The organism is Vibrio sp. EJY3 (assembly GCF_000241385.1).
GTDB classification, from domain to species: domain Bacteria; phylum Pseudomonadota; class Gammaproteobacteria; order Enterobacterales; family Vibrionaceae; genus Vibrio; species Vibrio natriegens.
This window is the reverse complement of the sequence record NC_016613.1, coordinates 230,686-461,371: the sequence shown is the minus strand read 5'-3', so window position 1 is coordinate 461,371 and position 230,686 is coordinate 230,686. Positions and strand designations below refer to the sequence as shown.

Below are 230,686 nucleotides of genomic sequence, written 5' to 3'. Positions count from 1 at the left end.
AAGTTCTGAGACTGTAGATATTCAATATCACGCATAAAACCAAACGTGCGTGCACGAGAAATCTCGCGAACAAACCCTTTAGATGAGAAGTCAAACAACAGGCGCTGCTCGTCAGACTCAATTGCAGGGTGGTTAAATTCAATCTCGAAGTCCATACGGAAGCCGTTAAATGGAACAAACTCTGCCCATTTATCGCCATCTTCGAAACGAACTGGTTTTTTAATGCGGATAAAACGCTTTGGAGCATTTTGCATCTCGATACCTGCTTGTTGAAGCAAGTATACAAATGGGCTTGCGCTACCATCCATAATTGGAATTTCAGGAGCGTCTACTTCAACAACAATGTTGTCGATACCCATACCAGCGAGCGCAGCATTCAAGTGCTCAACTGTTGAAATACGCACGCCTTCGTCGTTAACTAATGCAGTACATAGCATAGTGTCACGCACAGACGCAGGATCAGCTGGAAAATCTACAGGTGGATTTACATCTGTACGACGGTAAATGATACCTGTATTTGCAGCAGCCGGGCGCAGAGTAAGCGTGACTTTACGACCAGAGTGGAGACCCACACCAGTTGTTTTCACTATTTCTTTCAGAGTACGTTGTCTGATCATCTGCTTGCCTCTCTAAAGTGTGCTACAAAACACGGTCGTCTGTAACGTCGACCGTGAATGCTACCATAATTTTGAACCATGTCAAATTTATGGGTTAAAGATTAATCAGCCTGGCGACGCAAGAATGCCGGAATATCTAAATAACCGCTCTCTTTCTCTTGCTTTGGTGCCGCAGAGCTTTGGCTCGACGAAGCAGGAGCAGAAGACGCTGTATTTGTCGGCTGAGGAGTTACCTGTGGCTTTTCTTGCACTTGAGGTTGCAGAGTTTGTGCCGGCTTCTCTTCAGCTTGAGTTGCCATTGCTTGTTGTTGTGGCTGAGCTTGTGCTGTTGGTGCTACTTTCGCTTTACCACCAGCAACAAGGGTGATATCTGGTTTTCTCTCGTTACCAATACCTGTCGCTACAACAGTTACGCGGATTTCATCCGTCATATCTGGGTCTAGAGAAGTACCGATAACCACAGTTGCATTATCAGAAGCAAATGCCTTAACTGTATTACCCACTGTCTCAAACTCGTCAAGACGCATATCCAAGCCAGCAGTAATGTTAACAAGAACACCACGTGCACCAGCTAGATCGATGTCTTCAAGAAGTGGACTAGAAATTGCCATTTCAGCCGCTTCTTCAGCGCGGTCTTCGCCTTTCGCGATACCGCTACCCATCATTGCGTGACCCATTTCAGACATAACAGTACGTACGTCAGCAAAGTCGACGTTGATCATACCCGGACGAGTAATTAGTTCCGCAATACCTTGTACTGCATTTTTAAGAACATCATTCGCACTTGCAAACGCTTCTAGCAACGTCACGCCACGACCAAGAACTTTAAGTAGCTTTTCGTTTGGAATCGTAATCAATGAGTCAACGTGTTTAGAAAGCTCATCGATACCTTGTTCAGCAAACGCCAAACGCTTCTTACCTTCAAAGCTGAATGGTTTAGTTACCACTGCAACAGTAAGAATGCCTAGCTCTTTGGCTACTTCAGCGATAACAGGAGCTGCACCAGTACCTGTACCACCACCCATACCTGCTGCGATAAAAACCATATCGGCACCAGTTATGGAATCTTTAATTCTGTCTCTATCTTCGAGAGCTGCCTCACGGCCGACCTGTGGATTCGCACCTGCACCCAGACCTTTGGTGATATCACCACCAATCTGAATAACATTGCCAACGCTTGTCTTACGAAGTGCTTGCGCATCAGTGTTAACGCTGATGAATTCCACACCTTCGATGGATTCACGCACCATGTGTTCAACAGCGTTACCACCGCCGCCACCAACTCCAACGACCTTGATTACTGCATCGTCAGACATTTCCATCATCGGTTCAAACATGTGTTGTCTCCGTTTATCCTGCAACTCAGGTTAAAACTCTTTTTGTATCCAGTTACGCAATTTACCGAAAAAGCCAGTAACAGATGAGCGTTTAGGTTCATTGTAATCGCTATCGTCGCTGGACTGCATGTCTCTTGCGTAATGAAGTAATCCAACTGCCGTAGAATGGTACGGCTCTTTTACATAGTCAGTTAAGCCGCTGACTTCGAGCGGTTTGCCGACCCTTACTTGGTTGCGGAATACGCGTTCCGCACATTCGACGACCCCGTCCATTTGCGCAGCGCCGCCAGTCAGTACTACACCGGCTGCCAGATGGTGCTTAATGCCCTCTGCGCGTAATTTTGCCTGAACGGTATCGATCGTTTGGTTAACCAGTCCCATAAGCTCAGAGTAGCGTGGCTCAATCACTTCTGACAATGTTTGACGTTGCAGACTACGTGAAGGTCGCCCACCTACGCTTGGAACGTTAACCGTGTCATCCTTACTGACCAGTTCACTTAAAGCACAGCCATATTTTACTTTTATTTCTTCAGCATCGCTTACTGGCGTACCAAAAGCAAAAGCAATATCGCTTGTTACCGCATTTCCCGCGTACGAAAATACTTCTGTGTGACGTAGCGCACCACCCGTCCAGATTGCAACATCCATCGTGCCTGCGCCAATATCGACCACACAAACTCCAAGCTCTCTTTCATCCTCGGTAATTACTGCATTACTTGCAGCAAGCCCAGAAAATACAAGTTGCTCTACCTTAAGGCCGCAACGTTCTACCGCCTTAATGATATTGCGCGCCATGTCATTATGGCAGGTGATAAGATGGACACTCACTTCCATTCTTACCCCAGAGAGACCAAGCGGGTTTTTAATCCCTTCCTGGTAGTCGATGGTAAACTCTTGTGGAATCACATGGAGGATTCGCTGTTCATCACCGATTTTAATTGATTTTGCAGTATGGATAGCTCTGTCCATATCCTCTTGAGAAACTTCCTCATCAGATATCGTACCCATACCTTTTTCGATTCGGCTTGCGATATGCTTACCAGACAACGAAATGAATACTCGGCTGATTTGGCACTCGGCCATTAACTCAGCTTGATCAATTGCGCGTTGTACTGATTTTACAACCGACTCCAAGTCATTCACGCCACCTTTGTCCATGCCGCGCGAAGGGCTACTACCCGCACCAATTATATTAATTTGGCCATCTGGTAAAATTTCGCCCACTAGAGCTGATACGGTTGCAGTGCCTATATCAAGACCAACAATAATGTTGTCGTCTGCGGCCTTAGTCATCTGTACTCTCTTCTAACTCTTCTTCAGGAAACCAACCGACTGCAGCTCCTGTATCGTACCTGAGATCGATATAACTGATTCTTTGCGTGTCACTACCGAGCTTGTTATAGAGTGAGAAAAAACGCTCTATACGCTCAAGAAGAGACTCTTTACCGAGCTCTAATCGAATACCATTTTCAAGGATGATTTGCCAAGCTCGTCGCTCATTTAATACCAGAGACGATATCGCTAAACCTAGCTGCTGAAACTTAGGACTCAAATCACGGTAGGTTTGTAAAACCTCAGGTCCGCTATCTTTAGGTCCATACAGCTTAACTTTATCTTCCTTTACCAGACCAACATCCCCGTCGAATACCAAGCCGTTTTTATCCAACAACTCGTTGCCATTCCAAATGGCTTCAGGATGATGCTCTGTCAAAAAAACTTTTACTGTATCTGGCCATTGCTTTCGAATTGCTGCATGAGCAACCCATGGCAAGGCTTCAACACTTTGCTGTAATACATCGATGTCTTGTGACATAAACGTACCAATGTGGTCAATTCTGCTGAATGCAGTTTGAACATCATCAGCTTTGATATACTCCAACTCTCCTTGGAGCACTATTTTGGATAGAGGAAGTCTTTGGTCATCCCACATCCAACTGATCGCCGAGTACAAAACAGAACTAATTAAAGTCAAAACTACGACAAAAAATAGCGCACCTAAGATTTTATTTTTGCGACCACGATTATTATCCGTGTTCAGTCGCTCTTCATTTAGTGCAATATTCAACAACGTCTTCGTTTCCTGACCTTTGTCGTCTACCTTGCTCATGTTAATAACACACTAACAAAAGCAATGACTTTAACCTTGAGATTATACTGAGCTCTAATAAACTATCAAACACTGATAACAATAAATCACAACGTTGTTGGCGCAAAATCGAGATCTAGGTCTTTATCTTAAAGCTCACACCGAATTTCAGCTTATCCCATCATTTTATTAATATTTAGCTCAAGAGCTGCCAGCTGTTTAGCTACTTTACCAACATCACCAGCACCCTGAGTTAAAATTAGGTCTCCGTCTTGTATAACGTTAGCCAAAACTGACGGTAATTGCTCGATTTCTGGAACAAAAATTGGATCTAGCTTACCTCTACTGCGAATTGTGCGGCATAATGCGCGTCCATCTGCGCCTGCAATAGGCTTTTCACCTGCAGAATAAACATCCAACATAATCAGCACGTCGACCTGCTCAAGTACGTTAGCAAAATCATCATACAAATCACGGGTTCGGCTGTAGCGGTGCGGTTGGAAAATCATTACCAAGCGCTTGTCTTGCCAACCGCTGCGCGCTGCATTGATCGTTACGCCGACTTCCGTTGGGTGGTGACCGTAATCGTCCACCAGCATCGCATGGCCGTTGCCCGTATCAAATTCACCAAGGTGATCAAAGCGACGTCCCGTACCTTGCGTTCCCGCCATTGCTTTCAGGATCGCGTCATCTTCAATGTCATCTTCCGTTGCAACTGCGATTGCAGCTGATGCGTTGAGTGCATTATGACGACCCGGGATATTCAGAGTGATATCAAGATCGGCTCTGCCTTTACGAACCACTGTAAATTTACCTTGCTGGCCTTCTTGACGGTAATTCTCGATACGTACGTCCGCATCTTCAGAGAAACCATAGGTAATCACCTGACGGCTAATACGCGGAATTAACTCGCGAACGACAGGATCATCAATACAAACAATCGCTTGACCATAAAATGGAAGATTATGCAGAAAGTCGATGAAGGTTTGCTTCAAGGTTTCAAAGTCACCACCGTAAGTATCCATATGATCGGCTTCGATGTTGGTAACAATGCTCACCATTGGCTGAAGGTGCAGGAATGACGCATCGCTTTCATCCGCTTCTGCAATAAGAATACGGCTAGAGCCAAGACGTGCGTTGGTACCCGCACTTTTCACCAAGCCACCGTTAACAAACGTTGGATCAAGACCCGCTTCTGAATAAATTTGTGTCACAAGTGCCGTGGTTGTGGTTTTGCCATGTGTACCAGCCACAGCAATGCCATGACGAAAACGCATCAACTCGGCCAGCATCTCTGCGCGACGAACAATGGGAATACGTAACTCACGAGCCGCCAACACTTCTGGGTTTTCTTCGTTGATAGCTGTAGAAACAACAACCACACTTGCTTGCTCAACATTGCTTGCCTGATGCCCGATATAGATGGTCGCGCCTTTAGCCGCTAATCGTTCAGTTACCGCATTCTTTGCAAGATCAGAACCGGTAATTTGATAACCTTCGTTTAGGAGCACCTCAGCAATGCCGCTCATCCCCGCACCACCAATACCGATGAAGTGGATTGATTTCACGCGACGCATTTCTGGAACCATGGCGCGAATCTGAGCTAAGTCTTGTGTATGTTCAATAGTCATCTGTTTCTATTCTCGATAATTCATTAACGCTTTTCAGTCAAAGCAACGATGGCTTGTGCGACAGTTTTGTCGGCGTCCAGTTTAGCGGCGCCACGTGCATGCTGAGCCATCTCTAGTAAAGTTTTGCGATCTAACTGCTGGATTTGCTCAGTGAGTGATTCAACCGTAAACACTGGTTGTTCAATCATTTTCGCCGCTCCGCATTCGACTAAGTGATCCGCATTGAGTGCCTGTTGGCGGTCTTTGTGCATAAACGGTACGAAAATAGCACCGACACCAGCAGCAGAAACTTCAGATACCGTCAAAGCGCCTGAGCGACACACTAACAGGTCAGCCCATGCATACGCTTCCGCCACATCATCAATAAATTCGGTCACTTCGGCATTAACCACATTGTGTTTCTGATATGCCGTTTGCACCTCTTGCGCTGATCCTTTACCCGCTTGATGACGAATACAGTAGTCTTCACCTAAGTTAGCCATAACCTCAGGTAACGTTTGGTTAAGAATACGAGCGCCTTGGCTACCACCCATGACCAAAATCCGAATCGGCCCCTGGCGACCTTGCATACGAAGCGCTGGTTCAGCCAGTTGAGTCACATCTTCACGTACAGGATTACCGACAACCTCAGCTTTTGGGAAAGCACCAGGAAAAGCCTGAAAGACTTTTTTAGCGATCTTAGACAGCCATTGGTTCGTCAAACCTGCAACGGCATTTTGTTCATGTAGAACAACCGGAATACCACTTAACCAAGCCGCAACGCCACCAGGTCCACTCACGTAACCACCCATGCCCAAAACCGCATCCGGTTGCCACTGTTTCATGTGAGTACGCGCTTGCATAATGGCATTGATAATTTGGAATGGCGCCGCCAGAAGACGCTTAACGCCCTGACCTCGCAAACCTTTCACTTTGATGAAGTCGATTTCAATACCATGTTTTGGTACCAAATCCGCTTCCATTCGATCCGCCGTACCTAACCAGCGAATCTCCCAACCTTGTTCCTGCAATTGCTTAGCAACGGCAAGCCCCGGAAATACGTGACCGCCAGTACCACCAGCCATCACCATCAAACGTTTAGTTTTCTTCATTAGTTTGTTGTTCTGATTGTTGTTGCTCGCGTTTCAAGCGGCATTCGTGATCGATACGCAGCAATATGGATACTGCAACGGACATAATAATCAGACTGGATCCACCATAACTGATTAGCGGAAGGGTCAAACCTTTGGTTGGTACGATACCTGCGGCAGCGCCGACGTTAACCAGTGTCTGGAACGCGAACCAAATGCCAATACCGAACGCGAGGTAGCCACCAAAGATTTCGCCGTCTTCAAAAGCACGCTTACCAATGTAAACGGCTTTCAGTACCAGACTAAATATCAACATCAGCACCAGCACGACGCCGACAAAACCAAGTTCCTCGGCCAAAACGGCAAACACGAAATCAGTGTGCGCTTCTGGTAAGTATTCAAGTTTCTGAATGGAGTTACCCAGCCCTTGGCCAAACCATTCACCACGACCAAACGCCATCAAAGATTGAGTCAGCTGATAGCCACTGCCGAACGGGTCTTCCCAAGGATCGAGAAATGACGTTACGCGTCGCATACGGTAAGGCTCGACCAGAATCAAACCGACGACGGCGCCGATACCAGCGACCATCAGTGCAAGAAACTGGGTTAACTTTGCGCCCGCAATAAACAGCATGCCGAATAAGGTCACAAGCATTACCACAACCGTTCCCAAGTCTGGCTGTCCCAACAATAGTACGGCAAAAAATGCAAACACCATGATTGGCTTCATAAAGCCGCCAAAGAAGGTTTGACGCACTTCGTCTTGCTTTCGGACTAAATAGCCAGACATAAAGATAAACAGGGCCAGCTTCGCGACCTCGGCAGGCTGCAGGTTAAACAGCCCCAGAGGGATCCATCGAGAGGCACCATTTACAGACTTACCCGCTAGCAACACGATGATAAGCAACGTAAAAGAGAGCCAAAGCAAATAGTGACTGCGCTTGAACCACTCTTCCAAAGGAACTTGGAGAATCACCGCTGATGTGATCAACGCAAGCACAAGAAAAGTGGCGTGACGGAACATAAAATGAAAAGGCTGATCAGTCAGGCGTGAGCTTATAGGAAAAGAGGCCGACGTTACCATGATCAATCCCGTCAACATCAACCCCAACGCAATCCACACCAATTGGCGATCAAACAGAGCCTCTGGTGCAGGCTGCCTGAGCCAATTACTGATGTTGTGTTTAACGTTACCTAAACTCACGAAACGAGTGACCTTCAATTGTTATGCGTATTTTTTAGCAAGCGCGGCGAATGCATCACCTCTTGCCATAAAGTTGTCGAATTGATCAAAGCTAGCACATGCAGGAGACAGCATCACCATATCTCCCGCTTTTAACTGTGAAGATATTTGCTGAATCACATCTTCCATCGTGTCGAAACGAGTCGCAGATGGATGCAATGGTAAAAACTCATCACCATCTTTACCAAAGCAGCACAACTGTAAATTCAGCGTCGCGAAAATCGGTTCTAATGGAGTGAAATCTGCGCCTTTACCAACGCCACCAACCAGTAGATACAACTTGCCAGTCAGCTCCAACCCCGATAGTGCCGCCATCGTGCTCGCAATATTGGTTGCCTTGGAATCATTGACCCATTTAACACCTTGATTATCTTCAACAACCTGGCAACGGTGTGTCAGTCCGGTGTAATTTTTTAGTGTATTCAATGTGTTGTGACAATCAACACCCGCAGCCTTAAGCAGTGCTAATACAACCAGCACGTTCGCTAAATTGTGCTTACCGACAAGCTTGAGTTCATCACTGGCAATCACGCGCTGGCCGTGATCAAGTAACCAGGTTTTCTCACCATCGGTTTCTAAACCAAATGCTTGCTCATCGCAACCAAAGGTAACCACAGGCATGTCATGATCTGGGAAGGTCTCCTGATCATCTCGATTCACTACCGCAAGCTCAGCATGATTAAAAATACGCAATTTTGCTGATCGGTAGTCGGCCATGCTTTCATAGCGATCCATATGATCTTCAGAAAGATTCAGAAACGCTGCCGCTTTTAACTTGAGGCTAGACGTGGTTTCCAGCTGGAAGCTAGAAAGTTCAAGCACATACAAGTCTGCTTCTTGATCAAGCAGATCGAGTGCAGGAACGCCAATATTGCCGCCAACACCAACACTTAACCCAGCGGCTTTTGCCATTACGCCAGTTAAATCTGTTACCGTGCTTTTGCCGTTTGAACCGGTAATCGCTACAACGGGCTTAGTGACTGCCCAGGCAAACAGTTCAATATCACCGACAACGGGGATCCCTTGGCTTAGTACAGACTGAATTTCAGGCGTCGCAAGTGCGATACCAGGGTTCGTCACCACCAAATCGGCCTCTGCAAGCCACGCGGTATTCCAACCACCGCTGTACAGTTCAACCCCTTCAGGAAGGCGGTCAGCCCCCGGAGGATTAGCTCGAGTATCAATGACTTTAACCACCAGCTGTGGCTGATATTTTCTTAGGTGTTTAACGACAGAGAGCCCGGTAATACCGAGCCCTACGACGACAACACTATGTATGTTTTGCCAACGTTCCATATTTGTTCACACTGTAACTCTTGTCTGAGAAGGCGCGATTAACGCACCTTCAGTGTAGCTAGACCAATCAGAACAAGAACAATAGAAATAATCCAGAAACGCACGATAACACGAGGCTCTGGCCAACCTTTAAGTTCATAGTGGTGATGGATAGGTGCCATGCGGAAAATACGCTGACCACGTAGTTTGTAAGAACCCACCTGAAGAATAACCGACAGGGTTTCCATCACAAATACACCACCCATGATAACCAGTACAAATTCCTGACGAACCAATACTGCGATGGTACCTAGCGCACCGCCCAAAGCAAGTGAGCCTACATCGCCCATGAATACTTGCGCTGGGTAAGTGTTGAACCACAAAAAGCCAAGACCAGCACCAACAATCGCCGTACAGACGACTACAAGTTCAGAAGCGTGAGGAAGGTAAGGGATATGCAGGTACTCAGAGAAATTAACGTTACCTGTCGCCCAAGAAATAACTGCAAAGCCAGCTGCTACCAGAACCGTTGGCATAATCGCCAAGCCATCCAGACCATCAGTCAGGTTTACCGCGTTACTCGTACCGACAATCACAAAATAAGTGAAGATAATGTATAACATGCCCATTTGCGGCATGACATCTTTAAAGAATGGCACCACAAGTTGAGTTGCAGCAGTATCTTTGCCGTAAGCGTAAAGCGCGAACGCCACCACAAATGCAATTAACGACTGCCAAAAGTATTTCCAGCGCGCGATCAAGCCATCGGTATTCTTACGCACTACCTTGCGATAATCGTCGACAAATCCGACAGCACCATAGCCGAGTAGAACTGCGAGTACCGCCCAGACATAAGGGTTTGATAAATCAGCCCAAAGCAGAATGGTGATAGAAATTGCAGCCAAAATCATGATACCGCCCATGGTCGGCGTACCACGTTTACTAAAGTGAGATTCAGGGCCTTCATTACGTACTACCTGACCGATTTGCAGCATTTGCAAACGCTTGATCATTATAGGTCCCATCCAAAGTGACAGGCCTAAGGCAGTTAATACACTTAATATTGCTCGAAAAGACAGGTATTCAAACAAGCGAAAAAAAGAAAAATATGGCTGTAGCAGCTCGGCAAGCCAGATAATCATTAAAAATACTCCTTCAAAGCAGCAGCGACTTCAAACATACGAGCACCGTTCGCTCCTTTAACCAATATGGTGTGGTTGTCAGAAACGGTTTGGTCTAGATGCTGCTTGATGTAGTCAATCATATCTTGATGTGTCTCAAAGTGGGTGCCGTTGCACAGGTCACTGATTACCTTTGCGTCCGCCCCATACGTGAGAACGTGTTCAAATTTTTGTGGGGCAGCATGTTCCCCGACTTGACGATGAAGTGCAAGACTTTCCTCGCCCAATTCAGCCATATTGCCTAAAATCAACCAACGTTGCCCCTTGAAAGCAGCCAATAAGTCCACTGCGGCTTTCATCGCGGGAACACTGGCATTATAGCTGTCATCAATCAGCTTGACAGATTGACTCAGTTGCTCAACGTCTACTCTGCCTTTTACCTTATTAAGATTCAGCAAACCAGATTGAATTTCTTCAATCGAGGCTCCCATTTTTTGGGTAATAATTGCAGCCGCAATCGCATTCGCAACATTGTGTTGACCAATAATACCCAGCGATAGTTCAATTTCTTGTCTATCTTCTGCGAGGTGCAGAGTGAAGCTTGCCTTACCTTCTTCATTCATTGCTATATCGGAAGCATAGAAATCAGCTTGAGTGTTATTTTGCGAAAAAGTGATCACCTTCTTATCAGCAAGAACCGATTGCCATAATGTATCACCCTGACTATCCAGGTTAACAATTGCGACTCCGCCAGCTGATAAGCCCTGATAGATTTCACCTTTCGCTTGCTTAACGCCTTCAATGGAACCAAATCCTTCAAGGTGTGCCGCTGCAACATTGTTGACCAGCGCGATATCCGGTTTCACTAATTGAGTGGTATAGGCAATTTCACCGATATGGTTAGCGCCCAGCTCAATGACGGCATAGTCATCGTCGGCTTGCGAACGTAAGAGCGTTAATGGCACACCGATATCGTTGTTGAAGTTACCAGCCGTAAACAACACCTGACCTTTCAACTGAAGAATGCTCGCCACCATTTCTTTTACTGTGGTTTTACCGCAGCTACCCGTAATAGCTACCGTTGGAGTTTGGCAAGATTGGTGAACCCAGGCTGCGATTTCACCCAAAGCAATTTTGCTGTCAGTGACCACCACTTGTGGGACTTCCACATCGAGACGTTTTTGTACCAGCAGAGCACCTGCTCCAGCGTCAACTGCCTGCTGGCAGAAGTCATGCGCGTCAAATCGTTCACCCACTAATGCAACAAACAGGGAACCACTCTCGATTGTTCTCGTATCGGTTGAAACCGCCGCAATAGTGATGTTTTCACCGACTAATTCACCATGTGTTATTTCAGCAAGTTGAGATAAAGTTACTTTAATCATGATGACAGTCCTAATAGCTGCATTGCAGATTCTCTATCCGAATAATGGATCGTCTCGCCATTACGAATTTGATAGTCTTCGTGGCCTTTACCTGCCAGCAAGATAATGTCTTGGGCTGACGCATTGTCGAGCGCATATGACAGAGCCTTGAAGCGGTCATGCTGAACAATCGCCTCGTCAGGTTTCGATAATCCAGCCAGCATATCTTTAATGATGAGTTCAGGGCTTTCGCTGCGCGGGTTGTCGTCCGTTAACACAACCTTGTCACCCAAACGCTCTGCAATTTCAGCCATCATTGGACGTTTACCTGGATCACGATCTCCGCCACATCCGACGATCGCCCAGAGCTGACCGTCACAATGCACACGCAGCGCCTGCAACGCTTTTTCTAATGCATCCGGGGTATGCGCGTAATCAACCACAACTTTGGCTCGGTTATCTGTCTGGAACAGTTCCATTCGGCCTAATACCGGCTGTAATTGATTCGCCGTCGCCAAAAGCTCTTGTTTGTCAAAACCTAAGCTTAGCAAAGTCGCAAACGCTAACATCAAGTTAGCCGCGTTGAACTCCCCAATCAAAGGGGCGTATAAGGTGCCGCTGCCAAACATACCGTCAAAATCGATAGTAATACCAGATTCTGCATACGTAACGTTGCTGGCCCATAATGCGCTTGTAAACTCAGTTGCCGGCACTAAAGAAACTGCAATCGGATTTGGAAGATCTTTAGCCCACGCAGCACCGACTTCATCATCAACGTTAATGATGGCTTTTTCACACTGGTGCTGGGTAAAGAGGCTAAATTTAGCGCTCGCGTAATCTTCCATCGTGCCATGATAGTCGAGGTGATCTCGGCTCAGATTGGTAAACACCCCAGCCGAAAATGACAGAGCTTTCACTCGTCCTTGCACTAAGCCATGAGAAGAAACTTCCAGCGCCGTGTACTTCGCGCCCTGCTCAGCTAATGACGCAAGCGTATGTTGAATTTCCACCGCGTTGCCGGTCGTGTTCGCGGCTGCTTGCAAATTATCTAAGAAACCATTTCCTGTCGTCCCCATCACGGCCGCTTTCGAACCGATGAGCTCAATCCACTGCGCAATCAGTTGGGTGATGGTGGTCTTGCCATTGGTTCCTGTAACACCAATAAGATCCATTGTTGGATAGCGATAAAGTTGACCTGCCATTTCAGACAGACACTTATCCAAAGCACTCAAATAAATAACCGGAATGTCATCGACCCACTCTATGGTGCCATGCGTTTTGTTCTCACAGGCTTGTGCAATAACTGCATTCGCACCTTGCTGAATTGCCGCCGGAATAAACTTCCTTCCATCCACGACGTGCCCGACAATCGCAACAAAAGTGGTACCGGGTTGAACTCTTCGGCTGTCGAGTTCCAGTTCAGAGACAAGAACGGACGCTAAACTTGGGCAATCAACCCAAGAGGACAGCAATGCGTCCATACTGATGGCTTTAGTCATATTTGTTCTCCGAGCTTTGGCTCAGGTTTACTCAAGTTATTTGGCAGTAAGCTAACTTTGCTTACTGCTGGAATTTATTTTCATCTGGTGCCACGTTCAGGATCTGTAGCGCCCCTTTCATAATTTCAGAAAAGACCGGAGATGCCACTGAACCACCGTAGTAATCATCACCTTGCGGCTCATTGACGATCACAACGAGTGCGATTTTAGGGTCACTAACGGGGGCGAGACCTGCGGTGTAAGTAATGTACTCATCACTATATCCACCCGCAGAAGCTTTACGAGAAGTACCCGTTTTTGCCCCGATTCGATAGCCCGGCACGGCCGCACGGCGAGCGGAGCCACCTTGCTGAGTTACCGTTTCCAGCATATTAAGTACCTGACGCGCATGCTCAGGGCTAACGACCTGGCGAGACATATTGTTGTCGTTACTTTTTATAATATGTATCGGCTCATATTTACCAAGGTTACCCAGCGTCGCGTACGCGTGAGCAAGCTGAATTGGTGTTATGGAAAGACCATAGCCGAAAGAAATGGTCGCTCTTTCAATTGGTGACCAACGCGAACGACTAGGGAAAATACCTGTCACTTCACCCACAAGATTCAAGCCAGAAAGCTCACCAAAACCGACCGAACTGTATAAGCCCAGTAGCGCTTCAACAGGCATTTGCATCGCCAGTTTAGTTACACCGACGTTACTGGATTTTTTCAGGATCATTTCCAGGCTGGCTTTACCTACGGGAGAGACATCTTTTACCCGGCTTCCGCCTAATCGAAGCACACCGTTCCCTGTATCAACGATGGTGTCAGTATCTGCGATGCCATTTTCTAACGCAGCCAGAATTACAAACGGCTTAATGGTCGAGCCCGGCTCCATCGAGTCGGTAATCACGCGGTTACGCATTTTGTAACTTTGCCAATCACTACGATTATTCGGGTTGTACGATGGCGCGTTGACCATCGCCAGTACCGCCCCCGTTTTTACGTCCAACATCACAACAGAGCCAGAGGTTGCGCGGTGGTCGGCCACGGACTGTTTAATGGCACGATAAGCAATGGCTTGTAAACGCTGGTCAATCGTCAATTGCAACGACTTGCCTTCTTGCTTGTCCTGCCAGGCTATATTCTCTACCACTCGACCATAACGGTCTTTACGGATGGTTTTTTTACCTTCTTGGCCAGTCAGCCATTCATCATAGCTGCGCTCTACGCCTTCCAAGCCATGGCCATCGATGCCCGTTACTCCCACTAAGTGAGCACTAACCTCACCTGCAGGATAATAACGACGAGACTCGGATTTAAGCCCTACGCCCGGTAGTTTCAACTCACGGATGTAATTCGCCATGGCGGGACTTACCTGACGCTGCAGGTAAATAAAGCGCCGCTTTTCATTCTGCTTGATCTTATTGATCAGACCTTGACGATCAATGTTAAGAACGTCCGCCAGCGCATACCAGCTTTGAGTCTGACTTAGGGCGTTTTCTTTAAAAATAGTCGCAGGATCCGCCCAAACGGCTTCAACAGGAACACTGACAGCGAGTGGCTCGCCATTACGGTCGGAAATGATGCCTCGCGCAGAGGGAATCGACTTAACTCGAACAGAACGAAGATCACCTTGTTTGATCAGGTTATCGGGCTCGATGATTTGAATGTACGCCACACGCCCAATAAGCAGCGCAAACGCACAGAAGACAAAAAACAGTAATAGATGGAAACGCCAACGAATCAAAAAAGACTCTTCTACCTCAACTTTTACTGCTGTTTTTTCGGTTTTCTTATCATCGACTGCAGCTTTTGCTTTTGCGGAAACCTTGCGCTTATTTCCTTGTTTGGTATTGGTTTTCTTTCTAATCATTTTAGTGTGATAACCACTTCTTTATCGCCATCAGGTCGTTTCATTTCAAGCTCCTTTTTTGCAAGGTCTTGAACTCGACTATGTTCTGCCAGGGCGTTTTCTTCCAACATCAGGTTGCGCCATTCACTGTCTAGCCGCTCTCGCTCAACCAGAGTATGGTCTTTTTCGGTGATCGCTTGACGCGCATGGTGGGTAGCAAATACCACTCCCATTGCTGATGCCAGAATAAGAAGCAACAACAATAATGGCCAACGACCAACTGTTAATAAGTCCGTGGCAATCAACTTAGCAAGGTTAGGAGTGGATTTCGTCATAATAATTAAAGCTTTTCAGCAATTCTTAACACTGAACTGCGTGAACGAGGGTTTATGTCAATTTCTTGTTTACTTGGCTTAATCGCTTTGCCAATGGGTTTCATGTTCGCACTGCCCAGCTCTTTGATTTGAGCTTCGGTTAGTGGAATACCATGCGGAACTTCCGGCCCTTTGCTCTCTTTGCGAATAAAGCGCTTAACCATGCGGTCTTCCAATGAATGGAAGCTGATTACAGACAGACGCCCTTGTGGAGCAAGAATACTTGCCGCCCCTTTTAGCGCGGTATCGATCTCTTCTAGCTCACTGTTGATGTAAATACGGAATGCCTGAAATGCACGTGTCGCAGGGTGTTTTTTCTCTTTAAAGCTTTTTGGCGCAGCTTCTGAAATTAGCTTCGCCAACTGGCCTGTACGAACCATTGGCTCGTTTTCTTCATTTTCTCGGTATTCCACAATCGCGCGCGCAATACGACGGGCGTGTTTGTCTTCACCAAATTCGCGAATAACCCAGGTGATGTCATCCAAATCCGCTTCCATTAGCCACTGAGATACCGGAATGCCCGTGGTTGGATCCATACGCATGTCCAGTGGGCCATCTTTCATAAAGCTAAAACCACGCTCAGCGTCGTCTAGCTGAGGGGAAGATACGCCAAGATCCAGCAATACTCCGTCTACTTTGCCAACCAGATCGTAGTCTTGTGCGTATTCAGCCATGCCTGAGAATGGACCATGAATAATGGTAAAACGTGGATCGTCAATCTTACCCGCTTCTGCGATTGCCTGTGGGTCGCGGTCAATACTGTAAAGTCGGCCGTTTTCACCTAGCTTAGATAAAATCGTACGGCTGTGACCGCCTCGGCCAAATGTTCCATCGATATAGATACCGTCAGGTTTGATAGCCAGGCCATCAATGGATTCATTTAATAACACGGAAATATGTTGAAAGGTTTCGGTCATAGCTTTCTCGTTGAATAATCTTGAAGCGATTTTTAGGACGTGTTGTTCTCTCATGCTGATTTAATCAGCGAGTGAATAATAGTTCCTAGTGTACTGATTTCCCACATCATCGCCACCACAAGTCTAGAGTTAGACGTGATTTAACGCCAAGTTTATTGGTAATGACGCAGTCTGAGTCAATAAAATGCAAAAAACCCATCATTACTATAAAGTAATGATGGGTCTCGAATAGTTGGAGCCGACACATAAGCCGGGTTCTGTTCCGCTTGCGCGGCGGTAGCCATTCGTCTAGGCCAGCAATCACTCACTGGCTCGAGCAACCTACCCGCCTCCTTACGCGAGCAACGCAATGTGGAGGCCTATTTGGTCTTGCTTCAGGTGGAGTTTACCCTGCTACGAACTATTACTAGTCGCCCGGTGCGCTCTTACCGCACCCTTTCACCCTTACCTGATCCCTTACGGGCCATCGGCGGTCTTCTCTCTGCTGCACTTGTCGTAGGCTTGCGCCCCCCAGGCGTTACCTGGCACCTTGCTCTGTGAAGCCCGGACTTTCCTCCCCTTTGTCAGTCTCCCGAAGGACGTCAACGTCAGTTTCCCGAAGGACCTCAACGTCAGTCTCCCGAAGGACATCAACAAAGCAGCGACTACCCAGTCAGCTCCGGAGCGGATTGTATAGAGTTCTCACTTCAGAGTCTAGTTAGATCACAGATATGATGTAAGGAATGCATCAAGTGGTGCTTTTTTGCTCTAACAACGCCCAGCATTACGTCTGGTCAGCAGAAAAAAGGGCTAATGAAAATCATCAGCCCTAATCCATTTTGCCAGGTAAACCTGTTTAGACAGAGGTCGCCTGATTAATCCAGGTTTTCTAAACCCCACTTATACAGAGCATTCTTTTTAAGGTTATGGATTTCTGCCACCAACGCCGCCGCCTTTTTGAGTGGCAACTCTTTGGTCAAAATACCCAGTGTGCGCAACGCGTCATCAGGCAAAGAGTCATCCGCAGTTTCACGATGGCCATGAATCAGTAACACCATTTCTCCGCGCTGTTGGTTGTCGTCGCTTTTCACCCACTCGATTAATTCTCCAAGCGGCATACCTTGAATAGTTTCAAACGTTTTGGTCAACTCTCGCGCCAAAACAACTTCTCGTTCCGGGCCAAGAACGTCTAACATATCTTGTAGAGAGTCTAAAATGCGATGTGGCGACTCATAAAAGATACAGGTGCGTTCTACCGATGAGATTTCTAAGAACTTGTCTTTACGTCCTTTGCTTTTAGGCGGTAGAAACCCTTCAAAACTGAAGCGATCAGACGGCAAACCAGAAGCACTTAACGCCGTAATAACCGCACACGCACCAGGAAGAGGCACAACTCTTACGCCCGCTTGACGACATTTTGTCACCAGATGGTATCCTGGATCGCTGATTAAAGGTGTACCCGCGTCAGAAACCAGAGCGATGGACTGACCTGAAAGTAGCTTTTCTACCAAAACCTGTGCTTTTTGCTGTTCGTTGTGATCATGCAACGCAAAAGTTTTGGTTTGAATATTGAAGTGAGACAGTAATTTACCCGTATGTCGGGTATCCTCAGCAGCAATGATGTCCACATTCGACAGAACTTCGATAGCACGTTGGGTGATATCTGCTAAATTTCCGATTGGAGTCGGTACGATATAGAGAGTTGGCCCCTCATTCGGCAAATTATTTTTATCTGTCATTTGTTTACCATCACTTCAACGATTAATATAAAGACAATTTTGTACAAAATTATAGAGAACTCACGGCAATGATTAACCATAAGAGACTCAGTGTACCACGCATACTCACTCCTGTTGCACTAGCAATTACACTCGCCGCCTGTTCTTCAGGTCCGAGACAACCTGATGGTGTAGATGTCACACTGGAGCCTACCCAGTCAGTGCAGAGCTACATGATTCAAGCTGACAGTTCGGAAGGCAGCGTGCAAAACGACTGGTTGATCATGGCAGCCAAAGCCGCAATTCAAGCCAACCAATTTGATCAGGCTGACCTGCTGATCACGCGACTTTCTCGCCAGCAGTTGTCAGAAGTGCAACAGGCAGAGTGGCAACTGGCGCGAGCGACCATACAGCAAAAGCAAGGCAATTACTCTCAGTTACTTCAGCTACTGAACTTTAAGCCTTGGTGGAAACTACCAAACGACCAATGGAAGGATTACTACGCGTTACGTGCAGACGCTTACCAAAGCCTGAACCAGTCATTTGAAGCAAACCGTGAACTGGTCATGCTGGGTCATTACTCTTCGTCTCCTGAGCAACGTGAGATTTCCAGCCGTATTTGGATGAACTTCGGTAGCTACTCTGAAGCAGAATTGACGTCGCTAAGCACCGCTCCAAACGAAGAAGTTTTGAGTGGCTGGTTGCAACTGGCGATTTACTCTAAAGCCATGTCGGGTAACCTTTCTCAGCTAAGAAATACGCTGGATCGTTGGTTAACGGAAAACCCTTCACACCCGGCTGCGGTTTACACGCCTGAAGAAATTCAAAATATTCTGTCTCTCAACATTGTTAAGCCAAATAATACGGCGTTGCTACTGCCGCTGACGGGGAAATTTGCGCCTCAAGCACAGCTGATCCGTGAAGGCTTCATGTTTGCGATGATGAATGATGAGAATCGTGACGAGAGCACAAGCTTAACCGTGATCGATACGCACGCGTACAGTCCCGAGCAAATCAAGCAGCGCCTAATCAACGAGAATATTGATTTTGTTGTCGGCCCTCTGCAGAAAGAAAATGTGGAACTACTGCAAACTTCAATGGATGGCTCTGCAGCTGGACCGACGATTCCAGCCCTAGCTTTGAACATTCCTGAAGAAATCCAACCGGGCAGTAATATCTGCTATCTGGCACTTTCACCAGAGCAAGAAGTGGCTCAGGCAGCTAAGTACCTGTTCAATCAAGGCTACAATTTCCCGCTAATTCTTGCGCCTAAAGGCAGTTACGGCGAGCGAGTAGTTGAAGCGTTTAATGAAGAGTGGAATAAATACAGCTCAAACAAAGTCGCAACCAGCTACTTTGGTGATAAACGCCAGCTGCAAAAAGACATCAATGACGTATTCGGCCTGCAGGAAAGTAAACAGCGTATCGCTCAGATGCAATCGCTGATGAAAATTAAACTTGAAACTCAGCCACGTAGCCGCCGCGACGTAGATGCGGTTTACATTGTTGCAAGAAGTTCAGAGCTGACTTTGATTAAACCATTTATCGAAGTCGCGATTAACCCGGACGCCAAGCCACCACAAATCTTCTCTAACTCTCGTAGTAATAGCGGTGGCGCAACGTACGATGATTTGACTGGCATTATTTACAGCGACATCCCGCTATTGATTGACCCAGATCCGACGGTTGCAGCTGAAATGAAAGAGCTGTGGGCAGAACAATCCAATATGGAAGTCCGCCTAAAAGCACTCGGAATGGATGCCTACAAGTTGATTGGCGAACTGCCTCAGATGAAGCTTGTTCCGGGGCTATCGATACGAGGTCAGACAGGTGTGTTGAGCCTCGACAACAACTGTGTTGTACAACGTGAGCTAAGTTGGACCGAGCGTGGGGCTCTTCAGTAAACGTCAGATAGGTAATCAATATGAAACCCTGGCCAAGCAATATCTGCTTCGCCAGGGTTTACGCTTTGTCGAGCAAAATTTTCTAACAAAAGTTGGCGAAATTGATTTAATCTTCCAACAAGGTGAAACTATCGTCTTCGTCGAAGTCAAATATCGCAACAACGATCGTTTTGGCTCGGCAGCGGAAATGGTCACTCACGCCAAAATGCGTAAGCTGATAAAAACCGCCAACATTTGGCTAAGCCGCCAAAAACAGTCCATACATACAATCGATTACCGGTTCGATGTTATCGCCATTCACGACAATGGCCGAGATATTAACTGGATACAAAACGCAATATCTGAAGGATAAGCGATGCTAGATAGCATTAAAGACAGCTTTACAGAAAGTATACAAATTCAAATTGCAGCTGCTGAAGCACTGCCAGACGCTATTACTCATGCGGCTCAAGCCATGGTTTCGAGTTTGCTTAATGGTAATAAAATCCTATGTTGTGGGAACGGTGGAAGTGCCGCCAACTCACAACAGTTTGTCTCTTGCCTTTTAAATCGCTTTGAGACAGAACGTCCAAGCCTGCCGGCGATGGCGCTGACCGCTGATAATACTACCCTTACAGCCGTTGCTAACGACTACCATTATCAGGAAATCTTCTCTAAGCAAGTCCGTGCGTTTGGCCAACCGGGTGACATTCTTTTGGCACTGTCGACCAGCGGTAATAGCAAGAACATTATCAAAGCAATGGAAGCGGCGGTAACACGCGACATGACCATTATTGCTCTGACAGGCAAAGACGGCGGTGAAATGGCGGGGTTACTGGGTGAAAATGACGTCGAGATTCGAATTCCGTCTCATCGTACGGCACGCATTCATGAGGTTCACATGGTGACCTTACATTGCTTATGTGACCTTATAGACCAAGTACTTTTCCCTGCTCACGAAGAATAACTCAGATTGAGAGTCAGAATCATGCTACGTAGCCTCATCCTTTTACTTACCGTGTTTAATCTCAGTGGTTGTGCGGGTTTGTTCATTGCTGGCGCCGCAACGACAGCCAATATCGTCACGGACACCCGTACTACCAAACAGATCTGGCAAGATAACAACATTGAGTTTGAAGTCGCCGCCATTGGTAATAAACAGCCATTCAAAGGCCAGGCTCGTGTTTTTGCCAGCTCATACAATGGTACCGTGGTGCTGATGGGTCAGGCTCCAACTCAGGACTTAATCAGTGATCTTGAGAAAAGAACTCGTGCAATCACCGGCGTGAAAGTGATTCACAACCAAATGAAGCAAAAAGAGCCGCTGACAGTGACGCAAATCAGCAATGACAGTTGGATCACCACGAAAGTAAAATCCTCACTGCTTACTGATGAGCAGCTTAATGCTGTTAAAGTGAAAGTGATTACTGAAGATAGTGAAGTTTTTCTGTTTGGCTATGTAACAGAAGCACAGAGTCAGAGAGCAATAGAAATCGCACGTAACGTCTCTGGTGTAAAGCAAGTCATTAATGGGTTCCAGTACGGAAAGACAGAGCCCGTTGAAGTTGACTTACCGAACGATGGTACACAGCCAATTCAAAGTGACACAGACGAAGATAACGAAGAAAATGTTGAAGTATTCACGATAACTCAGTGATTGCTAAAGCATCAACTCAAGTATCAAGCAATAAAAAAGCAGCGGAATCGCTGCTTTTTTTATTTAATAACTCTTAAGCTTGGTTTGCCTTTCGGACGAGGTGCTTCACTTTCGCTGTCACCTGATTCCGAGTCCGCAACTTGAGCGTCATCACTAACCGTAGTAAACGACGGAGATTGCTCTTCTACCATCGTTTCTTCTTCGATATTGGTATAAGCCTCTTCAGGTTCAAACATCGTGCCTGCACCATTTTCACGTGCATAGATAGCTTGAACCGCATAAACAGGCACAATTACCGAGTGCGGACGACCGCTAAAACGAGCATGGAAAGTAATCGCATCATTGCCCAACTCAAGATTACCAACGGCACGAGGGGCAATATTCAGGATAATCTGACCATCTTGAATAAACTCAACAGGTACACGTACACCTGGCATGGTTGCATCAACAACCAAATGAGGAGTTAAGTCATTGTCTACCAGCCAGTCATAAAATGCTCGAAGCATATATGGGCGGCGGGCAGTCATTTTTGCAATATCCATAATGTATCTAAATCGCTTAACGAACTAGACGCATTTCACGTTCAGCTTCAGTCAAAGAAGCAAGGAATGAATCACGTTCAAATACGCGGTTCATGTAAACCTTGATCTCTTTAGAGCCAGGACCAACAAGCTCAATACCAAGTTGAGGTAAACGCCACAACAATGGTGCCAAGTAACAATCGATCAAGCTGAATTCTTCACTCATGAAGTACTCATATTCAGCAAAGATTGGCGCTAGAGTCAGAAGATCGTTACGAAGTTTCGTACGCGCTTTTTCTGATTCTTCAGCGTTACCTTTCATTACTTTTTCAGCTAGTGAGTACCAATTACGTTCGATACGGTACATCATCAAACGGCTGTTACCACGGGCAACAGGGTAAACCGGCATTAGAGGTGGATGAGGAAAACGCTCGTCCAAGTACTCCATGATAATTTTTGAATCGTAAAGCGCAAGCTCACGATCCACAAGAGTTGGCACTGATTTATATGGGTTTAGCTCGATAAGTTCAGCAGGAAGGTTAGCTTCATCAACAAGCTCAACTTCAACACTTACACCTTTTTCAGCCAGTACAATGCGAACCTGATGGCTATACAAATCTGATGCACTTGAGAAAAGAGTCATCACAGAACGTTTATTGGCAGCTACAGCCATGGAGCCCTCCAGTACACTTACAAATAAAAACAATGGAGGCTAAGCCTCCATTGTACAGTCAATTAAAATTGGGAATTAGCACGATATTTTAGCACAATTAATGCACATCACGCCAATACTCTTTCTTAAGCAACACAACGATGATAGTCAGGATGACTAAGAAGCCCATCACCCACCAACCAATTGCGTGACGCTCTAGTTGTACCGGGTCACCAGAGTAAACCAGGAAGTTAACCAGATCACCCACAGCTTTGTCGTATTCGCCTGTGCTTAGTTCGCCAGTACCATCCGTTTCAGTACCAATAACAACTTTAACTTCTTCACCATCAACGTGGTGAGTCTCGTAGACTGGCGTTGGGATACCTTGTAGTTCTTCAAGTACATGTGGCATACCAACACTTGGGAATACAATGTTGTTTACGCCAAACGGACGTGATGGATCCACATAGAACGAACGTAAGTAAGTGTATAACCAATCCGCACCACGAACTCGAGCAACCAGCGTCAAATCTGGCGGTGGAGCACCAAACCAGTTTGCCGCTTGCTTAGGTGGCATAGAGTTAACCATCAGATCACCGATTTTCGCTTCTGGATTGAAAATCAGGTTCTCTTTCATTAAGTCTGTTGGAATTTCCAAATCTGTTGCGACACGCTCATAACGCTGGTACTGCGTAGAGTGACAGCCGAAACAGTAGTTCATGAATAACTTCGCGCCGTTTTGCAGCGAAGCTTTATCCGACAGGTCCACGTGTGCTTTATCAAGCGGCACACTGGCCCCCGCTGCCATCGCTAGAGATGGCAACATAGCAAATAGAATTACAATCCACTTCTTCATTTGAATGTCACCCTCTCTGGTAATGGTTTAGTTGCTTCATTTTTGCTGTAGAAGAACAGCAGTACAAAGAACATGAAGTAACCCAAACTAAAGATTTGTGCTAGTAGTGTGTATGTTGGCGTTGCAGGTAACGCACCCAAAATACCTAGCGCAATGAAGCTGATAGTGAATTGGATAATATTCAACAGATGAAGTTTGCTACGGTAACGGTAAGAACGCACTTTACAACGATCTAACCACGGTAGTACAAACAGAACTGCAATCGAAGCACCCATCAGGATTACGCCCAACAGCTTGTCTGGAACCGCACGCAAGATTGCATAGAACGGTGTGAAGTACCATACAGGCGCGATGTGCGCAGGTGTCTTAAGCGGGTTCGCTGCTTCAAAGTTAGGCGGCTCAAGGAAGTAACCCCCCATTTCTGGGTTGAAGAACAACACGTAACAGAAGAAGAACAAGAAGCCAGCTACACCCACCAAATCTTTTACCGTACCGTAAGGGTGGAACGGAATAGAGTCGATGATGTCGTATTTCTTCGAGTAGTAATCGTGGAACTTGAATTGCGTTTGGTAATCATCGCCCATTGTGCCTTTCGGTAGTTTAGTCTCGATACCGTCAGGGTTGTTTGAGCCAACTTCGTGCAGTGCCAATACGTGAAGTACGATAAGCAGAAGCAGTACGATTGGTAGCGCAATAACGTGAAGCGCGAAGAAACGGTTCAACGTTGCACCAGAGATGATGTAGTCACCACGGATCCAAAGTGTTAGATCGTCGCCAATAACAGGAATCGCACCAAATAGAGAAATGATTACCTGTGCACCCCAGTATGACATCTGACCCCATGGTAATAGGTAACCCATGAAAGCTTCAGCCATAAGAACCAAGAAGATCAACATACCGAAGATCCACAGTAGTTCACGAGGCTTTTGGTACGAACCGTAGATCAGACCACGGAACATGTGTAGGTATACAACCACGAAGAATGCTGAAGCACCGGTAGAGTGCATGTATCGCAACAACCAACCGTACTCAACATCACGCATGATGTATTCGATAGAAGCAAATGCACCTTCGCCAGAAGGAACGTAGTTCATCGTTAACCAAATACCCGTTAGGATTTGGTTGACAAGAACCAACATAGCCAGAGAACCAAAAAGGTACCAAAAGTTGAAGTTCTTCGGCATTGGGTATTCAGATAAATGCTTTTTATAAGCATTCATGGCTGGAATACGTTTTTCTACCCAGTCTAACATTGCTTGCATTATGCATCCCCCTCATCAACACCAACTATGAGCTTCGTGTCACTCAGATACATGTGCTTAGGAATCACAAGGTTCAACGGCGCAGGAACACCCTGGAACACTCGGCCAGCCATATCAAACTTAGAGCCATGACATGGACAGAAGAAGCCAGATTTCACACCCTGAACTTGCTCTGAGAAAGAATCAGGCAGGTAGCTAGGTGAACAGCCTAAGTGAGTACAGAAACCAACTGCAACAAAGAACTCCGGCTTAATTGAGCGGTACTCATTCTGAGCGTAAGCAGGTTGCTGCTCCATTTCAGACTTAGGATCACGAAGTTTATCGTCGATAGTTTTGAGGTTATCTATCACTTGCTGAGTACGGCGTACAATCCATACAGGTTTACCCTGCCACTCAACACGAACCAATTGGCCCGGTTCGATTTTACTGATATCCACTTCCACCGGTGCACCAGCAGCTTTTGCTTTAGCACTCGGATTCCATGATTTTATAAAAGGAACGGCGACGGCAGCTGCCCCTAACCCACCCACAACTGCCGTTGTAGCGGTTAGAAAACGCCTGCGACCGTTATTTAAAGGCGCGTTGCTCATCCAAACATTCTCCCATTTGCTCCCTTGGATCGTTATTATTCCGCTTATAAGAGCATGGCTAACACATAATGAATTTCGTTATATTTATTGGGAGGAAATGATAAAGAAAACCCTACTTTTTGACAAGATAAAGCTACCTTTTTGTAACATTTGTGAGGCAAATCGCCCGTGTCGTCACAAAAGCAGTAAAATAATAAATGTTTGATGTGATTTGTAACAAGAAAGCGAAAGGAAGAGACACGAAATAACGAGGTTTATCCCTTTTATATTGGTTGTTTTCAGTAAATTAAGTCTGCTGAAGAAGAAATAAAATAGCCGGACTAATGACGAGAGTTATTAAAATTTTGTAGCACATGAAATTAAGAAAAAACTTAATAATGGCTCAGCTAAATATTGCGTGGGTATTAAGTTAGGTCCGGGATAAAAATATCAAATTAATAGCGTATTTTTCAGCCGTATAAAAAACAAAAAGCTCGGCATATAGCCGAGCTTTTGGTGCACAGTATCCAGAATAACTCTGGAAAGCATAATTCCCGTAAGGAAATTAACGCTTAGAGAACTGTGGACGACGACGTGCTTTACGTAGACCAACTTTCTTACGTTCAACGCAACGAGCGTCACGAGTAACGTAACCAGCTGCACGTAGAGCAGGACGTAGAGACTCATCGTATTCCATAAGCGCGCGAGTGATACCGTGACGGATAGCACCAGCTTGACCAGAAATACCGCCGCCTTTAACTGTTACGTAAAGGTCTAGCTTGTCAGTTAGTTCAACTAGCTCTAGAGGTTGTTGTACAACCATGCGTGCTGTTGGACGACCGAAGTATTCGTCAAGGTTACGCTTGTTTACTACAATGTTGCCGCTGCCTGGTTTGATGAAAACACGCGCAGCTGAGCTTTTGCGACGGCCAGTGCCGTAGTATTGATTCTCTGCCATTTTCGAAATCCCCAATTAGATGTCTAGTACTTGTGGTTGTTGAGCAACATGGTTGTGCTCAGCGCCTGCGTAAACTTTAAGCTTACGGTACATAGCACGGCCTAGAGGACCACGTGGAAGCATGCCTTTAACTGCAAGCTCAAGAACCATCTCAGGTTTACGATCGATCAACTTTTCAAAAGTGATAGATTTTAGACCACCTGGGAACTCAGAGTGACGGTAGTACACTTTGTCTTTAGCTTTGTTACCAGTTACAGCAACTTTCTCAGCGTTGATAACGATGATGTAGTCACCAGCGTCAACGTGAGGAGTGTATTCAGCTTTATGTTTGCCACGTAGGCGAGATGCAATTTCACTTGCTAGACGGCCAAGAGTTTTACCTTCAGCGTCTACAACGTACCAGTCGCGTTTTACAGTTTCTGGTTTAGCAACGAAAGTTTTCATGCTAATAATAACCCGTTAATTAAAATTTAAACTTTAAAGGAACACCCTTTTGGTGCTCCCACACTGTCTAAGAGCCCAGTCATCACCCCTTCGAGTCGGTGGTACTCTCGACCTTCATTGTCGAAATAACTTCGATAATCAGGTCTGCAGTAACGGTGGGTCGCAGGATTATAGAGAAGACCGAAGAAAAAATCACCTTTTTTTGCGCCAAATCACTAATTTTTTCTTCAGTTTTTTTGAAACAAGTAGATTTAAGCCAAATGCTCTCTTGCGAGATACTCATGACTCTGCATCTCAGTTAAACGAGATAGACAGCGCTTAAATTCAAATTCAAGCTGGCCTTGAGTATATAAGCTATCCATCGGCACTTCCGCAGAAATAATGAGCTTAACATGTCGCTCATAAAACTCATCGACCAGAGCAATAAAACGTCTCGCTGCGTCGTCTATTTTGCCGCTCATCTGCACAACATCAGCCAGCAATACGGTGTGATAAATGCGTGAGAGTTCTATGTAATCATTCTGGCTTCGAGTCGTTTGACATAACTGAGCAAAAGAAGCATGCAATACACCGTCGCTGGCTTCGATAACCTCGATATTACGGTGGTTAATTTCTATCTGATGCGCCACGTGCTGCCGCTCACCTGTCAGTTGCTGGTAGTACTTATTCAGGTTAATGGTCGCTTGTTCGTCTAAAGGATGATGATAGATTTCTGCCTGCTCGAGCGTTCTTAAACGGTAATCCACTCCACTGTCGACATTCAAAACATCGCATCGAGCCAAAATCATATCGATTGCAGGCAAGAATCGCGCTCGCTGTAAACCGTTACGGTACAAATTTTGCGGTTCAATATTCGACGTCGCAACTAAGATCATCTGACGCTTAAACATTTCTTGTAGCAATGTAGCCAGAATCATTGCATCGGTAATATCAGAGACAAAGAATTCATCAAAGCACACCACGTCCGCTTCTTTTTTAAACTTGTCAGCCACTTTCGATAATGGGTTTTCAACATCACCCAGTTGCTTCAGTTCATCGTGTACTCGGTACATAAAGCGATGAAAATGCACTCGCATCTTTCTTTCTGTTGGCAACGCATCAAAAAAAGCATCCATCAAATAGGTTTTACCTCGACCGACCCCTCCCCAAAAATACAAACCTTTCGGAGGTTCAGGCAATTCAACCTTTTTACCCATGAGTTTTTGCCATTTGGAAAGTTGAGGTACAGGTGCAGACTGAAAATTGACAATAGCGTGGTAGAGCTTATCCAAAGCAGTTACTGCCTGATGTTGGGCTTCATCACGCTGGAATCCATGTTCTGCTATATCTTTTTGATATCGTTGTAGTGGTGTCATCGCATTAAGTCGTTTTAGAGGTACAAAGGAAAGTGTCACCTCGGGGGCAATGTCTGATTACAGAGAATTAGTTATCAGTCCCCGAAGACATACTGCTATTTTTCTTTATCGGCTGTTCAAGCCATAGTAACATGGACGAGCACCGCGTGTAACTAAGTAGTAAAAGACTTGTTAAAACAAATATAAGGAGCAGTTATGCCTTGGATTCATGCCATTGTGGGTTTGCTGGTCGGTACAATCGTAGGCGTAGTCATTAGTAGACTAACCACACCTGAATACAAAAAACAGAAGTCTGTACAGAAAGAATTAGAGTCGGCGAAGTTTGAACTAGAGCAACAACGCCAAGAGCTCGTTGACCACTTTGCCCAAACCGCAGAAATGTTGGATACCCTAGGTAAAGATTACACCAAGCTGTATCAGCATCTAGCGAAGACGTCTTCAGAACTTTTGCCTAATCTACCTGAGCAAGATAACCCGTTTGATAAGAAGACAGCGATGGCTTCAGAGCAGATCAAAGAAGATCAGCCAAATGTCAACGAACAACCTAAAGACTACGCCAATGGCGCAACAGGTCTTTTAAAAGATCAAGAGAAAGAAGTAATTACAGCACCTGAAGCGGTTACCGCCAAAGCATCATAACACCTCTTATCTCCCCTATCAGGCCGATACAAATCTCATTTTGTATCGGCCCTTTTTGAACTTTTCTGAAACAGCCATCTCTAACTTACTTGTGAACTGCTACCCCTTTTGATTATCCCAACTAATCCCTATATTACTAACAGTTAGGATATTTCTTTTTGGCAGACATGTTTCAAGAGGAGTTATTGGATGAAAAAACCACTGCTTGCACTGACCGTTCTATCTCTAAGTTTGAGTTCTATCTTCACGCCAATCCAGGCGACGGCAGCCTTGCCGCTCAGCATGGATGGTCAGCAACTACCTAGCCTCGCACCAATGCTGGATAAAGTGACCCCAGCGGTAGTCAGCATTGCGGTAGAAGGCAAACAGGTGCAAACCAGCCGTATTCCCGAGCAATTTCAATTTTTCTTTGGCCCAGATTTTCCAATGGAACAAACGCGGGAACGTCCGTTCCGAGGTTTAGGGTCAGGTGTCATCATTGACGCGAACAAAGGTCATATCGTAACGAACTATCACGTAATAAAAGGGGCGGATGAGATTCGAGTACGCTTATATGACGGACGAGAGTATGACGCCGAATTAGTCGGTGGTGACGAAATGGCCGATGTGGCACTGCTCAAATTGGAAAAAGCAAAGAACCTGACACAAATTAAAATTGCCGACTCCGACAAGTTGCGCGTCGGTGACTTTACCGTTGCGATTGGTAACCCGTTTGGTCTGGGTCAAACCGTCACTTCAGGTATTGTGTCAGCACTTGGCCGTAGCGGCTTGAATGTTGAAAACTTCGAGAACTTCATTCAAACCGATGCAGCGATTAACAGCGGCAACTCAGGTGGTGCCTTGGTCAACTTAAATGGTGAGCTGATCGGCATCAACACCGCTATTTTGGGTCCAAATGGTGGTAACGTCGGCATTGGCTTTGCTATTCCTTCCAACATGATGAAAAACCTTACCGAGCAAATTTTAGAGTTTGGTGAAGTGAAACGCGGTATGTTGGGTGTTCAAGGCGGCGAAGTCACGTCGGAGCTAGCAGAGGCACTCGGCTACGAGTCCAGCAAAGGCGCATTTATTGGTCAAGTAGTGCCTGACAGCGCTGCTGATAAAGCGGGTTTGAAAGCAGGTGATATCATCGTTTCCGTGAATGGTAAGTCGATTGACACCTTCTCTGAGCTACGTGCCAAAGTCGCAACATTAGGTGCAGGTAAAAAGATCACGCTCGGTGTGGTGCGTGATGGTAAAAACGAAACCTTTAATGTGACGCTTGGTGAGTCGACCAATATCAAAGCGAAAGCAGAAACCCTGCATGATGGTCTAAAAGGGGCTGAGTTAAGTAACACAAACCCGAGTGACTCCGTTCAAGGTGTGAAGGTGACAAGCGTTGCTGAAAACTCACCTGCAGCTCAATACCAGTTGCAAGAAGGTGACATCATCATCGGAGTGAACCGTCAGCGCGTGAAAAACCTTGCTGAACTTCGAGCGATTGTTGATAAGCAAAAAGGCGTACTCGCACTCAACATTCAGCGCGGAGACCGTACCATTTATCTGGTAATTCGATAACGGTATTGGCCCAAAGGTGGTTAGGTAAAAGTGCTTTGGATACACAACATTCGGTGACAGAGCTCTAATACTTTGACGAACTTTTAGTCGGACAATTAAAAGGACAGCACAATCACGTGCTGTCCTTTTGTTATTTTTCAATGTAATGCTATTCTTCACCTTCTTATGCCACTTTGGCGTTCACACATGGAGAGGATATGCTTAGCTTTTTATTACGTTCTGTCTTTCTAGGCTTGGCAACCGCCGCCGTTGTCCTACTTGCGGTTCCATCTTTACGTAATAACGTAATTCCAGCTGCGCTTGATCCACAACCAAGCAACATCGCCTCTCTTGAACTCTCTTTCAATCAGGCTGTTAGAAAAGCCGCTCCAGCCGTGGTGAATATTTACAGCCGCAAGTATGTAGAAAATGATCGTAGCAAGCTTTCTACACAAGGGCTGGGATCTGGTGTGATTGTCAGTGAGAAAGGCTACATCATTACCAATTACCATGTTGTAGCGCAGGCTGACCAAATCGTCGTAGCACTGCAAGATGGCAGAGCTGCCGCGGCACAACTTGTCGGTACCGACAAACGCACCGATATTGCCGTGCTGCGTGTTGAGGGCACCAATCTACCCGTGATACCTCTTAACTCAGAATACAAACCTCAAGTTGGTGATGTGGTACTGGCCATTGGCAATCCATACAACTTAGGACAAACCACGACCTTTGGTATTATCTCCGCGACGGGACGTTCTTCTATCAGCGACGGACGACAAGCCTTCATTCAAACCGATGCGGCAATCAACGAAGGTAACTCTGGTGGTGCATTGGTTAATACCCAGGGTGAGTTAGTCGGAATTAATACCGCCTCCTTCCAGCAAGCAACCGATTTGGAAACTTACGGCATTTCATTCGCGATTCCGGCACCACTCGCAAGCAAGATCATGCAAAAGATCATTGCGGATGGCCGTGTGATCCGTGGCTATATCGGCATTGATGGTCAAGATATTAATGCGGTCACCGCTCGATTATTGGGTAATCAACATGTCGGTGGCATTGTCGTTCTCGGTATCGACCCTAATGGTCCCGCTAGCGCAGCAGGCTTCGAGAAACAAGACATCATAATTAGTATTGATGGCAATAAAGTTCAGGGACGACAAAGTGTGATGGATATTGTCACCGATTTACGTCCCGGTACGACTGTTGAAGTGGGCATTATTCGTAAAGGCAAAGAGATAACGTTAAAAGTCACTATTGCTGAAGACAAACAAGAAGCATAAAAAAGTCCCAGCCACTGGCTGGGATTTTTGTTTTATTCGCTTTCGCTCGATTCTTCAGTGTTGCTCGACTCACCGAGCTCAACGTCGATTCGAGTCACTCGCTGTAAGCCTCTTGGCAGCAGACTACCTCGACGGCCACGCTCTCCACGGAAATTATCCAAGTCAGTTGGTTTCAAGCCCAGCTTACGCTTGCCAGCATAAAGTGTCAGAGAAGCTCCCTGTGGCAGAGCCATCAGATGAGATAATACTTCTTCACGATCTTTCGCTTTCGCCGCAGGAATGTTGATGATCTTATTCCCTTTACCTTTTGCTAATTGCGGCAGGTCTTTAATCGGGAACAACAACATACGTCCCTGGTTAGTGATCGCCAGAATTTCATCAGAGTCTAAATCTTCAACTTCTTTAGGCGTCATCACTTCCGAGTTCGCAGGTAAGGTGACCAGAGCTTTGCCGCTGCGGTTCTTCGACAACAGATCGGAACCTTTACATACAAAGCCGTAACCCGCGTCAGAACCCACCAGCCATAACTGATCTTCTTCACCCATAATCACCTGGCGAATGCTGCTGCCTGCGGTGATGTTCAGGCGGCCGGTAATTGGCTCACCCTGACTACGAGCAGACGGTAAAGAGTGCGATTCAAGCGAGTAGCTGCGACCATCACTACCAAGGAAAACGGCAGGTTGGTTACTCTTGCCTCGGGCATGCGCCAAGTATTTATCACCAGACTTGTAGTTCAGACCTTCAGCTTCAACTTCGTGGCCTTTCGCGTGACGAATCCAGCCTTTTTCAGACAGAACAACCGTAATCGGTTCACTCGGCACTAGGTCACGCTCAGTTAGCGCTTTCGCTTCTGCACGTTCTACTAGTGGCGAGCGACGATCATCGCCGTATTTCTCTGCATCTGCTTTGATTTCTTTCTTCAGCAATGTATTCAGACGGCGCTCAGAACCTAATAGCAGCTCTAGCTTCTCACGTTCTTTTTCCAGCTCTTCTTGCTCACCACGGATCTTCATCTCTTCCAGTTTGGCAAGATGACGAAGCTTGGTATCCAGAATCGCGTCGGCTTGGATATCGGTGATACCAAAACGCTCCATCAGCACCGCTTTTGGATCGTCTTCAGTACGGATGATCTCAATCACTTCATCAAGGTTCAGGTACGCAACCAACAAACCTTCTAAGATGTGCAGGCGAGCCATCACTTTGTCTAAGCGATATTGCAAACGTCGGCGAACCGTCGTGCGACGGAACTCAATCCACTCCGATAGAATCTGAACCAGACCTTTAACCTGAGGACGGTTATCCAGGCCAATCATGTTCAGGTTAACGCGGTAGCTACGTTCTAGATCAGTAGAAGCGAACAAGTGATTCATCAACATATCGCAATCGACTCGGTTAGAACGAGGAACGATAACGATACGGGTTGGGTTCTCATGATCCGATTCATCACGAAGATCTTCGACCATTGGTAGCTTCTTCGCACGCATTTGGTTTGCGATTTGCTCAAGTAGCTTAGAGCCTGACACTTGGTGCGGAATCGACGTGATGACGATGTCCGAACCTTCTTTATGCCAGACAGCACGCATCTTGATACTGCCGCGTCCGTTACGATAGATCTTTTCAATTTCCGCTTGCGGGGAAATGATCTCAGCTTCCGTTGGGTAATCCGGGCCTTTCACGTACTGCATTACGTCCGGCAGTTCCGCTTTAGGGTTATCAATCAGATGGATTGTTGCGTCAGCTACCTCACGTACGTTATGCGGAGGAATATCCGTCGCCATACCAACCGCGATACCCGTTACGCCGTTAAGCAGGATATGAGGCAGACGTGCTGGCAGCATTTGCGGCTCTTTCATCGTGCCGTCAAAGTTAGGCTGCCATTCAACCGTGCCCTGACCTAGTTCACCCAGTAATACTTCAGCAAACTTAGACAGTTTCGCTTCGGTATAACGCATCGCTGCGAAGGATTTCGGGTCATCCGGCGCACCCCAGTTACCCTGACCGTCAACCAATGGGTAACGGTAAGAAAACGGCTGCGCCATCAATACCATCGCTTCGTAACACGCAGAGTCACCGTGCGGATGGTATTTACCCAGCACGTCACCGACGGTACGTGCTGATTTTTTGTATTTTGCGGATGCCGAGAGACCTAGCTCCGACATCGCGTAGATGATACGTCGTTGAACCGGCTTCAAACCATCGCCAATGTATGGCAATGCACGATCCATAATTACGTACATCGAGTAATTTAGATAAGCGTCTTCGGTGAACTTGCGCATCGGCAACTGTTCAACGCCATCGTAAGTAATTTCTGTAGACATTCGTTAAACCTCTGCCAAATCGCCGTTGTTTTGTAACCAAGAACGACGGTCATCTGCACGCTTCTTACCAAGCAACATGTCCATCATTTCCATGGTCGCTGCAGAGTCGTCAATGGTTAACTGAACCAGACGACGTGTGTTTGGATCCATGGTGGTTTCACGCAGCTGTAATGGGTTCATCTCACCCAGACCTTTGAATCGCTGCACGTTGATTTTGGCTTTCTTCTTCGACAAGCGCTCTAGTACGCCATCTTTTTCATCGTCATCGAGCGCGTAGAACACTTCTTTACCGCAGTCGATTCGGTACAGCGGTGGCATGGCGACATAGATATGGCCCGCTTCCACTAGTGCGCGGAAGTGACGAGTGAATAAGGCGCACAGCAGTGTCGCGATATGAAGACCATCCGAGTCCGCATCGGCAAGAATACAGATCTTGCCGTAACGAAGACCGTCGAGGTTATCGTTGTCAGGATCGATCCCTAAAGCGACGGAAATATCGTGCACTTCTTGTGACGCCAGAACTTGGTCAGCAGATACTTCCCAGGTATTCAGGATTTTACCGCGCAGTGGCATCACTGCCTGGAACTCACGATCACGTGCTTGTTTTGCCGAGCCCCCCGCCGAGTCACCCTCCACGAAGAAGATTTCGGTACGATTTAGGTCTTGCACAGAACAGTCGGTTAACTTACCTGGCAAGGCAGGGCCTGACGCAACTTTCTTACGCACTACTTTTTTGCTCGCACGCATACGACGGTGCGCGTTAGCGATACAAACTTCAGCAAGTTGCTCTGCCAGTTGCGGCTTTTCGTTCAGCCATAAACTGAAGGCATCTTTCACCACGCCTGAAACAAATGCCGCCGTTTGACGAGATGAAAGGCGTTCTTTGGTTTGGCCGGCAAATTGCGGATCTTGGATTTTCACCGATAGCACGTATGAACAACGGTCGAAAACATCATCGCCGGTCAGTTTGACGCCACGTGGAAGCAAGTTACGGAAATCACAGAACTCACGCATTGCATCCAGCAAACCTTGGCGCAGGCCATTTACGTGTGTACCGCCCTGAGCCGTAGGGATCAGGTTGACGTAACTTTCGGTGATCATCTCGCCGCCTTCTGGCTGCCAGATCACGGCCCAGTTTGCGGCTTCAGTTTCTGCAGAGAATTCACCAGTAAACGGTTCTTCTGGCAGAACGGTGTATCCTTTAACGCCTTCAGCCAGATAGTCTTTTAAACCATCCTCGTAGTGCCACTTGTAGTCTTTGTTGTTCACTTTGTCTGTGAACGTGATTTCTAATCCCGGACAAAGAACCGCTTTCGCACGTAGGTTATTGACCAGGCGCGTCACAGAAAAGTTTGCAGAGTCAAAGTACTTCGCTTCTGGCCAGAAGTGCACACTAGTACCACGATTACGGCGGCCACATGTGCCGGTTACGGTTAGATCCGAAACTTTATCACCGTGCTCAAAGGCAATCTCATAGACCTGACCATCACGGCGAACGGTCACTTCAACACGCTTAGACAACGCGTTTACTACCGAAATACCTACCCCGTGGAGACCACCGGAGAATTGGTAGTTTTTGTTCGAGAATTTACCACCCGCGTGAAGCTTACATAAGATCAGCTCAACACCAGAGACTTTCTCTTCTGGGTGGATATCAACAGGCATGCCTCGACCATCATCGATCACTTCAAGTGATTGGTCAGCATGTAGGATGACTTGTACTTTTGAGGCATGTCCGGCTAGCGCTTCATCGACACTGTTATCGATAACTTCTTGGCCCAGGTGGTTCGGGCGCGCTGTATCCGTATACATCCCTGGTCGGCGACGTACTGGCTCTAAGCCATTCAGTACTTCAATGGCCCCAGCATTATATTGTTCAGTCATAATACGGAATTGTTCTCAAAGTTTATTTGTTACCTGCAAAACACAGTTCAGAATGTGTTTTCTCAGGAAACGAAAAAGCCACCCTGTTAGTATCTTTAAATGTTTGTAAATCTGATACATAACAAAGTAGCCAGAGTCTATGACCCTTAAGATCTTTCAGCAAAATATAGTCGGAAAGCAAACCGCCTATGTCAAGCAACGGTTGGATATATCAGCAAAAACTATGAGCGTATTCCAATCGTTCCTATCCATTACAGTTCTAGAAATTCGATAATCTTTGCAGGATAACGCTCAAAGCCTACAAAACTGTGATCACCGCCTTGTTCTACCGTTTGCTTGGATTGCGCAAACTTATTTACCGCCTGGCGATAGTCCAGAACCTCGTCTTCGGTTTGCTGCAGAAGCCAAAACGCGTCTGGCGATGCGATGCTTTGTACATCAAGAGCTTTCAACTCGTCAATATGGCAAGTCTCAAGTGTATAAGTTTCATTCGTGTAGGGGTTAGTTTGTTCACCTAAATAGTCGACTAGCAACTCATAAGGTTTGACGGCCGGATTGACCACTACAGCTTTGAATCCAAACTGGCTGTTCAACCAAGTAGACATAAAGCCTCCTAACGAACTGCCTACTAATCCAATCCGGTAATCATTTTGATATTGCTCGACGATGTCCAGTAACAGTTGAGCGGCTAGTTGCGGAAAACACGGCAACTGCGGAATGATCACTTTGATGTCCGGGCGATGCTGCTGACAATACTCTCTCATCAGATTCGCTTTCATTGAGAGTGGTGAGCTATTAAAACCGTGGATGTACAGCAATAATGAAGGTTTCATCATAAAAGTCTCACATAAAAAGAAAGCCCGAACATAATGTTCGGGCAGGATTAGTATCCGTTCGAGGAGAAATCTGGTTGGAACTGACCTTCCGGCAATCGATTAACCTGGGTCGTAATCTCGCCAGTCGCATGCAGCTCTAATTCTCGCCAGCCTGGCGAAGTGGTATCTAATGCAAAGTCATCTGAGTTAGGCTTGAATTGCACACACGTAGAAGGTGTCGCCATGACTCGAATGCCTTGATGTAGCACATTCATATCTTGATGAACATGCCCGCACAGAATCCCTTTAACACCATCAAAACGTTCGACAATCTGCCAGAATGCTTCTGCATCTTTCAGAGTGTGCTGGTCTAGCCACGCGCTACCAACAAGAATTGGGTGGTGATGCAATAATACCAGCGTATAACGCTCAGGGTACTCGGCTAATTTTTCTTCAAGCAATGCCAGCTGCTTATCGCTTAAACGACCGTGCGGAACGCCGACTACTTGAGAATCAAGCAGGATCACTTGCCACTTATCACCAAGCAACACATGCTCCGTCGCTTTGATCTGTTGTGATGGAAGTACACTGCCCATATTGGGTTTGTAGTCATGATTGCCCGGCAGCCAGAAACAATCTTTCTCGAGTGGCGCAATACCTGCGGCGAATCGTTGATACGATCCCGCGCTGTGATCTTGCGAAATATCCCCGGTTGCTAAAATGTAATCAAACCCCACTTCGCGGCGCAAAACCTCATCAACCACAGCAGAAAAGCTGTCGGCCGTTTTTACGCTCAGCAAACTTCCCTCATCTGCCTCAAACAGATGAGTATCCGTGATTTGTAAAAGTTTGATGCTGTCACTAGATGATTGCAAAATGAAAACCTGATTCGTCCACTATATTGTTATTTGTTATTTTCCTTTAGCGACGTGACGAGCAATTGAAGGCAAGTGGTGTTCTACTGATTCCACTTCTTAAACAAAACGTCAGCCATTCACCAAGGAACGTGTTTAGTTGATGCTTTTCATCTCGTTGCATCAATTTGTCGTTGGGATAATCATATTTAGCTTTGATACGAGAGAAGTCTCCGCTTGAGCATACTTCCGCTACTCTCGCATCGTGGTAAAGCCTGACAGACATTGTCGGTAAAGGAAACACTGGTGTTTCATCACTCTGACATATCTCAACAACTGTGGTGTATTTTGTGACTTCATTCACGGTCAATTGATAAACCATATGCGCGGCTTGATAACAGCGCACGTCACCAACCTCAGCAGAGACAGGCAGCAGGGCATTTAATTTAGCGTAATTGGTCTCATAGGTTCTCATTAGACCCGCTAAATCAACATGATATCGCTGTTTTTCAGCTATCTGCGCCATTACTTACTCTCCACCGTTATGGGGGCTTACCCACTGTGATTTCAACTCAAGATGGTTTAATTGCAACCATTGCACTGCAATAATTGAAGCAGCATTTTCAAGTTTTCCATCTTTCACCCATTGATATGCTTCTTCACGGCTGATGACGTGAACTCGAATATCTTCATCTTCATAGTCTAAACCATGAATGCCTTCCGCTTTAGAAGCATCGACTTCTCCGACAAAAATATCCAACTTTTCTGAGCATCCGCCTGAAGAGGGATAGTAAGACGTCATCGGAATCACTCGCCCCACCTCAAGCCCCGCCTCTTCGTGAGCTTCGCGGCGGATCACATCTTCAACGGACTCATCTCGATCAATCATGCCGGCAACAATTTCAAGCTGCCAAGGATGATCGTGTTCTAATGCACCAACTCGTATCTGTTCAATGATAACAACCTGATCCTTTATTGGATCATAAGGCAACATCGCCGCAGCGTGTCCACGTTCGAACATTTCTCGCTCAACAACATCACTCCAACCACCAGCAAAGAGCCGATGTTTGAAACGGTACTTCACCATTTTAAAGAAGCCCTTGAAGAGGGTCTCTTTCGAGATGATTTCCACATCTTGTGAAGTAAACTCGTCTTGTCGCTTGTCACACTGTTGCATTAAACACCTCTCTGAGTGAATCTTGTAGTGTACTCATTGTTAATCACTTGCTCAAAGGACTTGGCTCAACTTTTTGTATAATAGTTATAATTTATTTTAAGTATTGTACAAATTTTTATTGCACAACTGGATAATTACGTGTAAAAAAATGCAAAGTTTAGAGTAAATATCGTCCAAATTGAGTTAAACTACTGAGAATTAACCAATCTATTGACCGCGGGAATAGAAAATGAAAAAATTGCTTCCACTTTTTATCAGTGCAGCGCTAGGTAGCATAAGCGTATCGGCTTATGCGGACTCATTAGCTGACATCTACGACTTAGCAAAACAAAACGATCCACAATTGCTTAGCGTAGCAGCACAGCGTGACCAAGCTTTCGAAGCAATCACCTCAAGCCGTAGTGCCCTTCTACCACAAATCAACTTAACAGCGGGATACGATGTAATCCGCGGTGATATCGATTACGATTCGGCGGGTAAAACGACTTATGATAAGAATGACCTGACCGCTGGTATCAACTTCACTCAAGAACTTTACAACCGCGCATCTTGGATTACGTTAGACACGGCAGAGAAAACAGCTCGTCAAGCAGACGCCACTTATGCGGCAACACAACAAAGTTTGATCCTTCGAGTGTCGCAAGCTTACTTTGAAGTACTACGTGCTCAGGATAACCTAGTGTTTGTCCGTGCCGAAAAAGCCGCTGTTGGCCGCCAACTTGAGCAAACTAAACAACGTTTTGAAGTGGGCCTTTCTGCTATCACCGACGTACATGATGCACAAGCTCAATACGATGCAGTACTTGCTGATGAAGTATTGGCAGAAAACGATCTGATCAACAGCTACGAATCATTGCGTGAAATCACCGGTCAGGAACACAAAAATCTGAACGTGCTTGATACAGCTCGCTTCTCTGCAAGCCGCTCGGATAGTCCTGCTGAAGACCTAATTGAAATTGCAAAAGAGCAAAACCTAAGTTTGCTGTCTTCTCGCATTTCACAGGATATCGCTCGTGACAACATTTCCCTGGCTAGTTCTGGTCACTTACCAACGTTGAGCTTGGACGGTGGTTACAACTATTCTGACCGTGGACAGAGTTCAGCTGACTATGATCTTGACGCATTGAGCGTGGGTATTAACCTATCGGTTCCTCTATACACAGGCGGTAACGTAACTTCGCAAACTAAACAAGCTGAGTACGCTTATGTTGCTGCAAGTGAAGATCTCGAAGCTCAGTACCGTAGCGTAGTGAAAGATGTTCGCGCACAAAACAACAACATCAACGCATCAATCGGTGCATTGAAAGCTTACGAGCAATCTGTAGTTTCTGCTCGCTCTGCACTAGAGGCGACAGAAGCAGGTTTTGATGTTGGTACTCGTACGATTGTTGACGTACTGGACGCGACTCGCCGCTTATACGATGCAAACCGCAACCTATCTAATGCTCGTTACGACTACATCATCAGTGGTCTTCAACTGCGTCAGGCGGTAGGTACACTGAATGAGCAAGACATTCTAAATATCGATGCGGGTCTGAAAGCTGTAAACTAATCAGTAAACAAGACAAGCAAAACGCCAGTTGCTAAACAACTGGCGTTTTTTATTGCCTGTAAAAAACAACGGAAGATTAGGTATCGCAGGCAGATGCAAAAAAGGCCACCTTAGGCAGCCTTCTCATTACGATTTAATTTAGATGTAAAAGGGTTTACCCTTTGCCACCTTTAATCGCATTAATAATTTCACTAGTTGAACAACCATCTTCAAAGTTCAGTACGCGAACTTCACCGCCAGCAGCAATCACCTCTTTGCCACCTGCAATCTCTTCTGGTTTGTAGTCTCCGCCTTTCACCAATAAGCTTGGCAGAACTTCTGAGATCAAGCGTTGCGGCGTATCTTCACTAAATGGCACCACCCAATCAACTGCACCCAAACCAGCCAATACCGCCATACGACGATCGGTTGGGTTTACCGGACGGCCAGGACCTTTAAGACGCTTAACCGACTCGTCAGTGTTCACGGCTACGATTAGGCGATCGCCCAATTCAGCCGCATGGTTTAAGTAAGACACATGGCCTGCGTGAAGAATGTCAAAACAGCCATTGGTCATCACAACCTTCTCGCCTTTAGCACGTGCTTTCTTCACCGCTTCGATCAAAGCTTTTTCTGAAATCACACCAAAGTCGGTATCTTTACTACCATGTACCGCTTCAGCCAGTTCAATTTCAGACAAGGTTGATGTTCCTAGTTTACCAACCACAACACCAGCAGCCGCATTCGCTAGAGCACACGCTTCTTCAAATGATTTACCCGCAGCAACTGAAGCCGCCAGTACAGAAATAACGGTGTCACCTGCACCCGTTACGTCATACACTTCTTTTGCTTGTGTTGGCAGGTGGAACGGTTCCGCACCTCGGCGAATTAACGTCATACCATGTTCACTTCGGGTAACCAGCAGCGCATCAAAGTCAAACTCTTCCACAAGCGCCAGCGCTTTTTCCACCAGCTCCTGATCAGACTTCACTTTGCCAACCACATCTTCGAACTCTTTCATATTTGGCGTCAGAAGTGTCGCACCACGATAGCGTTCAAAGTCGGCACCTTTTGGATCGATGAATACAGGAACGTTGGCAGCGCGCGCTTTCTGAATGTACGCCTGTACATGTTCAAGAGAGCCTTTTGCGTAATCTGACATGATCACTGCTTTGACAGTTGGCAGAGCAGAATCCATGCGCGTAAGCACAGGTTCTGGGTCTGTATTTTCGAACTTGTCTTCGAAGTCCAGACGAATCAACTGCTGACCGCGGCTCATTACACGTAACTTAGTGATCGTTGGGTACTCTGGTAGCGGCACAAAGTCACATTTTACTTTGAGCGAGCTGAGTTTTTCTGTCAGAACTTTTGCAGGTTCATCCATTCCTGTCAGACCAACAATGTGAGCGTGACCACCCAATGACGCGATGTTCATCGCAACGTTTGCAGCACCACCCGGACGCTCTTCATTGTTTTCTACTTTTACAACAGGAACTGGCGCTTCCGGTGAGATACGTCCAGTTGGGCCATACCAGTAACGATCTAGCATGACATCACCGATGATAAGCACACCAGCGTTGTTGTAATCAGGTAGAATTGGTTTCATTATTGGTCTCCAAAAATTAAATCGTGCAGAGTTTACCACAGCGCTTGGCGTGGCTAAATAACTCGCCTTAACTGAACCACTGATTCCATGCCTGTTTCACCCACTCTCTTTCCGCAACAAATTTATTCTCGGCAACATCAGCGTCCAGATTGAGTAAGTTTCTATGGTGTATCTCATTACGCATGGAGGTATAGGCGTTTATCAGCTGCATCGCTTGGTCTTCGTCCATCACCTGTTGTGCAATTAGCGTTTCAAAAATTCGTACGTTATCGCACCAACGCGTAAGTTTAGGTTTATCATGGCTGTAGTTGAGCACCAGATACTGAGCAAGGAACTCAATGTCGGTGATGCCGCCAACATCTTGTTTAAGCATAAAACGTCCGGTTTTCTTTCCACCGAGATGATCGCGCATTTTCTCACGCATCTCGACGACTTCTTTTTTGAGTGTCGCTTGGTCGCGCGATTTACACAGCACATCATGTCGAGTGTTATGGAAAGCGATAGCCAAAGGTTCGTCTCCATAGATCATTCGGGCACGAACCAAAGCTTGGTGTTCCCATGTCCAGGCTTCCTGATGCTGATATTCGTCAAATGCGTCAGTAGGACTCACCAGTAAACCCGAGGCTCCAGACGGACGTAAGCGAGTGTCCACTTCGTACAGAATCCCTGATGCGGTGCGGGTTGAGAAAATATGGATAATGCGCTGTGCTAAACGAAGATAGAACTGGCGACCATCGATTTCTTTCTTACCATCAGTGTATACGCTGACCGGACAGTCATGCATAAATACGATGTCCAAATCAGAGTTGTAACCCAACTCCCAGCCGCCAACTTTTCCATAGCCAATAACCGCAAACCCTCGGCCTTCACGATCTTTAACATGGGTAGGCTCACCGTACTTTTCTGACACCTGCAACCAGGCCTGACTGACAACCGCTTCCACGATGGCTTCTGCCAGATAAGTTAAGTGGTCACTCACTTTCATGACAGGCAAAGCACCAGCAATGTCTGCCGCTGCAATACGCAGAATACAAATTTGCTTGAATTGACGCAGTGCTTCCATCTGCTGTTCCATGTCATCTTCTGGAATTCGCGCCAGAAAATCACGCAGCTCAGTTCGGTAACTGTCTAAAGGAATCGGATTATACAGTTGCTGCGGATCAATCAGTTCATCAAGCAGGATTGGATAACGCGATAACTGCTCCGAAATCATCGGACTTGCCGTACACAACCTCACTAGTTGCACCAGAGCAGCCGGGTGTTCATCCAATAACTCTAAGTACGTGGTTCGGGTACAGATTTTGTGCAGCAAGTGCAACACTCTAGGTAAACCAAATTGGGCGTCTGGATGCGCGAAAACCGCATCGAAGACTTTAGGCATCAGTCTGTTGAGCACTTCTCGACCGCGTGGACCCAGTGTTTTCTTGGCAATGTCTTGCTTGAAATCGATAATGGTTTTTGCGCAGGAGGAAAAATCTTCCACCTGAATATCTTGTTGTAGGATATGCTCTAGTACATCTTGCTTTTTAGCCATATCCCATAGCTCATGGAAATGGCGCGCAACATTACTGCCTTCATCTTCTTCGTCATCGCCAATCAAAGAATCGAATACCTGATGAACCTTGCCCATGTGCAGCTGAGTCTGAGTGATCAACTCATCCCAGGAGTCAAATCGCATTGCAGTCGCCAGTTTCATGCGCTCAATCTCGCAGTCTGGCAGTGTCTGCGTCTGCTTGTCCGCCATGGCTTGCAGTAAGTTCTCTAGTTGACGCAAATACTTATACGCAGCTTCCAGACTTTGTACGTCTTGTGGTGTTAGCAAGGCAAGCTCTTCAATCCCTCGCAGGGTTTCCAACAAGCCTCGATTACGCAGAGAAGGCTCGCGTCCGCCTCGGATAAGCTGAAATACCTGAGCGATAAATTCAATTTCACGAATACCGCCCGCCCCCAGCTTGATGTTGTTATTCAGCCCACGACGACGCACTTCGCTGCTTATCATCGACTTCATACGGCGTAAGGACTGAATCGCACTGAAGTCGATATAACGTCGGAACACAAATGGACGCAACATCTTACGCAGCTCCTGATACTGTGGGTACATTTCGCATCCCATCACACGAGCTTTAACCATTGCATAGCGTTCCCAGTCGCGGCCTTGTTCCTGATAATAGTCTTCCAGCGCCGCATAGCTCATCACCAAGGGACCACTTTCACCAAATGGACGTAAACGCATGTCAACGCGGTAGCAGAAGCCATCAAAGGTTTGCTGGTCTAATGCTTTAATAATGCGCTGGCCAAGGCGGGTAAAGAATTGCGCATTGGAAATGATGCGGCGCGCACCCTGAGTTTCACCGTTATCTGGATAGGTAAAAATAAGATCAATATCGGAAGAGAAGTTCAGCTCGCCACCACCAAGCTTACCCATACCAATGACTAGCATCGGTTGAGCTTCACCTTCAGCATTGGTTGGTGTCCCCCACTCTTTACAACAAGCCTGATATTGCCATTGGTAAGTTTCGAAGATCAGCGCCTCTGCCAGTTGAGAAAGGTGACTCAGTGACTCTTCTAGTGTCCAGGCATGAAGGAAATCTTTCCACGCAATATAAACCATCTCACGATTACGGAACTGACGTAATACACGATGGCCTGACACTTCATCCTGACAATCTGCCAATAACTCCGCGAGTCTTGTTCGGTAAGACGCTTGTCGGCTCGCTTCCGCCACCATCTCAGGCAAGTCCTGAGCGAGCTTTTCATCTCGATGAATAGTTTCGGTTATGAACTGGCTCAGGCCAGATACATAGTAAAATTGCTCTGCGATTTCACTTGGCCACAATTGAAAGTAGCCAGCTTGCTGAGCATTTTGAACGGCAGATTCAGCGACAGAAATCAAAGACGAAGGCAGCTGCATTTTTCTTCCTTGTGAAAAGCACGATGAATGAGCTTTAAGTTATACCAGAGTTGCAGCAAATAAAAACGCCCACAAAAGGTTTGTGGGCGTATTATCAAAAGCTATATGCATTAAACACTGAAAGACTTGATTTTCTTGTCTAATTCTCCAGCGTTATTTTGCATGGTTTCAGACGTTTCCAGTAACTCGGTCACCACAATCACAGATGCTTCAACCAGCTCTCTTACGTTAGTCAGGTTTTGGCTCATTTCCTCTGCGACACTGCTTTGCTGACCAGAAGCCGTGGCGATTTGGAAGTTCATATCGTTAATTTGAGTAACTTGAGTGACGATGCCATCCAACTCTGTGCCAGCATTTGAGACCAGTTCATTCCCCTCCGCGGCCTCAACCACGCTTTTCTCCATCAGTTCAACGGCTGATTCTGCGCTGGTTTGCAGGTGAGTAATCATTTCCTGAATCTCTATCGTCGCCTGCTGCGTGCGCTGTGCTAAGTTGCGAACTTCATCTGCGACTACCGCAAAACCGCGTCCCGCTTCACCCGCTCGTGCGGCTTCAATCGCAGCGTTAAGTGCCAATAGGTTGGTCTGTTCAGAAATGCCCTGAATGGTTCCTACAACACTGCCAATCGCTTCCACGCGTTCTTCCACCTGATTAACAGCCTGAGCAGAAGAGGCAATGTCCTTAGAAAGTTCACTCATCTTAGCGACAGTGCTCTGTAAGAATTGTTGACCAGAAACCGCTTGAGACGACGCCTGTTCGGTGAGAATCGATGCCTGCTGGGCATGTTCTGCCACCGTTTGAACCGTAGAAGACATTTCACTCATGGCGGTCGCAAGCTGGTCTATTTCATTGAACTCTTCCTGAGCCGACTCTTTGGTTTCTGACATGCTTATTGTCATCACTTCAGTCAGCGCAGAGAGCTCATCTGAGGCGTTGATTTGCATTTGGATTACGTCATGCAATTGGCGACGTGTTTTTTCCAGCTCGCGTGCCACGTCTCCGTATTCATCCTTACAATCCATACCAAATGGTACCGATAAGTTTTTGCTCGCCATCAGTTTTATCGCATCATTCAGGTATTGAGTTTGACGTAACATGACACGTGCTGCGGCTAACAACAAAACAACAAAGACAATGATGAGCAGCGCTGTCTGCCAAACAACCTGAGTCAGGTAGGCCTCATAATGCTGCTGAGCAATATCCGTATTCTGCGTCGCAGCCAACAATGAATCGTAAAACGTGTTGGCATCCCAAAGTTGCTTTGCCACAATCAAAATAGTACTGAAGACCATCAACATGACCATCTTTGGTACCAGTCGAATGTCGGATATGACTCTTTCCCACGGCTTAAATGCCAGTTTTTCCATTGTCAGTTCTCCACCGAGTCTTATATAGTTTTTGTCATTCTGTTACGCGAATTAATTCGAGATTTGTATGAAAAACAACGATATCAAAGACAGCACCCGCCCAATGGGACTTTTGTCATTAGTCCTGTCCTTTCTGGCATTATTTGTGACCTCAGGTCTGTTATTTTTTTCGATCGATCGCGAAACCCGTCAAGTACTTATCGGTCTCGACTTCATAATCTGTAGTATTTTTCTCTTACAACTAACCATTGATTTGATCCGCGCCACAAATCGGTGGAACTTCCTCAAACTACACTGGATAGATTTTGTGGCCAGTATCCCAATGATCGAGCCACTACGCTTTGCCAGAGTTTTCCATATTTTGCGCATGGTACTGGTACTGCGCTCTTCTAGATTCATTCTCCATCAACTCAAAGAGAACCGCCGAGAAACAACCGTTGCGTCCATTCTGTTACTAATGGTGATTTTAATAACTCTGGGCTCCAGCACGATGCTGTTCATTGAAGCCAAAGATCCTGCAGCCAATATTCGGACAGGGGCCGACGCTTTGTGGTGGGTGTTTGTCACTATCTCTACCGTAGGATATGGGGACCATTATCCGGTAACCAGTGGTGGCAAATTTCTCGCCGTAGTGATCATTGTTTGTGGTGTGGGGATCTTTGGCATGATCTCAGGTTTGGTCACGTCAATCGTGACGGCTCCAACGAAGAAAGAAGATCATCGAACCAAGCATACAGAGCATATGTTGAACAAACTCGTTGAACAGCAGGAAACGATCCTTAATCGGATAAATGAGCTTGAACTGCGACAACAAGAGCAACAGAGCCAAAAAGAAAAATAGGGCCTGGAGGCCCTAATTGTATTCAATACGCAGTTGATGAGGTGCTATCACTCTCGCCAGTAAGGCTGTGTCTCAACGCTGATGGCTCGGGTTTGATCCATAGCGTGTAGGATAGAGCGCTCTTGACGGTGCAGCCATCGTTCTAGCTGCTCTTTTTCATCGGCTTGCAGCATGTCCACCAGCGGCAACAAATGATTCAGCATCAACAAATCATCGATACCATGAACCAGATCCGCCCATGGAAGACGGAAGCTATTACGCTCGTCGCTGTTATACAGGCTCGCGAATCCGATTCCGGTGTAGAGATTGCGAAGTAAGCGATAACGCTGGTCAACATAATCCTGCGCAGACAAATCACGCTCTGCGGGGAACGCTTCCATCAGCTCAGCCCAAGTGCGATCCAGTTGCGTGACAGAAAATGGCAAGATGTTGCTCGCCATTTTTTCTCGTGCTTTTTCATCCAAAAATGGCTGCCAGCCACGAGCAAGGATCCAACGGCTCAGATCAAGCAATAAACCGGTGTAACGAGCTGAACTTAATAGCTCTAGCACTTCTTCACGGCTTGGGAGTTCTTGCAGTTGCTGGGTTAGCTCCGAAACCAAGAACTTGCGGGCATCAAGCTTACGCAACACGTTACCTTTGTCATCCAGTAACTCTTCAAGGTGAGCATGTTCGTCTAACCATGTAAGCTCTTCTTCCAACCATTTTAGTTCCTGACGCAGAATAGCACTGGCTCGACGTGGGACAACGCCACCAAATATGGTTAAGGTCTGACGAATAAATCGAAGCGCATTGCTGATTTCGCGAAGTGCTTCGACACAATCACGTTCAGAATAGATTTGCTCATGGTAGTGCCAGTGGGACAACGCGTGCTCTAACGAGTTGATCAGACAATATTCCACGGTGTCTGTGCTGCGGCTGTCGACTAACGCCAGCGGTTTTACCTCATCACCCGTGTATCCGGTTGCCAAGCGATAGCCTTTGGCCGCTTTGCTTAAATTCCCGAGACGCATGCCACCTTGCTCGCAAAAGCTACGCGCCAATGTAAACAGAGCATCGGTTTGTCCCGATTTGAGTTCTAGTTCGACTTCGCAAATCGGCTCTTGTCTGTCTTCTCCATCATCACCTTTCGCGATAACCATACCTTGGTCAAAGGCGACTTCAACCTGGCTGCCATCAGGCATACCAATTAGCCACTGCTCGCGAGTGAAATTAGTCGAAAATAACGGAGTGAGTTCGGATTGTAAGGTCTCGACATCTTTGCCAGCAGGCCAGATATCAGAAGGATGAAGTGTGAGATCGGGCTCATCGCTCGTGTGCTCAGCATTGTATTCTGGTCTTTGGTGTAAACCAGCGACGACGCGTCCTGCGGTTTTCACTGTTTGAACAAATACATCATCAAAACGGCGAATTCTTAAACCAATGTCATGCTTTCTTAACCATTTATCGGCAGTATCAAAGTAGGTGTTACCCAAGTCACGACAACTATGCTGAAGTACTTTTGTCTCAGAAATTTTTTCCTTTAAAGTTTCTGAAAATTCAGGAGAAACAAAAAACTTCAGTTCTATTTCGGTTTCCATAGCTATACCTTTCAAAGCAGATAGAAACAGGATATTGCGTATTTTCTTACACGGCAAGAAAGAAATATCACTCGAATGATGATCTAAAACAGTTTTAAAGAGCGATTTAATGCGTTAACATGCGCGCCTTTATAGCCATCGCTCAACATTTCGCCAAGACCAAAGAAATGGTGTATGTTTTTTTTAGGTTATAGTTATTAGGTTGAATGACCATGCCAGTAAATACAATTATGGGGTTATTTGCAAAGTCCCCTATTAAGCCTTTGCAACGCCACGTTGTGTGTGTCAACGAATGTTGTTCACACCTGGTGAAGTTCTTTGAAGTTTCTTCAAAGGGAGACTGGGAAAAAGCAGCAGAGATCCGTGCTCAAATTTCTCACCTTGAGAAAGAAGCGGATGTTCTGAAACGTGAAATCCGTCTAAAACTGCCTCGCGGTTTGTTTATGCCAGTAGACCGTACTGACATGCTTGAGCTTCTGACTCAACAAGACAAACTTGCCAACTTGGCGAAAGACATTGCTGGCCGTGTATATGGTCGTCAACTCGTCATTCCTGAGGCTCTCCAGCCAAATTTCCTCGCTTACGTTCAACGTTGTCTTGACGCGGCTAATCAGGCGCAAAAGGTAATTAATGAACTTGATGAACTATTAGAAACAGGCTTTAAAGGCCGTGAAGTAACACTCGTTGCTGAAATGATTCATCAGTTAGACGTCATCGAAGATGATACCGATGCTATGCAGATTGAACTTCGTCAACAATTGATGGCGATTGAATCTGACATGAACCCTATCGATGTCATGTTCTTGTATAAGATTCTTGAATGGGTAGGTGGTATTGCCGACCAAGCGCAGCGCGTAGGTGCTCGTTTGGAAGTCATGCTATCTCGATCTTAAAACATAAGTTAACGACATAACGAAGAGCATAATACACACGTGTCATAAGGACGATGACTGTTTTCATCGTCTTTCGATTTGGCGCGCGTAAAATTTTGTTCCGCTTGTTATAAAACAACTAGGTATTACGATGGATATCCTTGCGAACTACGGCACTGTCCTGATTATTGTTGCAGCGATTTTTGGTTTCATGATGGCGATTGGTATTGGCGCGAACGACGTTGCCAATGCGATGGGTACATCGGTAGGTTCAAAAGCGCTAACCGTAAAACAAGCTATCATCATTGCGATGATCTTTGAATTTGCGGGTGCATATCTTGCAGGCGGTGAAGTAACCGACACTATCCGTAAAGGTGTTATCGAAACATCTCTATTTGCTCACCAACCTGACGTTCTTGTCTTCGGTATGATGTCTGCGCTACTTGCTGCCGGCACATGGCTACTGCTAGCGTCTTACATGGGCTGGCCAGTATCAACCACTCACTCTATCATCGGTGCGATCATCGGTTTTGCGTGCGTATCTGTAGGTACAGAAGCCGTGGACTGGGGCAGCGTTCAGGGCATTGTGGGTAGTTGGATCATTACTCCAGTTATCTCCGGCTTCTTTGCATACGTGATTTTTGTCAGCGCACAACGCCTGATTTTTGATACAGAAAATCCGCTATTTAATGCAAAACGCTTTGTGCCTGTTTACATGTTTATCACCACAATGGTGATTGCACTGGTTACTATCAAAAAAGGTCTTAAGCACGTTGGTCTTCACCTGAGCAACGGTGAAGCCTGGATGTGGGCGGCTGCGGTATCGGCAATTGTAATGGCTGGGGGCTACTTCTACATTCAGAAGAAATTTGCTAACCGCGAAGATGACCACAGCTTCTCAGGTGTTGAAGGCATCTTCAGTGTGCTAATGGTTATCACAGCTTGTGCGATGGCATTTGCACACGGTTCTAACGACGTAGCAAACGCGATTGGCCCTCTTTCAGCGGTAGTATCAACTGTTGAGCACATGGGTGAAATCACATCTAAGAGCACAATCGCATGGTGGATTCTTCCACTAGGTGGTATAGGTATCGTTGTGGGCCTTGCGACTCTGGGCCACAAAGTAATGGCAACCGTTGGTACAGGTATTACTGAACTAACACCAAGCCGTGGCTTTGCAGCGCAGCTAGCGACGGCATGTACCGTTGTTCTGGCATCTGGTACAGGTCTGCCAATTTCAACCACTCAAACACTGGTTGGTGCGGTTCTGGGTGTAGGTTTTGCTCGCGGTATTGCAGCACTAAACCTAGGTGTGGTTCGTAACATCGTTGCTTCATGGATTGTTACTCTACCAGCTGGTGCACTATTGGCAGTGGTCTTCTTCTACGGCATTCAAGCAATGTTTTCGTAATTAAGACATCCGTCAATAGAATGTAAGCGCTTTGTCATTATTGACCCAAACGCACAGAAAGGGAGGCTTTGCCTCCCTTCTTTGTTGCACCAAAGTTTGAAACTGCATACTATTCGTCTAATTCCGGCTCCAATAATTCGGTGCCAACGCTGTATCCAAGAAAAATCGTTAAGGGATTTACTGTGAAAAAACTAATCATCACGGTTTTGTTTACTTTGCTAGCAGCGCCAACGGCCCTAGCTGCAAACCGTTATATTTCTGATGACCTATTCACTTTTATGCACTCAGGTCCAAACAACACTTACCGAATTATTGGTAGTGTCGACGCAGGTTCGCAAGTACAACTACTAAGCGCGAATAAAGAGACCGGCTATACACAAGTTCGTGACTCCCGCGGCCGTACTGGCTGGGGGCAAAGCAAATTTGTCACTAACAAAGAAAGCATGGCAATTCGCCTACCTCGTATTGAAAAAGAGCTTGCTGAAGTGAAAGAACAACTGGCCAATGCTCGCCAGACTTCAGACACAGAAAAAGCGGGCCTTGTGACCTCACTAGAAACACGTAATCAACAAATCTCTGATCTTGAGAACAAGTATTCAGAGATCAGCGACCAACTGACTTCGATTGAAACAGAAAATCGTGAGCTGCGCGCTAAACTTGATACGCAAAAAGATGACATGCTGCTGAAGTACTTCACCTACGGTGGTGGTGTTGCAGGTCTTGGCCTGCTGTTTGGTTTGGTCTTGCCTCATCTAATGCCACGCAAAAAGCGTTCTCCAGCAGGTTGGGCATAATCGCTCCCTCGCATTGAATACTAAAAAGGCCACATGATTGTGGCCTTTTGCTTATTTGGACTAAGTTACCCTTCCCACTCATAAAGTGCGGGGATCCGGATCTGTTCTCCCTGAAACTCAACAATCACCGATTGTGGCTGAATCTCTTTCAGTGTGACCTGACCATCCACCACATCACCTTGGTGATATTCCACATTATTGATTTTCACCCAACGCCGTTGGGAATCACTGGCGTACATGTGTGTTTGTAAGTTGAGTGCTGGAAGACGACCCTGCCACTGCTGGGCATTCCCCTCCAAATCGTTAACTGGCGTTGAGCGCTGCGACGTTGAACTTCCGCTCTTGGACAGTGCGTTCTCCACCTTCATTGCCAAATCCGGCGACAGTGACGATAAATCGATATCATCCAAAGTGAAGTCTAAATCGTCATCGCTGGCTTGATTTTGTGCCACCGGGGATGAAGTGCTCTGATTGCTGCTGACATACTCTTCTGATGGCATGTAGCTTCCCATATCACCTGATAATTCCGCGCTCGGCCACTCTCTTGGCAGTTGCGCCAGCTGGCTAACATCTGGATAGTCCAATACTTCAAACGGCTGTACAACCTCCGCTACGGCAACAGCCACAGGTGTCGCAGCTTGAGTTTTAGGAGTCAGCTTTTCCAGATACCAGGCAGTGCCAAGGGCAGAAATACCTATAGGCAAAAGCAGCAAGCTTGCATGCTTGGCTAAAGACATTACGCATTCTCCTTATCTATGCTTGCCAGAGTTGGCGCGTTAGGCTGCACATTTTGCTGTAATCGCTCTAGCGTGCGCTGACCCGCGATACCGTCAACACCAATGCCTTGCCAGCGTTGGAACAGTTCGACGCGTTCTTTCATTTCTGAATCAAAAATGGAGGTGCCTAATGGTAATTCGCTGACCGCCTCAGCAAGTAGCTGGTCTAACACTTCTATAGCAGGCCCTTCCATATCTAACCGCAAGGTTTCTTTAAGCGGCGATTGCCACAGCTCGATAATATTTCCCTGCCACATCGGTTTTAACCAGGAGAGAGGGAGGCGTAAACGCTGCTTACCGTTAAGTACTTCGACTTTATCGTTCCCTACCGCGTAGAGAATCACATAACCAATATCGCCTTGATAATTCAGCTCCAAGATCACGGGTCTATTTTGCTTCATCAACAGCGGCCAAGTCGCCATTTTCCTCTCACAAACCATGGTCGATTGTGCCTCAGATAAGCAGAGGTTATCGCGTACCGAAGCTCGGTAGCCCCACAATTTATACAGGTCGTTCACGGCAAGGTTCGATTGTTTTTGTGAAAGCAGTAACTCGCGTTGCTCATTGCTTAGCTGATCGCGCACGACGACAGGTTCAACTGACTCAACCGGCTCAGGAGCACTGATGGCAACGGTCTCTTCGACAAACTGGGAAATGGGCTTCATCGGCATATGATTCATGACCGCCCAACCGACTCCAAGCGCGGCAGCTACCCCAATGGCAGCGGTTCCCCAAGCTGGCCAGCTAAATGAACGACGAGATACCATTTGTCCAGATTTGTTGTCTTGCTGATAAATATCGGCCTGAAATTGCATAACCTCTTCACAAGCGCGCAGAACGGTCTGCTTGTCTACAACTGTGCTGCCCTGGTGATAGCTCATGTTAAGAGCTTTATCGCAAATGAGGTTAATTAGCCTGGGAATACCATGACTGTACTTGGCGATCAGTTTGGTCGAACTACGATTAAATAACTGTTGATTGCCCCCCGCCGTATGAAGCCGGAACGCGATGTAATCCTCGGTTTCTTTTTCATCCAAAGGCAAGAGGTGGTAACGACCGGTAATTCTCTGAGCTAGCTGGCGTAGCTGGGTGGTTTGTAATAAGCGTTGTAACTCTGGCTGACCCACCAAAAGGACTTTAAGCAGCTTTCGGGTCTCTGTTTCTAAATTAGTCAGCAAGCGAAGTTGCTCTAACACATCCGCGACCAGATGCTGCGCTTCATCAATAACCAACAAGGTTTGCCAGCCAGCATTATGGTTGTGCAGCAGGTATTGATGAATCACTTGGTTTAACTGTTTTAACGTCGCATCTTGTGGATAGACAATTTTAAATTCATCACAAATCGCCTCCAGAAGATCTCGAGTCGAAAACGTTGGATTAAGAATCAAACCCGCCTTGGTGGTCTCGTCCAAGTTGGCCAACATGGCTTTCGCCACGGTGGTTTTCCCCGTCCCTACTTCTCCTGTCAACATGGCAAATCCGCCCCCATCACCCAATCCGGCTTTGAGGTGCGTAATCGCTTCTTTATGACGTTGACTCAGATACAAATAACGAGAGTTTGGAACAATCGAAAAAGGTTGCTCTACAAACCCAAAAAAGTCCTTATACATAGGATCTCCAGCTAAAAACCCGCCCACTTTGAAACTGCTCCTAATAAACATAGATGCATCTTCTATTGGGAGTAAAGAAAAGTACCATTGCTTGCTACAATGTCCAACGACATATCAGTAAATTAAGAGGTTGTTCGTGCAAGTTTACTTAGTAGGTGGTGCAGTCCGGGATCAATTACTTGGAATTGATCACTATGACAATGATTGGGTGGTGGTTGGTGCAACCCCAGAAATGATGCTTGAACAGGGGTATACCGCCGTCGGTAAAGATTTCCCTGTGTTTCTTCACCCTAAAACCAAAGAAGAACATGCACTAGCACGAACAGAGAGAAAATCAGGCTCGGGTTACACCGGTTTTGAGTGCTTCTTCGATCAAAATGTCACCTTGGAAGAAGATTTGATTCGTCGAGACTTAACCATCAACGCCATGGCAATGGATGACCAGGGAAAGCTGTACGATCCCTACGGCGGCCAAGACGATCTCAACCAACGCCTCCTGCGCCACGTCTCTGATGCGTTTATCGAAGATCCGCTTCGAGTCCTGCGTGTGGCCCGCTTTGCAGCCAAGCTCGCGCCATTGGGTTTTAAGGTGGCAGACGAAACCATGCAACTGATGCGTAATATGTCTGCATCCGGGGAGCTCGACACACTGACACCAGAACGGGTGTGGCAGGAATGGCATAAATCTTTGTCTTCTCCTCGACCGGATGTCTTTCTTTCCGTACTGCGTGATTGTGGAGCTCTGGCGGTTGTCCTACCAGAAATTGACGCCCTGTTTGGGGTGCCTCAACCTGAGAAATGGCATCCTGAAATCGACACCGGTGTTCACACCTTAATGGTCGCCGAACAAGCCGCGAAACTCAGCGCTTCTCTACCAGTACGCTTTGCGGCACAAGTGCATGATCTCGGTAAAGGCGTGACGCCAAAGCGTGAATGGCCAAGTCACAAAATGCACTGCCATACAGGCCTCAAGCTGATTAAAAAACTGTGTGAACGCGTTCGCGTACCCAATGAGTTTCGTGATTTAGCCTTAATGGTCTGCGAACAGCATTCCAATATTCACCGAGCAGCAGAGTTAAAACCGCAAACCATCATCAAAGTTCTCAACAAGTTCGACGTATGGCGTAAAGCCGATCGACTGCAAGACATTTTAATCTGCTGTCAGGCTGACCATGCAGGTAGAAAAGGCTTAGAAGATCTGCCTTATCCTCAAGCGGAGATTTTTACCCGAGCCTATCAAGCCGCAGTAGCCGTGGATGTTCAGGCTATCATTCAGGACGGATTTAAAGGGCCAGCGATTCGAGATGAACAAGAAAAGAGACGGATTGAAGCGGTAAGAGTCGCGCTTAATAAATAGCGACCAAACAAAAACGCCCGCTCAACATGGAGCGGGCGTTTTATTAAATAAGGATTAGGCACTAAGTAAGAAAGCAAATAGGCCCACACCCAGAATCAGACGGTAAATAACGAATGGTGTCATCCCCATACGTGAAATCATCTTGAGGAAGAAGTGGATACAAATGTACGCACTCACAAAAGACGTCACGATGCCCGTCAGTAAAAACCCAATGTGCACGGGTTCGCCACTGGTAACCAGCTTCATACCAAGGTAGCTACCTGCAAGCGCGATGATTGGAATCGACATCAGGAACGAGAAACGAGCAGCGGCCTCACGAGTAAAGCCAAGGTACAGCGCGGCTGTTATTGTCGCGCCAGAACGAGAGGTTCCCGGAATCATCGCGAGTGCTTGAGCGATACCAATAAATAGCGCTTTCTTCCAGCCAGTCTGATATTCGTTTGCCACTTGTTTGGCGTGTTTATCCGCCCACCACAGCAATAAACCGAACACTATTGTCGTCGTCGCGATCACATAGGCACTGCGCAGGTACACTTCGATGATGTCTTTCATCAGTAAACCAAACACACAAGCCGGAATCGTTGCCAGTACGATCATCCACGCCAGTTTCGCTTCTTTGCCACGATCACCTTTAAAGATAGAGGCAAACAACGCCCGAAATAACGTGATCACTTCATAACGGAAATAGATCACCACGGCCATCAAGGTTCCGACGTGAACGGCAACATCAAATGCAAGACCTTGGTCTTCCCAACCAAGAATAGCGGAAGGCAGGATCAAGTGTGCGGAGCTGGAAATCGGCAAAAACTCCGTCAGACCCTGAATCAGAGCCAAAATAAAGGCTTCCAAATAACTCATGTAAACAACTCAAATTTAAAGTGAAAAAGAAACTGGTTTGAGAGAATCAACTGGTTGCATCGCGTACCATATATCCGCGACCGTGCGTCCATCACCAGGAATAACCAAATGTGGGTTGAGATCATACAAAGGCTTTGTGACAAAAGGATATTTGTAGATATCACTGCGAGGCAGTTCGGGCTTTTGTGTAGAGATAATCTCACCGAACAACACTATATCGAGATCGAGTGTTCGATCCTGATACTTTTGCGCATTTTCTTCTCGCCCCCACTTAAATTCAATCTCACGAAGGCGATGACTAAACTCTTCTAATGACAATGCAGTGCGAAGAGTAATCACAAAGTTGTAGAAATTCTGGCTGCTGAAACCAATTGGCTCACATTCATATATCGGGGATACAAGAAGATCTTCTCCAAGCTGTTGCAGCTCGTTGTAAGCAACCTTTGCGTGTTGCTCTCTGTCTATGTTCGTACCTACACCGATATAAGCGGTGATCATGCCTGACCTCGCTCAATAACGACGCCAACAGCGCGAGCTTGTGGAACCGCGCCTGGTTTTGCCAAGCGAATTTTAATCCAAGGCACTGAGAAACGTTGCATGATCAACTCTGCAATTTCTTCCGCCACACGTTCTACCAGCAAGAAACGGCCGTTCTCTATGTGATTTAATACCGCTTCACTCACTTGTGAGTAATCTAATGCATCTTGAACATCATCACTTTTGCCAGCTGGCTTATTGTCGTGTGCCATTTCGATATCAAGTACCAGCTTTTGTTTAATTTGCTGTTCCCAATCGTACACGCCAATTGTGGTGATCACTTCTAATTGTTCAATAAACACTTTATCCAGAGCCATCTTATGTCCTTCTATTTCAGAGGTCGGATACCCATTGAGGGTAATTTGATCGTAATATTCTATACCTAAGCAACTTATGATCGGGTCAGCATAAAGTTGCTTAGGTATAAAAACTGCAAAACACCTTTATATACAGGAACTCACATAATGCAAGCTCCTTCGTAGAGAGTGTTTCTGCTAGCAGCAGATTCACGCTATGATAGCAATTACGCTGGAACTGAGCATTAAATTCCAATCCATCAAGGACTTCTATGGACGCACTGGCACTGATAATGACGATGGCCGCCTATTTACTGGGTTCTATTTCCAGTGCGGTGTTGATTTGTCGTCTCTTAAAATTGCCAGATCCGCGCAAAGTTGGCTCTAATAACCCAGGCGCAACCAATGTATTACGCATTGGTGGTAAAGGTGCCGCCATCTCTGTCCTGCTATGTGACATGCTCAAAGGCACCATTCCTGTGTGGGGAGGCTACTTCCTTGGGATTAACCCGATCATCCTTGGTGTCATAGCAATCGCCGCCTGCCTTGGCCATATGTACCCTATTTTCTTCCATTTCAAAGGCGGAAAAGGCGTTGCCACAGCATTCGGGGCAATTGCGCCAATCGGGCTCGACCTTACAGTTTTAGTGATGCTGACCTGGCTCTGCGTTGCGGTTATATTCCGCTATTCGTCCCTTGCAGCGCTGGTCACTGTATTGCTCACGCCATTTTATACCTGGATGTTCAAGCCACAGTACACTTTACCTGTAGCGATGTTGTGTTGCCTGATCGTATTCAAACATCACCAGAACATTCGGCGTTTACTGTCCGGCGAAGAGCCTAAAATTGGCCAAAAGAATCTGACAGAAAAAAACTCGGCATAGTGCCGAGTTTTTGTTTAATGCAACTTTAAGAGTGAACTTTGTTTAAAAAGTTCAACAACATCTGATTGACGAACTCAGGCTGCTCAAGAGAACTGATGTGACCCGCTTCTGGAATCTCAACCAGCTGACTGCCTGTAATGCAATCATTCATCAAATAAGATTCGAACACGGGACGAGGCTTATCTTCACGTCCTACGGCAATTAACGTAGGCAAAGCAAACTTCTCCGAATCTTCAATCACATCACGTCGACCGAAGACCATTCGACCAATTCGCGCTACTTCAACCGCACGCTCACCCTGCAGTGCTTGTAAGCTTTGCTTAAATGATGCGATGAGCTCTGGGTTTGCTTGCTCAACATTGTTGGCAAAGAATAGCGGCGCAACCGCTTCAACAATCGGCTCTGGTACCGATTGAACTTGAGTGATGGTATCGAGCATTGCGAAGTACTTTTTGTGTGTGACTTCTGGCTCCCAGCCAATAAAAGTATCCATCAATACCAGCGACTTCACGCGCTGTGGTGCTTGAGCAGTTAACTCCGCGCCCCACATGCCACCAACAGACAAACCAACAATAGAAAACTCTTCCACTTCAAGGTGATCCATCAACGCTAACATATGCTGGGCATAGTCCACTAAAGAGCGAGTTGATGCAGGTGCCGCCTCAGACTCACCATGTGCCCATAAATCCGGCACGATACAGCGATAAAACTGACTGAGAACTTCAACCTGTGGAGCCCACATTTGGTTATCCCACAAATAGCTGTGACCAAATAGCAAAACTGGCCCTTCACCTTTATCCAGGTACGCAAGTTGCTGACCTTCAATTTCAAATTTATTCATTGCTATATCCATTACTTATTTTTCTATCCGATGTTGTCAATGAACTAAGCAGCCCGAGGTTATTGCAAAATACAATCACCTGTTATTGATGTGCTCTGTTATCAAAAACAAAGGCCTCTATGAATAGAGGCCTGTATATACCCAAATGACTTCAAGATGCAGGATTCAGAGCGTTGTCACTGATACTAGTTCAAGGAAAATAATGCAGCGGAATAGCAAGCTCTTTCCAAGTTATTTGACGCAGAAATTGTGTCAGTGACACGCTCCCGAAGGGCGAGTTGTCTTGACTCACAGCCTTTGTTAACGATTTTTGATTTAGAACCACTAGATCTTCAAATCGTTGCCGCGTCTGAGAGCCAAGTCATTCTCGCTGAACCAAGCATCTCGAGGTTATTTGGGTATAAGATAAATACGCTTACGCAATCGGCGTTAGTTGATCGATTGGCCAGCGAGGACGGGCTTCGACTGCCATATCCGATACTTCACCGTTTTTCAGACGCTGCATGCCCGCATAAGCGATCATTGCGCCATTGTCGGTACAAAACTCTGTACGTGGGTAATAAACTTCACCACCGACTTTCTTCGCCAGTTTTTCCAACTCTGCACGTAGACGACGGTTCGCACTCACACCACCTGCGATAACAATACGCTTCATACCAGTCTGATCCAGTGCTCGCCTACACTTGATCGCCAACGTTGCACAAACCGCTTCTTCAAATGCCAGCGCGATATCTGCGCGAGTCTGTTCGTCATCGCCGTTCGCCGCAATAGTATTCGCCGTGAATGTCTTCAGACCAGAGAAGCTCATATCCAGACCCGGACGATCTGTCATTGGACGTGGGAATTTAAAGCGCCCCGGTGTGCCTTTTTCAGCTAGCTTTGAAAGCAGCGGACCACCAGGGTAATCCAGACCCATTAACTTCGCTGTCTTATCAAAAGCTTCACCAGCCGCATCATCAATCGACTCACCCAGTATTTGGTATTCACCAATGCCTTTTACTTCAACCATCATAGAGTGACCACCAGATACCAATACCGCTACAAACGGGAACGGTGGTGGGTTGTCTTCCAGCATTGGCGCCAGTAAGTGGCCTTCCATATGATGAACAGGTACCGCAGGCACACCCCAAGCGTAAGCAATACTGCGACCAATGGTTGCGCCAACCAATAACGCCCCAACCAAACCTGGGCCAGCGGTGTACGCCACACCATCAATGTCTTTTGAAGTGAGGTTCGCTTCTTTTAACGCCTCTTTAATAAGAGGAATGGTTTTCTTTACATGGTCACGTGAAGCCAACTCAGGCACCACACCACCATAATCCGCGTGAAGTTTTACTTGGCTGTAAAGCTTGTGTGACAACAGACCCTTTTCATCGTCATAAATCGCGATGCCAGTCTCGTCACAAGAGGTTTCAATACCAATAATACGCATGGTTATCTCAGTATGCTTTCTATATAGAGGAAATTTGGGCGTCATATTACCTTGCCTTGGTGCTGCAAACAAATTTTGTACAGACAATAATCGATAAAAGGCTTTACAAAGCAGTTGTGATCGGATTAAAATTCCGCACCATTTTTGATCAGCTGGTAAGTGACCAAATAATTGTGATTTGGTCTGTTGAATGCCAGCATTAACGAATAACCCCTGAGGTGAAAGGCATATGCCAGTAGTTAAAGTACGTGAAAACGAACCGTTCGACGTTGCTCTACGTCGTTTTAAGCGCTCTTGCGAAAAAGCAGGTATCCTTTCTGAAGTGCGTCGTCGTGAGCACTACGAAAAACCAACTACAGTTCGCAAACGCGCTAAAGCAGCAGCTCAAAAGCGTCACGCTAAGAAGCTAGCTCGCGAAAACGCTCGTCGCGTTCGCCTGTACTAATAACTGAGCTCCGTAGAGGAATTTAGTTATGGCTCTGATTGAACAACTCAAAGAAGAGCAAAAATTAGCGATGAAAGCCAAGGACAAATTGCGCCTTGGTACTATTCGTTTAGCCTTAGCAGCAATTAAGCAACGTGAAGTTGACGAACAGATTACTCTGAACGACGACGACATTATTGCGATATTGACTAAGATGGTTAAACAACGTCGCGACTCTGTAACGCAGTATGAAGCAGCGGGTCGTCAAGATCTTGCTGATGCGGAGAAAGCAGAAATTACGGTTCTTGAGGACTTTATGCCTCAACCACTGACAGACGATGAAGTTGCGACTCTTATCGAGAATGCAATTGCAGAATCTGGTGCAGCTGGCATGCAAGACATGGGTAAAGTAATGGGCGTTTTGAAACCGCAAATTCAAGGGCGTGCAGATATGGGTAAAGTAAGCGGTTTAGTTCGCGCTAAATTGGCTTAATACCCCACCCAATTGCAGCAAGCCGTGCTATCCTTTGGAACGCACGGCTTGTTTGTATCTGAATGAAGCAACTCAAAGTCGCACGCAAACTTTCTCAGTAACTCATTCACACCAATCATGATTTTTCTTTTTTGTTAGGTTTTATGGCTGGACACATCCCTCGCAGTTTTATCGATGACCTTCTAGCTCGGCTTGATATTGTCGATATCGTCGACACACGTGTGAAACTTAAGAAAAAAGGTAAAAACTACGGCGCTTGTTGCCCATTCCACAATGAGAAAACGCCCTCTTTCAGCGTTAGCCAAGAGAAGCAGTTTTATCACTGTTTTGGTTGTGGTGCGCATGGCAACGCCATCGACTTCATCATGGAGTTCGAACGCCTGGACTTTGTGGAAGCCATCGAAGAGCTTGCCTCGTATTTAGGTCTGGACGTTCCACGTGAGCAACGCAGTGGCGGAGGCCAGTTTAAATCGAGCCCACAAGCCAGCAGTAGCGAGAAACGAAATCTTTACGATTTAATGGGCAGCATCGCTCAGTTTTATCGTAATCAACTTAAGCAACCAGCAAACAAAGTTGCTATTGAGTATCTTAAAGACCGTGGCTTATCTGGCGAAATCGTGCAGAAATTTGGCATCGGTTACGTGGCTGACGAGTGGGATTTAGTCCGTAAAAACTTCGGCCAGCAGAAAGACGCTCAAGACATGCTCGTGTCTGGCGGCATGTTGATTGAAAACGACAAAGGCAACCGCTACGACCGATTCCGTGGCCGTGTGATGTTCCCGATTCACGACCGCCGCGGCCGAGTGATTGGTTTTGGTGGCCGAGTGCTGGGCGACGGCACACCGAAATACCTTAACTCTCCGGAAACGCCTATCTTCCACAAGGGTAAAGAGCTTTATGGCCTTTACGAAGTACTGCAGGCATACCGAGAGCCACCACAAGTTTTAGTGGTTGAAGGTTATATGGACGTTGTCGCTTTAGCGCAATACGGCGTCGATTACTCTGTCGCTTCACTAGGTACCTCGACCACAGGCGATCACATTCAAATGCTGTTTCGCCAAACAAATACGGTGGTGTGTTGCTACGATGGAGACCGAGCTGGTAAAGAAGCCGCTTGGCGAGCTCTAGAAAACGCGCTTCGATACTTAAAAACTGGTAACACATTGAAATTCCTGTTCTTACCAGATGGAGAAGACCCAGATAGCTTTGTTCGAAAATACGGCAAAGCGGCCTTCGAACAGCAAATTGAACAAGCGACGCCACTATCGAGCTATCTATTTGATAACCTGATCGAATTGCACCAAATAAACTTGGGCAATAATGAGGGTAAGTCAGCACTCAGAGCTTATGCTAGTGCCTTGATAGACAGGATTCCTGATCCATACTTTCAGGAGCTACTCGAAAAGCTACTTGATGAACGTACAGGTTTTGATAACCGCCTGCGTCAATCACGTAAAAAAGTAAACGAAACTCGACCTCAACCGCACAAAGAGATCAAACGAACTCCAATGCGTGAGGTTATTGCTCTACTTATTCAAAATCCGAGCTATGCTCAAATGGTACCGGACCTTTCCACAGTGAGAGATTTATCCATACCAGGCCTCAGTTTATTTGTAGATGTACTTGATAAATGCCAGGCGCATCCCCATATAAACACAGGCCAATTATTAGAGCACTGGCGAAATAGCCAGAATGAGGCACTTCTGTCTCGTCTTGCGAGCTGGGACATTCCACTCGATGAAGACAATCAAGAAGAAATATTTTTAGACTCACTGGACAAAATTATCGCCCAGTGCGTAGAAAAGCAAATTGAAAACCTGCAGGCCAAAGCAAGAAGTGTCGGTTTATCAGCCGAAGAGAAAAGGGAGCTGCTAGCACTTATGCTAGATTTAAAAGCGTAACCCTGTTTAATTAGTCAGCATCAATTTAATTTGTTATAGTTAGTGGTTTGCATTTCGCATACTGATTCCTTCACCAGATTACGAAGTTGGATACCGTCTATGGATCAAAATCCGCAGTCACAGCTAAAGTCACTTGTTATTAAAGGCAAGGAACAAGGCTATCTGACCTACGCCGAAGTAAATGACCACCTACCTGCTGAAATCGTAGATTCAGAACAGGTAGAAGACATCATTCAGATGATCAATGACATGGGCATTAAGGTAGTAGAAACTGCTCCTGATGCTGATGATTTAGCACTAAATGATGACACAAATATTACCGATGAAGATGCAGCCGAAGCTGCAGCCGCTGCACTTTCTAGCGTAGAAAGTGAAATTGGTCGTACTACAGACCCAGTGCGTATGTACATGCGTGAAATGGGTACAGTAGAACTACTGACTCGCGAAGGCGAAATCGACATCGCAAAACGTATTGAAGAAGGTATTAACCAAGTTCAATCATCTGTTGCTGAATACCCAGGAACGATCCCGTACATTCTTGAACAGTTTGATAAAGTTCAAGCAGAAGAGCTTCGCCTTACGGATCTAATTTCTGGATTTGTAGACCCTGACGCAGAAGATACTGCTGCACCTACAGCAACACACATCGGTTCTGAGCTATCTGAATCTCAATTAGAAGATGAAGATGACACAGACGTTGATGATGACGACGAAGACGAAGATGGCGACGACGATTCAGAAGACACTGAAGAAGATGTTGGTATCGATCCAGAACTTGCTCTGGAGAAGTTTAATCAGCTACGTAGTACATACCAAAATCTGCAGTTAGCGATCAACGAATACGGCTACGAAAGCCCGAAAGCAACCGTTGCTAATGAAATGATGCTAGACGTGTTCAAAGAATTCCGTCTAACACCAAAACAGTTCGATCACTTGGTGAATGAGCTGCGTACGTCTATGGATCGCGTTCGTACTCAAGAACGCTTGATCATGAAGTCAGTCGTTGAATACGGCAAAATGCCGAAGAAATCATTCATCGCTCTGTTCACTGGTAACGAATCAAGTGATGCTTGGTTAGATGAGATTCTAGCGTCTGACAAACCATACGCAGAGAAAATCAAACGTAACGAAGAAGAGATCCGTCGTTCAATCACTAAGCTAAAAATGATTGAAGAAGAGACGTCTCTGAGCGTACAAAACGTTAAAGACATCAGCCGTCGTATGTCTATCGGTGAAGCAAAAGCTCGCCGTGCTAAGAAAGAGATGGTTGAAGCGAACTTACGTCTGGTAATTTCTATCGCGAAGAAATACACCAACCGTGGTCTACAGTTCTTGGATCTAATCCAAGAAGGTAACATCGGCTTGATGAAAGCGGTAGACAAGTTCGAATATCGTCGTGGTTACAAGTTCTCGACATACGCAACGTGGTGGATCCGTCAGGCTATCACTCGTTCAATCGCAGACCAAGCTCGTACGATTCGTATTCCGGTACACATGATCGAAACGATCAACAAACTAAACCGTATCTCTCGTCAAATGCTACAAGAGATGGGTCGTGAGCCACTACCGGAAGAACTTGCTGAACGCATGCAGATGCCAGAAGACAAGATTCGTAAAGTTCTGAAAATCGCTAAAGAGCCAATTTCAATGGAGACACCAATCGGTGACGACGAAGATTCGCATCTAGGTGATTTCATCGAAGATACGACGCTTGAACTACCATTGGATTCTGCAACAGCGACAAGCTTGAAAGGCGCGACAAAAGACGTGCTTGCAGGTCTAACGCCACGTGAAGCAAAAGTACTTCGTATGCGTTTTGGTATCGACATGAACACCGACCACACTCTAGAAGAGGTTGGTAAACAGTTCGACGTTACTCGTGAACGTATTCGTCAGATCGAAGCAAAAGCACTACGTAAACTTCGTCACCCAAGCCGCTCAGAAACACTGCGCAGCTTCCTGGACGAGTAATCAGGCGCTAATACGCTTTAAAAATCGAAAAAGGTGACTCTAGGTCACCTTTTTTATTATCCACTGTGCTAAGTGGATAAAAACTAAGCGCAATTAGCCATGTTGGTATCTAGACACCTCGCAGCGCTTCCCCTATAATCGTTGACCTATCAGGCCCCTTAGCTCAGTGGTTAGAGCAGTCGACTCATAATCGATTGGTCCGCAGTTCAAGTCTGCGAGGGGCCACCATATTCCAGAAGGCCCGTAGAGAAATCTACGGGCCTTTGTCTTTTCTGGTTGTGAACTTTGCCAGGTAAGTACCACGCCCGTCGTATACCAATACCAGCCGTTTAGTAAGCATAAAATCGCACAAGAACAACTAATTCGTTGCTTAGTATTGGTATTCTAAGTTTTCTCATCAATAGATACCCATGTGTATTACAAACACATGAGCAGCCATTGAGATACAGATATCAAGTCACACACTATTAATTCAGCAGGTTCAAAGCTGCATTAGGAATTACTCTGGCTTGAGCTAACATAGATGATGAAGATTGTTGAAGAATTTTAGCTCGAGTCATTTCAGTTGTTTCTTTTGCGAAATCTGTATCAGTACGATTTCCTTTCGAAGCACTAATATTTTCATGCATATTAGTTAAATTAGAGAGCATGCGATCAAATCGATTATGAAGTGCTCCCATATCTGCTTGATGTCCATCCACATAATTCAATGCAGAATCAATGACAGCGACCGCTTCGTGGGCTCCTCCTGTACTGGTTACATCGATGTTCTCAACAATCGACTTACGGCCATTGTCGAAGTTCAACTCTTTAGCCAGACATCCAGAAAAACAAACCTCATCTTCTGCAATATCAGAACCAACAAACATTTGCAGTTCACCACTACCCGATACCGATGCTGTAATAAACTCTTGCTGTCCGTTGATATAAGTTGCAAGCTCTTCAATATCATCTCCAATTTTAGCTTCGATGTTAAGGCTCACATCGTTCCCAGATTTGTCGATGAAATCAATGCTGAGCTTGTGGCCATCTTCCCCGACAACCCAGTCTGCACCTTTGGCTTCTTGTGCAACAAATATCTTTCCACCCATCGATGAAGCGCTAGAGCGCATATCCTTTAGCTCAAGGAGAATCGTTTCATTATTGGAACCCACTTGAAGGGCTTTCTTACCATATGTGCCATCGAGCAAGTTAATGCCAGCAAAGTTGGCTGAACTCGCGATACTATGAAGCTCATCCTTTAAAGCTTGGACATTTTTTTGAATAGCTTGCCGATCTGCTATGGAGTATGCTCCGTTGGCTGCTTGTAAGGATTGGTCTCTCATATCTTGTAGAATATAAGATATTTCTCTCATAGATCCTTCTGCAGTCTGAACTATGGCTACTCCGTCATTAACATTCTTAGCTGCTACATCTAACCCTCGAGTTTGTACATGTAATCGATTCGAAATTTGTAAACCAGCCGCATCATCTTTAGCACTGTTTATCTTTTTTCCCGAAGAAAGTTTAAGTATTGAAGAGTTAAAATCTTCAGATGCATCAGCAACGTGACGTCGTGTTGCTAACGCAGCGGTGTTGTTGTGTAGGCTCAATGTCACGCATGGCCCTCCTTTCCATTATTACTGCTTGAAATTATGGAACTAAAGTCTCATTTTAAATATCGACCAAAACCATCTGCACTTTAGTGACTTTATGCATAATTAGTTGAATAATTTAACTTTATTACATTCGTCGCATAAATGATTAACCAACCTTTAAAGACAGAGAGGCAACTGGTAAGGGATACGTTAGCAGAAGCAAAATTCTCACTGATGGGAGACATTAGTAGGTGACCGAGCGATCAAACATTGACGGGTTTTATAATTATGATAGATTAGCCGTATAGACGTCCAAAAAATATAAATGGAGTTATTATGGAAAGTTTTAGCCAAATTAAGCAGTTACCTTTTATTCTCATAGCAGCATTGAGCTTAGTGGCGTGCGGGCAAAAAGAAGACTCTGTCATTAAGGTTGGAGCAACCGTTGGCCCTCATGCACAAGTTGTAGAAGCGGTCGCCAAAGAAGCAGAAAAACAAGGACTTAAAGTAGAGGTGGTTGAGTTTTCCGATTACGTAACACCAAACGCAGCATTGAGTGATGGCAGTATCGACATCAACAGCTATCAGCATCAACCGTTTCTAGATAACTTCAACAACAGCCACAACGCTCACTTAGTCTCTATCGGCCAATCTATTCTGATGCGTATGGGAGTTTACTCAAACAAGTTCCGTTCTCTTGAAGATCTTCCTAAGAATGCGCGCATTGCGATCCCGAATGATCCAACCAACGGTGGTCGCGGCCTACTCCTACTTGCTGATGCGGGCTTAATTACATTGAGACCGGGTGTCGGCCATAAAGCGGCGTTGACAGACATTACGGAGAATCCAAAAGCATTTCAGTTCGTTGAAGTTGATGCAGCCCAGTTGCCAAGAACATTAGACGATGTCGATGCGGCAACCATTACGATGAACTATGTGATGTCATCAGGGCTTGATCCTAAAAAACAAGGGATCTATCTAGAATCGAAAGAAGCACCTCTGGCTGTTATGGTTATCGCAACACGCGAAGCAGATAAAAATAAAGAAGAGTACAAGAAGTTTGTGTCGATCTACCAGTCTCAGGAGATTCGTGACTTTTTAGATAAAACCTTTAAGGGCACGATTGAGCCTGCATTTTAAGGATTAGAAACAGCATAGCGCTTGATAGTACTCTGCCATCACCTTTCGCATAGGTAATGGCAATATTGAAAAAGGCTCGTGGAAACATCCATGAGCCTTTGTGCTTTTTAGATACTGGCCTGAGGTCAATAGCCAACTGCTCTTAAAGATGATCAGCGTATTGACGGCGTTCTGCTTCAAGCTTCATCGCCAAGTAACTTTGCCTAGCGACGACTAGATCTGGGCGATTGATAAGTTTCCAGAGAAAATACGGCGGGATGAAGAAAATAACAAAGTATAAAGACTCATGGAAAAAGACATCAGCAATAGAGTTTTGATGCTCAAAATATGCTGTTAGAGCAAAAACATCCAGCAGTACACCCAATACTCCGAAAACAACACAGACCACAATGGCTAAACCCAATATCTCTCGAAGAAAATATTTGTATATCATGGCACTACTTCCTTTTAGCAGTATGTCTGACCAACATACTCCTCTATCCGAGCCCTTAACTTGATTATAGTCAATTTAGCCTTAATTTAGAGCCGCAAGTAATCAACTCATAGCTCACCTTAAATATTAGAAGTGTCAGTAATAATGATGTCGGTGTACGTCAGTATATTGCTTTCCAAACTGATTCTCTGATAGGAACTTGATCTTTTTTAATTATTGAAAAAAACTTACATTCAAAGTGCCATGATCTTATTGACTGGTTTTACAATAATCACAAAGTGGTATTTTTGGCGGGCTATGAGGAGACATTTAGCCTAGAGCTCTAATCTAAATAAATCTCCATAAGATTATTAAATAAATGTGCTTTACATTGTTTAGCCAGGAAAAATTAATCGCCTACTATTGTTATTTATTCATTGCTAGTATCTTTCGGAATTGCCTGGGACTAAACCCATGGGCTTCTTTAAACTTTTTACAAAAATAAGAAGTGCTATTAAATCCAGATTGCATAGAAATCTCATCGACGCTCAAACTCGTATTCGTTATAAGTACCGTTGCATACTCTAAGCGAGCGTTTGAAATTATCTGCCCCATGCTTGTTTGGCTGTTTTTGAGTTTTCTAGTGAGAGTGGATTTAGAGGTGTATGTGAGATTGCAGATATCTTCTAGTGACCATTTCCTTTTTAGATCTTTGTTTATAATTTCATTAATCTTTTTTTCTAAAGGCTCATAGTTACATAGAACTTTATTATTCTTTATTTTATCTAACTTTAGATTTATTAATTCTATTAGTGTGTTTTTATTCTTTAAATCTAGTATGTTGACCTCAATATAAGCATTGATCAGATTCATAGTCTTTTCTTGCCTACAAGACAAATTCATTCCATCAACATGATAAGTGGTTAAAATTAGATCACTTTTAGATATAGACTTTAATGAAAACCTCACTAATACATTAGGTGGAATAAAAATAGCCACATTAGGCTGTACTTTTTTTATCCCTCCATTATAGAAGATTATCCCTTCACCACTGATGCTTATAATATGGCTATTGCGAGTAAATAGAGAACCTTCAATTTTATGACTAAGATTTATTACTCTTTTCCTAATCATTTTTATTCCTGTATATCTTTAATTTATTCTTATTAAAATGATCTGTTGCTAAAGAATAGACTATAAAATGAGACAAAAAGGGTTTTAATTCATTAGCATACAGTAAATTAGAGTCTACAATTATTCGTGCGGTTAAACAATACTAACACACGAACACTCTTAGTTTGGAATCGGTTACACGAGGGGGTTACCTAGATGACAAGTGCCAAATCTATCAGATTACACATTCTAAAATGTCAATGATAAGTGTTTGCTTTTGATTTTTTCTTCATTAACTCTGATTCTTGATGATCATCTCGTTCGTTAGTCACCTTTCTTGGTCTAGAGTAAAAATAACCTTGTGCTAGAATATTATATTTTTTAAGGTATTCATTCTGGAAGTAAGTCTCAACTCCTTCAATTATCAAACCGTGTTTACAATAAGGTCGTAAAACAAAAATAAGAGACTTTAAACAATCATCATCACCAGAATTGTATAATAAGAATGACCTATCTATTTTAATATAGTCCCATTCAATCAGTCCTAAAGATAAGTGAGCCGCTATATTTTCTTCATAATAATCGTCAAGAACGATAAACATACCTAACTTTTGAAGTCGTTTTATATTTTTTAGTATTTTACTATATTTAATAGAAGTGCTTATTTCATTTATTTCTATATGAAATTTATTGTAGATGTTTTTATTGATAACCTTCTCTACAAATTCATCATCTTCTAATGCAGATAGATTTAAATTCAAGAAAATACCTTTAGACGTTTTTATACTACTAAAATATTCCATCTGTAGTAAAAAAACAGTTTTAATGAATTCATCGTCAATATTATCGAAGAAGGATTCACTATTTAATGTCTCTCCTGATTCATTAATTACTCTTGAGAGGCACTCGCAATAGATCGTTTCTCCAGATTTAGGGAGGTATATTGGCTGCAATAAAAACTCTAGGGTTACATAGCTATTTTTGTTGCTTATTGTAACGCCACCACACGTTGAATATTCAACAGTAAACATACGCACTCCTACTTTTGCACAGTTTGCAAATATAGTTGAGTTTGTGTTGCAATCCTATAGTTGCGTAATAAATTTAAAAAATATGAGTTTTTTCTTTTATTTAAATTTAATCCGTCAAAAAAATAACATTGTGACGAGAGTAGTAAAGCTATGGATGATTACCTTCAGACTAGTTAATAATGTTCAAAAAAAAAGAAAATTATAACTAAATATTGTCGGGCGAGAGAAGATTCAAGACCCAATATAAACCCACCAAATCGCCTTGGTAATGACATTGATTACACTGATAATTTACCCGCTCATCACTCTTTGATGACATTCATTCTCGTTTTTAAGACTACGCTTTGCATTTATCAGCAATGTGAATGAAAGAGGAAATATGAAAAAATACACCTACCCTATCCTCGCGATTTCAGGTGGTCTTTTACTGACTGGCTGTAATGGCGGGGACTCTTCATCCGACACAGAAGCAGCAACTTTTTCTCTTGCGGTTTCAGATGCTCCTGTCGATGATGCAAATAAAGTCGTTTTAGCTTTTGAAGATGTGGTTTTAATCCCGTTTGACCCTGAAACAGGTGATAAGACTGGCGACGCTATCATTATGAACGTCAGCGAAGACGGTGCATTACGTCAAGTAGACCTGATGCAGTATCAAGGTAGCAATGCAGAAACCATCATTAGCGAGCAAACTATCGCACCTGGCGATTATGCGATGTGCTTGTACGCAAAAGATGGCAGACAGCTAAACGACACAACACTTTCTTACGTCGAAAAAACTGACGGCACAGTGAAAGGCCTTGTAGTGAACAGCAAAGGCAGCTGTTATGGAACGAAGCCTGATACCAGCGATCAAGGCCGCCTGAAGTTCTCGCAAAAAGGTCAGTACGTAAAAGTACATACAGGTCATAACAGCTACGTCGTTGAGTTTGATCTACGTAAAGGCCTGGCAGATCCAACGGGTCAGGATCATATGAACATGAACTCGAATGCGGTGAGCTTGGTTAACGCATCAGAGGCTGGCCATATTGGCGGTGTAGTTAGCTCCGTACAGTACAACGCGTGTGAAGCAGACAGTGCAAGTTGGAACGCAATTAACGACGTGCCAGCTGTACACTCAGTTTACCTATATGCTGGTGAGATGGATCGCAGCACGATGGGTGACTTAGGTGCTCCGGCAGAATTTAACACACCAGTTGCGATTGCTGATGTAAATGAGACCGAAGATGAACTCGGCAATTTAACGTACGATTACGAGTTTGGTTTTATTGGTCCAGGAACTTACACCATTGGCTACACATGTACTTCATACATCGACAGCCCGGATACCCATGAAACTTCTGAAGACGGTTTCTTAATGTACCAACACTATACGCCTGTAGAAGTGGTTGAGGGTGAACACACAGAACAAGACATCTACCCGATTCTGTAGTTCTCACACATAGAATAGAGAAAGCCGCTTACTGGTTTGTAAGCGGCTTTTTATTTTTGGTCTGTCAGACATTAACTGGCGGACAGCTCTGCCAGTCGCTTCGCGGCGCGGCTATGACGAACCATCAAGTCCTGTAAATCCACACCGATCACTTCACCATCATGGACCCGCCATTGGCCGGCGACCATCACTCGGTCAGCCTGTTGTGCGCCACATAGCAGTAAAGCTGCCAGCGGATCATGACTGCCAGAGAAGCGAATATCATCCAGCTTAAACATGGCAATGTCAGCCTGATAACCGATGTTTAGTTCTCCAATATCTTGTCGCCCCATCGCAAGAGCAGAGCCTTTTGTCGCCCAGCGCAGAGCATCAAAATGCGTTACTTTTGCTGATCCATACTGAAGGCGTTGCAGGTACATCGCCATGCGGACTTCAGCAATCATATTGGAGCCATCGTTTGAGGCAGAACCATCCACGCCAAGGCCAACTTTCACACCGGCCTGTTCAAGCTCCAAGTTTTTACACATACCAGAGGCCAGCATCATATTGGATGTCGGACAATGACTGACCCCAACGCCCGCTTTACCTAATCGTAGAATCTCTTCAGCGTTAAAATGAATACCATGAGCCAGCCAGGTCCGCTCGTTTAACCAGCCAACATCTTCAAGGTAATCGACCGGGCGTAATCCAAACTGCTTGATACAGAAATTCTCTTCATCAATGGTTTCACACAAGTGGGTATGCACCATGACATTCTCATCTTGAGCGATTCGCGCAGTCTCTTTCATCAGATCCGTGGTCACCGAGAATGGGGAACATGGCGCAAGCGCAATTTGTATCATCGCGCCATCATGGTCTTGGTGATATTCATTGATCAGTCTTTTGCTGTCATCGACTATCGTTTGCTCTGTTTGGATAGTATGCCTTGGCGGTAAACCGCCCTGATCTTCTCCCAAACTCATTGAACCCCGAGTAAAAATAGCGCGTACGCCAAGGCTGTGTGCAGCTTCAACTTGCAGATCGATGGCATGTTCCAGACCATTGGGTAATAAGTAGTGATGATCCGAAGCGGTCGTGCACCCTGAACGCATAAGCTCAACTAAAGCCAATTCAGTAGCGACACTCATCATTTCCTGATCAAGGTTCGCCCACACCGGATAAAGGCTTTTCAACCAGTGAAACAGCTCTTTATTGAGAGCATCGGGATAAGCGCGAGTCAAAGTTTGATAAAAGTGATGGTGGGCATTGATTAGCCCTGGAGTGATAACGTGCTGGCTGGCGTTGACCACCGAGTCGACTTGTACATCAGGCGTGGCATTAAGGGCCACCAGCTCAACAATTTTGTTTCCGCGAATCACCAGACCTCCGCGAGCGTCCTGCTCATTGCCAGTGTAAATCGCGAGTGGATTCTTAATCCAGATTGTTTCCATTCATAAATATCCTTAGCCGTTTCAACCATTTCAGGGGAATCGGACTTGTACCTACACCTTCACGTGAGAAGATGTTGAGTGATTTTATTTGATTAAAAATACCGATATGACGGCATGTAATAAGCCCATAGAATGAGCTTTAGCTACCATAGCATAAGCTCAACTAAAGCGGACAAAAATTCCTCACCGACCTCTGAATCTAACCTCAGCGTTCAATAAATCGTCACCCTTTTGTCACCAAAGACTCACTGTTTTGCCGCTGAACTGTCATCTGTAATTCCTACTATCCAGTTAGAAACTTGCACGCTGAGGTAAATATGGATAGCACTACCCCTTTTCGTCTCCCTCGTAAAACGCCATTTGGCATTGGTGAAAATGTCGCTGAGTGGGCTACTGGATTAAGCCAGCTCGATAAGTTCTATGCGCAAAGACCTGTTAATGCAGATATTCAAACTTTCTTACGCTTTACGCTGTCGATTTTAGGTATCGATTACCGAATTGCTCATGGCTCACTCGACGCCGTACCAAAACAAGGCCCTACCGTCATTGTTGCCAACCACCCTCTCGGCTGCGTAGAAGGCGTCATACTGGCTGAATTACTGCTCATGGTTCGAGATGACATCCAAATCCTTGCTAATCAATACCTTAAAACCGTCCCGGAACTCGACCAGTTATTTATTGGTGTAGATGTGTTTGAAGGTAAGGATGCGGTCAAGTCCAACATGAAAGCACTGCGAGCGGCGAACAGACACCTAGCAAACGGCGGATTGTTGTTAGTTTTCCCTGCGGGTGAAGTGTCCCAACTGGTTGATCCAAAGCAACAGCGTCTAGAAGACAAAGAATGGAGCCGTAGTGTCAGTACGTTAATTCGTAAAAACAAAGCGACGACGGTCCCCGTATTTATTAACGGGCAAAACTCGAAACGCTTTTATATGGCCGGAAAAATCCATCCTTTGCTAAGAACGTTAATGCTGGGTAGAGAGCTCCTTAATAAGAATGCTCAAACAATTGAACTATCTTTTGGCCAAGCGATTAAATTTAAAGAGCTGAATAACCTCAGTGATGATCAGGTGGTCAATTATTTGAGGCTCAATACCTACCTGCTTAACCGTGAACCCAGCACTCCTGGGCAAACCACATCGATGAATGCTTTGCTGCCTATTGCGGCAGGGTTACCGATAAGCCAATTACTCGATGAGCTGCACAGCTTACCTGCAGAAGCCAAACTTCTTGAAAGTGGTGAGTTTGAGGTCTACTGCACATCCGCTTATCAGATCCCATCTCTACTGCATGAAATCGGTCGTCTACGTGAATACAACTTTCGTCAGGTGGGCGAAGGCACAGGGCAAGCGATCGATATCGATCATTTCGATCATGATTACCTGCACCTATTTGTCTGGGATCGTGAAAATCAATGCATGGTGGGCGCTTATCGTCTGGGATTAGTCGATAAATTAATGAGAAAACATGGAGTTGAAGGGTTGTACTCCCGCACCCTGTTTAACTATGACCAGCGCTTTATCGACAAGATGGGTAAATCGATTGAGATGGGACGCTCGGTGATTGCGGAGCAATACCAAAAGAGCATGAGTGCCCTGCTACTGCTTTGGAAAGGCATTGCAACATTCGTACATAGAAACCCAGAGTATACGCACCTGTTTGGTCCGGTCAGCATAAGTAACGATTACAGCCAAACCGCTCGTCAATTACTGGCTCAGTCCATGACACTACATCACTACGACAATGCCTGTGCAGAGCACGTTACCCCATCCAACCCGCTTCCCGAGACTAACCTGAACTGGAACACCAGCATGCTCACCGCGTTAGGCGATTTGCAGCTGCTGTCTCGTGTGATCGCTCGAATTGATGAAGGCAAAGGAGTTCCTGTTTTACTGCGTCAGTATTTGAGCTTAAACGGCAAACTGGTCTGCTTTAACGTTGATCCTGCCTTTAACAACGCGCTAGACGGATTAATTATGGTGGACTTACGCGACGTGCCAGAAAAGACACTGGCACGATACATGGGGCTGGAAAATACGCGAACATATTTAGCACAACACCTCGATAAATAACTTACCAGAGAAATAGTGCATTGCTGATACAAGCAGTGCACTATCCTTTTAATTTGTAAGAAATATAACCAAAATTTTCCGATATTTCTGACATTGCACTCATTTGCCCAGCCAATCAGTCGCTATGTGCTGATATTGCGCAGCATATCTCGTTACAAAATTTCAAAAAAACCACAAACAGATACAGATCACACTTTTACCAACAACCAAACAACGACAAAGTGTGATGTTGATCGATCGAAATATTTAATTCGATCCCAGAAATAAATCACAAGTGATTTTGATCACATTATATTTTCAATTCAAATTTGTAATAAGATCGATTTGATCACTAAGATTTTTATTGACAGATTTAAAACCTGCATTTTGTTATTAAGTTACATATCAATAAATTGATCGCCATCACTTAAAAAATGCTTTTTATCTGAAGAAGTGCGGGGGTAGATCACGAAAAGCCCGTTGTCAGTTCTAATTGGAAATTGTGTGATAAATTGATTGGGTACTAAGCAATCAAACAAGCGGTTTTGGCGAACCGTTTACGACAACAATATTCATCAGAACATCGAACGGGGAATTGTTATGATATCACCAGATGCTAAGATCAAGATACAAAATTTTGGTCGCTTTCTGTCTAACATGGTAATGCCTAACATTGGCGCATTTATCGCGTGGGGCTTTATCACTGCACTATTCATCCCAACCGGATGGTTGCCAAATGAGACTTTGGCTTCAATGGTTGGTCCTATGATCACTTACTTGCTGCCACTACTTATCGGTTACACCGGTGGTAAATTAGTCGGCGGCGATCGCGGTGCTGTAGTCGGCGCAATCACCACAATGGGCGTGATTGTCGGTACAGACATCCCTATGTTCATGGGAGCGATGATCGTCGGTCCAATGGGCGGCTTGGCGATTAAAAAATTCGACAACTACATCGATGGCAAAGTGAAAAGTGGCTTTGAGATGTTGGTAAACAACTTCTCTGCAGGCATCATCGGTATGCTGTGTGCCATTCTTGCTTTCTTCCTGATCGGTCCTTTTGTAAAAGTACTTTCTGGTGCTTTAGCAGCAGGCGTAAACTTCCTTGTATCAGCGCACCTTCTACCTCTGACTTCTATTTTTGTTGAGCCAGCGAAGATTCTGTTCCTGAACAACGCAATTAACCACGGCATCTTCTCACCACTGGGCATTCAACAGGCGTCAGAAACAGGTCAATCTATTTTCTTCCTGATTGAAGCAAACCCAGGTCCGGGTCTAGGTATTCTTCTGGCGTACATGGTGTTTGGCAAAGGTACTGCTCGTCAGACTGCTGGTGGTGCTTCTATCATCCACTTCTTTGGTGGTATCCATGAGATTTACTTCCCATACATTCTGATGAACCCACGCCTCATCCTAGCGGCTATCGCAGGTGGTATGACAGGTGTGTTCGTTCTCACTATGTTCAACGCAGGTATCGTTTCTCCAGCGTCTCCAGGTTCTATCTTCGCGGTACTATTGATGACGCAAAAAGGCTCGATCGTTGGTGTTCTAGCCTCTATCGCGGCGGCAGCGGGCGTGTCGTTCACCGTAGCTTCTCTGTTAATGAAGACTCAAACATCGACAGAAGAAGACGGCGATAAAGCAGCGCTAGAAAAAGCAACGTCACAAATGAAAGACATGAAATCTGCATCAAAAAACAATGCAGCGGTAAACAGTGAAAGCAAAGGCGACGTAGACCTTGCGACAGTGCAAAGCATTATTGTCGCTTGTGATGCCGGCATGGGCTCAAGCGCTATGGGTGCGAGCATGCTACGCAAGAAAGTTCAGGACGCAGGTCTGAACATCCACGTCACTAACCTTGCTATTAACAATTTATCAGAGAGTGCAGATATCGTGATTACTCATAAAGATTTGACGGATCGTGCACGTAAGCATGCTCCTAACGCACACCACATTTCACTGACTAACTTCCTGGACAGCGAAATGTACAACCAACTCGTCACCAAACTGCTGGCGGCACAAACTTCATCTGCCAATGACGATCAGATGGTAAAAGTATCGGTTCTTGCAGCAAACGACGACAATTTTGAACAACAGCAACCATCTGTATTCCAGATTCAACGTGAAAACATCCACTTAGGTTTAAGCGCGGCTAACAAAGAAGAAGCGATTCGCTTTGCGGGCAACAAGTTAGTTGAACTTGGCTATGCTGAACCAGAATACGTAGATGCGATGTTTGATCGTGAAGCACTGGTTCCTACTTACCTTGGCGAATCTATCGCGGTGCCACACGGCACGATTGAAGCGAAAGATCGCGTTAAAAAGACTGGCATTGTTATCTGCCAATACCCATCGGGTATCCAATTTACTGAAGACGAAGACGATGTAGCGAAACTGGTTATCGGCATTGCCGCTAAAAATGATGAGCACATCCAAGTTATTACCACCATTACGAACGCGCTCGATGAGCCAGAAGCAATTGAGAAGCTAACCAGCACCACGGATGTAGAAGAGATCCTCAACATCCTTGGCCGCGAACAAGCCGCTTAATTACTTCACTTAATTTGCTCCTGAGCAAACCGAGGTCAGCTGTCACCCCCTATGCGGTTGGCCTCACCCTAGATTCGTTAGTCAATATTTCAGACATTGGTAGGTAACAGTTATGAAAAATGCAGTTCATTTTGGCGCAGGTAACATTGGCCGTGGTTTCATCGGTAAACTTTTAGCAGACGCAGACGTCGAGGTCACGTTCGCTGACGTTGATGCCCCGTTGGTAGACCAACTCAGTCATAAACAAGAATACAAAGTTAAAGTGGTGGGCACGGAGTGCCAAATCGACACAGTCACGCATGTCACCGCAGTTAACTCAGCAAGTGAAGACGTGATTGACCGCATCGTAAAAACCGATTTAGTGACAACCGCTGTTGGTCCAAACGTGCTGGACATCATTGCGAAAACCATTGCAACCGGCATCACCAAACGTTTCGAAGCGGGGAATGAATCACCACTGAACATCATCGCTTGTGAGAACATGGTTCGCGGCACGACCCATTTAAAAGGCGAAGTGTACAAGCATCTTGATGCGTCACTGCACGCAAAAGCCGATGAGCTCGTTGGCTTTGTCGATTCTGCAGTAGACCGTATCGTGCCACCAGCAGAAGCTGCCAACGATGATCCACTGGAAGTAACGGTAGAAAGCTTCAGCGAGTGGATTGTTGACGAGCAACAATTCAAAGGGGAAATCCCGGACATCGCAGGGATGGAAAAGACCAACAACCTGATGGCGTTTGTGGAACGTAAACTGTTCACCCTAAATACCGGCCACTGTATTACGGCTTACTTGGGCTGCTTGAAAGGACACCGCACCATTCGAGAAGCGATTGAAGATCCTGAGATTCAGGCTGAAGTAAAGCAGGCCATGATCGAGAGTGGTGAAGTGCTGATTCGTCGTTATGGCTTCGACCGCGACATGCACAATGCCTACATCGAGAAGATTCTGGGTCGCTTTGCCAATCCATACTTAGTTGATGAAGTTGACCGCGTTGGACGTCAGCCAATTCGCAAATTAGGTGCAAATGATAGATTAGTGAAGCCATTACTCGGTACAATTGAATATGGCACTGAAAATCAAACACTTTTAAAAGGGATAGCGGCGGCGTTGAAGTACACTAACGACACCGATCCTCAAGCGGTTGAATTACAAACTTCATTAAAAGAAGTCGGCGTGAAGCCAACGCTCGCGAAATACACAGGTCTTGCAGAAGACAGCGCTGAGGTGGCTCATATTGAGGCACTCTACAACCAGCTGTAATTAACTCAGAGGGGGGCAATGCTCCCCTTATAATAACGACTTAACAACTACTCAGTATATGGCAGATAACATCAACGAAACCGAGATCATTGAACGACTCAACGGCGCACCCTCAGTGCGGGGCTTCTTTATTGCCACGGTCGACGTCTTTAACGAGTCGATCGACGGTCTGATACAAAGAATTTTCCGTAAAGATAACTTCGCTGTTCAATCGGTTGTTGGCCCGCTACTACAAGACTCAGGCCCACTGGGCGATCTGTCTGTTCGTCTAAAATTACTGTTTGGTTTGGGCGTACTACCTGACGATATTTACCACGATATTGAAGATATCATTAAGCTCAAAAACCAACTCAACAGCGACGCATCCGACTACGAGTTCACTGACCCAAACATTCTCGATCCGATCAAAAAACTGCATTTAGTGAAGAAAATGGGCATGGTGCAACTGGAAGTCAATGAACCGGATGACGACATCGATCTGGAGTTCTATCAGCTTCAACTTCAGCGCCAACAACAAATCATCAAATCAGGGCTTTCCCTCGCCATTGTCGAAATCTGCAATGAACTTGGCAAGGAAAGTCCTTTTTAATAGTTAAACATTACTAACGCTATCTTTGTGCAGTACTGACTACTGCTTTGAATTATTACTACCTCTGCCCACCGACTCCTCGACCTGATGTTTTGTTTAGAGAATGTCACCTCTCGACATTCTCACTCGTTAATACAACCATTCACTCCCCGTCAAGTCTCCTACCAATAAGTAGTCGAACCACAACAAAAATAAATGAAACATCGTTTTATATATGTGACTCCAATCTATAATCCGTACTATTTAAATTGTCGGAACTCGACATTTTATTATTATCTACCCGTCGATTATCAACGGAGAGAGTTATGAGTGAGTTGTCGTCAACCATTAATAAGGAGCAAAACCCCGAGACAGAACAGCTGTCCGAGTTGCCATTAATGGAAGTGCTGGAATTACTCAATGCGCACGATGCCAGTGTTGCGGTGTCGATTAATAAAGTGCTGCCAGATGTCGCCAAAGCGGTTGAACTGATTGCCTCGCAGATGAGACAAGGCGGCCGTTTATTCTATGTTGGTGCAGGAACCAGCGGCCGACTTGGTGTTTTAGACTCAGCAGAATGCCCCCCTACTTTTGGTACCGATCCTGCTCTGGTCCAGTCCATTATCGCAGGCGGTCTTGACGCTATGCTCGCGGCTGTGGAAGACATTGAAGACTGCAAAGAGTCCGCTCCTGCCGAACTTCGCCAGCGCCAACTGACTTCGCAAGATGTAGTGGTTGGGATTGCCGCAAGTGGAAGAACGCCCTTCGTCATTTCAGCACTGGATTACGCCAGACAGATCGGCGCGAAAACCATTGCGCTCAGTACCCGAGGACCTGGGCTTATTTCGCAACACGCGGATGTGTCTATTGCACCGGATGTCGGCGCAGAGGTACTGGCAGGCTCGACACGGATGAAAAGCGGCTCAGCACAAAAGATGTTACTGGGCATGCTGAGTACCTCGGTCATGCTTCAACTGGGTAAAGTGCACGGAAACCTGATGGTAGACGTCAAAGCGAATAACCAGAAGCTGCGCATTCGTGCCCAGCACATGGTGCAGCAAATTTGTGAAGTGGATGATCTCACCGCCGCCAAGCTATTGGATGCGGTGGAATACAATGTTCGTGCTGCGGTATTGCTGCACACGTTGGACACTTCACCTTCTAAAGCGTTGGCTCTTGCGGCACAACCCTTCCAACCTCTGAAACAGCAGTTACTGCAAGGAAAATAGCATGGCAAATAAGATAGAACATCTGGAACTCATTGCCGATCACATTGAACGGCATATTGGCGGCTTTGATAACGTCGCGACCCTGACCAACTGCATGACACGCGTACGTATCGTGCTTAAAGACCGCTCCCAATTTAATATGGATGCACTACGAGAGGTTGAGGGTATTAAAGGTGTCGTTGATGCCGGAGAACAATATCAAATTATCGTCGGCATGGGCACTGCGGCAAAAGTCGCTGGCGTTCTTAATAAACGAATGAAAGGTGCAGGTATTGAGGAAGGTTCGGCGGAGGCCCCTGTTGCGCAACCATTTTCGATTCGTCGCGCTCTCAACACCTTAGCCGCAATTTTTGTACCTACCATTCCAGCTTTGATCGGATGTGGTTTAGTTCTGGGGATGGTGAACATCTTCAAACTCGTCGCTCCGGAATTTGTCGCAGCCAACCCAGATATCTTCTCGCTATTCACTGTCGTTGGTAAAGCCGTATTCGCCGTGCTTTCTGTCATGATCGGTATGAATACCGCCAAAGAACTTCAGGCGTCTCCTGCGATTGGTGCGGTGATGGCTGCAGTTTTGGCTGCGCCGGGCCTCGCTAATATCGAGTTATTTGGTAACGCGTTAGTTCCGGGCGGCGGCGGCATGTTTGCTGTATTGTTGGTCTGTGTCTTTTCTTCTAAGTTTGAGCTTTGGTTCCGTAGCCACTGTAAAGAAAGTCTCGACCTTATCTTTACTCCAACCGTGACGATTTTGGTGTCGTCGGCAGTGGCTTTGTTCATCTTGCAGCCTATCGCCCACTCGGTAAACGTGTGGCTAGGCAACTTGGTTTCGGTTGCACTGCTTAATGAATCCGCAGGTTCCGTAGCGGTTGGCGGTGTCCTGGGTGGTGGCTTCCTGTTCCTACTATTAACAGGCTTACACCAAGGTCTTATCCCTATTCATGCACAAATTCTTGAAACTTTTGGTCTTAACTACCTGTTCCCGATTTTAGCGATGGGTGGCATGGGGCAAGTCGGCGCAGCGGCGTACGTATACCTTAAGTCGAAGAATGAACGCCTGAAGAAGACCATCACTGGTGCTCTGCCTGTTGGTATTCTGGGTGTTGGCGAACCACTGTTGTTTGGTGTGTCACTACCGCTAGGTAAAACCTTTATTGCAGGCTGTATTGGCGGTTTTGCTGGTGGTGCCATGATGGCCGCGTTCAAGATTGGCATCATCATTCCATTTGGTACTGCTGGGCTTTCTCTGATTCCACTGGTTGGCGAGGGGCAGATTCCATCATTCCTTCTTGCGGTAGTGTGTGCATGGATTGTCGGTTTTATCGCGTCGATGCTCTTAGGGTTTACCGATCCAGTCGAAAAGACAGCGAAAAGTCGCTAATATCATCCCGTCGTACAATTCGTTGCGGCGGGACGAATTCACTGTAGAGGCATTAATGGAAAGCATCATCAATAAAGTCAAAGTACTCGCTCATTCCACTAACCTGAACGAGCAAAGAATTTCGCACTTTATTATTGAGCAACAGTTTGACCTCTCTAAGTTTAGCGCCACCAAAGTCGGCGCTAAACTGGGTATCAGCGACTCCTCGGTGATTCGCTATGCCAAGAGCATCGGCTGTAGCGGCTTTCCCGATTTAAAACTGAAGCTCGCGGCACTTGCTCCACAAACACAAAAGCTGCCCACTCAATCTCTGTATGCAGAAATCGAAAGCAGTGACTCAACCCAAACCATCATTGAGAAATCAAAAAACTTATTTACCAGTAAGATAGAACAATCTCTAAGCCTGATTGATACCGATACCATTGAGCGCAGTGCTGAGTTACTGCTCAAGGCAAACAAGATTCTGCTCTCGGGTATTGGGGCTTCTGCGGTGGTCGCCGCCGACATCAACCACAAGCTGATTCGCTCTGGTTTTAACGTTCAGTTCAACCTGGATTACCACATTCAAATCGTCCAGGCTTCACTGCTGAAAAAAGACGATGTATTGCTGGTGGTATCGGCGCGAGGCAATACACAAGAAGTGTTGGCCACGATTGAAAAAGCACGTGCCAACGGTGCCAAAGTGATCGCACTGACTCGCTACGGAAAAGGCAAAGTGGCTCAGCTATCGGATTTCGTCATTCCTTATAGCTACACCGAAGAGCACAACCAATTAGGTATGGTCACGCCACAACTGCTGCAGATGATTGCTTTCGACATCCTGTTTTTCAAACTCAATACACTGACCGACTCTGTCAGCATGAACACGGCGTTGGACTCACTTCGTCAAATTCAGCCTTAACGCTGTACATCGAACAATGTGAGCAAGCAGACTGGGTTTATTCGCGGCACTGTGAAGATCCTTCCCCTATTTTGTCTATGAGCATAAAAGAAAAAGCCACCTATCACGCGCGGCGTAATAGGTGGCTTTGAAATTCACTTGGTAATGGGTAGTGTTATTCCACGGTAACTGCTTTTGCCAGGTTACGTGGTTGGTCAACGTCAGTACCTTTGATCAGAGCAATGTAGTAAGACAGCAACTGCATTGGAATGGTGTAGTAAATCGCTGCAGTGATTTCGCTTACGTGTGGCATTGTGATGATCTTCATTGTGTCATCGCCTTCAAAGCCTGCATCAGCGTCAGCAAATACGTACAGTAGACCGCCACGTGCACGAACTTCTTCAACGTTTGATTTCAGCTTCTCAAGCAGATCATTACTTGGCGCAACCACAACCACTGGCATGTCGGCATCGATCAGAGCCAAAGGACCGTGTTTTAGTTCACCTGCTGCGTAAGCTTCAGCATGAATGTAAGAGATCTCTTTTAGTTTCAGAGATGCTTCCATCGCAATTGGGTAGAACTCACCACGGCCAAGGAACAGAGTATGGTGCTTATCAGCAAAATCCGTTGCCAGTGCTTCGATCTCTTTTTCAAAAGACAACGCCTGATTGATTTGCTCTGGTAGGGCGTGCAGCGCTTCTACGATCTCTTTTTCTTTCTCTTTGCTGATACGGTTTTGTTGCTTACCAAGCGCAGTAACCAGCATCAACAGTGCAGATAGCTGAGTAGTAAATGCTTTGGTAGAAGCCACACCGATTTCAACACCAGCGCGAGTCATAAAGGCAAAATCAGATTCACGAACAAGAGAAGAACCAGCCACGTTACAGATGGTCATTGCCGCCATGTAGCCTTTCTCTTTCGCAAGACGAAGTGCTGCTAGCGTATCGGCTGGTTCACCTGACTGAGATAGCGTGATCAGAAGGCTGTTCGGACGAGTAACAAACTTGCGGTAGCGGAACTCAGATGCGATTTCTACGTCACAGCTTACGCCAGCAATATCTTCAAACCAGTAACGAGCCGTCATACCAGCGTTGTAAGAGGTACCACAAGCTACGATTTGTACGTGCTCGACTTTGCTTAGAATGTCTGCCGCATGTACACCAATCGCATCCGTCACAACAGAATCGGCAGTAATGCGACCTTCCATTGTGTTGATTAGCGCTTTTGGCTGCTCGTAGATTTCTTTCTGCATGAAGTGGCGGTACTGACCTTTATCACCCGCATCGTGCTCAGCATTGGACTCAGTAATTTCACGCTCTACACGCTCACCTTTTTCATCGTAAACGGTCACTTCACGGCGCGTAATTTCAGCTACGTCACCTTCTTCCAGGTACATGAAGCGGCGAGTAACGTTAAGCAATGCCAATTGGTCTGAAGCCAGGAAGTTTTCACCCACACCAAAACCAATAACAATCGGGCTACCAGAGCGAGCCACAACAATGCGAGAAGGATCTTTACGATCCAACGCTACCGTGCCGTAAGCGCCTTCCAGTTGCTTCGCTGTTTTCTGTACCGCTTCAAGCAGCGTTTCTGAAGTGCGAAGTTCCCACTCAACAAGGTGTGCAATCACTTCAGTATCAGTTTGAGATTCGAATACGTAGCCACGCTCACGAAGTATTTCACGCAGCTCTTCGTAGTTTTCGATGATGCCGTTATGCACAACAGTGATATCACCTGACATGTGTGGGTGCGCATTGATTTCTGAAGGCTCACCGTGTGTCGCCCAGCGCGTGTGCGCAATACCAGTGCCGCCAATCACTTTCTCTTGATCAACCGCATCAGCCAGCTCTTGCACTTTGCCTAGACGACGAACGCGAGTCAGATTATTTTCAGCATCGACGATCGCTACGCCCGCCGAGTCATAGCCACGGTACTCCAGACGACGTAGACCTTCGACCAAAATTTCTGCAACATCTCGTTGTGCCACTGCACCGACGATTCCACACATGTTTTTTCTCCGATTTTAGTTTTGTTCTTCCCTAGCCATGATTTCATATAGAGGCAGCAAGCAAAGGCCCGTACATGAGGGAAGTAAATTTAAAAATGTTAGTTTGAATATAAGTTTGTTAGGCGCAAATGACTTTCACGCCATGCTGTTCAATCTGTGATTTATGCTCAGCTTGTATATCCGCATCGGTTACCAGCACATCGATCTGTTGCCATGCGAGCTCAAGATTCGGAATACGGCGACCAATTTTTTCAGACTCAATCATTACAATGACTTCGCGGGACACTTCTGCCATCACATTACTTAAGCCAACCAGCTCATTAAATGTGGTCGTTCCGCGCTCTAGGTCGATACCATCAGCACCAATAAAAAGCTGGTCAAAGTCATAAGCTCTTAAAACAGACTCAGCTACTTTGCCTTGAAAGGATTCAGAGTGTGTATCCCAGGTCCCGCCTGTCATCAACAAAGTCGGTTCACTTTCCAGCTCATTGAGGGCATTTGCCACATGCAATGAGTTGGTCATTACCACTAAACCACGCTTGTCGTTTAGCTGCTGTATTAATGCTGCGGTCGTACTGCCACTGTCGATAACAATGCGATTGTGGTCTCGGATCAGCGATGCGGCCGCTTTGGCTAAATTTAACTTTCGAGTCGAAACATTTGGGCTCAATTCTTCATGGATAACTTCCGTTGGGATCGCGATCGCTCCGCCATAACGACGCAAAAGCTGTCCATTTTTCTCTAAAGAAGCTAAGTCCTTTCTAATCGTGACTTCAGAGGTCTCAAACTGATGAGCCAATTCATCTACACTGACTTCGCCCAGTTCAGAAACCAGGTTAGAAATAGCGTGTCTTCTTAGTTGAGTGTTTCGTTTCGACATTTACATTTTGATTTTAAGTTTCGTTTCGAAAGTTATTATAGTCAAATCGAAACTTTTAAGTCCATTTATTTCGATCCAAAAAATTAATATTTCTCGATAAAACCTTGTCCTAAGACAATTCTTAAACAGTGATATTGGATTCATTCGGTGGTAGAATTCGCCACCGAAAAGAAAAAAAATTACAGAAATGACGGCTATTTTTTTGCAACTTTCTGCATATAAAGTGGGATTAGTCACAAAAAGGTAACCAAAATCACCGATCTTTAAGTCATAAAATGACTAAACTTGGTGAAAGACTTTCAGAATCTGAAGTTCAATAATGTGGCGGAAAATCGGTGGATGACAGGCACAAAATGTCATCAAAAACGCCCTGACTTCAGAGTAAATAACCGACTTTCAAATTGTAACTATACTTACCGGAGAGTATCTTCCATGAAAAAGACCAAAATCGTTTGTACGATTGGCCCTAAAACTGAATCTGTAGAGAAGCTAACTGAACTAGTAAACGCAGGCATGAACGTTATGCGTCTTAACTTCTCTCACGGTGACTATGAAGAGCACGGCACTCGTATTGCGAACTTCCGCCAAGTAATGGAAGCAACTGGCAAACAACTGGCAATCCTTCTTGATACTAAAGGTCCAGAAATCCGTACTATCAAACTAGAAGGCGGTAACGACGTTGATCTAGTTGCTGGTCAAGAATTCACTTTCACAACTGACACTTCAGTTGTTGGTAACAAAGACACTGTAGCAGTGACTTACGCTGGTTTCGCAGCAGACCTAAACGTTGGTAACACTATCCTTGTAGACGACGGTCTAATCGAGATGGAAGTTATCGCGACTACTGAAACTGAAGTTAAATGTAAAGTACTTAACAACGGTGCACTAGGCGAAAACAAAGGTGTTAACCTACCTGGCGTTTCTGTAAACCTACCAGCTCTATCTGAAAAAGATAAGAACGACCTTAAGTTTGGTTGTGAGCAAGGCGTTGACTTCGTTGCGGCTTCTTTCATCCGTAAAGCTTCTGACGTTCAAGAAATCCGTGACGTACTTGCTGCAAACGGCGGCGAGAACATCCACATCATCTCTAAGATCGAAAACCAAGAAGGTGTTGATAACTTCGATGAGATCCTAGAGCTTTCTGACGGCATCATGGTTGCACGTGGTGACCTAGGTGTTGAAATCCCAGCAGAAGAAGTAATCTTCGCTCAGAAAATGATGATCGAGAAGTGTAACCGTGCACGTAAGATGGTTATCACTGCAACTCAAATGCTTGATTCTATGATCAACAACCCACGTCCTACTCGTGCGGAAGCAGGCGATGTTGCTAACGCTGTAATGGATGGCACTGACGCAGTAATGCTTTCTGGTGAAACTGCAAAAGGTAAATACCCTGTTGAAGCAGTAACTATCATGGCGCAAATCGCTAAACGTACTGATTCAGTTCTTAAAGCGGAACTAGGTTCTCGTCTAGACAGCCCACGTCTACGTATCACTGAAGCGGTATGTAAAGGCGCTGTAGACACTGCTGAGAAACTGGCTGCTCCACTTATCGTTGTTGCAACTGAAGGCGGTAAGTCTGCACGTTCAGTACGTAAGTACTTCCCAACTGCAAACATCCTAGCACTAACAACTAACACTAAGACAGCTGCACAGCTTGTTCTTACTAAAGGTGTTACGCCAATCGTTGTTGACTCTATCGAAAACACAGACGCGTTCTACGTGACTGGTAAAGAGCTTGCTCTAGAGTCTGGCCTAGGTAACAAAGGCGACATCGTTGTGATGGTTTCTGGTGCTCTAGTAGCTTCAGGTACTACAAACACTGCATCTGTACACGTTCTTTAATTCGAAACGTTTACAAGATAAATAAAAAGAGGGCTTCGGCCCTCTTTTTTTGTTTTTGCTTCTAACGAAACTGATTCACCGGTTGTCTGGTACCAAATTTAAAAAGCCACCGATTTTCACGGTGGCTTTTCTTGGTAGCAATCTATCGGTTAGCGTTAAGGCTTCAGCGCACGTTCTCCACGCGCAATGCCAACTACCCCACTACGAGCAACTTCCACTACTTCCGTAACTTCCGAAATTGCTTTAATAAACGCATCCAGTTTCTCACTAGTGCCCGCCAACTGAACGGTATATTGAGAAGCTGTTACATCGACGATCTGTCCGCGGAAGATGTCTGCTGTGCGTTTTACTTCAGCACGAGCAAAACCACTCGCTTTCACCTTCACCATCATCAGTTCACGTTCAAGGTGCTCAAGCTCTGTTACTTCCTGAACTTTTAGCACATCAATTAACTTATGTAGCTGTTTCTGAATCTGCTCAAGTTGCATCTCGTTTGATGTCGTTGTGATATTCATACGAGAAAGAGTTTCGTCGTCTGTAGGAGAAACCGTCAAAGACTCAATGTTGTAACCACGTTGAGAGAACAAGCCTACAACGCGAGACAACGCACCAGGTTGGTTTTCCAATAGCAATGAAATAATGTGTCTCATATTAAGTTCTCTCCGTTTTGCTTAGCCACATTTTGTCCATACCCTCACCTTTAATCTGCATAGGGTAAACGTGCTCAGTTTCATCGACGTTAATGTCAACGAAAACTAAGCGGTCTTTCATATCGAGTGCTTTTTGCAAACCAGCTTCGAGCTGATCTGGCGTCTCGATACGAATACCAACGTGACCATAAGCTTCTGCAATTGCTGCAAAATCAGGAACAGAACTCATGTATGAATTAGAGTGACGACCTTGGTAAATAATGTCTTGCCACTGTTTTACCATGCCTAGGAAACGGTTATTCAGGTTGATGATCTTCACTGGGATGTCGTACTGCATTGCGGTCGACAACTCTTGAATGTTCATTTGAATACTGCCGTCACCGGTAACCACAACCACTTCTTCTTCTGGCATAGCAAATTTAACACCCAAACCAGCAGGAAGACCAAAGCCCATCGTGCCCAAACCACCAGAGTTGATCCAACGGCGTGGTTTATTAAATGGGTAGTAAAGCGCAGCAAACATTTGGTGCTGACCTACATCTGAAGCAACATAAGCATCGCCATTGGTCAGTTTGTGCAGAGTTTCAATAACTTGCTGAGGCTTAATAATCTCTGAAGAGGTTTCATAGGATAAGCACTGACGATCGCGCCATACTTGAATGTCTTCCCACCACGCTTTGATAGCCTCTTCGTCGTTTGCACCTTCTTGCTCAGCCAGCAAACCTAGCATGGTCGTAAGCACTTTTTCTGCCGAACCAACGATTGGTAAATCTACTTTCACGTTTTTTGAAATCGACGATGGGTCGATATCAATATGCATAACTTTCGCATTCGGACAGTATTTTTCCAAATTGTTCGTCGTACGGTCATCAAAACGAACCCCGATACCAAAAATCAGGTCAGCTTCGTGCATTGCCATGTTGGCTTCGTACGTACCGTGCATACCCAACATACCCAGCGAGTTTTTGTGCATGCCAGGGAATGCGCCCAAGCCCATCAAGGTGCTCACTACAGGAAGGTTCAGCTTGTCTGCCAGTTCAAAGATATGCTCGTGTGCGCCGGAAATCACCGCACCACCACCGACATAAAGCACAGGTTTTTTCGCTTCAAGTAGAGACTTGAGTGCTTTCTTGATTTGGCCTTTGTGCCCCGAAGTGGTTGGCTTGTATGAACGCATCGAAATGCTTTCTGGATACTGGTAAGGCAGTTTGATTTGCGGATTCATAACATCTTTTGGCAAATCAATCACAACTGGACCAGGGCGTCCTGTCGTCGAAATGTAAAACGCTTTTTTGATGGTTTCAGGAATATCTTCCGCTTTCTTTACTAAAAAGCTGTGTTTTACCACTGGGCGAGAGACACCAACAATGTCACATTCCTGGAATGCATCGTTACCAATCAGGTTGTTCGGTACGTTACCTGAGATAACTATCATTGGGATAGAGTCCATATAAGCGGTCGCAATACCTGTAATTGTATTGGTCGCGCCAGGACCTGAACATACCAGTACGACACCCGGCTTGCCGGTAGCACGAGCATAGCCATCGGCCATATGCGTTGCGGCTTTTTCATGTCTTACTAGTACGTGTTTAATTTGGTCGGTTTTGGCGTGCAGTGCGTCATAGATATCTAGAACGGAACCGCCAGGGTAACCAAAGATCTGCGATACATTCTCTTCGATCAGAGATTGCACAACCATCTCTGCACCTGACAACATTGCTGTCATAATTGCTCTCCTTACCCAGTTTCCACACCGTAAGGTCAACGGATAGGTCTGGTTTTACATAGTTTAGGGCTTATTCGTAGCCTAATCGAAATACTTCCACGTTTTCGGCTATGTCTTGCGTTCGTCATAACATCCCGCAAGGTTACCCAACAAATGTAACGTTTTATTATCAACGGGTCTAATGAGATCTAGATCTCATTCCTTAACAAGATACCAAGAATTGGATTGATAGAAGGAAGAGCAGCCAGAGAAGCGAAAATAGACAGTATGATCAATGAGCGTATTGGTTAAAAAAAGAATATTATTTCATATGCAACTCCATATTTGTCGAAAAATTACCCTTAACCAGGCGAAAATACAGTAGGAACACTGGTAAATAAAAAAGTCCCCAGACATGAACGAGGCATCTCTGGGGACTTTTTAATCAATTTGAAATCTAAGCGAGTTCAAGTTAAGCGAACTAGTGCTTTTCCTTGTACATTTCTTCGATTTCATCTTGGTATTTGTCATTGATAACTTTACGACGCAATTTTTGTGTCGGTGTCAGCTCACCATCATCCATCGAGAAAGCCTTTGGCAACAGTTTAAACTTTTTAACTTGTTCAAACTTAGCCAGCTCTTTTTGCAGTTCATTAACTCGCTTTTCGAGCATTTCTACGACTTGGTGATGTTTGATCAACTCAACGCGATCGTGATACGCAATGTTCAACTCTTTGGCATACTCTTCCAACGAATCAAAACACGGCACAATCAATGCTGAAACGAACTTACGTGTATCAGCGATAACCGCAATCTGCTCGATAAAGTGATCTTTACCGATGGCACCCTCGATCATCTGTGGCGCAATGTACTTACCACCCGAGGTTTTCATCAACTCTTTAATACGATCAGTGATAAAAAGATTGCCGTTTTCATCAATATGACCCGCATCGCCAGTTTTCAGGAAACCGTGCTCATCGAACGTTTTTTCAGTCTCTTCTGGCATTTTGTAGTAGCCACGCATGACCATAGGGCCACGAACCAAAATTTCATTGTTTGCACCGATTTTTACTTGTGCGCCCGGCATCGATGTACCGATAGAGTCAGGATCAAAGCAGTAATCATCCCAACAGGATACGGTCGCGGTTGTTTCCGTCATGCCGTAGCCTAACTTAACGTTAATGCCCATCGCATGGAAGAAACGGCCGATGGTTTCATCCAGCTTCGCTCCGCCACAAGGCATAAAGTTAATACGCCCACCTAATAGCGCACGTAGCTTACTCAGTACCAGCTTATCAGCCAGAGCATGAGCTTTACGCAGCATGATTGAAGGCTGACGCTTTTCCTGATGGCATAACGCCATTTTAGCGCCCATGTTCACCGCCCAGGTAAACATGATCTTACGGTGGATCGGTGCTCGAGACACCTTTTCATGAATCGCAGAAAAAATCTTTTCGTAGAAACGAGGCACTGCACACATCACAGTTGGACGAACCTGACTGAGCGCGTCTCGCACTTGCGCTGTGTCTTTGAGGTAACAGTTGGTTGCGCCTTTATACAGGACATAAAATGTCCACGCTCGCTCGAACACATGAGACAATGGCAGGAAACACAGCGAGACGTCATCCTGAGTTAGGCTCAAGCGTTTATCATGACCTTCTAGCTGCGCGGCAATATTGGCGTAATCCAGCATTACCCCTTTCGGCTGTCCTGTTGTACCAGAGGTATAAATCAGGGTAAGCAAATCATCTTCACAAGCCTGTGCAACACGAGCGTCCAACTCTTCTTGGTAACTGCTGTTGCCCTTGGCAATAAAATCCTTCCAAGAAGCAACAAATGGATGATCTCCAAGCTCGATATCGTCAGACATCGCCACGATCAGTTCTAGCTGACTGCATTGCTCGAAAATACTGACGGCTGCATCAAACTGAGGCTGCTCACCCACAAACAGAACTTTCACGTCTGCATTGTCGAGGATATACGCCGACTGCGCAGCCGTATTAGTCGGATAGATAGGAACCGTCACACTGCGTACTTGCAGTGCGGCGAAATCAGCAATCGTCCATTGCGGCATGTTATTTGAGAAAATGCCGACCTTATCCTGAACTCTCAATCCCTGAGCCAAAAGTGCAAGCGATAGTTCATCCACTTGCTGACCAAATTGCTGCCAAGTAATACCTTGCCATTCATTGCCCACTTTGTGTTTTAGAGCAACGCGAGTATCACCTTTCGCAATTTGTTCACGAATACGTTTAACGATATGAAAATCTAACTTGGCCATTTTTACTTACCTTTGGCTTACAGGTGTAAGCTAATTGAGCGAGCAAGTGTACTCACAGGGCGGCAAAACGCAACTGACGAATATCAAACTTCTCTTTATTAAGAGATCGGCTTCACTAATGAGTGCGAACCACCCCATCAATAGTCGGATAGAAAAGCACTTAACTTTCTGTTTGTATTAACCATTGTAAAAAATAAAAAGCCCCGAAAGAGCAAACCTTCCGGGGCTTTGTAATTGTAAAATTTGGTGAGTATTTGAGGAATCTTCCGCATCAAACACTCAGTACTTACTTAGTTACCGGACTCAACCGGTAGCTCATACTTCACTTATTTTTGTGCGACAACTTCGCCACAGATAATCATCAACTGATCACGAAGCCAGATGTGACCTTTGTCTTTCTCACTAGACTCGTGCCAGCTCAGATATCCACTGATTTCTTTACTTGCAAATGGCAGTTCCAGAATTTGCAGCTGATCGCTGTTTACCGCATTTTCTGCCATCCAGCGTGGTGCAATCGTCACAAGCTCAGATTGGCTTACCACATAAAGCAGGTTGCTCAGGCTTGAACCTTCATACGCAGCCAGACAATCAAGCTCGCGATATGCTTGCTCAGAGAAGCTACGCTGACCATGCACTCGTGAAAGTTTCGCGTGTTTTTCGTTAATCAGCTGTTCTTCAGTGACCACGCCCTGAATACGTGAATGCGTTTTAGAAGCAATCACAACCAGTTCATCTTTAAAAATTTCTGTACTCGAGAAACCTTGCTCATCAAAGCGAGCGTAGTCGATCACAAAATCAATCTCCTGGTAACGCATGCGTTCAGACAGAAGACGGTCGAATTCAGCGTCTAAATGAAGCTGAACGCTCGGTGCCTGTTGCGCCACTTTAGACATAATCTTTGGTGCAAAACGTAAGTCACATGGGCTACAGATTGCCAGTTTAAATAAGCGCGTTGAAGACTCCGGTTGGAATACAGAGCTTGGCAGCTCATTGCGGATCAATTGTAGCGCCTGACGGATGGGACCAAATAGCTGACGAGCGCGTTGGGTTGGCTGAATGCCTCGACCCTGACGCATGAATAGTTCGTCATTAAACATCACTTTTAAACGTGCGACTGCGTTACTTACTGCTGGTTGAGACATACCTAAGTTGTGTGCTGCGCGAGTGATATTTTGCTCCTGCATTACGGCATCAAATACCGTTAACAGGTTTAAATCTACACCACGCAAAGTACTTTCCATACGGTAGCTAGCAATTGCGCTCATCGCGTCTTTTTTATCTAACATTGAGTGCGCCTCTTTTGTAATCGTCAATTTGGTTCAATGAATTCATAGCGAATAGAATCCCATCTCGCACAAAAGACGGCGGCTGGATTCAATTATCTCACGAATAGAAAACCTGATTTTTATTATATTTATCGGCCGCATAATTCCGGCTCGAACCGTACTATCAACGAATTGATTAGGGTTTCGCAACTAGATTGACAATTAATCAGTAAATTTTAGCCCTTAAATTATTTATCCTTTAAAAATCAATATATTGATAAAAACATAAAAAAATATAAAATCGCTAAAATCAGGCAAATCAAGCCCATGGGTCGTGTTTTCAACAGTGAGAAAAATGAGCCCAAAACCCATTCACTGAGAATATGAATAAATTTTTTAAGAGAAACACAGTCAATAACCCTGAGCAATTTTACTTAGAAAAGCACAGTAGCAACGACAGTACGATTGAATCAAAACTAACATGAAGTGAATAAAAATGCAGCAGTAATTATTACACTGCTGCATTAAAAATTTCTTGGTTCTGGCTTTTTAGATATGAGAGACGTAACTCGGAAAGTCCACTTGCTCCCACAACTGCCTGGACAACTCTTCTTGAGAATCCCATGAGCCTTGCAGCACCCAATGAACGATCGCCTGAGCCACATCCGGATACTTAACGCTCTCCGCTTGTTGCTCTTTCAGCCAATGGCGAACCGCTGAAATGTCTAAGCTGTCCATCGAAGAAGCAAGCCCTAAATCTTCAAGCGTTGCGACATTACTTTGCTGTTCAAATTGACCCGCTAATGGTTTCAACAATAACTTCTTGCCGAGAGAAAGCGCCTCTGACGGCAGCTCAAAACCACCATTGGCGATGACGCCACTACAACGATGTAGGTGATGCTGAAAATTGGTATGGCACAGTGGACGCAGCTCGATATTCTCGATCACTTCACTTTCTATCACATCTGGGTGATAACAAATGAATGACTGCTGATTAAAGTGGAACAATAGATCAGCAATGTCCTCAATAGATTCAAAAGGCAAGTAGACCAACACGAAGTTATCGCAGTGTTCCTGACTGTCCAATGTGTGAATGATAGGAGGCAGTATGGGCTGATCGAAATGATACCAGTGCAAACCCAGATGATGTTGTGAGGGAGCAAAGTGTTCAATCACTGACTTATCCAGCCAACTTGCGCCTTTAAGCGGAACGGGATAACGGAAGGCATTCTGATGACTGATCCCAATACATGGCTTGTTCTGCTTACGGGCAGCCCATGCCGTCACAGGTTCAAAATCATTAATCACCAGATCATAAGTAGAGAGGTCTAACTGATTCACTTCTTTAAAAAACTGAATCAAATTGTTGTTAAGTGCCGTTTTTGCGTAGTTTACCGATCCCTTTTCGGTCACAAAAGTGAGCCCTCGACGCGTTTGATAATCTCCAAACGCTTCCATTGAAAAGTACTTGTTTGGGTCACGACCAGAAAACAGAAAATCGACTTGCACATCTCGCATTCCAAATGCTTTGCTCATGGCTCTGGCGCGAGCAATATGACCATTTCCGGTGCCTTGCACACCGTATAGGATTTTCATCAATTAAACTCCGATCATTGAAATAGCAAACCCACCACACAAACTTCCCAACAGCGCACCGATGATGATGTCCGTAAAAAAGTGCACCCCGAGGAAGATACGCGCAGAGCCGATTAAGCTCGCCCAGAAATAAGCAGCAAATCCCAGTTGTGGGTAAAAGTGATCAATAAGCGTTGCCATGACAAAAGCGGCAGCAGTATGTCCGGACGGCAAACTGTAGCGATCAGAAGGGGTAATAAAAGCAGGTAACAAAGCGCTCAGTTCTTCAGGACGGCGACGCTTAAAACTGTTTTTCAGCGTCCAATAAATTGGCAGTTCGACGGCAAATGCCAGCAGCCCGGCAAGCAGAAACCATAACCCCTGCTCCTTATCCAGGTACCACGCCAGTACTCCGAGAACTAAGTAAAGATGGCCATCACCACTGTGTGAAATCCCTTTGCTAATATTTGCTACTTGCTGATTAAAGCGGTGTTGTAAACAAACGCTAGAAAGTGCTAAGTCGAACTTAGCGATGGCCGTTATTGGCTGAGTAATTGTCTCTATCGTTCTCATATGACCTTCCCTCACTTTGACAACGCCTTTTACGCAAATTAGGTGTTTTTAGTGACAGCCACATGACGGGAAGTTGGACAATTAATGACAGGCGTAACGTAGAAGTGATTTACCCGAACTCAAGACAGCCGAACAAATCAATATTTCTACGTGCCATATATGGACGTATTGGGACATGATGGGGGTTTAGGCTTGCGGTGCGTCGATATACCAGACCTTTCTCTTTTTACGACAGGCCCGTAAGGCACCAGTGGTAAACTCACCATTTTTACTCAACTCATAGCTGAGTACCCGGCAAGTGTAGCTTCCCTGAAGTTCATACCGATATTCAAAGTTATCATCGGCAACCTTAGCGGACGCGAGTAAAGGATTGGGTGGTGTAGAAAGAAGATCACGCTCGCCGACATTACTCCGCGCATAATCTTGATGGACATAGCCTTTGATCACCCCTCGCTTCTCAACCAAATACCAAGGCAGATCGGAGACTTTCGCGACAACATTAAATACTTCTCCTTTACTGACTGAGCTCAGTTCTTCCCCATCTGAACTGGGCTTGGAGCGCAAATGCAATGTCGACTTTGAGCGATAAGGTACATCCATAAACTCTAATTTCTGGTATACCTCAATGCCCTCTTCCATCGGTCTGACGACTTCAGCCTGATGCAACTCGTTAGGCTGAACATGAATCTTCCACCACGCATAAGTTTCAGGGTCTTTACCCTTAAACCTATCACGATTGTCAGATTCCAGCGCAACCAACATCTGATTTAAGAAATACTCTCGGCCTTCGTAGCTCAGGTACATATCCATTTGATCACGAATTACCGCGACGACCTGAGCCTGATCATTCGCAACGGTAGGTGGAACGATCAGAGTTGGTTGTGATTGAAACAGCTGACAACCTGATAAGCTGATCAATGCTAGTGCTAGTGCTGAACATCCAAATTGTTTTGCTTTAGCCATTAACCCTCTGCCTTTGTAACTTTCACTTAGTTCAAGAACTACCTCAAAAACGAACACAAAGACGCCTCATTGTCTTGTCGAACCAATCTAAGCAATAGGCTGTGTTATCATCACTTCGAGATAGACTATAAACTCTATCTATCGATTCTCAACCAACAATTCAATGCTTGTCTGGATAGCTTGTAAGCCTGATCCCTCTATTTAATGATCAACCTAATGAACCCGTGATCTTTATCGAGAGTTTGACTGAATCATGGAACCCCCTATCAGCTCACTTTTTACGGGATGAAATACTCCTCTTTGCAATCGACTCATCCGATATGAATAAAAAATCGACTTTAGGGTTGACGTAGTTCATGGAGTGCGGTACTAATTTGTTAACTTAATTTTGTGGAAAGCTTAACAATTATGTCAGCTCATTTTTCTATCCTGCTTAGCCTCCTCCTGATCGTGACCAGTTCGCGCGGGTAGGCTGTGGAAGAAAAATAACCACACCAAGTTCTAAGAACCCGCATGCAAATGCGGGTTTTTTTATACCTAAATACCGGAAGTAAACGATTAACTCACACGAAAGTGCAGAAATCATTAAGGAAGCAAACATGAACGATCAAGTCATTATATTCGACACCACTTTGCGTGATGGCGAGCAAGCGTTATCAGCAAGCTTGACGGTTAAAGAAAAACTGCAAATTGCCTATGCGCTGGAAAGGCTGGGCGTTGATGTCATCGAAGCAGGTTTCCCTATCTCTTCTCCGGGTGATTTCGAGTCAGTACAAACCATTGCTAAAAACATTAAAAACAGCCGAATTTGTGCTCTTTCGCGTGCCGTTGCGAAAGACATCGATGCTGCTGCAGAAGCATTGAAAGTCGCTGACCAGTTCCGTATTCATACATTTTTGGCTACATCGACCATTCACGTCGAAGACAAGCTACGCCGCAGCTATGACGATGTGTTAGAAATGGCGGTGAATGCAGTCAAACATGCACGTAACTACACCGATGATGTTGAGTTTTCTTGTGAAGATGCCGGTCGTACACCAATCGACAACCTATGCCGTATGGTTGAAGCTGCAATCAATGCAGGTGCGACAACCGTTAACATTCCTGATACTGTGGGCTACACAGTACCAAGTGAGTTTGGCGGCATTATTGAAACGCTATTTAACCGCGTACCAAACATCGATAAAGCCATCATTTCGGTTCACTGCCATGATGATTTAGGTATGTCCGTTGCTAACTCTATTGCCGCTGTTCAGGCAGGTGCGCGTCAGGTAGAAGGTACAATTAATGGTATCGGTGAGCGTGCGGGTAACTGCTCGCTTGAAGAAATCGCGATGATCATCAAAACGCGCGAAGAACTAATGGGCGTTCGCACTGGCATCAAACACGATGAAATCCACCGTACCAGTAAGTTAGTCAGCCAACTATGTAATATGCCTATCCAGAGTAACAAAGCTATCGTCGGTGCCAACGCGTTTAGCCACTCTTCAGGCATTCACCAAGATGGCATGCTTAAGAACAAGAATACCTACGAGATCATGACTCCTGAATCTATTGGTCTTAAGAACCAAGCGCTTAACTTAACCAGCCGCAGCGGTCGTGCAGCAGTGAAGAGCCACATGGAGACCATGGGTTATAAAGAAGATGAGTACAACCTAGATGCGTTGTACGCTGACTTCTTGAAGCTAGCAGACCGTAAAGGACAAGTTTTCGATTACGACTTGGAAGCGCTAATGCACTTCTCTAACCTTCGTGAAGAAGACGACTTCTACAAGTTGAACTACTTGAGCGTGCAATCAGGCAGCGTGATGGCAACCACCAGCATTAAAATGCAATGTGGCGATGAAGAAATGTGTGAAGCGGCAGTCGGTAATGGTCCTGTAGATGCGCTATACCAGTGTATTTACCGCGTAACAGGCTACGAAATCGTGCTAGACAAGTTCGACTTAACAGCCAAAGGTGAAGGTGAAGATGGTTTAGGCCAAGCTGATATCATCGCTAACTACAAAGGTCGTAAGTACCATGGTACTGGTGTTTCAACGGATATCGTAGAAGCGTCAGGTCAGGCTCTACTGCACGTAATCAACAGCATTCACCGTGCCGACAAGATTGCCGAAATCAAGCAAAAGAAAATTGCGACTGTTTAATAGCTAACGTTACTTCCAAGCACACAACAGAATAACTTCGATATAAAATTTAGCTAAAAATTAGAATATTAAAGGATTAACATGACAGACAAATCATACAAAATCGCCGTTCTACCTGGTGACGGTATTGGCCCTGAAGTGATGGCACAAGCGCACAAAGTTCTTGATGCAATCGAGAAAAAGCATGGCCTTTCTTTTGAGCGTGATGAGCACGATGTCGGCGGTATTGCTATTGATAATCATGGCTGCCCACTTCCTGAAACAACGGTAAAAGCGTGTGAAGAGTCTGATGCGGTTCTATTTGGTTCAGTAGGTGGCCCTAAGTGGGAACACCTACCACCAAACGACCAACCAGAGCGCGGCGCTCTACTTCCACTGCGCAAACACTTCCAACTGTTCTGTAACCTACGTCCAGCTCAGATTCACACCGGCTTAGAGGCATTTTCTCCTCTTCGTGCTGATATCTCTGAGCGTGGTTTTGACATTGTGGTGGTTCGCGAACTGACTGGCGGTATTTACTTTGGCCAACCAAAAGGTCGTGAAGGCGAAGGCGCAACAGAGAAAGCGTTTGATACCGAGGTTTACCACCGCTTTGAGATCGAGCGTATCGCTAAAATTGCCTTTGAATCTGCACGTCTACGTCGTAAGAAAGTTTGCTCAATCGACAAAGCGAACGTACTACAGAGCTCTATCTTATGGCGTGAAGTAGTAGAAGAGATCGCGAAAGACTACCCAGATGTCGAGCTGTCTCACATGTACATCGACAACGCCACCATGCAGCTAATCAAAGATCCAGCGCAGTTCGATGTAATGCTATGTTCAAACATCTTCGGTGACATCATCTCGGATGAATGTGCAATGATTACTGGCTCGATGGGCATGCTACCTTCTGCAAGCCTTAACGAAAGCAAGTTTGGTCTTTACGAACCAGCGGGCGGTAGTGCACCAGATATCGCAGGTAAAAACATCGCGAACCCAGTAGCACAAATTCTTTCAGCTGCGCTAATGCTACGTTACAGCCTGGGTGAAGAAGCAGCGGCTCAAGACATTGAATCCGCAGTATCGAAAGCACTTTCTGCTGGCGAGCTTACCGCTGATTTAGCAAGCGACAAGCCTGCACTGACCACGTCAGAAATGGGTGACAAGATCGCCGAGTACATCTTGAACTCATAAGTTAAACTAGATTGATAATAATTATTCGCCTCTGATAAGCCGTTATCAGGGGCAGCACACAGGATTAGTGATAATGGGCAAAACACTTTACGAGAAGGTCTACGACGCACACGTCGCTGTCGCAGCTGAAGGGGAAAACCCGATTCTTTATATTGATCGTCACTTGGTACACGAAGTTACCTCTCCACAGGCTTTTGATGGCTTGCGTGAAAAGGGCCGTCAAGTGCGTCAGGTAAGCAAAACGTTCGCAACGATGGACCACAACGTTTCGACCACAACCAAAGACATCAACGCTTCTGGCGAGATGGCTCGTATCCAGATGGAAACGCTATCGAAAAACTGTGAAGAATTCGGTGTAACCCTTTACGACCTAAACCACAAATACCAAGGCATTGTCCACGTTATGGGCCCTGAGCTAGGTATTACTCTGCCGGGCATGACCATTGTTTGTGGTGACTCTCACACAGCAACACACGGTGCGTTCGGTTCACTGGCTTTCGGTATCGGTACATCTGAAGTTGAACACGTACTAGCGACTCAAACGCTAAAACAAGCACGTGCGAAAACAATGAAAATCGAAGTGAAAGGTAAAGTCGCTCCGGGCATTACAGCAAAAGATATCGTGCTGGCGATCATCGGTAAAACTACAGCGGCGGGCGGTACTGGCTACGTAGTTGAGTTCTGCGGTGAAGCGATTACGGACCTTTCAATGGAAGGCCGTATGACAGTTTGTAACATGGCTATCGAATTAGGCGCGAAAGCAGGTCTGATTGCACCGGATGAAACCACGTTCGAATACATCAAAGGCCGTAAATTCTCACCACAAGGTGCAGATTTTGACGCGGCGGTTGAATACTGGAAAACACTAAAAACGGACGATGATGCTGAATTTGATGCCGTAGTAACGCTAAACGCAGCGGACATCAAACCGCAAGTAACTTGGGGTACAAACCCAGGTCAGGTTATCGCGGTTGACCAACCGATTCCTTCACCAGAAAGTTTTTCAGACCCAGTGGAAAAAGCATCAGCAGCAAAAGCGCTGGCTTACATGGGACTAGAAGCGGGTAAATCACTGTCAGACTACCCTGTTGATAAAGTGTTTGTTGGTTCTTGTACTAACTCACGTATTGAAGACATGCGCGCAGCGGCAGAAGTGGCTAAAGGCCGCAAAGTCGCGTCACATGTTCAGGCATTGATTGTTCCTGGCTCTGAGCAAGTGAAGGCACAAGCAGAAGCAGAAGGCTTGGATGTTATCTTTAAAGAAGCGGGCTTTGAATGGCGTCTACCGGGCTGTTCAATGTGTCTGGCGATGAACAACGACCGCCTAGGTCCTCAGGAGCGTTGTGCATCGACTTCAAACCGTAACTTTGAAGGTCGTCAAGGCCGTGATGGTCGTACCCACTTGGTTAGTCCTGCAATGGCGGCGGCGGCGGCTATCGCTGGTCACTTTGTTGATATTCGTGAACTAGATTAAGGAAAAAACAGATGTCAGGTTTTAAACAACACAAAGGCTTAGTTGTTCCTCTAGATGCAGCGAACGTTGATACTGATGCCATCATACCAAAGCAGTTCCTACAAAAGGTGTCTCGCCTGGGTTTCGGTAAACACCTATTCCATGACTGGCGCTTCCTTGATGATGCTGGTGAACAACCAAACCCTGAGTTTGTGATGAACGCACCACGTTACCAAGGTGCTTCTATCCTACTTGCGCGTGAAAACTTCGGTTGTGGCTCTTCTCGTGAGCACGCTCCTTGGGCGTTAGCCGATTACGGCATTAAAGCGATGATCGCACCAAGCTTTGCAGATATCTTCTATGGCAACTCAATCAACAACCAAATGGTGCCAGTGCGTCTGACTGAGCAAGAGGTTGATGAACTGTTCCAATACGTTGAAGCGAATGAAGGTGCACAGATTGAAGTGGATCTTGAAGCGAACAAAGTGCGTGCCAATGGCAAAGAGTACGATTTCGAAATCGATGAGTTCCGTCGCCACTGTCTACTGAATGGCTTGGACAACATCGGTTTGACGCTACAGCACGAAGATAAAATTGCGGAATATGAAGCGAATATTCCAAGCTTCCTGCGCTAAGACGCTTTAGTCAATAAACAAGAAAAAGGCTGACCATTGTCAGCCTTTTTTCATTTTTACGTGTCGATAAAAGTAAGAAAACAAACACTAATCCGGTCTACACTAACTACAAACTTTAACCGACGGTATCGCTATGATGCGTTTTTTATTGCTCCTTTGCGCCCTATTTTCTTTTTCCGTTTTCTCCGCTCCCAAAGCCGATCTATGGCCCTACTGGAACCACTCAAATGAGGCCAGCCAAACACAGGTCTCTCACCAAGAGTGGCAACAATTACTCGACCGCTATCTTGTCACTCAGGGAGAAAATACGTTATTTCGCTACCGCGCTGTGTCGGCAGCGGATAAAGCAACACTCAAACAGTACATTCAGCGCCTGGCAAAACTCGATCCTTTGCAGTACCGCAAAGCTGAGCAATATGCTTACTGGGTGAACCTGTACAACGCCATCACTGTGGATCTGATATTGGATAATTACCCGATAAAGTCGATCACTAAGTTAGGAGGGCTGTTTAGTTTTGGGCCCTGGGATGAAGACGTTATTACCATTAATAATCAAAACTTAACTCTGAATGATATTGAGCATCGAATCCTGCGCCCCATCTGGCAAGATCCAAGAACCCATTATGCGGTTAACTGTGCGAGCCTAGGCTGCCCGAACTTGCAAGCTCAGGCGTTTACCGCTGACAACACACAGACCTTGTTAGACAGCGCAGCGAAAACATTTATCAACAGTAAAAAAGGCGTTTCTATCGAAGGAGACACGGCGCAAATTTCTTCAATTTATGATTGGTTTGCAGTGGATTTTGGTGGAGAGAACAACGTGTTTAATCACATAAGGCAATACGCACCGCAGTACAACCGCTTTTCCGGTCGAGTTAAATACGACTACGATTGGAATTTAAATCAAGCCAACTGATTTTACTGAGTGGAATAGTTTGAATAGCTTTGAGTCACCTGTAACCCCAAAACTCAAAAAGGGCACCAAGTGCCCTTTTTACTTTCATCTCTGATAGAACTAAAAAGATTACTTAAAGCCTTTTACTTTCTTAATCAGATCATAAGCATTTTGAATTTCTTGCGATTTTTCTTTGGCTACATTCATCATTTCTGGAGGCAGACCTTTCGCCATCAGCTTATCTGGGTGGTGCTCGTTCATCAGCTTACGATAAGCACGCTTAACCGTTTTGCTGTCGGCATCCGCCGAAACATCAAGGATCTTATACGCATCCGCTAACTGATCAGCTTGAGATGCTTGCTGCCACCCTGCACCAGACGACTGGCCTTGATGCTGACCATGAAAACCGCCCTGATGCTGGAAGCGAAACGCGGCTTCTTGCATGTGTAGTCGTCGCTCTAGCTGCTCAGAAGAAAATCCTAAAGCGCGAGCAATTTTGTGCAGCACATTGCGTTCACTTGGATGGATCTCGCCATCGGCAAAGGCGGCTGAAATTTGCAACTCCAAGAAAAATTGCAGTAAATCGAAACGACCCGCAGTCGAGATCTTAACCCTAACCAACACCTCTTCCAGCGGGAAATCACTTTCCTTACCTTCACGAAATGCGTCTTGCGCTGCACGGCGCTGTTCACCATGCAGGTTCATGCGGTCCATCATTGCAGACGCAAGCTGAATCTCTTCTTTAGTGACCTGACCTTTCGATTTTGCCACGTGTCCCATGACCGCAAAGGCCGCTTTGAAAAATTCTTCCTGACGTTGCGCCTGACTCGGTCCTTTGCCGAACCCACCAGTAGAGAACCCCGCCTGACTCAAACGGCGTGCTTTATCAAACTGATGGCCAACAAATAAGCCAAATAGCAAGCCGAGTGGCCCGCCAAGTAACAAGCCAAAAAAGGCACCTAATATTTTGCCAAAAATATGCATTATGTGTTCTCTATCAATGAATTTTTATCGACGAAAGCGGTCTTATAGTGCCGTATGCAACGATTTCCTTTATGATAATGGAATTAGTTTTATTTCGGCTAGGCCATTCGCCTGCTTATCTTTGCAGCTACTTTATCTCGATTATGCCACAGCGAGTCAATGAGCTGGGACATTTACGACGATAGTAGTTGATTCATTTGGCTATTACGCTAGGGTACAACGAGCCCTATAGCCATCGAGTAATATCAATTACCGTAAGTAAGTTAGTAGTTATTTACTACGATTGGTATAACAGTGACACAGGAAAGTTCGATTCAATGCAACATTTTTCCCGCACATTTTTAGCGGCCTCTATCAGCACCGCCTTGTTTGTACCTACCACTCAAGCTGACGCGAATATCCATGATAGTGTGCAGGAAATGCCCACCACAGATCAATGTTTGGTCGAAACGAGTGGTGAGCAGGACGCTTTAAATGCACCCGTAGTAGTCGAAGCTGACAGACTGCAAGCCATTAGTGGCGATAAAGCACAGTACTCTGGCAACGTCCAAGTCACGCAAGGTCAAAAGAAAATCACCGCAGATAGCGTAACGCTGCACCAACAAGACAACGTCGTGGTTGCTGAAGGTAATGTCACCTTCAATGATGGTCAGGTCGAAGCCCGATCGGATCGCGTCACCAGCGATATTGATCAAGACACTTTCTCTCTCGAGAACACAGACTACTACTTCATTTGCCAACAAGGCCGAGGAACAGCGGCTTATATTGCGCGTACTGGCCAGTCGATTTATGAACTGGAAGACGGTTCTATCACCTCCTGCCCTCAGGGGGATAACTCTTGGCGTCTGGTTGCGTCGGGTATCGATGTCGACCAGGATGAAGAGACGGCAACACTGCACCACCCTCGTTTTGAAGTGTTAGATGTGCCAATCTTCTACGTCCCTTACCTGACGATGCCAATTGGCAATACACGTAAATCGGGGCTGCTATTCCCTTCTCTATCGTACGGTTCTAGCGATGGTATGGAAGTAGAAGTGCCATTCTACTGGAACATTGCACCTCAATACGATATGACCCTGACCACGCTCTACATGCAGCAACGTGGTACCAAATTCGACACCGACTTCCGCTATCTAACCGATGGTTGGGGAGAAGGTGAAATCAAAGGCGAATACCTAAATTCAGACAGAAAGTATGCCGATGAAACGCGCTGGGGCTACCAGTTTAAGCATGAAGGCATTATCGACAAGCATTGGGTTGTCGATGTCGATTACTCAGAAGTTAGCGATATCGATTACTTCCTGGATCTCGACTCTGATATCGGTAACCGTGAAGATGGTCAACTGATGCAGGAAGGAGAAGTCCAGTACCGTTCAGATTTCTGGGACGCCTCATTATCGGTTCGTGACTTCCAGGTCTTGTTGCAAGAAGAAAACAAACCTTACCGTTTGATGCCTCAGTTGGCATTAAACTACTACACGCCAGTGTGGGGAAATTACCTGAACTTTGATGTTAAAAGCCAACTTAGCCGCTTTGACACCAGTGATAACGCAAAACCTGATGCAACTCGCTTTCATATCGAGCCAGGCTTTACTATCCCACTGTCAAACTCTTGGTCGGCCTGGACCACAGAAGCACGCGTACTTGCGACTTACTACTCTCAAGACTTAAATGGTCTTACCGACTCAGATCTAGAGCTTCAGCTGGATGAAAAAGTGTCTCGTGTGATTCCAGAGTTCCGTAGTAATGCGCAGATTTACCTTGAACGTGATACCAGCTGGGTCGAAGGTTACACCCAAACTCTGGAACCGCAGGTCCAGTACTTGTACGTACCGAAAGAAGATCAAACCAATATCTACAACTATGATACAACGTTGCTTCAAACCGATTACTACGGTCTATTCCGCAGCCGTAAGTACAGTAGTATTGATAAGATCGCATCCGCAAACCAGCTAAGCTACGGTGCGAGCACACGTTTCTTTGATGACGATTATAAAGAACGTCTCAATATTTCATTTGGTCAAATCTACTACTTTGATAAAAAGACCAAGCTCAGCAACAACCCAACCGATCCAGATGAAACAACAAACTATTCGTCTTGGGCGATTGAAGCTGATTTCAACTACAACGATTCCGTGTTCTATCATGGCGGTATTCAGTACGACATCGACCTAGGCTCAATGCAACTTGCGAACAGCACGTTAGAGTACCAGTTCGACGGTGGCTTTATTCAAAGTAACTACCGTTATGTCACTCGTGAATACATTGAAGATACGATCATTCTCGAAAACCTGGACACCATTACTCGTAAAGGTATTTCTCAGGCAGGTATTGTTGCCGCTTACGAATTCAACCAGAACTGGTCCGCCAGTGGTCAGTACTACTATGACCTAAATGAAAATAACGACTTAGAATGGCTAGCAGGCTTACGCTATCAATCTGATTGTTGGTATATCGGTTTAACCTACTCTAACCAACTGTTAGGCTGGGAAGACCAGATTATCGGCGGCTCAGGGGCATCAGCAGAATACGAAAGCAACTTCAGTGTTAGCGTCGGTATTCAAGGGTTTGCCACCAACCAAACCAACGGCACTGCTGCCAAAGAATTGGAAGGCTCAGATAACACAATCAAATATGGTCGCCCATTCTATCTGAACAATTAATCGAATTAAGCGTCTTAGAGTAAATAAGACACTAATTAAAAATACTGACGGAATTTTAAATGAAAATTTGGAAATCAATCTTATTTACGACCCTACTCTCTTGCGGAGCCGTTGCAGCACCAGTAGAGCTTGATAAGGTTGCTGTTATCGTTAATGACGGTGTCATTCTACAAAGTGATATCGACACAGCATTAAAAACGCTACAAGCCAATGCTCGCCAAAGTGGTAAAAGCCTACCTTCTGCCCAGGTTTTGCATGACCAAGTAGTAGAAAAACTGATTCTTGATACGCTTCAAGGCCAGGAAGCGGATCGTATCGGCGTTCGTATCGACGATAGCCGCCTTAATCAGGCAATTGCAGAGATTGCACGCAACAACAATCAAAGTGTGGAGCAACTGACGGCATCGATTGCAAGCGAAGGGCTAAGTTACACAGAATTCCGCGAGCAAATCCGTAAGGAAATTGCAGCGTCAGAAGCACGTAACGCGCTTGTACGTCGTCGTGTAAACATTCTGCCTGCGGAAGTAGACAGCCTTTCAGAACAGTTATCACAAGAAACCAACGCCACGGTTCAATACAAAATCAGCCATATCCAGCTGCGCTTCTCTGATGATCAAGAAAAGTCGGCAGTAGAAGCAGAAGCAAAAGCGCTGGCCAAAAAACTCAATGACGGCGCTGATTTCACTGAAATGGCTTACACCTACTCTAAAGGGCCAAAAGCCTTGCAAGGTGGTGACTGGGGCTGGATGCGCAAAGAGGAAATGCCAACCATCTTTGCCGACCAAATCAATATGCAGAACAAAGGCAGCATCATCGGTCCATTCCGTAGTGGTGTTGGTTTCCATATCCTGAAAATTGACGATGTAAAAGGTCTGGAAACTGTTGCAGTAACGGAAGTTAACGCACGCCACATCCTGATCAAACCAACGGTTATCCTGAGTGATGACGGTGCTAAAAAACAATTAAATGAGTATGCTCGTCGCATTAAAGCAGGCGAAGCAACGTTTGCTCAGTTAGCGTCTCAATACAGCCAAGACCCAGGCTCAGCCGCTCAGAACGGTGAACTTGGTTACCAAACTCCGGACCTTTACGTACCTGAATTTAAACATCAGGTAGAAACACTACCAGTGGGTTCGATCAGTGAACCATTCAAAACCGTTCACGGCTGGCATATTGTAGAAGTGCTGGATCGCCGTCAGGTTGACCGTACAGACTCTGCATTGAAGAATAAAGCTTACCGCATTCTCTTCAACCGTAAGTTTAATGAAGAAGCAGGCGCATGGATGCAGGAACTGCGTGCAAGTGCGTTTGTTGAAATCGTGGATGACAGCAATGACAACTAATTTAGTCCGCAGAATTGTCGTGACCGCAGGGGAACCTGCGGGTATCGGCCCTGACCTGGTGCTTGCTCTCTCAAAAGAAGACTGGGCACACCAAATCGTCGTCTGCGCAGATAAGAACATGTTAATGGAACGAGCCAAATTACTTGGTATCGATGTCCAACTCTCTGATTATAATTCAGAAGAAGCGCCACAAGCACAGAAAGCCGGCACGCTTATCGTTGATCATGTTGAAATATCAGAAAGCGCGGTTGCTGGCCAGCTCAATGAAGCGAATGGCCACTATGTATTAAAAACGCTAGAAAGAGCCGCTTTAGGCTGTATGAATGACGAATTTGATGCTATTGTCACCGGCCCTGTTCATAAGGGGGTGATCAATCGCTCTGGCGTTGCATTCAGTGGACATACTGAATTCTTTGCCGAGAAGTCTAATACGCCGTTAGTTGTGATGATGCTGGCGACGGAAGGACTGCGTGTTGCGCTGGTAACCACACATATTCCTTTGGCGTATGTGTCAAAAGCCGTCACTGAAGAGCGATTAGAGAAAATCATCGATATTCTTCATAAAGACCTCGTTGAAAAATTTGCCATCAAGCAACCAAACATCTATGTTTGCGGGCTTAACCCACATGCGGGAGAAGATGGTTGTTTAGGTCGTGAAGAGATCGAAACCATCACTCCGACACTGGAAAAGATTCGACAAGAAAAAGGGTTTAATCTGATCGGCCCATTGCCGGCAGATACCATTTTCAATGACAAATATTTAAACGATGCTGATGCTGTTTTAGGCATGTACCACGATCAAGTATTGCCAGTTTTAAAATACAAAGGCTTTGGTCGTTCAGTAAACATTACGCTTGGTCTACCTTTTATTAGAACATCGGTGGATCACGGTACTGCATTAGATCTGGCAGGGACAGGTCAGGCGGATACAGGGAGTTTCCGAACAGCGCTCACGCATGCGATAGAATTGGTAGAGAAGAAACAATGAGAAATGATGTCCATTTAGGACACAAAGCGCGTAAACGTTTTGGTCAAAACTTCCTGAACGATCCATACATTATTGATGGTATCGTATCAGCGATTAACCCAAGACCAGGCCAGAATCTGGTTGAAATCGGTCCAGGTCTGGGCGCTATTACTGAACCTGTCGGTCGTGAAGTCGACAAGTTCACCGTTATCGAACTTGACCGAGATCTGGCAGAGCGTTTACGTAACCACCCAGAGCTGGCGGACAAGTTAACGATTCATGAAGGCGATGCGATGCGTTTCGACTTCACACAGCTCGTAAAACCGAATAACAAGCTACGTATCTTCGGTAACTTGCCGTACAACATCTCTACCCCGTTGATGTTTCACCTTTTTGAATTCCATAAAGACATTCAAGACATGCACTTTATGCTTCAAAAAGAAGTGGTTAACCGTTTGGCAGCAGGTCCAGGCAGCAAAGCTTACGGCCGTCTGACGGTCATGGCTCAGTACTACTGTAAAGTGGTGCCAGTACTGGAAGTGCCACCAACAGCATTCGTACCGCCACCGAAAGTAGACTCAGCCGTCGTTCGTCTGGTTCCTTACGAAGTACTACCATGTCCAGCTAAAGACTTACGTTTACTGGATCGCGTATGTCGTGAAGGCTTTAACCAACGCCGTAAGACCGTACGTAACTGTTACAAATCACTGTTGAGTACAGAAGTGCTGGAAGAGTTGGGAATCAACCCAAGTATGCGTCCAGAGAACCTGACGCTAGAGCAATTCGTCGCGATGGCGAACTGGCTGGCGGATAACCCACAGCACTAAGTAAACCAAACAATAAGCCAAACCCTGTCGGTTTGGCTTATTGCTAATTTTTCCAAGGAGTGTACATGGACGTCATCCAACCCTGCATTAAAATTCAAGTTCACACCAAATACATCGAAGAACAGTCTAATCCCGAGCTACAACGCTACGTTTTTGCCTACACCATCACGATTAAAAACCTGAGCCAGCAAACTGTGCAATTGATTAGCCGTCGTTGGTTGATCACCGACTCTAATGGCAAACAGATGACCGTTGAAGGCGATGGTGTGGTTGGCCAGCAGCCGTTTATTCCAAGTAACGATGAATACACCTACAGCAGTGGGACTGCGCTAGAAACACCCGTCGGTGTTATGCAGGGACACTATAAAATGCTAGATGAACATGGTCAGGAGTTCATCGCTGAAATAGAACCGTTCCGTCTTGCCATTCCGAATGTTTTAAATTAATAAGATTGGAGAGTCAGTGGCTACCTATATTGTTGGTGATATCCAAGGCTGCTTTGAAGAACTGCAGCGCCTATTAGAACAAGTATCTTTCTCTCCCAAGAATGATCAACTCTGGCTAGCGGGTGATCTCGTCGCCAGAGGGCCTAAATCGTTAGAAACCTTACGTTTTGTTAAATCATTGGGTGACAGTGCCAAAGTGGTACTTGGCAATCACGATCTGCACTTACTTGCCGTCGCTCATGGCGTTAAGAAATTGAAAGATAAAGACAGAACCGCCCCAATCTTTTCGGCCCCAGACTGTAAAAAGTTATTGCAATGGCTCTCTAAGCAACCGCTTCTTGCGGAGCATGATGACTTCGTTATGTGCCATGCCGGAATTTCACCACAGTGGAATTTGGCAACAGCCCGCCAATGCGCACGCGAAGTAGAAAACATCCTGCAAAGTGATCACCTATCGTGGCTACTGCACAATATGTACAGTAACAAACCTGATTACTGGGATGATTCTCTGACAGGGTTAGATCGCTATCGCTATACCATCAATGCATTTACGCGTATGCGCTTTTGTTTTCCGGATGGACGCCTGGACATGGATTGCAAACTTCCGCCACAACAAGTGACAGATGAAGAGTTAATTCCTTGGTTTGATCTTCCACAGAGAGTGGAGCTAGGCAAGACTGTCCTATTCGGACATTGGGCGGCATTACAAGGCCATATCGATGAAGAAGTGATTGGTCTGGATACTGGCTGTGTTTGGGGTGGAGAACTAACGATGATCCGTTGGGAAGATAAACAAATTTTTACCCAACAGGCATTAAGTTAAGCGATTCATTCTCTTAACATAAACCTACACGACAAACAAAAAGCACCGCATTCGCGGTGCTTTTTTATAACCATTATTTTTCCAGAATCGTAAAGCGCATGTTGTAGGCGTTTTTCTCATCCGCTTGATACGCTTCAGAATAAGTTTCTTTAAACTCATTCCCCCAATCAGGGAACTGCGTATCACCTTCGATAGCTGCCTCAATATGTGTCACATACAACTTCGTTGCGAGTGGTAGACAGGCTGAGTAAATAGCTCCACCACCAATGATCATCACTTCTTCCACATCACCCGCAACCTCTAATGCTTGATCAATGGACGTCACTGTCGTCACCCCTTCGATACTTAGAGATTCATCACGACTGATAACGATATTAAGACGACCAGGCAACGGACGTCCGATAGACTCATACGTTTTGCGTCCCATGACGACGGGCTTACCCATGGTGCAACGCTTAAACCATACGAAGTCAGCCGGCAAGTGCCATGGCATTTGATTATCTTTACCAATGATACGATTGTCTGCCATCGCGGCAATCATACTAATGATCATGTCGGGTCCTTATACTATCGGTCTGCGGCGATAGAATAACAGCCCCGGAACAGCAAGGCCAATGGCTAAACCTGCAATAATAAACATGGCCTTAAGAAAATTTTCCATGCACGTCGCAAGTAGCTCAGGTGAGTAACCTAAATGGTTTATCTCTACCATCGCAATCATGGCTTTGTAGGCAAACACGCCGGGAACCATAGGGATCAGAGCAGCAACAGTGAATACTTTCGGGTGGGCCAAAAAGCGACGAGACCAATACACACCAATCATCCCAACTAAGGTCGCCGCGAAGAAGGTTGCCCATTCAATAGGAATCCCGAACTGCATCATTAAATAACGACTACCATGACCAATCGCCCCGCCTACCGCACAATAGATTAATGCTTTATGCGGCACATTGAAGACCAATGCGAACCCCACAGCCGGAATAGCGGCAAAAAACATGTCGTTTAATAATCCAACCAGCAAATCGACAGTACTCATCTGATGCTCCATCCCCAAATCCCGGTCACACTCATCGCAGCCACAATGCCTAGACAGGTCGCAAGCGTTAATAAACTCGCCATGACAAAGCGGGCAATCCCCATATTGATATGACCTTTTAGCATGTCGGCTACCGAGTTAATCAATGGGAAGCCCGGCACTAGCATCAACACTGACGATGCCATCGCGACCGTAGGTAAGTTACCAATCTGATAGATTTCCGCCTGCGCAGAAATTAAGGTCGTCACAAATGCCGTAGCAGCAAAATTGAGTAAAGGATTGAAATGACGGTGGCCAATTTCCTGGCGAACAATCATGCCGACAGCAGAGGCTAAGAAAGTCATGAAAAATATGCTTATATCCCCTCCTGCTAAATGACTGAATGCCGCACACGATAGTCCGATCATAAAGACCACCAGCCAGCGGTTATAGCGCTCAGGACTGATATGATTAAGCTTTTTCTGCGCCATGGTTGAATCGAGCAACCCTCGTTCCATCATGATACAAATACGCTGAATTTGCGTGATAACTCGCATATTGATACCACGATCGGCGCAACTTCGTGTTGTGGTAATACAATGCCCATCCATCAGCGTGGTTACGACAAGTGCATTTGCAGAGAGTGCTACCGCGACTTCATTAACACCACAAGCAAGGCCAATGCGGCGCATGATATCGCTCACTAAGGTACTTTCAGCACCATGAGCAAGCAACATCTGCCCAGCTTGAGCAACAAGGCGAGAAATCGCCCTTTGATTTGATACCGATACCTTTGTGGTAGGTATAGTTTCTAATGCCATAGATACATCTAAGTCCTTTTAGGGTCTGCATAATTAATGATACTAGTTCCAGAAATTAATAAATCATTCTTGCTGGACCAAATCGCCTATAGTCACGTGAGAATATTAGAATTAGAACCACTAAATACCGCACATTCTTCCTTGCTTTAAACGATGTTTCCTACGCAATTTTATGATCACACATTACTGGCATGAGTATTATTGTGCCGTAAATCACATCATCTAAATATGATTAGATACAAAAAAAGCCGCAATAGGCATTGCGGCTTGATTAAATTTTCTTGGTAATTATTACCGGATGATAAAATTAGTCACGAACGTAGACAACGTGACCGTCATCTTCTTCATCGTCCCAGTCATCCCAATCGTCGTCATCATCTTCAGTAACAACGTCTTTACCAGCCATTGCGTCTTTATGGTAGTCATCCCACATGAAGTTAACTTTATCTTCTTCAGCAACTTCTTCCTCTTCACGAGGTAGGTTTTCCATAAAGTCTGCCAGCTTGTAACAAAGTTCTTTCGTACCAGAACGGTTGATTGCCGAGATCTTAAAGTACTCGTCTTCCCAACCTAGCGCATCCAAGATCTCTTGGATCTTTTCATTCGCTTCATCTTCCGGCATTAGATCAACTTTGTTGAACACCAACCAACGAGGTTTATCAGCTAGCTTTTCACTGTACTGTTCCAACTCATCAATGATCGTTAGTGCGTTTTGCACTGGATCAGACTGATCAATCGGCATGATATCGATCATGTGCAGTAAAACGCGGCAACGTTCTAGGTGTTTCAGGAATCGAATACCTAAACCTGCACCATCCGCAGCGCCTTCAATCAGACCAGGGATATCCGCAACTACAAAGCTTTTCTCAGGTACAACACTAACCACACCTAAGCTTGGGATAAGCGTCGTAAATGGGTAATCCGCCACTTTTGGTTTTGCAGCAGATACAGCGCGAATAAAGGTTGATTTACCAGCGTTTGGCAAGCCAAGCATACCAACGTCAGCAAGCAGTAATAGCTCTAGACGAATTTCACGAACTTCACCTTTAGTACCCAACGTTCTCTGACGAGGAGCGCGGTTTACAGAAGACTTAAAGCGCGTGTTGCCCAGACCGTGCCAACCACCTTTAGCTACCATTACTTTTTTGCCGTGTTCAGCAACTTCTGCAACGATTTCGTTAGTGTGAATATCGACTGCACGAGTACCAACTGGCACACGCATCACAATATCTTTACCACGCTTACCAGTACAGTTACCACCGCGGCCATTTTCTCCACGCTCTGCTTCGTAAAAGCGTTGGAAACGGTAATCGATTAGGGTGTTTAGGTTTTCGTCAGCTTGGATATATACATCGCCGCCGTCACCACCATCACCGCCATCAGGACCACCTTTAGTGATGAATTTTTCACGCCAGAAACTAACAACGCCGCTACCGCCGTCGCCTGCCTGAACTTTTACTACAGCTTCATCTACGAACTTCATCTTTTACTCCGACTACTTCGTGCGTGGATTAAATCTACTTTGTCATCCGACAATTTTAGCAGATGACAGATCTAAACTCCCAGATTCGAATCGCTTTGGATCTACCGAGAAGTTTCGATATGTCGACTGCCTACAAATAAAAAACCCCGCCGATTCGGCAGGGCTTTTGAATTCAGCTTAAAGCTATTAAGTAATTAAGTTAAAAACTAATTACTCAGCTTCGATGCTAACAAACTTACGGTTCTTAGGACCTTTCACTTCGAACTTCACTTTACCTTCAGTAAGAGCGAATAGAGTGTGGTCTTTACCGATACCTACGTTGTTACCAGCGTGGAACTTAGTACCACGTTGACGAACGATGATGTTACCTGCAAGTACAGATTCACCACCGAAACGCTTAACACCTAGACGTTTGCTTTCTGAATCGCGGCCGTTACGAGTAGAACCACCAGCTTTTTTGTGTGCCATTGTTAAACTCTCCTAATAGATTAAGCGTTGATACCAGTGATCTTCACTTCAGTGAACCACTGACGGTGACCCTGTTGCTTACGAGAGTGCTTACGACGACGGAACTTAACGATTTTAACTTTATCGCCACGACCGTGTTGTACAACTTCAGCAACAATTTTGCCGCCCTCTACAAGAGGAGCACCAACTTTGATGTCTTCGCCGTTAGCAACAAGAAGAACTTTATCAAATTCTACAGTTGCACCAGTTTCAACGTCTAATTTCTCTAAACGAAGAGTTTGACCTTCGCTTACACGGTGTTGTTTACCACCAGATTGGAAAACAGCGTACATATTTTACTCCGCTTTTTCCGCACAGCCTTTCGTGAGGGTGTGCGCTAAACTAATCATCAATAGGGCGCAGATTCTACAGAAGAGATGTCCCTATGACAAGCCATATTTTGAAAAAATTGGCGAAAAGCTAATCGCCAAAGAAAAGTGCGGCAATCATGCCCTTTAGTAATGTATTAATCAACGTTTTTTAGTGTATTATTCGACAATTATATAAATCGAATAAGCCTTGCAGGGTCTAACTTCAGCCGGATATACAATGGATTTTAAAACTATCCAAGCGCTTACTGCCAATGACATGGCAAAAGTGAATGAAACAATTCAAGCCCAACTAAATTCTGATGTCTCTTTAATCAATCAGCTCGGTTTCTATATCGTCAGTGGTGGAGGCAAACGCCTAAGACCGCTATTGGCGATTTTGTCGGCCCGTGCTCTTGGATATCAAGGCAGCGGTCATACCATGGCAGCTGCGTTTATTGAGTTCATCCATACAGCAACGCTGTTGCACGATGATGTGGTAGATGAGTCAGATATGCGCCGTGGTAAAGCGACCGCAAATGCTGCCTTTGGCAACGCAGCAAGCGTGCTAGTTGGGGATTTTATCTATACTCGCTCATTCCAGATGATGACTGAGCTAGGATCCATGAAGATCCTTCAGTTAATGAGTAACGCCGTAAACGTGATCGCCGAAGGTGAAGTTCAGCAATTAATGAACTGTAACGATCCTGACACGACAGAAGAAAGCTACATGCAGGTCATCTACTCTAAGACGGCACGCCTGTTTGAGTCTGCGACACAAATTGGTGCCATCCTGAATGATGCACCTGAGCACGTCGAAATTGCATTACAGAATTACGGTAAGTACTTAGGTACCGCATTCCAACTGATTGACGACGTCATGGACTACACATCCGATGGCGAAGACATGGGTAAAAATGTCGGCGATGATTTAGCAGAAGGTAAACCTACCCTTCCTTTACTTCATGCGATGAGAAACACGACACCTGAAAATGCTCAGATGATCCGTGAAGCGATCGAGAAAGCAAACGGAATGGATCGTCTTGACGATATCCTCGCTGTCATGAAAGAAGCAGGTTCTTTAGAGTACACGACTCAAAAAGCCCTCGACGAAGCCGACAAGGCAATCGCGGAGCTGTCTGTACTGCCTGAGTCAGAGTATAAAGAAGCACTCGTTACACTGGCTCATGTAGCGGTTAAGCGCACTCGATAAGCACTGCTACCTGGACCAGCAAGGCGATCAATTATAACCACCGACCAACGTTGGTGGTTTAAGGCTGAAAATAAAAAGGAAGAGCACGCTCTTCCTTTTCTCGTTCCAGTGTTGTTTGCTCAGCTAATAATAACGGTCGCTCCCTCCGTGTAGCTGCGGGTCATCTTCTATCTCGTCAAACGTGACTGCGATTTGCTGGTCAGTTCCCTGTTTAGCCAGTAAAACGGTTTCTGCTTCACGATCAACAACAAGAATCGTACCGACACCTTGTTGGCACTCTACAACCATGCCTTTACGGATTCGACTTGCTTCCATACCCTACTCCTGATTGACATTGTTGACGTTACACCTTTTACGTCAGACAGAATAAAGGGATCAAAAAAGCCGACCCTAAGATCGGCTTTTTATAAACGTATAAACGCTTAAAATTATTTCGCGAACTCAACACCGATGTTGATATCACCATTTAGCGTTTCTAGCATGTTGTCTAGAGCAGACTTTTCGTAGTCGCTTAGTGCACCGTAGCTTAGTACTTCCTCAACACCTTCTTTACCTAGCTTCACTGGCTGAGCAAAGTATGGTGCGTGCTCACCGTCACCTTCAACGTAAGCACACTCAACAACGCCTTCTTCACCTTGAAGAGCACGTACTAGAGACAGACCAAAGCGACACGCTGCTTGGCCCATAGATAGAGTTGCACTACCGCCACCCGCTTTCGCTTCAACGACTTCAGTACCCGCGTTTTGGATACGCTTAGTCAGTGCTTCAACTTCTTCAGCAGTAAACTCAACGCCTTCTACTTGAGAAAGCAGAGGAAGAATAGTCACGCCTGAGTGACCACCGATAACTGGTACACGAACATCACTTGGATCTTTGTCTTTCAGCTCAGCAACGAAGGTTTCTGAACGAATAACGTCAAGTGTAGTTACACCGAATAGTCTGCGCTTGTCATAAACGCCAGCTTTCTTAAGTACTTCTGCAGCGATTGGCACAGTAGTATTCACAGGGTTAGTGATGATACCAACACATGCTTTCGGACAAACTACAGCAATTTTCTCAGCCAATGCCTTAACGATACCAGCATTAACGTTAAATAGATCCGCACGATCCATACCTGGCTTACGTGCAACACCAGCAGAAATTAGAACCACATCTGCGCCTTCCAGTGCAGGTGTTGGATCCTCACCTGCGTATCCTTTGATCGATACTGGTGTTGGGATGTGGCTAAGATCAGCGGCAACACCTGGAGTTACAGGGGCAATATCATATAGGGCTAAATCAGAACCAGCAGGAAGACGGTTCTTTAGTAAAAGGGCAAGGGCTTGACCGATACCGCCAGCGGCACCAATAACGGCTACTTTCATGTAGTTCTCCTTGAGAGTATTTTTTTATAAATGTATTTGTAGGGTAGTTTTTAACCAACCAAGTAAAGCTATAGGAATCACAACTTGATTACAATCAATTAACGCCAGCTTTGCGACCTCGCGCAAATCCGCATTTTCGTGCTACACAAACGGTTGGATTATTCTTTTATTCATTTGAAATGACAATAGATTACGGGAAATAAAACAGATGTATGATTCACCGTTAAATGGAATACTATTCTGTTTATAATTTACAGTGATGTAACTAGCATTATCTCGGGACTTTTTGGAACTGTCTGAATATATATGCGAGAATATGCAAAATTGCTGATCCGTAATTAAGAGAATCATAATGACTATGCGCAATACTGAAAAACAAGATAACCTAGTTCGAGCTTTTAAAGCCCTATTAAAGGAAGAAAGCTTTGGCTCACAGGGCGAGATTGTTGATGCTCTAAAACTGCAAGGTTTTGAAAGTATTAACCAATCTAAAGTGTCTCGCATGCTGACTAAGTTTGGTGCTGTTCGTACCCGTAATGCAAAAATGGAAATGGTTTACTGTCTTCCTGCAGAACTGGGTGTCCCAACGACAAGCAGTTCTTTGCGTGAACTCGTGTTGGATATCGACCACAATGCTGCGTTAGTTGTTATCCACACTGGTCCTGGCGCTGCGCAGCTTATCGCTCGTATGCTGGACTCTCTTGGCAAATCTGAAGGCATCTTGGGTGTTGTCGCTGGTGATGACACTATCTTTATCACTCCGACGTTGCCAGTATCGACAGAGCAGTTGTTCAAATCCGTGTGTGAACTGTTCGAATACACTGGCTAACAACTGTAGGTTGAAGTCACCTAACTGATTGTGAGCTATAAGATAAATCCTATTCTGTAGCTCACAATTTCCTTCCCCTATCGCGTTTTAAGGTTATTTTTTAATCATTTTTTTGTGATGTATATCACGCTATTAATTTTTCCTTCCTTTCCCCTCATTCAATCGTAAACTACTGTTATAAAAGAAATAAAATAACAACTTAATCACTGGCTATTAACGCAATCTTCAGGTTTATTCGCTATAACTTTTAACAGTCGGATAATTTTCTGCCAATTTTTTGTTATGATTTGTTCGCTTTTTCAAACAATTGGATTGGAAAAGATGCCGTTTCCAAACAGGAAACTCCAGAAGTGATTGATGGTTATTTCCGGGTAAATAATGAAATATAAGGAAGGGAATTTCATGGCATTTAACAAACTACTCAAAGTAGGCGCTATCGCTGCAGCCGTTATGGGTGCAGGCGCAGTTAACGCTCAAGAGTTTATTACTATCGGTACGGGCTCGGTGACAGGTGTTTACTATCCTACTGGCGGTGCTATCTGTAAATTGGTCAACAAAGGTCGTAAAGATCACAACATTCGTTGTTCGGTTGAGTCGACTGGTGGTTCTATTTACAACGTTAACACTATCCGTGCTGGCGAATTAGACTTCGGTATCGTTCAGTCGGATTGGCAGTACCATGGCTACAACGGTACGAGTGAGTTTGCTGCACAAGGCCCGTACAATAAGCTACGCGCAATGTTCTCTCTGCATACTGAACCTTTCAACATCATTGCTCGATCAGACTCTGGCATCGAAAACGTTAAAGACCTGAAAGGTAAACGCGTCAACATCGGTAACCCAGGTTCTGGTGACCGTGCAACAATGGGCGTAGTGATGGACGCGATGGGCTGGACCCTAGATAGCTTCCAGTTAGCTTCAGAGCTTAAAGGTTCTGAGCGTTCTCAAGCACTTTGTGACAACAAAATCGACGCATTTATTTACATGGTTGGTCACCCAAATGGCTCAATCAAAGAAGCAACCACATCATGTGATGCTAAGCTAGTTCCAGCGACTGGTCCTGAGATCGACAAGATCGTTTCAAGTACCCCTTACTACGCGTACAGCACAGTACCTGCCGGCATGTATCGTGGTACGGATCAAGACGTTAAGAGCTTTGGTGTAGCTGCAACAATGGTTACTTCAACAGACGTTTCTGATGAAGTGGCATACAATGTTGCAAAAGCAGTATTCGAAAACTTCGACACATTCAAACGCCTGCACCCAGCTTTCGCGAACCTGAAAAAAGAAGACATGGTGAAAGCAGGCCTTTCAATTCCTCTTCATCCAGGCGCGGCTAAGTACTACAAAGAAGTGGGACTGCTAAAGTAAGCACTACGAACTCTAAACCAAGGCAGGAACAAGTGGTTTCTGCCTGATTAAGTATGCTGGTTGTCGCAGGATCGCCAGCATACTTTGTTTATTACCTAAGGCGCTTCTGGATGCCAAACTTAATGTGACTGACTTGTTCTGGTTTTTGAGAGCCTGCAACATTCCAAAGTCATGGTAAGTCACCCGACATTTGTCAGTTTTGCCGCTGATTCATTTCTCCATGAAGACAGCGATAAACCCCGCATCTGGAAATCATCTGGGTATATTCGTCGGTTTTTCTAAAACCTCACACTCATGCCAAGAAAACACTTTAACGCCGCCAATTCAGAGCTTCTAACGAGCCTCATTTAAATTTCAGGCAGCGGAATACTCGACTGCAAACTTCGCTCAGTTCACTACACTGATAGAGGCGAAGTGAGTTTTCGACATATAAAACAGGCAGAACCATCAATAATAAGGAAAAAGTACATGACGACGAACAAAGCCCCGTCACAAGATGTGCAAGATATGGTGGCTCAGGCAGACACAGGGGCACGTAGCCCATCTGGCATACAAGGACGAATCCTCTGGTTTGTCCCTCTGTGTTGGTCACTATTTCAGTTATGGTATGCATCACCATTACCATTTATTTTTAATTTTGGCGTACTTAATGACACTGAAGCTCGTGCGATTCACTTAACATTTGCGATCTTTCTGGCTTTCACTGCTTATCCTGCAATGAAAAATTCCCCACGCGATCATATTCCGGCTGTCGACTGGATTCTTGCGCTTGCTGGTAGCTTTTCAGCGTCTTATATCTATCTCTTTTATACGGAACTCGCCGGACGTTCAGGCGCGCCAACCACGCCTGACATTGTTGTCGCCGTGATTGGTATGGTGCTTCTTCTGGAAGCAACACGACGTGCACTTGGTCCACCACTGATGCTTGTCGCTGCGGTATTCCTTACCTACACCTTCGCCGGTCCATACATGCCAGACGTCATTGCCCATAAAGGCGCGAGCTTGAATAAAGCGATGTCTCATTTATGGCTAACAACTGAAGGTGTATTTGGTGTGGCTTTAGGCGTTTCGACTTCCTTCGTATTCTTGTTCGTACTCTTTGGTGCGATGTTAGAACGAGCTGGGGCTGGTGCTTACTTCATTAAAGTGGCCTTTTCACTATTAGGTCATATGAGAGGTGGTCCAGCAAAAGCGGCCGTTGTGGCTTCAGGTCTTTCAGGCCTTGTATCAGGCTCTTCGATTGCGAACGTAGTAACTACCGGTACCTTTACGATTCCTTTGATGAAGCGCGTTGGTTTCCCGGGAACCAAAGCAGGTGCGGTAGAAGTAGCAGCATCTACTAACGGTCAGTTGACGCCTCCTATCATGGGTGCCGCTGCATTTTTGATGGTGGAATACGTTGGGATCTCGTACGTTGAAGTTATCAAAGCGGCAATCCTGCCAGCGCTTATCTCGTATATCGCATTGATTTACATCGTTCACCTTGAAGCATGTAAAGCAGGCATGACGGGGTTACCTCGTCGTCATAACCCAACCATGCTGCAAAGCATGTTGTCGTTCACCGGAACCATTTTAGGGCTTTGTGTCATCAGTGCGCTGGTTTACTACGGCGTAGGCTGGACGAAAGATGTCTTTGGTGAGGCTGCAACACCTATCGTGATGGTTGCTCTTCTTATTGCTTATGTTGCTTTAGTTAAAGTATCGGCGAATCACACCAAAGATGGCGCGATCAATATCGATGAAGAGCTGACTGAGGTACCTGAACCGGGGCCAACAGTAAAATCGGGACTTCATTTCTTACTGCCAATTGTGGTTCTGGTTTGGTGTTTAACCGTCGAGCGATTCTCTCCAGGCTTATCTGCCTTCTGGGCGACCGTGTTCATGATTTTCATCCTGTTAACGCAACGCCCGCTAATCGCCTTGCTATCTAAACAAGGGGGTATTGGAGAACAGACGAAAGAAGGCTTTATTGATCTTCTGGAAAGCTTGGTTTCTGGTGCACGCAACATGATTGGTATCGGTGTGGCGACAGCTGCTGCTGGTACGGTGGTCGGTGTGGTAACTCTGACTGGTATCGGTCTGGTCATGACTGACTTTGTTGAGTTCATCTCTGGTGGTAGTGTGTTCTTAATGCTGCTGTTCACCGCAGTGATCAGCTTGGTATTAGGTATGGGCCTTCCTACCACGGCAAACTACATCGTCGTATCGACGCTGATGGCACCAGTAATTGTCACGCTTGGCGCGGCACATGGGCTTATCATCCCACTGATTGCCGTTCACCTGTTCGTGTTCTATTTCGGTATCTTGGCCGACGATACACCGCCAGTGGGCTTAGCCGCCTTTGCAGCTGCAGCCATTGCGAAATCAGATCCGATCCGTACCGGTATTCAGGGCTTCACCTATGATATTCGTACCGCTATTTTGCCATTCATGTTCGTCTTCAATACCCAACTGCTATTGATGGGTATCGACACGTGGTGGCATTTAGCCCTGACCATCATATCCTCCATTATTGCGATGCTGATATTTTCCGCCGCTACTCAAGGTTGGTGGTTTACTCGCAATAAATGGTGGGAAACCGTCCTATTATTGGTACTGACATTTTCCTTCTTCCGTCCGGGATTCTGGTGGGACATGATGTTCCCTGCCAAAGTACTTTCCCCAGGGGTTGAAGTGGCTCAAATTGTCGAGGGACTAAGTGTGGGACAATCAATTGAGCTGCGTGTCGCCGGACAGAACCTAGAAGGTGAGAACGTTGAAAAAACCGTACTGCTGCCGTTTGACGACAATGCAACAACCGCAGAAGAACGTATCTCATCAATGGGTCTGATGCTGGTCGAAAATGACGGCAAAATGATCGTTGATATGGTGGAATTTGGTAGCCCTGCTGAATCCTCTGGTATCGATTTTGACTGGGAGATCAAATCGGTCGTTCAAGACGCTGATCGCCCAATGAAAGAGTGGGTGTTTGTGCCTTGCTTATTGATTCTGCTGGCACTAGCGATGAACCAGAAACGTCGTATGCGCAAAGAACAACTGAGCGCCTAAACGATTCCCCCCGGGAGACCGGGGGCTGAGTGAGAGAAATTGAATGTATAAACAAATTCTTGTTCCGGTAGACCTTAATGATCAAGGCTTCTCAGACCGAGCGGTTGAACTGGCTGTTTGGCATGCGAAGCAAGCGAATGCGGTCATCCATTTGCTGACGGTTGTACCTGGAATCCATATGTCGATGGTCGCGACTTACTTTCCAAAAGATGCTGCCCTAAAGATGAAGCAAGATGTCGAAAAGCAGTTAACGACGTTTGCGGAAGACAACATCAAGGAAGACGTCACCTATAGTATCCACGTGGCAGAAGGTAAACCGTACACGACCATTATTGAACACGCTAAGCGTTTAGGGATTGACCTGATCATCATGCCAAGCCACAAGCGTTCGAAAATCAATAAAGTGATGCTCGGCTCAGTAGCCAGCAAAGTGGTGGAGTATTCTCCCGTCAACGTGATGGTAGTGAAGCCACAAAGCTAAAGTCACTAAACGATCGAGACAAAAGAAAAAGGTTGATGTTTACATCAACCTTTTGTTTTTCTAACCCAATAGAGCTTAACCAGCGGCCCGAACGAAGGCTTGTAAAGCCTCACTTGAATGTGTCACGCAGAGCTGACCTATCTCACCTGCCGCCTCAATTTTTCCACCCGCAACAAACGCAAAGTGACTTGCTATGGCTTTTGCATCATTGAGGTGGTGAGTCACCATGAGTACGGTAATTCCTCGTTCTGCTGCCAATCTTTTCACTAAGCTAAGCATCTCTTCACGCAGCACAGGATCGAGCGCAGAGAAAGGTTCATCCAGCAGCCACACCGGATGAGGCTGGACAAAACAACGTGCTAACGCAACGCGTTGACGTTGACCACCAGAGAGATGCTCTGGCAAGCGTTCGAGGTACTCTGCAACACCAACCTGCTGTGCGGCTTGCTCAACCTGAAGCTTTTGGTCTGCGGTGAGCTTTAAGCCCGGATGCAATCCTAAACTGATGTTGTCGCGCACCGACAAATGAGCAAACAAGTTATGCTCCTGAAACAACATTGAGAATGGACGCAGATAAGGTTCTTTACCGACAATGGATTCGCCATCAACTTGGATATCCCCTTGGTCAGGATGGATAAAGCCAGCGACCAGTGCCAACAATGTCGATTTACCCGCCCCACTCGGCCCCATCAACGAGACAATCTGACCGCGCTCAATGGTTAAATCAAAACGAAACAGTTCACTTTGATAGGTGTATTGCACATCATCCAACACTAACATTGTGCTCTCTCCTTCGTTTTTAATACTTTTTCAATCAGAGTAAAGCAGCCAACACTAAGCAAGAGTAAGGTGACCGAAACCACCGCTGCCGCTTCCATCTGATAACTGCCGAGCAGTTGGAATAAATACAGCGGCAAGGTTCTGAATTCTTGTCCGCCAAATAGCGCAATCGCACTTAAGTCCCCTATCGCAAACATAAAGCTGATTGCGAAAGCGTGAGCAAAAGGTTTACGTAGTGCTCGCCATTCCACAACTTTAAATCGCTGCCAGCCTCGCATCCCTAGGCTGGCACAAACGTATTGATATTGCTGTTCAATGTGTAACATCGGCTGTGCTAGCGTCTTAATCACATACGGCAGCGCCATCAAACCGTTGACCAGTATGACGACAAAAAATGCCAGACTGAAAACATCGGTAAAAGAACGGAGCAACAAAAACAAACCTGTACTGATCACCAAACCAGGCGTTACCAAAATAATGGTACCAACCAACTCAATGTGATCCGCCCGTGAGTTTTTATACTCCAGACGCCAACGCCGACTGGTGAGCAAAATGGAAACGCCAGCAGCCACTGCAAGAGTGCTCGCCATTGCTGCAACTTTTAAAGAGTTAAATAGCGCAGACCAAAAACGTTCGTCATTTAATACCGAGCCAACCTGTTGATTTATTCCGCTTAGAATCACCATCGCAAGTGGTGGGATAACCAGTAAAAAGGCACCCATGATCCAAAAGCTATCCCAAGCTTTTGACCACCCATGATCCTTCGTTAAATATTGCTGTACCGATGTACTACCAGAGCTTATAGAGACTGGCTTCGTCAGCTTTTGTACGCCTATCGCGATCACACCACACAACAACATTTGCCACAGTGCTAATAACGCGCCAGCCTGCAGGTCAAAGTCAAATTTTATCGCTTGGTAAATAGCCAACTCAATGGTGGTTGATTTAGGCCCGCCTCCCAGTGCCATCACCGTGGCAAAACTGGTAAAGCACAGCATAAAAACGAGGCCGCTTACATGTGGCAATTGTTGTCTTAATCGAGGCCACTCAACCCAACGAAACTTATCCCAATGGCTCATGCCGAGATGAGCACATAGCTTATGTTGCTCAGCAGGAATCGACTCCAGTGTTTGCAACAATAACCGCGCAGCGTAAGGCAGATTAAAGAACACATGCGCAAGTAAAATACCGTTCAAGCCATAGATAGAAAATGGCAGCTTGGCATCAAGGGTTTGTAACCATTGGGCAATCAAACCGCTGTTGCCATATATCGACAACAATCCAAAAACCCCGACTAAAACAGGCAGAACTAAAGTGGAAGCGAACAGTTTGAGCAGTAATGACTTACCGAAAAATTCACGGCGGGAAAGCGAATGGGCGACGGGAGTCGCTAAACCCACACTAATCAACGTGGATAAAAAAGCCTGATAGAAGCTGAACTTAGTAACGTGCTGATAATAGGGATCATGCCAAATCAGCAACACATCCAGAGACGGAGCCTGAAAAGCTAAAGCACTCAGCGCAGAAAGAACAAAGGCCGCGATGACTATCGCGACCCCTATGCCTAATTTGGGTACAGTATTCAAAGGTAACTCTTAGAAAGTCAGGGCGCTTTGCCATTCACGAATCCAAGTCTTACGCATTTTCGCCACTTCTTCGGCGCTAAAGCTCAGTGGCTTACTTGGTACGTTCAAGGTTTCAAAGCCTTTTGGAAGGGCAACGTCAGTGACTGGGTACATCCAGTTACCCGTTGGCATTGCTGACTGGAATTCATCACTCAAAATGAAATTCATGAACTCGTCAGCCAACTCGGTATTCTTCGAGTCTTTCACTTTGGCAGCAACTTCCACTTGCATGTAATGCCCTTCAGCAAAATCAGCGGTAGCAAACTTAGCGTCTTGCTCTGCAATCAGGTGGTAAGCTGGTGATGTCGTGTAAGAAAGCACTAAGTCAGATTCACCATTAAGGAACATGGAATAAGCTTCAGACCAACCTTTGGTCACGGTAACGGTTTTGCCAGCCAATTGCTGCCAAGCTTGGGTAGCATTGTCGCCATAGATTGACTTCATCCACAGCATCAGACCCTGCCCCGGAGTTGAAGTACGAGGGTCCTGATAAATCACTTTAAGATCATCACGCTCTTCCACCAGCTCTTTCATGCTTTTTGGCGGGTTAGCCAATTTTTCTTTGTTGTAAACGAACGCGAAATAACCATAGTCGTAAGGCACGAATGTTTTATCGTCCCAGCCCGTTGGTAAAATGGTTTTAGAGGTATCGACCTTGTGCTCTGTAAGCAGACCCGTTTTCTGTGCCTCGACCATCAGATTGTTGTCCAGACCCAGAACAATATCGGCTTTGCTATTACTGCCTTCTAAGCGAAGACGGTTCAAAATCGATACGCCATCATCAAGAGCAACGAAATTTACGTCACAACCACATTTCGCTTCAAAAGCTTGTTCGAGTTTAGGACCCGGTCCCCAATCCGCAGCGAATGAGTCGTAGGTGTAGATGGTTAATGTGTTTTCAGCAGCAAACGCTGAAGTTGTTGTCATTGCAGCAAGGGCAATTAGGCTTAGAGTGGTTTTCACTGCTCGCTCTCCACGTGTATTTCAGAGAAATTAGTTGAGCGGCACAGGTATGAGGTGGCTATTTGGGATTGCTAATATCCAGACTCAATTCCTACGCCAGCATTATCTGGTTCAGGTATTACGGGTCCCCGTAGCCTAACTAGGTTAAGCCATTAGGTCTCAGCGCCCTTAAGTATTGATCAACACAATACAAAATGGGGTTGCTCCCCGATGAGTTGGATGGATTGTATACCCAAACCCCCTCGCGATGCTAGGTTACGCGAGGGGGTTTGGGACTTAGATGAAGATCAGGTTACGTAGCAAGATAACTATTTATGAACGTTGGTCGTATCCCCAGCGCGGAACCAATCCTTGCTCAATCCCCAGATGGTCGAGAATTCGCGCCACCATAAAGTCGATTAAGTCTTCGATAGTCTTTGGCTGATGATAAAAACCCGGCGCTGCTGGCATGATGGTTACGCCCATTTGCGACAGCTTGTGCATATTTTCCAGATGCAGGGTCGAAAATGGCGTTTCACGCACTACCAGAAGCAGTTGGCCACGCTCTTTCATCACTACATCGGCGGCACGCTCAATCAGGTTATCCGACATACCGTGTGCAATCGCCGCGACGCTGCCTGCCGAACACGGACAAACCACCATTTGTTTTGGAGCCGCAGAGCCTGAAGCCACTGGCGAGAACCAATCATCTTTACCACAGACAGTAATGTTGTCAGGGTTACACTTCAGGTGCTCCACCAGCGCTTTTTGCGCCGCTTCAGGACCACTTGGCAGCTTCAGGTCATGCTCGGTTGCCATCACAACCCTCGCCGCGGAAGATATCAACACATAGACGTGATAATCCGCAGCGACCAAACATTCCAGAAGTCTCAAGCCATAAGGCGCACCAGAAGCGCCAGTAAGTGCTAGGGTAATGGCTTTTTTTTGTTGATGTTTTTTGTGAGACATAAGGATTAAGCTTTTTGTTTTAATTGTTCGAGAAGTTTACCGTGAATACCGCCAAAGCCACCATTGCTCATAACCAGAATTTGATCATCAGGCTTTGCACGTTCAACGATTTTCGCAACAAAACGGTCCAAATCAGCGTCAACAAAAGCCGGTTGCTGGCATTGGTCTGCAATTTCCTGTACCGACCATTCAATATTGTCTGGCTGGAACAAGAACACTTCATCGGCACTGTGCAATGAGTCCGCCAGCGTATTCTTGTGCACACCACGCTTCATGGTGGCAGAGCGAGGTTCCAGTACTGCTAAGATACGTTTGTCACCCACTTTGTTACGCAGGCCACCAACCGTTAGTTCAATAGCGGTAGGATGATGAGCAAAATCGTCGTAAACCGTCACACCTTGCTCTTCACCTTTAAGCTCTAAGCGGCGTTTGGTATTGATAAAACGGCCCAATGCCTGACAGGCTAACTCTGGAGTCACCCCGACGTGCCTTGCAGCGGCGATGGCCATCAGTGCATTATCCACGTTGTGGTCGCCCACTAAGTCCCACTCAACAACACCGACTTTCTCACCTTGCAGCGATACTTCGAACTTCGAGCCATCGACGACCAGTTTATGCGCTTGCCAGTCGCCATCTTCACCAGAAAACTGCTTTTCTGTCCAACAACCGCGCTCAAGTACATCAGCAAGTGCCTGATCTTGTTTAGGAGACAAAATAAGACCATTGCCCGGAACAGTACGTACCAAATGGTGGAATTGACGCTTAATCGCTTCAAGATCGTCGAAGATGTCTGCATGATCAAATTCAAGATTGTTCATGATTAACGTGCGTGGGTGGTAATGGACAAACTTAGAACGCTTGTCGAAAAAAGCACTGTCGTATTCATCCGCTTCAACAACGAAAAACATGCTTTCTCCCAGTCGAGCAGAAACACCAAAGTTACCCAGTACGCCCCCGACCAGGAAACCAGGTTGGTAACCACAGTCTTCGAGTATCCAAGCCAGCATGCTTGAGGTGGTCGTTTTGCCATGCGTCCCAGACACCGCTAACACCCAGCGATCGTGAAGTAAAAACTCATTCAACCACTGCGGACCGGAGGTATAACGCATGTTGCTGTTGAGTACATGCTCTACGCATGGGTTGCCACGGCTCATGGCATTGCCAATCACGACTAGGTCAGGTTCAGGATCAAGCTGAGAAGGGTCGAAGCCTTCAATAATTTCAATACCTTGAGACTCCAGTAATGTGCTCATCGGAGGGTAAACATTCGCATCAGAGCCCGTTACTTTGTGGCCGAGCTGGCGAGCTAAAATTGCCGCGCCACCCATAAACGTGCCGCAGATACCCAAGATATGGATGTGCATAAACTTAACCTTGTAATGCCGTGTTTGATGCTTTCATTATCGCGATAACCACCAGAAAAGCGAGAGACTTTCACCTTGTTCTTGCTGTCACTTTCAAAAAAATGACAAGCCTGAACACGGACTGTACAGTCACTGAACTAAATGATGAACTCGTCAGTGACAAGACAAATAAATTGAGATCTCAGACGGTTACTTCATTACCATTAAAAAGATCTTCGACATAAAATTACGTTTAGCGCAAACGTTTAACATCCATAAAGAGATGCCCCGTTGCGCAACACCCCCAATAAATGAAAATGTAAGGATTGACCATGTCTGGATTGCGCACCCTAGGCGAATTCATTGTCGAGAAACAAGCGGATTTCCCCCACGCTAGCGGTGATCTATCATCTCTTTTAGCATCCATTCGTTTAGCTGCGAAAATCGTTAACCGCGAAATTAACGCTGCTGGCCTTGGCGATATTACTGGTGCTGTCGGCACAGAGAATGTCCAAGGTGAAGCTCAGCAAAAGCTAGACGTTTATGCAAACGACAAGTTTAAAGCGGCACTTGAAGCTCGTGACCAAGTTTGTGGCGTAGCCAGCGAAGAAGAAGATGAGGCGGTTGCATTCAATAAAGAACTCAACCAAAACGCCAAGTACGTTGTATTAATGGATCCACTTGATGGTTCATCTAATATCGACGTGAACGTTTCTGTAGGTACTATTTTTTCAATTTACCGCCGTGTATCACCAATTGGTACGCCAGCAACAGAAGAAGATTTCCTTCAGCCAGGTCACAAACAAGTTGCGGCTGGTTACGTGATTTACGGCTCTTCAACCATGTTGGTTTACACAACAGGTAACGGCGTGAATGGCTTCACGTACGATCCTTCTATCGGCAGCTTCTGTCTTTCTCATGAAAACATGATGATCCCTGAAGAAGGCAAAATCTATTCTATCAACGAAGGTAACTACATCCGCTTCCCACTTGGTGTGAAGAAGTACATCAAGTACTGTCAGGAAAATGTACCTGAAGATGGTCGTCCATACACGTCTCGCTACATCGGTTCTCTAGTAGCAGACTTCCACCGCAACTTGTTAAAAGGCGGTATCTACCTATACCCAAGCACGCAAAGCCATCCGCAAGGTAAACTGCGTCTGCTTTACGAGTGCAACCCTATGGCATTCCTAATCGAGCAAGCAGGTGGTATAGCTTCTGACGGCGTGAATCGCATCATGGACATCAAGCCAACAGAATTACACCAACGTGTGCCGTTCTTTGTCGGTTCAAAAAACATGGTACGTAAGGTCGAAGAATTCCTTGAGAAGAATCGCGACGAATAGACCTTTGTCCAACGCGGCAGGTGTTTACCTGCCGTGTTTTTGTCGCTAAAGTGAGTTGCGAATAAATCGTAATAAGATGAGGTTCCCTCATCCTCAATGAAAAGGAAGTTTCAAATGAGCCTAAACCATGTACCAGCAGGTAAATCTCTGCCTGAAGATATCTATGTCGTTATCGAAATTCCTGCAAACGCAGACCCAATTAAATACGAAGTAGATAAAGACTCTGGTGCTGTATTTGTTGACCGTTTTATGTCTGCACCAATGTTCTACCCATGTAACTATGGTTATGTGAACAACACACTGTCTCTTGATGGTGACCCTGTAGACGTACTAGTTCCGACTCCATACCCATTGATGCCAGGTTCAGTGATTCGTTGCCGCCCTGTTGGTGTGCTTAAAATGACTGATGAATCTGGTGAAGATGCTAAAGTTGTCGCGGTTCCTCACTCTAAAATCTCTAAAGAGTACGAGCACATTCAAGACGTCGGTGACATCCCAGAGCTACTGAAAGCGCAAATTACGCATTTCTTTGAGCGTTACAAAGAGCTGGAATCCGGTAAATGGGTGAAGGTTGATGGCTGGGCAGACGTGGAAGCCGCAAAAGCTGAAATCCTGGAATCTTACGATCGCGCACAAAACAAATAAATGCGACCAGAATGAAAAAAGAGCTGCAAATACGCAGCTCTTTTTTATGCCTGAACGTCACATAAGCTTCAGTCGGTTTGAACGCCACCATAGTATGCGACTAACGTCGTAGCCATGATAAGACTCAGCAGTGACACTCGGCGGACCTATACTCTTTGGCACCAATCTCCGGATGCGATCTCTTCCGTCAGCTGCTCGGTATCCTGATAAATGTAAATCCAAGCCTGACCAAACGGCGTGCTAATGCTTTCACGTCGGTACTCTACCGGAACATCTTCCAGTTTATCCAGCGCCGTTAGCGTATCGTCATCAATCAGATAGACTTCACCTTGTATGGTTTGGTGACCTTTCGACACCCCAGGGTATGGACCTAAATCATACAAGGTATATTGAGCATCACTTTCATGCAGCCCCAGGAATTGCCCCGAGCTCAAGTAGTGATGGTTGTACTCTCCTTTGCGTAACGTTCCGTATACAAAGACTAAATGCTGCATAACCACTCCTTAGTTATGAGTTACGCTTTAATCAAACTCGAATTGATAGAGTAGATCAACTGCACTGTCTACACCAGAAACCGCTTCTAAATACAGATCCTGCATTAATCGGTAACGAACAGTAAATTCACCCAGAGAGTTAAAGATACCGACACCATATTTCACCTGAAGACCCGGGAATATATAACCACTCACCGTCACCTGAGAGTCGTCACCCGATCCCGCAGTATCGAGCTGCAAGTCTTGAACGCCAAAGGCTTCACCTATCTGTCCGACAACACGACCACTTTTCGCCAGACTCAAGCCAATCAAGGTAGTGGTCATGGCATTACCACCAGACTCTGCGTCGATATCCTGACCTCGTAATAGGTAGGACAGCGCGTTTGCCTGAGGCATAGCTGGATCTGAGAAGATCTCCAAACTTGGGTCAGATGCAGGGCCAGTAACACGAACACCTGCGGTCACATCATCTTGCGTGTTATCAGGGTTACGGATGGCAGAAATCGACAGATAAGGCTCATCAGCTGGGCCATTCATCATGATTTTACCTTCATCAATCACCAAATCTTGGCCAAATGAGCGGTAGGAACCATCGACAATGTTAACTTCACCTACAATAAATGGACCTTTGTCTTTTTGAGTCACATTGAGGTTACCCCTCAGACCACCTTTCAGACCAAATGCCGACAGCTGAAAATCGTCGCCAATCTTAATATTAATATCGGTCTCGACATTAAACGGTACTGCCACAGTGTCATCAACTGGCTGTAAGTTTTCATCCAAAATGACTACGTCACTCGAAACGCCAACCGCGCTTGGTGGTAACTCTTCAACGACGATGCGACCCCAAGGCAGATTAATATTACCTTGTACTTTGGCTAAATTTGGCGTCACCTCAAGCGTCATATCTGGCTCAACTTTGATTTTCACCATCGGAGGCATATCCACTTTCAGCTCTTTAGCGAACACTCGCGCCTTGGTATGCCAGTCCTGTAGGTCTTGCCAGTCCGCATCACCGGTAATTTCCAATTTGCCATCTGGGGTGTTGATGCCAGCGTTGAGGTCAGCTTGATGGCCTTTAAAGTTGATCTCTACCTGACCTGAGTCGATATCAATTGGCGTCACTTCACCGTTCAGTTTAATTTGGTCAATCAGGAACTGGCCGTTCACCCTTGGGTGCATGACATCACCAGATAACGCCAAATCGGTATTCATATTGGCTTTAAACAAGCTGTACTCGCCAATCAATGGCGCTAAGAAATCCAGATGGAGCGTCGAAAGTGACACGTTACCCGCGATCTCAGGAGACTCAGCAGAGACATTAATCAGTGACACATTACCGGAGAGATCACCGTTATCCGCCACATCGACGAGCCACTGAGCATCGAGCTTGTCTTTTGCTAACGCAGCTTTAAAGCTAACACTTTCCCAACCAACCGTAATTGGTTGTTCCAGCGCTTGTTCCACCTGACCTTGCGGCATATCGACATTCAACGTCACCTCAGGCTTCATGTTTGGAGCCCATTTAGCAAAGGCTTGTGCGTTCACTTCACCTTGCAGTTTCGTTTCTGCCGGCAATAGTGTCTTGATTTGGCTAAAGTCAAAGTGATTCACCGCTAACTTCGCCTCACCACTTTTGCCTACACTAATGTTTTCAGATAAACACACACTTGAATCAGCTTGTAACCAACAGTGCGCCTGAACATTCGCGATCTGCTTGTCGATATTGACCTTCACTGCCGTCGACTTTTCCAGTGCCCAAGGCCCTTGAATGGTATCAAGCGACAAACGAGTTAGCGCACCGTCCCAGATCATTTCAGGCTTCTGAGTAAATGCGCCCTGAATCTCCAGGCTGGTTGAGACGATATCCGAGGCCACATCTAAGGTAAGTTGATGCTGCTTTTCATCACCTGAGACATCGAGGTCAGCGCTATCAATCTTGATGCCGTCATAGTTAATGTTATTTGCTACTAAGCTCACGTTAGCTTTTGGTACGGGTAACGGTGAAACATCCCCTTTCAGCGTGACCGTTTCTACTTTGGCTAACTGCTGCCAGTTCGCTTTATTGACGGCAAGATCCAGGTTGATGTTCGGCTCTTTTAAGCTGCCTCGTACCGCAATTTTACCGTTCATATTGCCGCTAAGATCAGGCACACTTTTCGCAAAATCAGGGAAGTTAACCTCAACGTCCATCAAGATTTGTTTATCGATCTTACCCTTGGCACTCAACTGGTTAGGACCATGAGCCAATACTAAACCTTGAGTTGTAAGCTGGATATCTTCGGCTTTGCCATTTTTATCAGATGCTTCTAGCTGCCCCTTCACTTTCAGTGGATAACCACGTAAAACACCATCAATATCCAGGGTAGGAAGACTAACCTGCCAGCCGCCCTGCTCCGTCAGCGACCCAGAGGTTGATAAGCTACCGCTGATGTCCCCTTCCGCTTCCTGCCACTGAAGACCCGGCTGGATATGTTGTAAGTTGAGATCGGCTTGCCAGTTGATTGGTGCCGCCCAGTTAGCCATAACCTTGCCCGACAGTTCGCCGCCTAAGGTTTTCACCACAAGACTTTCCAGATCGATTTGCTCTAGGGTGCCCTTTCCGTTTAGCGCCACATCTACCGCAGGAATATCCTTACCAGATGCTTTAGTTTCCAGCGCGACCTTGTAGCCCTCTAACGAGCCTTTAGCGGTAAGACTCGGTACAGCAACCTGATAGTCACTTTCTCCCAACAAAGGCCACTGCGCTTCGACATTGTTGAGGGTCACATCAAACGGTAACTGCACTTTCAGTGGCTGAATTTTGGCTTGGATTTCGGCTTTAGTCAGTTCAGACAGTGTTGCCTGCAGCGATAAATCGCCTGCTGAGCCAGATGCTGACAGCGACAACTTCTGTCCTTTCGCTTCCGTATGTTTCACTAGCGCATCCAGCTGGGCACTAAGAGGATAGTCTGCAGAAAGTGTCACTTGCGTACTCAGCGTAGCCTCAACTTCAGGCATGTCGAGCTCAAGTGTTTGCAAATCCACACGATCACGACCCGCCTTCGCCACCAAACCGAGATGATGAACAATAACCGGCGTTTCACCAGCTAACTTGAAGTTATGAATATCGAGACGTCGGACATCGACGGTCAACGGAATCCAGACTTCAGGTAAAACAATATCTTGCGGCTCTGCATCGGCTGTTTTTACTATTTCCGAATCCGTTGCGTTAGTTGCATCGGTCTGGGAATCAGCGACTTCAGTATCAGTGCCCGCGACTGGAGCACTCTGGGACTCATCCCCTTCGGCTGTGGCTTTCTCGGCTTCTGCAACGTCAGTTTCAGTAGGTGCTTGTTCGGTGTCCGTTGGTGCCAAAGCAACATTGATCTCTTTTAATGCTGTTGGCGCAATGACTAAGCGGTCGCCCTGCATCGATAACGCGGTCGTGAAATCCTGCCAGTCAACTTGATTACCCAAAACATTCAGGTTGATATCATTAAGGCTAACTTTGTTGACGAAAATTGGCACTGGCGTACTGATTGAATGCAGCGGAGGCGTCTCTTCTTCTGGCTCGTCACTCGCAGGTGGCAGTTCCGGCATCTGGAAGTTTACGCCCTGCAATGAAAGCTCATCGACACACACTCTAGGATCGAAAAAGCAACGGAAGTTAACCGCTAAGGTCAGGCGTTCGACTTTCGCATCAACATTCAGTGTTTCATCAACAAAGCTGACGTTTTCCAATGCAAAACGTGGAAATAACGAGCCCTGGACGTTCTCCACTTTCAATTGTGGCACGGCTGTTTCTGCCCCCCATATGGCGAGCTTTAATCCAGGGTGAGTAAAGAGAACTGTTGAGACTAAAATGATGATCAACAACAGAAGACCAATCAAACCTAGCGATAGCCATTTGGTCCACTTAAACATCTTTTGCATCATAGTTCAGGCCCCAATGAGAAATGGATACGAAATTCGTTCTTCTGTGGGTCATCCAATCCCCATGCAAAATCAAAGCTGACCGGACCAACTGGCGAAGCCCAGCGGATACCTACCCCGGCACCCGCTTTCCATACGGGGGTATCATCAAATGCATCACCAATATCGTAGAAAGTCGCCCCCCACCAGTTACCGGTAAGACGATATTGATACTCAAGTGTGCTACTCAGGATATATTTTGCCCCCGTTAACGCTCCACTTTCATCGACCGGCGAGATAGATTCATAACCATAACCACGGATGTTATTGTCACCACCAGCAAAGAAACGCAACGATGGAGGCAGCTTATCAAACTCGTCCATAAAGTTAGCGCCGCCTTCTAAGCGGAAAAGTCCACGATGGTTTTCACCAATCCCACGGATCCAAGAGGTTCGGCCCAAAAAGCGAAAGACTCGGGTCGCAGATAAAACGGCCGGGTCACCATATTCAAACGTGATGGTTTGCTTGTCGCCCCACATTGGCATGCTGCCGCCACGACTTCTTGTACGTGAGAACGTTGCGCCAGGAAGCAAGAACTGCACACCGTCTTCCTGTAGACCCTGAGAGAAGTTTTCGTACAAGTGACGTATATACAAAGTCTTACGCCAGCCACCATCGACGATCCAGTGACGTTCTACCGCTAAATTCGTTTCTAGACTTTCGGTATCACGGTTGTCCAAATGCTTTAAGCCAAATTGAAGCTGGTAGTATTCATGCAAAACGTCATCAAGCGGTATTTTGTAGCCTGCTGTGATGGTTTGTTCCGGCTGGGACAGGGAAAGTGCGGTATCTAGACTGTGGCCACGGGAACTGATCCAGGGCTTTTTCCATTTCAATGTGCCACGTACGCCAGTATCAGTGGAGTAACCAAGACCCGTTTCTATCTGGTTTTTGGCCGCCGGAGCAAGAGAAACCTTTACTGGTAAGTCACGTCCTTCCTCCAGCATCGCCAGATCAGGCTCAACAAATACAGACGAAAACCAGTCAGTATTAGACAAGTTCTGGTTGTACTCACCAACACTCGAAACTAAGTAAGGTTCGCCCTCCTCAAAAGGACTTAACGAAGCGACGCGCTCATCCCAAATCTGGCTGCCAGTGATATTGATGGAACCAAAGTGATAGCGGATACCACTGTCATAATGCAAACGAATGTTCGCTTCATTGAATGCAGGTACCACCTCCAAACGACTGAGTAGATAATCCCCTTTGAAGTAACCACGCTGCAACGCTAAATTACGTATTCCTGACTTGAGGCTATCGTATTCGCTTTGATTCAGAACCCGGCCAACTTTTAAAGGAGACGCCGCGAGAAGCGCTTCAAATGCTTCATCGTCTTGCGCTTCACCAGTGATCACGACATCCATAACTTTGATCTTGACTGGTAAGCCTTTTGCAATATCGATGATCAGTTCATCATTATTTTCAGTAACAGAGTATGAGATATCTGCGTGATAATACCCAAGCGCGTTGAGTGCTTCAGTGATGCTTTCATCTAATCGCGCTTGAAAACGCAACGAAGTCGAGTAATCTTCTTCAGGAATCGAAGTCAGATAAGCGTTAACATTTTCTTCTAACGCGCCGTCTATACCTTGTAGCTTAATAGATACTTTGGCAGAGGCGTTATGGGAAAAGGCAAACAAGCCAACAACAATGATCGGGAGAGCTTTTTTTATCATGCGTTTTAGATGCGTGAGATTCGTGAGATTAAAGACACTTGTGTCATAATAGCGCCAATTAAAGGCTAAGTCTGTAATATTCATAACTTTACCGCAGCCTTTGTAAATCCGTATTCACATAAAGACGAACTGGGAAAAGTTCGCAAATTTAAGACAAATTTAAAGGACAGATAGCATGCTCAACAAACAGACACTAATCAGTATAGAAGATGCTCTACCAGGTCGAGAGCAGCCAATGCAAATTGAAGATACGCATTTTGTTAATCAATCCAGTTTAACGGCACCATTGCAGTCTAACCAACAGCAAATTCTATTAGGTATGGGTTGTTTTTGGGGAGCGGAGCGCCTGTTCTGGCAACTGGATGGCGTCATCTCAACATCAGTAGGTTACTCTGGTGGGTACACGAAAAACCCGACTTATGAAGAAGTATGTACAGGACAAACCGGACATGCTGAAGTCGTCAGAGTAGTATTTGATGAGCAAGTTATCTCTCTGGAGCAACTTCTGGCTGCATTTTGGGAAGAGCACGACCCTACACAAGGGATGCGTCAGGGGAACGACCTAGGCACGCAATATCGTTCCGCTATTTATACTTTTTCGCAAGAACAACAAGACATTGCAGAGCATTCAAAGCATCAGTACCAGCAAGCACTGCAAGAAGAACAAAGAGCTTCTATCACCACAGAAATCCAACCGGCAGGGACGTACTACTTTGCTGAAACATACCACCAGCAATATCTGGCGAAGAACCCTGAAGGCTACTGCGGCCTTGGTGGTACAGGTGTGTGCTTTCCACCAAGTTTACAAAGCTGATTGAGAGACAACTTAAAATCAACAGCCATTAACGAAAAAGAGCGACCTTAGTCGCTCTTAACATAACTTTGCTTGTAACCTGCTCATCGTAGTTTCAACGATGCGATCTCCTGGTTCACTTCTTTGAACACAGAGAGTCTTTTCTGATCTTTCACGTCTGGTAGAAGAACCTTGCCATTATCAAAATCAAAGTTCCCGACGCCTGCGATGAAAAACTGACCTTTAAATAGCGTCTTTACAAAACGAGCCACCTGGAGTGGTCGGTATACCGCGAATTCACGTAGCATAATTCACCTCAATTCCTTTGAGAAAGTACAGATTGTCTATCCTTAACAATCTTGTAGCGCAATTTGCGAACGACTTCATTCTAGCAAATCCTAAAAACAACGCAATATTACATCACCTCAAACGTTAAATAAATGTTAACAAGCTCGCTGTAATTTTACTTGTTCTACTTATATACTGGCGACATCCAGATGGTTCCTATAAACCAAGCTCGTCTGATTGTATCCATCATCCAGAGGTGACTTGGTTATAAAGCTCTCACATATATGGAATATAACAATATGAAAATTAAGACTCTCCTACCACTTCTGCTGGCTATGACGCCAAGCCTTTCATTCGCAAATAATTTAACCATCGGCGAAAATGTTCCAGACGTTCGAGTTGGTGCTTATGGTGAAATTGTTATGCAGGGCGAAGGCGTTGCGTATCAACCATGGGCTGCGCAAAACATGCTGGGCAAAGTACGCGTTATTCAGGCGATAGCCGGACGTAGCAGTGCGAAAGAGATGAACGCCCCGCTAATGTCTGCCATTACTGCCGCGAAGTTTCCTCAAGAAAGTTACCAAACCACAACCATCATCAATCAGGATGATGCGATTTGGGGTACTAGCTCCTTCGTCAAGTCTTCAGCACAAGATAGCAAGAAGGAATTTCCTTGGTCATCAATGGTATTGGATGAAAATGGCTTAGTCGCAAAAGCTTGGGGATTAGAGCAAGAGAGTTCAGCGATCATCGTTCAGGATAAGCAAGGAAAAGTGCTTTTCAGCAAAGAAGGACCTTTAGAACAAAACGAGATCACGCAAGTGATTGAGTTAATCAAGCAAAATATTTAACGGCTACCAATAGGCTCCTTGTTTCGGCAAGGACAAGGAGTTAGTTTCTCTGCGATGTCTGAATTTTCCCTTAACTGACAAAAGAGTGAACTTTTACCAAAAATGAGTGTTATATTATAACACTCAATTGGGTCTCAGGCGCTATGATGGTTCTCTCCAGGCAAACAACAATTCAACATTGCTATCGTACTGTTGTACTTTTCAGTACGGCTTTGCTGATCGTATGGAATTTTGCCAGCCTATTTCATCAAATGGATGTAACACCTGAGCATCACACGCACCATCACTGTCAAATGTTTGCTGGGACTCACCATGGTCTGGCAAAAGCTCAACCCACCATACCAGCCCAGACTTACACTCGGCTCAAGTTTCATGATGTAGTGGAAAACTCACTCCACCTAGAAGAAATACGCAGTTCTGCCCGCGCACCGCCTAATTTTGCTCAAGTTTCATTAACCCAAACCATTTAGTGTTATTAACTCGCACATTCGCGATTTTTAATAATGTATTAAAAGACTTAGTATCAATTGGGATGCATAATCATTCAAATTGATAGACGCAAAATTAGGAAAATAAAATGCCATCTAAACACACTTTGGCTCTTGTTATCGGCTTGTCTCTGTCTACTACAGCAATGGCAGAAGAATATCGCCAACACGATGCGCACGAGCATGGCCATGTAGAGTTTAACATCGCACAAGACGGCAAAGATTTGTTAGTTGAAATCACCGCTCCGGGTGCCGATGTGGTTGGTTTCGAACACGCTCCAGAGAACGCAGAGCAAGAGCAGCAATTAAAACAAGCGGTCGCAAAGCTGGAAGACACCAGCAGCCTTTTTACTATCAATTCACAAGCGGAATGTGACATCGCAGATGTACATGTAGAGCATACTCTTGGCGGCGCGCATGACGAACATGAAGGTCATGACCATGATGAGCATCATGATGAACACAAAGGCCATGATCACAGTGACCATGACGAACATGAACACCACGATGATCATGCAGACCATGCGAACCACGATGACCATGATGATCACGAAGGTCACGACCATGATGCGCACAGCAGCCATGGTGAGTTCTCAGCACAGTACCGCTTCAACTGTGAAAAGGTCAGCGAGCTGAGCACAATCAAAACGGCTTGGTTCAATCAATTCCCGAATACAGAATCAGTCAGCGTTAACCTGTTCACGGATACCACGCAATCAGCGACCAGTTTGAACAAAGACAACGCCGAAATCGTAATCAAATAAACCACATAGCGTGTAAGTACCCACTTACACGCTATTACTTTGGTAACTTTCTATGACTGATTCAATATCAAGCGTTGTTGAACTCAATAACGCCCAGTTTATTTGGCCGAGTTCAGACATCGCTACCATCGATATACCTCACTTACGCATCACGCCCGGTGAACATGTATTCATCAAAGGACCGAGCGGGTGTGGTAAGTCGACGCTTCTCGCGCTGCTGACCGGTATTAATACATTGAGTGCGGGTTCTCTATCGGTACTCGACACCGACTTATCGACTCTGTCTGCCAGCCAAAGAGACAAATTTCGAGCAGATCATATTGGCTATATTTTCCAGCAATTCAATCTGTTGCCCTACCTCAACGTAATCGAAAATGTCTTGCTTCCATGCCAATTTAGCAAAGTCAGACGTAATCGTATTGCAGCGAATGCCAGCAATCAGGCGTTAGCTGAACAGGCTTCGGCATTATTAGAAAGGCTGCATTTGCCACAAAGCCTGCATTCGCGTCCGGTATCCGAATTGAGTATCGGCCAGCAGCAGCGAGTTGCAGCAGCCAGAGCTCTGATGGGGCATCCTGCGTTAGTCATTGCTGACGAACCAACCTCTGCTTTGGATCATGACAATAGAATGGCTTTTATTGAGCTGCTTATGGAGCAAGCCAATCAAGTCAACGCGACCTTGGTATTTGTCAGCCATGATCCAACTCTGGAGCCTCTATTCAACCGTACCATTAACCTTCCTGATATTAACCAATGTAGTAGCGCTGGAGGTTTGTCATGACAGCGGTAGTGACACTCGCCTGGAAGAGCCTGATGAACCGTAAGGCGACGGCATTGCTCACCGTGATGACCGTTGCAATTTCTGTGGTTTTGCTACTTGGCGTTGAGCGAATTCGAACACAGGCCAAAGACAGTTTTGCCAATACGATTTCTGGTACCGACCTAATTATTGGTGGCCGTTCAGGTCAGGTAAACCTATTACTTTATTCAGTATTTCGAATTGGTAATGCCACCAACAACATCGACTGGAAGAGCTATCAAGAGTTCAGTCAGCACCGCTCCGTTGATTGGGCTATCCCAATTTCGCTGGGTGACTCCCACAAAGGCTTTCGTGTCATGGGCACCAACCACAGCTACTTCGAGCATTTCAAGTATGGAAGTAAGCAACCACTTACTTTCGAAAAAGGTCGAGAGTTCAAAGGATTATTTGAAACCGTCATTGGTGCAGATGTTGCTAAAGCACTGGGTTACCAAATAGGTAGCGAGATCATAATAGCTCATGGCATCAGTGATGTGGGCTTTAGCCGCCATGACAATCTTCCTTTCAAAGTCGTGGGTATTTTAGCCCCAACGGGGACACCAGTAGATAAAACCGTTCACGTATCTTTAGAAGCGATCGAAGCCATTCACGTAGGTTGGGAAAGTGGTGCGAATCTAGGAGCAGCACCAAAAGCCGAAGTTTTAAAAACCGTCGACTTTCAACCAAAGCAGATCACGGCGATGCTCGTCGGTTTAAAATCACGCATCCAAACGTTCGCCTTGCAACGACAAATCAATACCTACCCGCAAGAGCCGCTCAGTGCCATCATGCCGGGCGTTGCACTGCATGAATTGTGGGGAATGATGTCCGTCGCAGAGCAAGCGTTGATGGCAGTATCCGGTTTTGTCGTCGTAGCCGGGTTACTTGGCATGCTAAGCAGCCTACTGACAAGCTTGCAGGAGAGACGCCGGGAAATGGCTATTCTGCGTGCCATGGGCGCAAGACCACGCCATGTGTTTTCATTGCTAATCAGCGAAGCCAGTTTGCTGACCGCTGCGGGTATTATCTCAGGAGTTGCGGGGCTTTATTCCATTCTGGCTCTATTGCAACCGATCATGCAGCAACATTATGGTATACATCTGACACTAAGCTTTCTTTCTTCCTATGAATGGATGCTACTCGGTTTTGTCCAATGCGCTGGTATTATGATTGGTTTCATCCCAGCACTACGCGCTTATCGACAATCTCTGAGTGATGGAATGACAATAAGGATATAAACAAATGTGGAAAAAAATACTCGCTAGCTGCTTGCTGGTGATTTCTTTTACGGCACCGGTAATGGCAAGTGACGAGCCATTGAAGATCGACTGGCTTGATCTGGTTCCAGAATCAGAACGGAAACTGTTTGATAGTGTCGGCATGCCATCGGCGTCAGAGCATAGTGGTGGCGCTGCACAACAATCTAAGATTGGCAGTGTAAGAACAGAGTTGAATGGCAGTCTGGTAAAAATACCAGGATTTGTCATTCCGCTAGAAGGTGACGCCAACACAGTGACTGAGTTTCTGTTGGTACCCTACTTCGGGGCATGTATTCACGTTCCACCGCCACCACCAAATCAAATCATTTACGTGAAGTTCCCAGAGGGAGCGCCAGTTCAGGAGCTTTGGGATGTGGTTTACGTGGTCGGAACGCTTAAAACCGAAGTCATTAGCCATGAGCTAGCTCAAACAGCGTATTTGATCGAAGGGACAAAAATAGAAAGTTACGACGATATGTAATATCGCGAATTTTTAGGTAAACCCATGGCGTCGCTTAGGCGCCATTTTCATATGTGAAGAGATACCAGTCCGGATAAATAAGTAGTCAGGCTCTGCGTTGGAAAAATCGCTTAGGTCAAAGTACAACTTGCGGTAACTGGTTATTCTAATGACAAAACATATAACGCAGCTATCAGTGATCTCCACCCGAATGAATAAGCAAATGCTTATTTAGATTGGTGTTACATAATATAGCGAGACAGGTACGCTAGAACGCCCACATAGAGAATCAAAAGAAACGCTATCGACAGGTGCTTTTTCAGTTTGCTTGCTTCCGAGAACTTCATTGCCCCTCCAAAATAACGATAACAATTTTAACAATTTGTTATCATCTTGGATAGCCTTAATTTGATCAAATTTTGATAGTCACTTTCTGGTCGTTAAGCGGATTAAGATGTAAATTGAGGCAAGCGTGACTCGTCGCTACCTGAGTAGGAACATAAATGGCAGAATCAGCAAAGCAACCTAGCGTAATGGTACAACAGCCCAACTCCCAGCAACGTCCTAAAAACGACACGAAAAGCAGCTATATCAAAGACAGCGCCAGTCGAATTCAAAACATTGCACAAAGTTATGGACTCGATGCCTTGCTTCACGCCGATACTCCGAAGCAATCGACGTTTGAGAGAGCTCAGCTGCGCGAGCAACGACGTCAGGAGCAACGGCAACAGAACCTTGAACAGGTGTTAAAATTGGCCCACGGTGCTTGCCGAGACGAAACTGCGGGCGAGCCGGAACAGGATTGGTTGTATCGCTTTTTCGACATGGCTCAGGATATTCACAACAGCTCGATGCAAAAGCTATGGGCGCAGGTACTCAAACGTGAAGTCACGAACCCTGGCTCAACATCGATGAAGGCACTTAAAGCCCTCAAAGATATGTCACCTAAAGAAGCCCAGACACTACAAAGAGCTGCCTCTTTGGCTTGCAGCTTTGGTGGTGATGGCAGCCGTAAGTTGTTGATTGGTTACAAAGCTCAGAACGGTATTTTTAGCTTTGGCAAGCGAAATACCACCAGCAATCTGAACATGGGGACGTTCCAGCTCCCCTACTCCAGTTTATTGATGTTAATTGAGTTGGGACTGCTGCACAGTGCCGAGCTCGAGTCTGGAGAAATCAGTGTTGAAACACCCTTAATTCTCACGTACCAAGGTAAAAACCTATCACTCCACGCCAACACCAAAGGAGTAAGGTTGCTTTACTATCGATTTACCTTAACGGGCAACGAACTGTGCAAGCTGCTTGGCAACAAACCTAACACAGAATACTACGACCAATTAATTGCACTTATAAATCATAAGTTTACTGTAAATACAGAATCACACAGTCGCGTAGACCACACCGTTTAGTTATGCTTTAAGAGCTTTTGGTCACCTATGTTCCAAAAGCTCTTTAAACACTTTCACGACTTTTTAGTCACCTATGATCTAAATGCTTATTTAGCGGATCACACCACGCTGTTTTAAGTCATTGATACACAGTTCTACCAACTCATCGACACTCTTTTCTCCCGCTGGTAAATCTATTTCTGGGTTTTCAGGTGCTTGATATTCCGAATCAATACCCGTGAAGTTTGGAATTTCCCCAGCGCGAGCTTTACGGTACAACCCTTTAGGATCACGTCCTTCACACACCTCCAGAGAAGCATTGACAAACACTTCGATAAACTCACCTTCCGGCAATAGATCACGTACCAGTTGGCGCTCAGCTCGATGAGGGGAAATAAAAGCAGACAGCACAATCAAACCTGCGTCGGCCATCAACTTAGCCAACTCCCCGATACGGCGAATATTCTCGCGACGATCCTGCTCAGAAAAGCCTAAATCACTGCACAACCCGTGACGAACATTATCACCATCAAGTAAATAGGTATGGTAACCAAGCTCAGCAAGACGATTTTCCAATGCGCCCGCTACGGTTGATTTACCCGCACCAGATAAGCCCGTAAACCAGAGTACTGCTGGTTTTTGTTGCTTTAAGTCAGCTCGAAACTTTTTATCAACCGAGTGCTGATGCCAAACAATGTTTTCATCTTTTACCGTGGTGTCGGCTGTCATAACGTATCCTTGTAAATATCGGAATTAAAACGGAAAGAAGACCGGAATCAGTGTCAGTACTAATACGGAATACACAATAGAAATCGGCACACCAATTCGCACATAATCGGTCAATTTGTAATTACCTACGCTGTAAACCAACAAGTTAGTTTGATAACCGTAGGGAGAAATAAAGCTCGCACTTGCGCCAAACAGTACCGCCATAATAAATGGCATTGGATCGACGCCATACCCTATCGCCATACTGTAGCCGATAGGAAAAGAGAGCGCTGCAGCGGCGTTATTGGTGACTAATTCAGTTAACACCAGCGTCATGATATACGTCGCAACCAACGCGCCGAAAACGCCCCAGCCATTAAAGGCCTGGATAAACATCTCACCCATCCTGACGGATAACCCCGAAGAGATCATTAGCTGAGCTATCGAAAGCGCAGAGCCAACAATCACAACAATGTCGATCGGAAAACGTCGGCGAAGTTCAGAAACTTGCACAATGCCAAATGCCAGCAGGGATAAAATGTAAACCGCCAGCCCTTTTATGATTGGCACAAGATCCAGTAACGCACAGCCAATAACCGCCGCGAAACCGAGTAATACGATAGAAGATTTGTTTGCGTCCAGACGTGCGCTCGAGTCCAAATCATGCACCAATACGAACTCTTTACGATGCGCACGACGCTCAGATTCAAATCGCTTACCCGGAACCAACACTAAGGTGTCACCCGGGGCGAGTTTAATACTGCCCAGCCCGCCTTCGAGTCGCTCATGGCCACGGCGGATTGCGACAACAACCGCATCGAAACGGTCACGAAATCGGCTCTCTTTCAGAGTTTTATGACAAAAAGTAGCCGAAGAACTGACGACAACTTCGCGGAAGTTTTGTCCATTCAAGTGCTGATGACCAAACAGCGTCAGACCAGGGATTTCCTGCAACGTCGCGACACTTTCGACATCGCCACAAAACAGTAAACGATCTTTTGCATTAAGCACAAACTCAGGCCCGACTGACGAGACTGTAACGCCATCGCGTATGACTTCTGCCAAGAACAGTTTACGTAACGCACGTAAATTATTTTCGCTAACCGTGCGTCCAACTAATGGTGAGCCCGGCTCAACGCGTGATTCAAGGAAATAAGGCAGATCTTCCTGAGTTTGATCATCATAATTCGGCAGCAGGTAGCTCAGTGGAATCAAAATCAGTAAGCCACCAGCCAGAACCGCTAAACCAATCAGCGTCGGAGTAAAAAAACCTAAGCTAGGTAAGCCTGCATCTTCCACGAAGCTATTGATAATGAGGTTGGTCGACGTACCGATCAAGGTCAATGTGCCGCCCAAAATAGCCGCGTATGAAAGTGGAATTAATAGTTTTGACGGCGCATGCTGCTGGTTTCGCTTGATAGCGCCAATCAGAGATACAACAACAGCCGTATTGTTGGTGAACGACGATAGCAACGCCGTAGAGAGTCCCAACTTAGCGATAACGCTACCTAATTGTCCTTCAGAGATACTGCGACTGACCCAGCTGATTAGAAGCGTTTTTTCTAAGGCACACGACGCAAGTATTAGTAACACTAAGGTTAGTAATGACGAGTTGGTAAAGTTAGAGGCAATGGATGTCAAATCCATCATACCAGCTAGAAACGAAATAAAGGCTGCACCAGCAAAAACATAACTAGGCTTAATTTTCGTGACAAGCAAACAAGTGATAATGCCAAGCAAAATCGCTAATACAAATCCTTGTTCCCACATAGCCTTTCCTTACCAAATAGCCCGAACAGGGCGAAAACAGCGACTGCACATCAAATGTTGCAGAGCGAGAAAATAAGTAACCAGAGCAAAGCAAGCGAAAAAGAAAGCCAGAATGACTCACACTTCATCGTGCATTCTGGTTTCTGGGGGAAAGAGCCTGACTGCATTTCGCAACTCAGTCGGGCTAAAAACCTGAGCAGAAAAGAGGCAACATTGGCTCCTTCACTGCTCAGGAACACCAATTACTTTTTAAGTAATTGGCTTAGGTCTTTAGCTTCCCAATGCGGGAAGTGTTTGCGAACCAGTGCATTAAGCTCCAGTTCAAATGCAGAGATGTCAGTCAGATCACGCTCTACCAATGCCAGGCTTTCTTTCACCATACCGGCACCAACAGTAACGTTAGTCAGACGGTCGATAATGATGAAACCACCCGTGTCTGCACAATCTTGGTAATTATCAAGTGCAACAGACTCGTTCAATGACCACTCACACAAACCAATACCATTCAGTGGCAATTCAGCCGCACTATGGCTAGAAAGGTTGTTGATGTCGTATTGATGGCGAATCGTCTCAACGTGACCAACAGTTTTCTTGCCCGCGATCTTAATATCGTAATCACGACCTGGTTGAAGTGGCTGTTCAGTCATCCACACAACGTCTGCAAGAAGATGGTTTGTGGTTTCTACCTGAGCATTTTCTAAAACAATCAAATCACCACGGCTAATATCGATTTCGTCGTTCAAAGTCAGCGTTACTGCAAGACCTGCGCGTGCTTCTTCGATATCGCCATCGAAAGTTACGATTCGTGCAACTGTCGACGTTTTACCTGATGGAAGCGCTTTGATCTTGTCTCCCACTTTCACTGAACCTGAAGAAATCGTGCCAGCGAAACCACGGAAATCTAGGTTAGGACGGTTAACGTACTGAACCGGGAAACGGAATTCACCGCTGCCTTTCTCGTGGTCAATATCAACGTTTTCCAGTAGCTCAAGCAGTGACGGACCTTCAAACCAATCCAGGTTTTCACCTTTGTCGACCACGTTATCGCCTTCAAGCGCTGAAATCGGAATGATTTGAATATCAATATCACCGGTCAGCTTTTCAGAGAACTCAAGGTACTCATCACGAATCTCTTCAAAACGTGCTTGCGAGTAGTCAACCAAGTCCATTTTGTTGATTGCAACAACGAAATGCTTCAAGCCCAATAGGTTTGAAATGAATGAGTGACGACGAGTCTGATCAAGAATGCCTTTACGCGCATCAACAAGAATCACGGCTAAATCACACGTCGAAGCGCCTGTTGCCATGTTACGAGTGTATTGCTCATGCCCTGGAGTATCAGCAATGATGAACTTACGCTTCTGTGTAGAGAAGTAACGGTAAGCCACATCGATAGTGATACCCTGTTCGCGCTCTGCCTGCAGACCATCAACAAGTAGGGCTAAATCAGGCTTCTCACCTGTTGTACCTACGCGTTGGCTGTCTGAGTGCACTGCCGCTAGTTGATCTTCATAAATTTGTTTTGAGTCATGGAGTAAGCGACCAATAAGGGTACTCTTACCGTCATCAACAGAACCACAAGTCAGAAATCGAAGTAAAGACTTGTACTGGTGTTGTGTTAAATAGCCTTCGATACCAAGCTCGGCTAATTGAGCTTCAACTGCACTGTTCATTATCTTTCCTTAGATCCTTTAGAAGTAACCTTGACGTTTTTTAAGTTCCATCGATCCTGATTGATCATGGTCGATCGCTCGCCCTTGACGCTCACTCGATGTCGCCACCAGCATCTCTTCAATGATGCCCGTCAGCGTATTGGCTTCGGATTCGATCGCGCCGGTTAACGGGTAGCAACCTAAAGTACGGAAACGAACACTCTTCTCTTCTACTACTTCACCTGGCTGAATTTCCATGCGGTCATCATCAACCATGATCAACATGCCATCGCGCTCGACAACCGGACGCTTGTCAGCAAGGTAAAGCGGTACGATCTCAATATTTTCTAGATAGATGTATTGCCAAATATCCAGTTCTGTCCAGTTTGATAGAGGGAACACACGAATGCTCTCGCCTTTGTTCACCTGACCGTTGTAGGTTTTCCAAAGCTCTGGACGTTGGTTTTTTGGATCCCACGTATGGTTCTTATCGCGGAATGAATACACACGCTCTTTCGCACGTGATTTTTCTTCATCACGACGCGCACCACCGAAAGCCGCATCAAAACCGTATTTGTTTAGTGCTTGCTTAAGACCTTGAGTCTTCATGATGTCAGTGTGCTTTGAAGAACCGTGAACAAATGGGCTACAACCCATCGCAAGACCTTCTGGGTTCTTGTGAACCAAAAGCTCAAAACCGTATTTTTCTGCAGTACGGTCACGGAACTCAATCATCTCGCGGAATTTCCAGTCCGTATCGACATGCAAAAGTGGGAATGGAATTTTGCCCGGGTAAAACGCTTTACGCGCTAGGTGCAGCATCACTGATGAGTCTTTACCAATCGAATACATCATGACTGGGTTACCAAACTCAGCCGCAACTTCACGGATAATATGAATACTCTCCGCTTCGAGTTGTTTAAGGTGAGTTAAACGTTGTTGGTCCATGTTTTGTATTTCCTTTTAAGCTTGAAGGCGCATTACGTCTCTAATCTTTGGACTGAAATTATATGGAGTTGGCAATAGCACTTTTGTTGATTTCAGTACTAGACAAAAACCAGTCTAACTTTTGAGACAATCGCACCACTTCACCTACCACGATTAAAGAAGGAGATTGAGCGTCCTTCGATAAATCAGATAGTTGGGACAATTCTCCCGTAAATACTTTCTGTTCTATTTGCGTACCACGTTCGATAATAGCTATCGGTGTTGAGGCTGAGCGACCATGTTTAATAAGCTGACTCTGAATATAGTGTGATTTCATCAGCCCCATGTAGATCACTAAAGTCTGATTGCCGCGAGCCAGTGTCGACCAATCCATCTCGTCACTTTCTTCTTTCAAGTGGCCAGTGACAAAAATGGCTGATTGAGCGTAATCACGGTGAGTCAGAGGAATCCCAGCATAAGCTGTTGCTCCAGCCGCCGCGGTAATGCCAGGCACAACCTGAAAGCGCACACCAGCATCAGCCAGAACTTCGAGTTCTTCACCACCACGACCAAACACAAATGGATCGCCACCTTTTACTCGTACAACTCGGTATCCTTGTTTAGCGAAATCTACCAGCAGTTGATTGGTTTTCTCTTGCGGTACGCTATGGTGTCCAGCGCGCTTGCCAACACAAACCAAGATAGTATCGCTTGGGATCAACGCCATGATCTCTTCAGAAACAAGGTAGTCATACAAAACTACATCGGCTTGCTGTAAGCAGTTCAGTGCTTTGACAGTCAAAAGTTCAGGGTCACCCGGACCCGCACCAACGAGTGCAACTTCACCAGGCTGCAGTGAGCGCTTTGCAAATCGCGTTGTCACTGCCGTTGGGTTATCAGAAACCAAACGAGGCTTTGATGTGGGAAAAGTGGTGACTGTATCTTTCGCTGCCATGTGTTTGCTCATCGTCCATAGATTTTGGTATGCGTGCATTATGGCGGGGCGTTTATATTACCTGAAATTCTAAAATTTCATTTTTTATTCAAAAATCTGCTAAGAAGTTTTTGTTTGGTCTCATTCAAAAGCGTGAAAAAGCGGGCGTTTTATATGAAAAGGGTTCAGTAAAATGCGTTTTTTCACAATTTTCTGCACTTAAATCATCATGTTGCAAAGAATTTCGTTACATTTATCTTTTACCCCTTGAATTGGAGCACCTAATGAAATTGGCTGTTAATCCTATTTCCGTCGCGGTTTTGAGCGGAATGTTAACGCTTGCCGGACCAGCAATGGCTGAAACGATCAAGCTACGCATCATCGAAACGACTGACATTCACACCAACGTAATGGACTACGACTACTACAAAGACCAGCCGTCTCAGCAAATTGGTCTAAGCCGAGCCGCTACTCTGGTTAAACAAGCTCAATCAGAATCCGTAAACAACGTGCTAGTGGATAATGGTGACCTTATTCAGGGCAGCCCTATGGGTGACTATATGGCGGCAAAAGGGATTGAAGATGGCGAAATTCATCCCGTCTACAAAGCCATGAACCAACTTCATTACGAGGTCGGCAATATCGGTAACCATGAATTCAACTACGGTTTGGACTTTTTGCAAAAAGCGCTCGCAGGTGCCAACTTCCCCTACATCAACGCCAACGTCTTTGATAAAGAAACCGGTGAGCACTTGTTCAAACCTTATCTAATCAAAACCTACACCATGAAAGACACAGATGGTGAAACGCACCAAATCAAGGTCGGGTACATCGGTTTTGTGCCGCCGCAAATCATGGTCTGGGATAAAAAAAACCTGGAAGGAAAAGTCTTCGCCAAAGACATTAAAGAAACCGCTCAGAAGCTTGTCCCTCAAATGAAAGCGGAAGGCGCAGACGTGATTGTGGCCATCCCCCACTCTGGCGTTTCGACAGATCCATATAAGCTAGGGGCAGAAAACTCGGTTTACTACTTAACCCAGGTTGAAGGGATTGATGCGATTGCTTTTGGTCACTCTCATGCAGTCTTCCCAGGAAAAGGGTTTGAAAACCTGCAAGGTGTAGACAATGAGAATGGCACTATTAATGGTGTTACTGCGGTGATGCCAGGCCGCTGGGGAAGTCATGTTGGCGTCATGGACTTGGTCCTAAAACAAAAAGATGACAAATGGCACGTGGTTGACGGGCAATCTGAAGCACGTCCAATCTTTGATAAGGCCAACAAGGCATCTTTGGCAGAAGCTGACCCGGATATCGTAAAGGCATTAGAAGGTGACCATAAAGGAACTCGCGAATTCGTTAATCAACCGATTGGTAAAGCGAATGACGTGATGTACAGCTTCCTGTCTTTGGTTCAGGACGACCCGACGATCCAAATCGTGAATTTAGCGCAAAAAGATTATGTTGAACGATTTATTCAGGGCGACCCGGATTTAGAAGGCATTCCTGTACTCAGTGCAGCTGCGCCATTTAAAGCCGGCGGCCGTAAAAACGATCCCAATAACTTTACGGAAGTGGAATCAGGTCAACTGACTTTCCGTAACGCTGCCGATCTGTATTTGTACCCAAATACACTGGTCGCGCTAAAAGTGAAAGGCAAACAAGTTCAGGAATGGTTAGAGTGCAGCGCTGGTCAGTTTAAGCAGATTGATGTTGCTAACACCCAACCTCAATCTCTGATTGACTGGGATAATTTCCGTACCTACAACTTCGACGTGATTGACGGTGTTAATTATCAAATCGATGTAACCAAAGCACCTAAGTATGATGCAGGCTGTAAAGAGATAAACCCAGAGTCGCAGCGTATTGTGAATCTGACTTTCAACGGCAAACCGATCGATCCTAAACAAGACTTCCTTATCGCCACCAACAACTATCGAGCATACAGCAACACCTTCCCAGGTACAGGGCCAGACTTTATCGCGTTTGACTCACCAGATGAAAACCGTTCGGTCGTGGCGGCTTATATTTCACGAGTCAGTGAAGAACAAGGCGAAGTCACACCAAGTGCAGACAACAACTGGTCATTCGCGCCAATTAAATCGGACCAACCATTGGATATTCGCTTTGAGACTTCACCAAGTGATAAAGCAGCGAAGTTCATCAAAGACAAAGCGCAATACCCGATGAAGCAAGTGGCGACCGATGAAATCGGCTTTGCAATCTATCAAATTAATCTGAACCAGTAATCAAGGTTCTATAGCTATTAGCGGCTCTTCAGGGCCGCTTTTTTTATTAAGCGACTTTCTGTTGTTGAGCAAGAAACGTTAGAATGTATCAACGACTTTTAGACTTTTCTCCCCTTGATGCCAAACGACGTATTTTCTGACCTGACTAAAAATGGCTTTTCCGAACAAGAAGCCGCACAACTGATAGAGCATGGGCAAGAACTCGAATTGCCGACCAGACATATTCTCTGCAATCAGGGAGAATTTGGCTCGCATATCTATTTCATTCTCGAGGGACTATGCCATGCTAGCTACCTCACTGAACGAGGTAAGGAATTCAGTAAAGAATTCTATTGGGAAAAAGACTGGGTAATTGGTTTCGAAAGCGTCATCAACAACCAGCCTTCTCTCTATTTATTGGAAACACTCACTGCCTGTCGTTTATTTTGCTTACCTATCGAGACACTTCACCGTTGGCGTTCAGACAAGCATTCTATTTATCTCAAACTGCTGGAAACACAGTTGCTAAATAAAGAGCACAAAGAACGCTTTATGCTGCTTTACTCGCCGGAAGAACGTTATCAGTTGTTCTGCCAGCACTACCCCGATTTAGAACAACGAATTACCGATAGCCAAATTGCCGCCTATCTAGGGATTACAGCCATCAGTTTGAGCAGAATTAAAACGCGGTTAGCAAAAGACAACCAGTAAGCCAAAAACAAAAAAGGCTCTTCAAGAGAAGAGCCTTTACTTAAAATTAAATACTTATTTAAGAAGACGAGCTCGGAACTGACGTCCTTTCATCTTACCCGTGCTGATGGTTTGCAGAGCTTTCTTCGCCGCAGACTTCTCTACCGCCACATAAGCACGCATTGGGAACAAATGAATTTTGCCCACTTGAGCTCCCGGAATACCATTTTTCCCGGTTAAACAGCCTAGGATATCGCCCGGACGCACTTTTTGTTTTTTGCCACCGTCGATATTTATCGTCACCATTTTTGCTTGGTAAGGCTGTTGTTTTGATTTCTCTGGCAACGTCGCAGGAAGGATATCCATATCTAAATATTCTTCGATACGTGCAACACGTAAACCATCTTTCTCACCAAAGAAGCTGAACGCCAAACCTTTACTGCCCGCTCGGCCTGTACGACCAATGCGATGCACGTGTACTTCTGGGTCGCGAGACAATTCAAAGTTAAATACTGCATCCAGGTTATCAACATCCAAGCCGCGCGCCGCAACGTCTGTTGCCACCAGAATAGAAACGCTCTTATTCGCGAACTGAACCAACGCCTGATCGCGCTCACGCTGTTCTAAGTCACCATGAAGATCAATCACACTGAAGCCACGGTGATGCAGCTCATCCGCCACACTCTGCACTTCTTTTTTGGTGTTACAGAATACAACCGCAGATTCAGGTTGATGAGTAAGAAGAAGGTTTGCCAATGCTTCATCACGCGCTTCCGAGCCTTCGACTTTGTAGAAATACTGAGCGATGCTTGAGGTATCGTGTGTCGATTCCACTTTAATCATCTCAGGTGACTGCATGATACGTTGGGCAATTTGCTCGATCTTTTCAGGGAAAGTGGCACTGAAAAGCAACGTTTGACGTTTTTTCGGCGCTGCATCAATGATAGCGTCCAGCGCATCCTGGAAGCCCATGTCTAGCATGCGGTCAGCCTCATCCAGTACCAGCGTATTGAGCTCAGAAAGATCAATTCGGCCTTTCTCAAGGTGATCAAGAATACGCCCTGGAGTGCCAACCAGAATATGAGCGCCATGCTCCAGTGAACCAATTTGTGGTCCCATTGGCATACCGCCACACAATGTCAGAACTTTAATGTTATGGATACCACGCCCTAAAGTGCGGATTTCTTTCGCCACCTGATCAGCCAGTTCACGTGTAGGACATAACACCAAAGACTGCACACGGAATCGCTTCACATTTAGGTTAGATAAAACCCCAAGACCAAACGCAGCGGTTTTGCCCGAGCCAGTTTTACCCTGACCAATCACATCACGCTGGTTCAGGATCGCCGGCAAGCTCAATGCCTGAATTGGCGTCATGTGGGTGTAATTCATTGAATCAAGCGTCGCGAGTAACGCCGGGCTTAGCCCTACGTGGTCAAAAGTTTGTTTGCTCACAGGGGAATATCCTCAGGTGGGATGAAAAAGAGGGCACATTATCGCCAGATTTGTCAGGAAGACCAGTTAAAATTAATCTTATACCCAAATGACTTCAAGATGCAGGATTCAGAACTTTGTCACTGGCTCAAGTGCAAGGAAAATAACGCAGTGGAATAGCAAGCTCTTTCCAAGTTATTTGACGCAGAAATTGAGCCAGTGACACGTTCCCGAAGGGCGAGTTGTCTTGGCTCACAACCTTTGTTAACGATTCTTGATTTAGAACCACTAGATCATCAAATCGTTGCCTCGTCTGTGAACCAAGTCATTCTCGCTGAACCTAGAATCTTGAAGTTATTTGGGTATAGTTAATGAGTATTAGCAGAAAACCGAGTAAAGTCAGTAACACAAAATCAATAACGGAATAGAGAAATGCTTACCTGGATGACTTTGCCTTTCGCTCAACTGACCACACTACAACTCTACGAGCTAATGAGATTACGTGTCGATGTGTTTGTTGTAGAGCAAACCTGCCCATATCCGGAGCTAGATGGCAAAGACACACTGGACGGAGTCTATCACCTGCTCGGCTATCACGATGATGAATTAGTTGCTTGCGCTCGCTTATTACCGGCTGGAACAACCTACGACAACGTCAGTATTGGTCGCGTCGTTACTAAAAAAACGGCTCGCGGCGGGGGTTTAGGTCATAAACTGCTGGAAGAAGCATTAACACAGTGTGAAGCACTTTGGCCTGAACAAACCATCGATATTGGCGCTCAGGAACACCTCATTGAGTACTACTCACGCCACGGGTTTAATGTCATTTCAGACAGCTACCTTGAAGATGGTATTCCACATGTCGACATGCGTAGAGAAGCAGCGACGAAGTAAACCGAGACAATGACCTCCCCGCTATCTTCCAACAAAAAAGACGCGACTTGAGCGCGTCTTTTTTACAACATGTCTTTTAGCCGATATCGCTATTTATTGCGTCCGAAGGTTCCATCAGATAAGCGGAAGAACATAACCGAGTGGTCGCCCTTTTCGAGCTGTAACATATCAAGCTGACCATCATCAGAGAACTTAAAGCGAATCAACTGTCCCTGCCTGATATGACTCAGTGGCTTGTCGCTACCCTCAATTTTGACCAGCGAGCTGAGATCAGCCATAGACAACTGGTTATTGCGGAAGACCTGCGCGAGCGTGTCGCCATTCTTCACTTGATACTCTTTCCAATTTTCAGACTTTGGACCTGAGTTCTGGGACGTGCGTTGCTGGCTCAAACTTTGGGTGTTCAAATTAATCGCAACACGTTGATGATCAACAGGCTGAGTTTGCTCAACTAACTCTTCGGTTTTCTTTGGCATCGGGACAATAAGAATCAAAAGCAGCAGTGGCACCAACACCATCAATGCTCGTTGATGGAATTTAGGTAGACGTTGCCAAAACGCAGTAACTGGCTGTACGCGTTCTAACCACTTAGTTTTGTCGAACGGCTGCTTCCAGTCGATAGCAGCGTATTTTTGTTTGATCAACTCGACGTAGTCGACTTGCTGCTTTTTCTTTCTGCGACGATTCATTGCGATAGACCCCTTAATACTTACTGCCAGTATAAAAATACCAGCGCGGAGAGTATATGTTTTTCACTCAAGTAAAATGGAATTTGGATTAAATTAGCAGAAAATTCACTTGGAGTAAGAGATAAGTCACACCCTCAATGGTCAGACGAGACAATCTGAGCCAATCATTTAAACCTTAGCTCGAAACTGATATCCTGTGACCTTTAACACTCCTAATAAGAGCGACATTTATGTCTGAAATTAAATTTGAAACTGCAGAACAAAAAGCAAGCTACGGCATTGGTCTGCAAATGGGTCAGCAACTAGCAGGTTCTGGTCTAGAAGGTCTTAGCGTTGATGCAATCGCAGCAGGTATTGCTACTGCACTAGTTGGTGACATGCCAGCAATTGAAATCGACGAAATCAACAAAGCGCTACAAGAGCTACACACTCGCGCTGAAGCAGTTCGTCAAGAAGCAGCTAAAGCTGCAGCAGCTGACGGCGAAGCGTTCCTAAAAGACAACGCTCTACGCCCAGAAGTTAAAGTTCTAGAATCTGGCCTACAGTACGAAGTTATCTCTGAAGGTACTGGCGAAATCCCAACAGCAGACAAATCTGTACGTGTTCACTACCACGGTGAGCTAACAGACGGTACTGTATTTGACAGCTCTGTTTCTCGCGGTCAACCAGCTGAGTTCCCAGTAACGGGCGTAATTAAAGGTTGGGTTGAAGCACTACAACTAATGCCAGTTGGTTCTAAGTGGAAACTATACGTACCACAAGATCTTGCGTACGGTGAGCGTGGCGCAGGTGCTGCAATCCCTCCATTCGCAGCACTAGTATTCGAAGTAGAACTACTAGACATCCTATAATTGAAATTCTTTTCAATTACGGTTTCTAAAGCGGCGCTCTTGCGCCGCTTTTTTTGTTTAAGTTAAAAGTCGTTGTTCTCTTAAACATAAACTGTCACTCTAACGACCTAATAATTAAAAACACGCTCAACCGTTGGAGGTACTATGCGTAAAACACTCCTAACTCTAGCACTGCTATCGATGAATATCGGCAGTGCACATGCTTTCCTGGATTCAGTAGTAGAAAAAAGTAACGAGAGCGGACTGATGGACATGGTCGGTAAAAGTTTAAGTACAGAGTCTTCACCATTAACTGAATTGCTGACAAGTCAATTACCAGTATCCACTGAACAAGCTGCAGGTGGCAGCAGTGCATTACTAGCGCTAGCACAAAGCCAACTGTCTGGTGAAAATAGCAGTGAGTTAGAGTCCCTTATTCCTGGACTGTCTAGCCTGAGTGGAGCACAAAGCTTGTTAGGTAATGTCGAAAGCCTAAGCGCGGTACAAAGTGCATTTGATACGCTTGGACTTGATGCTTCGATGATTAGCCAGTTTGCGCCAGTTATTCTGCAATACCTAAGCGAACAGGGCGCAAGCACAGGCTTGCTCGACTCTTTAACTGGTTTATGGTCTGGTGAATAAGTAAGAGTTACGAAGTAATAAGAGCTAAGCGTTGTTATTCTACATTCAGACTAGAGTGAATTTCTTAACGTCACAAAAGTTATAACGCGCTTAGATTTTTACTTATTTGAAAAGTTACAGATACAAAAAAGCCGAGCTAACGCTCGGCTTTTTCGTTCTTACGAACTGATTACTCAGCAGCTTCTTCAGCAGCTGGGCGATCTACAAGCTCAATGTAAGCCATTGGAGCTTTGTCACCAGCACGGAAGCCAGCTTTTAGGATACGAGTGTAACCGCCCTGACGAGCAGCAAAACGTGGACCTAGTTCGTTAAATAGTTTTGCAACTACTTCGTTGTCACGAGTACGTGCAAATGCTAGACGACGGTTAGCAACACTGTCAGTCTTAGCTAGTGTAATCAAAGGCTCAACTACGCGACGTAGCTCTTTTGCTTTTGGCAAAGTAGTCTTGATAACTTCATGACGTACTAGAGAGCTAGCCATGTTGCTGAACATCGCTTTGCGATGTGAGCTGTTGCGGTTGAGTTGACGACCACTCTTACGATGGCGCATGACCTAATCCTTCTAACTAGTATCGATTAATCTTCAGCGATTGATGCAGGTGGCCAGTTTTCTAGGCGCATGCCCAGAGACAGACCACGTGACGCAAGTACGTCTTTAATCTCAGTAAGAGATTTTTTACCAAGGTTAGGCGTTTTAAGTAGCTCTACCTCAGTACGTTGTACTAGATCACCGATGTAGTGAATCGCTTCTGCTTTCAGACAGTTAGCAGAGCGAACTGTTAGTTCAAGATCGTCTACAGGACGCAGTAGGATCGGATCGAATTCTGGCTTCTCTTCCTTCTCCTCAGGAACACGTACATCACGAAGATCTACGAACGCATCCAATTGTTCAGCTAGGATAGTAGCTGCACGACGGATTGCTTCCTCAGGTTCTAGAGTACCGTTTGTTTCCATATCGATAACAAGCTTGTCTAGATCAGTACGCTGTTCTACACGAGCTGCTTCTACAGCGTAGGCAATTTTGTCTACTGGGCTGTAAGTAGCATCTACTAGTAGGCGACCGATTGGACGCTCGTCTTCTTCAGTATGGATACGCGCAGAAGCTGGAATGTAACCACGACCACGTTCTACTTTAATACGCATAGCGATTTCAGCATTGTCATCAGTTAGGTGACAAATAACGTGTTCAGGGTTAGCGATCTCTACATCACCATCATGGGTGATGTCACCTGCAACCACAGGGCCCGAGCCTGATTTGTTCAAAGTAATGAACACTTCATCTTTGCCTTCAGCCACACGCACTGCCAAACCTTTAAGGTTTAGAAGGATTTCAAGAATATCTTCTTGTACGCCTTCTTTAGTGCTGTATTCGTGAAGTACGCCCTCAATCTCTACTTCTGTCACTGCACAACCAGGCATAGAAGATAGAAGAATGCGGCGAAGTGCATTACCCAGAGTATGACCAAAGCCACGCTCTAATGGCTCAAGAGTTACTTTTGCGTGAGTCGAGCTGATTTGTTCGATGTCAACTAGACGTGGCTTAAGAAATTCTGTTACAGAACCCTGCATTGTGTCCTCTCTTTAGTTTAAACCTTACTTAGAGTAAAGCTCGACGATCAATTGTTCGTTGATGTCAGCTGATAGATCAGAACGCTCAGGCATACGCTTGAATGTACCTTCCATCTTGCCACCATCTACTTCAATCCAAGTTGGTTTTTCACGTTGTTCAGCAACTTCTAGAGCAGCTTTAATACGAGATTGCTGTTTAGCTTTCTCGCGGATAGAAACAACGTCATTAGCCGCTACTTTGAAAGAAGGAACGTTTACAACTTTACCGTTTACTAGGATAGCTTTGTGGCTAACTAGCTGACGTGCTTCTGCGCGAGTTGCACCAAAGCCCATGCGGTAAACTACGTTATCAAGACGACCTTCAAGAAGCTGAAGTAGGTTTTCACCAGTGTTGCCTTTTAGGCGAGCAGCTTCTTTGTAGTAGTTACGGAATTGTTTTTCTAGAACGCCGTACATACGACGAACTTTTTGCTTCTCACGAAGCTGAACGCCATACTCAGATAGACGACCGCGACGAGCGCCGTGTACACCTGGTGCGTTATCAATTTTACACTTGGTATCGATCGCGCGAACACCAGACTTAAGGAATAAGTCAGTGCCTTCACGACGGCTAAGCTTCAGCTTAGGACCCAAATATCTTGCCATGATTCTTCTCCAATTGTCCTAGAAACGTTATACGCGACGTTTCTTAGGTGGACGACAACCGTTATGAGGGATTGGTGTAGCATCAACGATGTTTGTGATGCGGAAACCAGCAGCGTTCAGTGCACGAACAGTTGATTCGCGACCTGGACCTGGACCCTTAACCATAACTTCCAAGTTCTTTAGGCCGTATTCTTTAGCCATTTCAGCACAACGCTCAGCAGCAACCTGTGCAGCGAACGGAGTAGACTTACGAGAACCACGGAAACCAGAACCACCTGCAGTAGCCCATGCAAGAGCGTTACCTTGACGGTCAGTAATGGTTACGATTGTGTTATTGAAAGAAGCATGGATGTGCGCAACGCCATCTGCAACTTGCTTGCGTACGCGCTTACGAGCGCGAGTTGGTTGTTTAGCCATTGTACTCTACCTTCCCGATTATTTCTTGATCGGCTTACGCGGACCCTTACGGGTGCGAGCGTTGGTTTTAGTACGCTGTCCACGTAGTGGTAGACTGCGACGATGACGAAGACCACGGTAACAGCCAAGGTCCATAAGACGCTTGATGTTCATAGATACTTCACGACGTAGATCACCTTCTACAGTGTACTTAGCTACACCATCACGCAGTTGATCGATCTGCTCTTCAGTTAGTTCACTGATCTTAACATTTTCAGCAATACCCACTTCAGCTAGGATAGCTTGAGAGCGAGTTTTACCGATGCCGTAGATCGCAGTTAGTGCGATTACAGCATGCTTCTGATCAGGAATGTTAATGCCTGCTATACGGGCCATTATTCACTCCTAAGTGTTTCTATAAAAGAATTAGCCGCAGCAAAGCCCGTTATGGATACGCTGCGGAGTACTACTTCTTTTGCACGCAAAAGGTAGGCCGAGGAATATACTCGACCTAACCTTCGTTTTCAAGTAAAAATTTCTGCTAATTAGCCTTGGCGCTGTTTGTGCTTTGGCTCACTGCAAATCACGCGAACGACACCGTTACGCTTGATTACTTTACAGTTACGGCAGATTTTTTTAACGGAAGCACGAACTTTCATTGCTAAACTCCGTAAATGAAACTGAGTCTACCGCCGGATTAACGGCCGTAGCCTTTCAGATTCGCTTTCTTCAACACAGAATCATACTGTTGAGACATCATATGAGTCTGTACCTGTGCCATAAAGTCCATAATTACAACCACTACGATTAGTAGTGATGTACCGCCGAAGTAGAAACGTACGTTCCACGCGACCATCATGAACTCGGGAATCAGACAGATAAAGGTAATGTACAGTGCACCTGCAAGGGTAAGACGTGTCATCACTTTATCAATGTATTTCGCTGTCTGCTCACCTGGGCGGATGCCGGGTACGAATGCACCTGACTTCTTCAAGTTATCTGCTGTTTCGCGAGGGTTGAAAACCAACGCTGTGTAGAAGAAACAGAAGAAGATAATTGCTGCTGCATAAAGCATTACATACAGCGGTTGACCTGGGCTAAGAGCCAAAGACACGTCAGTTAACCAACCGAACGCGCTGCTCTCACCGTTCTGACCAAACCACTGAGCCAGTGTTCCTGGGAACAGGATAATACTTGATGCGAAAATCGCTGGAATAACACCTGCCATATTGATTTTAAGTGGCAGATGCGAGCTTTGTGCAGCAAATACTTTACGACCTTGTTGACGCTTCGCGTAGTTAACAACGATTCGACGTTGACCACGCTCCATGAAAACAACGAAGTAAATGACTGCAAAAGACAATACCGCGATTAGCAACAGAAGAAGTACATGCAATTCACCTTGACGCGCTTGCTCGATTGTTTGACCGATTGCAGAAGGCAATCCAGCAACAATACCTGCAAAAATTAGTAACGAAATACCGTTACCAATTCCACGCTCTGTAATTTGTTCACCTAACCACATTAGGAACATGGTGCCGGTTACTAAACTTACGGTAGCAATAAGCGTAAACATGGTTTGGTTGATAACAACCAGATTATCGACCATGTTTGGTAAGCCCGTTGCAATACCTATAGCCTGGAAGGTTGCAAGTACAAGCGTGCCGTAGCGTGTGTATTGGCTTATCTTACGACGGCCTGCTTCACCCTCTTTTTTGAGTTCAGCTAACGCTGGATGAACTACAGTTAGCAATTGGACAACAATAGATGCCGAAATATACGGCATGATGCCCAATGCTAATATAGATGCACGCTCAAGAGCACCACCGGAGAACATGTTAAACATTTCTACGATGGTACCTTTTTGCTGGTCGAACAATTCGGCAAGTACAGCAGCGTCAATACCAGGGATCGGCACAAAAGAGCCTGCTCGGAATACTAAAAGTGCACCAATTACGAATAATAAGCGCGACTTCAGCTCACTTAAGCCGCTCTGAGCACTACGAAAATCTTGTCCTGGTTTCTTAGCCATCTGTACCTCGTTCCTCGAGATTATTCCTCGATTTTACCGCCTGCAGCTTCGATTGCAGCTTTAGCGCCTTTAGTCACACGTAGACCTTTTACAGTCACTGCTTTGTTGATTTCACCAGAAAGAACAACTTTTACGAATTCGATGTTCTTAGTGATGATGTTAGCAGCTTTAAGACTGTTAAGATCAACTACGTCACCAGAAACTTTCGCTAGCTCAGCTAGACGAACTTCAGCAGACACTAGGCTCTTACGAGAAGTGAAACCGAATTTTGGTAGACGTTGTTTCAGAGGCATCTGACCGCCTTCGAAACCTGGACGAACGCTGCCGCCAGAACGTGATTTTTGACCTTTGTGACCACGGCCACCAGTTTTACCTAGGCCTGAACCGATACCACGACCTACTCGCTTCGCAGAAGTTTTCGCGCCAGCAGCCGGTGCTAGAGTATTCAAACGCATTCTGATTACTCCTCAACTTTAACCATGTAGTAAACCTTGTTGATCATACCGCGTACGCACGGAGTATCTTCAAGTTCTACTGTGTGGTTGATTTTACGAAGACCTAGACCGCGCAAAGTAGCTTTGTGCTTAGGTAGACGACCAATTGAGCTTTTAGTTTGAGTTACTTTAATAGTTGCCATGGTGTTCTTACTCCGAAATAGATTCAACAGTTAGACCACGTTTAGCAGCAACCATTTCTGGTGACTTCATGCTACCTAGTGCATCGATCGTAGCACGAACGATGTTGATAGGGTTCGTAGAACCGTATGCTTTAGATAGTACGTTGTGTACACCAGCAACTTCTAGTACTGCACGCATCGCACCACCTGCGATAACACCAGTACCTTCTGCAGCAGGCTGCATGTAAACTTTAGAGCCCGAGTGGCGACCTTTCACTGGGTGGTGAAGAGTGCCTTCGTTTAGAGCGATCGTAGTCATGTTACGACGCGCTTTTTCCATTGCTTTTTGAATCGCTGCAGGTACTTCACGAGCTTTGCCGTAACCGAAACCTACACGACCATTACCGTCACCAACTACTGTTAGTGCAGTGAAGCTCATGATTCGACCACCTTTAACCGTTTTAGAAACACGGTTAACTGCGATTAATTTTTCTTGCAAATCATTCGCTTGAACTTGTTGTTCTTTAGCCATCTTCCAACCCTACCTTAGAATTTCAGACCAGCTTCGCGAGCAGATTCTGCTAGCGCCGCTACTCGACCGTGGTATTGGAAACCAGAACGATCAAATGCAACTGCAGTTACGCCTTTTTCAAGAGCGCGCTCTGCAACAGCTTTACCTACTGCTTTAGCTGCATCAACGTTACCAGTGTATTTCACTTGCTCACGGATCGCTTTTTCTACAGTAGAAGCTGCTGCGATAACCTCAGAGCCATTAGCCGCGATAACCTGTGCGTACACGTGACGAGGAGTACGGTGTACAACTAGGCGAGTCGCACCCAGTTCTGCAATCTTACGACGTGCACGTGTAGCACGACGGATGCGAGATGCTTTCTTATCCATAGTGTTACCTTACTTCTTCTTAGCTTCTTTAGTACGCACATTTTCATCTGCGTAACGAACACCTTTACCTTTGTAAGGCTCAGGTTGACGGTAAGAACGAATGTCAGCCGCAACTTGACCAACTAGTTGCTTGTCAGCACCAGTGATCACAATTTCAGTTTGGCTTGGACATTCAGCTTTAATACCCGCTGGCAACTCGTGCTCAACTGGGTGTGAGAAGCCTAGTGTTAGACCTACAGCGTTGCCTTTGATAGCAGCACGGTAACCAACACCTTTAAGAGTTAGCTTCTTAGTAAAGCCTTCAGTAACACCAACAACCATGTTGTTTACTAGTGCACGAGCAGTACCTGCTTGTGCCCAAGCGTTAACAACACCTTCTTTAGGACCGAAAGTTAGGTTGTTTTCTTCCTGAGCGATAACAACTGCATCGTTAAGAACGCGAGTTAGTTCGCCTTTAGCACCTTTTACAGTGATTTCTTGGCCGTTTAGTTTCACCTCTACGCCAGCTGGAATAGCGACAGGTGCTTTTGCAACACGAGACATAGTCTACTCCTTATTAAGCTACGTAGCAGATGATTTCACCACCAAGACCTGCTTTACGTGCAGCGCGGTCTGACATAAGACCCTTGGAAGTAGAAACGATAGCAATACCAAGACCACCCATTACAGAAGGAAGTTGATCTTTCTTCTTGTAAACACGTAGACCTGGACGAGAAACACGTTTAAGTTGCTCGATTACTGGTTTAGCTTGGAAGTACTTAAGTGTAACTTCTAGCTCAGGTTTTGCTTCGCCTTCAACAGCGAAGTCAACGATGTAACCTTCAGCTTTTAGTAGTGCAGCAATTGCAACTTTAAGCTTTGAAGAAGGCATTTTTACAGCAACTTTGTTTGCTGCCTGACCGTTACGAACGCGGGTCAGCATATCCGAAATCGGATCTTGCATGCTCATATGATTTACTCCAAATGATTAAGTGGCAATTACCAGCTAGCCTTACGAAGACCCGGAATCTCGCCTTTCATGCAAGCTTCACGAACCTTAATACGGCTTAGACCGAACTTACGTAGGTAACCGTGTGGACGACCAGTTTGGTTGCAACGGTTGCGCTGACGTGATGCACTTGAATCACGTGGAAGAGATTGCAATTTAAGAACTGCATTCCAACGATCTTCTTCAGATGCGTTTACATCGCTAATGATAGCTTTTAGCGCTGAACGCTTTTCAGCGAACTTAGCTACTAGCTTTGCACGTTTTGCTTCACGTGCTTTCATTGAATTTTTAGCCATAACAGTAACCCTTCACCTTACTTACGGAATGGGAAGTTAAAGGCAGCCAGCAGAGCACGGCCTTCCTCATCAGTACCAGCAGACGTCGTAATAGTGATGTCTAGACCGCGTACTCGATCAACTTTATCAAAGTCGATTTCCGGGAAGATGATTTGCTCGCGAACGCCCATGCTGTAGTTACCGCGTCCGTCAAAAGACTTAGCGCTAACGCCACGGAAGTCACGTACACGTGGAAGAGCGATGTTAATTAAACGCTCAAGAAAATCCCACATACGTTCGCCACGCAAGGTTACTTTACAACCGATAGGGTAGCCTTCACGGATTTTGAAACCTGCAACAGATTTGCGCGCTTTTGTGATAAGTGGCTTTTGACCAGAGATCGTTGCCATATCAGACGCTGCATTTTCTAGCAGTTTCTTATCGTTGATTGCTTCACCAACACCCATGTTTAGGGTGATTTTCTCGATTCTAGGGACTTGCATGACGCTTGTGTAGCTAAACTGTTTGGTCAGTTCAGCGACTACAGACGACTTGTAGTAATCATGCAGTTTCGCCATAGTAGAACTCCAAATTACTTCTAATTAGTTAGAAACGGTTTCGCCGTTAGACTTAAAGAAACGAACTTTCTTACCATCTTCAAAACGGAAACCGATACGGTCAGCTTTACCAGTAGCTGCGTTAAAGATTGCAACGTTAGAAGCATCAATTGCTGCTTCTTGTTCAACGATGCCACCTTGTTGACCTAGAGCCGGAACCGGCTTTTGGTGCTTCTTAACAAGGTTGATACCTTCAACGATAACTTTACCGGTTGCTAGAACCTTAGTTACTTTACCTTTCTTGCCTTTGTCTTTACCAGCAAGAACGATTACTTCGTCGTTACGACGGATTTTAGCTGCCATTTCTACGTGCTCCTTACAGAACTTCTGGAGCCAGTGAAACGATCTTCATGAACTTATCGCCACGAAGTTCGCGTGTCACAGGACCAAAGATACGTGTACCGATTGGTTGCTCTGTATTGTCGTTCAACAATACGCAAGCATTTCGGTCGAAGCGAATGACAGAACCGTCAGGACGACGTACGCCTTTACGGGTGCGCACTACCACCGCCTTCAGAACATCACCTTTTTTTACTTTACCGCGAGGAATTGCTTCCTTCACAGTAACTTTGATGACGTCACCGATATGTGCATAACGGCGGTGAGAGCCACCCAGAACCTTAATACACATTACGCTGCGTGCGCCTGAGTTATCAGCTGCGTCCAGCATACTTTGCATTTGGATCATGTTAGTGCTCCGCTAAATATTAATAACTAGACCCATCACGGGTCGGGCTGCCTCTTTAAAAGGGACGCGAATTGTACCACCCTTTTTTGTGATTGGGTAGTCAAAAAATAAACGGCTCCAAAAATATTTTGGAGCCGCTTTAGTTTCATAGAATTAACGAGATTAAATCTTCGCCTTTTCTAGAACTTTTACCAAAGTCCAAGACTTAGTCTTAGACAGTGGACGACACTCTGCGATTTCAACTGTGTCGCCTAGGCCACACTCGTTGTTCTCGTCATGTGCGTGTACTTTAGTCGTACGTTTAACGTATTTACCGTAGATAGGGTGTTTTACGAAACGCTCGATAGCAACAGTGATAGACTTGTCCATCTTATCGCTAACAACACGACCTTGTTGAGTACGTTTTACTTCGCTCATTATGCGCCTGCCTTCTCAGTCAAAACAGTTTTCACACGTGCGATATCACGGCGTACAGCTTTCAGAGTATGAGTTTGCTGTAGTTGACCAGTTGCAGCTTGCATGCGCAAGTTGAACTGTTCACGTAGCAAATTCATTAGCTCAGCGTTAAGCTCTTCAACGCTTTTCTCGCGTAGATCTTGTGCTTTCATCACATCACCTGCTTAGTTACAAATGTAGTTTTGAAAGGCAGTTTACGTGCCGCAAGACGGAACGCTTCACGTGCCAATTCTTCAGGTACACCACCCATTTCGTACATAACCTTACCAGGTTGGATTTGGGCTACCCAGTACTCAACGTTACCTTTACCCTTACCTTGACGAACTTCAAGTGGTTTTTCTGTGATTGGTTTGTCTGGGAACACACGGATCCAGATTTTACCTTGACGCTTAACGTGACGTGTCATTGCACGACGTGCCGCTTCGATTTGACGAGCAGTTAGACGACCACGGCCAACAGCTTTAAGACCGAATTCGCCGAAGCTTACATCAGTACCTTTAGCTAGACCACGGTTACGACCAGTCTGAACCTTACGGAACTTAGTACGTTTAGGTTGTAGCATCTGTCGACTCCTTACTTACGGCCTTTACGCTGCTTCTTAGGCTTGTCGCCTTTAGGCTCTACAGCGTTAGCTGCTGGCATACCACCTAGGATCTCACCTTTGAAGATCCAAGTTTTAATGCCGATCACACCGTATTGAGTGTGAGCCGAAGAAGTTGCGTAATCAATGTCAGCACGTAGAGTGTGTAGAGGCACACGGCCTTCACGGTACCACTCAGAACGTGCGATTTCAGCGCCGCCTAGACGACCACTTACTTCCACTTTGATACCTTTAGCGCCTAGACGCATTGCGTTTTGTACCGCGCGCTTCATAGCACGACGGAACATAACACGACGCTCTAGCTGAGACGCGATGCTGTCACCAACAAGTTGCGCATCTAGTTCAGGCTTACGTACTTCAGCGATGTTAATTTGCGCTGGTACACCTGCAATTTTAGCTACAGCTGCGCGTAGCTTCTCTACGTCTTCACCTTTCTTACCGATAACAACGCCTGGACGAGCAGTGTGAATAGTCACACGGATGCTCTTAGCAGGACGCTCGATAACGATACGTGATAGAGACGCTTTTTTCAGTTCACCTGTAAGGAACTGACGTACCTTGAAGTCGCCGTCTAGGTTGTCAGCGAAATCTTTGGTGTTAGCAAACCATGTAGCATTCCAAGGCTTAACGATGCCTAGACGAATACCATTAGGATGTACTTTTTGACCCATTGCTTACTCTCCTAGTCTCTAGCGATCTGCTACAACAACAGTGATGTGGCTTGAACGCTTCAAGATACGATCCGCACGACCTTTAGCACGAGGCATAATACGCTTCATGGTTGGGCCTTCATCTACAAAGATTTTTGCGACATTCAGATCGTCAATATCTGCACCTTCGTTGTGCTCCGCGTTAGCGATAGCAGACTCAAGAACTTTCTTAACTAGTTCAGCAGCTTTTTTGTTGCTGAAAGTTAGGATTTCTAGAGCTTGGTCAACAGATTTACCACGGATTTGATCCGCAACTAAGCGAGCTTTCTGAGGCGAAATGCGAGCAAAGTTATGTTTAGCAATTGCTTCCATTATCTACTCCTTAGCGCTTCTTAGCTTTCTTATCCGCAGCGTGACCGCGGTAAGTACGTGTAGGTGCGAATTCACCCAGTTTGTGACCGATCATTTCATCAGTTACAAATACTGGTACGTGCTGACGACCATTATGGACAGCGATGGTCAAACCGATCATCGTAGGGATGATCATTGAACGACGGGACCAAGTCTTAATAGGCTTTTTGTCTCCGCTTTCCACCGCTTTCTCTACCTTCTTCAGCAAGTGTAGGTCAATAAAAGGACCTTTCTTGAGAGAACGTGGCATGGCGATTCCTCTTTAAATAGATTACTTGTTACGACGACGTACGATGTACTTGTCAGTGCGTTTGTTCTTACGAGTCTTGTAGCCTTTAGTTGGCATACCCCAAGGAGATACTGGGTGACGGCCACCAGAAGTACGACCTTCACCACCACCATGTGGGTGATCAACCGGGTTCATTACCACACCGCGAACGGTTGGACGAACACCGCGCCAGCGAGTAGCACCAGCTTTACCAAGTTCACGTAGCATGTGCTCAGAGTTACCAACTTCACCGATTGTTGCACGGCCTTCAGAAAGAACTTTGCGCATTTCGCCAGAACGTAGACGGATAGTTACGTACGTACCGTCGCGAGCAACGATTTGAGCGTAAGCACCAGCTGAACGAGCTAGCTGACCACCTTTACCAGGCTTAAGTTCAACGTTATGTACTGTTGAACCTACTGGGATGTTACGCATTGGTAGAGTGTTACCAGCTTTGATAGGTGCATCAACACCAGACTGAACAACATCACCAGCTACAACACCTTTAGGTGCTAGGATGTAGCGACGCTCACCGTCTTTGTAAAGAACTAGAGCAATGTTTGCGCTACGGTTTGGATCGTATTCAAGACGCTCAACTGTCGCTGGGATACCGTCTTTAGTACGTTTGAAGTCAATTACACGGTAGTGATGCTTGTGACCACCGCCGATATGACGTACTGTGATACGACCGTTGTTGTTACGACCACCATTCTTAGAGTTTTTCTCTAGAAGAGGTGCGTATGGCTTGCCCTTGTGTAGGTCAGCGTTAACAACTTTAACAACGTGACGACGACCAGGGGAAGTCGGCTTACATTTAACAATAGCCATTTTTAACTACTCCTGTTATTCCGCGCCGCCAACGAAGTCAAGATCTTGACCTTCTTTCAAAGTAACGTACGCTTTCTTAACGTCGCTGCGGCGACCTTGGCGTAGACCTTGACGTTTGGTCTTACCCTTAGTGATAAGAGTATTTACAGACTTAACTTCAACTTCAAATAGCTTTTCTACAGCTGCTTTGATCTCTTTTTTAGTTGCATCTTTAGCTACTTTGAAAACGATAGTGTTCGCTTTCTCAGCTGCCATAGTTGCTTTTTCAGAGATGTGCGGTGCACGTAGAACTTTTAGGATACGCTCTTCAGTGATCATGCTAGCATCTCCTCAACTTGTTTAACTGCTTCAGCAGTCATTACAACTTTGTCGAACGCGATTAGTGAAACTGGATCAATACCAGCTACGTCACGTGCGTCAACTTTGTATAGGTTACGAGCCGCTAGGAATAGATTCTCATCTACTTCGCTAGTCACGATTAGAGCGTCAGTTAGCTCAAGCTCTTTAAGCTTAGCAACTAGCTCTTTAGTCTTTGGTGCTTCAACTGAGAAGTTATCAACAACGATTAGACGCTCTTGACGAACAAGCTCAGAAAGAATGCTCTTCATAGCACCGCGGTACATTTTCTTGTTTACTTTTTGGCTGTGATCTTGTGGTTTCGCAGCAAAAGTAACACCACCCGAGCGCCAGATTGGGCTACGGATTGTACCAGCACGCGCACGGCCAGTACCTTTTTGACGCCATGGCTTAGCGCCACCGCCAGAAACTTCTGAACGTGTTTTTTGAGCACGAGTACCTTGACGAGCACCTGCTGCGTACGCAACAACTACTTGGTGTACAAGAGCTTCGTTAAACTCACGTCCGAAAGTAGTTTCGGAAACAGTTAGTGCATCAGCACCTTTAACCATTAGTTCCATTACTTACTCCTGAGACGTTATGCTTTAACAGCTGGTTTAACGATCACGTTGCCGCCAGTTGCGCCTGGGACTGCACCTTTAATAAGAAGCAGGTTGCGCTCAGCGTCAACACGTACGATCTCTAGGTTTTGAGTCGTTACACGCTCTGCACCCATGTGACCTGCCATTTTCTTGCCTTTAAATACGCGACCTGGAGTCTGACATTGACCGATAGAACCAGGAGCACGGTGAGACAATGAGTTACCGTGAGTCATATCTTGAGTACGGAAGTTCCAACGCTTAACAGCGCCTTGGAAGCCTTTACCCTTAGATGTACCAGTAACGTCTACTTTCTTAGTTTCGTTGAATAGTTCAACAGTTAGTTCAGAACCAACTTCAAACTCTTCGCCGTTTTCTAAACGGAATTCCCAAAGACCGCGACCAGCTTCAACGCCAGCTTTAGCAAAGTGACCTGCTTCAGCTTTGTTTACGCGGTTAGCTTTCTTTGCACCAGCAGTAACCTGGATTGCAGCGTAGCCGTCAGTTTCTAGAGTTTTCACTTGAGAAACGCGGTTAGCTTCAACTTCAACAACAGTTACTGGGATAGAAACGCCGTCTTCAGTAAATACGCGGGTCATGCCCACTTTACGACCGATTAGACCAATCATTCTTCTAATCTCCCTTAACCTAGGCTAATTTGAACGTCAACGCCCGCAGCAAGGTCTAGACGCATTAGAGCATCAACAGTTTTGTCTGTTGGCTCAACGATGTCGATTAGACGCTTGTGAGTACGGATTTCGTACTGGTCACGTGCTTTCTTGTTAACGTGTGGAGAGATAAGAACTGTGAAACGCTCTTTACGAGTTGGTAGTGGGATTGGACCACGAACCTGTGCGCCAGTGCGCTTAGCTGTTTCAACGATTTCCGCTGTAGAAGCGTCGATTAGTTTGTAATCGAAAGCTTTTAGGCGGATACGGATACGTTGGTTCTGCATGAGACAGAGCTCCAAATTAAATAAATTACACAAACAATATCGCCACTCAAACTCGTCAAGACGAGAGAATGCCGATTGATTTATGTGAAACCGTAGCATCCAAGATTAGGACGCATTGTCAGTTAATTTTCGATTAACTATCCCTACATACCAAAGTCACCTTTGGGGATAGTTTTTCCGAAGAAAAGATAGCTAATTGTATTAACCGCGAACATAAGCTGAGTCTACATTACCTAATAAATCTTTGGATTTATTAGCTCCTCACTGCTCATTGGTTCACAACTGGCTTAACCAGTGCGCTGCATTATACAGATCACATTTTAGGTTGCAAGCATTGAGTGAAAAATAATCGAGACAATTTTTAACTCACTGATTTACTACCACCAGCCAGTGTTACTATAAACAAAAAGGACGCCGAAGCGTCCTTTTCTAAACTGTAATCGTAATAGCAGTCGCTATTATTTCTTACCGCTTGATAGTGCACCGAAACGCTTGTTGAAGCGATCAACACGGCCGCCTGTATCAACGATACGTTGCTTACCAGTGTAGAATGGGTGGCACTTGTCACATACGTCTAGGTGGATAGACTCTTTACCTAGAGTAGAGTTGAACTCGAAAGAGTTGCCGCAAGAACAAGTAGCTTGTACTGCTTTGTATTCTGGGTGGATACCAGCTTTCATGGGATAACCTCAATAGTAGGCCGTGTCGCTATACGAGTCTAAGCCGCACACCACACGTAATTAATATCAAAAGTGCGATACCGCATCAGCATAATGCTGAAGCCATATCTCAAGGCGCGATATACTAATGAATCGCACTGATGGGATCAACACATTTGGCAATTTTTTCGCCACTTTTTTAGCCAGTCTACTGCTCATCGCCTGTTTGAACGGAGATCAGTGAGCTTTACTCGAATTTTCATTCCAACTTTAATAGACTCTAAGCTCCTTTCCCTCTTTATATTACAGCTGAACTTTATGCGTCCATCCATTGCCAGAGTGGCATTACCCGTTCCACTCGACAAACAGTTTGATTATGCCATCCCGGGGCACCTGTTCCCGATCATTGGTGGGCGCGTTTCCGTACCTTTTGGACGCCAGACCTTAGTAGGCATCGTTACTGCGATGGTGAATCACTCTGATTTTCCTAAAGAGCAGCTTAAACCAATTAAAGCCGTATTGGACTCACAACCTATCTGGTCAGAAAAGCTGTATTCATTGCTCACATGGTGTAGCCATTTTTATCAGTATCCATTGGGCGATACGCTTCACAATGCAATGCCAGCAGCGCTGAGAAAAGGAAAACCAGCCGATTTTGCCACCTTGCAGGAATGGCAGATCACCGAAGCGGGTAAAGACAAACTGATGCAAGGACTTGATCGTCGGGCCGTGAAGCAACAAAAAGTTCTGCAAATCCTGGTAGATGGAGCCGTGCCGCACCAAGAGATTGTAGAGCAAGAGATCGCCTCAACAGTGCTGAAATCGGTCGAAGAGAAAGGTTGGATTGAGCGAATTGAGAAAATGCCAACGATTTCAAACTGGCCTCAGCAAGTCGAAAACGACGTCGACAAACCCAAACTTAACCATGAGCAGGCGTTAGCTATCGCCAGCGTCAATAGCCAAAGTGGTTTTGCCTGCTATTTATTAGAGGGAGTAACAGGCTCTGGTAAGACCGAGGTTTACCTCAATCTGATCAAGCCAGTGTTGGAAAAAGGACGACAAGCGTTAGTTCTGGTGCCAGAGATAGGCCTGACACCACAAACTATCAACCGCTTTAAGCACCGCTTTAAAGTGCCGGTTGATGTTATCCACTCAGGATTGAATGATACCGAACGTTTAAACGCTTGGTTATCGGCTCCTGATAAAGCGGCGGGAATTATCATTGGGACACGCTCCGCCCTACTGACGCCATTTGCTGATCTCGGCATTATTATTGTCGACGAAGAACACGACTCTTCATATAAACAACAAGACAGTTTGCGCTACCACGCTCGTGATGTTGCTGTAATGCGTGCGCACAAAGAGCAAGTGCCTATTGTGTTGGGCTCTGCGACTCCGGCTCTTGAAACGCTGCACAATGCGTTGACGGGTAAATATCATCACCTGACATTAACCCAGCGAGCAGGCTCTGCGGTGCCAACCACTAATAAAGTACTCGACGTAAAAGGTCAGTATTTAGAAAGTGGATTGTCTGCGCCACTGATTGCTGAAATGCGTAAACACCTAAAAGCGGGCAATCAGGTGATGCTGTTTCTTAACCGCCGAGGTTTCTCCCCAGCCCTAATGTGCCATGAATGTGGCTGGATAGCCGAGTGTAAACGCTGTGATGCCTACTACACCTTCCATCAATACAGTAACGAAATACGCTGCCATCATTGCGGCTCACAGCAGCCTGTAATTCATCAGTGTCAGGGATGTGGTTCCACTCAGTTAGTAACGGTCGGTGTCGGCACTGAGCAGTTAGAGCATCAATTGGCGCAACTCTTCCCAGAATACAAAGCCATTCGTATCGACAGAGACAGCACCCGCCGTAAAGGCAGCTTAGAAGATGCCCTTGAATCAATTCGTAAAGGTGAGTTCCAGATTTTAATTGGTACCCAGATGCTGGCTAAAGGACACCACTTCCCCAACGTAACGCTGGTTGCCTTGTTGGATGTGGATGGCTCTTTATACAGTAGTGATTTCCGGGCTTCTGAACGCCTCGCGCAGCTTTTTATTCAGGTTGCAGGCAGGGCTGGTCGTGCGAGTAAGCCTGGAGAAGTAATTTTGCAGACTCACCACCCCGAGCACAGTTTGTTACAAGCATTGCTGCAAAAAGATTACCGCCACTTTGCCATGACCGCATTAGAGGAGCGGAAGTTAGCGCAACTACCTCCCTACAGTTACCTGACTCTATTTAAAGCAGAGGCAAACCAAAGTGAGGTAGTCGAAGACTTCCTGCGCCAAGTTCGTTTTACGCTGGAGTCTCACCCACTGTTTGACGACACTTGTATGGTACTTGGCCCGACCCCCTCGCCTTTGGCTAAACGGGCAGGCAAATATCGCTGGCAACTCTTGCTGCAAACCCAACACCGGTCATTAATGCAAAAGTTATTAACCAGTGCCAAACCTGCTATTGAGTTGTTACCTAATGCCAAGAAAGTACGTTGGAATTTAGACATAGAACCACAGGATCTCAGCTAGCAAACGTTTAGCTATGTAATGAATTACCTTTTAATGTGATACATATCACGTTGTCATTGTGGATTTTGTTAAACAGACCGTAACTTTCGCTATAGAAATGAATAGACTATCCCAATTAGTAAAGTCTTAAGTGCTTTGCAGAAAAAGACTTTAAATGAACACCATAGCGATTCCCCAAATTTGAAGTGTTGTTCTGGTAATAAAGACGTACTTTACTCGGCAAATAAACACCAGAAATGTGATGGTAAAGTGCGAATTTATCTGTACTCAATGACAGTAATTTCACTAAAGGGAATAACGTCACCTTGGCGAACAATTTGAGAGGTTAAAAAACTATGGCGACAATGAAGGATGTTGCCCAGCTTGCGGGAGTATCTACCGCGACGGTATCTCGAGCATTAATGAATCCGGAGAAAGTCTCCTCTTCAACCAGAAAAAGAGTTGAAGACGCGGTACTCGAAGCAGGTTACTCACCAAATTCATTAGCGCGTAATTTACGACGAAACGAATCGAAGACGATTGTTACGATCGTTCCTGACATCTGCGACCCTTACTTTTCCGAAATCATCCGTGGTATCGAAGATGCAGCGATGGAGCACGGCTACCTGGTTTTACTGGGAGACAGTGGCCAGCAGAAGAAACGCGAAAGCTCATTCGTAAACCTGGTATTTACAAAGCAAGCAGACGGGATGCTGCTACTTGGTACTGACTTACCGTTTGATGTGAGTAAGCCAGAGCAGAAAAACCTGCCACCAATGGTCATGGCGTGTGAATTTGCGCCTGAGCTGGAACTGCCAACCGTTCATATCGATAACCTGACATCTGCCTTTGAAGCGGTCAATTATCTGACTCAGCTTGGCCACAAACGTATTGCGCAAATTTCAGGTCCTGATACCGCGGTATTGTGCCAATTCCGTCAACAAGGCTACCAGCAAGCGCTGCGTCGTGCAGGGATCAATAAAGACCCGCAATACAGTATTGTCACCGAGTTCTCTTTTGACGGCGGTGCAAAAGCAGTGCGTAAGCTGCTGGAACTAGCGGAACCACCAACCGCAATTTTCTGCCACTGTGACACGATGGCAATCGGCGCCATTCAAGAAGCGAAAAAACTCGGCTTCCGTGTACCACAAGATCTATCGGTCGTAGGTTTTGATGACATCAATTTCGCGCAGTACTGTGATCCACCGTTAACAACTATCTCTCAGCCTCGCTACGAGATTGGCCGACAAGCGATGCTAATGATGTTAGAGCTTTTAAAAGGCCACGATGTGCATTCTGGTTCTCGTCTCCTGGAGACTAACCTGATTGTGCGCGGAAGTGCGGCGCCTCCTCAACGAGCGTAAACTTTTCTCGCTAAGAGCAGTTAAGTTTCTGTCCATTAAAAGCAGCACTCATTTGGTGCTGCTTTTTTATATGTACCTATCAAGATTAGAGAAACAGGGTGTTTTCTCAACTCGTTCTGGATTAACATATTTGGAAGAATTCTTGATGACCAGAAATGACCGTGGCAAACAAAGATTATGTAAGAAGGGGGCGTGGTACCCCAAAAAAGTCGACAAAAAAACAGCCTTCAAGAAAGAAACCTTGGCGTAGTGGTCTACTGGCAATCGTGCTAGTGGGTGGTTTTGGCTATGGGCTATATTTGCTAAACAATGATCCAGAGCCCCAGCCACAAGTTGTGCAGCAATCAACGGCTCCAGTCAGCAAGCCTAAGGCAAAGACAGATTTACCTCCCCCACCCGAAGAGAAATGGGAATACGTAGAATCTCTCCCAAATCGCGAAGTGGAAGTGGTCGCCAAAGAGATTCAAGTATCGAAGATCCCTTACATCATGCAGTGTGGCGCTTATAAAACTCAAGCTCAAGCGGAAGAGCGTAAGCTCGCCATCGCTTTCCAGGGCTTAACCAGCAAAATTGTTAAGAAAGAAGGCAGTTCTTGGTATCGCATTATTCTAGGCCCATACAAATTTAAGCGCGATGCAGAAAAAGATCGCCATAAATTGCAACGCGCTAAAATCGAACCGTGTGCGATTTGGAAAGAGAATTTCTAGCGATAAAGTACAACCTGGGGCCAGTTTAATCGGCCCTAGGTCACTAGAAACCTACTCCACCGAAACCCCATCCTTTAATTTCCCCTTGAATCCCCTTTTCCTCTCCCCCATATACAATATTACTTCCAAAGAGAAATAATTAAGAGGTCGACTGTGACTACCATTGTATCTGTACGTCGAAATAATAAAGTCGTCATCGCGGGTGATGGCCAGGTATCTCTAGGCAATACCGTAATGAAAGGTAACGCGCGTAAAGTTCGCCGCCTTTACAACAATAAAGTACTGGCTGGGTTTGCCGGCGGTACTGCGGATGCCTTCACCCTTTTCGAGCGCTTCGAAAGCAAACTGCAAATGCACCAAGGCCACTTAACCAAAGCCGCTGTAGAGCTGGCGAAAGACTGGCGTAGTGATCGCGCGCTTCGTAAGCTGGAAGCACTACTTGCTGTTGCAGACGAAACCGCATCTTTAATCATCACTGGTAATGGTGATGTGGTTCAGCCAGAAAATGACTTGATTGCGATCGGTTCTGGTGGTGCGTACGCACAAGCGGCAGCAACGGCACTGTTAGAGAACACAGATCTGGATGCTCGTGAAATCGCAGAAAAAGCATTAAACATTGCTGGCGATATTTGTGTATTCACCAACCACAATCACACTGTAGAAGAGCTAGAATCAACTGCAGAGCTGGCCGCTCCAGCCGAGTAATCGTAACGAAGTAAGGAAAGAATATGTCTGAAATGACCCCTCGCGAAATCGTTCATGAACTGAACCGCCATATTATTGGTCAAGACAAAGCAAAACGTTCGGTTGCGATTGCTCTTCGTAACCGCTGGCGTCGTATGCAACTTGAAGAAAGCCTACGTGTCGAAGTTACACCTAAAAACATCCTGATGATCGGTCCAACTGGTGTTGGTAAAACTGAAATTGCACGCCGCCTTGCTAAGCTTGCAAATGCGCCGTTCATAAAAGTAGAAGCAACCAAATTCACTGAAGTAGGTTACGTTGGTAAAGAAGTAGAAACCATCATCCGTGATCTTACCGATGTTGCAGTGAAGCTCACTCATCAACAAGCGATGGAAAAAGTAAAATTCCGCGCTGAAGAGCAAGCTGAAGAGCGTATTCTTGATGCTCTACTGCCACCAGCTCGTGACAGCTGGGGACAAGCAGAACAGAGCGATGATAGCTCTCACACTCGTCAGATTTTCCGCAAGAAGTTGCGTGAAGGTCAGCTGGACGATAAAGAGATTGAAATCGATGTCGCCGCGCCGCAAATGGGTGTCGAGATCATGGCGCCTCCTGGTATGGAAGAGATGACCAACCAGCTGCAAGGTATGTTCCAGAACCTAGCGGGCGATACCAAGAAGAAGCGTAAGCTGAAAATCAAAGACGCGATGAAAGCCCTTGCCGAGGAAGAAGCAGCGAAGCTTGTGAACCAGGAAGAGCTGAAAGAAGCAGCGATTTACAACGTTGAAAACAACGGTATCGTCTTCATTGATGAGATCGACAAGATCTGTAAACGTGGTGAGAGCTCTGGCCCTGACGTTTCACGTGAAGGTGTTCAGCGTGACCTGTTACCTCTGATTGAAGGCAGCACTGTTTCAACCAAACACGGCATGGTAAAAACAGACCACATCTTGTTTGTAGCTTCTGGTGCATTCCAGGTCGCGAAGCCTTCTGATCTTATCCCTGAGCTGCAAGGCCGTTTGCCAATTCGTGTTGAACTTGAAGCACTAAGCAGTAACGACTTCAAACGTATTCTGACGGAACCTAAAGCGTCATTGACTGAGCAATACATCGCGTTGATGAAGACAGAAGATGTCGACATTGAATTTACTGAAGACGGTATCACGCGAATTGCTGAAGCCGCATGGACAGTAAATGAAACCACCGAAAACATCGGTGCTCGTCGTCTGCATACCGTTATGGAACGTCTGATGGACGAAATCTCTTACGATGCAGCAGAGCAATCTGGTGCTAAGTTTGTGATCGACGCAGCCTACGTGCAAGCTCGTCTGGGCGATACAATTGAAGATGAAGATCTAAGCCGCTTTATTCTTTAATAAGCCCCTTAATCAACAAAGCCCAGAGATTCAGTCTCTGGGCTTTTTAGTTCTGCATAGACAATTCAACAACAGTGTATTTGTGCAATCGCCGGGCAATCGTACTTGAAATGCTATTCTCATACTTCAAAGTCCAGAACCTCGCTTTTCAACCAACCCTTCACTTCCTGACTCTCTTTGACTTGCTTTAGGTCAATAGCGCATCTGCTTCTTTATGCTTATACTGGACACATCGGTTACTAGCACGAAATATCCATGAAACAATCTCTACAGATCTGGCTCGACGCCGCTCGTCCCAAAACATTACCGCTGGCATTAGTCTCTATTCTTACTGGTAGTGTGCTTGCTTATGCTGCAGGTCAATTCTCTTTGCCTATTTCCTTGATGGCGTTTATCACCGCGACTCTGTTACAGATCCTTTCCAATCTGGCCAACGATTATGGCGACGCAGTAAAAGGAACCGACAATGAAAAACGTCTCGGTCCACTGCGTGCTTTACAGTCTGGCGCAGTAACGAAAGAGCAAATGAAGCAGGCAATTGGCTTCAACATCGTGCTCACCGTCATTTCCGGCCTGATCTTAGTGTTTTACTCTTTGAGCTCTCTTGAAAGTATTCTCACCTTCATCGGATTGGGTATTCTTGCCATCCTCGCCGCCATTGCCTACACCATGGGCAGTAAACCGTACGGTTATGTCGGACTGGGTGATATTTCTGTATTTCTGTTTTTTGGCTTGCTTGGCGTATCCGGCACCTATTTTCTGCATACCGGACATGTCGATACCACCCTATTCTTACCCGCTTTAGGGTGCGGCTTACTGGCCGTCGCAGTGCTGAATATCAATAACATGCGTGATATTGATAACGACCGTGAGTGTGGAAAACGAACCGTAGCCGTGCGTTTAGGGCAACAGAAGGCCAAACAGTACCATTTCATCTTATTAGGTGGCGCTATTCTCGCTTTCGCTGTTTACCTGCTTATTCAGGACAAACCGGTTTGGATCAGTCTGCCATTCTTATTGAGCATTTATTTTGTCGCCCACCATGGCAAAGCCGTTTGGGAAACCGAAAAGCCTGCACAGATCGCACCTATGATGCCAGTGATCGTAAAATGCTCGCTGGTTACCAACGTTTTATTTGCAACAATTGTGGTAGCTCAAACTCTGGTAAGTTAAAAAAGGATTGTCATTGCATTGACTTAATGCCCAGATATACTCAAAGACAACCAGTTTCTGTTTAGAAAGGTACGCTATGGAATACAATACCTCAGCACTCTGTGATATTTACCTCGAGCAGGTAGATGTGGTTGAACCAATGTTCAGTAACTTTGGCGGTCGCGCTTCCTTTGCCGGACAAATCACCACCATCAAGTGTTTTGAAGACAATTCTCTGATCCGTGAAACGTTAGAGCAAGATGGCCTAGGTCGCGTGCTGCTAATTGACGGTGGTGGTTCCTTACGCAAAGCCCTTGTCGACGCAGAAATCGCAACCATCGCAGAAGAAAATGAGTGGGAAGGCATTGTCGTATACGGCTGCGTTCGTGAAGTCGACGAACTCGAAGATATGAACCTTGGCATTCAGGCTCTCGCTTCTATTCCTGTCGGCGCATCTAGCCAGGGGATAGGTGAACTCGACGTACCGGTGAACTTTGGCGGCGTTAGCTTTCTACCAGAAGACTACATTTACGCGGACAGTACTGGCATCATTCTCTCTCCAGAACCGCTCAATATAGACCTAGAACTGGACGAGGAAGTTGAGGAAGAAGAGTTAGAGGAACAAGATCCTAGGCTTTAGCGCTTTTCCCGACACCAAATACACAAACACCCGCTTATAGCGGGTGTTTTCAATTCTGGACAGAAAAGTAGAATTATTCCACTTCTTCCATTTTGCCAAGTAGTGCACGAATGCGCTCTTGCCACTGCGCGTGCTCTTGCTGTGCTTGCTCTGCTTTTTGCTCAAGCTCTTCACGTTGCGTGCGAAGCTCGTTTGCTTGTGCTTCTAGCTTTACTTTATCTTCTTTCAGCTCTTCAACTTCCATTTGAAGAAGAGTGATTGTGTCAACTGCAGTTTGAATTTTAGATTCTAGTTGTGCTAATACTTCAAAAGACATCTTGGCCTACCTATGTTGTTCCGTTGGGATGATGCACGAGACAGGCGCGCACCTTACCTATATGAGGTTCATTCTACTCAGCGTTGCGACGAGAAACACTCACTATATTCGATATTTTGCATCATTCGGTTAAAAAACCGGCGCAATCTCACTAAATGCTGACTTTTCTGATCACCGAAGCATTTTTGAGCAAGGTATTTGCCTCTCGCCACGAGAAAAACGCACTCAGTATTGATCAAATTCAACTTAACCAAAGTAAAAGCTCGGCAAAAACGCAAACGTTTAACACTCGTTATGGTAAAATCGCCGCGCAAATTCTTCTTCCCTCTTGCTTACTTGGAGACATCATGAAACGTGATTTAGCAATGGCATTTTCCCGTGTTACTGAAGGTGCAGCACTGGCTGGTTATAAATGGCTTGGTCGCGGCGATAAAAACGCAGCGGACGGTGCAGCCGTTGAGGTTATGCGCACACTACTGAACAAAACAGAAATCAGCGGTGAAATTGTTATTGGCGAAGGTGAAATCGATGATGCACCAATGCTGTACATCGGTGAGCAAGTGGGTATTGGTGGCGATGAAGTCGATATTGCAGTCGATCCTATCGAAGGCACACGCATGACGGCCATGGGTCAATCAAATGCTTTAGCGGTTCTTGCGGCCGGTGAAAAAGGCAGTTTCCTTAAAGCGCCTGACATGTACATGGAAAAACTGGTGGTTGGCCCAGGTGCAAAAGGCGTTATCGATTTAGAAAAGCCACTAAATGAAAACCTAGAGAACATCGCCAAGGCGCTGAACAAAACTCTAGACACTTTAGTTGTGATCACGCTGGCTAAGCCTCGTCACGACAAAGTGATCGCAGAAATGCAGGCAATGGGCGTACGTGTATTTGCTGTGCCAGACGGTGACGTGGCTGCTTCAATCCTGACTTGTATGCCAGACAGCGAAGTGGACGTCATGTACTGCATTGGCGGCGCACCAGAAGGCGTAGTTTCTGCGGCGGTAATTCGTGCACTAGATGGTGACATGCATGGCCGTCTACTACCTCGTCATGAAGTAAAAGGTAATACAGAAGAAAACCGCATCTACGGCGCAGCCGAACTAAAACGCTGTGAAGAGATGGGAGTGAAAGCAAACGTCGTGTTGAAAATGGAAGACATGGCATGCAGTGACAACGTTGTGTTCTCCGCGACAGGCATCACCAAAGGTGATCTGTTAGAAGGTATTACTCGCCAAGGCAATATCGCGACAACCGAAACGCTGCTCATTCGTGGTCGCTGCCGCACCATCCGTCGCATCAAGTCGATCCATTACTTAGAGCGTAAAGATCAAGAAGTGCGCGATATTATTCTTTAATAAAGATCAGAGATTCTAGGGCCTGGATAAACGGCCCTAGAATCTCGCTTATCTCGCCAAAACTAAGTCAACACTTTTCTTTACAAAACCTATCGCGCATAATATGTCATGACATATAAATGGTGGGAATATGAAAACCGTAGATAGGATATTGCAAATCGTTAAGCGTGACGGCTCTGTCACGGCAAAACAACTCTCTTCTGAACTTGGAATGACCACCATGGGTGCACGTCAGCATCTGCAAGGTTTAGAAGATGATGGCATCCTGTCTATCTACGACGTCAAAGTCAAAGTCGGTCGCCCGACCAGACACTGGGCTCTTACTCAAAAAGGCCATGAGCAATTTGCCGATCGCCATGGTGAACTTACCGTACAATTCATCGAAGCCGTCGAACACATCTTTGGTAAAGATGGCCTAGAGAAAGTGACCTCTGAGCGCGAAAAGCTCACGTTACAAAACTATCGTCAACATCTTGATCAATGTGACACGCTGGAAAGCAAATTGAAAACGCTCGTCTCATTACGAGAACAAGAAGGCTACATGGCAGAACTAGAGCAAGATGAGCACGGTTTTATCTTAATTGAGAACCACTGTCCGATTTGTAAAGCTGCTACACGTTGCCCTAGCCTCTGCCAGTCAGAGCTAAGTGTATTCCAAGCTCTACTTGGTGGTGAAACTCGTGTGGAACGCACTGAGCATATCATTAGCGGCCAGCGACGTTGCGTATACCGTATTCAAGCGTAGGTAATGATTAGAAACACGCAGCTCCTGCCTACAACTCACCTATGAAAATGCTCTCTTATATCTGAGACTACAGAGTCATTTCGCCGTTCTCCTCTTGTCCGTGATATACGCTTTTAATATCGAAGTGTAACTATCCGTATGGATTGGGAGACAAACGATGGCCAATCTGCGTACTCACAAACCGCAAACTCTGCCTTCTTTCGACGAACTAATGCAAATGGCACAAGATGACCCGGAAGCTTTTGAGCAATTCCGACAAGATAAGGCCCGCGAAATGATAGAAGGCGCATCAGAAAGCATGCAGCCACGACTTTGGGCGCAGCAGAGCCATACAGACAGAGTGATCAACAACTGTAAAAACCCAAACCATGTCAACGTGGCATTGATGAATGAACTACAGAAACAAGTGATAAAGTTCAGAGAAGCGTTGCAAGGAACACCACAACCTGAAAAGACACGTAATGTGGTTCAATTCAGGTCAATGAGGGACAATGACGATTATTGTTGATGACTCTCGGATCCTGTAATAATCGCCCTTAAACTTACCAATACGCTCACTCGTCGTCCTAGCGAGCAGCATCATTTATCCAACCGGATCAGGACCGTACTTATTAGGGCCTTTCGTTCCTTTTAATAAACCACATTCAACCAAAATCCATAAGCCACAAATTAAAGATATAGAAGCAATGAACAGTTGCGGCGTAGCCGACTCTTGTGAAACTGGGCTCGTCATTGGTGTAGCGAGTCGGCCCAAAACCAAAGGAATATTCAGCGCTAACCAATAAATCGATTTATCACGATCGTGCCAGCGCTTTGTGGTAATCGCGAGATCAGGAATAAGCATGACCAAGAGAAAAATAGGCAGCAGAAGGTGAGAAAACGCGGGAAACAGCTGATTGATACCCACGCCAAAACCTAAGATAGAAACGTAATAGACAATGTTCCATATCCAAAACGTTTTACGCCCGATACGCCCTCGAAAAGAAAACAATAGCTCTTTAGTTAGCATTCGCAATTACCCAAAAAAATAAACATGTCATTCAAATAGCACTGGTAGCCTAAAAGTTTGTCTTTACTACTAGCATAGAGCAGACGAGCCTTCATGTTTTAAAATATCAATAAAAATCAGCGATTAGTGATAGAGAAATACTTTTCCAACGTTTTGATACAGACAAGGTCTTCTCTATTTTTATCTTGGAACTGCGCAACATGCTCATGGGCATTATCCAAAATTTTCTTGGCTTCAGCTGGGTTCTTTAAGTAGTAATTGACCTTATCTTCAAAGTCAGACCAATCATCTTTAACTTCTATATAATGTACACTCGGCTTAAGTGCCCCCTCCATAAACCAGGTTTCGAATCGCATTTTCGGCGTGATAACGACTGAGTTTGAAGACATCGCCCATTTTAAGTTAGAAGCCACGTCATTCCCTTCTAGGCAAATGAGAAATTTATATTGAAGCTGCTCCTCAATGGACATAAATGGCTGCTTCCACTCAGGGTGCTCTTTAGACGGGTTTGATTGACCCGCATCTACCAGTGGATGGCCAAACATGGCGTTCATAAAACGAATGCGATGTTTTTGTTTAACAGCGCCGCGGAAAACCGCCATATCTTTCTTATCCAGATATTCTGTTTTGTCTTCAATAAAACGAAAGTGGCGCATTTTATCTAACTTAAACAACACCGACGTTGAGTTGTCACCCTGTGTCGGCCTGGCTTTATACAGAGTTGGCTGTGGCTCGACTTTTACGTGGTCGCCAAAGTAGTACGCGAACTTAAGGTGTTTAGGAAAATAGTGCAGGTACTGCTTTAAGTCATAGAAGTAAGCACTCTTGCCACGACGCTGATAGGTGTGTTGCGTGATAGCATCACTTGGTAACTCATGTAATTCATTCGGCTTACAGTAATAATCAACACGAGCCTGAATCGCGTCTTTATCCTGTTCAAAATGGCGCTCTAATTGAGCTTTACGTCGTTGAAAAACAAAGGACGGAACGACGTTGAGTAGTAAGTTGTTAAGGTAGTAGAAAAGTTTCATTAAATAGACCTAGAAGTCAATGCCGTGCAATAGGTTAGCAGAATCACAAAACTAGGGGTAGATGAACTAAGGCTTCACTGCGTGAGAAAGGTCACCACGCAGCGAGTTAATAGAAGAAGATGGTCGTTAGTTCACTACTTTCTGAAAACTCTCCACATCCATATCGCGAATGTTCACCGTTAGGCTGTGAACATGGCTGGCTTGCTCTTGAAGTACAACCATTAAGTCTCGGGATAACGCTCGTTTTTGTTCTGACGTTCTTCCTTCCAGTAAATCAAAGTTTACATGGATAAAATCCAGACTGTCGCCTTCTTCACCTATTAGCCAGTTATGACAGCGGAGTGTTCTTGACTTCACTGATGCCAATTCAAAAAGCCCGCAATCCAACGCGGCTCTATGTAAATCTTCTAGTAATCCTTGAACGTTGACGCGCTCTTCCACTGAGTTCGAATACTCTAAAACCAAATTTGGCATTTTGATTCCTTTCTACAACATTAAAATCCAGTGCGTAGTAATACCAATCCAAGCTGCAATTTCCGAGGAATGAACTATCATTCTGTCTACGTGATCACCAATCGATTGCTTTTGATAGAACTGACAGAAACAAGTGCTACGCTGACCAGATGTACAAAGCCGAACAAGACATGATACCAATCATGATCTGTTCAAATTATTCTGTTATATTCTTTCGTAGATTTTTTACATTAATCATTAATAGATAATACGGAGATATTCCTATGCGTCGTCCTGTAGTTATGGGTAACTGGAAACTAAACGGCAGCAAAGCAATGGTAACTGAGCTGCTAACTGGTCTTAACGCTGAGCTTGAAGGCGTTGAAGGTGTTGACGTAGCAGTAGCTCCACCAGCACTTTACATCGATCTAGCTGAGCGCGTAATCGCAGAAGGCGGTAACAAGATCATTCTAGGTGCGCAAAACACTGACCTAAACAACAGCGGTGCTTTCACTGGCGACATGTCTCCAGAAATGTTGAAAGATTTCGGTGCTACACACATCATCATCGGCCACTCTGAGCGTCGTGATTACCACAACGAATCAGACGAGTTCATCGCGAAGAAATTTAACTTCCTAAAAGAAAACGGCCTAACGCCAGTTTTCTGTATCGGTGAATCTGAAGCACAAAACGAAGCAGGCGAAACTGAAGCAGTATGTGCTCGTCAAATCAACGCAGTTATCGACGCTTACGGCGTTGAAGCTCTAAACGGCGCAATCATTGCTTACGAACCAATCTGGGCAATCGGTACTGGTAAAGCAGCAACAGCTGAAGATGCACAACGCATCCACGCTTCTATCCGTGCACTAATCGCAGCGAAAGACGAAGCAGTTGCTGAGCAAGTAATCATCCAATACGGCGGTTCTGTTAAACCAGAAAACGCAGAAGCATACTTCTCACAACCAGACATCGATGGTGCTCTAGTTGGTGGTGCTTCTCTAGACGCGAAGAGCTTCGCAGCAATCGCTAAAGCAGCGGCAGCAGCAAAAGCTTAATCTTGTTTATAAACAAGAAAAATAACAAAGGGATGCGTGATGCATCCCTTTTTGTATTCCTAGATATCTATCTAATCAACCACCAACACTCGCAACTTAGAACAGCTGGTTATTTCAGATATAAAGACTCAAACTCATCAACTTTACGATTGTAAGTTGCTAACTCTTCATCCTTATCTCTAATCTGCATACTTAGGTGTAAGTTCTTTCTCAAAAATTTCTTAAACTTACGATTAATTTTTTTACTTGTCAGGTAAGGGATAAAATCAGATATCGGAATAAACTCTGTATTGCCAAATCCATCAATCAGATAAAGTGTGATATCGCTTTCTGCCTGCCTCACCAATATATTTGTCATCACCAAGTCGCTTGGTATGACCCTGTTCTTAAGCAAGTAATCTTTGAGAACTCGAATTGCCAACAGCAACTTATCGATATCAAGATTATCTCCTTGCTGCACAAGATATTGTGCGAGATTCTTTGAGACTGACAAATTGTCATCCAAAACCACTTGCTGCTTAAATCCAACACGTGTCTCTGTTGTGACCTCCCCTAAGAAATTAGGGATATGTGCGAATTGAACGTTTTTCTTTTTTAATCGCTCAAAAAACTCAATTTCTCGATACGTTTGCTTTGCAGCGTCTTTCTGACTTAACTTTACACACTGAGCAGGGTTGCTGGGATTTTGATAACAAACTCGCTCGGTACCCTTACCAATGACCGCCCAATTTTGGAATTCATGATCTGATTGCATCTTTAACCTTTACATGTTTTCTCTTGTAATCGACAGCAGAAATACGCTTACGTTATACTTTCAAGAGGCTCTCTTTGAACTTAATGCTAATTGTACCACGAACGAGGAAAACTGTGACGAGTCGCTCGGATATTAGGGTTAAAGTTGCTAGGTTTTAGTATCTAGGTCCTTCCCTCAAGAGCATCATTCCGAGGAGCCTAAGCGGCATCAGGAATCTACTAACTGTGAATACATAAACCAAGGCAAATACACTAACGATAAAAAACTTTGTACGTAACTCCTAAATCACGCTTCTTTGTCGCTTTTCTCTATTACAGTGTTTATTGATGCTAACTTAATCGCATTTCAGTACTTTTCCAACTTATTACATCTAATCTACTGAAACATAAGCCTTACTCTTTCACAGCCTGCTCGCCTATGCTGAATAGATAAGGAGAAAGCATGACGACACCAATATCAGACATCGCCAGTGTGATCCATCATGGCGGGAAGCATACTGTTACTGGATCCTGTCATGAGCTTAAGCTCGCCAATGGCAGTATTTTGATTGATTGTGGACTCTTTCAAGGCAAGGACCTCAGTTTTGGTGGACGCAATGCCTCACTGAATATCGAGTTTCCTACCGATCAGATAAAAGCTCTCGTTCTGACTCACGCTCATATAGATCACATTGGCAGATTGCCATGGTTACTGGCAGCTGGATTTAAAGGGCCAATATATTGCACGCAAGCAACGGCGGAGCTCGTCCCTTTAATGCTTGAAGACGGCTTGAAACTGCAACTCGGTTTAAACTACCACCAGCGACAACAAGTCCTCAATATCATCAAGAAACAGCTCGAGGCCTGCGCTTATCAGCAGTGGATAGAACTCCCTGCCCTCGCACATGTTCGCTTTCAACCTGCAGGGCACATACTGGGTTCTGCGTATGTCGAATTTAAACTCTCAAATAATGAAGTTGTCGTTTTCTCCGGTGACTTAGGGCCATCGAATACACCACTTTTGCCTGATCCACAATCGCCAGAGCGCGCGGACTACCTATTTATGGAATCCACCTACGGCAATAAACAACATGAAGACATTGCAACGAGAACAAAGCGTTTAAATGACATCATCGATCATGCGTTAAAAGATGGTGGTGTAATTCTGATCCCTGCTTTTAGTGTAGGTCGAACACAAGAGCTGCTATTTGATATTGAGCAATTGATTAACCAGCATGAATTGGCACCTTCATTACCCATCATCCTAGACTCCCCTCTAGCAAAAGAAGTGACAAAAACGTATCGACGTTTTAAAACCTTATGGAGTCAGGAAGCAAAACAAAGATTAGATAATCAACGCCATCCACTCGCGTTCGATCAGTGTATTACTGTACAGAGCCACACCGAGCATAAAGCCTTAGTAAACCGACTCGCTTTAACTGATGAACCCGCCATTGTTGTGGCCGCTTCCGGAATGTGTGAAGGCGGTAGAATCGTCAACTATTTAAAAGCACTGCTTCCGGATAAAAGAAACGATGTGCTATTCGCTGGCTATCAAGCTCAAGGTACGTTGGGTGAGGCGATACAATCAGGAATTTCAGAGGTTGAGATAGATGCTCAAGAAATCCAAGTTAATGCTCAGATTCATACTATTTCTGGTTATTCCGCCCATGCAGACAAAAGTGATTTACTCAAGTTTATTACTGGCATTCCCACAACACCAACAGCCATTCATTTGATTCATGGGGAAGATGAAGCCCAACAAGTATTGGGGAAGGAATTAGAGAAGAAAGTATTTACGGTGGTTTATTGATAGTGGAGGTTATGGGCCTAGGAATCTAGTACCTGGGCCCTAACGTAATTAAGCCACTTTTACTGCGGGTACGTCTTCAACCTGATTTTTCGAAGGTTTGTTGTAAATATTCTCGAAGCAGTAATTTGTCGCCTCAATGTAACCTTCTACGCTACCACAGTCGAAGCGCTGCCCCTTAAACTTGTACGCCAATACGCAGCCGTTTTGTGCTTGCTGCATCAGCGCATCCGTAATTTGAATTTCGCCACCTTTGCCCGGCTCAGTATTTTCAATTAATTCGAATATATCAGGAGTCAAAATATAGCGACCAATGATCGCCAGATTACTTGGTGCGGTGCCCGGCTCTGGCTTTTCAACCATATTGTCGATGCGGAAGATGTCGTCTTTGATCATCTCACCGGCAATGACACCGTACTTATGCGTCTCTGTTTCTGGGACTTCTTGTACGGCAACAATCGAACAGCGGAACTGCTTGTACAACTCAACCATCTGCGCCAAAACACCTTTGTCTTCGTTAACACACAGGTCATCGGCCAATACCACGGCGAACGGTTCGTCACCCACAAGCTCACGCCCGGTCAGAATAGCATGACCTAAGCCTTTCATTTCACTCTGACGGATATAAGTGTAGCTCGCTGAATCAATCAAACTACGGATATCATCTAACAGCACTTCTTTACTACTACCGCTGATTTGATGCTCTAATTCGTAGTTTTTATCGAAGTGATCCATCAGCGAGTGCTTGCCACGGCCTGTCACAATACACATGCCGTCCATGCCTGCTTCAATGGCTTCTTCGACGCCATACTCGATGAGTGGTTTGTTGACCACTGGCATCATTTCTTTTGGCATAGATTTAGTAGCAGGCAAGAAACGTGTACCGTAACCCGCTGCTGGGAATAGACATTTTTTTATCATTTTTAATTACCAACTGAAAAAAAGCTCCTCGGAAGGAGCCTTTAGCTTTAAGAAAAATTGAAATTAATCGCTACCAAACAGGTCACGTGTATAGACTTTATCTGCGACGTCAGCCAGTTCTTCTACCATACGGTTTGAAACGATCACATCAGCAGTCTGTTTGAACTCGCTCAAATCTTTTACGACACGAGAGTTGAAGAACTCCTCTTCCTGCAGAACAGGCTCATACACCACGACATCAATACCTTTAGCTTTGATGCGTTTCATGATGCCCTGAATAGAAGAAGCGCGGAAGTTATCAGAACCTGCCTTCATGATCAGGCGGTAAATACCGACGACTTTAGGCTGGCGTTTGATGATCGACTCTGCAATAAAGTCCTTGCGCGTGCGGTTTGCATCTACAATTGCACCAATGATGTTATTTGGTACATCTTGATAGTTTGCAAGAAGCTGCTTGGTGTCTTTTGGCAGACAGTAGCCACCGTAACCAAACGATGGATTATTGTAATGATTGCCAATACGAGGATCTAAACCGACACCTTCGATAATTTGGCGTGCGTCTAAGCCATGCGCTTCCGCGTAAGAATCCAGCTCATTGAAATACGCAACACGCATCGCTAAATAAGTGTTTGAAAACAGCTTAACCGCTTCTGCTTCTGTTGAATCGGTAAACAGTACCTGAATGTCTTCTTTTACCGCACCTTCAACTAACAAACTTGCGAAAGTCTCGGCACGTTCACTACGCTCACCGACAATAATACGAGATGGGTGTAGGTTGTCGTAAAGCGCTTTACCCTCGCGTAGAAACTCTGGTGAAAAGATAACGTTTTCGCAGCCTAGCTCTTGCTTAATACGAGCAGTGTAACCAACCGGCACCGTCGACTTGATGACCATCACAGCATCTGGATTAATTGACATTACGTCTTTAATCACGGCTTCTACCGAAGAGGTATTAAAGTAGTTCGTCGTCGGGTCGTAATCAGTTGGTGTAGCAATCACAACGTATTGAGCACCACTGTAGGCCAACTCTCTATCTGTCGTAGCGACAAAATTTAACTGCTTTTTTTCTAGGAAGTATTCTATTTCCGCATCCACAATCGGAGGTTGCTTTTTGTTTAGCAACTCAACTTTTTCTGAAATGATATCCAACGCAACAACTTCGTGGTTCTGTGCCAACAGCATGGCGTTGGAAAGCCCTACATAGCCGGTACCTGCAACTGCAATTTTCATTGATAAATCCTTGGTTTCTTTTTATCCGAGAATATCAGAATTTGAAAAATTGGACTAGACCGATGCTTGCTAGTTTAAATAACAAAAATGTCAAGATTGACATTGTCAAAAAATAGACAGCAAAGTGTCAATTACTCTTTAGTCTGTAAACGGTTTGAAGTAAAATCACACAATTAGATAAAAAAATTATTAAACACACGTTGGCTAAATCATGTTTTTAGAATTGAGTAGTATCTTTATTTCTTCATGTGTAACTCTCTTCTTAATGCGAAAACTTGCAAAAAGGATAGGTTTGGTAGACAAACCAAACAAAAGAAAGCTTCACAATGGTGCCATCCCTTTGGTTGGTGGTATTTCAATTTGTTTCGTTCTAGCGCAATATTTAGCGTTCAGGCCAGAAGCAATAGAACATAGCTGGCTTTACCTAGCGTGTATTGCTGTGCTGACGTTGATTGGCGCAATAGACGATAAAGTAGACTTAAACTTTAAAGCTCGAATGGGCGTTCAGGCGATCCTATCCCTTATTATGATGGAAACGTATGGCACTGAGCTGCACAGCTTGGGCAATATGTTTGGCTTTGGTGACATCTCTCTAGGCATTATAAGCCCTGTTATTACCGTGCTAGCCGTTATTGGTGCAATTAACGCCTTTAATATGGTGGATGGTATCGATGGTTTACTTGGTGGGCTATCTATTGTTTCTTTAGGTTCAATAGCCCTGCTATTACATGCAGACAGCCACTATACATTAGCTTATTTCTGCGTTGTTATCATTGTCGCAATGTTGCCTTATATTATGATGAATCTCGGTCTTTTAGGCCGTAAACGCAAAGTATTTATGGGTGATGCAGGAAGTATGCTAATTGGCTTCACCGTAATTTGGTTACTTCTGTCCGCAAGTCAAACCCGTTCAGAGCCGTTTATCCGTCCAGTTACTGCTTTATGGCTCATCGGCTTACCACTTATGGATATGGTTGCCATTATGGTTCGCCGTATTCGCCGCGGAGATTCGCCATTTAAACCTGACCGAGAGCACCTTCACCATATATTCCAACGTATTGGATTTACCTCACACCAGACTCTATTTGCGATCTGTTTACTGGCCTCTGTTTTTGCCTTGTTTGGTATTTATGGGGAGTTTATGAACATTAGCGAGCCAGTTATGTTCTATTCCTTTATTGTGGTATTTGCTATTTACTTCTCTACCCTAGCTTACATTTGGCGTATTACGAGTTGGGTACGCCGTATATTTGGTAAAGAAAAACTAGAAGTAGCTCAAGATGTAAAAGCGCAATAGCCTGCGCTTCTTTTAAGCTGATGTTGTTTTATGATGGTGCCGACTGCTAACAAATGCAGTCGTCACCATTTGTGTAAGCATTGCCTAATAAAGGAAGTTGGAACAGATTCAGTTCAGGTCTAATTGTACACTCGAGCAATACGTCCTTCAGAGCAAAGAGTGAATTCTTTAGCATAAGCCGGGATAAATACCGACTCACCCTTTTTCAATAGAATAAACTCACCTGACGGATGATAAACTTCTACATCACTATCAATAGCAAAAACTATTTCAGCGCTGTGAACCTTAACCACCTCATTTTCTGCTTTAAGAAAGCAGTCAAACTCAAAATCAGGAACAGGGATTTCGTAACTTTGCTTATTGCCTTGCAGGCTTGGTTGTACAAGTAACATGTCTTTAGGTTTTTCTTCAAACAACGTACAACTTGCTAACTCTTCAACGTCAATATGTTTAGATGTAAGACCTGCTCGTAATACATTGTCAGAATTCGCCATCACTTCTAACCCCGTACCTTTCAAATAAGCGTGTGGTGTTCTGGCATCAAGATACATCGTCTCACCAGGTTGCAGAGTGAGGACATTCAGAATCAATGGAGCGAACAATCCGACATCTCCGGGATAAGTTTTCGCCAGTTCAAGTATCAACGCGAATTCATCACCGTCCGAACCGTTTTCGAAGCACTCATAAGCGAACGTCAACAGGCCATCGACAGCTTGTAGCTTATCACTACCACTCAGAGATAATATTCCGACAAAAAACACCTCTAACCCGTTTGATGTTAAATCTTTTTCAAACTGTTCAACTAACGCCTGAACTTTCGGAATAGATATATGCTCCGTAATGCGAGAGAACAGTGAAACAATTTCATTAAAGCTTCTAAAGCCATTCATCGCTTGATAAGGTGTTAGAGCAAAGACTAATTCGGGCTTATGGTTAGCATCACGATAATTTCTTTGTGGGTGCTTACAGTCAATACCCAAACCGTTTTCCTTTGCAAACCCCAACTCAGCTTCTTCTTTACTTGGATGAACCTGAATAGACAACGCATTATCAGCAGCAAGGACTTTAAACAGGTATGGTAATTCACCAAACTGTTCAGCGGTAATCTCTGATAAAAAACCAGATTTATCCGATTCTATAAGCGTTGAAAGTAGATGCATTTCTCCATCTAGCTCTACTTTAGAACACCCGTTCGGATGTGCACCCATCCATAATTCAGCTTGAGGTTCCAGATTAATGTTCTCGATTCCAAATAATTCCTGAATAGCAGTTTTACTACCCCATGCATAATTCTGAATCGTATTATCTAGTTTAAATAAATTCTTTTTCATAACCATATAAACAAAAAAGCTTAATTTACAAACACTAAATTAATCTTTAAGTTATTGAATGTTTACAGTTTCTGCACTTTATCAAGCACCTGCCTAACGATTTGCTGAGCTTGCTCAAAGGAGCTCGCTTCAGCATAACAACGTAGCTCTGGCGCATTTCCGGAAGGACGCAAATGGAAAATCGTTTGATTAGATAAAGCCAGCCTTAATCCGTCGGTAACATCGACACTTTCAACGTTGGCATCATCAAAGCCAACTTGAGCAATCAGATTTTCAGGATTGGACTTACCCATACCCATGATTGATAAGCTTTTTTCGGTAGCAAAGTTCTGAATTCTGTCACTGTGGGTGTAGCGGGCTGGTAACGCATCCACCAAGGCAGTAATACCCGAATTCTTAGCCGCAGAAAGCAACATGATAAAAGGCAATACTGCGTCACGGGTTGGCAGAGCTTTAAGCATTTTGCCATTAATTTCGACATCTGAGCCCAGCAAATATCCGCCATTGGCCTCAAAGCCTGAAATTGCCTGATACTGTTTAGCCAGCTCAGCAAATTCAGCAATAACGTAGGGTGAACCAATTTTGGTACGGGAAACTTTTGTAAACTGTGGAATGGTTTCGATAACAGTATTACAACTGACAGGGACAGCAAGCGCTTGCATTTGCATTGCCTGAGCACACAATACACCGAGAATATCACCCCGCAACCACTCTCCATTTTCATCGGCTACTAACGGGCGATCACCATCTCCATCAGTAGAGAATATAGCGTCAAGCTGATACTGTTTCGACCATTTTCTAGCTTTGGCTTTATCGTCTTCTGACACGGCTTCCGTATCAATCGGGACAAACTCATCACTACGTTCAAGGGAGATAACCTCTGCGCCAAGTGCAGAAAAGAGTTGACCATAAATATAACGCCCAGCACTGGAGTGTTCATATATACCAATACGTTTACCCGTTAACAAATTACTCTCAAACAAACTAGTATAACGCTCTACATACTGCTGAGCAGCCTTAGGATTGACTGCAAGCTCAGGCAACACAGCAACCGGTGCAAATTCAACACTGGCACTTAATATTGCCTGCTCATCGGCTTTGGTGATTTCACCGTCTGGCCGATAGAATTTAAGGCCGTTACGATCAAAAGGAATATGGCTGCCCGTTACCATAATACAAGGGATGTTGTCCTGCATTGCAGAGTAAGCCAGAGCTGGTGTTGGTATAACACCATAATAAACCGCTTCCAAGTCGGAGTCGTGAATAGCCTGAATACAAGCCTGAGCCATTACAGGACTACTTGGTCGATTATCTATAGCAATAGCTACTCTTTTAAACTCAAATTTGTCTGTAATGCTACTGATAAATGCATGAGTAAATGCAGCACATGCATTTGAACTAAACTGGATTACCAACCCACGAGCACCACTGGTGCCAAATTGAATACCTGAATGTTGTATTTCTTTAGTAGCGTTTAACATTTTAAATAAAGCCTTTTTAATTTGAAACCTTAGTATCCTTCGCCAGTGGAGTCTATACGTACTATATCGTCTTCCCCTAAATATCCACCAGTCCTGACCTCAATAACTTCTAGTGGTATTTTCCCCGGATTTTCGAAACAGTGTTTAACACCGACAGGGATATAAATAGATTCATTTTCGCTAACAATATGGGCTTCATTACCTTTATAGATTCTTGCAGTGCCTGATACCACAATCCAGTGCTCAGAACGATGGTAGTGCACCTGCATTGCAGTTTTCTCACCAGGCTTAACAGATACTTTTTTAACGTGATAACGAGAGCCTTCAGCAATATGATCATGCTTACCCCACGGGCGGTAAACTTCACGATGGTTTAAGAATTCGGGTCTATCCTGCTGCTTAAGATTATTAACAATGTTCTTAACGTCTTGCACTTTGTCACGATGTGCCACCAATAGTGCATCTTTAGTATCTACGATAACCAGATCGTCTACACCAACTGTTGCCACTAGGCGCTCTGGTGCGGTCACATAGCAATTATGCGTATCATCTGCGATTACATCACCACGGATGACATTACCTTGTTTATCTTTATCACTCACTTCCCACAAGGAAGACCAGGCACCTACGTCACTCCATCCGGCATCCATTGGCACTACGACTGCATCATCAGTTTTTTCCATTACAGCATAATCAATAGAGTCGTCCGGACACCTTAAGAAGGCTTGTTCCTCAATACGGATAAACTCAAGATCTTCTTTAGCATCCTCAATAGCAGCTTTACAGGCCGACAAAATCTCCGGTTGATACTTTTCTAGTTCGTCTAAATACCGGGATGCCTTAAATAAGAACATGCCACTATTCCAGTAATATTTTTGTGATGCCAGATATTCCTCGGCTGTAATTAGATCCGGCTTTTCGACGAAGGAATCCACGACAAAAGCGCCAGCAATATTTTCATCCATGGCATCACCACGTCGAATATAGCCATAACCTGTTTCAGGTCCAGTAGGAACAATACCGAAAGTAACTAACTTCCCACTTTCAGCGTAGAATTGAGCAGATTCCACAGAACTGGTAAATGCCTCAACATTTTTAATCAGATGATCAGCAGCCAAAACCAGTAGCAGTGGGTCGTTCCCATCCATCCGAGATTTCAGGGCAGCTAAAGCAATTGCAGGTGCGGTATTACGCCCAACTGGCTCTAATATGATTCCACTATGAGAAATTTTTGCCTGCCTCAACTGTTCTGCAACTAAAAAGCGATGTTCTTCATTACAAATCAGGGAAGGTGGCAAATACTCAATATTACTTAGACGAGTGATGGTGTCCTGCAGCATCGTTGTGTCTCCGGAAAGAGAAAGAAACTGCTTCGGAAAGTGAGTGCGCGACATAGGCCAAAGTCGGCTACCAGAGCCGCCAGCCATAATAACAGGAAGAATTGTAGTCATAATAAAGTATCTAATCGTTAAAAATTGATTTGTTTAGTATCTGGTACTGCATAGCCATAGTATCCATCGACGCTCTTGCTCGGTGTTAATAAACCCACCTTTTATTGCAAATAACACATCAAATATCCAAGCAAGCTAAGTAATGATCAATAACAATTTTTTCTGTGAACTCGTGTTCGACTCTTTTTCTCGCTTCCATACACTTAAACGCCAACTCTTCACGAGAAGTAGCCAAAACTAGCATCATTGTTTCAGCCAAGCTATCAGCACTTTTCACCTGACAAAGCCAACCTGTTCTACCGTTTACAATAGACTGGCGGCATCCAGGTACATCTGTCACGATAGCAGGGCGTCCGATTGCTGCCGCTTCTAAAACTGTTTTTGGCATCCCCTCCCGGTAAGATGGGAGTACAAAAACACAACTATTCACAAGCCAAGGCTTAATATCTGCTTGCTCTCCAACCCACTCAACTACTTGCTCACGTTGCCACTGTTCAATTTCACTATCAGTAATTGCTGTTTTGTTGCTAACACCTGAAGGGCCAACCAAGATAAAATGCACATCAGGGTAAAGTTGTTTAACTTTGCGGGCTGCTGCAACGTATTCGCGAATGCCTTTATCTGCAATGAGTCTTGCAACCATCGTAAAGGTGAAAGGCCCTTTTTCAGGGAGATGATGAAAGTTAAAGTGCTCCACATCTACGCCTGAACCAGGCAATATCGTTGATTTATCGGCAATAGCCAAACCATCACTAACAAATAAATTATGATCTTCTTGATTTTGAAAAAAAACGGTTTTCCCACCATTATTTACAAAACCATATAGTTTTTTAACTAACTTAAAAATCAATTTATCATGTAAAAAAACGGTTCCTAGCCCAGAAACGTTATTCGCATAAGGGATCGATAAGAATCGACAAAGTAACCCAAAATACAAATTCATCTTAATTGTAAAATTATATACAAAGAATGGCTTTAACCTAAGCAATATTCTAAAAATATAAAATAAAGACTGTATTTCATAAATAGGATTAGTACTTTTCCCAATCATTGGAATTGCTATAAAAGAAGCACCTAAATCCTCAAGCTTCTCCGAATACGAATCTTTGGGAGCTGCACACACTACTCTAACCCCTTTTTGGATAAGGGCTATAATTGTATTTTTTCGGAAGTTATAGAGATACCATGATGTATTCGATGTCAAAAGAACACATTTACTGTCGCTCATAAAAAGCCCTGCTTGATACTAATGTCAAAAGAAAGCAATAAATACCTTTAAAAAGATACTAGTCAGATTTTACCACACTATATGGTTTGTAATTATTAAGCCAAATAACACTCAACGTTTAAAGACTAATCAAAAGTCTCTGTGCGGGATGAATAAAGTTGTAGCCATTTATGCATAGATGCATCTAAAGAAAAGGAGCTAACAATTCTTTCTCGTGCTTTTACCCCCATAAAATGGCGTTCGTCTTCATTAAGTAAAAGTGCATTTCCCAAAGCATCTGCGAGTAGCTCAGAATTTCCAGGAGGAACCAAAAAGCCTGCATCTTCAACCACTTCCTTGACTCCACCACAGTCTGTTGCTACAACTATCCGTTCACATGCCATAGCTTCAGCCACCACCAAGCCAAATCCCTCCCAAGCAGAAGACAATACGAAAATATCAGCTGCCGACATCAATCTAGAAATATCCTGTCTGATACCCAAAAAACGTACCTTATCTTCAATACCTAACAAACAGAGTTGATTCTCAAGTTCAGCTTGCAATGAACCATAACCAGCAATTACAACCTGAAAATTGTCTTTTTTTTCTACTAAGTTCTTCACTGCTGCAAAAAGATTAGGGTAATCTTTTTGTTCACTCAAACTACCCACCGCTAATATCAATTCTTGTTCTTCACTAATCCCAAGTTCACTTCGAATCTCACAGCGAGCACGTTTAGAAAATACAAAATTCGATGTAGATATACCATTATGCAAAGCAAGCATTCGTCCTGATTTTACTGCCTTTTTTTCGACGAAAGCCTCAACGGCTTCTCCACTAACATTGGTTGATATATCTGTTAGAAAATCGGTAAACCGATAGGCCAACATTCTTAATTGGCTTCCCTCATTTACGTTATGAACAGTACTTATAACTTTAGGTATTGGGGTAGTTAAACGTAGCAGACGGCAAAGAATATTAGAATGCACCATATGGCTATGGACCACATCTGGGCAAAAAGTTGTAACCAACATACGAAGCTGATAGTAAGCTTTTATCATATCCCAAGCTGATTGCACATTAAGTCCGACTAACTGAATAGTTTCATTCGATGGCTTAATTAATGCTTCTCCAGTTAAATAAACGATGACTACCTCATGTCCATTAGCAGCAAAAGAATCAGCCAAACTAGTAACAACTTTCTCTGCACCACCTACACCAAGGCCAGAGATAACATATAATATCTTCACTTTTTAACTATCCCTGTTTTAAATCTATCATTTAGACAAAGTAATAATCCAAAAGGGAGGTAAATAATCGGAGGTCTATATGATGTTTTTATCATAGGATTCTTCAACCTAAATCGCCACCAATTGATCGCAGCTCTACTCCTTAAGAGAATACGATCTAATAACTCATACTGCTTTTCATAAACATAAAGAGTTGAGTTAATACACCGAAGTCGGTTCCGCACACTCATATCGCTGAGTCCACCAGGCTGATATTCACAAATATAACCTGGATAATTGATAAATTTAGTATTTCCGAATTTTCCTAGCCAAAGAAAAAGTGGTGATTCGGCCATAAAATTTTCACCCGGATATTCAGGAAAAGAGAACCCTGTTAAAGCTGACTTGCGAAAAACATCTCCTTTATCACCTTTAATATTGGCATAAAGCCTATCCAAATAAGTACTAAGTCCATCCGTAAAGCAATCACCAATAACATTTCCTTTTTCATTTTTTCTCAACATGGATAGTGAATGAAAACTTTCAGGCATTACTTTTACATGATTATTAACTTCCTCTATGCAATCATTTTGTAACCAATCATCACTATCAACGACAAATATCCACTCTCTTTCTGCGACGTTAAAACCCAAATTCAAGGCTGTGTGCTTTCCACCGTTCTTCTTTTTCATATAACGCACAATAAAAGGAGCTTCGATACAATAACCTTCTACCAATTGCTCAGTATGATCACTGGAGCCATCATCAATCACTAGCCACTCAAAATCATAACTAGATTGTTCCATGAGTGACTGAAATAACCTTGGTAGTGTTTTTTCCCGGTTATAAGTAGGTGTAAGAATAGTAATCATTAAAATAAGGCCTTTGAGTAGGTCAGCATCAGCAGGGGATAGCTTGAAATACAGATAACTACAAAATACTGTTGCACTTTATTCAAGCATTTCGATTGTCCATTAAAATACAGCATATAGGGCATCATAAACCAAGCAAAAGAAGCAATTCGATCAGAAAATGGAATAAAACAAAGAAGGAAATAGGCACAGGCCAACAAGCAATATATTTTGATAACATCCAAATTTTCATTATCATGAAAACGTTTTTTAAGATAGATCAAAACACCTAATGGCGCTAATGTAAAAAGAGCAAAATCTAACCTGAAGCCTGATTTATAATTCAAACTCTGGAAATGGTCGCCAGAAGTAAAAGTGTCATCAAAATACTCATTGAAACCAAGACTATCTACAATACTCTGAGGGAGTATTCCATTTACAACACTGTCAACCAAACCACTCGCTGCCAGTAAAACGCAAAAAGCCAGAGCACCAACCGGCCATGACAACGGCCTATTTTTTAGCCATAGCTTCCAGACTACATAGGCAAACACCGCAATCCAGAAGGAGGAATGAAACAATGTAGCTACTATTAAAAGCGTAATGCCCTTTATTATTTTTGGGCATTCTTTATCAATAAGACAAACGAACCCCCAGAGCATAAAACCAAAACCGATACCTTGCTTAAAACCACTCCCCAAATAATTGAGATAGAAAGGATACAATAGATAAAGCATTATCAATACAGCCGAGTTGACTTTATCAAAACGTTCGCGAAAAGCTAAATACAGAGGGATAATACAAAAGGCATAAATAACTGAAAAGAAAAAGATGGAATTTACACTAATGACAGCGACCAACCAGTTCAGAAACTTAAACGCTAGCGGTGCCTCATACTCAAGCAAACCATCAAAGCTAAGCTCAGCAATATATTCTAACCCCCGCATATAACGCCACGGATCACCAACTGGCTCACGAAAAGCCAGCAAAACCCAGAGCCAGATTACGGCCAATGCTGCATAAAGAATTAGAACAGCCCCTGACATACTGTTGTCTTTTTTCGTATAAAACACCAAAAAAACAATGCAAGCTGTAGAATAAAATACGAAATTAAAGAACATATCAAGCCAATGTGCTCTGAAGTCTTTTTACAGGGAGAGGAACTTCATCTCCCTTGAGGTTTGTACTAAGCGGTGCCATCTTCGCCGCTTTTCTACCCGCATTCAATCCTCTAATTACCGCAAAGAATGGTAGTAGACTTTTATCCAAACGACTGTAAGATACACCAAGCATCAGTGCTCTAAGAATTGCTGTTGGCCAATAGATAGGTCTCAAGTGACGGAAAATCAAAATTGCTCGGTTATGACCTAAACCATACATATATTTAGGCCAATTTTTAAGTACCCGGCAACCTCCCATAGGAGCGGCTAAATGAGTCAAATGCGCAGAAGGTTCAAACCACGCCTTATAGCCTGCCTTTTCAAGTCTCAGAGCTAGTTCAGACTCTTCATATAGTGCAGCACCAACTGCTAATATTTCATCGACCCCCCCTATATCAACCAAAGCAGATTTTTGGATAGAAAAATTTCCTCCAGGAGCATGACAACACCAACCCGATTTTTTTGACGAATAATTTCTTATCGCTGTTGCAGTCCATTTATTAAATGAACCTGGCGGTGCAGAAGTGAGATTGTCTCCCTTTTTCTCGGTAATCCCGCCTGCAATTAAAACCGCCCCCCTTTCGACATGAGCCTTGTAATGGTTCTTTACTAAAGTATTCTCACAACGTATATCATCATCAATATATAAGAGAATATCCTTTTGGGCTTGCTTTAATCCAAAATTACGAGCTTGAGGCAACCCCTTGAAATTTCCTTTGAAGTAACGACATAAGATATTTGCATTAGCCATTAAAGCCAGTGCTTTGTCATTAATTTCATCTGACTGATCAACCACAATAATCTCAAAATCATCAAATTCTTGCTTTAAGATATCCGAGATAGTATCCAGCAGCACTTCTGCACGATTGATCGTTGGGATAATTACCGATACACCCTGAGGTCTATTTGAGTTAGTCATTACTTGCTTTCCAATATTGCTATTAGTTTGTTTGTATAGTGTTGCCAAGTGCATTCACTTTGTGCTCGTTCTTGTCCTTTTTTACCTTCGTCAACAAAAACTTCAGGAGTAGTAACAAGCCTCTCAAAATAAGCTTTTAAAGCGGTATGATCATCTTGCTCAATTACCCAGCCTCCACGATCTGTTTTAATTGCGTCAGGGATACCGCCCGCGCGGGTGCCAACAACTGGCAATCCAGCAGACTGAGCCTCCAGAAATACCATACCAAACCCCTCTACACCTCGTTGGCGTTTATCTTCCCGAGTACAAAGCACAAAGAGATCTGCCGCTTTATATAGTATTGGTAATGATTCATCAGCAACAAAACCTAACCAGGAGATACAATCGTCCAAGCCTAGCTCAGTAGCACTTTGTTTAAGTATATCCAGATATCGACCTTTACCAGCAATCACATAATGTAGTTTCTTTCTTTGCTCTGCAGGGAGATTAGCCAATGCTTTCAGTACTACATCATGTCCCTTATATTCATCAATTCGGGAAACACTTAGCAGAATTTTTTTTTCTTCTGGTAGTCCTATATGTTGTCGGGCCTCGGACTGCGTCAGAGTAATCTGAAAACGCTCGTAATCCACTCCTGGATTAACAACTACAGTTGTCGCATCAGGAACCTGTAGCCGAACAAGTTGTTCCGTATAACGGCTGTTACAAATTACATTGTGCGCAGACGATATCACTTTTGTTCTCAACCAACCTTTAATCCGGTAACCTACTCCCTCTGGATAGGGCATAACTTCATTGCCATGAGCTAATACATATAGATTACGGCGCCCTAGGAGCCAGGCCAAAGTTGCTTCGGGGTTCCAAACTGTGGCAATAATTGGGGTGTTTCTAGGTCGTTTTAATAGATAGTGTAGTAACGCCAACTCGCGCCAAAGTTTTTTTCTTGGTAACTCAACAGTTGGGAGCTTTGGTCTGGTCAGGCCTTGTTTAATATGGCTACCATCCAAGGTACAAACTTCGATTTGTCGCCCTTTTTTAGACAACTCGTCGGCGAAAGCCGCAGCCAAACGACCAATGCCTCCATCGTTGGGCGGGTAATCGTAGCTTAACAGGGTGATTTTATCGTTCACGCATTATCCTTACTACTTAACTCATCAAATAATCTTGCAAAGGCATCAACCTGTGAACTGGCTAAATAGCGTTTACGATAATCATTTTCTATTGCATTGTGTTCAATATTTTCTAACCAGAATCTCAAGTGGTTAGCATCTTGCTCTATACTTTCACGTTCAAGGAAGAAACCAAGTCCTGCACGAGATAATTCTTTTTTAGCTTCGCTGCAATATGGCACATCAGCGACCACCGGCACCCCAAGTGCTATATAATCAACCATCTTTGCAAAGTTATTCCACCATTGGCGATTACTGCCCATAGCTAAAATACAAGCTTTGGACGATTTTAATATTATATAAAGTTCGTTTTGTGGTAAGTGATCAATAAAGTTAACAGGTACTGACCAATTTTTAATGTTTGATGTAATTTTTTCAACTATAGGCCGATTAATTTCCTCCCTACCGATAAACGTTAATTGAACGTTACAATCGATATAGAGCTCTTGGATAACATTAAAAACATAATCGCTCTGTTCCTTCATTACTTCACCTGCGAAAATAATATGGTTAGAGTACTCAACTATGTTTTTTTTTGGCTCAGGAAGATAAGCATCATCAACTCCAGTTGGTATAAATGCAAATTTATTATTATCAAGGCCATAAAGATCTGAATAAATTGAATTATACGTCTCCGCAAGACCGCTAACTTTATCAGCCTTAGCGATTGTTTTACTCAACAAACGATCTTGAATTTTAGAACCTAAATAGTTATTTACACCATGTTTATTCCCATAACCGCAAGGATCGCGAAAATCAGCCAACCACTTAAGGTTAAAATTTTCTTTTAAACGAGCTGCCATCCCCAAGTGACTGTATGGATTTGCGGTGGTATACATCAGCTTAATATCATACTCTTTGACTAATGCTTCTGCTGTTTTTTTTGATGCTAACGACCAAGTCCAGTGTGCATCTGGAATATTATAAAGAAATTGGGTAAGCGTTGAATAAATTGATGATAGCGCCTTCCTAATAGGATTTATTTTTTCTGACATACCAGCAATAGAGAGCTCTGATCTATGCGCCGAAGTACTTTTTGTATTTTTAAAAGTACGATCACGTCCTCCTAGTGCCATCCTCAATCCGCGCATACTGGGCTCGATATACCGAGTACGAACGATTTCAACACAGTCTGGCAACTCTTTTAGCAGATCTGAATTCTCGTTGTAAAGGTAATTAATATCTGTCGTCAGTACTATTGGCCTATAGCCATGCTCAGGAAGATATTTTACCAATTTGTGAACCCGGAACATGGCTGCATGGGTCTGTGGCGCGAAATAAGGGGTAATAATTAATACAGGCGTTAATTGACATTCGTTCACGAAAGTACTTTCTCTTGATTAAAGGTTATTGTAATAATTAATATTGTTTTGGACAAAATCATCAAAGCTAAAATATTCGTTAATCTTTCTTTGCCCTGCCTGACCCACTTTTTCTCTGGTTTCTTCACTGGCAGCAGCTAAATTTAATGCGTTTAATACAGTTGCAGTATCTTGTGGATCACAAAGCCAACCATCAATACCATGCTTTACTAACTCTGGACCACTGGACATCGATGAGACTATAGTTGGTAACCCAGCCGCCATAGCTTCCATCGGAGCAAGCGCAAAGGCTTCAGAAAAAGACGGCAGTACACAAAAGTCATATTCTTTTAGAGAACTCACAAGCTCCTCATTTGGCATGTGTTCAATAAAATTCACACTAACGGACGCATCACCCAACAGTTTCTGCATTCTAATTTTATTTGATTTACCACCTTCCTTCGCATCTTTACCAATAACGGTAAGCGTCCAATCCGGATTATTAGATTGAAACTGTTTCCAAGCGAAAGCCAATGGATAAATGCCTTTTTTTTCTACAAGTGTACCGAAGTAGATAGCTTTTTTTCGGGTGCTATAATCCTGCTTGATATGCTGGGTAAAACGAGTTACATCAACGGAGTTGTAGATAACATCTGGCAGAACTTTCAGTGAAAACAAATCCCTCGTTACCTCAGCGGTATATCGACTGACAGATACAACTTTGTGAGATGTCTTCAGTTGCCTAGCTTCACAAAACTTAACCACGTTCGAAGCCTCAACATTGCGCTCTGCAGAAAAATAGGTATGACTACCATGTAAACGAGTAAGCATATGTTTAGCAACCTTAGGCACAAACGCTAAAGTCGCTTCAAAATCCGGACACTCTATAATATCGATATTTTTCTTTATCGACAGTTGTTTTAGCGTTTTATAAAGGTTATACCTATCATTAAATAGCCCTAGACGACCGCCTTTTGCCGGAAGACGAATTACCTTTACCCCATTAATTTTTTCATGTTTTTCTTCAATACAATCTTGATATAAGCCAACGACAGTAATCTTATTACCTTTTGTCGCTAAACTTTCGGCCAGTTTTTGGGTGAAGATACCAATTCCACCAGTTGCTGATGGCGGATATTCATTACAGATATAAACAATATTCAACATTTTACTTGACTTGATTTTTTGATAGAAGAACTAAATTTAACAATCTTCTTGTTTAATGGCTTTTCATAGAAAATATAAATCAGGTGTGAGATCACAATCATTATGATCAACATCAAAAATGGTACTACTGCAGAAAGGTAGCCTTCCATGTTTAATGATTTTGCAATCTTCAGGTTTAAATCCACACCAATGTTCTGATGAAGTAAATACAAGCTATATGAACAAACACCAATAGATGTTAACCAGTTCTGTGAAAATATTTTTTGACAAAAAGTAAACTTATTCAACACAAAGAAAGTATTAGTAACCAAAATCAGAACAATTAAATCCGTCATTATAAATCCACCTATTTTTGTCATAAAAAAGAAAAGGGCACTAGATAATATATAAAATCGTGCCAATTTTCTTTTATCAACATGGTAGAAATAAAACCCCATCCCCAATACAAACCAATATAAGTGTTCTGTAAAAAACATCATATGAATAATAAACTGAGAACGTTTATCAACAAGAACTAAACTTAAAACATAAGCTATTAAACAAAAAATAAGAAATGATTGTTCAAACTTTTTAGTAAAAAAGTAAATTACTGCAGCCCAAAAATAGAACCTAACTTCAACAAATAGAGACCAATATGCCCCATCAATCCAGCCAAATTTTATACCATGAATCAACTTGTTAAAAAAGTAAGGTTCTATAAATGTCAGGGTTGGAATAAATCTCCATATGGATGTTTCGAAAACTCCATCAAAAATACTCAGATAAACAAAGGTACATATTGAACAAAGTAGCATAGGAGGCCATAACCTAGCGAATCTTCGTATTACAAACTCTTTTATGCTATTACAATTATACAACGTTAACGCAATAACAAACCCTGAAATTGTAAAAAAAAGATGTACGCCATAATAGCCAAAATCAACCAACCTAAAAAAAATAAAGTCATTTAAAGGAGGAAAGGCATAAAAGTTATCACTTTCGAAGCGCGAAAAATAGTGATAGAGAACAACACATAATACAGCTACTCCTCTCAGACCATCCAGATAACCAAGGCGACCTCGTGTAGAACTACTAGCTACCATGGTTAACTACCTCTTTTCTTCAACATAGGCAGACATTCTTCCTTGATAAATTCACGCATAAAGATTAAAGCCAGTAGAGCATAACTAAAGACACCAATGGCAATTTTCAAAGCAAGCTTTAGCCTCCAGGTCAATTCTATCGAAGTCATCAAATGATCCATACTTTTGACAGATACAGCCATACAAACTAGGCATATAAAAACAGGAAAAATAGAATTTAACGATCGATAAAGAGAAATTCCAGCTACTTTGTGAGCCAACCACATTGCCGGAAAAAATATAACCACACCCATTACCAAACCATAGCCTTTCGCAATCCCTAATGCCCCTCCCGGCAACGCTATAAAAAAAGTAACTACAAGTACCAAACCGCTTGTCACAGTCAACCTAAGGTATGCCTTCGCTTTCCCAGCAGCAGTGAAAAGCCAACCTGTAGTGTTATAAAGAGGCTGTGTCACACTAGCAATACTTAACCAGATCAACATAGGTACCACTGCTTGCCATTTATCCCCATAGACAAGTTGGACCATTTCATCTGCAGTTAACGCCAGCCCCAACGCCATTGGACAGCCAATAAAAGCGATCATTCGGAGAGCTCGCCGATAGGCACTACCAAAGCGTTCGATATCGTTTTGCAAAGCAGATAGTGATGGTACCATTAGGTTGGTTAATACTCCCGTTGCCAACATACTTGGTAACAGCATTAAAAAGTAGGCCCTATTGTAATAACCTAATTCTTCAATTCCCCAGTATTTTCCTACCAAGACGCTGTCTAAATTACGGGCTAAATAAATCAACAAGCCATTCACTGCCAAAAGACCACCAAAACTGACCAAATCCTGAGTTCCAATCCCTCTTTTTGGGGCGAATAATTGAATTCGACTAATTGGTATAGATAGTAGTGCCCTTGTTCCTTGGTTTACTAAGCTTTGTATTACCAAGGCCCAATAACCAACGCCATAGATAGCCGCAAGCAACGCCGAGGTAGCGCCAGCTAACATCGCACAAACTTCCACTTGCGCAACAGATTTATAGTTCATGCTGCGATTCAGTAGAGCGATCGGTTGTGCAGACAGTCCGCTAAGAAAGAAACCAGCTCCCAGCGCAATGGTTATTCCCACCAACTCAGATTGGTTATAGAAATCAGCGACACTTTGTGCTCCAAAAGCACATATAAGCCAGAGAACACTGCCAACACACGTGTTAATCCAAAACAGATTGCTAACCTGAAAATTACTTAATTCCTTCCTTTGTATAGTTGCCCAGCTCAGCCCCATATCAGAAAAAACTTGCAACAAAGCTGTTAAAGTCGCAACCATTCCAACTAACCCAAAATCTCCGGGACTAAGCAACCTTGCTAGCACTGCCGTTGTACCCAAACTCAGAACATTACGAGCAATAATTTGTAGTGCGGTCCATTTCACTCCTTTTCGAGCACGGTTACCAACCTCAGATTTGTCTACCTGGGTTACCTGACTTTCTTCAACTGAAGCTGCCGACTGATTTGAAACTGTCATCGTTTTCTCAACCTAAGGTTGCAGCATACCAAGGCATAGACTGCCCTATGCCATCATAAATTCGGTAGCTTGGTGTATACCCCAATTTTTGTTGTGCTTTGCTAATATCCGCCTGAGAATGACGTACATCACCGACACGAAAATCCTGGTAGATAGGTTGACGATCATAAACAACGCTACAGTCAGCAAGGGAAACTTTCAACGCATCGAACAAAGTATTGAGACTAGTTCTATCACCAACAGCTACGTTGTAAATCTCGTCTTTATGGTCTTCATCAGCAGTTGCTGCTAATAGGTTCATTTGAACAACATTGTCGATGTAACAAAAATCTCGGCTTGTCTCACCATCACCATTAATGTAGACATCTGCACCATTAATCATTGCAGCGGTCCATTTAGGAATTACCGCTGCGTAAGCGCCGTTTGGATCTTGTCTTCGACCAAATACGTTAAAGTAACGAAGACCGATGGTCTTAAAGCCATAAGTGCGTGCGTATACACCTGCATACAACTCGTTTACGTATTTGGTGACAGCATAAGGAGAAAGCGGATTACCAATATTTTCTTCTATTTTTGGCAATGCTGGGTGGTCACCGTATGTTGAGCTACTCGCTGCATAGGTAAAACTGCTTACCCCCTCTTCTTTTGCAGCATCAAGCATATTTAAAAAGCCGGTGATATTCGCGGCATTTGTTGTTAGTGGGTCAGCGATAGAGCGAGGCACAGAACCTAGTGCGGCTTCGTGTAATACGTAGTCAACGCCTTTTACTGCTTGTTGGCACGTTTTCGGTTCGCGAATATCACCTTCAATAAAGGCAAAACGATCCCACTGAGCTTCTGTTACTAAGCTTTGGACTTCATCTAAGTTGTGTTGGTGCCCAGTTGCGAAGTTATCTAGGCCGACTACAGTTTGATTCAGCTTAAGTAGTTTTTCGAGCAGATTTGAGCCAATAAAGCCCGCAACCCCCGTTACCAACCACGTTTTTGGTGATTCAAGTAACTCTTCTTGGATTTGTTCGTATTTGGTCATTGTGTTTTCCGTGGTGGGGAATTAGTGACATTCGGTGGGGCTGGGTGAACTGTGATGGTAGATTCTGAATCACGCTCGTTCCTCGCTGTTCAGAATGACGATCTTTAAGCTCGCAGTGTTAAAACACTCGTTTCCCACCATGACAAAGTTAAGGAGTCCAACTATTTGTCTCCTTAACTTTTATCTTTACCTTAGATTAAAGACGCATATCTACGCATTCTTTGTCCAGGACGTATTTTAGGTCGTATAGCACGTGTTCTGGTTTGCCTAGTGTACGAATTTTATCGACACCCAGTTGTTTAAACTCGTTGTGAGATACCGCCATGATGATCGCATCGTAGTGGCCTTGCTTTTCTTTTTCACAAAGTGTTAAACCATATTCATGCTGAGCTTCGTCATTTGAACACCAAGGGTCCATGACATCGACATTGATGTTGTACTCTTTCAACTCAGAAATGATGTCGACGACTTTGGTATTACGCAGATCTGGGCAGTTTTCTTTAAACGTTAGACCCATAACAAGCACATTCGCGCCTTCTACGTGAATACGCATTTTCAGCATTTTCTTCACAAGTTGAGAAACAACGTATTGGCCCATGCCATCATTTAATCGACGACCCGCCAAGATCATTTCAGGGTGGTAGCCCACCGTTTGTGCTTTATGTGTTAGGTAGTATGGGTCAACGCCAATACAGTGGCCACCTACCAAGCCTGGACGGAATGGTAGAAAGTTCCATTTAGTACCAGCAGCTTCCAGTACTTCTAAAGTATCGATATCAAGCTTGTTGAAAATGATGGATAGCTCGTTGATCAAGGCTATGTTCACATCGCGCTGGGTGTTTTCGATGACTTTTGCTGCCTCTGCTACTTTAATTGTCGATGCTTTGTGTGTGCCAGCAGTGATGATTGATTTGTATAGTTGGTCGACAAATTCTGCGACTTCAGGTGTCGAGCCACTGGTGACTTTAAGGATGTTGGTTACACGGTGCTCTTTATCACCTGGGTTGATTCGCTCGGGTGAGTAACCAGCGAAAAAGTCTTGGTTAAATTTAAGACCAGAAACACGCTCAACAACCGGAATACAGTCTTCTTCTGTTGCCCCAGGGTATACGGTTGATTCATAGATGATGACATCACCTTGGCTAACAACGCTACCTAAAGCTTCAGACGCTTTGATTAGTGGCGTCAAATCTGGCTGTTTATGCTCATCAATCGGAGTAGGAACGGTAACAATGTAAACATTGCACTGTTTTAATTCTTGAAGGGACGATGTGTAAGAAAGGTATTTTGCTTCTGCTAATTCATTGTCACTACATTCTAGTGTGCTATCACGGCCAGCAGAGAGTTCATCGATACGTGATTGGTTGATATCAAAACCAATAGTTGGCGATTTTTTGCCAAATTCTACCGCAAGCGGTAATCCCACATAGCCCAGACCAATAATGCCAATTTTAGTTTTTTTAGTTAACACTTTATTATCCTTATTGATAAAAACTTCTAAACCATTCAACAAACTCACTCACACCTTCTCGTACATCAACTTTAGGCTTATACCCAGTAGCTTCATACAATGCTGTTGTATCAGCATATGTTTGATAAACATCACCAGGCTGCATAGGCATAAAGTTTTTCTTCGCTTCAATTCCTAAAGATTCTTCTAGTGCTTGAATGTAATCCATTAGTCTGACAGGTTGACCATTACCAATGTTGTAAACACGGTATGGTGCAGAGCTAGTTGCCGGGGAACCATCTTCAACAGTCCAATCTTGGTTCACTTCTGGGATTACATTTTGGATGCGAATGATGCCTTCCACGATGTCATCGATATAAGTGAAATCACGACGCATGTCGCCGTTGTTATAAATATCGATGGTTTCGCCTTTCACGATTTTATGGGTGAATTTGAGTAGCGCCATATCTGGACGCCCCCATGGACCATACACTGTGAAAAAACGTAATCCTGTTGTTGGGATATCGTAAAGGTGGGAATAGGTATGTGCCATCAACTCATTAGACTTTTTGGTTGCGGCATAAAGAGAGATAGGATGGTCTACTGAATCATCGGTACTAAAAGGTACTTTTCCATTTAGACCATAAACAGAGCTGGAGGAAGCATAAACGAGGTGTTTCACTTTATTGTGGCGACACCCTTCTAAAATATTCAGGTGCCCAACTAAATTGCTGTCTGCATAAGCAAGCGGATTATCCAAAGAGTAACGTACACCGGCCTGCGCTGCTAAGTGGATAACGCGATCAAATTGCTCACTGGCAAATAGCTCTGGGATCACCACTCGGTCGGCAATATCCAGTTTGATAAACTTAAATAGTGGATGTGCGATTCGCTCTAAACGAGCGTACTTTAAGTTAATGTCGTAATAATCGTTAATATTATCAATGCCAACGACATCGTGCCCCATATTTGTAAGGCGTTCGACAACCGCACTACCAATGAAACCAGCAGCGCCTGTTACTAAGTATTTCATATTATGTTCCTAGACAACCTAGTGCCCCTAGACGTAAAAGGCCTATAACGGTTTATATTTATCAACACGAGACATATACAGAAAAACGTACTGGCGTTATCAAACTGAGTGTTAGTAGCCTGTGTTTTTCGTATTATTTTTCTTGTCTGTATTTTTATTACTTACTGAATAGAAGCGTTTTATGAGCGGTATTTAAAGAATTCTTCATCTTAAATTGTGAAGTTTTTCTATATTTCATCTCTGACTTCGGATTAATCTGAGACAGTTTTTATTCATTTTCAGACAGTTATTTCTCACTAACTGTCTGTAATTGCTTGATTTAGCCTATTTTTACTACCCTGCCCCAATAGGCCCTATTTCCTTTTTTATCTTAAATATATTTCAAACTTTTAAGTGTTATTACTTGAGTATTCATAGTTGTAATACCCATAGCCGTAAGAGCTTGAGGCTTTTTTCTCGATCGCGTTAAAGATCACGCCTTTTACCTCGATGCCTGACTGCTGGAATCGGCTGCGCGCGACATCAATTTCTTTCGCTGTATTTTGACCAAATCGGGCGACCATTAGGGTAGTGCCAGCAAAAGCGCCCACAATACTTGGGTCCGTCACGGCAAGTACAGGTGGCGTATCGATAATCACCAAGTCATAGTTTTGGGAAGCCCATTCCACTAACTCTTTCAATCGTGGGTGCATTAACAGCTCTGAAGGGTTTGGAGGTAGTTGACCACGTGTAATGACGTCTAAGTTCTCAACTTGGGAGGATTTTACTGCCTGGTTGGTATCAATCCTACCACTTAATAAATCCGACAGGCCGTTATCTGCACTTACCCCAAACGAGTGTTGCAGGTGCCCCTTTCGCATATCAGCATCTATGAGTAATACTTTTTGACCAGTTTTTGCTGTAACTGCTGCAAAGTTGGTAGAAATAAATGACTTACCAATGTTTGGAGCAGGGCCAGAGATCATCAGTACGTTGTTTTTCGCTTCCATCATCGCAAAGTGGAGACTAGTGCGTAAGCCACGTAGTGCTTCAACAGAAAGGTCCGCAGGGTTAACTTCTGCCAATAACAGTTGTTCCTTGTTTTGCTTTTTACGCTTCACCTTATTAGCTATTTCAAGTTGCAGCACCGATTTGGGTACACTGGCGTATACCGCTAACCCGATGGCTTCAATCTCGTCCGGAGATTCCACACCTTTATGAAGCGCGGCTTTTAAGAGTGCGAATGAAACACTTATTATGCCACCGAGCAAGGTTGCCAAAATAACGATTGACGACTTTTTCGGCTTCACGGGTGCGGCATAAGCTTGTGCGGTATCAAGAATGCGAACATTACCCACTGTACCGGCTTTAATAATGCTCAACTCCTGAACTTTGTTAAGCAGTTGGATATAAATTTGTTGGTTTACCTCAACATCTCGTGTCATGCGCAGCACTTCGCGCTGAGTTTTTGGTAGCTTTTGGATTTGTTTGTTTAGTCGTTCTTTCTCGTTTAACAGTGTGGCACGTTTGTCAAGTAGCGACTTATAGGCTGGGTGATCTTTAGTAAAGCGCTGGCTAATTTCGCTCTCTTTGAATGTCAGTTCGTTCAACTGAGCTTCAAGTTCGACCAGCACACTCAACGTCGACTTAGCTTCTAACCCTAGGTCAATAGAGTCGTTTGCCTGGCGGTATTGATTGAGCGCATCTTCTGCTGCCGTTAAACTACTTTTAATATCAGGCAGTTGATTTTTCAGGAAAACCAAACTTTTTTCTGCCTCTGCAGATTGTCGCTCTACATTTTGTAAAAAGTAAGTTTGGCTAATATGATTGAGGATATTAGTAATTTGGGTACGGTTTTCACCCACAAAGCTCAATTGCAATATTCCAGTCTGTCTACCGCGCTCACTAATTGATAGGCTTCCCATAAGCCACCCAATCGCATTCATACGACTTCGCTTACCAATATTAAATTCCTGCCCGGTTTTAGCATGAATGGCAGTAATAAAAAGTTCATAACCATTGTTCTTAGCTAACTTACCAGCTTCTCCCTCTAGGACTACCTGCTCATTGTCACGAAGTAATTGATAAGTCTGCTTCTCCGTATCCACCACTACTAAACGATGCGTTGAGCCCTTAGCAAAATCAGGGATCACATAACGGCTAAGCGTAATTTGATTTACTTCACCCGATATACGCGCCAAGCCTTTACCTATAACAGGAAAATAATCAGGCGTAACGACGGTGGTTAAATTAAATTTATCAGCCGTATCGCCTAAGATCATACGCGATTTGATGATCTCTATTTCTGTCGAGGCAGAAGATTCCTGGGAGAAAAGCTCGCCCATGTCTCCGACCAGAGAGCCAACTCCTCCGGAGTTTTTTGACTCTATTTGCAGCAGCGCATCCGCTTTATAAATCGGAGTAGACAGCAGTGCGACAGCTACTCCTCCGATCGCAAATAAAAAGGTGGTAAATAAAATGGTCCATTTCGCATCTAACAAGATGCCAAACAGCTTACCAAAGTCCACTACGTTGGAAGCGGCTTCAACAGAAGATCGTTGTTGTGGTGTTGTCATAATAAATGCTGGTTCTTATTTTAAGATAATCACCCTGTATAGGGGGGTAATTCGATGGTTAACCATAATGGAGTTTATTAAGTGAGATAAGCTTTATTTCAACTTTGCTGCCCAAGAGTGAGCAGATTCTTCAATAAGCTTGTAAGCATGATCGAACGCCTCTCTGCTCTGCCGATAAGGATCTGGAATGTCAGTTTGCCCAATCCATTGACCAAATAGCATGGTTTTCCCTCGGGCTTCAGGCGCAATCTCAGTCAATGCCTCTTTATGCCCTTTCTCCATCACAAGGATGAGATCATATTGAGTGCACAATTCCGAGGTGAGCTGCTTAGCTTGATGCTCTGCTAAATCTACACCATGTTCCGCAGCCACTTGCTGGGCCATAGAATCCGCAGGCTTACCAACTAAGCCGCTTTTTAGAGCAGCAATACCTGAAGAGCCTACCGTTTTATTCGGTAATAGTTTTTTGAGAATCGCTTCACCTGTTGGAGAACGGCAAATGTTTCCGACACACACGATTAAGATTTTGTTAAACATGAATCACGCCTATAGTGAAAAAAGGTCTACGCTCTATGGCCAATTTCGAACTCGTAATACCCCTTCCGTCAGCTCATTAAAGCCTGAGATTGTTGGGATAAGCTGAGAGACAACACGGTTCCAGCGCGTAATTGGTGCTGCAGTTACGTAAACCACATCATAAGGCTTGAGATTAAATTCCGTTCCGACCACAAGTGCAGACGCGTCTTGAATGTCTAACTGGTAAATATCTGCCATACGTTCTGACTTGTTGTCGGAAGTGCGTATCACAAACACACCTGTCGCATCAGCAGAAAGCTGGTTAATTCCTCCGACATTACTCAATGCTTCGGTCAAGCTCATTCCTGCACGGTCAATTTTAAGTAGTTGGGGATTATTTACTTCGCCCATGACAAAGACTTTTTGCCCATCGTTGCGCGGCACATGAATAATATCACCGGCCTCTAACAAACGATTTTGGGTTAAATCACCACGTTGCATTAAGGCATAAAGAGAGATTGGTTGCTCTTCACCGTTTCGCGTTAAGGTAACATTTCGCCAGTCAGCGTTTTCTGCTAGACCGCCAGCGCGGTTCACTGCGTCTAATATCGTTAGTGGGATATTGGTTATAGACTGTTGACCCGGCTGGCCGACTTCACCTGTCACATAAGCTTTTTTAGAGCGAAACGCCGCGACGTTAACATCTACTTGAGGGCTCTCAATATACTTCGCGAGGCGAGCAGCAATATCAGCACGAATCTCGCGTACCGTCTTTCCTGCCACTTTAACTACGCCAATATAAGGATAGAAGATGGTGCCATCAGCATGTACCCAGTTACCAGCCTCTGAAGCGCTTCGGTAAGAGCCCGCAGGAATGGTTAGCTCTGGGTGGTCCCAGATTGTCACATTAAGGATGTCACCCGCTCCTACTCGATATTCGTATTGGGCAATCTGTTGATCAAGCTCAGAGTTGGCTTTAGAAGAAAAGTTGGTCATTCCACCGTAGGTAGCGACTGTTTTAGCATTGAGCGTATGCAGATTAACGACTTCGGAAATGTCATCCTTCTGATTAGCCTCAATAAGAGTTACAACGTTTTCACTATTTGGAGATAGGTGTGAGCCCGGCAAGGTACAGCCGACTAACAAGGTGGGTGCTAGCATCACTAGCAAAAATTTTGATTTCAGTTCCATGTAAGCCAAATCATCAAGAGTTGAAGAGTATCAGTAGGTGATCTTACAGAAAATACACCAACATCAGCTATAGTTAAGTAAAGGCACGGCTGAGCACCATCTAAAGCTTTGAAACTCATAGAAAAGAGTCGTCAGAACAAGCCATAAGTAATAGGGTTTAAATGAAGGAAGTAGTTTGCTTTGACTTAACCAAAAAATTTACCGAGAATTCACATTAATTGATATTTTTCAAAATAATGTCAAAACTCTGGGGGTCAGCTTGTTTACACGAGCTCCATGTGTAAATATTCAGCTGGTAAAGCATCTTCGAGACGCTACCGCCCATTGGCTGTACGCAAACCACATAGCGCTAAACTCACCAACAATATCAAAGTTGGGTTTGAGTCTTACTGACGTTTCTGTTTTTAAGACGCTGAAAAATAGCGCCTATTTCTTATAGTTTTCAAGCGCAAACATTATCCATATTCAGCTCAAGATCACAACACCTTTTCTAACTCGTATAGAAATGTGGATCCTAGTTCCACTCTTAAAATGAGATATAAATTGGTATTTAGGGATTTGTATATGGGTAAGGCACTTAGAGCCACCTCCATGATATCGAGCACTATCCAAACCATATCTAGTCTACCTAGATTAAACTTTTAACTGATAAAGTATTTCAATTGCGATTAATTCCTATCATTTGTATTTAAATTTGAATTTGTGTAGCTGATTAGCCAGCTTGTCTTGCTATTGTCTCTCCTTCATCTACTCTAAGATTTATTGTGTTGAGTCGATGATGTGAACCATAAGTTGTTGTAGGATGGATATCGCCTCAAAAACTTTAGAAAAGAAGTACTATTTTAAGGTTGAAAAGTGTGCCTTAAACGATTAAAACAGAATTGATATGATGTACAATTACTACAATAAATAAACTAAAATTTGTTGTTTACGTTACTAAGCTTGGCTAACCAACTAATAAATAATTATTAATATGACCGATACGATCAGCGATACAATTCAGAAAAGAGATGCGTTGGAGTTACCAGCGAACGATTCTATCGAAGCAAATGCTAATTTTTCGAGTACAACCTCTAAGCATCTGGAATCATGTATTTACATCTACTGCCCTAAACCAGATGAGGATAAGATCGCTAGGGTCTTAAAACGACACCCAGAATTAAATGCTCAAGTAAACAATTACACTATCAGGGACTTTAAAAGTAAGACTCTTTGTCACTTCAAAAGCTCACATTTAACCCAAGAGCAGCAAGCATTTTTAGTTGCAGCGACGGAGCTTGGGGCATGGGTTGAGCCTCTAGTTAGTTACTTAGATTCTTCCTTAGGCTATACGGAAACAGAACTCCTACATAGCGGCTATTTCTTACACCAAAAAGCTTTTTCTATCCTTTCTAACCGTAAGAACAGTTGGCAAAAGCGAGCAATCGATCTCCTGTTTGTATTCATGCTTGCTTGGATTGCTATTCCTATAGGTCTAATTACAGCATTACTCATTAAATTAGAATCACCAGGGCCTGTTTTCTTTAAGCAACGCCGTACTGGTCAGTACAATGAAGAGTTTGAAGTTATTAAGTTTCGCTCGATGCGCAACGATGCAGAAAAGAATGGTGCCCAATGGGCGACTAAGAATGACGCTCGTGTAACGAAAGTCGGCAACTTTATTCGTAAAACTCGAATTGACGAGCTTCCTCAGCTAATCAATGTATTGAAAGGCGAGATGTCGATGGTAGGTCCTCGTCCAGAACGCGAAGTTTTCATTTCTGAACTAGAAAAGGAAATTCCATACTATCGTTTTCGTCATGCGGTTAAGCCTGGGGTGACAGGCCTTGCTCAAGTAAAATACCCTTACGGCGCATCTTTAGAAGATGCAGTTTGGAAGCATAAATACGATATTTTTTACATCAAGCACCAGAACTGGAAGATGGAAATCAAGATTCTGTTTCTAACCGTGAAAACAGTTTTGTTTGGGATGGGTCGTTAAGAATTTACATTCAAACAATAAAAAAGAGCAGCAACCATTGGTTACTGCTCTTTTTTATGTTAGGACACTTATGTTCCAAAACTAACGTTTCGATCGATGCTTCATCGTCCCTTTTACTGCATAAACTGCAAATGTGAATAGACTTTTAGGCAAGCTTAACCCCACTACATCTCTATAGAATCGCCACTGGTATGACAATACGGTAAGTTTATTTGCCGTCATCCCAGTATCCATTCTGTATTTAGCTAATGGCTTGGGAAGACAATATGCTTTAGGTGTGTCTTTCAATATATCTAACCATAACCCCATATCTTGACGCTTGCGAATTAATGGCATGTAGCGTTTGCCAAGAGACTTCGTGTCATAAACTGCTGTCAAACATCCAATAACATTGCTATATATAAGTTTATTGTAAGTTATATACTCGGGTGCAGTTACAACATTTAATTCTCCAGTACCATTAAACCGGGTATAGTGAGTGTAAGTTAGTGGGTATCCATTTTCTATCATGAATGGAATTTGCTCTGAAAGTTTATTTTCCATCCATAAGTCATCAGAATCTAGAAATGCAATAAAGCGACCTTTTGCTTTTTTTATTGCAAAATTTCGGCTCGCTCCTGCACCCAGATTTTCTTTATTCTGATATACATGAATATTGTCGTACTTATCAGCATATGTTTGAATTACCTTCCAAGTATTATCAGTAGATCTGTCATCTACTATTATAAGTTCCCAGTTTTTATATGTTTGAGATCGTACACTTTGAATACTTTCAGATACCGTCTTTTCTGAATTATATGTTGGCATCACAATTGAGACTAAACTATCATTATTATCACTAACCAACTTCATCTCCACAATAACATCCAATAAAAGCTGAAACCTAACTAAATTTAACAGAATGTTCGAACTAAAACACCATTGCAATTTAATGTGTATTCTTTTAGAACGGCAGGAACTATTACAGATTCACCTTTACTAATAACAATTTCACCATTAAACCATGAAATACTAATTCTTCCCTCAATACAAAGTAGAATCTCCGGAGTTCTAACAATTACAACGTGGGTAGAGTAGTGGTAAATGTCAACTTTAAAATCGTCTACAGGTATATTGAAACTTACATGCCCTTCTTTTACCTCTCCTTTTAACAAAAGGTCGTTGGCTTTTATAGATTCAAAATTTGTATTGGCAATTAATTCCGGAACATCAATATACTTGGGTGTTAGACCTGCTCTAAGCACATTATCAGAATTAGCCATCACTTCAACTCCAACACCTTTCAAGTAAGCATGTGGAGTTTCGGCGTATAAAAACATAGCCTCACCAGGCTGAAGTTCAATCACATTAAGAAAAAGAGGAGAAAACAACCCTACATCATCTGGGTACAGCTTTGCCAAATTTGAAATCAGTCGAAATTCACTATTGAACTGTTCCTGTGATTCCTTACAGGTTTTAAAGCTTATAAGTTCACTAACAGCGTTACTTTTTTGTAAACCTTCTAACATTAATATTGATGTAAACAGTTGCTGTAGCGTTTCCTTATTTGGCTTCGACAAAAAAGGAGTTATTAATTCATCTATCGAAGGTAATTTTACTGATGAAAATAGCTTATGAATCACTTCAATTTCCCGGAAACCATTCATTGCTTGATAAGGTGTCAATGCATAAACCAATTCTGGTTTATGATTAGCATCTTTATAGTTTCTCTCCGGAGCATCTATCGCAATACCCTGAGAATTTTCTTTCTCAAAGCCTTTCTGCGCAGCCGCTTTGCTTGGGTGAACCTGGATCGATAGCGGTTCACTAGCAGCCAATACTTTAACCAAAAATGGCAATTTCCCTTCAAACTCTTTGCTTTTATCTCCTAACCATTGGGTAGGGTTAGAGACAATACAGTCAACCAATGAGCACTTTTTTCCACTAACATTAAGTTCAGAACTACCATTTGGGTGAGCTCCCATCCATATCTCAGCTTGTGGCTTGTTTTCAGGATTAGGGATTTTAAATAAATCAGAGAATGCTTTTTTACAGCCCCACTGAAAGTTTTTAATAGGATTATTTAACTTATATATCATTTATATTATCAGTATCACACACTCTAAGTTTAGAATTAAATGCTTGATCTTATGATCCAGAATAATTTATAGATCAGTAAGTTTAATCATCTTTAGCCTCTCTAAAATATGCTTAACAACGTAGTTAGCCTTATCTATAGAATCTGATTCTACATAGCATCTAAGCTCAGGAGCATTACCTGACGGTCGTAAGTGAATAATTTCATCGCTACTCAGCGTTATTCTTAAACCATCCGTTGTATCCAGTTCCGCGACATTACTCCCTAAATAATCAAGTTGTTTGAGCAAAAGGTCAGGTTGTGTTGTAGCCTTTTTTATTAACTCTCGGCTTTTTTCTGTCGCGTAATTTTGGATACGATCACTACTCGTGTAACGTTTTGGCAATTCTTTGACCAAACTGGAAATCGATGTCCCCTTCGAATACTCCAATAACATTAATGCAGGTAATACAGCATCGCGAGTAGGGAGAGCTTTTAAAGCCTTACCATTAACCTTGATATCAGATCCTAATAGAAACCCACCATTAGCCTCAAAACCCGCAAATGTATTATAGTTTTCTGATAATGAATCAAACTCAGCAATAACATAAGGGGAACCAATTTTTGTCTTTGAAACAGCTTTGAATGTAGGGGAGTTAGCAATTATCGTATTGCAACTTACTGGGATTGCTAACGCCTCGACTTGCATCGCCTCAGCACAAAGCAGCCCTAAAATATCGCCACGTAGCCATTCACCACTTTCATCAGCTACCAACGGTCTATCACCGTCACCATCGGTCGAGAAGATAAAATCAAGCTCATACTTTTCAGACCAATCGCGAGCTTTAATTTTGTCGGATTCAGCCACAGCTTCAGTATCAATTGGAACAAAACCATCAGTTCTTTCTAATGAAATAACCTCTGCGCCCAAAGCTTCGAACAAGCCTTGATACAAATCGCGACCTGCACTTGAATGCTCATATATACCTATGCGCTTGCCTTGAAGCATATTAGCGTCAAATAGACTTGTGTAACGTTGTACGTACTGCCGAGCTGCTTTAGGATCCACAAGAAGCTCTAGTAAATTCATTTTGCTATCAAAGCTTACTCTAGCATTTAAAATTGATTGCTCATCAACTTTGGTAATTTCACCATCCGGACGATAGAATTTCAGGCCATTTCTATCAAAAGGAATATGACTACCTGTGACCATAATGCAAGGGATATCATCCTGCATTGCAGAGTAGGCCAGTGCAGGAGTTGGGATCACGCCATAGTAGATAGTTTCAAAACCACAAGATTCTATTGCAGCGATACAAGCCTTCGCCATCTCAGGACTACTTGGACGGTTATCAATCGCGATTGCCACTCGCTTAAACTCAAACCGACCCGATAGGCTGTCAAGAAAAGCATGCGCAAAAGCTGAACACACTTCAGGAGTAAACTGCGTAACCAGTCCACGCGCGCCACTAGTGCCAAATTGTACGCCTGATTGCTCAATCACATGTTTTGTATTAATCATTCCCATAACTAGTACCCTACTTCGTATTCTTCTAAGCGCACAATATCGTCTTCTTCCAAGTAACTACCTGAACGTACTTCAATTAAATGTAAATCGACTTTCCCTGGGTTTTCGATTCTGTGAGCAGAACCAACAGGAATGTAAGTAGATTGATTTTCACTGACCAAGTAACTTTTCTCGCCATTAGTAACTTTCGCTATGCCTTGAACCACCACCCAGTGTTCTGCTCGGTGGCGATGTATTTGCAAGGCGGTCTTTTCACCCGGTTTCACAACCACCTTTTTAACATGGTACCGATCACCGTCGGCAATATGATCATGCATCCCCCATGGGCGATAAACTTCACGGTGATGCTGAAATTCGCTACGTTCATCAGCTTTTAAGTTTAAAACAATGTTCTTAACATCTTGAACTCTGTCACGATGTGACACTAATAAAGCATCTTTAGTATCTACAACGATCAAATCTTCAACACCAACCGTGGCAATCAAACGTTCTGGAGAGTTAATGTAACAGCGCTGAGTACCCTCAGTGAATACATCACCTCTAATCACATTTTCGTGTTCATCTTTATCACTGACTTCCCAAAGAGATGACCAGGCCCCAACATCACTCCAACCTGCATCCATCGGACACACTACCGCATCATTGGTTTTTTCCATCACTGCATAGTCAATTGATACGTCGGGGCATTTATCAAATGCTTTTTCATCAAGACGAATGAAGTCAAGATCGCTATGTGCACCTGAATATGCGTTTTGTACGGCAGTTAAAATATCTGGTCGGAACTTCTCAAGTTCTTCTAAATAGCGTGAAGCAGTGAACATAAACATTCCACTATTCCAATAGTAGTCACCTCCATTGAAGTATTGCTCCGCAACAGGCAGACTTGGCTTCTCAACAAAAGCATCTACAGAATAAGCAACATTTTGACCCAACTGCTCACCTCTTCGAATATAACCATATCCGGTCTCAGGTTTAGTCGGAACAATACCAAAAGTAACTAGTTTTCCTCTTTCGGCAAGAGGTATAGACATATTAACTGTCTTACGAAAGACATCATCTCGCTGAATAAGGTGGTCTGCAGCTAAAACTAGGAGTATTGGATTTTGTCCGTCTTCTACAGCGCGTAAGGCTGCTAGCGCCACGGCTGGAGCTGTATTGCGCCCGAAAGGTTCTAGGATAATGCCCGAATGTTCAAAGTCATTAGAGCGCAACTGCTCAGCAACTAAGAAGCGATGCTCTTCGTTACAAATTAAAGATACAGGAGTATGTTCAAAACCCGATAAACGAAGGATAGTATCTTGCAACATCGACGTTTCATTGGTAAGAGACAAAAATTGTTTGGGGTAATGAGTACGAGACATTGGCCAAAGACGAGAACCTGAGCCGCCAGCTAATATTACAGGTAAAATTGCACTCATTTAACTTCTCCTAAATAATACAGATCGGAATGCATAGTTCAAAAAACACTCAACAGACTACATCAATGGTAACCTGTCCAGTTGACGGTAATCACGGCAAATTTGCCATTGCCTTTGTGACTTTATTTCTAGAATGAGAACCTGAAGTAACTCGATAATATGTTAATCCTTCATTTAGACAGAAGGCTTAAACCCTGATTTAAGAAGAATCGACCGAAAGCATCATCTTGTCCGCTTATAATTTCAAGTATACGTTTAATACCTACAAATGTCCTGCCAACCATAACTGTAGAGCAATTAGATGCTCCAATATTTTTTACGATGGCGCCAGTTTGATCAGTCTAGATGTCGTTAAAAACGATCCACTCCCAACCTTTGAATGTTTGTAAATTTAAATTCACGTAATTCTTATTAATATATCCTGATGAGCAATCATACTGGAATAATAATAGATTGCTTCTGGCATAAATCATATAAATTTAACTACCTCACGATAAGTTAATTCTGTTTCTTCTGCGGTTTTCTGCCAACTAAAAGCTCGATTAACATTTTTCCATAACTCATCATCACGTCGAATTGAGGCTATTTCTGAAGGTATTAGTGACAGTTTATTTAATATCTTCAAAATATTAACTTGTGAACAATTTTCTATTTTCCAACCAATTTGCCCAAACTTAAATGGTTGTAGTAGACCAGGCAGCTTGGTAACTACAATTGGCACTCTGTGAGGAATAGTGCTCAATAACAAACCACTTTGGGATATGGCTTTATATGGCAATAGTACTACTGAAGTGTTGGTTGCGATATGATACAAATCATTATCAGAAATTCGGGCATCAATGATGAGAGTGTTATGAGGTACACTGTTATTCTTCAACCACAGTTTTGCCTTATCGCATAACTTCCCGGCAATTAAAAGACGGCAATTAGTAAGATTATTTTTCTCCCAAGCAGATAATAACTCCATTATCCCCTTATACTCAGTTCCGTAACCAACGAATGAGAATGTTATATTATCGCTATTTTGGAAAAAATTGCTTAGTTTTTCATCATCAAAACTAGATTTATCTTGCTTAAAAGGGATAACACCATGCGTAATACAAGTCACATTACCACTAGAGCGCTCAAACCAGTCAATCAGTTGGTCTTTGGTTGATTCTTCATGGACAAAAAGATGGTCAAACGCCTTAACAAAGTGCCTGTAGCGTTTTTTAGTTGATTCGCTACAATCGTGAGGGTAAATATTATGAACTGTGAATAGGAGTTTAATGTTAAAGACTTTCTTAACTAGCTTATAAAAAGCAGATTCAATAGAATACAATTTCCCCCATTGAACATGTATAGCATCAGGCCGCCTCTGGTTTATAATCAGAAGTAAACTCAAAAGACTAAATAAGTATGACAACACTTTAAAAATATGCTTCTTTTCATTATATTTAAATATTCTATTTATAGAAGAAATTGATGAAAAAGATTCCAAGTCAATATCTAACTTATCAGAACAAGCATAATCAATACGAATATCACCACTCAGATTGCCAAATATTTCCGCATCATACTTACTAAGGTTATTATAGGATTGAGGGTTAACATACAGTACTGAAATCATAGAGATATCGCTTCACTAAGTTTTGTAGATACAGCACCAAAGGACAAATTTTTCATAAAATATTCTCTATTATCTTCCGAGAAGCCATGATTTTCTGAACATACAATATTAATTGCTTTAATATAATCATCAGAACTCTTGCATTCATATATATCATTTAAGCTTTTTATATTAGGATATCCACTCAATGCCTCTGGAGATGCTATAATTTTTCGCCCCCACATTAACGCCTCTCCCGTTTTTATCTTAATTCCAGAACCATCTAATATTGGTACGATTACGGCCTTTGCATTCAAGTAGTAGTCTGATAAATCGTTTACACTTCCAATGACTTCTATATTTTCTCTATTAAATTCTTCACTATACTTTTCGAAGCCTCTACCAACTATCTTTATTTTCATTTCGACTTTAGATTGAACATTAGTTAAATACCAACGTAACGAACCTACGTTAGCAAAAAAAGCAGACCCAACGAAAAGTAAATATGGTTCTTCAGTGATGGTATTAGTGTCTTTAAGATAGACGTCATCAAAGACTGGAGGTAGAACTATAAACTTTTTAGGATTAAGTGATTTTGTTTTTAAATCTAACCTATCACGGTCATTTAGGAAGATGCATAAATCACTTGCTTCAATAGCTAATCTTTCTGAACGAGATATTGACAATAACTTTGGCTTATAAATAAGGTTATTTCCATGCTTTATTTTCATGTAAGAAGATTCACAATTATGAAATAGAGTGATAACCTTAACACTTGGAAAACGACGTTTAATGAATCGCCCTACGACCCCGAATTTTGACGAGTCTAGTAAAACTGAGTCTATATTGTTAGCGTTCTTATCAAGAAAAGAAATTATTCTAATTAAATCTAAAATATCAAAAGATGATGTAAATCCAAACAAGCAATTAACTAAACTATAGAGTTTCAAGATCACTCTATTATTAAATCTTGGTTTAATAATTATAGGATCAACATTATAGTTACTCGATATTAACTTAAAATAATTTTTTGATAATAGCTCTCCTCCATTTGGGATAATATCATTTAAAATGGGGGCTGAGGTTATAAAGATGTTTTTTTTCATATTAGATATTCAGATATAAATTTATAAGGAAGTAGATAGTCAGAATATGTAGACATATAGACATAAACTTTACTAGATAATGTCACCACTATATATAAGAACAAGAAAAACTTTAAGTGAATTTTTTTGATTGAAATAATTAAAATTGAAAAGCAAACATACTCAAATATTTCAAAATAACCAACAAGTCTCCTAAGTTGACTGAAGTCACTTAGAGCCAAAAACAGACACAACCCAAAAATATAGATCTTAAAAGACATATCAAAAATAATGTTCTCTTTATATCTTTCAGAAAAGACACCACATGCAATAAACATTGCTAATGTGATGATTTTTTTAATAACAGGTAATATTGGATAACCTGATGAGGTATAATCATCACTATAGCTCAAATATCGCTTAACTTTGTAAAAAACACCACTATCAAGTCCTAGTCCATATATAATAAACTCAAGAAGCTTACCTACTACTCCCATAACCCCTAAAATAAATGAAATCAGCACAATTAAAAAAAGAAGTTTCTTTGTCAAGTCGAAATTAAATATAAAGGGAAAAATGGCAAATATAAAAATAATAGAAGATTTATGGAAAAGAAATGCAACACCACAAAGTGTAATAAAGGTTAGGTATTTTCTTTTTATCAAAAAAGTAAAAGATAAAAATGTAATAGCTATAGCTAAACCTTGCCTTATCGTACCAAAATCTTTGTTTATTATGAAAGGAAAAAGCAAAAATAAAAAAATGGATATTGGTAGTTTTAACTTATTAGCAGCATACACCTTTAAAAAAATTGATATGAACGCTACCAGAACAAAAAGAACCTCTGCATTAAAACCTAAGATATATATTATATGATTAAGCAGCGACCAACCATACTCCCAAAAATAAGTATTATTATAAAAATACTCATAATAATTTGGCCAATCGGTTCCTGTTTTATACCTTCCAATTAATATTACAGAAAGAAAAACAACACTCAAGTAATTGAAAAGTAAGCGACTCCTTACTTGAATGAGCTTATTCTTATCAGCACATACTAAAATTTCGTATAGACAAAAAAAACCTAGTATAAAAAAAGCAACACCGTATATCAATATATCACCAACATCCAAACTCAATAGCCAAGTCAAATACAAAATAAACAGACCAATATTCTATTAAAAATATTTACCACACAAATTAAGAACTATAGAAAATGATGTTAATCATGGTCTGTTATTTTTTAAATAATAAACCTAACATTGTAATAAACTCATTCCACTTCTCATACTTATAAAAATTTACCTTATATTTTAGTAGCCATTCATCTCTATAACAACCAACTCAAAACGATATTAAATACATGATTGACCACTGAAAATATTTATATAACTTTCTAAATTAGAAATAATAAAGTCATAATACACTTCATATAAGTTTTTATTTTTTCAATTCAACATCATAAATTTATAACCTCAAGAAAAGTATTGCTTTAAGCATAACCCTAGTTTTTTTTAAGTCCATCTTTATCAATCTTTTTGATATTAAATAAGCACTATATAAATAAACGGTTGGTAACATCAAGGGATAGAATTTTTTTGTAAACCTGATTCTATTCTGAAATAAATAATATAAAGAGGTACCAGATAGAGTTTTATCGAAGCTTGCACCCTCTTTGTGGTACACAACTGCATTTTTTGATATTAACTTACTATAACGACTTGTTAGTTTATGGCAGAGATCTAATTCTTCAAAATATAAAAAGTAATCTTCTGAAAATCCATTAACCGACTCTAAAAAATTTCTAGAAATCAATAGAGACGCACCAATCAGGTAATCGATTCTATCTGCTACTTCGAATTCATCAATATCAATATCAGAACCTAAACCTTCTAAGTAGTGTGATGTTTTACCCGTAACTTTGTTGTATCTACCACCAAAACCCTGTAGTTTATCACGTTCATGATAATAAATAAGCCGAGATCCACAGATTCCATAATTAGGTTCGCTCTCAACTGTTCTTATCATTTCTGTAAGACAATTTTTGACTACAACAGTATCATTATTTAGTATCCAAACATGTTCACAAGCCTTATCTTTTAGCGCAATATTAATCCCAATATTATTTCCTTTTGCATAACCAAAATTTTCTTTGTTATCAATTAATATAAACTGTCGCTCATTCGAGCATGGGGTATAGTTTATTGTACCAAAGCACTTTTTAAATTTATTGGGTACAGTATTAAGTATAAATGTTTTAATATGTTCTAAAGAGTCGTTAGATGAACCGTTATCACAAACAATAACAGAAAACTCTTCATAGTCTAGGTCGAGTATGCTATTTAAACACTCAATAGTTTCTACATAAGAGTTCCAATTTAATACAACGATATATACTTTATTTTTTGAAGCCATTAAAAACTCTCAGATAACTTTCTTTTGTATTTTCCCTTACAGATTTTATACCTTTCTCATATTCTTTTTGATTATCTTCTATACGCTCAACTATATTATTTATATCATTCTGCGTAGTTGATGAGGATATAAAATCATTAGATATATTGATTTGCTCTAAAAAGGAAACGATTTTTTTATAATTAGGTGAGTTTAATTGATAATCATTAATTGCTATGATTCTAACACCATTTCTTGCCGCTGTTATCATTCCATGCAAGTTTTCACTAATCACCAAATCACAGGTAATTAACTGTTGCTCTAGATTAATATGATCTGAAGGAATTATAATATCACTACTTATATTATTTTCTTTTAATACTTCTTGTAGATTTTTCAACATTAAGAAATCATTATTCCACAACCTAGACAAAAATAGCTTTACTTTATAACTCCGTCCTTTATTTTGATACAGTTTTATCAGAGAAACAACGTTCTCCATTACTTCACTTTTTTTACTTGTAAAGACGACACCTAAATACTTTGATTCTTGTCTAATATTAGTAACCCACTTTGATAAAGCGACATCAGGAACTATTTCGGCCTTCAAACCTAGTTTTTCCAACTCTTTCTTTGAGGCTTTATCTCTAACAGTAATAATTTCTGCCTTTTCAAACATCAATTTAGTGTCTATTGCTATTTTATTTTCTAGTTTTCCTATTGTTGGCCCTAAGATATAAACTTTTAGACCTTCATTTATTGCAATTTCTAATTCTTTTAGTTGAGAATATATTTTAGACTTCCATTTTTCATTAAAATATCCACCACCACACATAATAAAAATATCAGAACCAGATATTACTTTCCTAAACTCATCTAGGTTAGAATTTTTTTTAACAAAATATTCAAAAATTGACTTTTCATCAATTACTCTATTTATAACTCTATCTTTAAATCTAGAGCTATATGGATAAGCGTCACCCAACCCCATAAATCTTATTTTTGATGAGTTAAAATCACACTTCTTATGAATATTTTCTTCTAGTTTTATATTTTTTCCTGAATGACTTACACTATCTTTTACATCATAAGTTAAAACTGTAAAAACTGCATTTGGGAACATCTCATTTAAAATATGTAACTGAGAGTTTAAAATGACATCATCACCTAAATTTCCATAGCCCCAACCACCTGACAATACAATTTTCATAGTTTCACTCTATAATAAACATAAACAAAAATAAAAAATAAAAGCAATACAACTACATTAATAGCTATTTGAGAGACGATCGCCCCATATACTGCAAAATCACTGACTAATACCAACATTAAAGGTATAGATAATAATGTAGAGCCGATACCGATAATAACACGGATTTTCTGTTTATTTAATGCCGTAAGAATAACTCCAAATGAAGATGCCATAAATCGTAAAAAAATAAAAAGGCCAAACAGCCACATTAGAGAGATTAGTTCATAAAAGCTTTCACCGTATAAAAGCAGAACTATAAATTCGTCTAAAATTAGGAAAATAAAAAATATCAACCCTCCAATTAGAGCTTGGATAGATATTAATTTTTTACAATTTTGGAAAAAAAAGTTCTTTGGTTTACTAAGTTCCACTAAAAATATATTTGCTACTATTATAGCTAATTTTTCAAATGATTTACCAAGAGTCATACCAGCTTGATAAAGTCCAACATTGTGGTTACCTAATAAAGCACCAATAATAAGAACATCTACGTTGCTCCTAAAGACCACATTAGCCTGATCTAATGCATATAACTTTACACGCTTAATCTGATGTACTACATTATTAATAGAAAATGAAATATTGATTGTTCCAAATCTATTATAAAATTGATTATAACAGACATACAGATACATTAATCTAGCTATCATCATAGATAGAGATACTTGATATATAGATTTAAAAAATAAACATGTAGAACCTACAACAATTAAGTTTAATATAGCTCCTATCAAAATATTTTTCGCTTCTAATGAATACATATCAACAACTCTAAAAGCTATGTTAAAAAAGTCTCCCATAGACAAAAGATAAACAGATATAGCTATAAATATCAATTCATTTGGGTTTTGATTTTCAAAAAAAGCATAGTTAACACAAAAAACGACTATAATGTAAAGCGGTGCTAATAAAGCCTTGACCTGTATAGCATTTGAATATGAATTAGGTATCCCCGCTTCATCTCCAGACACTTCTTTTACTATGAAGGTTTGATAGCCACAATCTA

At 44.4% G+C, this 230,686-nt stretch carries 217 protein-coding genes, 1 tRNA gene, 1 other RNA gene and 1 riboswitch (2 of these 220 running past the window's edge); of the genes, 74 read left to right on the top strand and 145 right to left on the bottom strand.

Annotated elements, in window-relative coordinates; all coding sequences use genetic code 11:
- The 16 genes from lpxC to rsmI all read right to left on the bottom strand — a co-directional run.
- A protein-coding gene (lpxC, locus tag VEJY3_RS02140; protein WP_014230807.1) for a UDP-3-O-acyl-N-acetylglucosamine deacetylase crosses the window boundary here: on the bottom strand, positions 1-617 show its 5' portion. It extends 301 nt beyond the left edge of the window; the window shows 617 of its 918 coding nt (coding positions 1-617); its start codon is at positions 615-617; its stop codon lies off the left edge, out of view.
- A gap of 101 nt (positions 618-718) precedes the next feature.
- The gene (ftsZ, locus tag VEJY3_RS02135) at positions 719-1,954 is read right to left on the bottom strand and encodes a cell division protein FtsZ (protein ID WP_014230806.1); all 1,236 of its coding nucleotides are present in this window, start codon (positions 1,952-1,954) and stop codon (positions 719-721) included.
- A 30-nt stretch (positions 1,955-1,984) separates the two neighbouring features.
- Positions 1,985-3,247, bottom strand: coding sequence for a cell division protein FtsA (ftsA, locus tag VEJY3_RS02130; protein ID WP_014230805.1), 1,263 nt, complete (start codon positions 3,245-3,247; stop codon positions 1,985-1,987).
- On the bottom strand, positions 3,240-4,022 hold the full coding sequence (locus VEJY3_RS02125) for a cell division protein FtsQ/DivIB (RefSeq protein WP_024372778.1): 783 nt from the start codon (positions 4,020-4,022) through the stop codon (positions 3,240-3,242). Before VEJY3_RS02125 ends, ftsA begins: the two co-directional genes overlap by 8 nt.
- 191 nt (positions 4,023-4,213) lie before the next feature.
- Entirely contained in the window at positions 4,214-5,671 is a 1,458-nt protein-coding gene (gene murC / locus VEJY3_RS02120) for a UDP-N-acetylmuramate--L-alanine ligase (protein ID WP_014230803.1), read from the bottom strand.
- A gap of 23 nt (positions 5,672-5,694) precedes the next feature.
- Positions 5,695-6,762, bottom strand: coding sequence for an undecaprenyldiphospho-muramoylpentapeptide beta-N-acetylglucosaminyltransferase (gene murG / locus VEJY3_RS02115; protein ID WP_014230802.1), 1,068 nt, complete (start codon positions 6,760-6,762; stop codon positions 5,695-5,697).
- Positions 6,749-7,945 (bottom strand): cell division protein FtsW, encoded by a 1,197-nt coding sequence (gene ftsW, locus VEJY3_RS02110; RefSeq protein ID WP_014230801.1) that lies wholly within the window; start codon positions 7,943-7,945, stop codon positions 6,749-6,751. The genes murG and ftsW overlap by 14 nt, the downstream gene beginning before the upstream one ends.
- Positions 7,946-7,966: 21 nt before the next feature.
- Complete coding sequence (murD, locus tag VEJY3_RS02105) at positions 7,967-9,280, bottom strand: UDP-N-acetylmuramoyl-L-alanine--D-glutamate ligase (RefSeq protein ID WP_014230800.1); 1,314 nt, start codon at positions 9,278-9,280, stop codon at positions 7,967-7,969.
- Between the two features lie 38 nt (positions 9,281-9,318).
- A complete protein-coding gene (gene mraY, locus VEJY3_RS02100) occupies positions 9,319-10,401 on the bottom strand; it encodes a phospho-N-acetylmuramoyl-pentapeptide-transferase (protein WP_014230799.1) in 1,083 nt (360 codons plus the stop codon).
- On the bottom strand, positions 10,401-11,765 hold the full coding sequence (murF, locus tag VEJY3_RS02095; protein WP_014230798.1) for a UDP-N-acetylmuramoyl-tripeptide--D-alanyl-D-alanine ligase: 1,365 nt from the start codon (positions 11,763-11,765) through the stop codon (positions 10,401-10,403). The genes mraY and murF overlap by 1 nt, the downstream gene beginning before the upstream one ends.
- Positions 11,762-13,243: a UDP-N-acetylmuramoyl-L-alanyl-D-glutamate--2,6-diaminopimelate ligase gene (gene murE / locus VEJY3_RS02090; protein ID WP_014230797.1), complete on the bottom strand. Its 1,482-nt coding sequence runs from the start codon at positions 13,241-13,243 to the stop codon at positions 11,762-11,764. The genes murF and murE overlap by 4 nt, the downstream gene beginning before the upstream one ends.
- 61 nt (positions 13,244-13,304) lie before the next feature.
- Positions 13,305-15,098, bottom strand: a complete 1,794-nt coding sequence (locus VEJY3_RS02085; RefSeq protein ID WP_014230796.1) for a penicillin-binding transpeptidase domain-containing protein — start codon at positions 15,096-15,098, stop codon at positions 13,305-13,307.
- The gene (gene ftsL / locus VEJY3_RS02080) at positions 15,095-15,412 is read right to left on the bottom strand and encodes a cell division protein FtsL (protein WP_014230795.1); all 318 of its coding nucleotides are present in this window, start codon (positions 15,410-15,412) and stop codon (positions 15,095-15,097) included. Before ftsL ends, VEJY3_RS02085 begins: the two co-directional genes overlap by 4 nt.
- A gap of 5 nt (positions 15,413-15,417) precedes the next feature.
- Positions 15,418-16,368, bottom strand: coding sequence for a 16S rRNA (cytosine(1402)-N(4))-methyltransferase RsmH (gene rsmH / locus VEJY3_RS02075; protein WP_014230794.1), 951 nt, complete (start codon positions 16,366-16,368; stop codon positions 15,418-15,420).
- Between the two features lie 230 nt (positions 16,369-16,598).
- An RNA gene (gene rnpB / locus VEJY3_RS24495) (RNase P RNA component class A) lies at positions 16,599-17,028 on the bottom strand.
- Between the two features lie 194 nt (positions 17,029-17,222).
- Positions 17,223-18,086, bottom strand: coding sequence for a 16S rRNA (cytidine(1402)-2'-O)-methyltransferase (rsmI, locus tag VEJY3_RS02070; RefSeq protein WP_014230792.1), 864 nt, complete (start codon positions 18,084-18,086; stop codon positions 17,223-17,225).
- 68 nt (positions 18,087-18,154) lie between these two features.
- Between rsmI and VEJY3_RS02065 the strand changes: the two genes are divergently transcribed.
- From VEJY3_RS02065 to VEJY3_RS02050, 4 genes are read left to right on the top strand one after another with little or no spacing between them, the layout of a single operon-like run.
- A complete protein-coding gene (locus tag VEJY3_RS02065) occupies positions 18,155-19,969 on the top strand; it encodes a penicillin-binding protein activator (RefSeq protein ID WP_014230791.1) in 1,815 nt (604 codons plus the stop codon).
- A complete protein-coding gene (locus VEJY3_RS02060; protein ID WP_014230790.1) occupies positions 19,953-20,321 on the top strand; it encodes a YraN family protein in 369 nt (122 codons plus the stop codon). Before VEJY3_RS02065 ends, VEJY3_RS02060 begins: the two co-directional genes overlap by 17 nt.
- A 3-nt stretch (positions 20,322-20,324) precedes the next feature.
- The gene (locus VEJY3_RS02055) at positions 20,325-20,915 is read left to right on the top strand and encodes a phosphoheptose isomerase (protein ID WP_014230789.1); all 591 of its coding nucleotides are present in this window, start codon (positions 20,325-20,327) and stop codon (positions 20,913-20,915) included.
- Between the two features lie 21 nt (positions 20,916-20,936).
- Positions 20,937-21,605 (top strand): BON domain-containing protein, encoded by a 669-nt coding sequence (locus VEJY3_RS02050; RefSeq protein ID WP_014230788.1) that lies wholly within the window; start codon positions 20,937-20,939, stop codon positions 21,603-21,605.
- A 59-nt stretch (positions 21,606-21,664) separates the two neighbouring features.
- Here VEJY3_RS02050 and sspB read toward each other — a convergent pair whose 3' ends face one another.
- The 8 genes from sspB to zapE form a co-directional block, all read right to left on the bottom strand.
- The gene (gene sspB / locus VEJY3_RS02045; RefSeq protein ID WP_014230787.1) at positions 21,665-22,147 is read right to left on the bottom strand and encodes a ClpXP protease specificity-enhancing factor; all 483 of its coding nucleotides are present in this window, start codon (positions 22,145-22,147) and stop codon (positions 21,665-21,667) included.
- Between the two features lie 16 nt (positions 22,148-22,163).
- The gene (gene sspA / locus VEJY3_RS02040; RefSeq protein ID WP_014230786.1) at positions 22,164-22,799 is read right to left on the bottom strand and encodes a stringent starvation protein SspA; all 636 of its coding nucleotides are present in this window, start codon (positions 22,797-22,799) and stop codon (positions 22,164-22,166) included.
- A gap of 97 nt (positions 22,800-22,896) precedes the next feature.
- Positions 22,897-23,634 carry a cytochrome c1 gene (locus tag VEJY3_RS02035; protein ID WP_014230785.1) on the bottom strand — a complete coding sequence of 246 codons (738 nt, stop codon included), beginning with the start codon at positions 23,632-23,634 and terminating at the stop codon, positions 22,897-22,899.
- Entirely contained in the window at positions 23,631-24,896 is a 1,266-nt protein-coding gene (locus VEJY3_RS02030) for a cytochrome bc complex cytochrome b subunit (protein ID WP_014230784.1), read from the bottom strand. Before VEJY3_RS02030 ends, VEJY3_RS02035 begins: the two co-directional genes overlap by 4 nt.
- Positions 24,896-25,486: a ubiquinol-cytochrome c reductase iron-sulfur subunit gene (gene petA / locus VEJY3_RS02025; RefSeq protein ID WP_014230783.1), complete on the bottom strand. Its 591-nt coding sequence runs from the start codon at positions 25,484-25,486 to the stop codon at positions 24,896-24,898. Before petA ends, VEJY3_RS02030 begins: the two co-directional genes overlap by 1 nt.
- A 544-nt stretch (positions 25,487-26,030) precedes the next feature.
- Entirely contained in the window at positions 26,031-26,423 is a 393-nt protein-coding gene (gene rpsI, locus VEJY3_RS02020) for a 30S ribosomal protein S9 (RefSeq protein ID WP_014230782.1), read from the bottom strand.
- A 15-nt stretch (positions 26,424-26,438) separates the two neighbouring features.
- On the bottom strand, positions 26,439-26,867 hold the full coding sequence (gene rplM / locus VEJY3_RS02015; RefSeq protein ID WP_005396465.1) for a 50S ribosomal protein L13: 429 nt from the start codon (positions 26,865-26,867) through the stop codon (positions 26,439-26,441).
- Positions 26,868-27,118: 251 nt separating this feature from the next.
- Positions 27,119-28,222 carry a cell division protein ZapE gene (gene zapE / locus VEJY3_RS02010; RefSeq protein ID WP_014230781.1) on the bottom strand — a complete coding sequence of 368 codons (1,104 nt, stop codon included), beginning with the start codon at positions 28,220-28,222 and terminating at the stop codon, positions 27,119-27,121.
- Positions 28,223-28,417: 195 nt separating this feature from the next.
- Between zapE and zapG the strand changes: the two genes are divergently transcribed.
- The 3 genes from zapG (at position 28,418) to degS (ending at position 31,680) form a co-directional block, all read left to right on the top strand.
- Positions 28,418-28,861 (top strand): Z-ring associated protein ZapG, encoded by a 444-nt coding sequence (gene zapG, locus VEJY3_RS02005; RefSeq protein ID WP_014230780.1) that lies wholly within the window; start codon positions 28,418-28,420, stop codon positions 28,859-28,861.
- Between the two features lie 189 nt (positions 28,862-29,050).
- Complete coding sequence (locus VEJY3_RS02000; RefSeq protein WP_014230779.1) at positions 29,051-30,418, top strand: DegQ family serine endoprotease; 1,368 nt, start codon at positions 29,051-29,053, stop codon at positions 30,416-30,418.
- Positions 30,419-30,615: 197 nt separating this feature from the next.
- Positions 30,616-31,680: an outer membrane-stress sensor serine endopeptidase DegS gene (gene degS / locus VEJY3_RS01995; RefSeq protein ID WP_014230778.1), complete on the top strand. Its 1,065-nt coding sequence runs from the start codon at positions 30,616-30,618 to the stop codon at positions 31,678-31,680.
- A 32-nt stretch (positions 31,681-31,712) separates the two neighbouring features.
- Here the strand turns inward: degS and parC are convergent, their stop codons facing one another.
- The 6 genes from parC to nudF all read right to left on the bottom strand — a co-directional run bounded on the left by parC (position 31,713) and on the right by nudF (position 38,728).
- Complete coding sequence (gene parC, locus VEJY3_RS01990) at positions 31,713-33,998, bottom strand: DNA topoisomerase IV subunit A (protein WP_014230777.1); 2,286 nt, start codon at positions 33,996-33,998, stop codon at positions 31,713-31,715.
- Between the two features lie 3 nt (positions 33,999-34,001).
- Positions 34,002-35,882, bottom strand: coding sequence for a DNA topoisomerase IV subunit B (gene parE, locus VEJY3_RS01985; RefSeq protein WP_014230776.1), 1,881 nt, complete (start codon positions 35,880-35,882; stop codon positions 34,002-34,004).
- A gap of 251 nt (positions 35,883-36,133) precedes the next feature.
- Positions 36,134-36,718 (bottom strand): esterase YqiA, encoded by a 585-nt coding sequence (gene yqiA / locus VEJY3_RS01980; protein WP_014230775.1) that lies wholly within the window; start codon positions 36,716-36,718, stop codon positions 36,134-36,136.
- Positions 36,719-36,765: 47 nt separating this feature from the next.
- A complete protein-coding gene (gene cpdA / locus VEJY3_RS01975; protein WP_014230774.1) occupies positions 36,766-37,572 on the bottom strand; it encodes a 3',5'-cyclic-AMP phosphodiesterase in 807 nt (268 codons plus the stop codon).
- A 46-nt stretch (positions 37,573-37,618) separates the two neighbouring features.
- Positions 37,619-38,077: a DUF1249 family protein gene (locus tag VEJY3_RS01970; protein WP_014230773.1), complete on the bottom strand. Its 459-nt coding sequence runs from the start codon at positions 38,075-38,077 to the stop codon at positions 37,619-37,621.
- 3 nt (positions 38,078-38,080) lie between these two features.
- Positions 38,081-38,728: an ADP-ribose diphosphatase gene (gene nudF, locus VEJY3_RS01965; RefSeq protein ID WP_014230772.1), complete on the bottom strand. Its 648-nt coding sequence runs from the start codon at positions 38,726-38,728 to the stop codon at positions 38,081-38,083.
- A gap of 229 nt (positions 38,729-38,957) precedes the next feature.
- Between nudF and tolC the strand changes: the two genes are divergently transcribed.
- Positions 38,958-40,280: an outer membrane channel protein TolC gene (tolC, locus tag VEJY3_RS01960; RefSeq protein ID WP_014230771.1), complete on the top strand. Its 1,323-nt coding sequence runs from the start codon at positions 38,958-38,960 to the stop codon at positions 40,278-40,280.
- Positions 40,281-40,434: 154 nt separating this feature from the next.
- On the opposite strand, the gene hldE is transcribed toward tolC, so the two are convergent.
- From hldE to VEJY3_RS01945, 3 genes are all read right to left on the bottom strand, one after another.
- Entirely contained in the window at positions 40,435-41,865 is a 1,431-nt protein-coding gene (hldE, locus tag VEJY3_RS01955; protein ID WP_014230770.1) for a bifunctional D-glycero-beta-D-manno-heptose-7-phosphate kinase/D-glycero-beta-D-manno-heptose 1-phosphate adenylyltransferase HldE, read from the bottom strand.
- A 67-nt stretch (positions 41,866-41,932) separates the two neighbouring features.
- Positions 41,933-44,776 (bottom strand): bifunctional [glutamate--ammonia ligase]-adenylyl-L-tyrosine phosphorylase/[glutamate--ammonia-ligase] adenylyltransferase, encoded by a 2,844-nt coding sequence (gene glnE, locus VEJY3_RS01950; protein ID WP_014230769.1) that lies wholly within the window; start codon positions 44,774-44,776, stop codon positions 41,933-41,935.
- A 110-nt stretch (positions 44,777-44,886) separates the two neighbouring features.
- The gene (locus VEJY3_RS01945) at positions 44,887-46,143 is read right to left on the bottom strand and encodes a methyl-accepting chemotaxis protein (RefSeq protein WP_014230768.1); all 1,257 of its coding nucleotides are present in this window, start codon (positions 46,141-46,143) and stop codon (positions 44,887-44,889) included.
- Positions 46,144-46,210: 67 nt separating this feature from the next.
- On the opposite strand from VEJY3_RS01945, the gene VEJY3_RS01940 reads away from it, so the two are divergent.
- Positions 46,211-46,984, top strand: a complete 774-nt coding sequence (locus VEJY3_RS01940; protein ID WP_014230767.1) for an ion transporter — start codon at positions 46,211-46,213, stop codon at positions 46,982-46,984.
- 47 nt (positions 46,985-47,031) lie between these two features.
- On the opposite strand, the gene VEJY3_RS01935 is transcribed toward VEJY3_RS01940, so the two are convergent.
- Positions 47,032-48,564, bottom strand: a complete 1,533-nt coding sequence (locus VEJY3_RS01935) for an inorganic triphosphatase (protein WP_014230766.1) — start codon at positions 48,562-48,564, stop codon at positions 47,032-47,034.
- Between the two features lie 212 nt (positions 48,565-48,776).
- Between VEJY3_RS01935 and VEJY3_RS01930 the strand changes: the two genes are divergently transcribed.
- The 3 genes from VEJY3_RS01930 to VEJY3_RS01920 all read left to right on the top strand — a co-directional run bounded on the left by VEJY3_RS01930 (position 48,777) and on the right by VEJY3_RS01920 (position 51,641).
- Positions 48,777-49,457: a TIGR00153 family protein gene (locus tag VEJY3_RS01930; RefSeq protein ID WP_014230765.1), complete on the top strand. Its 681-nt coding sequence runs from the start codon at positions 48,777-48,779 to the stop codon at positions 49,455-49,457.
- Between the two features lie 130 nt (positions 49,458-49,587).
- A complete protein-coding gene (locus tag VEJY3_RS01925) occupies positions 49,588-50,847 on the top strand; it encodes an inorganic phosphate transporter (RefSeq protein WP_014230764.1) in 1,260 nt (419 codons plus the stop codon).
- A 182-nt stretch (positions 50,848-51,029) separates the two neighbouring features.
- Positions 51,030-51,641: a TIGR04211 family SH3 domain-containing protein gene (locus VEJY3_RS01920; protein ID WP_014230763.1), complete on the top strand. Its 612-nt coding sequence runs from the start codon at positions 51,030-51,032 to the stop codon at positions 51,639-51,641.
- 65 nt (positions 51,642-51,706) lie between these two features.
- Here VEJY3_RS01920 and VEJY3_RS01915 read toward each other — a convergent pair whose 3' ends face one another.
- Positions 51,707-52,378: a general secretion pathway protein GspB gene (locus tag VEJY3_RS01915; protein WP_014230762.1), complete on the bottom strand. Its 672-nt coding sequence runs from the start codon at positions 52,376-52,378 to the stop codon at positions 51,707-51,709.
- Entirely contained in the window at positions 52,378-54,027 is a 1,650-nt protein-coding gene (locus VEJY3_RS01910; RefSeq protein WP_014230761.1) for an ExeA family protein, read from the bottom strand. Before VEJY3_RS01910 ends, VEJY3_RS01915 begins: the two co-directional genes overlap by 1 nt.
- A gap of 136 nt (positions 54,028-54,163) precedes the next feature.
- Here VEJY3_RS01910 and VEJY3_RS01905 point away from each other — a divergent pair, with 136 nt between their 5' ends.
- Positions 54,164-55,384 carry a multifunctional CCA addition/repair protein gene (locus VEJY3_RS01905; protein ID WP_014230760.1) on the top strand — a complete coding sequence of 407 codons (1,221 nt, stop codon included), beginning with the start codon at positions 54,164-54,166 and terminating at the stop codon, positions 55,382-55,384.
- A 54-nt stretch (positions 55,385-55,438) separates the two neighbouring features.
- On the opposite strand, the gene VEJY3_RS01900 is transcribed toward VEJY3_RS01905, so the two are convergent.
- Genes VEJY3_RS01900 through folB form a run of 3 tightly spaced genes read right to left on the bottom strand, consistent with a single transcriptional unit; the run spans position 55,439 to position 57,096 of the window.
- Complete coding sequence (locus VEJY3_RS01900) at positions 55,439-56,242, bottom strand: undecaprenyl-diphosphate phosphatase (protein ID WP_014230759.1); 804 nt, start codon at positions 56,240-56,242, stop codon at positions 55,439-55,441.
- A 15-nt stretch (positions 56,243-56,257) separates the two neighbouring features.
- Positions 56,258-56,740, bottom strand: coding sequence for a 2-amino-4-hydroxy-6-hydroxymethyldihydropteridine diphosphokinase (gene folK / locus VEJY3_RS01895; protein ID WP_014230758.1), 483 nt, complete (start codon positions 56,738-56,740; stop codon positions 56,258-56,260).
- A complete protein-coding gene (gene folB, locus VEJY3_RS01890) occupies positions 56,737-57,096 on the bottom strand; it encodes a bifunctional dihydroneopterin aldolase/7,8-dihydroneopterin epimerase (protein ID WP_014230757.1) in 360 nt (119 codons plus the stop codon). The genes folK and folB overlap by 4 nt, the downstream gene beginning before the upstream one ends.
- A gap of 251 nt (positions 57,097-57,347) precedes the next feature.
- Here folB and plsY point away from each other — a divergent pair, with 251 nt between their 5' ends.
- The gene (gene plsY / locus VEJY3_RS01885; protein ID WP_014230756.1) at positions 57,348-57,959 is read left to right on the top strand and encodes a glycerol-3-phosphate 1-O-acyltransferase PlsY; all 612 of its coding nucleotides are present in this window, start codon (positions 57,348-57,350) and stop codon (positions 57,957-57,959) included.
- A 25-nt stretch (positions 57,960-57,984) separates the two neighbouring features.
- Here the strand turns inward: plsY and VEJY3_RS01880 are convergent, their stop codons facing one another.
- Positions 57,985-58,800 carry an alpha/beta fold hydrolase gene (locus tag VEJY3_RS01880; protein ID WP_014230755.1) on the bottom strand — a complete coding sequence of 272 codons (816 nt, stop codon included), beginning with the start codon at positions 58,798-58,800 and terminating at the stop codon, positions 57,985-57,987.
- A gap of 415 nt (positions 58,801-59,215) precedes the next feature.
- Entirely contained in the window at positions 59,216-60,232 is a 1,017-nt protein-coding gene (tsaD, locus tag VEJY3_RS01875; protein WP_014230754.1) for a tRNA (adenosine(37)-N6)-threonylcarbamoyltransferase complex transferase subunit TsaD, read from the bottom strand.
- 229 nt (positions 60,233-60,461) lie between these two features.
- On the opposite strand from tsaD, the gene rpsU reads away from it, so the two are divergent.
- The 5 genes from rpsU (at position 60,462) to VEJY3_RS01850 (ending at position 65,249) form a co-directional block, all read left to right on the top strand.
- Positions 60,462-60,677: a 30S ribosomal protein S21 gene (gene rpsU, locus VEJY3_RS01870; protein WP_001145625.1), complete on the top strand. Its 216-nt coding sequence runs from the start codon at positions 60,462-60,464 to the stop codon at positions 60,675-60,677.
- 28 nt (positions 60,678-60,705) lie between these two features.
- Positions 60,706-61,149, top strand: coding sequence for a GatB/YqeY domain-containing protein (locus tag VEJY3_RS01865; protein WP_014230753.1), 444 nt, complete (start codon positions 60,706-60,708; stop codon positions 61,147-61,149).
- Between the two features lie 143 nt (positions 61,150-61,292).
- Positions 61,293-63,050: a DNA primase gene (gene dnaG, locus VEJY3_RS01860; RefSeq protein WP_014230752.1), complete on the top strand. Its 1,758-nt coding sequence runs from the start codon at positions 61,293-61,295 to the stop codon at positions 63,048-63,050.
- Between the two features lie 99 nt (positions 63,051-63,149).
- Complete coding sequence (gene rpoD, locus VEJY3_RS01855) at positions 63,150-65,021, top strand: RNA polymerase sigma factor RpoD (RefSeq protein WP_014230751.1); 1,872 nt, start codon at positions 63,150-63,152, stop codon at positions 65,019-65,021.
- A gap of 152 nt (positions 65,022-65,173) precedes the next feature.
- A tRNA-Ile gene (locus tag VEJY3_RS01850) sits at positions 65,174-65,249 on the top strand.
- Positions 65,250-65,488: 239 nt separating this feature from the next.
- On the opposite strand, the gene VEJY3_RS01845 is transcribed toward VEJY3_RS01850, so the two are convergent.
- The gene (locus tag VEJY3_RS01845; protein WP_014230750.1) at positions 65,489-66,619 is read right to left on the bottom strand and encodes a flagellin; all 1,131 of its coding nucleotides are present in this window, start codon (positions 66,617-66,619) and stop codon (positions 65,489-65,491) included.
- A gap of 315 nt (positions 66,620-66,934) precedes the next feature.
- On the opposite strand from VEJY3_RS01845, the gene VEJY3_RS01840 reads away from it, so the two are divergent.
- Positions 66,935-67,738 carry a MetQ/NlpA family ABC transporter substrate-binding protein gene (locus VEJY3_RS01840; protein WP_014230749.1) on the top strand — a complete coding sequence of 268 codons (804 nt, stop codon included), beginning with the start codon at positions 66,935-66,937 and terminating at the stop codon, positions 67,736-67,738.
- Between the two features lie 142 nt (positions 67,739-67,880).
- Here the strand turns inward: VEJY3_RS01840 and VEJY3_RS01835 are convergent, their stop codons facing one another.
- The 3 genes from VEJY3_RS01835 to VEJY3_RS01825 all read right to left on the bottom strand — a co-directional run bounded on the left by VEJY3_RS01835 (position 67,881) and on the right by VEJY3_RS01825 (position 70,294).
- On the bottom strand, positions 67,881-68,171 hold the full coding sequence (locus tag VEJY3_RS01835) for a hypothetical protein (RefSeq protein ID WP_014230748.1): 291 nt from the start codon (positions 68,169-68,171) through the stop codon (positions 67,881-67,883).
- A gap of 405 nt (positions 68,172-68,576) precedes the next feature.
- On the bottom strand, positions 68,577-69,284 hold the full coding sequence (locus VEJY3_RS01830; protein WP_014230747.1) for a helix-turn-helix transcriptional regulator: 708 nt from the start codon (positions 69,282-69,284) through the stop codon (positions 68,577-68,579).
- A gap of 236 nt (positions 69,285-69,520) precedes the next feature.
- Positions 69,521-70,294, bottom strand: a complete 774-nt coding sequence (locus VEJY3_RS01825) for an EAL domain-containing protein (RefSeq protein ID WP_014230746.1) — start codon at positions 70,292-70,294, stop codon at positions 69,521-69,523.
- 379 nt (positions 70,295-70,673) lie between these two features.
- Between VEJY3_RS01825 and VEJY3_RS01820 the strand changes: the two genes are divergently transcribed.
- On the top strand, positions 70,674-71,723 hold the full coding sequence (locus VEJY3_RS01820; protein WP_014230745.1) for a DUF4382 domain-containing protein: 1,050 nt from the start codon (positions 70,674-70,676) through the stop codon (positions 71,721-71,723).
- Between the two features lie 71 nt (positions 71,724-71,794).
- On the opposite strand, the gene VEJY3_RS01815 is transcribed toward VEJY3_RS01820, so the two are convergent.
- On the bottom strand, positions 71,795-73,153 hold the full coding sequence (locus tag VEJY3_RS01815; RefSeq protein ID WP_014230744.1) for an 8-oxoguanine deaminase: 1,359 nt from the start codon (positions 73,151-73,153) through the stop codon (positions 71,795-71,797).
- Between the two features lie 317 nt (positions 73,154-73,470).
- Between VEJY3_RS01815 and VEJY3_RS01810 the strand changes: the two genes are divergently transcribed.
- From VEJY3_RS01810 to VEJY3_RS01780, 7 genes are all read left to right on the top strand, one after another.
- Positions 73,471-75,225, top strand: coding sequence for a lysophospholipid acyltransferase family protein (locus VEJY3_RS01810; protein ID WP_014230743.1), 1,755 nt, complete (start codon positions 73,471-73,473; stop codon positions 75,223-75,225).
- Between the two features lie 579 nt (positions 75,226-75,804).
- On the top strand, positions 75,805-77,754 hold the full coding sequence (locus tag VEJY3_RS01805) for a PTS mannitol transporter subunit IICBA (RefSeq protein ID WP_014230742.1): 1,950 nt from the start codon (positions 75,805-75,807) through the stop codon (positions 77,752-77,754).
- A 112-nt stretch (positions 77,755-77,866) separates the two neighbouring features.
- The gene (locus VEJY3_RS01800; protein ID WP_014230741.1) at positions 77,867-79,015 is read left to right on the top strand and encodes a mannitol-1-phosphate 5-dehydrogenase; all 1,149 of its coding nucleotides are present in this window, start codon (positions 77,867-77,869) and stop codon (positions 79,013-79,015) included.
- Between the two features lie 58 nt (positions 79,016-79,073).
- Entirely contained in the window at positions 79,074-79,604 is a 531-nt protein-coding gene (locus VEJY3_RS01795; RefSeq protein WP_014230740.1) for an MltR family transcriptional regulator, read from the top strand.
- Between the two features lie 305 nt (positions 79,605-79,909).
- Positions 79,910-80,812 (top strand): N-acetylmuramic acid 6-phosphate etherase, encoded by a 903-nt coding sequence (gene murQ / locus VEJY3_RS01790; RefSeq protein ID WP_014230739.1) that lies wholly within the window; start codon positions 79,910-79,912, stop codon positions 80,810-80,812.
- A 1-nt stretch (position 80,813) separates the two neighbouring features.
- Positions 80,814-82,190, top strand: a complete 1,377-nt coding sequence (locus VEJY3_RS01785) for a PTS transporter subunit EIIC (protein WP_014230738.1) — start codon at positions 80,814-80,816, stop codon at positions 82,188-82,190.
- Positions 82,191-82,245: 55 nt separating this feature from the next.
- Positions 82,246-83,091: a MurR/RpiR family transcriptional regulator gene (locus VEJY3_RS01780; protein ID WP_014230737.1), complete on the top strand. Its 846-nt coding sequence runs from the start codon at positions 82,246-82,248 to the stop codon at positions 83,089-83,091.
- A gap of 154 nt (positions 83,092-83,245) precedes the next feature.
- On the opposite strand, the gene glmS is transcribed toward VEJY3_RS01780, so the two are convergent.
- Both glmS and VEJY3_RS01770 read right to left on the bottom strand, forming a co-directional pair.
- On the bottom strand, positions 83,246-85,078 hold the full coding sequence (glmS, locus tag VEJY3_RS01775; protein ID WP_014230736.1) for a glutamine--fructose-6-phosphate transaminase (isomerizing): 1,833 nt from the start codon (positions 85,076-85,078) through the stop codon (positions 83,246-83,248).
- Between the two features lie 118 nt (positions 85,079-85,196).
- Entirely contained in the window at positions 85,197-85,958 is a 762-nt protein-coding gene (locus VEJY3_RS01770; protein WP_014230735.1) for a DeoR/GlpR family DNA-binding transcription regulator, read from the bottom strand.
- 432 nt (positions 85,959-86,390) lie between these two features.
- Here VEJY3_RS01770 and pykF point away from each other — a divergent pair, with 432 nt between their 5' ends.
- Entirely contained in the window at positions 86,391-87,803 is a 1,413-nt protein-coding gene (gene pykF, locus VEJY3_RS01765) for a pyruvate kinase PykF (RefSeq protein ID WP_014230734.1), read from the top strand.
- Positions 87,804-87,958: 155 nt separating this feature from the next.
- Here pykF and ilvN read toward each other — a convergent pair whose 3' ends face one another.
- The 7 genes from ilvN to VEJY3_RS01730 all read right to left on the bottom strand — a co-directional run bounded on the left by ilvN (position 87,959) and on the right by VEJY3_RS01730 (position 96,815).
- A complete protein-coding gene (ilvN, locus tag VEJY3_RS01760; RefSeq protein ID WP_014230733.1) occupies positions 87,959-88,453 on the bottom strand; it encodes an acetolactate synthase small subunit in 495 nt (164 codons plus the stop codon).
- A 1-nt stretch (position 88,454) separates the two neighbouring features.
- Complete coding sequence (locus tag VEJY3_RS01755) at positions 88,455-90,179, bottom strand: acetolactate synthase 3 large subunit (protein WP_014230732.1); 1,725 nt, start codon at positions 90,177-90,179, stop codon at positions 88,455-88,457.
- 460 nt (positions 90,180-90,639) lie between these two features.
- A complete protein-coding gene (locus VEJY3_RS01750; protein ID WP_014230731.1) occupies positions 90,640-92,439 on the bottom strand; it encodes a long-chain fatty acid--CoA ligase in 1,800 nt (599 codons plus the stop codon).
- A gap of 326 nt (positions 92,440-92,765) precedes the next feature.
- Complete coding sequence (gene calR, locus VEJY3_RS01745) at positions 92,766-93,725, bottom strand: LysR family transcriptional regulator CalR (RefSeq protein ID WP_014230730.1); 960 nt, start codon at positions 93,723-93,725, stop codon at positions 92,766-92,768.
- Between the two features lie 528 nt (positions 93,726-94,253).
- The gene (locus VEJY3_RS01740) at positions 94,254-95,300 is read right to left on the bottom strand and encodes an MJ1255/VC2487 family glycosyltransferase (protein ID WP_014230729.1); all 1,047 of its coding nucleotides are present in this window, start codon (positions 95,298-95,300) and stop codon (positions 94,254-94,256) included.
- Positions 95,301-95,303: 3 nt separating this feature from the next.
- Positions 95,304-95,852 (bottom strand): phosphatase PAP2 family protein, encoded by a 549-nt coding sequence (locus VEJY3_RS01735; protein WP_014230728.1) that lies wholly within the window; start codon positions 95,850-95,852, stop codon positions 95,304-95,306.
- A gap of 186 nt (positions 95,853-96,038) precedes the next feature.
- A complete protein-coding gene (locus VEJY3_RS01730; protein ID WP_041170297.1) occupies positions 96,039-96,815 on the bottom strand; it encodes an SH3 domain-containing protein in 777 nt (258 codons plus the stop codon).
- Positions 96,816-97,414: 599 nt separating this feature from the next.
- Between VEJY3_RS01730 and leuA the strand changes: the two genes are divergently transcribed.
- The 5 genes from leuA (at position 97,415) to VEJY3_RS01705 (ending at position 103,139) form a co-directional block, all read left to right on the top strand.
- Positions 97,415-98,962 carry a 2-isopropylmalate synthase gene (gene leuA, locus VEJY3_RS01725; protein ID WP_014230726.1) on the top strand — a complete coding sequence of 516 codons (1,548 nt, stop codon included), beginning with the start codon at positions 97,415-97,417 and terminating at the stop codon, positions 98,960-98,962.
- An 81-nt stretch (positions 98,963-99,043) separates the two neighbouring features.
- A complete protein-coding gene (gene leuB, locus VEJY3_RS01720) occupies positions 99,044-100,135 on the top strand; it encodes a 3-isopropylmalate dehydrogenase (RefSeq protein ID WP_014230725.1) in 1,092 nt (363 codons plus the stop codon).
- Between the two features lie 73 nt (positions 100,136-100,208).
- Positions 100,209-101,609 carry a 3-isopropylmalate dehydratase large subunit gene (gene leuC / locus VEJY3_RS01715; protein WP_014230724.1) on the top strand — a complete coding sequence of 467 codons (1,401 nt, stop codon included), beginning with the start codon at positions 100,209-100,211 and terminating at the stop codon, positions 101,607-101,609.
- 11 nt (positions 101,610-101,620) lie between these two features.
- On the top strand, positions 101,621-102,223 hold the full coding sequence (gene leuD / locus VEJY3_RS01710) for a 3-isopropylmalate dehydratase small subunit (RefSeq protein WP_014230723.1): 603 nt from the start codon (positions 101,621-101,623) through the stop codon (positions 102,221-102,223).
- 133 nt (positions 102,224-102,356) lie between these two features.
- The gene (locus VEJY3_RS01705) at positions 102,357-103,139 is read left to right on the top strand and encodes a DUF547 domain-containing protein (RefSeq protein ID WP_041170194.1); all 783 of its coding nucleotides are present in this window, start codon (positions 102,357-102,359) and stop codon (positions 103,137-103,139) included.
- A gap of 108 nt (positions 103,140-103,247) precedes the next feature.
- On the opposite strand, the gene djlA is transcribed toward VEJY3_RS01705, so the two are convergent.
- Positions 103,248-104,102, bottom strand: a complete 855-nt coding sequence (gene djlA, locus VEJY3_RS01700) for a co-chaperone DjlA (protein ID WP_014230721.1) — start codon at positions 104,100-104,102, stop codon at positions 103,248-103,250.
- A gap of 317 nt (positions 104,103-104,419) precedes the next feature.
- On the opposite strand from djlA, the gene lptD reads away from it, so the two are divergent.
- The 6 genes from lptD to apaH all read left to right on the top strand — a co-directional run bounded on the left by lptD (position 104,420) and on the right by apaH (position 111,171).
- Positions 104,420-106,765 (top strand): LPS assembly protein LptD, encoded by a 2,346-nt coding sequence (gene lptD, locus VEJY3_RS01695; protein ID WP_014230720.1) that lies wholly within the window; start codon positions 104,420-104,422, stop codon positions 106,763-106,765.
- Positions 106,766-106,824: 59 nt separating this feature from the next.
- Entirely contained in the window at positions 106,825-108,108 is a 1,284-nt protein-coding gene (gene surA / locus VEJY3_RS01690; RefSeq protein ID WP_014230719.1) for a peptidylprolyl isomerase SurA, read from the top strand.
- Positions 108,098-109,096 (top strand): 4-hydroxythreonine-4-phosphate dehydrogenase PdxA, encoded by a 999-nt coding sequence (gene pdxA / locus VEJY3_RS01685; protein ID WP_014230718.1) that lies wholly within the window; start codon positions 108,098-108,100, stop codon positions 109,094-109,096. Before surA ends, pdxA begins: the two co-directional genes overlap by 11 nt.
- On the top strand, positions 109,093-109,902 hold the full coding sequence (rsmA, locus tag VEJY3_RS01680; RefSeq protein ID WP_014230717.1) for a 16S rRNA (adenine(1518)-N(6)/adenine(1519)-N(6))-dimethyltransferase RsmA: 810 nt from the start codon (positions 109,093-109,095) through the stop codon (positions 109,900-109,902). Before pdxA ends, rsmA begins: the two co-directional genes overlap by 4 nt.
- 65 nt (positions 109,903-109,967) lie before the next feature.
- Positions 109,968-110,348: a Co2+/Mg2+ efflux protein ApaG gene (gene apaG / locus VEJY3_RS01675; protein ID WP_014230716.1), complete on the top strand. Its 381-nt coding sequence runs from the start codon at positions 109,968-109,970 to the stop codon at positions 110,346-110,348.
- A gap of 16 nt (positions 110,349-110,364) precedes the next feature.
- A complete protein-coding gene (gene apaH / locus VEJY3_RS01670) occupies positions 110,365-111,171 on the top strand; it encodes a bis(5'-nucleosyl)-tetraphosphatase (symmetrical) ApaH (RefSeq protein WP_014230715.1) in 807 nt (268 codons plus the stop codon).
- A 73-nt stretch (positions 111,172-111,244) separates the two neighbouring features.
- On the opposite strand, the gene folA is transcribed toward apaH, so the two are convergent.
- The 6 genes from folA to rplU all read right to left on the bottom strand — a co-directional run bounded on the left by folA (position 111,245) and on the right by rplU (position 115,290).
- Positions 111,245-111,724, bottom strand: a complete 480-nt coding sequence (folA, locus tag VEJY3_RS01665) for a type 3 dihydrofolate reductase (RefSeq protein WP_014230714.1) — start codon at positions 111,722-111,724, stop codon at positions 111,245-111,247.
- Between the two features lie 9 nt (positions 111,725-111,733).
- Positions 111,734-112,207 (bottom strand): threonine/serine exporter family protein, encoded by a 474-nt coding sequence (locus VEJY3_RS01660; RefSeq protein ID WP_014230713.1) that lies wholly within the window; start codon positions 112,205-112,207, stop codon positions 111,734-111,736.
- Positions 112,204-113,007, bottom strand: a complete 804-nt coding sequence (locus VEJY3_RS01655) for a threonine/serine exporter family protein (protein WP_014230712.1) — start codon at positions 113,005-113,007, stop codon at positions 112,204-112,206. The genes VEJY3_RS01660 and VEJY3_RS01655 overlap by 4 nt, the downstream gene beginning before the upstream one ends.
- 307 nt (positions 113,008-113,314) lie before the next feature.
- Positions 113,315-114,490 (bottom strand): Obg family GTPase CgtA, encoded by a 1,176-nt coding sequence (gene cgtA, locus VEJY3_RS01650; RefSeq protein WP_014230711.1) that lies wholly within the window; start codon positions 114,488-114,490, stop codon positions 113,315-113,317.
- A 210-nt stretch (positions 114,491-114,700) separates the two neighbouring features.
- A complete protein-coding gene (gene rpmA / locus VEJY3_RS01645) occupies positions 114,701-114,958 on the bottom strand; it encodes a 50S ribosomal protein L27 (RefSeq protein ID WP_005383095.1) in 258 nt (85 codons plus the stop codon).
- A 20-nt stretch (positions 114,959-114,978) separates the two neighbouring features.
- Complete coding sequence (gene rplU / locus VEJY3_RS01640) at positions 114,979-115,290, bottom strand: 50S ribosomal protein L21 (RefSeq protein ID WP_005383096.1); 312 nt, start codon at positions 115,288-115,290, stop codon at positions 114,979-114,981.
- A gap of 256 nt (positions 115,291-115,546) precedes the next feature.
- Between rplU and ispB the strand changes: the two genes are divergently transcribed.
- On the top strand, positions 115,547-116,518 hold the full coding sequence (gene ispB, locus VEJY3_RS01635) for an octaprenyl diphosphate synthase (protein WP_014230710.1): 972 nt from the start codon (positions 115,547-115,549) through the stop codon (positions 116,516-116,518).
- A 123-nt stretch (positions 116,519-116,641) separates the two neighbouring features.
- Here ispB and VEJY3_RS01630 read toward each other — a convergent pair whose 3' ends face one another.
- Together VEJY3_RS01630 and mdh are read right to left on the bottom strand one after the other, a co-directional pair.
- Positions 116,642-116,833, bottom strand: a complete 192-nt coding sequence (locus VEJY3_RS01630) for a hypothetical protein (protein ID WP_014230709.1) — start codon at positions 116,831-116,833, stop codon at positions 116,642-116,644.
- A 113-nt stretch (positions 116,834-116,946) separates the two neighbouring features.
- Positions 116,947-117,882, bottom strand: coding sequence for a malate dehydrogenase (gene mdh / locus VEJY3_RS01625; protein WP_014230708.1), 936 nt, complete (start codon positions 117,880-117,882; stop codon positions 116,947-116,949).
- 358 nt (positions 117,883-118,240) lie between these two features.
- Here mdh and argR point away from each other — a divergent pair, with 358 nt between their 5' ends.
- The 4 genes from argR to VEJY3_RS01605 all read left to right on the top strand — a co-directional run bounded on the left by argR (position 118,241) and on the right by VEJY3_RS01605 (position 123,611).
- Positions 118,241-118,711 carry a transcriptional regulator ArgR gene (gene argR / locus VEJY3_RS01620; RefSeq protein ID WP_014230707.1) on the top strand — a complete coding sequence of 157 codons (471 nt, stop codon included), beginning with the start codon at positions 118,241-118,243 and terminating at the stop codon, positions 118,709-118,711.
- A gap of 402 nt (positions 118,712-119,113) precedes the next feature.
- The gene (locus VEJY3_RS01615; protein ID WP_014230706.1) at positions 119,114-120,082 is read left to right on the top strand and encodes a TAXI family TRAP transporter solute-binding subunit; all 969 of its coding nucleotides are present in this window, start codon (positions 119,114-119,116) and stop codon (positions 120,080-120,082) included.
- Positions 120,083-120,550: 468 nt separating this feature from the next.
- A complete protein-coding gene (locus VEJY3_RS01610) occupies positions 120,551-123,130 on the top strand; it encodes a TRAP transporter permease (RefSeq protein WP_014230705.1) in 2,580 nt (859 codons plus the stop codon).
- 43 nt (positions 123,131-123,173) lie between these two features.
- Positions 123,174-123,611: a universal stress protein gene (locus VEJY3_RS01605; RefSeq protein ID WP_014230704.1), complete on the top strand. Its 438-nt coding sequence runs from the start codon at positions 123,174-123,176 to the stop codon at positions 123,609-123,611.
- A gap of 75 nt (positions 123,612-123,686) precedes the next feature.
- Here VEJY3_RS01605 and thiQ read toward each other — a convergent pair whose 3' ends face one another.
- The 5 genes from thiQ to mpl all read right to left on the bottom strand — a co-directional run bounded on the left by thiQ (position 123,687) and on the right by mpl (position 129,291).
- The gene (gene thiQ / locus VEJY3_RS01600; RefSeq protein ID WP_014230703.1) at positions 123,687-124,391 is read right to left on the bottom strand and encodes a thiamine ABC transporter ATP-binding protein; all 705 of its coding nucleotides are present in this window, start codon (positions 124,389-124,391) and stop codon (positions 123,687-123,689) included.
- A complete protein-coding gene (gene thiP / locus VEJY3_RS01595) occupies positions 124,385-125,977 on the bottom strand; it encodes a thiamine/thiamine pyrophosphate ABC transporter permease ThiP (protein WP_014230702.1) in 1,593 nt (530 codons plus the stop codon). Before thiP ends, thiQ begins: the two co-directional genes overlap by 7 nt.
- A gap of 9 nt (positions 125,978-125,986) precedes the next feature.
- Positions 125,987-126,979 carry a thiamine ABC transporter substrate binding subunit gene (gene thiB, locus VEJY3_RS01590; protein WP_014230701.1) on the bottom strand — a complete coding sequence of 331 codons (993 nt, stop codon included), beginning with the start codon at positions 126,977-126,979 and terminating at the stop codon, positions 125,987-125,989.
- A gap of 71 nt (positions 126,980-127,050) precedes the next feature.
- Positions 127,051-127,199: riboswitch (TPP riboswitch) on the bottom strand.
- A gap of 92 nt (positions 127,200-127,291) precedes the next feature.
- Positions 127,292-127,927 (bottom strand): flavin prenyltransferase UbiX, encoded by a 636-nt coding sequence (locus VEJY3_RS01585; RefSeq protein WP_014230700.1) that lies wholly within the window; start codon positions 127,925-127,927, stop codon positions 127,292-127,294.
- 5 nt (positions 127,928-127,932) lie between these two features.
- A complete protein-coding gene (gene mpl, locus VEJY3_RS01580) occupies positions 127,933-129,291 on the bottom strand; it encodes a UDP-N-acetylmuramate:L-alanyl-gamma-D-glutamyl-meso-diaminopimelate ligase (RefSeq protein WP_014230699.1) in 1,359 nt (452 codons plus the stop codon).
- A 311-nt stretch (positions 129,292-129,602) separates the two neighbouring features.
- Between mpl and fbp the strand changes: the two genes are divergently transcribed.
- Positions 129,603-130,616: a class 1 fructose-bisphosphatase gene (fbp, locus tag VEJY3_RS01575; protein WP_020335825.1), complete on the top strand. Its 1,014-nt coding sequence runs from the start codon at positions 129,603-129,605 to the stop codon at positions 130,614-130,616.
- A gap of 114 nt (positions 130,617-130,730) precedes the next feature.
- Positions 130,731-131,261, top strand: coding sequence for an inorganic diphosphatase (gene ppa / locus VEJY3_RS01570; protein WP_014230697.1), 531 nt, complete (start codon positions 130,731-130,733; stop codon positions 131,259-131,261).
- 146 nt (positions 131,262-131,407) lie between these two features.
- On the opposite strand, the gene VEJY3_RS01565 is transcribed toward ppa, so the two are convergent.
- From VEJY3_RS01565 to VEJY3_RS01555, 3 genes are read right to left on the bottom strand one after another with little or no spacing between them, the layout of a single operon-like run.
- Entirely contained in the window at positions 131,408-131,755 is a 348-nt protein-coding gene (locus VEJY3_RS01565; protein ID WP_014230696.1) for a gamma-glutamylcyclotransferase, read from the bottom strand.
- A 27-nt stretch (positions 131,756-131,782) separates the two neighbouring features.
- Positions 131,783-135,673, bottom strand: coding sequence for a translocation/assembly module TamB domain-containing protein (locus VEJY3_RS01560; RefSeq protein WP_014230695.1), 3,891 nt, complete (start codon positions 135,671-135,673; stop codon positions 131,783-131,785).
- The gene (locus VEJY3_RS01555; RefSeq protein WP_014230694.1) at positions 135,670-137,385 is read right to left on the bottom strand and encodes an autotransporter assembly complex family protein; all 1,716 of its coding nucleotides are present in this window, start codon (positions 137,383-137,385) and stop codon (positions 135,670-135,672) included. The genes VEJY3_RS01560 and VEJY3_RS01555 overlap by 4 nt, the downstream gene beginning before the upstream one ends.
- A gap of 175 nt (positions 137,386-137,560) precedes the next feature.
- On the opposite strand from VEJY3_RS01555, the gene msrA reads away from it, so the two are divergent.
- The gene (gene msrA / locus VEJY3_RS01550; RefSeq protein WP_014230693.1) at positions 137,561-138,199 is read left to right on the top strand and encodes a peptide-methionine (S)-S-oxide reductase MsrA; all 639 of its coding nucleotides are present in this window, start codon (positions 137,561-137,563) and stop codon (positions 138,197-138,199) included.
- 83 nt (positions 138,200-138,282) lie between these two features.
- Here the strand turns inward: msrA and VEJY3_RS01545 are convergent, their stop codons facing one another.
- A complete protein-coding gene (locus VEJY3_RS01545) occupies positions 138,283-138,486 on the bottom strand; it encodes a DUF1107 domain-containing protein (RefSeq protein ID WP_014230692.1) in 204 nt (67 codons plus the stop codon).
- A gap of 279 nt (positions 138,487-138,765) precedes the next feature.
- On the opposite strand from VEJY3_RS01545, the gene VEJY3_RS01540 reads away from it, so the two are divergent.
- From VEJY3_RS01540 to VEJY3_RS01515, 7 genes are all read left to right on the top strand, one after another.
- Positions 138,766-139,317 (top strand): YtfJ family protein, encoded by a 552-nt coding sequence (locus VEJY3_RS01540; protein WP_014230691.1) that lies wholly within the window; start codon positions 138,766-138,768, stop codon positions 139,315-139,317.
- 143 nt (positions 139,318-139,460) lie between these two features.
- Positions 139,461-139,787 carry a DUF2607 family protein gene (locus VEJY3_RS24545; protein WP_373423022.1) on the top strand — a complete coding sequence of 109 codons (327 nt, stop codon included), beginning with the start codon at positions 139,461-139,463 and terminating at the stop codon, positions 139,785-139,787.
- A gap of 107 nt (positions 139,788-139,894) precedes the next feature.
- Positions 139,895-140,569: a DUF2796 domain-containing protein gene (locus tag VEJY3_RS01535; protein ID WP_014230689.1), complete on the top strand. Its 675-nt coding sequence runs from the start codon at positions 139,895-139,897 to the stop codon at positions 140,567-140,569.
- 52 nt (positions 140,570-140,621) lie between these two features.
- Entirely contained in the window at positions 140,622-141,350 is a 729-nt protein-coding gene (locus VEJY3_RS01530) for an ABC transporter ATP-binding protein (protein WP_014230688.1), read from the top strand.
- Complete coding sequence (locus tag VEJY3_RS01525) at positions 141,347-142,606, top strand: ABC transporter permease (RefSeq protein ID WP_014230687.1); 1,260 nt, start codon at positions 141,347-141,349, stop codon at positions 142,604-142,606. The genes VEJY3_RS01530 and VEJY3_RS01525 overlap by 4 nt, the downstream gene beginning before the upstream one ends.
- Positions 142,607-142,610: 4 nt before the next feature.
- Positions 142,611-143,108 carry a DUF3299 domain-containing protein gene (locus VEJY3_RS01520; protein ID WP_014230686.1) on the top strand — a complete coding sequence of 166 codons (498 nt, stop codon included), beginning with the start codon at positions 142,611-142,613 and terminating at the stop codon, positions 143,106-143,108.
- A gap of 482 nt (positions 143,109-143,590) precedes the next feature.
- On the top strand, positions 143,591-144,496 hold the full coding sequence (locus VEJY3_RS01515; RefSeq protein WP_014230685.1) for a TIGR03899 family protein: 906 nt from the start codon (positions 143,591-143,593) through the stop codon (positions 144,494-144,496).
- A gap of 90 nt (positions 144,497-144,586) precedes the next feature.
- On the opposite strand, the gene cysC is transcribed toward VEJY3_RS01515, so the two are convergent.
- From cysC to cobA, 5 genes are all read right to left on the bottom strand, one after another.
- A complete protein-coding gene (gene cysC / locus VEJY3_RS01510; RefSeq protein WP_014230684.1) occupies positions 144,587-145,204 on the bottom strand; it encodes an adenylyl-sulfate kinase in 618 nt (205 codons plus the stop codon).
- 24 nt (positions 145,205-145,228) lie between these two features.
- Positions 145,229-146,953 (bottom strand): SLC13 family permease, encoded by a 1,725-nt coding sequence (locus VEJY3_RS01505; RefSeq protein ID WP_014230683.1) that lies wholly within the window; start codon positions 146,951-146,953, stop codon positions 145,229-145,231.
- A gap of 242 nt (positions 146,954-147,195) precedes the next feature.
- Entirely contained in the window at positions 147,196-148,626 is a 1,431-nt protein-coding gene (cysN, locus tag VEJY3_RS01500) for a sulfate adenylyltransferase subunit CysN (RefSeq protein ID WP_014230682.1), read from the bottom strand.
- Between the two features lie 18 nt (positions 148,627-148,644).
- A complete protein-coding gene (cysD, locus tag VEJY3_RS01495; protein ID WP_014230681.1) occupies positions 148,645-149,553 on the bottom strand; it encodes a sulfate adenylyltransferase subunit CysD in 909 nt (302 codons plus the stop codon).
- Between the two features lie 58 nt (positions 149,554-149,611).
- Positions 149,612-150,487: a uroporphyrinogen-III C-methyltransferase gene (gene cobA / locus VEJY3_RS01490; protein WP_014230680.1), complete on the bottom strand. Its 876-nt coding sequence runs from the start codon at positions 150,485-150,487 to the stop codon at positions 149,612-149,614.
- A gap of 263 nt (positions 150,488-150,750) precedes the next feature.
- Between cobA and VEJY3_RS01485 the strand changes: the two genes are divergently transcribed.
- Together VEJY3_RS01485 and VEJY3_RS01480 are read left to right on the top strand one after the other, a co-directional pair.
- Positions 150,751-152,712 carry a bifunctional 2',3'-cyclic-nucleotide 2'-phosphodiesterase/3'-nucleotidase gene (locus tag VEJY3_RS01485; protein ID WP_014230679.1) on the top strand — a complete coding sequence of 654 codons (1,962 nt, stop codon included), beginning with the start codon at positions 150,751-150,753 and terminating at the stop codon, positions 152,710-152,712.
- 117 nt (positions 152,713-152,829) lie between these two features.
- Complete coding sequence (locus VEJY3_RS01480; protein WP_014230678.1) at positions 152,830-153,402, top strand: Crp/Fnr family transcriptional regulator; 573 nt, start codon at positions 152,830-152,832, stop codon at positions 153,400-153,402.
- 54 nt (positions 153,403-153,456) lie between these two features.
- On the opposite strand, the gene dbpA is transcribed toward VEJY3_RS01480, so the two are convergent.
- Positions 153,457-154,836 (bottom strand): ATP-dependent RNA helicase DbpA, encoded by a 1,380-nt coding sequence (gene dbpA / locus VEJY3_RS01475; protein ID WP_014230677.1) that lies wholly within the window; start codon positions 154,834-154,836, stop codon positions 153,457-153,459.
- Positions 154,837-155,247: 411 nt separating this feature from the next.
- Between dbpA and VEJY3_RS01470 the strand changes: the two genes are divergently transcribed.
- Complete coding sequence (locus VEJY3_RS01470; protein WP_014230676.1) at positions 155,248-155,709, top strand: GNAT family N-acetyltransferase; 462 nt, start codon at positions 155,248-155,250, stop codon at positions 155,707-155,709.
- Between the two features lie 89 nt (positions 155,710-155,798).
- On the opposite strand, the gene VEJY3_RS01465 is transcribed toward VEJY3_RS01470, so the two are convergent.
- Entirely contained in the window at positions 155,799-156,398 is a 600-nt protein-coding gene (locus VEJY3_RS01465; protein ID WP_014230675.1) for a LysM-like peptidoglycan-binding domain-containing protein, read from the bottom strand.
- Between the two features lie 230 nt (positions 156,399-156,628).
- On the opposite strand from VEJY3_RS01465, the gene VEJY3_RS01460 reads away from it, so the two are divergent.
- The gene (locus VEJY3_RS01460) at positions 156,629-157,249 is read left to right on the top strand and encodes an FKBP-type peptidyl-prolyl cis-trans isomerase (protein WP_014230674.1); all 621 of its coding nucleotides are present in this window, start codon (positions 156,629-156,631) and stop codon (positions 157,247-157,249) included.
- 144 nt (positions 157,250-157,393) lie between these two features.
- Complete coding sequence (locus VEJY3_RS01455) at positions 157,394-157,870, top strand: DUF2780 domain-containing protein (protein WP_014230673.1); 477 nt, start codon at positions 157,394-157,396, stop codon at positions 157,868-157,870.
- Between the two features lie 169 nt (positions 157,871-158,039).
- Here the strand turns inward: VEJY3_RS01455 and rplQ are convergent, their stop codons facing one another.
- The 29 genes from rplQ to rpmE form a co-directional block, all read right to left on the bottom strand.
- Positions 158,040-158,420, bottom strand: coding sequence for a 50S ribosomal protein L17 (gene rplQ / locus VEJY3_RS01450; protein ID WP_005383141.1), 381 nt, complete (start codon positions 158,418-158,420; stop codon positions 158,040-158,042).
- A gap of 26 nt (positions 158,421-158,446) precedes the next feature.
- Entirely contained in the window at positions 158,447-159,439 is a 993-nt protein-coding gene (locus VEJY3_RS01445) for a DNA-directed RNA polymerase subunit alpha (RefSeq protein WP_014230672.1), read from the bottom strand.
- A 24-nt stretch (positions 159,440-159,463) separates the two neighbouring features.
- Positions 159,464-160,084, bottom strand: a complete 621-nt coding sequence (rpsD, locus tag VEJY3_RS01440; RefSeq protein ID WP_014230671.1) for a 30S ribosomal protein S4 — start codon at positions 160,082-160,084, stop codon at positions 159,464-159,466.
- A 27-nt stretch (positions 160,085-160,111) separates the two neighbouring features.
- Positions 160,112-160,501, bottom strand: a complete 390-nt coding sequence (rpsK, locus tag VEJY3_RS01435; RefSeq protein WP_001118870.1) for a 30S ribosomal protein S11 — start codon at positions 160,499-160,501, stop codon at positions 160,112-160,114.
- Positions 160,502-160,519: 18 nt separating this feature from the next.
- On the bottom strand, positions 160,520-160,876 hold the full coding sequence (gene rpsM, locus VEJY3_RS01430) for a 30S ribosomal protein S13 (RefSeq protein ID WP_005383154.1): 357 nt from the start codon (positions 160,874-160,876) through the stop codon (positions 160,520-160,522).
- A gap of 149 nt (positions 160,877-161,025) precedes the next feature.
- Positions 161,026-161,139: a 50S ribosomal protein L36 gene (gene rpmJ, locus VEJY3_RS01425; RefSeq protein ID WP_000868186.1), complete on the bottom strand. Its 114-nt coding sequence runs from the start codon at positions 161,137-161,139 to the stop codon at positions 161,026-161,028.
- Between the two features lie 38 nt (positions 161,140-161,177).
- On the bottom strand, positions 161,178-162,512 hold the full coding sequence (secY, locus tag VEJY3_RS01420; RefSeq protein ID WP_014230670.1) for a preprotein translocase subunit SecY: 1,335 nt from the start codon (positions 162,510-162,512) through the stop codon (positions 161,178-161,180).
- Between the two features lie 20 nt (positions 162,513-162,532).
- Positions 162,533-162,967 carry a 50S ribosomal protein L15 gene (gene rplO, locus VEJY3_RS01415; protein WP_005383155.1) on the bottom strand — a complete coding sequence of 145 codons (435 nt, stop codon included), beginning with the start codon at positions 162,965-162,967 and terminating at the stop codon, positions 162,533-162,535.
- 5 nt (positions 162,968-162,972) lie between these two features.
- The gene (gene rpmD / locus VEJY3_RS01410) at positions 162,973-163,149 is read right to left on the bottom strand and encodes a 50S ribosomal protein L30 (RefSeq protein WP_000201159.1); all 177 of its coding nucleotides are present in this window, start codon (positions 163,147-163,149) and stop codon (positions 162,973-162,975) included.
- A gap of 7 nt (positions 163,150-163,156) precedes the next feature.
- Positions 163,157-163,660: a 30S ribosomal protein S5 gene (gene rpsE / locus VEJY3_RS01405; RefSeq protein WP_004745894.1), complete on the bottom strand. Its 504-nt coding sequence runs from the start codon at positions 163,658-163,660 to the stop codon at positions 163,157-163,159.
- Positions 163,661-163,674: 14 nt separating this feature from the next.
- Positions 163,675-164,028 carry a 50S ribosomal protein L18 gene (rplR, locus tag VEJY3_RS01400; protein ID WP_005435088.1) on the bottom strand — a complete coding sequence of 118 codons (354 nt, stop codon included), beginning with the start codon at positions 164,026-164,028 and terminating at the stop codon, positions 163,675-163,677.
- Positions 164,029-164,037: 9 nt separating this feature from the next.
- Positions 164,038-164,571: a 50S ribosomal protein L6 gene (rplF, locus tag VEJY3_RS01395; RefSeq protein ID WP_014230669.1), complete on the bottom strand. Its 534-nt coding sequence runs from the start codon at positions 164,569-164,571 to the stop codon at positions 164,038-164,040.
- A 13-nt stretch (positions 164,572-164,584) separates the two neighbouring features.
- On the bottom strand, positions 164,585-164,977 hold the full coding sequence (gene rpsH, locus VEJY3_RS01390) for a 30S ribosomal protein S8 (protein ID WP_005450567.1): 393 nt from the start codon (positions 164,975-164,977) through the stop codon (positions 164,585-164,587).
- Between the two features lie 29 nt (positions 164,978-165,006).
- A complete protein-coding gene (rpsN, locus tag VEJY3_RS01385; protein ID WP_004745888.1) occupies positions 165,007-165,312 on the bottom strand; it encodes a 30S ribosomal protein S14 in 306 nt (101 codons plus the stop codon).
- Positions 165,313-165,329: 17 nt separating this feature from the next.
- The gene (gene rplE, locus VEJY3_RS01380) at positions 165,330-165,869 is read right to left on the bottom strand and encodes a 50S ribosomal protein L5 (RefSeq protein ID WP_005455660.1); all 540 of its coding nucleotides are present in this window, start codon (positions 165,867-165,869) and stop codon (positions 165,330-165,332) included.
- A gap of 24 nt (positions 165,870-165,893) precedes the next feature.
- Positions 165,894-166,211: a 50S ribosomal protein L24 gene (gene rplX, locus VEJY3_RS01375; protein WP_014230668.1), complete on the bottom strand. Its 318-nt coding sequence runs from the start codon at positions 166,209-166,211 to the stop codon at positions 165,894-165,896.
- Between the two features lie 13 nt (positions 166,212-166,224).
- On the bottom strand, positions 166,225-166,596 hold the full coding sequence (rplN, locus tag VEJY3_RS01370; RefSeq protein WP_004410450.1) for a 50S ribosomal protein L14: 372 nt from the start codon (positions 166,594-166,596) through the stop codon (positions 166,225-166,227).
- A 162-nt stretch (positions 166,597-166,758) separates the two neighbouring features.
- Positions 166,759-167,013, bottom strand: coding sequence for a 30S ribosomal protein S17 (gene rpsQ, locus VEJY3_RS01365; RefSeq protein WP_005379575.1), 255 nt, complete (start codon positions 167,011-167,013; stop codon positions 166,759-166,761).
- Positions 167,013-167,204, bottom strand: a complete 192-nt coding sequence (gene rpmC, locus VEJY3_RS01360) for a 50S ribosomal protein L29 (protein WP_005379576.1) — start codon at positions 167,202-167,204, stop codon at positions 167,013-167,015. The genes rpsQ and rpmC overlap by 1 nt, the downstream gene beginning before the upstream one ends.
- Entirely contained in the window at positions 167,204-167,614 is a 411-nt protein-coding gene (gene rplP / locus VEJY3_RS01355; RefSeq protein ID WP_005379577.1) for a 50S ribosomal protein L16, read from the bottom strand. Before rplP ends, rpmC begins: the two co-directional genes overlap by 1 nt.
- Positions 167,615-167,625: 11 nt before the next feature.
- The gene (rpsC, locus tag VEJY3_RS01350; protein WP_014230667.1) at positions 167,626-168,324 is read right to left on the bottom strand and encodes a 30S ribosomal protein S3; all 699 of its coding nucleotides are present in this window, start codon (positions 168,322-168,324) and stop codon (positions 167,626-167,628) included.
- An 18-nt stretch (positions 168,325-168,342) separates the two neighbouring features.
- Complete coding sequence (gene rplV, locus VEJY3_RS01345; RefSeq protein WP_014230666.1) at positions 168,343-168,675, bottom strand: 50S ribosomal protein L22; 333 nt, start codon at positions 168,673-168,675, stop codon at positions 168,343-168,345.
- A gap of 10 nt (positions 168,676-168,685) precedes the next feature.
- Positions 168,686-168,964, bottom strand: a complete 279-nt coding sequence (gene rpsS, locus VEJY3_RS01340) for a 30S ribosomal protein S19 (protein ID WP_004394525.1) — start codon at positions 168,962-168,964, stop codon at positions 168,686-168,688.
- Positions 168,965-168,985: 21 nt separating this feature from the next.
- On the bottom strand, positions 168,986-169,810 hold the full coding sequence (gene rplB, locus VEJY3_RS01335; RefSeq protein WP_014230665.1) for a 50S ribosomal protein L2: 825 nt from the start codon (positions 169,808-169,810) through the stop codon (positions 168,986-168,988).
- 15 nt (positions 169,811-169,825) lie between these two features.
- On the bottom strand, positions 169,826-170,128 hold the full coding sequence (gene rplW / locus VEJY3_RS01330; protein WP_004398471.1) for a 50S ribosomal protein L23: 303 nt from the start codon (positions 170,126-170,128) through the stop codon (positions 169,826-169,828).
- Entirely contained in the window at positions 170,125-170,727 is a 603-nt protein-coding gene (gene rplD, locus VEJY3_RS01325; RefSeq protein WP_014230664.1) for a 50S ribosomal protein L4, read from the bottom strand. The genes rplW and rplD overlap by 4 nt, the downstream gene beginning before the upstream one ends.
- A 17-nt stretch (positions 170,728-170,744) precedes the next feature.
- Entirely contained in the window at positions 170,745-171,374 is a 630-nt protein-coding gene (gene rplC / locus VEJY3_RS01320; RefSeq protein WP_014230663.1) for a 50S ribosomal protein L3, read from the bottom strand.
- A gap of 14 nt (positions 171,375-171,388) precedes the next feature.
- Positions 171,389-171,700: a 30S ribosomal protein S10 gene (gene rpsJ, locus VEJY3_RS01315; RefSeq protein ID WP_004410492.1), complete on the bottom strand. Its 312-nt coding sequence runs from the start codon at positions 171,698-171,700 to the stop codon at positions 171,389-171,391.
- Positions 171,701-172,158: 458 nt separating this feature from the next.
- The gene (gene rpmE, locus VEJY3_RS01310) at positions 172,159-172,380 is read right to left on the bottom strand and encodes a 50S ribosomal protein L31 (RefSeq protein ID WP_014230662.1); all 222 of its coding nucleotides are present in this window, start codon (positions 172,378-172,380) and stop codon (positions 172,159-172,161) included.
- Between the two features lie 297 nt (positions 172,381-172,677).
- On the opposite strand from rpmE, the gene priA reads away from it, so the two are divergent.
- From priA to rraA, 7 genes are all read left to right on the top strand, one after another.
- Entirely contained in the window at positions 172,678-174,882 is a 2,205-nt protein-coding gene (priA, locus tag VEJY3_RS01305) for a primosomal protein N' (protein WP_014230661.1), read from the top strand.
- Between the two features lie 335 nt (positions 174,883-175,217).
- A complete protein-coding gene (cytR, locus tag VEJY3_RS01300) occupies positions 175,218-176,225 on the top strand; it encodes a DNA-binding transcriptional regulator CytR (RefSeq protein WP_014230660.1) in 1,008 nt (335 codons plus the stop codon).
- A gap of 161 nt (positions 176,226-176,386) precedes the next feature.
- On the top strand, positions 176,387-176,932 hold the full coding sequence (locus tag VEJY3_RS01295; protein WP_014230659.1) for an SPOR domain-containing protein: 546 nt from the start codon (positions 176,387-176,389) through the stop codon (positions 176,930-176,932).
- 153 nt (positions 176,933-177,085) lie between these two features.
- Positions 177,086-177,637, top strand: a complete 552-nt coding sequence (hslV, locus tag VEJY3_RS01290; protein ID WP_014230658.1) for an ATP-dependent protease subunit HslV — start codon at positions 177,086-177,088, stop codon at positions 177,635-177,637.
- Positions 177,638-177,660: 23 nt separating this feature from the next.
- The gene (gene hslU / locus VEJY3_RS01285; protein ID WP_014230657.1) at positions 177,661-178,992 is read left to right on the top strand and encodes an HslU--HslV peptidase ATPase subunit; all 1,332 of its coding nucleotides are present in this window, start codon (positions 177,661-177,663) and stop codon (positions 178,990-178,992) included.
- Positions 178,993-179,247: 255 nt separating this feature from the next.
- Positions 179,248-180,165, top strand: a complete 918-nt coding sequence (locus VEJY3_RS01280) for a 1,4-dihydroxy-2-naphthoate polyprenyltransferase (RefSeq protein ID WP_014230656.1) — start codon at positions 179,248-179,250, stop codon at positions 180,163-180,165.
- A gap of 76 nt (positions 180,166-180,241) precedes the next feature.
- Positions 180,242-180,784, top strand: coding sequence for a ribonuclease E activity regulator RraA (gene rraA / locus VEJY3_RS01275; protein ID WP_014230655.1), 543 nt, complete (start codon positions 180,242-180,244; stop codon positions 180,782-180,784).
- Between the two features lie 73 nt (positions 180,785-180,857).
- On the opposite strand, the gene zapB is transcribed toward rraA, so the two are convergent.
- Complete coding sequence (gene zapB / locus VEJY3_RS01270; protein ID WP_014230654.1) at positions 180,858-181,100, bottom strand: cell division protein ZapB; 243 nt, start codon at positions 181,098-181,100, stop codon at positions 180,858-180,860.
- Between the two features lie 347 nt (positions 181,101-181,447).
- Here zapB and glpX point away from each other — a divergent pair, with 347 nt between their 5' ends.
- From glpX to VEJY3_RS01255, 3 genes are all read left to right on the top strand, one after another.
- Positions 181,448-182,455, top strand: coding sequence for a class II fructose-bisphosphatase (gene glpX, locus VEJY3_RS01265; RefSeq protein WP_014230653.1), 1,008 nt, complete (start codon positions 181,448-181,450; stop codon positions 182,453-182,455).
- Between the two features lie 130 nt (positions 182,456-182,585).
- Positions 182,586-183,200, top strand: a complete 615-nt coding sequence (locus tag VEJY3_RS01260; RefSeq protein WP_014230652.1) for a metalloregulator ArsR/SmtB family transcription factor — start codon at positions 182,586-182,588, stop codon at positions 183,198-183,200.
- 157 nt (positions 183,201-183,357) lie between these two features.
- A complete protein-coding gene (locus tag VEJY3_RS01255; RefSeq protein WP_014230651.1) occupies positions 183,358-183,708 on the top strand; it encodes a DUF3135 domain-containing protein in 351 nt (116 codons plus the stop codon).
- 75 nt (positions 183,709-183,783) lie between these two features.
- Here the strand turns inward: VEJY3_RS01255 and VEJY3_RS01250 are convergent, their stop codons facing one another.
- The 3 genes from VEJY3_RS01250 to VEJY3_RS01240 form a co-directional block, all read right to left on the bottom strand.
- On the bottom strand, positions 183,784-184,209 hold the full coding sequence (locus tag VEJY3_RS01250; RefSeq protein ID WP_014230650.1) for a DUF805 domain-containing protein: 426 nt from the start codon (positions 184,207-184,209) through the stop codon (positions 183,784-183,786).
- 116 nt (positions 184,210-184,325) lie between these two features.
- Entirely contained in the window at positions 184,326-185,240 is a 915-nt protein-coding gene (locus VEJY3_RS01245; protein ID WP_014230649.1) for a glycosyl transferase family 90, read from the bottom strand.
- A gap of 126 nt (positions 185,241-185,366) precedes the next feature.
- A complete protein-coding gene (locus VEJY3_RS01240) occupies positions 185,367-185,714 on the bottom strand; it encodes a 5-carboxymethyl-2-hydroxymuconate Delta-isomerase (RefSeq protein ID WP_014230648.1) in 348 nt (115 codons plus the stop codon).
- Positions 185,715-185,977: 263 nt separating this feature from the next.
- Here VEJY3_RS01240 and tpiA point away from each other — a divergent pair, with 263 nt between their 5' ends.
- Complete coding sequence (gene tpiA / locus VEJY3_RS01235) at positions 185,978-186,748, top strand: triose-phosphate isomerase (RefSeq protein WP_014230647.1); 771 nt, start codon at positions 185,978-185,980, stop codon at positions 186,746-186,748.
- A 109-nt stretch (positions 186,749-186,857) separates the two neighbouring features.
- Here tpiA and VEJY3_RS01230 read toward each other — a convergent pair whose 3' ends face one another.
- Positions 186,858-187,502 carry a YrbL family protein gene (locus VEJY3_RS01230; RefSeq protein WP_014230646.1) on the bottom strand — a complete coding sequence of 215 codons (645 nt, stop codon included), beginning with the start codon at positions 187,500-187,502 and terminating at the stop codon, positions 186,858-186,860.
- 441 nt (positions 187,503-187,943) lie between these two features.
- Between VEJY3_RS01230 and VEJY3_RS01225 the strand changes: the two genes are divergently transcribed.
- Positions 187,944-189,293, top strand: a complete 1,350-nt coding sequence (locus tag VEJY3_RS01225) for an MBL fold metallo-hydrolase RNA specificity domain-containing protein (RefSeq protein ID WP_014230645.1) — start codon at positions 187,944-187,946, stop codon at positions 189,291-189,293.
- Between the two features lie 48 nt (positions 189,294-189,341).
- Here the strand turns inward: VEJY3_RS01225 and galU are convergent, their stop codons facing one another.
- Both galU and VEJY3_RS01215 read right to left on the bottom strand, forming a co-directional pair.
- On the bottom strand, positions 189,342-190,211 hold the full coding sequence (gene galU / locus VEJY3_RS01220; protein ID WP_014230644.1) for a UTP--glucose-1-phosphate uridylyltransferase GalU: 870 nt from the start codon (positions 190,209-190,211) through the stop codon (positions 189,342-189,344).
- Positions 190,212-190,274: 63 nt separating this feature from the next.
- Complete coding sequence (locus tag VEJY3_RS01215) at positions 190,275-191,441, bottom strand: nucleotide sugar dehydrogenase (RefSeq protein WP_014230643.1); 1,167 nt, start codon at positions 191,439-191,441, stop codon at positions 190,275-190,277.
- Between the two features lie 211 nt (positions 191,442-191,652).
- On the opposite strand from VEJY3_RS01215, the gene wecA reads away from it, so the two are divergent.
- On the top strand, positions 191,653-192,738 hold the full coding sequence (wecA, locus tag VEJY3_RS01210) for a UDP-N-acetylglucosamine--undecaprenyl-phosphate N-acetylglucosaminephosphotransferase (protein WP_041170193.1): 1,086 nt from the start codon (positions 191,653-191,655) through the stop codon (positions 192,736-192,738).
- A 119-nt stretch (positions 192,739-192,857) separates the two neighbouring features.
- On the opposite strand, the gene manA (VEJY3_RS01205) is transcribed toward wecA, so the two are convergent.
- The 19 genes from manA (VEJY3_RS01205) to VEJY3_RS01115 all read right to left on the bottom strand — a co-directional run bounded on the left by manA (VEJY3_RS01205) (position 192,858) and on the right by VEJY3_RS01115 (position 216,378).
- Positions 192,858-194,075 (bottom strand): mannose-6-phosphate isomerase, class I, encoded by a 1,218-nt coding sequence (gene manA / locus VEJY3_RS01205; protein ID WP_014230641.1) that lies wholly within the window; start codon positions 194,073-194,075, stop codon positions 192,858-192,860.
- Between the two features lie 56 nt (positions 194,076-194,131).
- Positions 194,132-195,550, bottom strand: a complete 1,419-nt coding sequence (locus tag VEJY3_RS01200) for a phosphomannomutase (protein ID WP_014230640.1) — start codon at positions 195,548-195,550, stop codon at positions 194,132-194,134.
- Positions 195,551-195,579: 29 nt separating this feature from the next.
- On the bottom strand, positions 195,580-197,001 hold the full coding sequence (locus VEJY3_RS01195) for a mannose-1-phosphate guanylyltransferase/mannose-6-phosphate isomerase (protein WP_041170192.1): 1,422 nt from the start codon (positions 196,999-197,001) through the stop codon (positions 195,580-195,582).
- Between the two features lie 118 nt (positions 197,002-197,119).
- Complete coding sequence (locus VEJY3_RS01190; RefSeq protein WP_041170191.1) at positions 197,120-198,229, bottom strand: glycosyltransferase family 4 protein; 1,110 nt, start codon at positions 198,227-198,229, stop codon at positions 197,120-197,122.
- 125 nt (positions 198,230-198,354) lie between these two features.
- On the bottom strand, positions 198,355-199,458 hold the full coding sequence (locus tag VEJY3_RS01185; RefSeq protein WP_014230637.1) for a glycosyltransferase: 1,104 nt from the start codon (positions 199,456-199,458) through the stop codon (positions 198,355-198,357).
- A complete protein-coding gene (locus tag VEJY3_RS01180) occupies positions 199,455-200,309 on the bottom strand; it encodes a glycosyltransferase family 2 protein (protein ID WP_014230636.1) in 855 nt (284 codons plus the stop codon). Before VEJY3_RS01180 ends, VEJY3_RS01185 begins: the two co-directional genes overlap by 4 nt.
- Positions 200,309-201,334: an EpsG family protein gene (locus tag VEJY3_RS01175; RefSeq protein WP_014230635.1), complete on the bottom strand. Its 1,026-nt coding sequence runs from the start codon at positions 201,332-201,334 to the stop codon at positions 200,309-200,311. The genes VEJY3_RS01180 and VEJY3_RS01175 overlap by 1 nt, the downstream gene beginning before the upstream one ends.
- A gap of 76 nt (positions 201,335-201,410) precedes the next feature.
- Positions 201,411-202,367, bottom strand: coding sequence for a glycosyltransferase family 2 protein (locus VEJY3_RS01170; RefSeq protein WP_014230634.1), 957 nt, complete (start codon positions 202,365-202,367; stop codon positions 201,411-201,413).
- Entirely contained in the window at positions 202,367-203,497 is a 1,131-nt protein-coding gene (locus tag VEJY3_RS01165; RefSeq protein ID WP_014230633.1) for a glycosyltransferase family 4 protein, read from the bottom strand. The genes VEJY3_RS01170 and VEJY3_RS01165 overlap by 1 nt, the downstream gene beginning before the upstream one ends.
- The gene (locus VEJY3_RS01160; RefSeq protein ID WP_014230632.1) at positions 203,494-204,858 is read right to left on the bottom strand and encodes a group 1 glycosyl transferase; all 1,365 of its coding nucleotides are present in this window, start codon (positions 204,856-204,858) and stop codon (positions 203,494-203,496) included. The genes VEJY3_RS01165 and VEJY3_RS01160 overlap by 4 nt, the downstream gene beginning before the upstream one ends.
- A gap of 18 nt (positions 204,859-204,876) precedes the next feature.
- On the bottom strand, positions 204,877-206,004 hold the full coding sequence (locus VEJY3_RS01155) for a glycosyltransferase family 4 protein (protein ID WP_014230631.1): 1,128 nt from the start codon (positions 206,002-206,004) through the stop codon (positions 204,877-204,879).
- Positions 205,998-207,086, bottom strand: a complete 1,089-nt coding sequence (locus VEJY3_RS01150; RefSeq protein ID WP_014230630.1) for an acyltransferase — start codon at positions 207,084-207,086, stop codon at positions 205,998-206,000. Before VEJY3_RS01150 ends, VEJY3_RS01155 begins: the two co-directional genes overlap by 7 nt.
- Before the next feature lie 2 nt (positions 207,087-207,088).
- Complete coding sequence (locus tag VEJY3_RS01145; RefSeq protein ID WP_014230629.1) at positions 207,089-208,603, bottom strand: lipopolysaccharide biosynthesis protein; 1,515 nt, start codon at positions 208,601-208,603, stop codon at positions 207,089-207,091.
- Positions 208,604-208,610: 7 nt separating this feature from the next.
- The gene (locus tag VEJY3_RS01140) at positions 208,611-209,633 is read right to left on the bottom strand and encodes an NAD-dependent epimerase/dehydratase family protein (protein WP_014230628.1); all 1,023 of its coding nucleotides are present in this window, start codon (positions 209,631-209,633) and stop codon (positions 208,611-208,613) included.
- 196 nt (positions 209,634-209,829) lie between these two features.
- Positions 209,830-211,104: a Vi polysaccharide biosynthesis UDP-N-acetylglucosamine C-6 dehydrogenase TviB gene (tviB, locus tag VEJY3_RS01135; protein WP_041170293.1), complete on the bottom strand. Its 1,275-nt coding sequence runs from the start codon at positions 211,102-211,104 to the stop codon at positions 209,830-209,832.
- A gap of 10 nt (positions 211,105-211,114) precedes the next feature.
- Entirely contained in the window at positions 211,115-212,116 is a 1,002-nt protein-coding gene (locus tag VEJY3_RS01130) for an NAD-dependent epimerase (RefSeq protein ID WP_014230626.1), read from the bottom strand.
- 389 nt (positions 212,117-212,505) lie between these two features.
- Positions 212,506-214,671, bottom strand: a complete 2,166-nt coding sequence (locus tag VEJY3_RS01125) for a polysaccharide biosynthesis tyrosine autokinase (RefSeq protein ID WP_014230625.1) — start codon at positions 214,669-214,671, stop codon at positions 212,506-212,508.
- Positions 214,672-214,764: 93 nt separating this feature from the next.
- Positions 214,765-215,208: a low molecular weight protein-tyrosine-phosphatase gene (locus VEJY3_RS01120; protein WP_014230624.1), complete on the bottom strand. Its 444-nt coding sequence runs from the start codon at positions 215,206-215,208 to the stop codon at positions 214,765-214,767.
- Positions 215,209-215,241: 33 nt separating this feature from the next.
- Positions 215,242-216,378 (bottom strand): polysaccharide export protein, encoded by a 1,137-nt coding sequence (locus VEJY3_RS01115; protein WP_014230623.1) that lies wholly within the window; start codon positions 216,376-216,378, stop codon positions 215,242-215,244.
- 973 nt (positions 216,379-217,351) lie between these two features.
- On the opposite strand from VEJY3_RS01115, the gene VEJY3_RS26110 reads away from it, so the two are divergent.
- On the top strand, positions 217,352-218,359 hold the full coding sequence (locus VEJY3_RS26110) for a sugar transferase (RefSeq protein WP_014230622.1): 1,008 nt from the start codon (positions 217,352-217,354) through the stop codon (positions 218,357-218,359).
- An 81-nt stretch (positions 218,360-218,440) separates the two neighbouring features.
- Here the strand turns inward: VEJY3_RS26110 and VEJY3_RS01105 are convergent, their stop codons facing one another.
- From VEJY3_RS01105 to VEJY3_RS01060, 10 genes are all read right to left on the bottom strand, one after another.
- On the bottom strand, positions 218,441-219,211 hold the full coding sequence (locus VEJY3_RS01105) for a glycosyltransferase family 2 protein (RefSeq protein ID WP_041170292.1): 771 nt from the start codon (positions 219,209-219,211) through the stop codon (positions 218,441-218,443).
- 41 nt (positions 219,212-219,252) lie between these two features.
- Positions 219,253-220,437: a mannose-6-phosphate isomerase, class I gene (gene manA / locus VEJY3_RS01100; protein WP_014230620.1), complete on the bottom strand. Its 1,185-nt coding sequence runs from the start codon at positions 220,435-220,437 to the stop codon at positions 219,253-219,255.
- 66 nt (positions 220,438-220,503) lie between these two features.
- On the bottom strand, positions 220,504-221,937 hold the full coding sequence (locus tag VEJY3_RS01095; protein ID WP_041170291.1) for a phosphomannomutase: 1,434 nt from the start codon (positions 221,935-221,937) through the stop codon (positions 220,504-220,506).
- An 8-nt stretch (positions 221,938-221,945) separates the two neighbouring features.
- The gene (locus VEJY3_RS01090) at positions 221,946-223,361 is read right to left on the bottom strand and encodes a mannose-1-phosphate guanylyltransferase/mannose-6-phosphate isomerase (RefSeq protein WP_014230618.1); all 1,416 of its coding nucleotides are present in this window, start codon (positions 223,359-223,361) and stop codon (positions 221,946-221,948) included.
- Between the two features lie 469 nt (positions 223,362-223,830).
- The gene (locus tag VEJY3_RS01085) at positions 223,831-224,970 is read right to left on the bottom strand and encodes a glycosyltransferase (protein ID WP_014230617.1); all 1,140 of its coding nucleotides are present in this window, start codon (positions 224,968-224,970) and stop codon (positions 223,831-223,833) included.
- Positions 224,967-226,055 (bottom strand): glycosyltransferase family 4 protein, encoded by a 1,089-nt coding sequence (locus VEJY3_RS01080; protein ID WP_014230616.1) that lies wholly within the window; start codon positions 226,053-226,055, stop codon positions 224,967-224,969. The genes VEJY3_RS01085 and VEJY3_RS01080 overlap by 4 nt, the downstream gene beginning before the upstream one ends.
- Complete coding sequence (locus VEJY3_RS01075; RefSeq protein WP_014230615.1) at positions 226,052-227,167, bottom strand: EpsG family protein; 1,116 nt, start codon at positions 227,165-227,167, stop codon at positions 226,052-226,054. Before VEJY3_RS01075 ends, VEJY3_RS01080 begins: the two co-directional genes overlap by 4 nt.
- A gap of 334 nt (positions 227,168-227,501) precedes the next feature.
- Complete coding sequence (locus tag VEJY3_RS01070; protein WP_014230614.1) at positions 227,502-228,449, bottom strand: glycosyltransferase family 2 protein; 948 nt, start codon at positions 228,447-228,449, stop codon at positions 227,502-227,504.
- A complete protein-coding gene (locus VEJY3_RS01065) occupies positions 228,433-229,638 on the bottom strand; it encodes a polysaccharide pyruvyl transferase family protein (protein ID WP_014230613.1) in 1,206 nt (401 codons plus the stop codon). The genes VEJY3_RS01070 and VEJY3_RS01065 overlap by 17 nt, the downstream gene beginning before the upstream one ends.
- A protein-coding gene (locus tag VEJY3_RS01060) for an oligosaccharide flippase family protein (protein ID WP_014230612.1) crosses the window boundary here: on the bottom strand, positions 229,635-230,686 show its 3' portion. It continues 160 nt past the right edge of the window; 1,052 of the gene's 1,212 nt are visible here — the last part of the coding sequence; its start codon lies off the right edge, out of view; it ends in the stop codon at positions 229,635-229,637. The genes VEJY3_RS01065 and VEJY3_RS01060 overlap by 4 nt, the downstream gene beginning before the upstream one ends.

Excerpts from the sequence above, each read along its gene's own strand:
- ftsZ (WP_014230806.1), bottom strand. The coding sequence starts at position 1,954 with ATGTTTGAACCGATGATGGAAATGTCTGACGATGCAGTAATCAAGGTC.
- ftsA (WP_014230805.1), bottom strand. The coding sequence starts at position 3,247 with ATGACTAAGGCCGCAGACGACAACATTATTGTTGGTCTTGATATAGGC.
- murC (WP_014230803.1), bottom strand. The coding sequence starts at position 5,671 with ATGACTATTGAACATACACAAGACTTAGCTCAGATTCGCGCCATGGTT.
- murG (WP_014230802.1), bottom strand. The coding sequence starts at position 6,762 with ATGAAGAAAACTAAACGTTTGATGGTGATGGCTGGTGGTACTGGCGGT.
- murD (WP_014230800.1), bottom strand. The coding sequence starts at position 9,280 with ATGGAACGTTGGCAAAACATACATAGTGTTGTCGTCGTAGGGCTCGGT.
- mraY (WP_014230799.1), bottom strand. The coding sequence starts at position 10,401 with ATGATTATCTGGCTTGCCGAGCTGCTACAGCCATATTTTTCTTTTTTT.
- murF (WP_014230798.1), bottom strand. The coding sequence starts at position 11,765 with ATGATTAAAGTAACTTTATCTCAACTTGCTGAAATAACACATGGTGAA.
- murE (WP_014230797.1), bottom strand. The coding sequence starts at position 13,243 with ATGACTAAAGCCATCAGTATGGACGCATTGCTGTCCTCTTGGGTTGAT.
- VEJY3_RS02085 (WP_014230796.1), bottom strand. The coding sequence starts at position 15,098 with ATGATTAGAAAGAAAACCAATACCAAACAAGGAAATAAGCGCAAGGTT.
- ftsL (WP_014230795.1), bottom strand. The coding sequence starts at position 15,412 with ATGACGAAATCCACTCCTAACCTTGCTAAGTTGATTGCCACGGACTTA.
- rsmH (WP_014230794.1), bottom strand. The coding sequence starts at position 16,368 with ATGACCGAAACCTTTCAACATATTTCCGTGTTATTAAATGAATCCATT.
- rsmI (WP_014230792.1), bottom strand. The coding sequence starts at position 18,086 with ATGACAGATAAAAATAATTTGCCGAATGAGGGGCCAACTCTCTATATC.
- VEJY3_RS02065 (WP_014230791.1), top strand. The coding sequence starts at position 18,155 with ATGATTAACCATAAGAGACTCAGTGTACCACGCATACTCACTCCTGTT.
- VEJY3_RS02055 (WP_014230789.1), top strand. The coding sequence starts at position 20,325 with ATGCTAGATAGCATTAAAGACAGCTTTACAGAAAGTATACAAATTCAA.
- VEJY3_RS02050 (WP_014230788.1), top strand. The coding sequence starts at position 20,937 with ATGCTACGTAGCCTCATCCTTTTACTTACCGTGTTTAATCTCAGTGGT.
- sspB (WP_014230787.1), bottom strand. The coding sequence starts at position 22,147 with ATGGATATTGCAAAAATGACTGCCCGCCGCCCATATATGCTTCGAGCA.
- sspA (WP_014230786.1), bottom strand. The coding sequence starts at position 22,799 with ATGGCTGTAGCTGCCAATAAACGTTCTGTGATGACTCTTTTCTCAAGT.
- VEJY3_RS02035 (WP_014230785.1), bottom strand. The coding sequence starts at position 23,634 with ATGAAGAAGTGGATTGTAATTCTATTTGCTATGTTGCCATCTCTAGCG.
- VEJY3_RS02030 (WP_014230784.1), bottom strand. The coding sequence starts at position 24,896 with ATGCAAGCAATGTTAGACTGGGTAGAAAAACGTATTCCAGCCATGAAT.
- petA (WP_014230783.1), bottom strand. The coding sequence starts at position 25,486 with ATGAGCAACGCGCCTTTAAATAACGGTCGCAGGCGTTTTCTAACCGCT.
- rpsI (WP_014230782.1), bottom strand. The coding sequence starts at position 26,423 with ATGGCAGAGAATCAATACTACGGCACTGGCCGTCGCAAAAGCTCAGCT.
- rplM (WP_005396465.1), bottom strand. The coding sequence starts at position 26,867 with ATGAAAACTTTCGTTGCTAAACCAGAAACTGTAAAACGCGACTGGTAC.
- zapE (WP_014230781.1), bottom strand. The coding sequence starts at position 28,222 with ATGACACCACTACAACGATATCAAAAAGATATAGCAGAACATGGATTC.
- zapG (WP_014230780.1), top strand. The coding sequence starts at position 28,418 with ATGCCTTGGATTCATGCCATTGTGGGTTTGCTGGTCGGTACAATCGTA.
- VEJY3_RS02000 (WP_014230779.1), top strand. The coding sequence starts at position 29,051 with ATGAAAAAACCACTGCTTGCACTGACCGTTCTATCTCTAAGTTTGAGT.
- degS (WP_014230778.1), top strand. The coding sequence starts at position 30,616 with ATGCTTAGCTTTTTATTACGTTCTGTCTTTCTAGGCTTGGCAACCGCC.
- parC (WP_014230777.1), bottom strand. The coding sequence starts at position 33,998 with ATGTCTACAGAAATTACTTACGATGGCGTTGAACAGTTGCCGATGCGC.
- parE (WP_014230776.1), bottom strand. The coding sequence starts at position 35,882 with ATGACTGAACAATATAATGCTGGGGCCATTGAAGTACTGAATGGCTTA.
- yqiA (WP_014230775.1), bottom strand. The coding sequence starts at position 36,718 with ATGATGAAACCTTCATTATTGCTGTACATCCACGGTTTTAATAGCTCA.
- VEJY3_RS01970 (WP_014230773.1), bottom strand. The coding sequence starts at position 38,077 with ATGGCGCAGATAGCTGAAAAACAGCGATATCATGTTGATTTAGCGGGT.
- nudF (WP_014230772.1), bottom strand. The coding sequence starts at position 38,728 with ATGCAACAGTGTGACAAGCGACAAGACGAGTTTACTTCACAAGATGTG.
- tolC (WP_014230771.1), top strand. The coding sequence starts at position 38,958 with ATGAAAAAATTGCTTCCACTTTTTATCAGTGCAGCGCTAGGTAGCATA.
- hldE (WP_014230770.1), bottom strand. The coding sequence starts at position 41,865 with ATGAAACCAATTCTACCTGATTACAACAACGCTGGTGTGCTTATCATC.
- glnE (WP_014230769.1), bottom strand. The coding sequence starts at position 44,776 with ATGCAGCTGCCTTCGTCTTTGATTTCTGTCGCTGAATCTGCCGTTCAA.
- VEJY3_RS01945 (WP_014230768.1), bottom strand. The coding sequence starts at position 46,143 with ATGGAAAAACTGGCATTTAAGCCGTGGGAAAGAGTCATATCCGACATT.
- VEJY3_RS01940 (WP_014230767.1), top strand. The coding sequence starts at position 46,211 with ATGAAAAACAACGATATCAAAGACAGCACCCGCCCAATGGGACTTTTG.
- VEJY3_RS01935 (WP_014230766.1), bottom strand. The coding sequence starts at position 48,564 with ATGGAAACCGAAATAGAACTGAAGTTTTTTGTTTCTCCTGAATTTTCA.
- VEJY3_RS01930 (WP_014230765.1), top strand. The coding sequence starts at position 48,777 with ATGCCAGTAAATACAATTATGGGGTTATTTGCAAAGTCCCCTATTAAG.
- VEJY3_RS01925 (WP_014230764.1), top strand. The coding sequence starts at position 49,588 with ATGGATATCCTTGCGAACTACGGCACTGTCCTGATTATTGTTGCAGCG.
- VEJY3_RS01915 (WP_014230762.1), bottom strand. The coding sequence starts at position 52,378 with ATGTCTTTAGCCAAGCATGCAAGCTTGCTGCTTTTGCCTATAGGTATT.
- VEJY3_RS01910 (WP_014230761.1), bottom strand. The coding sequence starts at position 54,027 with ATGTATAAGGACTTTTTTGGGTTTGTAGAGCAACCTTTTTCGATTGTT.
- VEJY3_RS01900 (WP_014230759.1), bottom strand. The coding sequence starts at position 56,242 with ATGAGTTATTTGGAAGCCTTTATTTTGGCTCTGATTCAGGGTCTGACG.
- folK (WP_014230758.1), bottom strand. The coding sequence starts at position 56,740 with ATGATCACCGCTTATATCGGTGTAGGTACGAACATAGACAGAGAGCAA.
- folB (WP_014230757.1), bottom strand. The coding sequence starts at position 57,096 with ATGGCTCTGGATAAAGTGTTTATTGAACAATTAGAAGTGATCACCACA.
- plsY (WP_014230756.1), top strand. The coding sequence starts at position 57,348 with ATGGACGCACTGGCACTGATAATGACGATGGCCGCCTATTTACTGGGT.
- VEJY3_RS01880 (WP_014230755.1), bottom strand. The coding sequence starts at position 58,800 with ATGAATAAATTTGAAATTGAAGGTCAGCAACTTGCGTACCTGGATAAA.
- tsaD (WP_014230754.1), bottom strand. The coding sequence starts at position 60,232 with ATGCGTATTATTGGTATTGAAACCTCTTGTGACGAGACTGGCATCGCG.
- rpsU (WP_001145625.1), top strand. The coding sequence starts at position 60,462 with ATGCCAGTAGTTAAAGTACGTGAAAACGAACCGTTCGACGTTGCTCTA.
- VEJY3_RS01865 (WP_014230753.1), top strand. The coding sequence starts at position 60,706 with ATGGCTCTGATTGAACAACTCAAAGAAGAGCAAAAATTAGCGATGAAA.
- dnaG (WP_014230752.1), top strand. The coding sequence starts at position 61,293 with ATGGCTGGACACATCCCTCGCAGTTTTATCGATGACCTTCTAGCTCGG.
- rpoD (WP_014230751.1), top strand. The coding sequence starts at position 63,150 with ATGGATCAAAATCCGCAGTCACAGCTAAAGTCACTTGTTATTAAAGGC.
- VEJY3_RS01840 (WP_014230749.1), top strand. The coding sequence starts at position 66,935 with ATGGAAAGTTTTAGCCAAATTAAGCAGTTACCTTTTATTCTCATAGCA.
- VEJY3_RS01835 (WP_014230748.1), bottom strand. The coding sequence starts at position 68,171 with ATGATATACAAATATTTTCTTCGAGAGATATTGGGTTTAGCCATTGTG.
- VEJY3_RS01830 (WP_014230747.1), bottom strand. The coding sequence starts at position 69,284 with ATGATTAGGAAAAGAGTAATAAATCTTAGTCATAAAATTGAAGGTTCT.
- VEJY3_RS01825 (WP_014230746.1), bottom strand. The coding sequence starts at position 70,294 with ATGTTTACTGTTGAATATTCAACGTGTGGTGGCGTTACAATAAGCAAC.
- VEJY3_RS01820 (WP_014230745.1), top strand. The coding sequence starts at position 70,674 with ATGAAAAAATACACCTACCCTATCCTCGCGATTTCAGGTGGTCTTTTA.
- VEJY3_RS01815 (WP_014230744.1), bottom strand. The coding sequence starts at position 73,153 with ATGGAAACAATCTGGATTAAGAATCCACTCGCGATTTACACTGGCAAT.
- VEJY3_RS01810 (WP_014230743.1), top strand. The coding sequence starts at position 73,471 with ATGGATAGCACTACCCCTTTTCGTCTCCCTCGTAAAACGCCATTTGGC.
- VEJY3_RS01805 (WP_014230742.1), top strand. The coding sequence starts at position 75,805 with ATGATATCACCAGATGCTAAGATCAAGATACAAAATTTTGGTCGCTTT.
- VEJY3_RS01800 (WP_014230741.1), top strand. The coding sequence starts at position 77,867 with ATGAAAAATGCAGTTCATTTTGGCGCAGGTAACATTGGCCGTGGTTTC.
- VEJY3_RS01795 (WP_014230740.1), top strand. The coding sequence starts at position 79,074 with ATGGCAGATAACATCAACGAAACCGAGATCATTGAACGACTCAACGGC.
- murQ (WP_014230739.1), top strand. The coding sequence starts at position 79,910 with ATGAGTGAGTTGTCGTCAACCATTAATAAGGAGCAAAACCCCGAGACA.
- VEJY3_RS01785 (WP_014230738.1), top strand. The coding sequence starts at position 80,814 with ATGGCAAATAAGATAGAACATCTGGAACTCATTGCCGATCACATTGAA.
- VEJY3_RS01780 (WP_014230737.1), top strand. The coding sequence starts at position 82,246 with ATGGAAAGCATCATCAATAAAGTCAAAGTACTCGCTCATTCCACTAAC.
- glmS (WP_014230736.1), bottom strand. The coding sequence starts at position 85,078 with ATGTGTGGAATCGTCGGTGCAGTGGCACAACGAGATGTTGCAGAAATT.
- VEJY3_RS01770 (WP_014230735.1), bottom strand. The coding sequence starts at position 85,958 with ATGTCGAAACGAAACACTCAACTAAGAAGACACGCTATTTCTAACCTG.
- pykF (WP_014230734.1), top strand. The coding sequence starts at position 86,391 with ATGAAAAAGACCAAAATCGTTTGTACGATTGGCCCTAAAACTGAATCT.
- ilvN (WP_014230733.1), bottom strand. The coding sequence starts at position 88,453 with ATGAGACACATTATTTCATTGCTATTGGAAAACCAACCTGGTGCGTTG.
- VEJY3_RS01755 (WP_014230732.1), bottom strand. The coding sequence starts at position 90,179 with ATGACAGCAATGTTGTCAGGTGCAGAGATGGTTGTGCAATCTCTGATC.
- VEJY3_RS01750 (WP_014230731.1), bottom strand. The coding sequence starts at position 92,439 with ATGGCCAAGTTAGATTTTCATATCGTTAAACGTATTCGTGAACAAATT.
- calR (WP_014230730.1), bottom strand. The coding sequence starts at position 93,725 with ATGTTAGATAAAAAAGACGCGATGAGCGCAATTGCTAGCTACCGTATG.
- VEJY3_RS01740 (WP_014230729.1), bottom strand. The coding sequence starts at position 95,300 with ATGAAAATCCTATACGGTGTGCAAGGCACCGGAAATGGTCATATTGCT.
- VEJY3_RS01735 (WP_014230728.1), bottom strand. The coding sequence starts at position 95,852 with ATGAGAACGATAGAGACAATTACTCAGCCAATAACGGCCATCGCTAAG.
- VEJY3_RS01730 (WP_041170297.1), bottom strand. The coding sequence starts at position 96,815 with ATGGCTAAAGCAAAACAATTTGGATGTTCAGCACTAGCACTAGCATTG.
- leuA (WP_014230726.1), top strand. The coding sequence starts at position 97,415 with ATGAACGATCAAGTCATTATATTCGACACCACTTTGCGTGATGGCGAG.
- leuB (WP_014230725.1), top strand. The coding sequence starts at position 99,044 with ATGACAGACAAATCATACAAAATCGCCGTTCTACCTGGTGACGGTATT.
- leuC (WP_014230724.1), top strand. The coding sequence starts at position 100,209 with ATGGGCAAAACACTTTACGAGAAGGTCTACGACGCACACGTCGCTGTC.
- leuD (WP_014230723.1), top strand. The coding sequence starts at position 101,621 with ATGTCAGGTTTTAAACAACACAAAGGCTTAGTTGTTCCTCTAGATGCA.
- VEJY3_RS01705 (WP_041170194.1), top strand. The coding sequence starts at position 102,357 with ATGATGCGTTTTTTATTGCTCCTTTGCGCCCTATTTTCTTTTTCCGTT.
- djlA (WP_014230721.1), bottom strand. The coding sequence starts at position 104,102 with ATGCATATTTTTGGCAAAATATTAGGTGCCTTTTTTGGCTTGTTACTT.
- lptD (WP_014230720.1), top strand. The coding sequence starts at position 104,420 with ATGCAACATTTTTCCCGCACATTTTTAGCGGCCTCTATCAGCACCGCC.
- surA (WP_014230719.1), top strand. The coding sequence starts at position 106,825 with ATGAAAATTTGGAAATCAATCTTATTTACGACCCTACTCTCTTGCGGA.
- pdxA (WP_014230718.1), top strand. The coding sequence starts at position 108,098 with ATGACAACTAATTTAGTCCGCAGAATTGTCGTGACCGCAGGGGAACCT.
- rsmA (WP_014230717.1), top strand. The coding sequence starts at position 109,093 with ATGAGAAATGATGTCCATTTAGGACACAAAGCGCGTAAACGTTTTGGT.
- apaG (WP_014230716.1), top strand. The coding sequence starts at position 109,968 with ATGGACGTCATCCAACCCTGCATTAAAATTCAAGTTCACACCAAATAC.
- folA (WP_014230714.1), bottom strand. The coding sequence starts at position 111,724 with ATGATCATTAGTATGATTGCCGCGATGGCAGACAATCGTATCATTGGT.
- VEJY3_RS01660 (WP_014230713.1), bottom strand. The coding sequence starts at position 112,207 with ATGAGTACTGTCGATTTGCTGGTTGGATTATTAAACGACATGTTTTTT.
- VEJY3_RS01655 (WP_014230712.1), bottom strand. The coding sequence starts at position 113,007 with ATGGCATTAGAAACTATACCTACCACAAAGGTATCGGTATCAAATCAA.
- cgtA (WP_014230711.1), bottom strand. The coding sequence starts at position 114,490 with ATGAAGTTCGTAGATGAAGCTGTAGTAAAAGTTCAGGCAGGCGACGGC.
- rpmA (WP_005383095.1), bottom strand. The coding sequence starts at position 114,958 with ATGGCACACAAAAAAGCTGGTGGTTCTACTCGTAACGGCCGCGATTCA.
- rplU (WP_005383096.1), bottom strand. The coding sequence starts at position 115,290 with ATGTACGCTGTTTTCCAATCTGGTGGTAAACAACACCGTGTAAGCGAA.
- ispB (WP_014230710.1), top strand. The coding sequence starts at position 115,547 with ATGGATTTTAAAACTATCCAAGCGCTTACTGCCAATGACATGGCAAAA.
- VEJY3_RS01630 (WP_014230709.1), bottom strand. The coding sequence starts at position 116,833 with ATGGAAGCAAGTCGAATCCGTAAAGGCATGGTTGTAGAGTGCCAACAA.
- mdh (WP_014230708.1), bottom strand. The coding sequence starts at position 117,882 with ATGAAAGTAGCCGTTATTGGTGCCGCTGGCGGTATCGGTCAAGCCCTT.
- argR (WP_014230707.1), top strand. The coding sequence starts at position 118,241 with ATGCGCAATACTGAAAAACAAGATAACCTAGTTCGAGCTTTTAAAGCC.
- VEJY3_RS01615 (WP_014230706.1), top strand. The coding sequence starts at position 119,114 with ATGGCATTTAACAAACTACTCAAAGTAGGCGCTATCGCTGCAGCCGTT.
- VEJY3_RS01610 (WP_014230705.1), top strand. The coding sequence starts at position 120,551 with ATGACGACGAACAAAGCCCCGTCACAAGATGTGCAAGATATGGTGGCT.
- VEJY3_RS01605 (WP_014230704.1), top strand. The coding sequence starts at position 123,174 with ATGTATAAACAAATTCTTGTTCCGGTAGACCTTAATGATCAAGGCTTC.
- thiQ (WP_014230703.1), bottom strand. The coding sequence starts at position 124,391 with ATGTTAGTGTTGGATGATGTGCAATACACCTATCAAAGTGAACTGTTT.
- VEJY3_RS01585 (WP_014230700.1), bottom strand. The coding sequence starts at position 127,927 with ATGTCTCACAAAAAACATCAACAAAAAAAAGCCATTACCCTAGCACTT.
- mpl (WP_014230699.1), bottom strand. The coding sequence starts at position 129,291 with ATGCACATCCATATCTTGGGTATCTGCGGCACGTTTATGGGTGGCGCG.
- fbp (WP_020335825.1), top strand. The coding sequence starts at position 129,603 with ATGTCTGGATTGCGCACCCTAGGCGAATTCATTGTCGAGAAACAAGCG.
- ppa (WP_014230697.1), top strand. The coding sequence starts at position 130,731 with ATGAGCCTAAACCATGTACCAGCAGGTAAATCTCTGCCTGAAGATATC.
- VEJY3_RS01565 (WP_014230696.1), bottom strand. The coding sequence starts at position 131,755 with ATGCAGCATTTAGTCTTTGTATACGGAACGTTACGCAAAGGAGAGTAC.
- VEJY3_RS01560 (WP_014230695.1), bottom strand. The coding sequence starts at position 135,673 with ATGATGCAAAAGATGTTTAAGTGGACCAAATGGCTATCGCTAGGTTTG.
- VEJY3_RS01555 (WP_014230694.1), bottom strand. The coding sequence starts at position 137,385 with ATGATAAAAAAAGCTCTCCCGATCATTGTTGTTGGCTTGTTTGCCTTT.
- msrA (WP_014230693.1), top strand. The coding sequence starts at position 137,561 with ATGCTCAACAAACAGACACTAATCAGTATAGAAGATGCTCTACCAGGT.
- VEJY3_RS01545 (WP_014230692.1), bottom strand. The coding sequence starts at position 138,486 with ATGCTACGTGAATTCGCGGTATACCGACCACTCCAGGTGGCTCGTTTT.
- VEJY3_RS01540 (WP_014230691.1), top strand. The coding sequence starts at position 138,766 with ATGAAAATTAAGACTCTCCTACCACTTCTGCTGGCTATGACGCCAAGC.
- VEJY3_RS24545 (WP_373423022.1), top strand. The coding sequence starts at position 139,461 with ATGATGGTTCTCTCCAGGCAAACAACAATTCAACATTGCTATCGTACT.
- VEJY3_RS01535 (WP_014230689.1), top strand. The coding sequence starts at position 139,895 with ATGCCATCTAAACACACTTTGGCTCTTGTTATCGGCTTGTCTCTGTCT.
- VEJY3_RS01530 (WP_014230688.1), top strand. The coding sequence starts at position 140,622 with ATGACTGATTCAATATCAAGCGTTGTTGAACTCAATAACGCCCAGTTT.
- VEJY3_RS01525 (WP_014230687.1), top strand. The coding sequence starts at position 141,347 with ATGACAGCGGTAGTGACACTCGCCTGGAAGAGCCTGATGAACCGTAAG.
- VEJY3_RS01520 (WP_014230686.1), top strand. The coding sequence starts at position 142,611 with ATGTGGAAAAAAATACTCGCTAGCTGCTTGCTGGTGATTTCTTTTACG.
- VEJY3_RS01515 (WP_014230685.1), top strand. The coding sequence starts at position 143,591 with ATGGCAGAATCAGCAAAGCAACCTAGCGTAATGGTACAACAGCCCAAC.
- cysC (WP_014230684.1), bottom strand. The coding sequence starts at position 145,204 with ATGACAGCCGACACCACGGTAAAAGATGAAAACATTGTTTGGCATCAG.
- VEJY3_RS01505 (WP_014230683.1), bottom strand. The coding sequence starts at position 146,953 with ATGTGGGAACAAGGATTTGTATTAGCGATTTTGCTTGGCATTATCACT.
- cysN (WP_014230682.1), bottom strand. The coding sequence starts at position 148,626 with ATGAACAGTGCAGTTGAAGCTCAATTAGCCGAGCTTGGTATCGAAGGC.
- cysD (WP_014230681.1), bottom strand. The coding sequence starts at position 149,553 with ATGGACCAACAACGTTTAACTCACCTTAAACAACTCGAAGCGGAGAGT.
- cobA (WP_014230680.1), bottom strand. The coding sequence starts at position 150,487 with ATGGCAGCGAAAGATACAGTCACCACTTTTCCCACATCAAAGCCTCGT.
- VEJY3_RS01485 (WP_014230679.1), top strand. The coding sequence starts at position 150,751 with ATGAAATTGGCTGTTAATCCTATTTCCGTCGCGGTTTTGAGCGGAATG.
- VEJY3_RS01480 (WP_014230678.1), top strand. The coding sequence starts at position 152,830 with ATGCCAAACGACGTATTTTCTGACCTGACTAAAAATGGCTTTTCCGAA.
- VEJY3_RS01470 (WP_014230676.1), top strand. The coding sequence starts at position 155,248 with ATGCTTACCTGGATGACTTTGCCTTTCGCTCAACTGACCACACTACAA.
- VEJY3_RS01465 (WP_014230675.1), bottom strand. The coding sequence starts at position 156,398 with ATGAATCGTCGCAGAAAGAAAAAGCAGCAAGTCGACTACGTCGAGTTG.
- VEJY3_RS01460 (WP_014230674.1), top strand. The coding sequence starts at position 156,629 with ATGTCTGAAATTAAATTTGAAACTGCAGAACAAAAAGCAAGCTACGGC.
- VEJY3_RS01455 (WP_014230673.1), top strand. The coding sequence starts at position 157,394 with ATGCGTAAAACACTCCTAACTCTAGCACTGCTATCGATGAATATCGGC.
- rplQ (WP_005383141.1), bottom strand. The coding sequence starts at position 158,420 with ATGCGCCATCGTAAGAGTGGTCGTCAACTCAACCGCAACAGCTCACAT.
- VEJY3_RS01445 (WP_014230672.1), bottom strand. The coding sequence starts at position 159,439 with ATGCAGGGTTCTGTAACAGAATTTCTTAAGCCACGTCTAGTTGACATC.
- rpsD (WP_014230671.1), bottom strand. The coding sequence starts at position 160,084 with ATGGCAAGATATTTGGGTCCTAAGCTGAAGCTTAGCCGTCGTGAAGGC.
- rpsK (WP_001118870.1), bottom strand. The coding sequence starts at position 160,501 with ATGGCTAAACAACCAACTCGCGCTCGTAAGCGCGTACGCAAGCAAGTT.
- rpsM (WP_005383154.1), bottom strand. The coding sequence starts at position 160,876 with ATGGCCCGTATAGCAGGCATTAACATTCCTGATCAGAAGCATGCTGTA.
- rpmJ (WP_000868186.1), bottom strand. The coding sequence starts at position 161,139 with ATGAAAGTTCGTGCTTCCGTTAAAAAAATCTGCCGTAACTGTAAAGTA.
- secY (WP_014230670.1), bottom strand. The coding sequence starts at position 162,512 with ATGGCTAAGAAACCAGGACAAGATTTTCGTAGTGCTCAGAGCGGCTTA.
- rplO (WP_005383155.1), bottom strand. The coding sequence starts at position 162,967 with ATGCGTTTGAATACTCTAGCACCGGCTGCTGGCGCGAAAACTTCTGCG.
- rpmD (WP_000201159.1), bottom strand. The coding sequence starts at position 163,149 with ATGGCAACTATTAAAGTAACTCAAACTAAAAGCTCAATTGGTCGTCTA.
- rpsE (WP_004745894.1), bottom strand. The coding sequence starts at position 163,660 with ATGGCTAAAGAACAACAAGTTCAAGCGAATGATTTGCAAGAAAAATTA.
- rplR (WP_005435088.1), bottom strand. The coding sequence starts at position 164,028 with ATGGATAAGAAAGCATCTCGCATCCGTCGTGCTACACGTGCACGTCGT.
- rplF (WP_014230669.1), bottom strand. The coding sequence starts at position 164,571 with ATGTCTCGTGTTGCAAAAGCACCTGTCGCTATTCCAGCTGGCGTAGAG.
- rpsH (WP_005450567.1), bottom strand. The coding sequence starts at position 164,977 with ATGAGCATGCAAGATCCGATTTCGGATATGCTGACCCGCGTTCGTAAC.
- rpsN (WP_004745888.1), bottom strand. The coding sequence starts at position 165,312 with ATGGCTAAAAATTCAATGAAAGCACGTGAAGCAAAACGTGCAAAGCTA.
- rplE (WP_005455660.1), bottom strand. The coding sequence starts at position 165,869 with ATGGCGAAACTGCATGATTACTACAAGTCGTCTGTAGTCGCTGAACTG.
- rplX (WP_014230668.1), bottom strand. The coding sequence starts at position 166,211 with ATGGCAGCTAAAATCCGTCGTAACGACGAAGTAATCGTTCTTGCTGGT.
- rplN (WP_004410450.1), bottom strand. The coding sequence starts at position 166,596 with ATGATCCAAATGCAAAGTATGCTGGACGCAGCTGATAACTCAGGCGCA.
- rpsQ (WP_005379575.1), bottom strand. The coding sequence starts at position 167,013 with ATGAGCGAAGTAAAACGTACTCAACAAGGTCGTGTTGTTAGCGATAAG.
- rpmC (WP_005379576.1), bottom strand. The coding sequence starts at position 167,204 with ATGAAAGCACAAGATCTACGCGAGAAAAGCGTTGAAGAGCTTAACGCT.
- rplP (WP_005379577.1), bottom strand. The coding sequence starts at position 167,614 with ATGCTACAACCTAAACGTACTAAGTTCCGTAAGGTTCAGACTGGTCGT.
- rpsC (WP_014230667.1), bottom strand. The coding sequence starts at position 168,324 with ATGGGTCAAAAAGTACATCCTAATGGTATTCGTCTAGGCATCGTTAAG.
- rplV (WP_014230666.1), bottom strand. The coding sequence starts at position 168,675 with ATGGAAGCAATTGCTAAACATAACTTTGCTCGCATTTCGCCTCAGAAA.
- rpsS (WP_004394525.1), bottom strand. The coding sequence starts at position 168,964 with ATGCCACGTTCTCTCAAGAAAGGTCCTTTTATTGACCTACACTTGCTG.
- rplB (WP_014230665.1), bottom strand. The coding sequence starts at position 169,810 with ATGGCTATTGTTAAATGTAAGCCGACTTCCCCTGGTCGTCGTCACGTT.
- rplW (WP_004398471.1), bottom strand. The coding sequence starts at position 170,128 with ATGATCACTGAAGAGCGTATCCTAAAAGTTCTACGTGCACCGCACATC.
- rplD (WP_014230664.1), bottom strand. The coding sequence starts at position 170,727 with ATGGAACTAATGGTTAAAGGTGCTGATGCACTAACTGTTTCCGAAACT.
- rplC (WP_014230663.1), bottom strand. The coding sequence starts at position 171,374 with ATGATTGGTCTAATCGGTCGTAAAGTGGGCATGACCCGCGTATTTACT.
- rpsJ (WP_004410492.1), bottom strand. The coding sequence starts at position 171,700 with ATGCAGAACCAACGTATCCGTATCCGCCTAAAAGCTTTCGATTACAAA.
- rpmE (WP_014230662.1), bottom strand. The coding sequence starts at position 172,380 with ATGAAAGCTGGTATCCACCCAGAATACAAAGCAGTACAAGCTACTTGT.
- priA (WP_014230661.1), top strand. The coding sequence starts at position 172,678 with ATGCGTCCATCCATTGCCAGAGTGGCATTACCCGTTCCACTCGACAAA.
- cytR (WP_014230660.1), top strand. The coding sequence starts at position 175,218 with ATGGCGACAATGAAGGATGTTGCCCAGCTTGCGGGAGTATCTACCGCG.
- hslU (WP_014230657.1), top strand. The coding sequence starts at position 177,661 with ATGTCTGAAATGACCCCTCGCGAAATCGTTCATGAACTGAACCGCCAT.
- VEJY3_RS01280 (WP_014230656.1), top strand. The coding sequence starts at position 179,248 with ATGAAACAATCTCTACAGATCTGGCTCGACGCCGCTCGTCCCAAAACA.
- rraA (WP_014230655.1), top strand. The coding sequence starts at position 180,242 with ATGGAATACAATACCTCAGCACTCTGTGATATTTACCTCGAGCAGGTA.
- zapB (WP_014230654.1), bottom strand. The coding sequence starts at position 181,100 with ATGTCTTTTGAAGTATTAGCACAACTAGAATCTAAAATTCAAACTGCA.
- glpX (WP_014230653.1), top strand. The coding sequence starts at position 181,448 with ATGAAACGTGATTTAGCAATGGCATTTTCCCGTGTTACTGAAGGTGCA.
- VEJY3_RS01260 (WP_014230652.1), top strand. The coding sequence starts at position 182,586 with ATGAAAACCGTAGATAGGATATTGCAAATCGTTAAGCGTGACGGCTCT.
- VEJY3_RS01255 (WP_014230651.1), top strand. The coding sequence starts at position 183,358 with ATGGCCAATCTGCGTACTCACAAACCGCAAACTCTGCCTTCTTTCGAC.
- VEJY3_RS01250 (WP_014230650.1), bottom strand. The coding sequence starts at position 184,209 with ATGCTAACTAAAGAGCTATTGTTTTCTTTTCGAGGGCGTATCGGGCGT.
- VEJY3_RS01245 (WP_014230649.1), bottom strand. The coding sequence starts at position 185,240 with ATGAAACTTTTCTACTACCTTAACAACTTACTACTCAACGTCGTTCCG.
- VEJY3_RS01240 (WP_014230648.1), bottom strand. The coding sequence starts at position 185,714 with ATGCCAAATTTGGTTTTAGAGTATTCGAACTCAGTGGAAGAGCGCGTC.
- tpiA (WP_014230647.1), top strand. The coding sequence starts at position 185,978 with ATGCGTCGTCCTGTAGTTATGGGTAACTGGAAACTAAACGGCAGCAAA.
- VEJY3_RS01230 (WP_014230646.1), bottom strand. The coding sequence starts at position 187,502 with ATGCAATCAGATCATGAATTCCAAAATTGGGCGGTCATTGGTAAGGGT.
- VEJY3_RS01225 (WP_014230645.1), top strand. The coding sequence starts at position 187,944 with ATGACGACACCAATATCAGACATCGCCAGTGTGATCCATCATGGCGGG.
- galU (WP_014230644.1), bottom strand. The coding sequence starts at position 190,211 with ATGATAAAAAAATGTCTATTCCCAGCAGCGGGTTACGGTACACGTTTC.
- VEJY3_RS01215 (WP_014230643.1), bottom strand. The coding sequence starts at position 191,441 with ATGAAAATTGCAGTTGCAGGTACCGGCTATGTAGGGCTTTCCAACGCC.
- wecA (WP_041170193.1), top strand. The coding sequence starts at position 191,653 with ATGTTTTTAGAATTGAGTAGTATCTTTATTTCTTCATGTGTAACTCTC.
- manA (WP_014230641.1), bottom strand. The coding sequence starts at position 194,075 with ATGGTTATGAAAAAGAATTTATTTAAACTAGATAATACGATTCAGAAT.
- VEJY3_RS01200 (WP_014230640.1), bottom strand. The coding sequence starts at position 195,550 with ATGTTAAACGCTACTAAAGAAATACAACATTCAGGTATTCAATTTGGC.
- VEJY3_RS01195 (WP_041170192.1), bottom strand. The coding sequence starts at position 197,001 with ATGACTACAATTCTTCCTGTTATTATGGCTGGCGGCTCTGGTAGCCGA.
- VEJY3_RS01190 (WP_041170191.1), bottom strand. The coding sequence starts at position 198,229 with ATGAGCGACAGTAAATGTGTTCTTTTGACATCGAATACATCATGGTAT.
- VEJY3_RS01180 (WP_014230636.1), bottom strand. The coding sequence starts at position 200,309 with ATGATTACTATTCTTACACCTACTTATAACCGGGAAAAAACACTACCA.
- VEJY3_RS01175 (WP_014230635.1), bottom strand. The coding sequence starts at position 201,334 with ATGTCAGGGGCTGTTCTAATTCTTTATGCAGCATTGGCCGTAATCTGG.
- VEJY3_RS01170 (WP_014230634.1), bottom strand. The coding sequence starts at position 202,367 with ATGACTAACTCAAATAGACCTCAGGGTGTATCGGTAATTATCCCAACG.
- VEJY3_RS01155 (WP_014230631.1), bottom strand. The coding sequence starts at position 206,004 with ATGTTGAATATTGTTTATATCTGTAATGAATATCCGCCATCAGCAACT.
- VEJY3_RS01150 (WP_014230630.1), bottom strand. The coding sequence starts at position 207,086 with ATGGTAGCTAGTAGTTCTACACGAGGTCGCCTTGGTTATCTGGATGGT.
- VEJY3_RS01145 (WP_014230629.1), bottom strand. The coding sequence starts at position 208,603 with ATGACAGTTTCAAATCAGTCGGCAGCTTCAGTTGAAGAAAGTCAGGTA.
- VEJY3_RS01140 (WP_014230628.1), bottom strand. The coding sequence starts at position 209,633 with ATGACCAAATACGAACAAATCCAAGAAGAGTTACTTGAATCACCAAAA.
- VEJY3_RS01130 (WP_014230626.1), bottom strand. The coding sequence starts at position 212,116 with ATGAAATACTTAGTAACAGGCGCTGCTGGTTTCATTGGTAGTGCGGTT.
- VEJY3_RS01125 (WP_014230625.1), bottom strand. The coding sequence starts at position 214,671 with ATGACAACACCACAACAACGATCTTCTGTTGAAGCCGCTTCCAACGTA.
- VEJY3_RS01120 (WP_014230624.1), bottom strand. The coding sequence starts at position 215,208 with ATGTTTAACAAAATCTTAATCGTGTGTGTCGGAAACATTTGCCGTTCT.
- VEJY3_RS01115 (WP_014230623.1), bottom strand. The coding sequence starts at position 216,378 with ATGGAACTGAAATCAAAATTTTTGCTAGTGATGCTAGCACCCACCTTG.
- VEJY3_RS26110 (WP_014230622.1), top strand. The coding sequence starts at position 217,352 with ATGACCGATACGATCAGCGATACAATTCAGAAAAGAGATGCGTTGGAG.
- VEJY3_RS01105 (WP_041170292.1), bottom strand. The coding sequence starts at position 219,211 with ATGAAGTTGGTTAGTGATAATAATGATAGTTTAGTCTCAATTGTGATG.
- manA (WP_014230620.1), bottom strand. The coding sequence starts at position 220,437 with ATGATATATAAGTTAAATAATCCTATTAAAAACTTTCAGTGGGGCTGT.
- VEJY3_RS01095 (WP_041170291.1), bottom strand. The coding sequence starts at position 221,937 with ATGATTAATACAAAACATGTGATTGAGCAATCAGGCGTACAATTTGGC.
- VEJY3_RS01090 (WP_014230618.1), bottom strand. The coding sequence starts at position 223,361 with ATGAGTGCAATTTTACCTGTAATATTAGCTGGCGGCTCAGGTTCTCGT.
- VEJY3_RS01085 (WP_014230617.1), bottom strand. The coding sequence starts at position 224,970 with ATGATTTCAGTACTGTATGTTAACCCTCAATCCTATAATAACCTTAGT.
- VEJY3_RS01080 (WP_014230616.1), bottom strand. The coding sequence starts at position 226,055 with ATGAAAAAAAACATCTTTATAACCTCAGCCCCCATTTTAAATGATATT.
- VEJY3_RS01070 (WP_014230614.1), bottom strand. The coding sequence starts at position 228,449 with ATGGCTTCAAAAAATAAAGTATATATCGTTGTATTAAATTGGAACTCT.
- VEJY3_RS01065 (WP_014230613.1), bottom strand. The coding sequence starts at position 229,638 with ATGAAAATTGTATTGTCAGGTGGTTGGGGCTATGGAAATTTAGGTGAT.